Genomic DNA, 230,686 nt, shown 5'->3' on the forward strand with positions numbered 1-230,686 from the left:
TTGGGCACGAATTTGTGGGTGAAGTAGTGGCAACGGGTGAAAATGTGCATGATGTGGAAATAGGCGAAACGGTGTCTGGCGAAGGCCATGTGGTTTGCGGTCGCTGCCGCAACTGTCTGGCTGGCCGGCGTCATTTATGCATGAACACCAGCGGTGTGGGCGTCAACCGGCCGGGTGCATTTGCTGAATACCTGTCTATTCCGGTGACAAATGTCTGGCACTGTGATCCGGCAATTCCCCTTGAGGTGCTCAGCTGCTTTGATCCCTTTGGTAATGCGGTACATACAGCTTTAAGCTTTGATCTGCTTGGAGAAGATGTATTGATCACAGGTGCGGGACCCATTGGGATTATGGCCGTCGCTGTTGCCAAGCACGCTGGTGCCCGATATGTTGTCATCACCGATGTGAATGAATACCGACTGGATTTGGCGCGTCAAATGGGAGCCACCAGGGCCATTAACATCCAAAAAACCAGCATCGAAGAAACTTTCCGCGAGCTTGGCATGAAAGAAGGCTTCGATGTGGGGCTGGAGATGTCTGGCAATGCATCTGCTTTTCGGAGCATGATCAGCAACATGTGCCATGGAGGCAAAATCGCTGTACTGGGTATTCAGCAGCCGGAAACAGTGATTGACTGGAATACGATTGTTTTCAATGGGTTAACCATAAAAGGAATTTATGGCCGTGAAATGTACGAAACCTGGTATAAAATGACCGCAATGCTTCAGTCGGGACTAGATATTTCGAAGGTAATAACTCACCGATATCATTATACGGAATTTGAAGAGGCGTTTAGGGTGATGGCTTCCGGCAAATCCGGTAAGGTCATTCTAAACTGGGAAGAATAGCTGTGCAAAGCAATGATTTAGCTTGTAGTGACATCCGGATGACCGTGGTTCGCTGCCCAAAGATCTCCACCAGGTGCTGACTGTTTCTGAAAGCACATCAATTTGAGTCGATGACGGTCGGGTGTCAATGAATGATTAAACAGGAGGTACCAGTAAATGCAGTCTATACGAGAACGTGAAACCATCACACTGTTTTTCGCTGAAGAACCGACAGCTAACAGCCTCAACGATCTTCTTCAGCAAACCTATGAGGTGCTTGACCAGCATCAATCTTGCAGCGAGGTTGTCATTGACATGAGTCAGATCAACTACATCGATTCCGCAGGGATTACCTTTCTAATTGGTCTTTACCGAAATCTGGCGCGCAATGAGACGAAGCTGCGCATCAAAGGGGCACGAACTGAAATCCGGGATCTATTCAGGATCGTTAATCTGACCGAACTATTTCAGGTGGAGGCCGGATAATTGGTGCGAAATATCCTGCAGTAAACTGCCAAAGGCAGTTTTCAACATGGCCAAAGGAGTGGTAACATGGAACAACGAGTGCTCTTTTACGACGGAATCATTGAATCAGGTGACCTCGTGGAAGAAGCCATGCTGGTGCAGGGGGGACGTATTGTTGCTCTGGGCAATCGGGATCAACTGGAAACACTGATACCGATTCATCGAAAAGTATCGTTGCGAAATCACTATGTCATGCCAGGCTTCGTTGATAGTCACATTCATCTGATGGCCTATGGATTTTCTCTTGAATCCATCGATCTGAGTGGGGCAGGTTCTGTTGAGGAGATTCAGAATCGATGTGCCCGCTACCTGAAAGAAAAGCAACCGCCGCCGGGAAAATGGATCATTGGTCGTGGGTGGGATCAAAACCTTTTTCAGAAGAATGTGTTTCCTGAGTGCCAGGATCTGGACGCCATCACAGATCGAAATCCCCTTCTGTTGCTGCGTGTTTGTGGCCATATTGCGGTTGCCAATACACCTGGTTTACAGGTGGTCTATCCTGAACCGGAGCTGATGAATCCTGCCATGAAACCCTGGCTGGAGCGAGGAATTGTGTTGGAGGACGAGCTGGAATGGTTTAAAACCCGGATGGAGCCAAAGCCTGACCGGGAAGAGCTGAAACAGGTGGTTCGAAGGGCAGCGGGTGAACTCGCCCGCTTTGGAGTAACAGCTGTTCATTCCGAAGACTCTTATGACCTCGGATACAGCGGTGATTTTTCAGATATACGCCACACCTATCAGGAACTGGCATCTGAAGAAAAACTTACTGTACGTGTCTATCAGAAAATTTCAATGCCTACCATGAAGCATTTGAATCAATGGTTGCTTGAGGGGCAACGCACTGGTTGGGGCGATGATTTCTACCGGATAGGGCCAATGAAGTTATGGCTGGATGGCACTCTTGGCGGCCGTACAGCAGCGTTGCGGTTGCCCTATACCGATGACCCGCAGAATCATGGCATGCTTCTTTATGCAGATGACGTACTGGAAAGAATGGTATTCAAAGCCCATGAAGGTGGTATGCAAATCTGTCTGCATGCCATCGGTGATGCAGCGCTGCATCAGGCCCTCTGTGTACTTGAAAAAGTGGCAGATGTGTACGGGATACCATTGCGACACCGAATCATTCATTGCCAAATTGGAGATGGTAAGCTCTATGAGCGAATGGCGGCACTGGGTGTGTCAGCAGACCTTCAGTTTGCATTTACTTCCTCAGACTGGACCATTGTTGAGCCGCGTTTGGGGCAAGAACGGGCAGCCACGGCCTATGCCTGGAAAACGCTTCTAAAGGCTGGGATCCCTCTTGCGGCCGGCTCAGACTGTCCTGTGGAAATCCCCAATCCTTTTCAGGCGATTCAGGCGGCAGTCACCCGAAAAGACATGAAAGGACAGCCGGAAAAAGGATTTAATATGATGGAAGCGCTTACCCTGAAAGAAGCGCTTGATGTTCATACAATGGGTTCGGCAACGGCTGCGGGACTGCAACGGGATCAGGGCAGTCTGGAACCCGGGAAGCTGGCAGACTTCATTGCTGTCTCCCACAACCCTCACCATCTACTCCCGGACCAATTGGCTGCCATAAAAGTGATGGGAACATGGGTGGGAGGCCGGCCGGTGTGGCAAGCCATTCCTTTCGATAAGCACATAATTGATTCTCTTTAGAGGGAGGTGATTCCCTTGGCAACAGAAGAACAGCAAAATCAGGATCAGACAAAAGAAACCAAAGACGGAAAATTTGACATGAATAAGCAAGTGCCTAAAAAAGCAGCCATCATGGTGATTGCCGGCGTTGTGTTGCTGGCAGTTCTAATAACAGCCCTGGTGCTGTGGGTTGTGGTTGGACGGCAAGGGGTATCAGATCAGACGGCAGAACCGCCGCAGCTGGCAATGGAACTGCCGGGTAATGAAATGTCAAGTGCTGCTGAAGCACCGACGCTACCTGAACAACCCAATGTTCCGGAAGAACACCAACCTTCAGAAGCCCCGAACGATGAGGCATCTGCCAATGCACCTGTCCGTACTGAGTTACTGCCGGTATCCATTGCCGGAGAGTGGGGGTTCATCAATCTGATGGGCGATATGGTCATTACGCCCCGGTTTGACGCAGTATCGCTTTTTTCTGAAGGTTTGGCTGCGGTGCAGCTTCAGGGGAAAACCGGTTATGTGAACGAGTTTGGAGAACTGGTGATTCCCCTGGCATTTGAAGAAGGGCTTGCTTTTCAGGAAGGTCTGGCAGCGGTTTCCCTTGACCGGCGCTGGGGATTTGTGGACCAAAGAGGGCAAATGGTGATTGAGCCCAGGTTTGATGATGTTTACTATTTTTCCCAGGGAATGGCGCCGGCAAGGCAGGGGGATCGATGGGGCTACATCAATCCTCGGGGTGATTGGGTTGTGGAACCGGAATTTAGCCGTGCCTTTCCTTTCGAGCGGGGCATCGCTCAAGTCCAATGGAATGGCCGGGATGGGTATATCAACATGGCGGGAGACTGGATCTGGGATCCTCGAATCCACCAATGAAAATAGACAAAACATCGCTGATCTGGAGCATGGCAGTTGTCGTGCTGGTGACGTGGATGATGACGCACCCTCCTGAAGAAAAAAGTGAAATTTCCATGGAGATTCAGGTAACAGCATCGGCAGACCAGTGGCTTCATCTACATCGCCATGAAAACCATCATCCTGAAACCTTTGTACGGGGATTGCTCCTCGAAAACAAGCGGTTGTCAGACTATCGCATTGATCGGGCGTTGAGTGCCGAGACCATCAGTCGATTGAGATTTATTGCGTCAGAAACCGGTTTGGTTGATGAAGCAGCCTGGATTCTGCTTCAGGGGTGCGAGGCATTTCGGCTAGATCCGTGGATGGTATTGGCGTTGATCGATATTGAAACGGGCGGCACCTTTCGGGGCGACCTGGTGGGCAGCAACAATGACCGGGGGTACATGCAGATTACTCCCATCACAGAACAACATCTTTTTAATCGTCACAGCGGCCAGTGGTCTTTCACCTATGATCCGGAGATGATTTTTGAGTCATGGTACAATCTCACGCTGGGCATGCAGTACTTGCGGGAGCTGGCGGATCGTCAGGATGAAACAGACTGGGTACAAGTGCTTGGTGAATATAACAGAGGACCTGACGGGCTTCGGATTCATTTTGAACGGCATCAGACGATGGAAACAGCCTATAGCCGACGGGTGTTGGAAAGAAGCCGGGAATGGGCAGAACGCTATCAAAACAAGGGACATTCATTTTGAAATCTTCTTCGATGAGACTGGTAACACACAGTACATATCATACTGATATGACGAAAACAGCTTAAGCCCTGAGCAAAAGGGGTTTAAGCTGTTTTTTAATATTGGATTAATGTAATATTTATACATTGAAATGCATATAATACCGTTATTCCAAAATGAATGGACAAATGTATTTAGAAAAAAGATTGATATCAAATGAAATATCAGAGTTGAGAACAAAAGCATGAAATATAACTTGCATAAAAAACCAAAATTCGATATAATAGAGTAAAATTATTTGCATCAAACGACGGAATTTCGGCAGCTGTGCAACCGAATGAGCCGGCGATGACTAAGAAGGAGGTCCAATTAATGAAAGCTGGTATTTTGGGCTCAACAGGCTATACCGGAGCTGAACTGGTACGCATTCTGATTCAGCATCCTGAGGTGGAACTTGCCTTTGTTGATTCCCGCAGTTATGAACATCAACCCTTTGAAGCGGTCTACTCCAACCTGAAGGGTCAGGCAGAGATGACCGCTGTTTCTGTAGATCCGGAAAATCTTCCTGAAAAAGTGGATATCGTTTTCTGTGCACTGCCACATCGAATCAGCCAGCACAAGGTGATTATGCTGCAACGGCAGGGATTTCGAGTGGTGGATTTGTCGGCAGACTTTCGACTGGATCAGCAGTCTGTTTACGAGAAATGGTACAATACACCCCATGAAGCACCTGAACTGCTGGAAAAAGCTGTTTACGGTTTGCCTGAGTGGTATGCTGAAGAACTGAAAGAAACCCGGCTGGCAGCAAATCCGGGATGCTTTCCAACCAGCATCTTATTACCCTTATTGCCGCTGTTGAAAGAGAACCTGGTGACTGGCGACCATTTGGTGATCGACTCCAAAACCGGGGTTTCTGGTGCGGGGCGTGGCCCGTCGACAGTGAATGTATTTTCACAGGTGAATGAGAATGTCCGCGCTTATGGGATTGGCACTCACCGGCATACGCCGGAGATTGAACAGGAACTAAGCAAGGCTGCTGGAAAATCAGTCACCCTTCAGTTCACCCCTCATTTGGTCCCCATGGACAGAGGAATCCTCAGCACCATTGTCATGCCGTTACCTGAAGGGCTGACGGAGAAAAAACTGCAGGATTGCTACCAGGCATATTATGATCACAAACCGTTTATTCGGTTACTGGGGACAAACGCGCTCCCGGAAACAAAAGCAGTTAGGGGTTCAAATTTCTGCGATATCGCGTGGAAGGCTGATCAGCGATCAGGCAATCTGATACTGGTGTCGGTCATCGACAACTTGATCAAAGGATCATCGGGGGAAGCTGTCCAGAATATGAACCTGATGTTGGGGCTGCCTGAAGAAATGGGGCTTCATCATCTCCCCATCTGGCCTTAGGTATCTTTCGTGATGCTGATGATCTAACTGAGTTAAGGTGAGGCACATTCAAAAATCATACGATGACACAAGAAGCATCCATCATCAAAGGAGATGAATAAAGTGACATATGAAGTGATACCCAATGGCCATGTGACAAGCCCCCGGGGATTTCTGGCGGGCAGTGTCCACACGGGGGTCAAAAAAGAAAAAGATGACCTCGTACTACTTATCAGTGAGACTGCGACAACATCAGCCGCGATGTTCACACAAAATCTTGCGGCAGCAGCGCCGGTTCATATCAGCCGCGAAGTGTTTGATCTGGGCGATGTACGTGCGGTGCTGGTGAATAGCGGCAATGCCAATGCCTGCACGGGCAGCCGGGGAGAAGCGGATGCCCTGGAGTTGCAGCAGATAACGGCGGAAATGATGAAATTGAAACCACAACAGGTGGCATTGGCCTCCACGGGCGTGATCGGCGTAACCCTGCCCATGGATAAGATACGGGCAGGCATTCCCAAGGTGATTGCTGCTTGCCATGCCCAAGGGGGGCCTCAAGCAGCTCAGGGAATCATGACCACCGATACGATACGAAAAGAAATGGCTGTGACCACGGTGATCGACGGGAAAACCGTCACCATTGGCGGAATGGCAAAAGGCTCTGGAATGATTAATCCCAATATGGCCACCATGCTGGGCTTTATCACCACCGATGCAGCCGTGGAGCTGGGTTATCTGAAAGAAGTAGTGGCTGAAGTGGTGGCAGACACATACAACATGATTACAGTGGATGGCGACACCAGCACCAATGATACGGTGATGGTACTGGCCAACGGCCAGGCGGGGAACAAGCCCCTGAATGATCAGCATCCTGACAAAAAGAAATTCATGGATGCCTTGTATGCAGTGAACGAAGCCCTGGCAATATCCATTGTGAAAGATGGTGAAGGTGCCACGAAATTAATGGAAGTCATCACCGAAGGATTTGCCACCAAAACAGATGCCCGATTGGCTGCTAAAGCCGTACTGAACTCAAATCTGGTGAAAACTGCTATTTTCGGTGAAGATGGCAATTGGGGCCGCATTGTTTGCAGTTTGGGTTACTCAGGTGCCTCTTTTCAATTGAATGATGTGGCGTTAACGCTGGCCAACAGCCAGAGAGAGTCGGTGCAAGTGCTGTCGGCGGGGCTGCCCCTTGACTATTCTGAAGAAAAGGTGGCGGGATTATTGAAAGACAAGAAGGTGATTATTCGTCTGACGGCAGCTTCAGGCGAAGCCTCAGCCCGGGGATGGGGATGCGATCTTTCCTACGATTATGTCAAAATTAATGGATCGTACCGCAGTTAATGAGCACCTTACGCTCTGATGAAACACTCATTAATACAATTGCATCGATACAAGGAGGAAAAATCAGTGAGTCAATCAACCAACGGTGGCGAGTTCAATCCTGAACTGCTGCTGCAAAGTTTACCATATATTCAGCAGTATCATCAAAAAATCATTCTGATTAAATACGGTGGCAACGCCATGGTGAATGAAGAACTGAAAGGGCAGGTTATTAAAGACATCGCCTTCATGAAATATGTGGGCATGAAACCAGTCATCATGCACGGCGGTGGCCCTGAAATCACCGGCATGATGGAAAAGCTGGGTCATGAAACCAAATTTGTTAATGGTCTGCGAGTAACAGATGAGTTAACGATGGAAATTACTGAAATGGTGCTGACGGGAAAGGTAGCCAAAGATCTGGTGGCTCGACTCAGTCGATACGGGATTAAATCCATCGGCATCAGCGGGCAGGATGGTGGCTTGATCAAGGCCAGGCAAAAGAAGCCGGAGCTGGGTTTTGTGGGAGACGTTGTTGAAATCAATCCTGAACTGGTATTTGATTTACTGGAAAAGAACTATGTGCCGGTGATTTCTTCCATAGGCTGTGATGAGAAAGGTAAGCGCTACAATATCAATGCCGATGAGGCTGCGGGTAAAATGGCAGTGGCACTGGGAGCTTCTGTACAGCTGTTGCTGACAGATGTGCAGGGGGTCATGAAAGAAGAAGGCACTCAGAAAGTGGTGATTCCTGAACTCTGCCCCAAGGAGATTAAGCATTACATTGAAAAAGGTGTGATCACGGGCGGGATGATCCCCAAAGTGAACTGCTGCGTGGAGTCTGTTGCCAACGGTGTGCGTCGGGCCCATATCATTGATGGCCGCGAATCTCATTCGCTGCTTTTTGAAATCTTTTCAGACAGCAGCAAAGGTACCACAATCAGTGAATAAAGTAGAAACAACGTCTGGGGCGGCTGACCGTTGACGATGTGTCGCATAAGGCGCATAATGATTATCAAAGCAACAGTACCTCGAAAGCGATATCAACAATCAGTTGAATGGTTGCTGAGAAGGAGACGATGAGATGATGAACATGACAAAAAAAGAAATGATTCTGGCAAGTGACCAGGTACTCATGCAAACTTATAAGCGGGTTCCGGTGGTATTCACCTCTGGTGAGAAGTGTACCCTCACTGATTCTGAAGGAAAGAAGTATCTTGATATGATGGGTGGCCTGGCTGCCTGCGGATTGGGACACAGCCCCCAGGTGCTGGTGGAGGCCATTCAGCGGCAGGCAGATCAACTGATTCATATTACCAACTATTTTTATAATGTGCCGCAGTTGGAGCTGGCCCGGCTCTTAACAGGCAATTCTTTCGGAGACAAAGTTTTTTTTGCCAATAGCGGCGCAGAAGCCAATGAAGGTGCCATTAAGCTGGCTCGAAAATATGCCTATACGAACTTTGGGCCGGAAAAATATGAAATCATTGCCATGACCAGTTCATTCCATGGTCGCACACTGGGTACTCTCAGCGTGACCCACAATGAAACTTATAAGGTTGGCATTGAACCACTGCCCAAAGGATTCACCTTTGTCACTTTCAATGACGAAAAAGCCCTTGAGGAAGCCGTTACCCCCAATACCTGTGCCATTATGTTAGAGCCTTTGCAGGGTGAAGGGGGGATTACAGCGGCCACACCGGCGTTCATGAAGAAAGTGAGGCAGCTGGCAGATAAACACCATTTACTGGTTATTGTTGATGAAATTCAGTGTGGATTTGGCCGCACTGGCACCATGTTTGCCTATGAGCAATATGATATCGTTCCTGACATCATGACACTGGCCAAATCGTTGGCAGGCGGATTCCCCATTGGTGCCATTGTCGCCACCGACAAAGTGGCTGCAGCCTGGAAGCCGGGAGATCACGGAACCACCTTTGGAGGAAATCCTCTGGCCTGCGCAGCTGGGACAGCTGTGTTTCAAGAGTTGTTGAATCTGGAGATTCCCTCGAAAGCCGCAGCCAATGGCGCTTATTTTCTGGAAAAGCTTCAAGAATTGGTGGAAAAATATGCTTTTGTTAAACGCACCAAGGGAAAAGGGCTTATGGTGGGTCTTGAATTGGATTTCCCTGGGGCGGCGGTGGTGGAAAAAGCCTTTGACAAAGGGTTGATCATTAACTGCACTGCAGGTAACATTCTCCGTTTTGTTCCTCCTATGATTATTACGAAAGAAGAGTTGGATGCATGCGTTACTATTTTGGATGAAATCTTTAGTCAAATGTAAAGAATCAGGTCTTGCCTGACCATGATTTTATATCAGGATTAGAATGATGACAAAGAATCTGAAACAAATAATTGATTTTGGGGCTCGGCAGTCATTTTGTCGGGCCTTTCTCTTGGTTTTGAAAAATGATGAAAAACTTGATAATCTGCTGCAGGCAGTTTTGCTCACAAGGCATCCATGGTATACTGCTGATGAGTAGCTGCTTAGAAATGAAAAATTACCAACATCAGTTTTAATCATAAGACAGGACCATCTTTCCAAATAAATTCATCTGAAAAGGAGTCATTATGAAAGCACCTTGTCTGTTATGTGGGGGGAAGACAAATCTGCTTCATCATCCAGGCGTGCGAGCAGATTACCATGTCTGTGAACAGTGTGATTTTATATTTAAAGAAGCAGCAGACATTATCAACAGCGATGAAGAGCTGCGTATCTATAACTGCCATCAAAATTCCATCCATGATCCGCGTTATGTGGCATATTTTGAACGCTTTTTAAAAGATGCGGTGTTTCCTCATATGAATTATGGCAGAAATGGACTAGATTTTGGCAGTGGTCCATCACCGGTGTTGGCACAGCTGTTGGAACGGGATCATGGCTATAATATGGATGTCTATGACCTGTTTTACGCGCCAGAAAAGGTTTATGTAGGGAAAAGGTATGATCTGATTACCTCGACAGAAGTAGTAGAACATATGCGGGATCCGATGGAATACTTTCAGCTTTTTCGAACACTGTTGAAACCTGACGGGATTTTAGCAGTGATGACACTGTTTCACCGCAACGACACCAATCACTTTCTCAACTGGCATTATGTGCGGGATCGCAGCCATATCTCTTTCTACACACCAAAGACAATGCAATATATGGCTGAAAAGACTGGACTGAAGATGATTCACACAAATCTGGAACGCTATACGACTTTCATGCTTGATGAAACGTGGCAAAAAAAGCCGGAAAGCAACCAGAAACCATAAGAATGAGGCTTCTTCGGCGGGGTTTCAATATAGGGAGTATTCTTAGATGATGAAGAGGCTGTTTTGATGCCAAGATTGATGATCGGTACGCTTTTGACGCACTGGTCTTTGTGCGTTTCAGTGAGTTAATTACGGGTATTTAGCAATCGAAAGCATCTATGGGAATGCGAAGGGAGGCTGCATAAGTGGCACAATGGCAAATCATGGGATGGGTAAATGTAGCATTAGTAGTCATTATGGGGACGATTTATCCCCTGAAGCAAAAGATGAAATCCAACAAGAAGCTGATCCCCATTTATCGGGTGGTGCGGGTAGTTCACCCGGTGATTGGCGTGGCAATGATCTTAATTGGACTGCTTCATGGGTCCATGGTACTGGGCCAGCTGCGCCTGCACTCAGGCAGTCTCGTGTTGCTGACGCTGATTGTAATGGCTCTGGTTGCGCTGGCCGGCAGCAAACTTGCTGTTCTTCGTAAAATATGGCGGCCCATCCACCGAGGGCTTGGCATAGTGCTGGTGTTGCTGTTGCTGGCACATTTAACATTCCCCTGGTGGTTGTAGAATGTTAAGTTTCTACACTTGGAATACCTGAAAAGGAGAGGGTTGTGATGGAAGAAAAACGAAAGTTGTCCCGGGTGTTATTTCAGATTCGTGCCCTGATTAAAAAAGAGAACATGGCATTTACAGGGAAGGTTGAAAATTTAAGTCTCAATGGATTACTCATTCATCTGACGGAAAAAACGGATGATCTGCATTCAGGCGATAACGTGGATGTCACCATAGATCTTGCAGGAGAATCGTCGGGATTGTTCATCAATGTAACGGGCCAGGTGGTACGCATGGAAGAGGATGGCTCCCTGGCACTTCACCTGACCCACATTGATCTGGACTCATTTGTTCATTTGAAAAACATTCTGGCCTATAACAGTGGTGACTATGATAAAATCATGGATGAATTCATGGATAGTTTCCAGAATGTTTCATCAGACTGATAAAAGGCCTTCCATTCCAAGTGTTTGACGAATATCACCGAAGACCCGGCTCATCAGGTCGCTGGAACTCTCCTCAACAACCGTTTCTGCAGGAATTAATGGCAGAATGGTGACCTTCACAGTGGTAGCTGTGATGCGCCCTCGTTCTTCATAAATGCGGTAACTGCCGTCGATGGCAACTGGAAGAATAGGGATGCCTGCTTTTTGGGCCAGCTTTAGACTACCGGGCTTAAAAGCACCGATTTCACGGCTTTTGCTCCGGGTGCCTTCGGGAAAAATCACCATGGATTGACCACTCTCCAGACTTTTTTGAGCTTGCTGAATGGCGCGAAGTGACTGCCTGATATCTTTTCGATCAATGTAGCTGCATTCAATGAGATCCATCCAGCGGCTGATCACCGGTAGACGGCGCAGTTCCTGTTTTGCCACAAAGCCCATAGGCAGCGGAACAACGCTGACCATGAGAGGGATATCCATGTAACTCTGATGATTGCTGACAATGAGAACCGGGCCTTCCGCTGGTATATGTTCGCTGCCTGTTACTTCAATATGGCTGCCGGTTTTCCGCAGTAATCGCGTGGACCATAGCTGGCCGATTTTTTGCGTGAATCGGCGTTTTTCTTCGGTGTGGCCTGCTTTTTCCATGCGTTTACCTCTCAGAGCCTGAACAAAAATATAAAGCAGATAAGTGATGAAATCAATTAACCAGTAAATGGTCCGAAGCATGGTTGGTTCACCCTTTCTGAAAGTTGAATGCCTTGTTTAGTGTATCATATTCCCTGGAGTATGAAAAGAAAATGACTGTGTCTGTTAATCCCTTGTAAAGGTATCAAACCGGCTTAAATCATGCGGAAAATAGTGTGTTCAATAACGTAAGGAGGCTGTTTCCATTGAAAGAAGTGAACCTTTCTGTTTGTCAGATGATGGTGGTTGAGAGCAAGGAAGACAATCTGAAAAAGGCTGAATCAATGATTCGTCGGTCGGTCCTGGAGAACAAGGCTAACCTGGTGGTGTTGCCGGAAATTTTCAATGGCCCCTATAGCATTGAAGCCATGCAAGCCATAGCAGAACCGGAAGGCGGGCCAACAACACAATTACTGTCTCGGCTGGCAGCTGAACTGAAGATTATCGTGGTGGGTGGATCCATTGCCGAAGCCGCTGATGGCCGTATTTACAACACTGCATTTATTTATAATGAAGAAGGAGAGCGGGTTGGACGCCATCGAAAGATGCATCTTTTTGATGTCAATATTGTCGGAGGCGTTTCATTTGAAGAATCTTCCATTGTGGCACCGGGAAATGATGTGACAGTGGTGGAAACATCTCTGGGAAAAATTGGGGTAGCCATCTGTTATGACATGCGATTTCCAGAACTGATGCGCCTCATGACCCTGCAGGGGGCTGAAATGATCGTGGTACCGGCTGCATTCAACACAACCACCGGGCCGGCTCATTGGAAAGATACCATCAAAATGCGGGCAGTGGACAATCAGGTCTTCTTTGCGGCCGCTTCTCCGGCCCGCAATCTAGCCTCTGATTATCATGCCTATGGTTTTTCTCAGGTGGTGGATCCATGGGGAACAGTACTGGCAGAAACAGATGAAACCGAGGGAATCATTACAGCAACCCTTAATCCCCAGCATTTGACAGCTGTTCGCGAGCAGCTGCCGTTACTGAAGCACCGCCGTACCGATCTGTATGAACTGAAGGAGTGTCAATAAAAATGGCAGGCTGGAACCAGGCGATCAGGGTCATCGATCGTTTTGAAGGACAGGATGCTGTGGTTGAAACGCATGCCGGATGGTTAAGAATAAATCGGAACTTGTTGCCTGTCAATGTGGTGGAAGGCGATCTGATCATTCCACTTGAAGATGGCACCTGGCAGATAGATGTTGAAGGAACAGCAGCCCGCCGCCGATTGATACAGAAAAAAATGGATCGGCTCCTTGAGAGAAAATCAATCCAACCGGTTGTACCAAGTGAAAATCGAGACGATGCCGACGATGCTGATGACGATCGTGGCCATCGGCGCTAGAGAAGCGATTGGAAGATCATTTTTTCAATTAGCGATATCACCTGATGAATAACGCTGCCATCAATACGAAGAATGATGAGAATAATGGTTGACAGTATTTTTATGCATGTGGTAGACTATGAGACAGGTTTAATTAACCAAACCAATGGTTGATTTAAATGACAACTGAATGATGTAAAGAATAGAGGCTGCACCGCGAATGAGTCGCACCCGGATGAAAAGGGAGGGGTTTCCCGATGCCGGAGTGTTAAAGGTCAAAGTGCCGAAGAGAGCGAAAAAGACCCTTTTCGTAATCTGGGGGATCGGGTGAAGAATCCGTCCACTGTCATGGGATACCCCATGGAGTGCTATTCGCCTATGAATGGAATGGCCAGTACCCGTCAATGATTCATGTTGCGGCTGGTCCTGTCGTTTGTCGTGCGAAGAGCTCCCGGGGGAAATCCCGGGAGTTTTTTAAAACAAAAAAGGAGGCGTTCAATTTGGGACTTAACATCGGTGTGGTGGGGGCAACAGGTGCCGTCGGAAGAAAAATGCTGGAAACACTTGCAGAAAGAAAAATACAGGTGGATTCTTTAAGATGCTTCGCTTCAGAAAGAACCGCCGGTCAGTTGATTGACTGGAAAGGCCGGCAGATCATCATAGAACTGTTGACCCCGGAAACCATGAAGGAGTCTTTTGACTATCTGCTGTTTTCAGCCGGTGGCAGCGTGTCGGAGAAATATGCCGCCATTGCCCAGGAAGCAGGTAATATCATTATCGATAATTCCTCCCAGTGGCGAATGACCGAAGGTATTCCCCTGGTGGTGCCAGAGGTGAATCCCCACACATTGAAAGGATACCGGGGGATTGTTGCCAACCCCAACTGCTCCACCATACAAATGGTAGTGGCGCTGGCGCCCCTCCACCGTGTCTTTGGCATTAAGCGAATCGTGGTGGCGACTTATCAGGCGGTTTCCGGCAGCGGTCATAAAGCCATTGTGGAACTGGAGAAACAACTGCAAGATCCGGAAGCACTGCCTCAGGTATATCCGAAACGCATTGCAGGCAATTGCCTGCCCCATATTGATGTGTTCAATGAAAATGGATTCACCAAAGAAGAGCTGAAAATGGTTTACGAAACTCAGAAAATCTTAGAGGATGATACCATTGAAGTGAATGCCACCGCGGTGCGTGTACCGGTTTTTTATAGTCACAGCGAGTCCATTACAGTTACCTTCCATGAAGAGCCAGACCTGGAAAAATTACGGGAGTTACTGGTACAGGCACCGGGAGTCATGGTGATGGATGACCTTTCCAATCTGGTATATCCCACGCCCCTTTTCACCGCTGGTAAAGATGATACCTGCGTGGGACGCATCCGAAAAGATCTTTTCGATCCCAAAACAGTGTCGCTTTGGGTGGTGGCAGACAATCTGAGAAAAGGCGCGGCCACCAATGCCGTTCAGATTTTGGAGAAAATGGAAGAAATGAAAGCTGTTTAAGATGTGCCAATGATGATAAGGGGAAGGGGAGGTCATGATCATGTTTAAAGGAGCAGGGGTTGCTATTTTGACACCTTTCAAAAATGGGGAAGTGGATTTGGAATCCTACGGACAGCTGGTGGATTTTCAGCTGGAAAAAGGCATTCAGTGCCTGGTAGTACTGGGGACAACCGGGGAAGCCAGCACCCTGAATGAAGCTGAGCGTGAAGCCATGGTTCATTTGACGGTTAAAAGGGCAAAGGGAAAAGTGCCGGTGATAGTCGGTGCTGGCAGCAATAACACGGCGATTGCCGTCAAGTATGCCAAACAGGCGGAAGCGCTGGGTGCTGATGGCGTGTTGGTAGTGACGCCTTACTATAACAAAGCCACACAAAATGGCCTGGTGGCTCATTTTACAGCCGTTGCCGAAGCTGTTGATGTGCCGGTGGTACTGTATAATGTTCCCAGCCGTACCGGAGTTAATATTGAACCTGCCACGGTGGCGCTCCTGGCGGAGGTGAAGAACATTGTGGGAATCAAAGAAGCCAGCGGCAATATTTCCCAGGTGCTGGAAATGAAACGGCTGGTGCCGGCAGATTTCATGATTTGGTCCGGGAACGACGATAATATTCTGCCGATTTACTCTGTTGGAGGCCATGGTGTGATCTCTGTGATGGCCAATATGATTCCCGGCGAAACCCAAGCCATGTGTGAAGCTTTCATGGCGGGCCACATTGAAGAAGCTATCCAATTGCAGGTAAAAACCAAAAAACTGTTCAACCTGTTGTTTATGGAAGTCAATCCCATTCCCATTAAAGCAGCACTATACCTCATGGGGATGATGGCCAATGAACTGCGGCTCCCCCTGACACCCATGGAGCCGGCCAACATGGAACAACTGAAACAAGAAATGCTTCGGCTGAATATCATCCAGTAAAGGGGGAATGGTCATGCACCTGCTGGTGTGGGGAAAAACAGGAAAGATGGGGCAAATGATGATCAAAATGGCCAAAGAAGACCCCTTTTGGCGACAGGTTCAAGGCATTGGATCCCATGATGATGTGGATTCAGAACATCTGAAGGCCGATGTGGTCATTGACTTTTCAAATCCCAGGGCATTGGATGCTGTGCTGGACTTTTGTCTGAAGCGACAATGTCCCTTGGTGATTGGCACCACTGGATACTCGGAAGAGCAGATTGCCAAAATACAGACGGCTGCCACAAAGATACCGCTGGTGTATTCCACCAACATGTCGCTGGGAATGAACCTGCTCTTTTCACTGGTGAAAAAGACAGCATCCATATTGAAAGATTCTGTGGACATTGAAGTGGTGGAGGCCCACCACAACCGCAAGAAAGACGCTCCCTCCGGCAGTGCCTGCACCATTATAGAAGCCATTGAAGCCGGCCTGGGTGCGAAACATCCTCATGTTCATGGCCGTGTGGGAGAAGCTCCCCGGCAAAAAGGAGAAATCGGTATCCACAGCCTTCGGGGAGGGAACATCGTAGGCCGTCACGAAGCCTGGTTTATTCATGAACTGGAGAGTCTCACCCTGGTGCATGAAGCGCATGACCGGTCTGTCTTTGCCAAAGGGGCCCTGGAAGCTGCCAAGTATGTGGTGGGAGCTGACATTGGCTATTATGACATGACCCATGTGTTAGGGCTTTAAGGGAGCAACTCGAAGAAAGAAATAAGCATATTGAAAACATGAAATGAACCGTATACAAGAAGTGGGATGAACTAAAGCAAGAATTGAGATGAGAAATTATAAGACGTGGATCATCTTATAAGGTGGATGATCTGACATAATGGAGGGAAATAATGGAAGCACAGGAAATCATCGCATACATTCAAAACAGTGTCAAAAAAACACCCGTGAAAGTCTATGTCAAAGGAAAACTGGACACCATCGACTGGGAGAAATTCCCCGGCAAAGCCTTCATCAGCGGTGAAGCCGGCGTGTTGTTCGGTAACTGGAAGCCGGTGGAAACTTTCTTACAAGAACAGGGAGAAGACATTGAAGATCTGGTGGTGGAGAACGACTGCAATCTATCCGGTGTACCGCTATTGGATACGAAGAAATTGCAGGCTCGTATTGAGCCAGGGGCTATCATTCGGGAAAAAGTGGAAGTTCAGCCCAATGCCATTATCATGATGGGTGCGGTCATCAATATTGGTGCTGTGATTGGTGAAGGCACCATGATCGACATGAATGCAGTGGTCGGAGGACGGGGAATCATTGGCAAAAACTGCCATTTGGGTGCCGGTGCCGTGGTGGCCGGCGTGGTGGAGCCTGCCTCAGCCACTCCGGTGATTATTGAAGATAATGTACTGATTGGTGCCAATGCAGTGATTCTGGAGGGTGTGCGTGTTGGTGAAGGTTCTGTGGTGGCAGCCGGTGCCATTGTGACTGAAGATGTGCCTGCAGGTGTGGTGGTGGCCGGTACACCCGCCAGAGTCATCAAAACCATTGACGATCAGACCCGCTCTAAAACCGGGCTGGTGGATGCACTGCGTCAGTTGAATGAGGAATAGACCATGAGTATTATTGTTCAAAAATACGGAGGCACCTCTGTCGGCACGCCTGAACGGATCAAAGCGGTGGCAAACCGCGTGATTCAGAAGAAGAACCAGGGACATCAGCTGGTAGTCATTGTTTCAGCCATGGGAAAAACCACCGACAGTCTTATTGAGCTGGCCCGTCAGATCACCGACAATCCGGCCCCCAGGGAAATGGATATGCTGTTGACCACCGGTGAACAGGTGAGTATTTCACTGTTGGCCATGGCCCTCATGGATCAGGGACAACCGGCGGTTTCTTTCACAGGCCCCCAGCTGGGCATTCAGACCACCTCACTGCATCAAAAAGCCCGCATTTTGGATATTGACGTGAGTCGTATTCACCAGGCCCTGGCGCAAAATCAGGTGGTGGTGGTGGCAGGCTTCCAGGGAGTTTCGGAAAACCAGGAAATCACCACACTGGGAAGAGGTGGCAGCGATACCTCGGCTGTGGCGCTGGCAGCCAAGCTGCGGGCAACCTGTGAGATCTATACTGATGTGGAAGGGATCTATACCATGGATCCCCGCAAGCTGCCGGGGGCAAAAAAGCTGGATTATATCACCTCTGAAGAAATGATGGAAATGGCCAGCCTGGGTGCCGGTGTATTGCATCACCGGTCAGTGGAACTAGCGCATAAATTTCAAGTCCCATTGTATCTGGCGTCGACTTTCAGCGATCAGCCGGGAACCTGGGTTGTGAATGGAGGCAATGAAGGAATGGAAGAGAGCTTGGTAACGGGGATGACATCCAGTCGATCAGATGTCCAGGTCACCTTGATGAATCTGCCGGCGGGCATGAAGAGCCTGCGTCGTATTTTTTCCGAGATGGCAGAAAAAGAAGTGAATGTGGATATGATTTCTCAGATGATGAATGGGAATCAACGCATGTACGTCAGCTTCACCATTCCCCGGGAAGATGTGCAGGTGGCACGTAGCCTCATGGAAACCTGGCATGCAGAGGACGATGCTATTCACTGGGATATTAACGAAAACATCGTGAAAATGTCCATCGTGGGGTTGGGTATGCGCACCCATTCAGGTGTGGCGGGCAACGTTTTTGCTGCACTGGAGGGAGCCGGGATTGAACTTAAGATGGTGACCACTTCTGAAATTAATATTTCATGGGTACTGGCAGAAGAAGACGAAGCGAAAGCCATTCAAGCCATCGGGCAAGCTTTTGAGTTGGCCGAAGAGGAGTAACTGAAAGATAGAATTAAACAGCAATAAAAAATCGGCCAACCCCGTAGCATGAAGGGGTTGGCCTTTATAGAGAAAAGAGAAGGGGGTTGGTAAGCCTGCGTGTTGGTTATGGGTTGCTCAGATTGCTGTCGATAAATCAGATCAACGTGCAAATCAGCAGATTAGCGCTGCACGCGTCCGGAAGCATCGCCCTTTAACAGGTTCTCCACCTCGGGAACAGTGACCATGTTGAAGTCGCCGAAAATGGTGTGTTTCAGAGCAGAAGCGGCCACGCCAAATTCCAGGGCATCCTTGAAGTTTTTGCCTTCCAGAAGACCGTAAATGATACCGCCGGCAAAGGAATCACCACCGCCAACCCGGTCAACAATGCGCACATCATATTCCCGGGAATGATAAAACTCATTACCATCGTAGGCGCAGGCCGACCAGCCGTTGTCGGAAGCCGAGTAGGACTTGCGCAGTGAGCTGATCACATATTTGAATCCAAACTGTTCTTTCATCTGCTTAAAGATATCTTGATAACCGGCCAGTTCCAGATCGCCGGAAGTGACATCAGTTTTACCGGGTTTAAAGCCAAGGACTTTCTCAGCGTCTTCTTCATTACCAATGCACACATCCACATATTGCATCAGATTGGACATGACAGCTTTGGCTTCTTCAGGAGTCCACAGGTTTTTACGGTAGTTCAGGTCAACAGAAACAGTCACATCATGTTTTTTAGCGGCTTTTAGTGCTGCTTCTGTCAAAGCAGCTGCCTTTTCGCCCAAGGCAGGCGTAATGCCGGAAAAATGGAACCAGGAAGCATCGCTGAAAATCGCATCAAAGTCAAAATCTTCAACAGTTGCTTCCGCAATGGAAGAACCGGCTCGGTCATAAACCACCTTGGAGGGACGCATGGAAGCGCCGGATTCCAGGTAGTAGATGCCCACACGGTCGCCGCCCCTGGCAACATAATCAGTATGAACACCGAAGCGTCGCAGGTGATTGACGGCTGCCTGGCCGATTTCATGCTTTGGCAGCTTGGAAACGAAATAAGCATCGTAGCCATAGTTGGCCAATGAAACGGCTACGTTGGCTTCCCCGCCGCCGTAGACAACATCGAAAGACTCAGCCTGAACAAAACGCTGATAACCGGGGGGGGAGAGGCGCAGCATGATTTCACCAAGAGTGACTACTTTTTTCATTACATTTTCCTCCTTATCATTCCATAAATGGGATACCGCTCCAGCGGGTTTTCATCGATTTGAAATAACTTCTTAGATGATTTGAAAGGGTCGTTTGACGAATGGTTTGTGTTCGAAATCAGGGAAGATTTTGTGCGTTACTGCTCTCGGGCTTCCCTGACTTTTGCCACCAGAGCCTGTGCGGCTTTGGTCATGTCTTCCGGTGTGCCTTTGGTCAGATTGCCACCCACGCCGACGGCAATACACCCATTATTGATCCATTTGTCAACATTTTCAAGACTCACGCCGCCGGTGGGCATCAAAACCGCCTGTGGCAGTGGTCCTTTGACTGCTTTGATGAAGTCAGGGCCGCCCAGACTTCCGGGGAAAACCTTGATCACATCGGCACCGGCTTCCATGGCCTGAATCATTTCTGTCAGTGTCATACAGCCAGGCATATAAGGAATTTGATATCGATTGCATAACTTGGCAGTTTCAGCATCAAAGGCAGGGCTCACCACATACTTGGCACCTGCTAAAATACCGATGCGGGCTGTTTCGCTGTCAAGCACAGTACCTGCACCCACCAGCAGACGATCTCCAAACTCCTCAGTCAAAGATTCAATGACCTTGTGAGCTCCCGGCACGGTGAAAGTGATTTCAATGGCATCAATGCCGCCTTCCATGCAGGCTAGGGCAATTTTGCGTGCATGTTCGCTGTTTTCAGCACGTACCACAGCGACCACGCCCACTGCTTCAATGCGCTGAAGCACTTCATATCTTCTCATTAAATGGCCTCCTTTTCAACTTAAAAGGTTCATAATATGAAACTATGATTTGCTTTGTGAAACCTTACTTGTATCTTATAATGACTTCTCTCAAAAAGCAATACCATTTACATAAGAATTTTACCCATATCACAATAAAAAACCAAAGGTAAAGAAAAAACCCTCCCGTACAGATAGGAGGGTTGAGAGAAGGTATGTTATGTGTCGCTGGTAAATACCAAATGATAACCATCGGATGCAGCGAGATATATTTTTTCGATTTCTTCATCTGCCAGTTCTTCGCAAGGTCCCTCATAAGTGATCTTTGCTCCCACACCGCAGTTAGAGCTAAGCTGGCGGGGAACTGGCATCAACTCACAGGAGAAACCTTCCCGTTTGGCAAAGCGTTTAAACTTAATGGCGCCGGAATGGGTGAAGAACAATACCATGTATTCTTTCATTCAAAACGTCCCTTCAGGATTTTTTTGCCTGAAGTTGGTAAGTGTCCTCAGACATATCAATGTCTACAGTATAACCTGCATTTTGCAAAAAACGCAAGACATTTCCCTTGGCAGTCTCATTGTCCACCAGGATTGTCAGGTCTGTGGGTTGTTGATCAATTGCTTTTTTGGTGAGAAGAACCGGTTGAGGGCAGGATAAACCACGCGCATCAATGCTATTCAACATTTACACCTCCTTTAGCAGTACTAACCGCCAGATCTGAATTCAAATAGGCAATACCTGCCATAATGGCCAGGCCAATGATCAACACAAGTTTCCCATTGGGAGTGGCTCCTGCAGGGCTGGAGGCCAGTGACATGTTATGGGCAAAAGCGGCACCCACCAGCAATCCCATCACTGTGATGGCGGAATCAGTGTTGCCCTCTGCAGCAAGAATCAACTGACGTAACGGGCAGCCACCCAGCAGTACGGCAGAAAATCCAACACCCAGCATTCCAAGAAAGTTCCAGAGGGTTTCGGTGTGTGCCACCGGTTGACCTGCAAGGCCCAGATTAAAGTTGCCTGTCACCAGGTTGCCCACAAAAGCAACTATAAAAATACCGGCAAATCCAAGAAACAAAAGATTATCTCTAAAGAGAATAATGTCACGGATGCCACCCATGGTGCATAGCCGGGTGCGTTGTGCCAGAGCTCCCACAATCAAACCGGAAGCCAGGGCAATGAAAAGAGGTGCTCTCATGGAGCCGGGACCGTTCTCACTGAAAAAAAGAACGCCGGGAAAAGCGATTAAAACAACAAGCAGCAACACATTCACCAAGGGAAATGCATAGCCTTCAGACTTGGCCAGGGTATAATTCCGTTTCAAATTATAACCTCTGTTCAGAAAAAAGATGCCGATGGCAATACCCACTACAAAGCCACCTGTTGCGGGAAGTGCATTTAAATCGCCGCCGGCAAGACGTAAGACCATTCGCAGGGGGCATCCCAGAAAAACAAGGGCGCTGATCATCATCAGGGCACCAAGAAAAAAGCGGATAAATGGAGCGGAACCTCCCTTTGACGCAAATTCACCCCGTGATTTTGCCATAATGAACGCACCAATCACCAGCCCCATGACTTCGGGCCGGGCATACTGAACCACATCTGCCCGATGCATGCCCACACCGCCGGCAATGTCTCTAATGAAGCAGGCTATGCAATAGCCCATGTTCGCCGGGTTTCCAAAAACCACCAGCAACACTGATAATAGACCAACCACACCTCCTGCTGCCAACAAACCTCTCTTACTGTCCAAAATGATTCCTCCTTTTAAAATGAACTTGATAATATTATAACCAGGGTCATCTTCATCATACCAAGTTCTCTAAGGGAAGTTAAATCGAGGTTTTCGATGGAAATGCGTTAATGGATTTAAAATATCTATCAAAGGAAGAACGCTTATTTGATATGATTGAGGTAAAGTTGAAAAACAGCTTGAACCAAAAGATTCAAGTACGAATCGAACAGAGGCAGATACGACATATCAAAAGCACGAGAGGAGCTATTTTATGAATATATATATGGATAATGGGGCGACTACCTTTCCAAAGCCCCCTGAGGTTGCAGAATCCATGTTCCATTACATCACGCAGGTTGGTGGGAACGTGAATCGGGGTAGTTATGCCAGTGCCTTTGATGCCGGAGACGTGGTGTATGAAACACGCGAAATGGCGGCAGCGCTGTTTAACAGCCTTGAACCCGAGCAAATCATTTTCACCCGTCATGTCACAGAAAGCCTGAATCTGGTTTTGAAAGGGTTCCTCAAACCAGGTGACCATGTGCTGGTGACCTCCATGGAACACAATGCAGTGATGCGGCCCCTCAATGCCCTGTTGGAAAAAGGTGTCACATTTTCTTGTGTTCCCTGTACCACAGAAGGCATTTTACAGGGTGATGCCCTTGAAACAATGCGTAAACCCCACACAAAAGCCGTGGTGATGACCCATGCCTCCAACGTTAGTGGCGGTGTACTGGACATTCAGAAGGCAGCTGATTTTTGCCGCACATATCGTCTTGATTTGATCATTGATGCAGCTCAGACAGCGGGCGTCCTGCCCATTGATGTGATAAATTTGGAGCCGGCAGCTGTTTGTTTCACCGGCCATAAAGGTCTTTATGGTCCTCAGGGTGTTGGAGGTGTCTGGCTGAGCAAAGATTTTAGCCAGAAACTACAACCATTACTGGAGGGTGGTACCGGCAGCTTTTCTGAAGAAGAAGTGCAGCCTCAGCATTTACCGGATAAGTTTGAACCCGGCACGTTAAATCTGCCGGGAATTTACGGACTTCATGCGTCGCTGATTTGGCTCAAAAAAACAGGAATAGACGCCATCCACCATCATGAAATGACACTAACGCAGCAATTTCTGGAAGGGCTTAGCACGATTCCTCAGGTGAAGGTGGTTGGACCTCTCGATCTGGTTAAGCGAACGGCTGTGGTTTCCATCACCACGCAGCATATGGATCTGGGAGAACTGGCCCACCGACTGGGGAAGGATTATGGGATTGCCACCCGATCAGGCTTGCACTGCGCTCCACGGGCGCATCAAACTTTGGGGACTTTTCCTACAGGAACAGTGCGGTTCAGTTTTGGATATTTCAATACATCACAGCAGGTACATACAGCCTTAAAATCCCTGAATGAGTTGTTAAATAAATAATTAAGTTCTTTGGGCTTGACAAAGGAAAACGAATTCATTAGACTGTAATATATCACTGATATATTACAAGAATATCAGTGATGACATTATCAAAAAAGAGGAGAGTGACGTATGAAAAAACGTATGACTGCCATTCTGTTGTTGTTTCTGGCACTGGCAATGGTAACAGCCTGCTCGAGTCCGGCCCCGGCGTCTCCGGCTGCCCCAGCCGAAAGTGAAAGTGCAGGTGGTGCTGATACCCCTGCTGCTGCAGCACCTGTTGTGATTCAAATTGGATATGAGAACCATCCTGGTGAGCCGGTGGACCTGGCTGTGAATGAATGGGCCCGGTTGCTGGAAGAACGCAGTGGTGGTAATATGAAGATGGAAGTTTTCCCTTCAAGTCAGCTGGGTTCCAAGAATGACATCATTGACCAGATGCTGGCAGGTTCTTCAGTCATTACCCTGGCTGATGGTGCTTTCTACGCAGATCGTGGTGTACCAGACTTTGGAATTGTCTTCGGACCATTCATTTTCCCCTCATGGGATGATGCCTGGCGTCTCATCGAAAGCGACTGGTATGCGGAGCAATCAGCACTGCTGGAAGACCAGGGACTGAAAATTCTCTCATCCAACTGGAAATACGGCGACAGACACACCCTCACCAAAAGTCCGGTGCGTACGGTTTCAGATCTTCAGGGCATGAAGATTCGTGTTCCCAATAACACCATCCAAATCAAAGGCTTTGAAGTGCTGGGCGCAGCGCCCACACCCATGGCCCTGGGCGAAGTATATACTTCTCTTCAGCAGGGAACCATTGACGGCCTTGAAAATCCGCTGCCGGTGCTTTATAACGGCAAGTTCCATGAAGTTGCCAAATACCTGAGTCTGACTGGGCATGTGCGTAACTTTACCACCTGGATTACCGGCACGCAGTTCTTTAACACGTTGACAGCTGAGCAACAGCAATGGTTGATGGAGACTGGCAATGAAGCCGGATTCTTCAATAATGAGCTGGCTGACGAAGCAACGGAAGAAACCCTGCAACTGTTCATTGACGAAGGTGTTGAAGTGATTGAAGTGGATATTGACGAGTTTGCGGCCGCTGCCGAAGTCTTTTACTCACTGCCTGAGTTTACTTCCATCTGGTCAGAAGGTCTTTATGAAACAGTGAAAGAAGCCATGCAGTAGACTGTGATTCATAATCTGTAATCAATCAGCCGGGAAGGCGGGGGAAACCCGCTTTCCCGGTTTAAATGGAAGGACAGGATGATGGTGAAAAACAAGCCACTGAATTATCTGCTGAATCTGGATCTGGTTTTAACCGGAGCTGCCTTTCTGGTATTGGTAACCATTACCTTTGCCGGTGTCATTATGCGCTACTTTGTGAACCGTCCGCTGGTCTGGCTGGAAGAAGTACAGCTGATGTGTTTTGTATGGATCGTTTTTTTTGGTGCCGGTGCCGCCTTTAGAACCGGCAGTCATGTCGCGATTGACATGCTGGTGGATCGCTTCCCCCAACAACTTCGAAAAATTGTGGAGATATTGATTTACATAGCGGTTGTTCTTGTACTCGGCTATTTTATGATTCAGGGCTGGAGTCTGGTGCAGCAGATGGGGCAGACCAACCGTCTCACCAATATCTTCAAGATTCCTTACACCCTGATTTATGCTGCTTTTCCCATCGGGTGCGTGCTTATGATCATCAATTACTCCATTGCCACATATACACAGGTATTTAAACCGATGATTGTTGGAAAGGAGGGTGACGCGTAATGGAAATCAGCGTAGTGGGCCTCTCGGCTCTCGTGTTGCTGCTCTTATTGTTTTTAAAAGTTCCGGTGTTTGTTTCAGTACTGGCAGGCTCGTTGATCTATTTCATCAATACTCCCAGTGTACCGCCCCAAATCATTGCCCAGCGCGTCATTGCCGGCATTGAGAGTATTCCCCTGCTGGCTATTCCTTTCTTTGTTGCAGCAGGCGTTTTCATGAACTATTCCGGTGTTTCCAAACGGGTCATGCAGTTTGCCGAAGCTATTACCGGTCATATGAGCGGCGGCCTGGCCCAGGTGAACGTCCTCCTATCAGCTCTGATGGGTGGTCTTTCCGGTTCCAACCTGGCAGATGCGGCCATGCAATCCAAAATGCTGGTGCCGGAAATGGTCAGAAAAGGTTACTCCAACGAATTTTCGTCGGTGGTCACCGCTACCTCCGCTATGGTCACCCCTTTGATTCCTCCAGGCATCGCCATGATTCTCTATGGCTCCATTGCCAATGTATCCATCGGGCGGCTCTTCATTGCCGGTATTGGCCCGGGTGTTCTCCTGACCATTTCGCTGATGATGCTGGTTTCTTTTTTGTCAAAACGACGGGGATACAAACCGGTGCGGGAGAAAATGATTGCCGGCAATGAACTGACCAAAGCCATTGGTGTGGCAGTACTGCCTCTGATGCTTCCGGTCATCATTATTGGGGGAATACGCCTGGGTATTTTTACTCCCACCGAAGCTGGTTCTGTGGCCATTGTCTATTCCTTGATGCTGGGTGTGGTTTATCGGGAAATGAACCTGCGGGATTTTCTGAAGGGGTTGAAAGAAACCATTACCAGCACCGCGTCTATCATGATCATCGTAGGTGCTGCTTCAGCTTTTGCTTGGATTCTCACCCGGGAACGGGTGCCTCAAACCATCACCGAATTTATCGTCAGCAATGTGGATAACAAATACCTGTTTCTCATGATGGTGAATGTATTTTTGATTGCAGTGGGTATGTTTATAGAGGGAAATGCGGCCATGATTGTACTGGTGCCCTTACTGGCACCGGTGGCAGCGGCTTATGGCATTCATGAAATTCACTTTGCCATGGTTTTCATCTTCAATATGGCAATTGGAGCTCTCAGCCCTCCCATGGGAACCCTCATGTTCGTCACCTGTGGCATCACCCGGTGCCGGATCAGTGATTTCATACGGGAGGCGGTACCTTTTTACATCCTCCTGTTCACTTGCTTAATGCTGCTGACATTCTTCCCCATCTTCTCATTGGGGCTTGTGAATCTAATTTACTAGAAAAGGTGATCCCATGAAACCAGCTGAAGCCGTAAGAACTACCCCCAAGCTGCCCTTAAAGGAACAGGCGTACCACCACCTGAAAGATCAGATCATCAAGTGTCAGGTAATGCCTGGGAGCCTTCTTTCGGAGAATGACATTGCCCTGGAGATGGGCATCAGTCGAACTCCTGTACGCGAAGCCATTCTGCGCCTCAGTGAAGAGGGCTTTATCACCATCTATCCCCGCAAGGGGATGATTGTTTCGCCGGTGTCCTTTAAAGACATTCAGGAAGTTTTTCAGATTCGCATGATGATTGAACCCCAGGCCGCCGTGCAGGGAAATGCCAACATGACGCTGAAAGAACTGCAGCAGTGGGCGAGTGCTTTTGAGGCCTTTCAACTTTGTCCCGAGCGGGCCTGTTTTGAGCGGTATTTTGAGCTGGATCTGGGTTTTCATCAATATATGATCAGCAGCCTTCAGAATGAACAACTGAGCCAGTTCATGGACCATGTGTATGACCGGGATTATCGGATTCGGGCGCTGTCAACGGTGGTGGAAGAAGACATCGAAAAACGCTCGCGACCAGAGCACATGGACATATTGGAAGCCCTCATCAGCCGGGAACCTCAGCGAATTACCAGCGCCATTACTGAACATCTTGAAAATGCCATTGGTGCAGCCAAGGCAAAAATTCGATAATAGTAACTTTTATAAGAAACCATACAAGCAGAGGAGAATCCCATGGAAGCAACAATGAAAGTGGTGCATATTGATGCACCCGGCAGTATTCAAATTGTGGAAAAAACAGTGCCCATTCCCCAAAAAGGCGAGGCACTGCTAAAAGTAAACTATTGTGGTATTTGCGGCTCTGATATCGCCACTTTCACCGGCAACCAGCCTTTTGCCACCTATCCCCGTATTCCCGGTCATGAGTTTTCAGCTGAGATTGCAGCCATTGAGCCCAATGAAGCAGCCCTTGAAGTGGGGATGCAGGTCACTGCTAACCCGTATTTCAACTGTGGATCCTGCTATTCCTGCCGCCGTGGTCTGGTGAACTGCTGTCAACAGAACGAAACCATGGGTGTGCAACGGGACGGCACTTTTTCAGAGTATATTGTGATGCCCATTGAACGCATTTATCCTGGCGATGGATTGGATGCCAAAAATCTAGCTCTTATTGAGCCCTTCACCATCGGGTACCATGCCGCCAACCGGGCAGATATTCAGGCAGGTGAAAAAGTGTTGGTGCTGGGAGCCGGCGCCATTGGGATCTTCGCCATGATTTCTGCCAGACTGAGAGGTGCCAAGCTGTATGTGGCAGATTTTAATCAGACACGTCTTGACCACGCCCTGCAATTGGGAGCCACTGACGTGGTAAATTTGGGAGAACGGGACCTGATGGATGCAGTCAGGGAATGGACCAACGGCGATGGTATGGACACAGTGATGGAAGCGGCTGGAATTCCTGAAAGCTTTCTCAATGCCATTGAGGCAGCAGCCTTTGGCGGCAAGCTTTCTCTCATTGGTAACGGTTCCCGTGAAACCACCTTCAACCACTCTGTATTGTTGAAAAAAGAACTGAATGTATTTGGTTCCCGCAACAGCCTTCATGATTTCAAGCCGCTGATTGAGCTGGTGAAGTCTGGGGCTGTGGCGATTGAAAGCATGGTCACCCATGTCTATCCTTTTCAGGATTCCATTCAGGCTTTTGAAGCACTGGTGCAATCCCCCGCAGATAAACTGAAAGTATTGATTCGTTTTGATTAGAAAAAATGCTTAGGTGGAGCGCTTTAAGGGGCTCTCCTGAGCATTTTTGATGTAAGAGATCATTAGCCAGAAGAACAGGAGGAACTTCCATGAGATTGAATCATGAACACCTTTCCAACCCCACCCGACATCCCATTCAAGTCATTCAATTTGGAGAAGGCAACTTTCTAAGGGCTTTTGCCGACTGGATGATTCATCGAATGAATCACGAACTGAACTGCCGGATGGGTGTTGCTGTGGTACAGCCTCGCAACAGCCAAAAAGTAAAAGAACTGATGGCACAAGACGGCCTTTACACTCTTATTACCCAAGGAATCCACCAGGGGGAGCTGAAGCAGGAGATCACTGTCATCGACTGCCTGCAGGAGGGTGTCAACACTTATGAGAATTATGATGCCTATTTAAAGCTGGCAGAAGCTCCTGATTTGAAGCTGATGATTTCCAACACCACTGAGGCTGGGATTGTCTACAGCGAAACTGATGAGCTGTCAGATCGCCCCCAAAGCTCTTTTCCAGGCAAACTCACCGCTTTGCTGTATCATCGCTTCAAGACTTTTAAGGGGGATCCGTCAAAAGGACTATTGCATCTTCCCTGCGAACTCATTGAAGAAAATGGGAGCAAACTGAAAGAAATTGTGTTGAAACTGGCAAAGCGCTGGCAGCTGGAACCTGCTTTTATACAATGGGTGGAGAAATACAACATTTTCTACAATACACTGGTGGATCGTATCGTTCCTGGTTATCCTGTCGACGAGGCAGCCACCCTTGAAAAAGAAATGGGATATACCGACCCCTTCATGGTGACGTCAGAATGGTATCATCTATGGGTGATTGAAGGGCCTGATGTGATTAAGGATATTTTTCCGGCGGATCAACTGGGGATGAACGTGCTTTTTGTAGACGATCTTGCCCTTTATCGTGAGCGTAAAGTGCGCATTCTCAACGGAGCGCATACGGCCATGGTTCCTGTGGGATACCTCTATGGGCTTGAAACCGTTGGGGAAACTGTGGAGAATGACATTACCGGAGCTTTTGTGGCCGCAGTGATGTATGAAGAAATTGCGGCCATGGTGCCCATGCCGGCGGCAGAAGTGAAAGCGTATGCCGACAGTATCCTGGATCGTTTCCGAAATCCTTTTATCCGTCACCAGTTGCTGAGTATCTCTCTGAATTCCATGAGTAAGTTCAACACACGTCTCATGCCCACCTTGAATGACTATGCCGCCAAAGGTGAAAACCTGCCTGCCAGAATCCTCTTTTCATTTGCCTCCCTGCTTTATTTCTATCGAGGTAAGCGGGGCGACGAAATCATTCCACTGTCAGATGATCTCCATGTGCTGGAAGCCTTTTCTAAACAGTGGCAAGCCTGGGAAAATCACGAAATCTCTCTGGAACAGTTGGTGACCGAGGTGCTGGCCATGGAATCAATCTGGGGCCGAGACCTGAATCAGGTAAAGGGACTTGCCCAGGGTCTGGTAAGTCACTTGAAAACCATTACGACCAAACCCTATGCGGAAGCCCTTCAGGAGGTGCTGAAATGAAACCCGTCATGCAAATTCATTCCCGGGACAACGTGGTTGTGGCACTGAAACCGCTTTCAGCTGGAGAAGCCATAGCCATTAACGACAGGCAAATCCTGTTGCAGGAAGATATTCAGCCGGGTCATAAAATTGCGCTCACTGCCATTGAGGCCGGTGAGCATATTATTAAATATGGGTATCCCATCGGCCATGCCGTTAGCCCCATTAGCCCGGGCAGTTGGGTTCACTCCCATAACATGAAAACCAATCTTTCTGGTACCATCAGCTATACTTATGAGCCAAAACAGGAAACCATTTCCACCATTGATGGCCCTGCCACCTTTCAGGGTTACCGTCGGAAAAACGGCCTTATTGGCATCCGCAACGAGCTGTGGATTGTACCCACTGTGGGTTGTGTCAATGGCATTGCTGAAATGATGATCAACCAGCTGGGAGAAGAAGTGGACTTGAAAAAAGTGGATCATGTGCATGTGTACAAGCACAGTTACGGCTGCTCTCAATTGGGCGATGATTTGGAAAACACCCGCACCATTCTGACCAATCTTGTGAAACATCCCAATGCCGGCGGCGTGCTGGTGCTGGGTCTTGGGTGTGAAAACAACACCATCGACTCATTTCGGGAAGCTCTGGGTGAGGTGGATGATGAACGGGTGAAGTTTTTGGTGACCCAGAAGGTGGGAGATGAAATTCAGGCTGGCGTGGAGATGCTCAAATCTCTTTACGAGACCATGCTTCAGGACCGGCGGGAGGAAGCATCGCTGGCAGAGCTGAAGATCGGTCTTAAGTGCGGCGGGTCCGACGGATTTTCCGGCATCACAGCCAATCCACTGCTTGGCGCATTTTCCGATTACCTGATCAGCCGTGGCGGCACGACAGTACTCACAGAAGTGCCAGAAATGTTTGGAGCAGAAACCATCCTCATGGGTCGGGCAGCCTCAGAGGCTGTTTTTGATGACATTGTTCATCTGATCAATGACTTTAAAAATTATTTCATCGAACATAAGCAACCGGTATATGAGAACCCGTCTCCGGGGAATAAAGATGGGGGCATCACCACACTTGAAGATAAATCTCTGGGGTGCACCCAAAAAGGCGGCAAATCACCGGTAGTGGATGTGCTGAAATATGGGGAGCGTCTGAAAAAAACGGGACTGAACCTGCTGAACTCACCGGGAAACGATTTGGTATCAGCTACTGCCCTGGGAGCTTCCGGCTGTCACATGGTGCTCTTTACCACCGGCAGGGGAACTCCTTTCGGTTCATTCGTCCCCACCATGAAGGTATCCTCCAACAGTGCCATCCACCAATTGAAACCCCATTGGATTGATTTTAATGCAGGTACGCTATTGGATAAACACACCATGGATGAACTTTTGGCTGAGTTTGTGGCCTACGTGGTGGCAGTGGCCAGCGGAGAGAAACTGAATCACGAAAAGAACGGTATCCGGGAAATTGCCATCTTTAAGACTGGCGTGACACTGTAAATCCATCGGTTCAATAAAATAATCTCAACACAAAATAACCACTCCCAGACGCGGTTGTATGGTGAGTACTTTAGTAGTGATCCTCCTCATCCAAAGCATGGATGCAGCAGAAGAACGGTTGATAAAAGTGTTAAAAAACAATGAAATCCCTGAAGATATTGGTTAAAAAACCAGTATTTTCAGGGGTTTCTGCATATCAAAGAAGATTCGTGTTCTGTCTGGTGATTTCCAAGCCTGTTTGACTTTTGAGAAGGCCTGTGGTACCATCGACTTAATTGAATGATTGTTTTACGGTGCCCGTCAACAACCAGACGGGCTAAAAGGGAAGTGGGTGAAAATCCCACGCGGTCCCGCCACTGTAATGCTGAGAGAAATATCAGAACCACTGTTGCCTGCGGGTAATGGGAAGGAGATATTTCATCGATGACGCAAAGCCAGGAGACCTGCCGTGAAATGCTCCAGATTTTCCACGGAAGATGGAAAGGAGGAAACGCCAAAGAGATGCTTTGTGTTGGCCAAAACCCTTTTTCATGACTTGCGGAAATGGGTTTTTTTGTGTTGTTCAGCAAATGGAATGGAGGCACAGAAAATGAAAATATACACGCGTAAAGGAGACAACGGTGAAACAAGCCTGTGGAATGGCGACCCCATCTTTAAAGACGAAAGCCGTGTGGAATGCTACGGAACAGTGGATGAGTTAAACAGCTTCATCAGTGTTGCCAGAGAAAGCATAGAGAATGAAGAGGTTGTCAGAGTACTGACAGACATTCAGTTGGAACTGTTTGTGGTGGGGGGGGAACTGGCAACCCGAAACCCAGAAAAATTGAAAGCGGTGGTGACACAGGAACATATATGGAGGCAGGAGAGAATCATTGACGTGTTCATGAGTCGGGTGCCAGACATTCACCGTTTCGTTATTCCAGGAGAATCGTTGCCCGGAGCGCATCTTCATGTGGCCCGCACTGTTTGCAGGCGGTTGGAAAGGCGTATTCTGTGGCTTACCCGGGAAGAAGAAGTCAGTGATCTGGTGCTCACCTATGTGAATCGATTATCAGACACGTTATTTGCACTGGCGCTTTATATGGACATGAATGAAACCAACAGCCTGCATGACACGGCAGCGAATCATTGAAGGCATAAAAAAATGATGCTGCGGAAATTCTCAATAAGCATTCAATCAACACGTGGCATGTCAGCAGTCATCAGCCAGCAGCCAGCAGCCGGCAGTCATCAGATCTTCAGCGAAGGAAACAGAAGGCGCCGGCAATCAAAGGAGGAAAATGGATGCAGTTCATTAAAAAGAATAGTGTTCATCAACAGCAGGTGCGCGTTATCGTCGATTTGACAGTGATGGGATTAATGGTAATGATGTTGATATTAACAGGATGCAGTAACAGTGCATCTCCTGCAACCCCACAGGGAGAATCTGACAGAGTGATGGAAGTTACCGATGAAGAGAACCATCCAGGTGATGAAGCATCTGATGAGCCGGTGGTTGTGCGTCTGTCGGGAGGAGATTACGGATATCCCCAGCCTTATACCACCCATTCCAGAGGGCCTGGGCGCTACAAGGTAAATCTAATTTTTGATCGATTGGTGGAAAAAGATGAAAATGGATTTGTTCCATGGCTGGCCCGAGACTGGGAAATCAGTGAGGATGGCCTTTTGCTGACGCTGTACTTGCAGGAAAACGTGATTTGGCATGATGGCACCCCTTTCACCGCAGATGATGTGCTGTTTACATTGGCATACAGCAAGGCATTTCCCCCTGTGGGCTATGGAGGCTTACTGACAGATGATGCCTTTGTAGAAGATGTTCGAAAGGTGGATGACCACTCCCTGGAGATTTACCTGAGAGAAGCTTATGCCAACTATACAGAAGAACTGACAGCGCTGAAGATCATTCCCCGGCACATTTGGGAAGGTGTGACAGATCCTGAAAGTCTCACCGGCAGCGAAGGTGTCATTGGGACAGGTCCCTATCAGCTGACCCACTATGACGCAGAGCACGGCACCTATCGACTGGAAGCGTTTTATGATTTCTGGGGACCGTCTCAGGCAGTGGATGTCATTGAGTTTGTGCCTGTGAGTGATGAAGTTCTCGCCTTGGAAAATGGGGACATTCATTTGGCGAGTATACCGGTGGATGTCATCCAGCGCTTTTCAGACGAGTCGGTCTATGGCCTGATTGATGTGCCAGGCGTATGGGGCTATCGGCTGCGCATGAATCTACAGCAACGCCCTGAGCTACAGCAGCGTGAAGTGCGTCAGGCTTTGGCCTATGCCATTGACCGACAAGATCTGGTGGAGAAAATTGCCAGAGGAGCCGCCCTTCCTGGCAGTATGGGGATTCTCCCTCCCGACCACCGGTGGTACCATACGAACCTGAATCCTTACGCGCCCGATGCGGAAACTGCCAGAGCGTTGTTGGCCTCTGCCGGGTATGAACCAGGAGAACTTTCTTTTACTCTTTTGACAGGACAAAACCAGGAAGTGCGCATGGGAGAGCTGATTCGAGAGCATCTGGAAGCAGTAGGAATCACTGTGACCATTCAGTCAGTGGACAGCAATACCCGGGACCAGCGGTTGGCGGAAGGAGCCTATGAAATCGGCCTTACGGGACATGGAGGCTGGGCCAGAGATGCAGATTATCTGAGGGATCGTTTTGCACCAGATGCTTTTAACTGGTCAGATGGGGTCCCTGGTTATGAAAATGAGTGGTTGACGGCTGAATTGAACCGGCAAATCACCATAATGGATGAGCAGGAACGAAAAGCAAGCATCATGGCAATTCAGGAAGCGCTGGCAGAAGATGTACCTGAGATTCCCCTCTATTTTAATACCGGCAGCACTGTGTATCGCCGGGATATCTATGATGGTTGGATGCATATCTTTGACCATCACGAAGTGACGCACAACAAGCTTTCTTTCTTAAATCGATAAAGTGAATTTTCATTTAAAGAAGGGCACTTGGAAGTGAGGTGGTCTCTCATGATACACATACAGGAACTGAGCATTCAGTATAACACGCCAACCGGTCAGGTGACGGCGCTGGATCACCTGACCCTTTCGCTGGGGTCTCATGAAAACTGGGGCGTTGCCGGGGAGTCTGGCAGTGGCAAAACCTCACTGGCATTGAGCCTTTTGGGGCTCATTGAACCGCCTCACCAAGTAACCGGAAAGATTCAAACGGCATGGGGAGATCTGAATCATTTTTCTTCCAATAAGCTAAAAAGATGGCGTTGGCGTGAAGTGGCCCTGGTATTTCAGAATGCCCTTGAGATCTTGAACCCTGTGATGCCTGTGGGGCGTCAAGTGACGGAGCCCCTTCGGGAAAGTCAGGGAATATCTTCCCGGGAAGCAGCAGCGGAAGCACGCCGGTTACTGTCTCTTGTAGGTTTGGAAACCCACTGGGAATCTGCCTATCCCCACCAGCTTTCCGGTGGCATGCGCCAGCGGGTGCTGTTGGCCATGGCACTGGCCTGTGAGCCGAAATGGCTGGTGATGGATGAACCCACCAGCTCTCTTGACAGTCTTTCACGCAAGGCTTATTTGTATACCCTTCAGGAACTGCAGCAGTCTCTGGGATTTGCCATGATATTGATCTCCCATGATCTGACTGTCGTTCGGCAGATGACAGATCAAACGCTGATACTTTACGGGGGTCGCGGGGTGGAGCAGGCGCCAACGGCCAGCTTGTTTCGGTCGCCGTCCCACCCCTATTCCGCCGGACTGTTCAACGCCGCCACTGATTTATTTCCCTACAAGGACTTGTGGGGGATTCCGGAGCGGGTGGAAAAAGAAATAACAGATTCCTGCGGTGAGACAGGCGTATCAGATAAAGCCCATGGACCTGACCACGCCGGATGTCTCTTTTTTAAACGCTGTACCCAGTCCCGTATCTCTTGCAGGGAAAAACCACCAATGCTGCAGATGATTGAGGAACAACATCTGGTGGCATGTCATCAGGGTGGTTTGCAAAAAGTACTGGTGGGCCGTCAATTATCCAAAAGCTATCAAATGGGGAGCCGGAAAATAGATGCGCTGCACCCCACCAGCCTCTACCTGCGTCATGGTGAAACCACTGCTTTGGTGGGGCCCTCCGGGTCAGGAAAATCCACCCTGGCAGGGCTGCTGGCCGGGTGGATTTCTGCTGACAACGGGGAGATTTTTTTTCAGGGAGAACCGCTGAAGGGTCGGGAAGCCGCAAGGCGGGAGCAGGGTATTCAACTGGTGCTTCAGGACCCCTTCAGCGCGTTGAGTCACCGACTTACCGTGCGTCAAGCCGTGCTGGAGCCCTTGAAAATCAATGGTATCGGCACGCGAGATACTCAGGAGAAACGTCTTGTTGATGCCATGAAGGCCCTTGGATTAAGAGCAGATGAATCCTTTCTAAACCGGTATTGCAGTTCTCTCAGCGGTGGTCAGTGCCAGCGGGTGGCCATCGCCCGAAGTCTGGTCATGCGTCCCCGGGTGCTCATCGCAGACGAAATCACGGCCATGCTGGATGTCTCCACCCAGGCAAATTTGTTGCGACTCTTGAAAGGACTTCAAAACAGCCAGGGATTCACCTTGCTGCTGGTGACGCATGACCTGAATTTAGCCCGTAAATGTGCTGACCGAATCTGGGTGTTGAGTCAGGGAAAGCTGGTGGAGGAAGGGACTTCCCACGAGGTGCTGGCAGAAAGCCAATATCAGGCTGTGCAAGAGATGATGGAAGCGGGGCTGTCTCATGGATAAAAGGAAAGCTGCCGGGCGGTTACTGACTCTCTGGGTCATTTTGACCTTAAACTTTGCCCTGCCCCGGTTGATGCCGGGAGACCCCTTTTTACATATGAGCGGTGAAAGCGGCGACGTTTTTACCACTTACACCAGAGAACAGGCAGACTACTACCGGCATTATTATGGACTGGATGAGCCATTGATTCGCCAATATGGGCATTATTGGTGGGGAATAATCAAGGGGGATCTGGGTTACAGCTATGCCTTCAAACAGCCCGTCAGCGAAATGATCCGCCGCCGCTTACCCTGGACCCTGCTACTGACCACAGGCGCCCTTCTTGTGAGCCTGGCGGCAGGTACACTGCTGGGAGCCTGGTCTGCATGGAAGGGCAGTCGATGGCAAGACGGTCTCTTTTATACCGGTTTCATGGTGATTTCAGAAATTCCAGCTTTTTTGGTGGGTTTGGCATTGCTGGTCACTCTGGCAGCTGGAAAAAGCTGGTTCCCTTTGTCGGGAGCGAAAACCCATTTTGTGGTGTACGAAAGCTGGTGGCAGCAGATGGGTGATATCGGACGTCACGCCGTTCTCCCCATTCTGACCCTGGGCCTGACCCGAACGGGGGGAATCTACCTGCTGGTACGCAACAGCCTGCGTACCGTTTTGACAAAAGACTATATTCGCACGGCCAAAGCCAAAGGACTGCGGCACCGTATCTTGATGGTGCACCATGCTTTGCGCAATGCCATGATTCCCCTGGTGACTCGGGTGGCCATGCAGTTGGGGACGCTGGTGGGTGGAGCGGTGCTGGCTGAGAATGTCTTTCAGTATCCTGGTCTTGGAACACTGATGAGCCGGGCCGTCACAGCCCGGGATTTTCCACTCTTGCAGGGGGTTTTTCTGGTGATGACTCTGGGAGTACTTTCGGCCAACTGGTTGGCTGATTGGCTTTATCAGCAGGTGGACCCCCGGCTGAAAAACAACCATGCCAGTCGGCAGAAAGGAGAGGCGGCATGAGATGGCAGCTGAGAGGGGCATCCATGAACAATGTGATTCGCTGGTTCACCCTGCCGGGAAAGATTGCTTTACTGGTCTTCTGCCTGCTGGTGTTCATGGCAGTGGCAGCTCCCTGGCTTGCCACCCATTCACCTTATCGTTCGACCGGCCCTGCTTTGTCTCCTCCCAGCCAGGATCACTGGATGGGAACAGATCAACTGGGCCTTGACCTATGGGCCATGATTCTCTACGGAGCACGCACCAGCCTGCTCATCGGCATGGGAACTGCCTTATTCGCAGGGCTGGGTGGCGGCATAGCCGGAATCATTGCCGGCTGGTACGGCGGTTGGATAGACCGGTTGCTGATGAGGCTGGTGGACATCCTCATGGCCATTCCCCGGTTGCCTGCCATGATTGTGCTGGCCGCTTTCTTTGGCGCTGGCATGAAACAAATGGTGCTGGTCTTGTCACTTTTTTCATGGGCGGCACCGGCCCGTACCCTGAAGGGTACCACCCTGAGTCTTAAAGAACAGCCTTATATTCGCATGGCAGCCCATCATGGCGCCGGATTATTGCACATGCTGGGGCGGCATTTGATTCCTGAAATGATGCCGTTGCTGCTGATCAGCATGATCCGTCTTTCAGGACGAGCCATTGTGGCAGAGGCATCCCTGGCCTTTTTGGGGCTGGGAGATCCAACTTCCCGCAGCTGGGGACTGATCATCAACCACGCTGTCAATTTCACGGGAATCTATCTCACCCCATACTGGCAATGGTGGCTCTTTTACCCCTGGCTCTTTATCACCCTTCTGGTTACCAGCCTGGCACTGGTGGGGTGTGATCTGGAAACCCTGGCAGACCCACGAATGCGCTCCAGGTGACAGAATCTTTGGCACCTCAGAATCAGAAATAAATCATATGCAAAAGCAAACCAGAGGTGCAATCAGATGAACAACGAATGGAGGAAACACAATGAACACAGAACAGCAAAAAGCCAGTCAATCCTTCTGGAACAGTCGGGCACATCATTTTGACCAAAAAACAGCGGAACGTTCAGCAGAACGGGAAGCGTTGGTGAGCCGTTTGGAAGCAGGGGGATTGATCAGCAGTGAAAGTCAGGTGCTGGACATTGGCTGTGGACCCGGCACTTATGCAGTGCCATTGGCAGAACGCACCCGGTGGGTTACAGCGCTGGATGTTTCTTCTCAGATGCTTGGGTTTTGCAAAGAACGGGCAGTATTGGCAGGCGTTAAGAATCTCACATTGCTGGAAATGGACTGGCGTGAAACAAACCTGGAAACTCACCAATGGGAAGGTGCCTTTGATTTGGCGATGGCATCCATGTCTCCAGGTGTTCACAATATGGAAACCCTGGATAAATTCATGAAAGCCAGTCGCAAAGCCTGCTATCTCAGTGCCTTCGTCAGAAGGAATGACAGTCTGGGAGATGCACTGCACCGGCATCTTCAAGTGGATTCAAGACCATACGACGGGTTTCCTGCCCCCTATACCAATAAAATTGACTATACAGATCATGTGCTTCAGCAGCAGGGATATTCTTTTTCCCGAAACCATTTTGACCGCCGGTGGGAGCAGTCCATGAGTTTGGAGGAAGCCATTGATCATTACACCAAAAGATTGCTGATGAGCCACTCGTTAACAAAAGAGCAGCACAAGAGCATCGCTGATTTTCTGCAAACACAGGCAGTTGATAATGTAGTGACAGAAATAACCGATGCGACGGTAGGTGAGCTTTTCTGGATAAAAGGCTAATAGAATGGCTGAAGCTACAAATGCCTTACAAGAGATCAATCGCTACCAGCTATCGTTCATAAACACACCTGAACGCCACATGGGACTGATTCTCATGTGGCGTCAGCATCTGACTTTTTAATTGTTTAGTGGATAAAATGATCAAAACATATGCACGGGCCGTAAAAGATGTGTAGATCTGTTCTGGTTCGTAGCAAGCCTCATTACCAGTTGAAGCGATGAATGGCTTTTTGCATATCTTCAGCCATCTGTGCAAGGGACTCACTGGCGTTGGCAATCTCATCCATTGAGGATGCCTGTTCTTCCACGGTAGCCGAAACCTCCTCTGTAACTGCAGCATTTTGCTGAGAAGAAGAGGAGAGGCTTTGTATGATATCAATGATCTGGTTCTTTTTGGCCTCCATTTCCTGACTGGCCTTGGAGATGGTCGCAATACGCGCTTCACTAACAGCGATGGCATCCCGTATTCCTTCGAACTTGGCATCTGTCATTTCAACGCTTTCAGCCTGAGATGTGATGGCTGTGCCAACTTCGTCCATGGTGGTCACTGCCTGTTCGGTTTTCTCAGATAGTTCCTGAATAATTCGTGCAATTTCTTCGGTGAATCGGTTTGATTGTTCTGCCAGCTTTCGAATTTCATCAGCAACCACTGCAAATCCTCTACCGGCTTCACCAGCTCGGGCAGCTTCAATGGCTGCGTTGAGGGCTAAAAGATTGGTCTGTTCGGCAATGTTCTTAATCATACCACTTGCAACGGCAATTTTCTCAGCGCTGGAGTTAGTGGCATGAATCATGGTTCCCACTTCATGGGATGAACTTTTGACCACCCGGGTCTTCTGGTTCAAGTCACCTAACAACATGACACCTTCATCTTTCAACTGTGACACTGCCTGAATGGCATTTTGCAAATCAGACACATGTTTCTGTTCTGCTTCAATCAATCGCCCTAACTCCTGAATATGCCCAGCACCCTTTTCGGTATCTTTGGCTTGGGAACTGGATCCCGAAGCGATTTCTTCGGTGGATTTGGCCACCTCAGTTACAGAAATGACGGTTTGCTCAGTGGTGGCTGTCAACTCTTCAGAAGAAGCTGCCACTTGTTCGGCGTGGTGGGCAATATCATTGACAAGAGCAACAAAATTGTGTTGCATGCGTGACAAAGCTTGGGCAATTATGCCAATTTCATCTTTACGACGGCTGTCTGACTCAATCTGATCAGCTGGGTGTAGCGCTAGCTGATAATTTGAGAAACGATCGATAATAGCGGACAGCCGAATGATCGGTCTGGTGATGGATCGACTAATCAATGCTGTTGCAACTATGGAGATGAGGAGAACAATCAGGCTGAGAAGCAGGATATCACGGCGAAGTGCCTGCATGGCCATGGTCACTTCGCTATGTGGGATGGTTAAGAGCAGTGTCCAGCCCGTTTGTGGAATTTCGGTGAAAAAACCGTAATGACTACCATCAGAGTTACTAAAAGAGAATTGGCCGTGGCTATTGTTGAGAATCAGCTCGCTTTGCTGGGCCAGGTCTGTATCATTATCCTGGCTCAAGGGCTGATTCATTAGTCGTTGGAGATCAGCAGAAGCAATAAAGTTGCCGTTGGCATCCAGTAAATGAGCTTCACCCATGAGGCCAACCTCCAGATTGCGAACAATGTCCTGAAGCACATCAAGCCCCATATCGCCGGTGACCACACCCATGAATTGGCCGCGATCATTATAAAAAGGAGCGGTGGCGGTAATGAAAGTGTAGTCAAGTACTTCATCATAATAGGGTTCGGTCCATACCACCTGATCTTTAAGTCCTTTGGCCATGGTGTACCAGTCTTGGTTAGGGTAGTCATAATCCTCAGTGGCGTACTCTTCGGTGTAGACCAATTGATGATCATCCTTGTAAACATAAGGGCCAAAATAACGGATTTCTGGGTCGTACTGAAAAGGCTCAAACCATACGCCGGCACCCAAAGCAGCCTCATTTATCATGGAAGTGCCTGACAGGAGTGTTTCGTACTGGGCAGCAGTCATGATGACTCCAGCGGCTTCAACAGTTTTGGACAAACTGAGCACCACATTATTGTGGGCAGTAAGGTAGTTTTCAATTTCATGACTGGTGGCCTCCATTTGATGCTCCAGTCGTTCCTGAATTTCCTGTTCCACAATATTTCCAGAAACCCGATAGGTGACCAGGCCAAAGGTGGCGCTGACTAAAAGCATAAGAACTCCGAAGAATAAAATTAGTTTACCGGTGAGGCCATTTGTAAAATGATTCATATAGAAGATCCCTCCTCGCATTGAAAGACGTTATTTGATCATTCGTCAGGATTATACCCTATAAAGGGGCGCTGATTCATCGAGGTGTTGTAAATTGTTCGCAAAATATAAACAGCACACGGGTAGCCAAATGCGTGTGCTGCTTACATAATTCATTGATGTGATAGATAGTCTGTGCGTTTTTTCATGGTTTGCAATTAACCAAACTCATCGTAAAATATTTTCTCTTGAGGAATCTTTTTCTTTTTCAGTTCAATCACAGCTGACTCAATCATGACGGGGCTGCCACACATATAGGCTTCCTGGTTAATACCTTCTTCAATATATGATTGAATCGAATCGGTGACACGACCCCGGTCACCTTCCCATCCAGAATCTTCCGGTTCCCGGGAGAGGACAGGGCGAAAACAAAAATTGGGAATGCTTTTTTCAAATGCTTCCATTTCCTCCGCGCATACCAGATCTTTCTGGGTACGGGCTCCAAAGAAGAAAGTGGCTTTCCGCTGAATCTCTTCATCCTTCATTTGATACAGAATACTGCGAATGGGGGCAATTCCCGTACCGATGGCCACCAGGATAATCTCAGAATCTGAATCCCGGAGATAGAAGTCGCCGAAAGGACCGTTGAAGGAAACCTCGTCTCCCTCAGAAAGATGTTGGTGAACATAAGTGGTTACCAGACCTTCCTCCACATATCCAATGATCAGCTCAATGGCATTTTTTTCCTGAGCAGAGGAAGCGATGGAATATGCCCGGTACACCGATTCTGGATTTCCGGGATAAGGAGGAGCCAGCAACTGAACGTACTGGCCGGCCCTAAAATCAATTTCCTGCCCGTCGGTGATTTTAAAACGCAGCAGCTTAATGGTTTTCGTTTCATCTTTGATGTATTCAACCACAGCCTCATACTTGCGGGCGTTTAAGAGGTCATCGGGAATACTCAGCTTCATATCCTGTTTGACCTTAACCTGACAGGAAAGGCGCATGTGATCGGCCAGTTCATCTTTGGTGAAAAAGGGTGTTTCAGTGGGAAGGACAGGACCGCCGCCTTCCAGAATTTTGCAGGTGCAAAGGCCGCAGGTGCCTTTGCCGCCGCAGGCAGAGGGAAGAAACATCTCCTGCTCGTTCAGGGTGGAAAGCAGCGAACTGCCACCGTCCACCACCAGTTCCTTATCGTTATTAATGACAATTTTGCACTCACCATAGTTGGCGATATACAGATTGGCGAGGGTTAGCACCAATGCCAGGGATCCTGATATGCCGGTGATAATGAGAACTGTTTGGATAATTTCTGCCACAGGAATCCCTCCTTTACTGTACGTTGACGATGCCTGAGAATCCAATGAAAGCCAGTGCCATCAATCCGGTTATGATCAGTGTAATCCCTGCGCCTTCCAAGCCTTTTGGAATGGGGGCGTTTTTAATTTTTTGGCGAATTCCCGCCAGGGCCACAATGGCCAGCGTCCAGCCAAGACCAGAGCCAATACCGAAAGCAGCTGACTGTATCAAGGTGTACTCGCGGATAATCATGAACAGTGATACTCCCAAAATAGCACAATTGACCGTAATCAGCGGTAGAAAAATTCCCAGAGAATAGTACAGCGTCGGCACATAGCGTTCCACAATCATTTCCACCAGCTGCACAAAAGCGGCAATGAGAATGATGAACACAATAAATCGCAGGTATTCCAGACCAAAAGGCACCAGAATATAGTGGTAGATCAGATAATTAATGATGGAGGTGCCGGTCAGCACAAACGTGACGGCCTGCCCCAGTCCCCAGGCAGTTTTAATTTCCCTGGAAACTGCAATGAACGAGCACATACCTAAAAAATTGGCCAGGATCATGTTATTGGTAAAAATGGAAGCCATAAAAATAACAAATGGATTGATATTACCCATTATTGTCCACCTCCTGCCGCCGGTGCTTTACCGTCCTTGGTTGGTATATAGGTGTTGGCCACCCATATGAGAATACCCAACATGAAGAAAGCACCCGGGGGCATAATCATAAATACCCAGTTGACCCAGTTTTCCCCCAGCACATTGATGCCAAAAAGAGAACCAAAGCCAAGTAATTCTCTGAAAAAAGCGATGGTCAGCAACACCAGGCTGTAACCGGCACCAGAGGCAATGCCGTCGATGAAGCTGTCCAGCGGGGGATTGTTCTGAGCATAGACTTCACAACGTCCCATAATAATACAATTGGTGATAATCAAGCCCACATAAGGGCCCAGTGCTTCGCTCATTGCCGGGAAATAGGCTTTCAGAACAATGTCAACAATGATCACATAGGCTGAAATAATAAGCGTTTGAACCATCATGCGGATGTGTTTGGGCGTGTACTTTCGTAAAATGGACACAGTCAGGCTTGAGAGGGAGGTGACGAAAATTAAGCCGATCCCCATGACCAAAGAGTTCATCAGCAGATTGGTCACTGCCAATGCGGAACAGATTCCCAAAATCTGACGGAAAACCGGATTATCTTTCAAAAGTCCCAAGGTGAAAATGTGCTTGATTTTTTTAATCATTGGCAAGCGCCTCCCGGGTTTCTGACATAAAGACAGCCATATTATCGTTGAAAATACGCCTCACTGCATTTGAAGTACCAGTGGCACCAGAAATGGCATCCACCTGCCCATCAGGATTGGGGCGGTAAACCAAGAATTCGCTGCCCGCTTCAGGATCAATCTCAATATTCCGAAACTGTTCCTTAAAAGAAAGCTCGTCGATGCGGCCTCCCAAACCGGGTGTTTCAGAATGGGAAAGAAAATCAATGCCCAGTACTGTTTCAAAATCAGGACTCAAGGCAACAATACCCTGCAACTCGCCCCAAACAGCGCCTCCAACAATGGGAACGATATAGGCAAAAACTTCCCCTTCATCATCCAGCCCTTCATAAATGATTTCGCCATTGACATCAATCTCACGTACATGCTGTTCGTAGAGCGAGTTGATGGCGGATGCTTCCCAGGTATTGGGAAGCAAATCCAACACATACAAAAATGAAGTTTGCTCCGACAATCGCTCGTTTAACCGGATTCTGTCTACGGTGATGGCGTTGATACTGGCCAGAATGGTGGTATAAATCAAGGTGAGTACCACCATGAACAGAATCGGTTTTACCGTAAACTTCTTCATGAGGTCACCTGCTTTCTTTGTTTTTTCAGATACTTAACCCCTTCATCCATAATGGGTACAAAGGTGTTCATAATAAGAATGGCAAAAGAAGCGCCCTCCACGAAAATACCAAAATAACGAATCAGGACGGTGATCATACCGATGAGAATACCGTATACCCACTTGGCTGGAACTGTTTTGGGAGCGGTGGTGGGTTCAGTGACGAAGTAAATACACAGAAAAATGAAAGCGCCTGTGAACATGCCGTACAGTGGATGAGGGATGCCGGCAACGCCTGCCAGATTTAAGATGTAGGTGAAACTCATAAAGCCAATCATGGGAGCTGCCATCAGTTTCCAGTCAGCGGCTTTTTTCAACACTAAATAAGCGCCTCCCAGTAATAGAAGCACAACACTGGTTTCGCCCATGGATCCAAAAGTGTATCCCCAGATCACTTGAGAGAAGGGAAGTGCTTCACCGGCACGGGCCATGGCCAGCGGTGTGGCTTGAGTGAGGGTATCCAGAGGAGGTGCCATATAGCGTACAAAGCCTCCGGGAAAACCCGTGAATACCTCGCTCCATGAAGCAGTCAAAAACTCGGGGAAAGAAATGAAGATGAAAGTTCGACCAACAATGGCCGGATTAAACACATTTCGTCCAAAACCGCCGAAAACTTCCTTTGCAAAAAGAACACCAAAAACAATGCCTACGACGGCTACCCAAAAAGGGGTCGCCACCGGCAACGACAGTGTGAAGAGAACAGAAGTCACTAATACTGCCTCTGACACTTTTGCATTTCTTTTTTTGGCAAATATGTACTCAGTAGCGATTCCTGCTGCGGTGACCACTGCCAACAGCACCAGCAGGCGCAAGCCAAAAAGATAAACAGCTCCCAACCCCACTGGAATCAGACTAATGAGTACTTTCCGCATAATCGGCTGGCGTTGAAAAAAACCGGATGACTTGTTTTGTGCAACCATATGCATGACCTCCAATGAATGTAAATGAGAAATAGTTCTTCTGAGAAACTGAAAAAGGCTTCGATTGGCAAACCTTTTCAATAATTACCCGGAAGCCGAGTCAGCAAACAAAGATTAGAAAATCTGAATATGAAATTTGATTTAAAATTCCAGAAGAGCCATTCCTAATAGAATATTTTCTAAACATCATAAATTGACTTCTTGTTAGGAAGGCTGTAGAATGTATGGGCATTAGATAAAACAAGCAAACGAAATCAAAGGAATGTGAACTGGTGATGACTAATGAACGAAGATATTATCCGGGCATATGGCTTTCTTTAGCAGTGGCATTCCCCGCGTGGATTTTAGGGAAACAGTTTAGCCTTGTGGGAGGGCCTGTTTTTGCGATTTTAGGCGGGGTGTTGATGTCGGTGGTAGTGACAAATAAGCAACATTACGCTCTGGGGTTCTCCTTTGTCTCAAAACGAATGTTGCAGAGTGCGGTCATGTTACTAGGGTTTCAGCTTAATCTGGCGAGTATTTTCCAGGTGGGGCAAGCTTCTATTCTACTCATTTTCACCACCATCGGTACAGCGTTGATCACAGCCTTTATAGGCTATCATCTATTTCATACCGGTTCAAATGAAAGTATACTCATTGGTGTGGGTACTGCCATTTGTGGAGGATCAGCCATTGCAGCCACTGCTCCTGTGATTGGAGCCAGCGATGAGGAAATTGCATCGGCTGTGTCCACTATCTTTCTTTACAATATTGCAGCCGTTCTGATCTTTCCCCCTTTGGGAAGATTGATGCAGATGACAGACGCATCTTTTGGACTATGGGCAGGAACGGCCATCAATGATACTTCTTCTGTGGTGGCGGCAGGACAGATTTGGAGCGAAAATGCACTTAAATCAGCCACGGTGGTAAAACTGGTGCGCACTCTGGCTATTTTGCCAGTGACGTTGGTGCTTGGGTTTCGACAATCGAAACGAAAAGAGGCTGGTAAGCACGTGAAGTTCAGTAAGATATTTCCCTGGTTCATCATGGGGTTTTTGACAGCAGCTCTCATGGTGACTCTTGGAATAGTGCCAGATCGCCTGCAGCTTCAACTGATCAATCTGGGAAAGTTTTTAATCATCATGGCGATGGCGGCCATCGGACTGGGCATAAATGTCACCGAGATATACCGCAGTGGCAAAAAACCATTAACGCTGGGGCTTTTCTGCTGGGGGGCTGTGACGATGATGTCGCTATTGATGCAGTGGTTGTTGCAAATATAGTAGCAGGAGGTTTTGATATATAGCAGGATGATCTTTTGAGGTGGTGAAAAACGTCAATTTCATGATTGGAAATAGGTACCGAAAAGTTGAGTGACATACGTAATGTATATACAAGAGGTGCCTGAGATATTTGCCAATAGCATAGCAGGAGGCTGCCTTTTTGCTTCGAATATGACGTGAATTGGAGTGAAGACAAATGGTCATCTGCCACCAACTTCAACAAACCCTGAGTCACACAGGACCAAATGAAATGGTTGAAAGTGCATTGAACATACTATCGGGCGGTGGCGACAAATTACGAATCCTGGTGGCGGAGGATCATCTCCTAAACCAGATGTTAATGAAACGTATTTTTGAAAAAATGCACATTGATTGTGACTTTGCCAATGATGGGCAGGAAGCCGTGGAAGCTTGCCATAAAAACAATTATGATTTGGTTTTTATGGATATCACCATGCCGTTACGGGATGGTTATGAAGCGACAAAAATGATACGTGGTACTAACCAACGACAGCCATATATTGTCGCATTGACGGCCAATGCAACCAATGAAGATAAGCAGAAGTGTTTTGAAGCAGGCATGAATGAATTTATGCCAAAACCCATATCACTTGAAAAAATTCACATGATGATGGGAAAAATGGCAAAAATCAAAATGGACAAAATGTATGGCGGTTGAATAGCGCATGCATACACCCGTTTCAAAACTAATGAATCAGATTGAAGTAGGCGATAAAAAAAGCAGATGGATTTCGAATCCTGATGATCACCAGGGTTCGAAGTCCATTTGCTTTTTAATTTCACACAATTTGTGTGAAGCGCGATTTACAAGATTCTCTGAAGTGTCAAAAACATTTGCCATACCCGCCATCCTTCGATACAATATAATTCTGATGTTGCCTCGAAAACAGGAGTCATGATAAACGAATGATTAAAACGGGTGCTGTAATTTTTTGCTGGCCGGAACTTGGCCAAAGGCACTGAGGCGACATTTGAAGACCAATTTCAAGAACAAGGAAGTGCATGGATGCATAGCATTAAGTTTAAAATGCTGTTGTTGATGCTGTGTTCGCTGATACTTATATCTGCAACAGCGGTACTGGTATTGGGAAGAGTGGGCAGTGACACGGTGATCAGAGAATCTGAGTCAGTAGTGCGGCATTTAGCTGAAGAGGGGGCTGCAAGAATCTCTTTGGAGATCGCACATTATTTTGAAACGCTCACATTACTGGCTAATCTTGAAGAGGTTCAGAGCATGAAAGTGGAGCGACAAATGGCAGTTCTATCACCCAAGGTAGCAGCTACAAAGTTTCAGTCACTGGCAGTGGTGGAAGCAGATGGATTAGCTCACTATACAGATGGGACCAGGCTGTCAGCTGCCCACCGGCCCTATGTTCAACAGGCGCTGGCAGGTAAAGCTGCCTTATCAGATTTAACCTACAGTCCCAGCACGGGTCAGCCGGTACTGCTGTTGGTTGTGCCCATTGAAACTGTTGACGGAAATCCTGCGGCATTAATGGGACAGCTGGATGGTCATCTCTTGAATGACATGACCCAGGCGGTTATATATGGAGATCGGGGCGTCGCTTATATCATCAATCGAAAAAGTGTCTTTCAGGCCTACCCCCACAATCCCCAAGTGGCGTTTAAAAAAATGAACCTGCAGCAGATCGCAGCTGATTTTCCATCATTAAGCTCTTTTGCTGCTTTTGCGGAAAACGCACTGAGCAATGGCACAGGCGTTGGAACATATACGTCTTCACAAGCAGAGATGTACATGGGCTATGATGCGATTTCTGGAACCGACTGGGTACTTTTCAGCGGATTGGCAGATGACGCCGTTTTTTCAATACTGACAATGTATCGAAACCGCCTCTATCCACCCTTGATTGCGATTCTTTTGATCAGTTTTCTGGGGACTTTATGGTTAGCTGAGCGATTTACAGAGCCAGTGATTCAACTTGAAAGTCTGTTCACACGTGCAGCATCCGGAGATCTAACGGTGAGGGCACAGCCTCGTGGAAAAGATGAGATCAGCCGTGCCGGCCACAGTTTCAACCATATGATGAAGCGCATTAACCAATTGACGTATTATGACTCAGTCACGGGACTGCCCAACAGCCGGGTCATGGAAGATGTCTTTGAAGAGCTTCTAAAGACGACTGATTCTGATCAAACTGTAGTTGATGAAGAGAATATAGATCAGCACACTTTAAAAGCAGCACTCTGGGTGATAGAAGCAGGAAATCTTCATCGGGTGAATGAACAGTTTGGATATCATCAGGGAAACCAAGTCTTCAAGGCAGCAGCGCAGCGGCTTAAAAATCTTTTGACAGATCAGATGACGGTCTATCGGGGTGCCAGTAACGATTTGCTGGTATTATGTTCTGATTATGAAACGGATCAGGAAATGCTGAAAAAGCTTGCTGATACGATTCTCCAGATGGATGAACCATACATGGCCGGAGAAGAACGAATCACCCTGGTGTTTCGGGCTGGTGTGGCTCTTTATCCTGAAAATGGAAGCAACCTTGAAGAACTGTTGAAGAACGCTGGATTTGCAAAGAACTTAGTGCGGCAACAGCCATTGAAACAGGTCATTTTCTTTGATGAAGATATTCGTCACCGTGAACTGGCTGTTCGGCGAATGGAAGAAGACCTGGCCCTTGCGTTGGAGCAAAACCAGCTGCATTTGGTATACCAGCCCATTTATCACCTCGAAACTGGAAGAGTTCGCGGCGCAGAAGCGTTATTGCGCTGGCACCATCCTCAGCAAGGCTACATATCACCCGAGATATTTATTCCTGTCGCTGAACGAACGGGTCTCATAGATACCATTGGCCAGTGGGTGTTGAGAGAAGCTTTTCAACAGACAGCTGAATGGAAGTCAAGTGGTATGGAGAATATGAGAATGTCGGTCAACCTATCAGCGCGTCAGTTTGAATCTCCGCGATTTATCGGTATGGTGCGGCAATTGGCAGAAGAGAATTATGAAATGCCTTCAAAAATTGAGCTTGAGTTAACAGAAAGCACAGTGATTCATCAAGTGGAAGAAAGTGTTGAAAAACTAAAAGAGCTGCGCCATATGGGCTTTAGAATAGCCATCGATGATTTCGGCACAGGTTATTCATCCCTCAGTTATCTGGTGCGATTACCCGTGGATACGCTGAAAATCGATCGTTCTTTTATTATGAACATGGAAGACAGTTCTCAGGCACGTTCAATTGTATCATCCATCATTGCCATGGGAAGATCGCTGCATCTTGAGCTTGTGGCAGAAGGAATTGAAACAGAACAACAACTGGCAATGCTGCGTCAGGAAAATTGTCAGATGGGGCAAGGCTTTTACTTTAGTTCGGCGATGACCGCAGATAAGTTCATACGGCTTGTCAGAAGTCAGATCCAGTTGAAAAGGCCATAGAACTTATGATTCAAGTGGCATAAAAAAAGTCGCCGGGAGGAAAAAACCCGGTGACTTTTCAATCGTTAAAATTTAAAGCGAGCAATTTGTTCCTGCATTTCTTCAGCCAGCTGTGAAAGGGTGTCACTTGACTCTGCAATCTCCGCCATAGCGGCTGTTTGCTCCTCCACAGAGGCAGAAGCTTCTTCAGTGCCGGCAGCGTTTTCTTCAGCAATTGCCGAGAGATTTTCAATCACGCCTATAATTTCATCTTTTTTCCGAGCCATTTGTTCTCCTGAACGGTTCAAATCGGCTATGGCAGTTTGCACTTCCTGAATGGACTGATCAATACCATCGAAACGGTCATTGGTATCATTCATGCGGAGAGCTTGTTTTTCAATGATTTCCCCAACGCGTTTCATGGTGGTGACGGCATGTTCCGTCTGACCGGTGAGTTCACTGATCACTGTGTCAATTTCGCCTGCAAACTGATTTGACTGCTCTGCCAGTTTTCGAATTTCATCTGCCACAACCGCGAAGCCTCTTCCAGCTTCGCCGGCCCTGGCAGACTCAATGGCTGCATTTAAAGCCAATAAATTCGTTTGTTCGGCGATGCTTTTTATCATTGAACTGGCTGACTGGATTTGATTGGCCTGCTCGTGGGTGCGCTGGATGACCTGACTCACATTGTCGGCGGAGCGACTGGTTTCGTCGGTTTGGCTGACCACTTCTTTAAGTGCCTGCATCCCCTCGTCCTTCAATTGTTGCATGGTACCAGCAGATTGATTGAGAGAGGCAATGTGCTTCAGATCTTGTTCAATAATGACTGCCAGCTCATTGACGCGCACTGCGCCTTTTTCGGTATCGCTGGCCTGCTCAGCCGCTCCATTGGCAATTTCTTCGATGGTGCGCGCGACTTCATGAGAAGCAGTCGTGGTCTGCTGGCTGGTGGCGGTTAGTTCTTCTGAAGAAGCGGCAACACTCTGGGCACTTTCGGTAATGCTTTTTATCAGCGACAGCAAGTTTTGCTGCATGGTTTCCAATGAGCGTGAAATAGTTCCAATCTCATCTTTTCGTTTGGCATATTTTTCCAGGTTGTCATCTGTATGAATGCTTAAATCGTAGCCGGCAAACCGGTCCAGCACCGTAGAAAGTCGAATTACCGGTTGGGCGATGGATCGGCCTGTAATAAAAGCAATCACAAAGCCGATAACAGCAAATAGAAGGGTGGCAATAAAAATGGTATAACGCAGCGCATTGAGGCCGGCAAGTGCCTCTGACTGATTGGCGGTATTGACAAGAATCCAGTCGGTGCCAGGAATGGGTGTGAAAGCAGCTGAAGAGTCTACCTGATTAAAGCGATAACTTCCAATCCCTGATTCTTCTGCCAGTATAAAATCACTGAAATCAGCCAATGGCTGATAAATGGGATTCTCTTTGACAGCCTCGCTGGGCGAAAACTGGTCCATCACAAAATCACGGTTGGGATGGGACATGACAACACCCTGGCGATTGACCACGTAGGCATACCCTTCATTTCCGTAACCCATTTGATTGGTCTGTTCGCTGAGAGCATTCCCGTCCTTTCTTCCAATCAGAACGCCTGCTACCCGACCATTGACTTCAATGGGGACGGCCAACATGAGCACGGCCGAATCAGTCACTCGACTGATGATGACATCAGAAATATTCTGCTCGCCTTCGAAAGCACGCTTCACATATGTTCGATCACCAAGTTCAGCAGTGTTATCTCCCAGTACATATGAAGCGACACCATTTGGAGTGACCACGGCCATATCCAAAAATCCCAGACGTTCCACATCGGGTCTTAATGAAGACTGTTGCTCTTCCCAGTTCATCGTGCGGGTTCTGGCCCGGTTGGCAATTTCCTGCAAGACTGCCAAGTCACTGCGCAGTTCAGTGGCGATCACCTGAGACTCTGACCTGACTTCCGACTGGAGTGCCTGTTCAAACTGTTCCATAACGGTGTTGGTGCTCAAATAGAGTGAAACCATACCCAAACATAAAACAAACGCTAAAATCAAACATCCCACAATGAGTGCAATTTTTCTTGCCAAACTCATAGTCACTCCCCCGATCCATTTTGTTATGATGCGCGTTGCTTAAATTGTTAAATATCTAACATCATAAAGCACGATCCCCTGGTGATCTGTGAAGGAACATAAAAATGTGGCAACGAAACAGCGTGCCAAATGATGACTGTTATATATGTCATTATATGTCCTTTTGCAGGGTAAAGCAAGAATTACAAGACGCAGTTCTATCTTTTGTCGAGTATTCATGAACATGTGCAGAAATATTCCATATTCGATGCTGCACTTTGTGTATTCTGTCCAAAATTTAAAAGATCATGATTGGGTTGCAGAACCATTTCAAAAAAACAAAGCAACCAGAAGTGGTCTGGCGAGACAGCACATATTTGGCAGAAGAGTCTTTACACCATCATCTTCATATGTTACAATAACATAGGCCGTGGGGAATTAACTCAGCTGGTAGAGTATCTCCTTGACGTGGAGGAAGCCGTGGGTTCGAGTCCCTCATTCCCCACCACTGCAAAAGCTCACTTCTAAGCATTCTGGAAGTGAGCTTTTGTGCGTTTTTGTTTATCAACTTGTCAATCAATGGCAAATGAATCACGACAAATAAAGCAGTTTCTGGCTTCGTTTTGTATCAATGAGATTGTGGGCGTAGGTGATGAAATCGGTCATACTTTCTCAGTACTCATATGTTATAATTTCATAAAGCAACTACTCCGAAAAGTAGCCCGGTATGATCCTGCGCGCATCGTAAGGGTCTATATTCTTGCAAAAAGGAGTCCATTATTATGAAAGATCATCGCACAGAAGCGTTCCAGATTCTAAGGGCCATTGATGGGAAACGCAGTTTTTCCATTGACAAATTGTTTGCCCTGATGAACCAGATTCAGGTGACAGGTTCCATCAGTGGTGCAGCAGCCAATTTATCTGTTTCCTATCGGTACGCCTGGGGGCTGATTCAGGATGCTGAAAATGCACTGGGGGTAGAACTGGTGATCAAACAGGTGGGAGGTGCAGAGGGAGGCGGTACCACCATTACTGAAAAAGGAAAGCGCCTGCTTTATCAATATGATCACTTAAAGCAGGAAATTGATGATCAGCTGACTGATTTGTTAACTTCAGTTGGAGATGATTTATCAGAATCCTACAATGAACAGCCTCAAAGAGTTGGCGATCATTTGCTGCTGATGGCGTCAACCATTAGCCCTGTTGAAGCAGGCCTGGTGGATATATTGGAACAGGCCTACTATTTGGAGACTGGCATGCTGGTACGCCATATTGCTGCCGGCAGCGGTAGAGCTCTCGACATTGCACGGAAGGGTCGAGTTGACCTGGTGTTGGTTCATGCCCCGGATCAGGAGCAACTATTTATGGAAGAAGAGTGGGGAATAGAGCGCCGCCATCTCATGAGTAATTCTTTCCAACTGGTAGGACCGAAGTCAGATCCTGCCCGGCTGTGTAATATTCGCAGTGAGGCAGGTATCACAGGACTTTTCCAGCAAATCGCACTGACCCAAAAACCTTTTGTAAGCAGGGGTGACCGATCAGGAACACATCTTCGCGAAATGAAAATCTGGGAGCTGGCAGGCGTAAAGCCAGTGGAACCCTGGTATATCAAGACGCCGACAGTGATGGGAAATGTGGAGGCACTGCAGCTGGCTACGGAAAAAAACGCCTACACACTTACTGATTCGGCAACCTACTGGCAGACACCTTGCCAGGAGTCCATGACTGTTTTTTCTGGAGAAACATTGAATGATGCGCTGTTGATGAATCATTATTTTCTAATTGTTGTCAATCCTGAACGATTCCCCAATGTGAATGTTCAGGACGCCCGATGTTTTGCCGATTGGCTGACCGAAGGTGCTGGACGAGCAATTATTGCAGGATTTGGAAATGAAGATGGGCAAAAATCTCTTTATTTAATACCTTGATTGCAGCGTGATGCATAATAACTCGAGACGGTATATTTCTAAATGCATAACGATGCAATTAGTTAATTGAAAAGAGAAACATCAACTAATCTATTCGAAATGCCGGCTTACTTGTTTAAAGGGAGGAAATGACGTAATTTAGCAGATCGGCGAAGCAATAAATTAGGTTGACAGACGTTTCACAGTGAACTATACTGAACCTGCAAGGTTTTTCTTGAATTTCGATATGCATTTAAAAACATATAGATAAAACGATGATGGTCATCGTTACCTCCGAGTCTGAATTTCTAAGGGCGTTGCCTATGAGATCAGACCATTGGGTACCACCGGAAACGGTGTTGCCTCCCCTTCAGAAAAGGAGAGCTGTTGCAAATGCAATGGATATAAGCGCCTTCTTTCGGGCGTTTTTTTATTGCTCGCATTAAGATAGGGCATGTTGGAATCCATCGGAAGGAGGTATCATCTAAAAAAATCTGCATGTTGATACATAGTCAATTAAGATGTTTCACAAGAAAGTAGTTAAAAATAATGACAGGAAGATTCTGAAAAAAATCAAGAGATACCATGATCAGTCAAGTGAAGCTTGCGATGAAGTTGATTGTGAGGTGTGCCATGTACAATGGAATTTTTCCGCATCAGGAGTTTGTTGAAGGCTGAACGAGTTCGTCCTTATTAAATACTTTGAAGAAAAAATCAGGGAATTAATACACCGGAGACATCACCAACATGAACATTTTTTTCTTGGATGATAGGTGAATGTGTCTTTGGAATTTAAGTGCGCGCAAGCTTCTGCAAAAAAGTTTAGACGCTTGTGAGAAGAAACTTAGCTGCCGAGGGCAGTCATTTGAAAGGAGCGATTATGATGACAGAAATGATGAATGGTAAATGCAGATGGATGACGTGGTTACTGGTAGTATTGCTGCTTTTTTCACCCTTAACAACATTTGCGCTGGACAAACAGGATTATGCGGTTGAAATCAGAGGTACAGGAGTGCCAGAGGTGCTTCAGCTTTCCATTGATGATTTAAAGGCAATGCCTGCTGAAGCCCAGATTAACGAAGCCTATGTGTATAACAGCCGGGCCGGCGAAAAAACAGCTGAAGTGAAGGGTGTCAGTCTGGCATACGTACTTACTGAGGCAGCTGGTGTGACGGCTGTGACAGGACTGGTTTCTTTCGCAGCTTCTGATGGTTATCCCATTGAACCACAACCCTTGGAGGATGTGTTGGACGAAGCACTTCAGTTCGTTCTGGCCTATGAGGTGGATGGTGTAATGGCTGATGAAGATGACAATCCAGCAACTCAGGAAATCACGGTGTATCGCAAACAGAAGGAAGAAGGGGAGTTTGGAACGGTTTTCAAGATGATTGAGCGCATTGATGTTGATGCTGCTTTAGCTGCTTCAGAGAATGAAGAAGCTAAAACATCAGAAGCAACTGAGGCTGCAGAAGAGGCAGAAGATGAAACGCCTGAAATGGAACTTGAAGAGAGCGGCGATGAGAGTCCTGCCATCAGTTTCACAGACATTACTCCAACATTTGCCTATGCGACAACGGCCATTGAAGGACTGGTGAACAAAGGAGTCGTTTCAGGTATGGGAGATGGGCGCTTTGCACCTGCCGAAAACTTGACACGGGCACAAATTGCCACCATCATGGTTAAAGCGTTGGGGCATGAAACCGCAGCTTACCGGGGCGGTTTTTCAGATGTGAAGGAAAGTGACTGGTTTGCGTCCCATGTACAGGCAGCTGTCGAAGCTGGGATTTTCAGCGGTTATCCAGATGGCACCTTCAAACCAGACCGGGTGATCAGCCGCCAGGAGCTGGCAGTTGTTACTGGCAAAGCAGCCGTTGAAACCGGTGTGGTGGAACAGCAGCGTATGGCTAAATTTGTCATGGAAAAGTCTGATTACGCAGATAAAGAGGCGGTGCCAGCCTGGGCAGCTCATCAAGTGGCCTGGTTGGAAGCTCAGGGAGTCTTTCGCGATTTTATAGGAGAAAGCTTTGAGCCTGTCAAAACAGTCAATAGGGCAGAAGCAGCCACGGTGATTTTTAAAACCCTCTATTAATCAACTAGTGTGAATCATTGGCAACAACACTCGGCATTCCTCTGTGATTGTCGGGTGTTGGACAATAAAAGTGAGGTGCCGTCATGAATCCCATGAAAAGAAATCTTTCCAAACAACTTATTGCCTTGATCTTGACCATGGCACTGGTCCTGACTTCACTGCTGGTGGGTTTTCCTGTGGAAGTTCTTCGAGCCAACGCAGCATCTGGATCTCTTGTCATCACCGGAACAGGGGTGGAGCGTGAGGTGACGCTAACCCAGTCTGACTGGCAAAACATCAATCATCCTCAGATGGTAGAACGTATTTTTTCTTCCAATAACAATTTCAACTTCCATAAAATTTGGCAGGTCAAAGGGTTTGACCTGTTTTTACTGCTGGAGGAAGCTGGATTTAAGGGGGGCGGGGCACAAAAGGTTACTTTCATTGCAGCCGATGGGTTTAAACGAACCTGGACGGTGGATGAATTAATGGCATTGTCGGTCCATCCAGACATGACGCCAGGGAGTGCTGTGAAAGTGACTCCCGTGATTGGCAGCTTTCGGACAGAACTGTTGGATGTGCCGGGGAATGAACTGAAAGCTCCTGTGACCTGGTCAGAAAAAGCCCTGTCAACAGCAGACCTTGACGGGGAGGGCCCCCGTTTGTATTTGGGTCAGGAATCCGGAAAAGTCAATGACATTAATCAGATGAATTTCATCCGCGACCTGAGGCGCATCGTTGTGGGTGAGGAACGGCCGGCTGCCTCAACAGGGTCGATGCCGGCTGCATCGGCGGGCGCATTTGGAAACAGTCCCTACCGGCACATTTCCTACGAAGGTGCCCCTTATCATATTGATTCAATTACAGGAGCCACCATGACCATTGAAGGCCCAGGAGTGGAGTCTTACCGGGCTTTGTCTCTGCGACAAATTGAAGAAGAAATCGCCGGCATCCATCGGGATACATATCAGGAAATGATGAATGGTGTTCTTCGTTCTAATCAATATGAAGGCGTTCGGGTGGCGCATCTGTTGGATCATTTTGTAACGTTGCGAGAGAATCTTGGTAAAGTGGTTTTTAGGGATGTGAACCGGAGAATCATTGCTTCTTTCACCCTTGATGAAATTAGAGACCAACAGCGGGGAATGATGGTGGCTTATGGCATTAACGAAGTACCACTGGTTTATGAGCGGACAGATGCCGGTTACCAGGCCGTCGCAGCCAATGATAATGGATGTTTTAAACTTGTTTATCATCCGGCGCCTGGAGAAAAGCCGGTGGCTTTCACCAATGTGGCGTATCTTTATGTGGAGGAGAATACCCGACCAGGCTTTGAGCATGCAGTGCCTCCTTACAATGATCCAAAGCTGACAAATAATATATTTGCCCTGTCGGGCAGTGGGCTTGGAAAAGAAGTGAACTACACAGTGGCAGAGCTGGAATCAATGGCGGCCCTGCACCTTGAAAAGGAATACAGTTTGTCCAATAGTGAACACTATTGGTATTACAATACGTATAAAGGAATACCCCTTTGGGACCTGTTGCTGGCTTCCGGAATGGATGAAAACATTGATGAAGCCACACCGGTCACCTTTATTGCGGCGGATTATTACCAGATTCCGCCGGTGACTGTGGGTGACTTGAAGCACCATGACCGATGGGGGTACTATGAAAAGGATGCCCTGGATCAGGGCGATGGTGAGTTCGACGGAAGCAATGTGCCGGCGTTAAAGAGTGGATACCCAGTCATGGTGGCGTATGGATTCGATGGATACCCCTATGTACTGCATCCATCAGATGAAGGGCACAACTCAGGCCTTCGGAATGCTGACGGACCGTTACGCATTATTTTTGGCAAGCGAAGCTATGACCACACCAATGGATCTCATCAGGTGAAGCTTGCCAAAAGAGTGATAATCGGGGATCCTGCGGATCATACCACCCACCAGACAGCTCCATACACACAGCTGAATGAGTGGTCGTTGAGTCTGGAAGTGGTTGATGAGGAAGGTGTGAAGGTATCATCAGAAAAAATGAATCTGTCCAAAGTAGAAGAGTTGGTATATGGTGGCACTCCCAGAGAAAGGGATGCTTCACGGGTGAAAGCTTATTACGTCACTCAAGATGATGATCAGAAGGATCTGGTTTCTGATCTTTATGAAGGGATTGGGCTTGGTCAGCTGTTGTTCGAAAAAATCGGACTGCCAGGAACCATGGGGACGGTCACCTTCGAGAATGTGGTCGGCGAAACGCTGACGGTGACGCTGGCAGACATATTAAAAAAAGACTACTTTAATGAAGTCAATGGTTCCAACAACCTCCATCCGCTGCTTGCTTTTGGGAAAAATGGATATCCACTGGTTGAAACCGCTGAAAGTGATGGTTATCAAGGTGGCTCCATTCATAATCAAGGCGGTCCACTGAAGGTGATTTTTGGTCAATCGCAACAAGGGAGATCCGGGCATCATCTTGACCAGATTATCAGTATCAGGGTGCAGGTGGAGAAAGATCACTGGGCGCATCTATCCATGCCATATGACCAGTATGCAGATGAAACCATTTCTTTCACCGGGACTGGTGTCAGGCAGGCAACTGTCATCACACTGGCTGAACTGGAGCTGATGCAGCAATATATCACCATGGCAGACTACGCAATCGTTGATAGAAACAATCATCAAACCAGGGAAACATATCGGGGAATTGATCTCTATGAATATCTTCGACAGGAAGTTGGCTTGACGGCGGGAGCCAATGAGGTGACAGTGGTGGCTGCCGACGGCTATAGCCGCACCTTCCTGCTGGAAGAGATTGGTAAAAGAGACTACATTAATGAAGCCAGCGGCGCCAATAATCTATTGGTACTGCTGGCCTACGGCAAAAATGAAACGCCTTTGGTGCCGGATGACACTTCTGAAGGCTATGTGTCGACAGTTGATAATGGTGGCGGTCCCTTGCGCCTGGTGATGGGCCAGACAGAAAAAGGTGACCAGAACAGTGGCAAAATGGTCCGCAATGTGACTGAGATCAAAGTGACTGCAGCAGCGGGTGACAGCTGGAAACACAACGTGGGCATGTACACACAGTATCTGGACATTCCTGTTCTTCGGATCACCGGTTCACAGGTGAAAGAACCCCGCACTTTTAGTTTGAGACAGCTTCAGGCTCTGGATGAGCATATCATACGTGATGTGATTTCCGGCACTGCTGAAGTGGAAGGACTGGTGCTCTGGAATCTGATCAAAGAAGTGGTGGAACTGACTGACGGTGTCAGCGTTCCCAGTGGGATTCGAGTGTACGCAGGGCCTGGCTACAATCAGCTGCAGGTGACCAATGATGTGATGAATGGCATGGTGAACAGCCGGGGAGAAAGGAAAGAAGTACTTCTTGGATACGCACTTAACGGATACCCGCTGGTACCGCATGCTCACAGTGAAGGGTATGTGCACAATAATGAATATGGACCGCTGCGGTTGTATGTGGAAGAAAATGAGTCCATGTGGACCAAGTGGGTTGACTGCATCGTGGTGGGCACAGGTGAGTATGAAGAGCCGTTGGAAAAAGATTTGCAGGCGGATGAGCTGCCCATGGCAACGAGCAATGCTTCCGCGGGATTACCTTCCATGGAACGTACCCCAGGGTACACTTGGGAAAGCCATCGAAATGATACCGGAGAGGGGCTCCCCTGGGCCAGCGTGAGGGTCATCTCCACTGATCAGCAGGGAGGTCTCTGGGTGGGAACCAATGGCGGTGGAGCAGCTTACCGTCATGCCGCTGGGGGCTGGACCCTTTTCAATCAGCAGAACAGCCCATTGCCCCACGATACTGTCTATGATATTGCCGTTGATGCCAGCGGCGGTGTATGGTTTGTTGGTGGAAGTCCTGAGTCTGGAATGGGAATTGTGGAGAAAAAAGGGGAAGAATGGCAGGTATACACCAGTGCCGATGCCTTACCCACAGGAACTGACTTTGCCCAGGCCATTGCACAGGATTCCCGGGGCGGCATGTGGTTTGGAACGGCAGCAGGACCATTATATCGTTCGGCAGGCGGTGATTGGCAGCTGATGACAGATGAATCATTGCCAGCCAGCTCAGTGACGGTACTGACCCCTGATGATCAGGGCGGATTGTGGATGGGTTTCTACCCAAAAGAGACTGAAGCGGGGTATCAGGGTGGCTATGCTTACAGAAATCGAAGCGGTGAAATAACAGTGTACTCTAATGATTCGGGCGAGTTCTCAGGCAGCTGGATTCGAGAAATTGCACCTGACCTTCAGGGTGGCGTTTGGATTTCCCGGTTCGGAAAAAACGACTATATAGACCCGCGAGGGAATCGAACCATCTATCACAGCGACCGGGAACTGCTGCCACATCTGACTGATGAAGACAGCATACGGCTCATATATCCTGACAAAAGTGGAAATGGAATTTGGATCGGAACCACTCAAAGTGGTTTGTATCATCGAAGTCTCAATGGCACCATCACGGTGAATCATTCTGAAAACATCCTTCCTTTGGCTTCTTTTGACAGTATTTGGACGGTGACAGAATCACCTGATGGCCATTTGTGGGTCGGCACCAACGGAGGGATTGTTAAAGGCGTGTTCGGATTTTCCAAGTGAAACGGCATCAGGAATCAATGAGAATGATGGTGAAGGATGCGCCGTAAACGATAGGTGCTGAGTTGATGGACCATGACAGTTGAAGGAGGTGGCGCGATTCGCTGCTTCCTTCCTGTTTGGCGTGGATGGACTGAAATTTGCCTGAAGCTGAACCCTGAAGGCAGATGAGAAAGAGGAACCAAAGGTAACAGGAAGGCGGCGAATACGGAATGACCATAGGATACACCTCTGCTCATAAGAAATGGCTTCGATTATTACTGGGTATACTGCTGCTGACTGTTTTATTTACAAATGGTTGTCGCAGTGAAAAAACCGGGGACGACAAGGCTGTAATCGAAATCAATGGGGAAGGCATTCTGGCTCCTGCAAAGGTAAGCCTGGAACAAATGAAAGGAATGGAGGCCGGATTGGTGGAAGCCGACTTCTTTTCCCTAAACTCTTACGGAACAAGGGAATACACTGCTTTCAAAGGCGTCTGGCTGTGGCATTTGCTGCAGGAAACCGTTCAACTGAAGACTGATGCCACCCAGGTGACCATTGTAGCTGAAGATGGCTATCAGGTGACGTACACATTGGAAGAGGTTCAACGGAAAGACTATCTGGACGAGCAAAATCCTGATAGCACCTATCCCATGATCATTGCCTGGGAACAGGCGGGTCAGGCCTTTGACCCGGATCAAGGAAATCCATTCCAGCTGGTGATTGGTCAACGGGAGCCAGGTGATGTGAACAAACCTTATTGGGTGAGACATATCATCACATTGGAAGTTAAGTGATGGAGAGGATTTTGAAATGAGAGACCTGCAAAGTGCTAATAGCCATAATGAACGGCTGACAACTCCCTATCATTGGGTACTGACTGGTTTACTGGTGATCCTGTTTGCCTGCTGCGCCTGTGTTCCACTGGCTGAAAAAAACGTTGAAGTAGGTGTCATCGGAGGAGTGGTGACTGCTCATGAGAAAGATAAGCTTCAGGTTCGCGCAACAGCGCCTGAAACCATCATCCACTTACCGGAAGCTGAAAAAGATGGACAAATGATGAGAATAAATCTGAAAAATGTATGGGCAGCTCATCTTCAGGTGATCCATGAACAAACAGGAGAGACAACAAGGATGACGCCTGTCGCCTTTGAAACCCTCACACCTACTTCTGTTATGATGCAGGTGCCGTTGACATCTGAACCTCAGAGCATTTATGCAGACTGGAGCCGGAACCTGCCACAGAAACCCCTGATCATGGCGGTTGTGGGCGACAATCAGGGAAACGATGATGTGCTGGCTCGGATCATTGAAGAAATCAATGAAACCGAAGCAAGCCTTCTTATCCATCTGGGCGATCTGGTGCCATCAGGACAACCGGAAGAATACAGTGCCTTTCTGGAGACCATGGAAGCCCTGACCATTCCCTGGTATGCGGTGCCTGGCAATCACGATGTCAGAGGAGATGGAATGGCATACTTTGAATCATTGATAGGTCCCCGGGAAACCGGCTTTCAATTGGGAGATTTCAAGTTTCTTCTGTTGGATACTTCTTCCCTGAACATGACAGGGGAGCAACTCAGTCGACTGGAAGCACAGTTAAACCACGTGAAAGACACCCAGCAACTCTTGTTCATGCACTGTCCGCCAGCGGATCCCCGGGGTCGCAGCCATGGCTTTCTTGATATCGGTGGAGCAGAGGCCTTCTATGAACTGATAGCTGAGCCTGAACTGAAGGTTCAGGGAGTTTTTGCCGGTCATGTGCATTTGTTCCATCATCGCAATGAAGCAGGAGTCGACCATGTGATCAGTGGTGGTGCTGGTGCCCGGCTCTATGCATCAGAAGATGAAGGTGGTTTTTATCACTATACGTTGGTCACTCTGGCAAAACCTTTGCTGGTGACACCGATTCCAGTGGAAGCGCCTCCGCGCAGCACTGATGTGGTGATCACTGGCAGCAAAGGTGATCTCATTCTGCCAGCGGATACCCTGGATGAAATGGCTGTTTTATCACGAAAGGGAAGCTTTCAGAATTTTCATGGCAATTTTCGGGGAGAAGGAACTTACCGTGGTGTTCCAGTGAAAGACCTGGTTGACTTGGTGGGGGGTATGACACTTGATGATTTCCTGCGGGTTCATTCCTGGGATGGCTATCGACAGGATTTTGCCTATGAAAATGTGTATCCTGAGTCATCGGGATGGTACGATGAACAGGGAGATATGGTGTTGGCTATCGCCTATAATCAATCAACTTTACCCGAATGGGAAGATGGCTACCGAATAGCTTTTTTACCGGATGATGGTGTGTTTGATAACGAGAATCTGCTGAAGACTTCATTGCCAGGTTTGGGAGGGCATGATTATTTATCAGCAGGCAGTGTATGGGTTCGAATGGTCAACCGCCTGGAGGTGATTCCATGGAATCAACAAGAAACAACACCTTAAAGACTGACTCAGGAAAAGCGCGCTACTGGCACAACCGTGACTTGCTGATCATTGCCATCCTCAGCGGATTGGGAGGTGTGATGAGCACCTATGTGGGCTACCTGGGAAATTTGCTAAATCGGATGCTGGGGGTTCCCTTTGGTGCAGGTCAATTTGTTGCCGGGTTGCATGTATTTTGGATTGTGCTGGCGGCAGGATTGGTGCGTAAACCAGGGGCTGCCACGATGGCCGGATTATTGAAAGGAGTCATTGAACTTCTCACAGGGAGTACTCATGGCGTAGTAATCGTCATGATCTCGTTGGTACAGGGATTTCTGGTGGAAGTGGTCCTGCTGCTGTGGCGGCGTCATTCACTGCCGGCTTATATGCTCGCCGGTGGACTGGCTGCTGCTTCCAATGTGGTGATGTTTCAGCTCCTCTACTTTTCGGGAGCGCCCATCACCTATCTCTTTTTCATCAGCACTCTGGCTTTTTTTTCTGGCGCATTGTTGGGAGGAAGCTTTGCCATGAGTGTTATGGAAATGGTTTTTCAGGCACGTCCCATTCGTATGAGTGGTGCTGCCAGCCATGATTTTCAGGCTGATCACAAACGTCAGCGGTTGAAAGGAAGGCACTGGATCACTCTGGGGCTGACCCTTGCCTTATCTGCAGGAGCACTCTACTACTTTACCTTCGTGTTCGAACTGCCGGGCAGAGGGCCAGCTCTGCGGGTGGAAGGGGCTGTGGAGAATCCGGCGACCCTGAACCTGTCACAAATGTCCGATGCAACCACCACCATTACAGCAGAGCTGATTGGTGAGATCACCCATGTGCCACCTCAGGAATACACAGGCATCCCCATATGGGTAATCCTGAAACAGGTGGAACCATTGCCTGATGCTGTTACTTTGGAAGTGATTGCTTCAGACGGCTATACAGTGACTTTCAATTTGCAGGACGTGATGGATGACCATGAAATGGTTTTGATTGAAGAATCAGACACACTAAGACTGATAGCCGGCGCTTACCCTGGCGGCCATTGGGTTAAAATGGTGAATCGTCTTGTGGTCCGATAATCGGTTGGAGAACGTCAATAGTAAGGCCAAATGCAGAGAGGGAAAAAAGAGATGACACCTGTGATTGAAATCAATCAACTTACGTTTACGTATCAAGGGGAACAGAATGCTGCATTATCACAGGTGGATCTACGTCTTTACCCTGGGGAGTTTATCACCATTACGGGACCCAGTGGGTGTGGCAAGTCCACGCTGGCCATGTGCCTCGCCGGTTTTATCCCCACTGCTTTTCCGGGAGAAATGATGGGGGAAGTACTGATTCAGGGACACGATACCCGTAAGTACCCTGAGGGAGGGCTTTCGGGAATTGTGGGACTTGTTCAGCAAGATCCCGAGGGGCAGCTCTGCACCCTCACCGTCGCTGATGAGGTGGCCTTTGGTCCCGAAAATCTGTGTGTACCGCCGGAAGAGATTCGAAGCCGAGTCATCACATCTCTCGAGGCAGTGGATGGTATGCATTTGTTTCATCGTCAGGTGCACACCTTATCAGGAGGAGAAAAACAACGTGTCGCCATTGCTTCGGTACTGGCCATGAAACCTGCTCTCCTGATTTTGGATGAACCCACCGCCAATCTGGACCCCCGTTGCACCAGGGAAGTGCTGCAAGTGCTGGCGAAACTGCAGCGGGAACAGGCCGTTTCTCTGGTGATTATTGAACACCGACTGGAACAGGTGCTGCCATGGACGGACCGATTGATCCGGATGGATCAAGGAAGGATTGCAAGTAGCATTGACAGGGCTGTAATGCTCCAGGGAGGGTTGGAGGCGGCATCTCAAACCAGCTATGTACCTGAGGCCTTCGAATCATGCGATCAAAGCAGGCACAGTAAGGCAAGTGACGAAGAAGTATCTGTGGCTGAGCAAGCCTTGCTCAGTGTGGAACATCTTCAGGCAGGGTATGAAGACCGAGTGGTTTTGTCAGATGTGAGCTTTCAACTTTCGCCAGGTGAAACCGTTGCCCTTATGGGTGACAATGGGAGTGGCAAAACCACGTTGATCCTTTCTTTACTTGGAATCATCAAACCTTCTGGAGGAAAAATCTGGTTTCAGCAGGAAGAGATGACTGGGAAAAAAGTAGCTTATCGTGCCCGGCATATGGGACTGGTTTTTCAAAATCCCCATCACCAGTTATTTGAAAACAGTGTATGGCGTGAAGCGCTGCTGCCGGCCTCCTTTCTCAGCGAGACTTCTTCTGACGCTGTTGAGGAGATAACCGGAAATCTATTGGAGGATTTCCATCTGATCCAATATCGGGAGAAGAATCCCTTTACCCTCAGTCTGGGAGAAAAAAAGAGATTGGCATTGGTGTCGGTGCTGGCCTATGGTCCATCTCTCCTTATTCTTGATGAACCATTGGTGGGCCAGGACCGAGAACGGATGCTGACTTTGATGAATGTGCTTCAGTATCATCGAAGGCAGGGTGGATCAGTACTGATGGTATGTCACGAACCGGCAGTGGTGGAAACTTTCTGCCAACGGATCCTGTTTGTGAAGGATGGAAGCATCGCTATTGATGCACCTACGGCAGAGGCCTTTCAAATGTTGAAAGCCCAAGGACACCATGAATACCTGCCAGCCTGTGGACATGTGCAGATCGGTGAAGAAGGGGGAGACTGATGAAGGCAGCCTGTTCACCAAAAAGTAAAACGAGTTCGCCGATATCGAAGGGGTTTTTTCCGGGACTGAGTTATGTGGAAGGAACTTCATCGCTGCATCGAGTTCATCCAGGTGTCAAATTGATGCTGCTGATTAGCTTTAGCATCTGTGCCATGCTGGTGACCTCTGTGGCTGGAGGAATGTTGTTATTGGTCATTCTCATCAGTGCTTATGGAGCAGCAGGATTGGGATGGGATTTCTTTATTCGCAAATTGCGGTGGATCCTGCTGTTTGGGTTAATGATGTTGCTGGCCCAGGTATTATGGGTTAGAACGGGAGTGCTTCTCTGGCATTTCCAGGGGAGTTTTTTTTCATTTGAAGTTTGGTCGGAAGGGCTTCTGGGAGGGCTGGCAATGGTATTTCGCTTTATCAATGTCATCGGATCAAGCTATTTGTTTGTTGCCATCACGAATCCCAATCAACTGGCGTACACACTGATGCAGGCTGGTCTTCCTTATCGGGCAGGCTTCATGCTGATCACAGCACTGAGATTCATCCCGCTGTTTCATCTGGAACTAAATCAAATCAAAAACGCTCAGATGGCCAAAGGAATCGATCTTGAGGGGTTATCGCCTGCCAAACTGGTGCGCAGTATTCGATACTTGTTAGTACCATTGGTGATCTCGGTACTGGGAAGAGTGGATACACTGACGGTATCCATGGAAATAAGAGCTTTTGGTTTGACGGATCACAGAGAGTATCGGGAAACGCTGTTAATGTCAAAAGCAGAGAAAAGGGGGATGGCTGTGATTCCCCTGGTTTTTGGAATCATCTGGGCGGCTTTGAGATAAGATGGTATGATGGAAGGGGTTGATGGCGTGAGGATGACTCATTGGCGCAGATGTGGCTGTTTGGCGGGCAAGACCATTTTTATGGCAGGCGTGTTGCTGTTACTGTTGCTGATGATGAGCTGCATGACCGGCTGCGGAATAGAAAAAGAGGTGGAACCGGCAGAAGAAGTAACGCGGGAGACTGCTGCTGAACAGCAAGTTTCTGAAGCGGTGGAAGAAATCCATGTGCCTGACGAGTTGGAGGCACCTGACGAAGCAGTTGAATCCAGTGATCCCAAGGATTTTCATGAGGCTGGAAAAGCAGTTGACGAAACTGACAAAATTGAAGCCACTAACAGCCACTCTGATGATAACGAATCAGAAGGGTCTAAAATCATAGTTTCTTCCGAAGATTATGAACCAGTGGAAGCTTCTGAAAAAGAGTTTCGGGAGATGACACCTCGGGTTCAAGCTGAACCGGGGGCACTTATCATTACTGGAGACGGATTGGAAAATGAGCTGGTGCTGAATCCTTCTGAATGGCAGTTGAATCACCCCTGGTGGACAGAACGCTATTATTCTTCCAATAATAATTTGGGATTCCATAAAATATGGTTGGTGAAAGGGTATGACCTGGGATCCCTTTTGAAAGAAGCTGGATTAAAAACTGATGAGGATTACTTGATCACCTTTGAATCTGCTGATGGGGTGATTTACAGCGAGAAGTGGAGCTCTCTTCAGAATCGCTACTACTTCTCAGACTTAACGACAGATACAGGCCAGCTCATTGGACCGCTCATCGGCTTCTATCGAAAAGAAGTCTTCGATGCCATTGAACCACAACCGCCAGTGCACTGGCAGACCCAAGAGCTGACAGCTTCAGATCGTGACCCTCAGTGGCCCAGGCTATACATGGGGCAGCAACAGGATCATCCCAGTGATATTAATCAGCCAATGTTTCTCAGGGAGCTGGTGCGTATTGTGGTGGGACAGGAACGAAAGGAGTGAAATCATTGAAGGATTATTATGATCCGGCCCATGAACCGGGAAGTGTCGTGGTTTCTGGAACGGCCTTAAAGCGACCAGTGGTGCTGAACCCATCTCAGTGGACACTGGCAAATCAACACTTTCAGGAAGTTTTTTTCTCATCCAACAATCATTTGGGATTTCACAAAATCTGGCGAGTGAAAGGGTATTCTCTTCTGGGGTTGCTTCAGACAGGTGATGTGACGGTCAATCCTCAACTTGCCATAACCTTCTTCGCCAGCGACGGGCTCACTTATCAATCATCGCTGGGAGCACTGACCAACCGTTATTATTACCCCGGCCTCACCCTCGCCAACGAAACCAGGGTTGACCCTGTGATTGCTCTTTATGCAGCTGCAATGTTTGATGATCAGGTACCGCAAGGGCCAGTCCAGTGGACACCGCGCCCACTGACGGAAGACGATTATGACCGACAGCGTCCAAGACTGTTCATGGGACAACGGAAGGGTGACCCCAGTGATGATAATCAACCCTGGTTTCTGGGCAATCTTGTCGAAATCGAAGTGAATTGTCAAGAATAAGGGGCTTGTCACATTTAACGTTGGAAAAATCGAACCATCATAAGTATCATGTGTGCTTTGGCAGGAGAAAAAGAGCCAACGAATAGCATTTTCACGAATGCTGAAAAAAACTACTAAAAAAATGACGCAAATGTTATAATTGAGGGAAAAATGATAATAGATTGACAATCTGATCGTTCTTTGCTATCATTTAATCAATCTTCATAGAATGACTCCGAGCTAGAAAACCTACAACACAAGTCATGGTTTTCTAGCCTGTAGGGTATTGCTGGAAACGGCAGTGCCTCCCAGTGTGGAAAGGAGGAAATGGCTGAGGCGTAGGCAGGATTTCACGTCTTTGGTTGCGGTGCCGTTTAATGGAACGGTTCAAAACTCCTTTGCACAACAAGGGAGTTTTTTGTGTGCTTTAACAGATGTTCTCTAATATGAAAAGGATGGTGATTTCCAATGACAGAACCTGTACAAAAAAATGCCGGCATACTTCATCACCAATTAACGAAATCAGCAGTATTATTGGCCTTGGCACTTATTTTTCAAATTGGGTTCATGCCATTTGCCCAACCAGTTGTAGGGCCTTTAGTCAATATGACCTTGCTGTTGGCCGTGTTGACTGTGGGTCCTTTCCACGCGGTAATGATCGGCTGTATAACCCCGGTAATGGCATTTATGCTTGGCATTATGCCAATGCCTTTGCTGGTACCTGTTGTGGTGCTGGGGAATGCGGCGTTTATCACTGTTTTTTATGGGGCTGCAATCAAGATGAAACGAATCAATCAAATGATGGCGCTGGTGGCAGCAGCGTTGTTTAAATACGCCATCATGGCGTCTTCTATTCGTTTGATTGCTGCTCAGTTTATGCCTGGAATGCCGGACAGGCTGATTCATGCTTTTTCTCTGCCTCAGTTTTATACTGCAATGCTGGGAGGAATGCTGGCACTTTTGATAGGTCGATATTTGCCGAAGGAGTACACTTCTGCTGATTGATAGAAGAACAATTGGTATCAATAATGAGATGAATAAATGTGGAAAAAAGAGAGTGGTTTTAAATTAAATTGTTAATTAATTAACTATTTCTGCCTGGGATGGGGAGGCATAATCATGAAAATTGCTGCCGCAGCACATGGTTGCGACACAAAGGCTGTCATCGGAAAGCGTCTGCAGACCGAGGATACACTTTTTATTCTTGAACTGGATGACGATACCGGTGAGTTGATGACAGCTGATCCGATGCCGAAAACAGCATCTATACTGGAACTGGCATTGCTGATTGTTGAAAATGACTGTGAAGCTGTGATCTCTGGAATCATTGAAAAAGAAGGATTTGATATTCTGGCAAAAGAGCAGGTTACCCGTTATAAAGGGACAGGTCTGACTGTTTTGGAGGCAGTTGAAAAAATGGCTGGCCGGCAGCTGGAACTCTTCACCCATGCAGAGGGTGAATCTCACAGCCATGAACATGGAGCTCTCTATGGTCAAAGTGAAATAAGAAACAGCAAAGGTAAGAGAGAAGAGGGTTGACAGCGATTGAATGGATACTCTGAAAGGGGTCGATACAAGACACAGATAAGATGGAAGGTCATATGTTCCACACAAAAAGGAGGCTGGTGCAAAATGGCAGAAGAAATGAAAAAAATGTGTCGAAAAGTGCTTCATGTCAATGGGAATGAAATCAGTTTAGTCGTTGATTCTGAAGATCTTCTCTCCAATGTCATCCGAAAGCAGCTTGGACTAACGGGTACAAAAGTAGGATGTAAAGCCGGACAGTGCGGTATTTGTTCAGTGATTCTTAACGGTAAAGTGGTGCGATCCTGTGTTGTTAAAATGAAAAAAGTGGAAAACGGTTCCATCATTACCACCATCGAAGGCGTTGGAAACAAAGATCACATGCATCCATTGCAGGTGGCCTTTGCCAAACATGGTTCTGCTCAATGCGGTTTCTGTACTCCTGGATTTATTGTTTCGGCCAAAGGGCTGCTGGAAGAGAACCAGTCACCAACAAGGCAGGAAGTAAGAGAATGGTTCCAGAAGCACAGAAATGTGTGTCGGTGCACAGGCTATAAGCCCATTGTTGATGCAGTCATGGATGCAGCCAAAGTGATCCGTGGTGAAATGGATGTGGAAGCCCTGCTTTACCAACACAAAGCAGGCGACTCGATTTTAGGCTCATGGATCCCCCGGCCTTCAGCACTGGCAAAAGTCAGCGGAACGTACGATTATGGTGCAGATCTGGGACTTAAAATGCCCCCAGAGACACTGCATCTTGAACTGGTACAGGCAAAAGTGTCACACGCCCTTATCAAGAGCATTGATACCAGCGAAGCTGAGAAAATGCCAGGGGTGGAAGCTGTTTTAACACATAAGGATGTTCAAGGGACCAATCGAATCAATGGCATGGCGCTGTTCCCATGGAACAAAGGCGATGGCTTTGACAGACCAATTCTGTGTGACGAAAAAGTGTTCCAGTTTGGAGATGCACTGGCCATTGTCTGTGCCGACACACCTGAACATGCAAAAGCGGCTGCGGAAAAAGTCGTGGTGGAGCTGGAAGAGTTACCAGCCTATATGAATGCGCCTGAGGCAATGGCAGATGATGCCATTGAAATTCACCCCGGTACACCCAATGTGTATTTCGAACAGCCAACCATCAAGGGTGAAGAGACGAAGCCAATCTTTGAAAAAGCAGCACATGTTGCCGAAGCCAGCTATTATACCACCAGGCAGCCTCACCTGATTTTAGAACCCGATGTGGGATTTGGTTATTATGATGAAGAGGGCAGACTGACCATCCATTCCAAAAGCATTTGCCTGTATGTACACATTGAAATGATTCGGGAAGCATTGGGAATCGAAGCAGAAAATATCAGACTGATTCAAAACAATATGGGAGCCACCTTTGGTTATAAGCTGAGTCCAACCAATGAAGCATTGTTGGGTGTTGCCGTCATGGCAACGGGAAAACCGTGCTATCTTGAATTTGATATGTTCCAGACCATTACCTATACGGGCAAACGTTCTTCATCTTATACAGATATTCGTATGGCAGCTGATGAAGAAGGCATGCTGACAGGAATGGAATACGATATCATTTTTGATCACGGAGCCTACTCTGAATGGGGCGACTGCCTGGCATTCAAAGGCAATATGTTTGTGGGTGCCGGTTATGATATCAAAAATATTCGGGGCAAATCATCGGCTGTGTGCACCAATCATGCCTATGGAACAGCATTCAGATCATACGGATCGCCACAGGCCCTTTTTGCCAGTGAATGTCTGGTGGATGAGTTGGCAGCGAAGATGGGAATGGATCCTTTTGAAATGCGCTATAAGAACGTTTATCGACCAGGGGCCACCACACCGGTGGGTGCCACGCCAGAGGTGTTCACCTGGCCGGAGATGTTTGATTATCTGAGACCGCATTATGAGAAAGCAGTTAAAGAGGCGAAAGCCAAGTCAGCAGAAACGAAAAAATATGGTGTGGGATTATCACTGGCAAACTATTGTGTAGGCGGTGACTTTGCAGACTTTTCAGAAGCCTGGGCCGAGCTTTTGCCAGCCGGAGGGGTAGCCATTTACAATTGCTGGCAAGACCATGGACAGGGATCAGACATGGGTACATTGGCGATTGCTCATGAATCATTAAGACCTTTGGGGATTCCGCTGGAAAAAATACAGCTGGTGATGAATGATACAGCCATTTGCCCTGACGGTGGTGTTTCTGCAGGCAGTCGTGGACAGGTATTCTTCGGAAATGCCATCAAACACGCCTGTGAAAAGTTGATTGAAGCGATGAAAAAAGAAGATGGCACTTTCCGATCTTATGAAGAAATGGCCAACGAAGGGCTTGATCTGAGGTATGTGGGCAACTTTGCTTCAGGTGCATACTGTGCGATGATTGACAAGGATACGGGCCAGGGAACACCAATGATGCAGTACATGTATGGCATTGTCATGTCAGAGGTTGAAGTGGATGTGACCACAGGTAAAACAACCGTGAACAAAATGACATTGGTGACTGACTGTGGGACGATCATCAATAAGACGGTGGTGGATGGACAGATGTATGGCGGTTTGGTTCAAGGCATTGGGCTGGCGCTCTCAGAAGATTTTGAGGACTTGTCCCGGCACACGAATCTGGCCCGCTGCGGCATACCCACCATCATGGATGCGCCGGATGAAATGGAAGTGGTGTATTTTGAAACACCCAGAGAGCATGGCCCCTTTGGAGCATCCGGTGTTGGTGAGCTGCCATTGAGTTCTCCCCATGCCTCCATTATCAATGCCATTTATCAGGCATGCGGGGCCCGTATTCGGGAACTTCCAGCGTTGCCGGAAAAAGTATTGGCTGCCCTTCAGGAAATTGAATAATCATCTCAGATGTTCCTGGTATTGCTGAAGACCTGATGGGAGGAAACGAGCAGGGGAAATGTCAGCGTATGATTCCCCTGCCTTTACATCATGGCGGATAGTGAAATGAAAGGGCTGTGTGAACTGCCTTTCAGCTTTTAAGGAGTGACGTTGCATGAAGCGCACGGAAATCAGGGCTTATGAAGATCGATGTACCCAGAGTGATCCACCTGCCTGTGAGTCCCGTTGTCCTGTTCACGTGGATGTAAAACAGATGATGTTACATATGCAAAAAGGCGAGCTGGAAGAAGCACTGCGGGTTTATCAGAAGAAGATCCCCTTTCCACGCATCATCAGCAGCGTGTGTGATCAGCCATGTCAGGATGTCTGCATGAGAAAAGAAATGGGAGGTTCCCTGCAGATCAGAGAAATCGAAAAAACCTGTACGACGTTGGGAATCATCGCAACCAAAAAAATCAGGATTTTCAAAAAAACCGATCATCGAGTGGCGGTGATTGGCGCAGGACTCAGCGGATTAACAGCAGCCTTGCTTCTGTATGAAAAAGGGCATGTGGTGCACGTATATGAAAAAAAGGCTGAAATAGGGGGGCAAATCAGGGGTTTTTCTTCTGAAAGGTTACCCAAACAACTGATTGATGAAGACTTTGACTTTTTAAAAAGTACTGGAATCCAGTTTTTTATGGGCTGTGAAATAGGACGCGACAAGCCGTTTGACACAATCATTGATGCATATGATGCTGTCTTTCTTGGAATGGGAACAATGCAAGCGGGGATGGTTGCTACAGGGAAGACTCAGTCTTTGGAAATTGATCTGCAGACTTTGTCCACAGAAGTCAGCGGTGTTTTTGCGGGAGGAAGCATGACCCGGAACCAGGCTGATTACTCACCCATTACATCCATTGCGGAAGGTCGAAGTGCGGCGATATCCATTGATCGATTTGTGAAGAAAGTTTCACTGACAGAGGGCCGCCATCATGAGGGAGCCTACAAAACCCGCTTATATACAAATATCCAGTCTGTTGAACATTGGGCACCAGTGCCTCCTGTCGATGAGGGCGGGGGATATTCAGCAGATGAGGCAGCAGCAGAAGCGGCGCGCTGTATTCAATGTGAATGCATGGAATGCGTGAAAAGCTGCAAATTTCTGCAATCCTACGGGAGTTACCCCAAAAAATACGTGCGTGAAATTGCCAACAACGTGAATATCATGATGGGTATTCGACAGACAAAACATATGGTGAACTCCTGCACGTATTGTGGGCTTTGTGAAGAACGATGCCCCAACGCATTGAATATGGGAGAGGTATGTGCCACTGCTAAAGAGGAACTTGTTGCGAAAAATGCCATGCCAGAAGCCATTCATGATTTCCCCATTCGTGACATGCAGTTCAGCAACAGTGACTATTTCCAGCTTTTCAGACATCAGCCGGGAATGAAGAGCAGTCAGTATATGTTTTATCCGGGATGTCAAATAGCAGCGCTTGCGCCTGAGCACGTGATGAAGGCCTATGAGTACCTGACAACTCATCTGGCAGGAGGTGTGGGTTTGAATTTAGGCTGCTGTGGTGCGCCGGCCGCATGGGCAGGAAGAGACCCATTATTCAAAAATACACTTGAAATTTTCACAAAAACCTGGGAAGAAGCTGGAAAACCTCTCATCATAACAGCTTGCTCCACCTGTCATAAAATCTTTAAAGAAGCACTGTCAGATCATGTGGTGCAATCCATTTGGGAGATTTACTGCCAGAGGGGACTTCCTTTTCAAGGGACGCCTGCCGGACATCATCGTAAAATCTCAATCCATGACGCCTGTACTGCAAAAAACGAACCACGGGTTCATCAGGCAGTGCGTCACATCCTTATTTCCAAAGGGTTTGAGATTCAAGAGCTTCCATTCAGTGGAGAAAAGTCCAAATGCTGCGGCTATGGAGGACTGGTTTCCTTCGCCAACAGACAGCTGGCACAGGAAATGGTAGCTGACCGGATTGGAGAAAGTCAGCAAGATTACATTGTTTACTGTCAAATGTGCCATGATTATTTTTCGAAACAGGGCAAAACCTGTTGGCACATTTTTGACCTGATCCACCGGGATCTTTCTCAGGAGGATTGGCGTGGTGAAAGTAATCAGCTCACCTTCAGTCAGCGTCATGAAAATCGGATTAAACTGAAGCAGCGACTGCTGAAAGAAGTTTGGAGGGATGATATGGATCGTCAGCCAGAGGACCATGAAAGCATTGTAGTACGTTTCTCCCCGAAGATGGAACAAGTCATGAATGATCGCCTGATCCTGCTTTCAGATATTCAGCAGGTGATTTATCACGCAGAGACCACTAACAATAAAATCTATCATCCCAATAACAATCATTATACTGCGAAGCTCAGGCCCGGAATCATTACCTATTGGGTGGAATACAGCATTGAAGAAACCAGCTTCCTGGTTCATAAAGCCTATAGTCACAGGCTTGAAATCAACCGGCAGGTGAAAGAGAATGAACATCGGAAATACAGCCTGTAACAACTTCTATTTTCCCTGGTTTCTCGTGTGGACGGACAGGAGGTTACCATGAAAGAAGAACTGAAAAACGAAGATGGTCTCACCTGTGTCAAATGTCATGTGTTGTTGGAGCCCCGTAAGGTGCACATTACTTATATGAAAAGCACTTTCCCGGCGGTATTACTGGCGTGTCCCAGATGCCAGGAAGTCTATGTCCCGGAGGATCTTGCCATGGGGAAGATGCTGGAAGTGGAAAAAACCCTGGAAGACAAGTAAGGAGAGGCAAGGAAGATGGAGATCATGGGCAGAGAAGAAAAGATTAAACTGTATGAAAACCCACTTTTTGAGGAGCTCACTGACGGCTCCATCAGACCCGGTGGGTTTCAGCTGACAATGAAAGCATTGGAGTATGGCGATTTCTATTCTAAAAGCAAGCTGTTGGACTTGGGTTGCGGTATGGGAGCCACCGTTGATTTCATCCAGCAACACTATGATTATACTTGTGCCGGGTTAGATGCTTCTCCGCTTCTTGTTGAAAAGGGGAAAAAAAAGTACGGGTCATTAAACCTGATAGAAGGAAAGGCTGAAGCGCTTCCATTTCCCACGGCTTCATTTGATGGCGTTCTCATGGAGTGCAGCTTTTCTCTCATGGAATCAAAAGAAAAAGTTTTGCAGGAAGTTCATCGCACGTTGAAGCCACAAGGCTGTTTGATGTTAACAGACATGTACCAGCGACAACAGGAGTTAATGGCTGTTGACGGCAATGCCGGCATCGAAAGCTGCTTAATGAGTCCGATGAGGCTGAAGGACCTTGATCACATGTTGCAAAATAATGGTTTTAATGTGGAACTTATGGAAGATGAGACCCACCACCTTCATTCAATGGTGGCCTCAATGATCATGAATTTTGGATCAGCCGCTGATTTTTGGAAGATGATCACTCATCAGCCAGTGGATGATAGGTGGACGCCATGCAACAGCAAGGTGAAAATGGGTTATTTTCTGTGTGTTGCCCGTAAAAGGAACTGAGGATTCACAGGGGGAATTCTGATGATGGATTACCTGGAAAAGCTAATGGATTATCGACTAAAGGGTTACTGCTGTTCACAAATGCTGCTGCAACTGGGTTTGGACGATCAGAAAAAAGAGAACAAGGACCTTATCAATGCAATGAAAGGACTCTGTGGCGGGTTATGTTCAGGCAAACTGTGTGGCGCACTAAGCGGCGGCGCCTGTCTGCTTTCTTATTATGACCCGGAAAAAGGAGCGCTGGAACTGGTGCCTCAGCTGGTAGGCTGGTTTGAGGAAACTTTTGAAAGTTGCGATTGTGCCACTTTGCTGAAAGGAAACGAAGGGAGACAGGGAGAAGTGTGTGAGAATCTGGTGGTGATGACCTATGAAAAAGTCAGGGCATTACTGGAGGAAAACGCATAGAGAGGAAGGCGGTGACCATGAAGTTCATTGAAGAGCACCAGGTATCGATGACTGAAAGCTTATGCCCGGTATGTCTGAGAAAGTTGGAGGCGCATATTGTTCGCAATGATCATCTGGTGAGCATGGTCAAGACTTGTACAGAGCATGGCGATTTCCGAACCATATTGTGGCGAGGAAAACCGGATTATGAGCAGTGGCAGCAGGAAACGGTGAATGATCCGCCGCTGTATGCTCCTAAAGTTCATGGCAAAGGGTGCCCTTACGATTGCGGTATTTGCGGGAAGCATCAACAGCAGGCTTGCTGTGTACTGGTGGAAGTGACTTCCCGGTGTGATCAGCAATGCACCGTCTGTTACGCAGACGTTGCCAAAGCACAATCAACAGACCCTTCCATTGAACGAATTGGAGCCATCTTTCGTCATTTGGTTCACATCAGTGAAGACCGGCCCTTTAACATACAGCTTTCTGGTGGTGAACCCACCCTTCGGGATGACCTTCCCCAAATTGTTAAAAGCGGCAAGCAGGAAGGGCTGCCCTACATTCAGCTCAATACCAATGGCCAGCGGCTGGCAGAAGATGAAGCCTATGTGGAAGCATTGAAGGAAGCGGGTCTTTCAGCAGTTTTTTTACAGTTTGACGGTGTGAGTGATGATGTGTATGAAAATCTGCGGGGCCATATGCGACTGGATATGAAGAAGAAAGCCATTGAAAACTGCCGAAAGTACGAACTGGGAACGGTACTGGTGCCCACCCTTGTACCTGGAATAAATACTCACCAGATAGGTGAAATCATTGAGTTTGCTCTTCAGTACCTGCCAACTGTTCGGGGAGTCCATTTTCAGCCTGTCAGCTACTTTGGAAAGTATCCCCATATGCCTTCAGATACGCAACGCATCACATTACCGGAAGTAATCCGGCAAATTGAGATTCAAACTGACGGAAAAATTCAGATGAAAGATCTGAAACCTCTTAAAACAGGATGTTCCCTCTGCTCCTTCAAAGGAAGCTTCGTGGTGGATGAGGGAGGTGCCGTTCGTTCCCTGTCATCACAGGGCGGATGTGGTTGTCAACAGGAAAAGCAAACATCAGAGATTGTCAATGCAAGAGACTTTGTGAAGAAAAAGTGGGAAATGGCTTCCAGTCACATGGAAAAAGAGGGACAGAACCCTAAGTCTGATCTTTATGATTTCACCGAGTGGGATGCTTATCTGAATCGCATTCGAAATGCAGGCTTCAGTATTACCTGCATGGCTTTTCAAGATGTGTGGAACCTTGATCTGAGCCGGCTCAAAAAATGCAGTGTGGCTATTTTTGATGCCGACAGTAACGAACTGATTCCATTCTGCGCCTATAATATCACCAGCTCTTCAGGGAATGCGCTTCATAGGAGGTCATCTCATTGATTGAAAAAACACCGCTGGAGAACTGGATCAGGGAAAAAATAACCGGCGAGCCGACAGTCTTCAATCGACAAATCCTTGAGAGGTACCAACTGAATCGAATCAGGTACACGGTGGCATATGCCAAAAGAAATAGCCGTTATTATCAGCAGAAGCTGAGTCACATAGAGCCAGAAGATATAAAAACGCTGGATGACATCAGGCTTATGCCATGGACAACAGAAGAAGACCTGAGGTCTGAAGGGCACCGGATGATTTGCGTCACGCAAGATGACATCAGCCGTATAGTGACCCTCCAGACTTCAGGAACCACAGGCCAGCCCAAAAGGATTTGTTTTACTCAGGATGACCAGGAACTGACCACTGATTTTTTTCACATAGGGATGTCCACCTTTACCAATCCAGGGGATCAGGTGCTGGTATTGCTGCCTGGTGCCAGCCCTGGAAGCATTGGTGACCTGTTAAAAAAAGCCCTGAGCCGCATGAACGCGGAGACATTGGTGTATGGTGTAGTGGATGATACAGCTCAGGTGGAAAACCTGTTGGTTAACAGGCGCATTAATGTCATTGTGGGAATACCACAACAACTCTTGGCGCTTGCAAAAGGAGAACATGCAGCTTTCATACGACAAAAGGGCACTTTGCATAGTGCGCTACTGAGTACGGACTATGTTTCCAGTGGCGTCAAGCGAACCATTGAAGAAAACTGGGGCTGCCGGGTTTTTCAACATTATGGGATGACAGAAATGGGGCTTGGCGGTGGCGTGGAATGCCACGGTTTTCAGGGATACCATTTAAGGGAAGCGGATCTATTTGTCGAGATCATTGACCCCCTTACAGGGGTTTCTCTTGGAGATGGTGAATGGGGCGAAGTGGTCTTCACCACACTGACACGCCGGGGAATGCCTTTGATTCGTTATCGAACAGGTGATCTGAGTCGTCTTCTAACCACACCCTGCACATGTGGAACAATATTGAAAACATTGGATAAAATTCAATGCCGTTTGAGATCTTCCGTTAAACTTTCAAATGGAAGTAAGCTGACCATGTCAGATTTGGAAGAAGTCATTTTTGGAATTGATCACGTCACCGATTTTGATGCTCGCATCCACACCACCGATGAAGGCGAAAGACTGGTCATTGGGGTGGGAGGCAAGACAGCAGGAGCGGACATGTATCAACAGTTATATCGGGCATTTGACGAGTCGCATCTGGCACCTTCCTTGGAGTCAGCAAATCTTGCCATCAGCTTTGAAAGACAAAAGCCAGCAGAGTTGGATGGAAAAGCGATTTATAAAAGACGCATCATTGATCTGCGGAGGCAGCCCATGAGGTCCGGCTTTTAGATTAAAGACTCAGGTAAATGAATGCTGTGGAGCAGTATCGATAAAATGTGTAAAGGTGGATGCATATGAAGCGAATACCGGTCCAAGAAGCGGTTGGAATGGTCATGTGCCATGATATGACACAAATTCTCCCGGGACAAAAAAAGGGTCCATTGTTTAAGCGGGGGCATGTGGTTGCTCAGGAAGATATTTCCCAATTACTGGATCTTGGTAAAAAGCATCTTTATGTGTGGGACTTGAATGCCGGATTTGTTCATGAAGATGAAGCGGCGCAGCGAATGGCAAAGGCAATGGCTGGTCAGGGAATTACCTTGACCACCCCCAGTGAAGGAAAGGTACAGATGATGGCATCAACAGACGGTTTGATAAAAATCAATCTTCAGGGACTTGAAGCCATTAACTGTATTGAGGATGTCATGGTTGCCAGCATTCATGAAAATCAGTCGGTGAAAGAAGGCGATCCCCTTGCTGGCACAAGAATCATTCCGCTGGTGATCAAAGAACGAGAGTTGGCTATGCTTGAAAAAGTATGTGAATCTTACAGGCCCATTTTCGAAGTAAAACCCTTCAGAAAATTAAACATCGGCATTGTGACAACGGGAAGTGAAGTTTTTGAAGGACGCATTAAAGATGGTTTTGGACCTGTTCTACGCCAGAAAATCAGTGCTTCGGGAAGCTGCGTGCTGGATCAGGTATTTGTGTCTGACTCAATCCAAATGATTGTTGAGGCAATTCACCGGTTTCGGGATCAAGGAGCAGATTTGATACTGGTCACGGGGGGAATGTCGGTGGATCCTGATGACGTGACCCCGGAAGGGATCCGACAAGCAGGTGCCCACATCGTCACTTATGGAGCGCCAGTTCTGCCGGGTGCCATGTTTTTACTGGCTTATCTGAATCAGATACCTGTGTTGGGCTTGCCCGGATGCGTCATGTACAACAGAACCAGCGTCTTTGATCTGGTGTATCCCAGGATTCAGGCAGGAGAAATACTGGGAAGAAAAGATATTATTCGCTGGGCCCATGGTGGTTTTTGCCTGGGTTGCGAGACCTGCCGGTGGCCAAATTGCTCTTTTGGAAAATGATCATGGGTCTGGAAATTCAACCAGGCTGCCAGAATTGATGGAAATGAAGGCGACGAGGTGATGGATTTGGGTAAATATGCTGCCATTATTGCTGCTGCAGGGTACGCTTCACGGATGGGTTTCTTAAAACCCCTGTTGCCGGTGTCTCCAAATGAACTGGTGATTGAAAGAGTCATCCGGGTTTTTCAGCGGGCAGGGATCCACGACATTCGAGTGATATTGGGCCATCAGGCACACTTATTAAAGCCACTGGTGGAAAAAATGGAAGCAATGGCAGTGGTCAATGAGGTATACTCTCGGGGAATGTACACTTCTGTTCAGGTTGGCGTCGACACATTGAAGACTGAAATTGACGCCTTTTTCTTTCTGCCTGCTGACATGCCTTTTGTTTCAAGTGAAGTGATCACAGAAATACTAAACACCTTTGAAACAAAATCATGTGATGTGGTTTATCCGGTTTACAAGGATCAAAAAGGGCATCCACCCCTAATATCCACAGCATTGCAGCCATTAATTCTGAAAAGAGAAGCGGCTGGGGGGTTGCAGGCTCTGTTGAGAGCACATGCAAGAACAGAGCAGGTTGTTGCTGTACATGATAAAGGGGTTTTAATGGATATAGACACTGAGGCAGCCTATCGAAGTGCTGTCAGAAACAATCTGGCTGACTTTCCAACAGCGGTTGAATGCCATGGAATGTGGCTGGAGCATGGAACAGAGGCTCACATTGTTTCCCACATGCAGCAGGTGGAACGGGTGGCCAGAGCCTTGGGAGAACATTTGAACAGCCAGGGTTATCATTTGCATCTGGGCTTGATCAGTGCTGCCTGCTTATTGCACGATCTTGTCCGGGGCAACAAGAATCACGCTGTTAAGGGAGCCTCATTGATTGCAGATAAAGGGTATCCTGAAGTAGCTCATATTGTCGCCGTCCACATGGATTTGCCGATTGAATTCAAAAATCAAATCAGTGAAACGACCCTGGTTTATCTGGCAGACAAACTGGTGGCAGATGCACAGCTAACAGATCTGAGCAATCGGATGGAGAAGATTCTGGTGCAGTTCCAAGGCAATGATCAGGCACAGAAATCAGCAGAAAAGCGTTTGACCGACGCAATGGACCTGCAAAAGATGGTGGAAGCTGCCTTGAAATGCCCTTTGATGCCATTCCTGCATTCCGAGCTGGTGCAGGGTGTTCAACCATGAAAGAGCGAATGGTGTTTTTAATCAGACATGCTGAACCTGCAACTGACCATCAGGAAAGCACTTATCTGGGATGGGAGAATCCATCTCTAAGCAGTCAGGGCGAACAACAAGCGAAAGCCGCTGCCCTGGCACTAAAATATCGGTCCCTGCAGGCGATTTATGCCAGTGACCTCATAAGAGCTGTTGAAACAGCAGCTGTTATTGCCAGTTTCCACCATAAACCGGTTGTTCAGATGGCCAGTCTTCGGGAGATCAATCTGGGAAACTGGGGTGGCAAAAGGTTATCAGAGATCAAAAAAACGGATCCTGAAGCATATACACGCCGGGGACGAGAAATAGATACTTTTAGGCCACCAAAGGGTGAGAGCTTTGCTGATTTAGCCAAACGGGTACTGCCCGCCTTCTATGGTATATTGGAAGATACATGTGAAAACATAGCCATTGTTGCCCATGCCGGCGTTAATCGAGTAATTCTGAGCCATTTGCTGGGAATGGAACTGAAGTCATTGTTTGAGATTCAACAGTGCTACACTCAGATCAGTCTGATCAAGCAATTGGGGGCTGTCATGCAGGTGGAAGCTCTGAACCTACTGCCGGCAAATGAAGCTGGAAAGGAGGGATGTCAACTTGAGAGAAGCTTATGAAAAACTGTTTCAAGCGCTTAATGAAGGCAGTGAAGCTGCAATGCTGACAGTGGTGAACAACCTTGATCAACAGGCATCGAAGGTGACAAAAAAATGTTATGTGAACAAAGAGCATGACAAGGACGAGGATCCTTTTAATGCATTGATTCAGCGGGCGTATGAACAGAGAATGGTGGAAGTCGTTGATCAGGTCCATCAGACGATCATCATTGAACCGTATTTCCCCGTACCTCAACTGGTGATTCTTGGTGGTGGACATATTGCAAAACCATTGACCACAATGGCTGCACAAGCAGGCTTTCAAGTCACGGTGGTGGATGATCGTCTTTCTTTTGCCAATCAAAAGAGATTCCCTGAGGCGCAGCAGGTAATCTGCGAAAGCTTTTCCACCTGCTTTCAGCGGCTGGATATAACTTCAGTCACTTACGTGGTCATTGTCACCAGAGGGCACCGCCATGACCTGGAATGCCTTCGGGCAGTCATTGACAAAGGACAAGCCTATGTGGGCATGATCGGATCAAAGCGCCGCGTAAAGGGAATACTGGAGGAACTGGAAAGAGAAGGTTACTCCAAAGAATTGCTTGAGAAGGTGCATACCCCCATTGGTTTGGATATTGGAGCCGTAACACCGGAAGAAATTGCACTATCCATTGCGGCTGAACTGGTGAGCTGCCGCAGGTTAATCGTGGAAGGGAGGGAAAAGAAGGCCATTGCCCGCAATCAGACAGAGTATGATCCCCAGGTGGTTAAAACACTCTCACTGAATCAGGGGGAGAAAAAAGCGGTGGTGACGGTGATCGCTACAAAGGGATCTGTCCCAAGAAAGGCTGGCGCAAAAATGATTGTATTTCCTGACGGCAGCATTGCTGGCAGCATTGGCGGTGGCTGTAGTGAGAGTCAAGTGATTCAATGGGCAATAGACAGCATGGACAGCCATCAAGTGACCATAAGAACGTTGGATTTAACCGGAGAAATGGCTGAAGACATGGGAATGGTTTGTGGAGGCATTATGAGTGTTCTCATTGAACCGTTCGTCACAGAGTCATCAAGAAACTAAATGAATAACAACTCCGATCTTTTAAACCTTCCTTTAAAGAGTGGTTTAAAAGGCGATGGGTATCGCCGGAAACAGCGATGCCTCCCAGTGTGGAAAGGAGGGGTAGAGAGCAAGGCTTTTTTGTAATGGAAACAGCCTGGCTTTAGGTATCCAGATAGCAGATCTGGAAACGAAGACTCCTCGGATGATTGGGGAGTTTTTTTTATTGATTCAGGAGTGATAGTTGGAGAGCATAATCTGAAAGGAAGGTGTATCAATGTCACAGCCAGTTTTACAGACATCAAAAAATCAAGCGGAGGTCGCCAGTTTGCCACAGGAGCATTATGAAACGTTGGAAACATATATCAATAGTCTGAAAGACAAAAAAGGTTCTTTGATTCATGTGCTGCACAAAGCACAGGAACTGTTCGGCTACCTGCCACCGGAAGTACAGCTCTTCATAGCCAGAAAGCTTGATATTCCAGGAGCTAAAGTGTTTGGAGTGGTGAGCTTCTATTCCTATTTCACAACAAAGCCAGTTGGAAAACATAAAATCAGCGTATGCATGGGAACGGCCTGTTTCGTGAGGGGAGCAGAAAAAATAGTCGACGCATTTAAAAATGAACTGGGTGTTCAAAATGGTGAAACAACACCAGATGGCCTATTCACTCTTAAAGACGTTCGATGCATTGGTGCATGTGGGTTGGCACCAGTCGTATTTCTTGATGATCAGGTGTTTGGGCATGTAACGGTGGATGGTGTTAAAGAAATACTAAAAAAATACAGAAAGGGGAATGAAAATGCCTATTAAATCATTGGAAGAACTGATCAAGATCAGAGAAAATGCACAAAAAAAAGTGAATTTGCGGGAAGGCACTGATCATACAGAGGCAATCACTGAGCTGATGGTGGGTATGGCAACTTGTGGCATTGCTGCTGGTGCCCGTGAAACGTTGCGGGCATTGTTGGACGAAATTGAAGCACAGTCTCTGGAAAACATCAGGGTGGTGCAGGTGGGGTGTCTGGGCTACTGTCACTCTGAACCAATTGTTCAGGTTAACAGACCAGGTGAAGAGCCCATCCTATATGGCAAGGTGGATGCTGAACGGGCAAAGGAAATTATTCAGAAGCATATTATGAAAAATGAATTTATAGATAATGCAATTTTGATGAACACATTCAACAAAGCATAATTAGTCGATGAGGAGGGTTAAGATGGAGCGGGTAAGAAGTCACGTCATGGTCTGTGGAGGAACGGGATGCGTTTCTTGCGGATCTGAAGAAATCATCGAAGCGTTGAACATTGAGCTGCAAAAAGCGCATTATGATCAGGAAATTAGTGTTGTCAGAACAGGTTGCTTTGGGTTTTGTGGTCAGGGTCCTATTGTTAAAATACATCCAGATAATGTGTTTTATGTAAAAGTCAGCAAGGAGGACGCTTCTGAAATTGTTCAGGAACACATCGTCAAGGGGCGTGTGGTCTCCCGATTGCTGTTCGTAGACCCTGAAGATCATCAAAAACTGGACAAACATGATCAGATGGCCTTCTATAAGAAGCAGTACCGTATTGCGTTGAGAAACTGTGGCTTGATTAATCCGGACGATATCAATGAATATATTGCCTTCAGAGGCTACGAAGCATTGGCAAGAGTGCTCATGGACTTGTCGCCTCTTGAGGTGGCAGGGATCATCAAGGAAGCAGGGCTCCGGGGACGCGGCGGTGGTGGCTTTCCAACTGGACTTAAATGGGAGTTGACACTGAAGTCGCCCGGTGATGAAAAGTATATGATTTGCAACGCCGACGAAGGTGACCCGGGGGCCTTTATGGATCGATCCATTTTAGAGGGTGATCCTCACTCGGTTATTGAAGCCATGACCATCGGAGGGTATGCCACTGGTGCGAACACGGGCATTGTGTATATTCGAGCAGAGTACCCCCTTGCCATTAAACGGCTGCAAAGTGCCATAGAGCAGGCGAGAGAAATGGGATTCCTTGGAAAAGACATCTTCAGCTCAGGATTTGATTTTGATATCCAAGTCAAGCTGGGAGCCGGCGCCTTTGTTTGTGGTGAAGAAACGGCCCTTATTCATTCTGTGGAAGGTGCCAGGGGAGAACCTACAAAAAAACCACCGTTCCCATCAGAATCTGGCTACCTGGGAAAACCCACCACTGTGAATAATGTGGAAACTTTTGCTAACGTCCCTTCCATTATCCTTAATGGAGCGGAGTGGTTCAAAGGTATTGGAACAGAAACATCCAAAGGAACAAAAGTTTTTGCTCTCGCCGGTAACGTCAACAATGTGGGGCTGGTAGAAGTACCCATGGGAACAACCCTGCGAGAAATCATCTTTGATATCGGTGGCGGAATTGTTGATAATAAAGGGTTTAAAGCGGTACAAACTGGTGGACCTTCCGGAGGTGTGATCACTCAAGCAGATCTGGATACGCCCATTGATTACGAGTCATTAAAAGGCATTGGTTCCATGATGGGATCCGGAGGAATGATTGTCATGGATGATGCCACCTGTATGGTCAATATTGCCAAATTCTACCTTGAGTTCACACAGGATGAATCGTGTGGAAAATGTACCCCCTGTCGCGTGGGAACAAAAAGGATGTTTGAAATCCTTGAAAAAATCACCAAGGGAAAAGGAACGGAAGATGATTTGATTCATCTGGAAGAGTTGGCTGCCATGATTAAAGATGCAGCGCTTTGTGGGCTGGGTCAGACAGCCCCTAATCCAGTGCTCTCCACGCTTCATTACTTCAGAAATGAGTATGAAGATCATGTACTGCATAAACATTGCACTGCGGGTGAGTGCAAGGCTTTGGTCAAATATAGCATCGACCCTGAAAAGTGCATCGGCTGCACAGCTTGTGTAAGAGCCTGTCCAGTCAATTGCATCGAAGGTGCTGTTAAAAAGGTGCACGTGATCAGATCGGCAGATTGCATTTCGTGTGGTGCTTGCTTGCGCGCATGTAAATTTGATGCAGTTATTAAACCTTAGGAAGAGGTGGATCAAGTGGATATGATTAATGTAACCATCAACGGCTGTCACATTCAAGTGCCGAAAGAAACGACGATATTGGAAGCTGCTGAGAAGTGTGGCGCACACATTCCGACACTATGTCACATGAACCTTGGTGAGTTGGGTATTGTCAACCAGTCTTCATCCTGTCGGGTGTGCATGGTTGAAGTGGCAGGACGCCCGGCGCTGGTACCTTCCTGTTCAGAAAAGGTGACAGAAGGAATGGTCATCACGACAGATTCTCTGAGATCTATCACGGCGCGTCGCATGTCGGTGGAGTTGCTTTTATCGAATCACCCCAAGGAATGTCTAACCTGTGCCAAAAATCTGGAGTGCGAACTGCAGAGTCTGGCCCAGGAGTTGGGGATAAGAGAAATAAAATGGGAAGGTGAACGATTGGACTACCCGAAAGATCAGTCCAGCTACTCGCTGGTAAAAGATCCCAACAAATGTGTGATGTGTCGTCGTTGTGAAACCATGTGCAACGATGTGCAAACCTGTGGCATCTTATCAGCGGTAAATCGGGGTTTTGGAGCTTTTGTGGGGCCTGCTTTCAACATGGACATGGCTGACACATCCTGCACATTTTGTGGTCAATGCGTTGCCGTTTGCCCAACTGCAGCCCTAACAGAAGTGAACAACACCCATTTAGTATGGAGAGAGCTTAACAACAAAAATCGCCATGTTGTAGTTCAGGTGGCACCGGCCATTCGCGTCGCAATTGGTGAAATGTTTCATATGGCGCCGGGAGAAATAACGACGGGAAAAATTGCAGCAGCACTAAGGAGACTAGGATTTGATGGGGTTTTTGATACCGACTTTGCGGCAGATTTAACGATCATGGAAGAAGCATCTGAACTGGTTCATCGCATTCAGCATCAGGGTACGCTGCCAATGCTTACCAGCTGTTGTCCGGCCTGGGTCAAGTTTTTTGAACATCAGTTTCCAGACATGCTGGATATTCCATCGACCTGTAAATCTCCTCAGGTAATGTTTGGAGCCATCGCCAAAACTTACTATGCAGAGAAAAAACAAATTAATCCTCACGACATCACGGTTGTTTCCATTATGCCCTGCTTGGCAAAAAAAGCGGAGGCAAAAAGGCCTGAGTTTACAAAAGAGGAAGATTCCAATGTGGATATCGTCATTACGACAAGAGAATTTGCCCAAATGATGAAAGAAGCGGGAATAGATTTTGCCAATCTTGAGGATCAACCTTTTGATTCGATGATGGGTGAAAGCACAGGTGCTTCAGTTATTTTTGGAACAACAGGCGGAGTCATCGAGGCAGCAGCCAGAACGGCTTATGAATGGATCACAGGTGATACACTTGAAAATGTTGAATTCAAAGCATTGAGAGGGCTTGAAGGAATTCGGGAGGCAACGATTACCATTGGTGACATGGATCTAAGGATTGGAATTGCTCATGAGTTGGGAAATGCTCGAAAGTTGTTGGAAGATATCAGGGATGGCAAGTCCAGTTTTCATGCCATTGAGATCATGGCATGTCCAGGAGGGTGCATTGGCGGAGGAGGCCAGCCATATCACCATGGTAACATGGAAATTATTAAAAAACGCCAGGAGGCAATTTATCGGGAGGATCAGGGAAAGGCAAAGCGAAAATCCCATGAGAATGAAGAAGTGCTTCGACTTTATGAGGAGTATTTAGGGAAACCTTATGGCGAAAAAGCACATGACTTGCTGCACACCCACTATATTGCCAGAGAAAAAATTTAATTAAAGGGCTGTGATGCTTATGGGATATATCATAGATGGTTTGACTTTCATTAACAACAATCCATTTTAATCAGTTGGATTAGAAAACAAATACCTTGACAATAATATCACAACAGATTATAATGATTAAGACAACTTAATAACTCCGAGTCTTTTTCTCTACCGGTACGCTCATCTCGTACCCATGAGAAACTGGCCTGTAGGGTATTAGTGGAAACGCTGGCACCTCCCATTGTGGAAAGGAGATGAACCGAACGTCAGGATGATTTTCTTGTCGTGTTCAAGGTGCCTTCTCTTAGGCACCTTTTTTTCTTTCTGCCGGCGAAAACTCGGAACTGGACCCAGTGACCTTCCTTAGCCGTGGAGTCGCACACACTTCTTCGGCTCAGGTTCCTTGCCGGTCCTGCAACAACGCAAAGAATGTCTCCCCAAGATCATTTCTTGAATTGTCAAGCAGGATCGGCTTTTTTTAGTTAGGTTTTGAAGGAGTGGTGTTGACTTGATACTGAGCAATCATTTCTGGCAAAAACATGATGAGGCGGTTTTTGAGAGAATCAAAACATTTAAAAGCAAAAAAAATGAGGTGTGGCTGATAAAGGCCAGGAAAAGTGATGGGACGCCTCAACAATATGTCTTGAAGGCCTATCAAGATCATAAACGCCTTGTGAAGGAAATGGAAATGATAACGGCACTGCATCGGCAGGGACTTGAAGTGCCTGCTGTTTATGAGCAGCAAGGCAGCTATTTGCTGATGGAATACATCGACGGAATTACTCTCTGTGAGGCATTTGAAAAACAGGAATGCAAATGGACAGAGGGTGATCATCTGCCAGAGTCTACAATGGAAATAATAGGATTGTTGACTGGCTGGCTGGAAAGGTTCTATCAGATAACGAAGGAGCTTGAGGGTAAGAGAATGATCATGGCTGATGTCAATCTGCGAAATTTTTTATGGACTGACACCGTTTTCGGGGTTGATTTTGAAGATTGCAGAGAAGGTAGATATGAAGAAGATGCAGGAAAAATATGCGCTTATGTCTACACCTATAGCCCAATGGCGACTCCTTTTAAAAAGCAGCTGGTAAATGCATTTGCGGATACATTTGTGAAGGAGCTGCTTCTTGAAGGAAGTTTGATCTACCACTACATGGATCGGGAACTGAAGATGATGGAAAGAAGAAGAAAAATGGCTATTCCCCATTTCAAATAAAACAGCTCTTCTTGAGAGTGTTTTTATGCTGGTAATGCGATAAAACGAAACCCTGGCTGAAGAACAGCTAGGGTTTCGTTTTATCGCATTACTCTTTCCCAAACATGACCGAAGTGGCTTTGATAATGGCTACCAACTCATCGCCCACCTGAATGTTCATTGATTCCGCTGCCCCTTTGGTGATTAGTCCGGTGACGATCATGCCTTCAGCAATTTCAAGTTGCACTTCGGAACTGGTGACGCCATGCACCACTTTGACCACTTTTCCTTTAAGCTGATTTCTTCCGGTTATTTGCATTTTTACTCACCCCCTTTCAGCGTTCCATTTTTTTCTAACGATGATCCAAACCCAGACAATAAACAGTGACCAGGTAATACCCAGGAACAGCGACAAGATACCCGTCAAAAGAGTTGCTGCCAGATCAGGTGTTTTTCGGGCGGTTTGAAAAAGCGCCAAACCTGAGTAAAAAAGCAGTGCTCCTAAGGCTCCAAAGGGGATCACCATCTCCAGATGGGGTGATGCAAACAACAGTGCAATCACTATCAAAACAAATCCTGATATGATATTGGATCCACCTGTACGGGCACCAAATCTGTACTGAGCCGCTAAACCGCCTGCCCCATGACACATGGGGAAGCCTCCAAAAGGGACTGAAAACAAACACATGGCACTCATACTATAAAGAAGCTGCTTTTCCTGAACTTGGCGGTCCAATAAATCGCTGATGAGTAATGAAGTGGCTAAAACGGCATTTCCAAGAGTGAGAGGAATCTGCGGCAAAGACGCTTTCGTGAACCCGCTGATAAAAGAAGGAAAGTCAGGCAATGTTAAAGCTGGGAGGCGCATGAGTGTAACCGGAGGTGGTCCAAAACGAAAAAGGCCGACAATAATTCCCAGTAGAAAAACCATCAGAGCTGAAACATCCAGATGCCTTGAAAATCGATAGTAGAAAATGATGCCCATTGCCAAGGCACCGAGAATGAAATCATACCTCATCATCACCATGGCCTGCCTCATCAGGGTCAGAGCGAGCGCCAGTTGAATACCGCGGATTAAAGCGATGGGAATACTTCTTTTGATGAAGTCCATGGCGCCGGTGAGAGCGATGAGCAGCAGCACCAGTCCCATACCGATTCCTGCACCTGCAATTTCGGCAGCGGACAATCTTTCTGTAAGGGCAATCACACCAATGGCTTTCATAGGTTCAACAGGCATTGGTAATTTGTAATGGATTCCGGTGAAGAGATAAGCAATACCGAAGAACAGCAACATGACAGCCAAATTCATATCAGTTGCAACGGAAACGCCAATAACAATGGGGAGTAGTGTTCCAAAATCTCCCAGTGCGCCTGCAGCTTCTTCCATATTGAAACGAAAATCTTTTTCCATAAGCGTTATCACCTTCGATGCATAAAGATGGTAGTTCGATTAAACGGGTGGTAGTCTTGCCGTTGAGGTTGATTACCAAAGACGACGTTTTAGGATTGATCTTTGAAGCAAATGATATTCCTGTAAATATCCAAACAAAGAGGCTCTTAATCATTAATTTCCTGGTGAACCACCGTTGATTCAAAGAGAAACGATGCGATTAGAATAAATTGAGGGTATTAATTTTAAGATCAAAATGCATAAAAAAAATAACGACTAGATTAAATGAGAAAGCACGGCACATTTGCAAAAGGTTCAAGCCTTCACCATGAAGCTTGTTTAAACCACATTCTTGACAGAACATAGGGCATACTCTATACTTAACCTCAGGGAATCGTTTTCCTCAAAATGCAAAGATAAACATAACGAAGATGTTGTAACATCAGCAAACAATGGAATCGCCTCCGAGCTTAAGTCCCTAATGGCAGTTGCCTATGGGATCAAGCCGATAGGGTAATGTTGGAAACGGCGTTGCCTCCCAGTGGAAAGGAGATGTGTGGCTGAAGTGCAATCACCAGGCACCCCTTTGGGTGTTTTTTATTTCGATGTTCTTCAGCTGCAGTAACGGACTTAACCAGAAAGGGTGTGATCTCCCAACGATTAAACCAAGGAACTTGATTTTCAGTTAATGATCACTTAAAAAGTGAATACAGGCCAGAAATGATTCGCCTACAAAAGGAGATGAGAAAATGACATTGACGAGACGCAGCTTGTTCATCATGTTGCTCATTTTGATGGTTGCTTTAACAACAGCCTGTGGAGGAACTCAGGAACCAGCTCCACCGGAAGAACCGGCACCAGCTGAAACGCAGCCATCCGCTGAAGAAGCGACAGAGACTTCTGAAACGGATGGTGATTATCCTGAACTAACGAACACAGAGATGATTTTATCCACCACCACCAGTACTGAAAACAGCGGTTTGCTGGATTTTATTCTGCCGGATTTTGAATCAACCTATGAAATTGATGTGAAAGTGGTAGCTGTTGGTTCAGGTGCAGCACTACAGATGGGAGCTGATGGTGAGGCTGATGTACTGCTGGCTCATGCCAAGGCCCGGGAAGAAGAGCTGGTGGCAGATGGCCATGGCCTGGAGCGATTTGATGTGATGTATAATGATTTTATCATTGTCGGCCCTCCTGACGACCCCGCTGGTTTAATGGATGCAGCCGCTGGTGATGTGCTGGCTGGCTTAACACTGATCAGTGAGAAGGAAGGTACCTTTGTTTCCAGAGGTGACGATTCTGGCACACATATCATGGAAGTGAATTTATGGAAGGAAATTGGTTTAGAGGAGCCTGATGCCAGTTGGTATATTTCTGCCGGTCAGGGCATGGGAGACGTGATCCAAATGGCCAATGAGCTGGAAGGCTACACGCTGACTGACAGAGCCACCTATCTCTCCATGCTGGGAAGTATCGATCTGGTGATAGCTGTGGAAGGTGACCCAAAACTATTCAATCAATATGGCGTTATTGCAGTGAATCCTGACAAGGGAGATCATATTAACTATGCCGCTGCAGCCCGATTTGTCGATTGGATTTTGTCTTCTGAGACACAGGAACTCATCTCCCAGTTTGGTGTGGAAGAGTTCGGAGCGCCTCTCTTTTTTCCCAATGCCCAATAAGTGAGGAACAGCGCTTAACCGATTTTAAAACACCCGATTCCGGCCTCGACAGCTGGATCGGGTGTTAATCATCTAAAAAACAATCGTGAATCAGTCAGGAAATGCTTTGGCGCGTGCGCTGCATGCTGGCATGAAACAGATAACGTCCGGTAACTCCGCCTACCACAAGCAGTCCACCGAAAATGGTCCACATGCCTGGGGCCTCGCCCACAATGAGCAGAACCCAAAGGGGATTGAATAATGGTTCGATGACTGGGATTAAGGCACTCTCCATGGCACTGATATGCTTCACTGCAGTTGCGTAGAACACGTAAGCCAGCCCCAGCTGCAGCGTGCCCAACAGCAGCAGACCCAGCCAACTCATGGCGGAGGGCATTGATTGAAACATAAAAGGTAGCGTCACAATACCCGCCAGAAGATTACCCAGCAGAACAGACTCCATGGGGCGGGCATTTTTTTGCTTTCTCAGCAGAAGCACCATAACTGCAAAACTGATGCCGGTGAACATACCTAAAAGATTACCCCAGAAACTGGTAAAGCTTACATCATCCAGGAAAAAGAGCACCATGCCCACCATAACCAGTAAAATGGCAGCCCAATCAATGCGGGTTACTTTTTCCTTAAGAACAAAATAACTGAAAAGGCCGATATAAATGGGTGAAGTAAATTGAAGCAGGGCAGCATTCGCTGCTGTTGTGAGACGTGTAGAGGTGACAAAGAAGATCATGACGCAGGCATAGGCAACGGCAGCACCTACCTGAACTTTTGACCAGGTAAAGACAGGCTTTTTCAAGAAAAAGAAAATAACCACAGCTGCTATGAAGCTGCGCATGCCGGCAATGGCCAGAGGGTTCCAGTCCACCAGTTTGATCAAAACCCCTCCCAGGCTCCACAGAAAAGCGGCAGCCATCATTTGGTAACGTGCTTTTGTATCATTTGTCATATCAGCACCCCTTGCTAATCTCCTTTGACCATCAATACACGATAATCCTTTTAACAGCATAAATCAAAGCCCTGGAGATGACAACCGTTTGAAGTGATTATTTCAATTGAAAAATAGTTGATGATTTTTCTTTTGTGAAAACAGGTAGTTTGAAAGGCTGTTGAAATCTAATGCCTGTTCGTTGACATTATTTCTTAAGAAGTGTACATTTGGGATAACACCCGCCGCGCCCTGAAATGCGCACTAAGGCGGGTTGTTTTTCGAACAAGCAGAAAGATCATTATGTATGACATTTTGAGATGATGTTAAAGGAGTTTGGAAGCAATGAAAACGACAGAAACAGCAGGCGGATCAGCGGTGCAGTCCATTGACCGGACCTTTCATATTATAGAAGTGCTTGCAGAGAAGCCGGATGGACTGGGATTGACGGAACTGGGTAAACGGGTGGGGCTTCATAAAAGCACCGTGCATCGACTGTTATTGGCGCTGATCCACCATGGATATGTGGAGCAGGATTCCGGCTCTTCTGTTTACCGGTTGTCTCTCAAAATGTATGAGATAGGCAGCAAAATCATTGATGATCTCGCTTTGAACGAGGTTGCCAGACCACTATTATCTGCCCTGAAGGAATCTGTGAATGAAGTGGTGCATCTGGTGATTCGCGATGACATTGAAATTATGTATATTGACAAGGTGGAAGCTGACAATAAGATCCGTATGCACTCCCGCATTGGGGCGCGTTCTCCCCTATACTGTACTTCTGCGGGAAAAGCCATGATGGCCTTTTTGCCGGAACAGGAGATTGTCTCCATTTGGGAACGTAGCCATATCCAAAAACTCACCATATATACCATCACCGACTTGGAAAAAATGAGAGAAGAATTGAATCAAGTCAAAAATCGGGGTTATGCCATTGATAACGAAGAAAATGAGCTGGGAATTCGCTGTGTGGGGGCACCCATCTTTAATTATCGTGACGAAGTGATCGGGGCCATCAGTATTTCGGGGCCAACCCTTCGGGTAACGCCTGAAAGAGTAGCTGCTTTTGGTGAAGCAGTAATGGCAACAGGCCGCTTGATCTCCCAAAAGATAGGGCACCGTGTTAAATAGTCAATGTTACCCATAAAAGGGTATGACCAAATGAGATGAAAGCTTTAGAAAATTTGTGATAGATGAACTCAACTGCACTTTCAGTGCAGTTTTTTCATGCCTGAAACCTGTAAAGCATCTAAATAACGGGAAAACGTTGATCCACTATCAGAAAAGTGCCATATTTTGAAATGATGACTATAATGAAGAAATATGGAGAAATCAAAAGAATAATGTACCTAATAATCTGTAACCGTCAATGAAGCACTTGAAATTCTGGAAAAACATCGCTATGATTAGTCTATAAAACGAAACGATGGTTCACAATACGAAACTGGGGAGTGGATTAAATATGGTGACTTTGGAGCACGTAGGCATCTGCAGTCTGGATACACGAAAACTGAAAGACTGGTACGTCAATCTTTTCTCTTTCCGGATTGTTTACGATAATCAAAAGGAGATGCCCACCTACTTTTTGGCAATGGAAGACAACAGCATGCTAGAAATTTATCCTGCTGAAACTGATGCCAAAACTACCGACAACAAGTATCGAGGGATTCGACATCTGGCTTTTGGTACAGATCAGATTGAAGAAGCGTATCAAAAACTACTGGATCACCAGGTTGAAATCATTGAGCCGCTGAAAGCAAATGATAAAGGCGTTAAAACCGTCTTCTTCAGAGACCTGGAAGGAAACATTATTCATTTCATTCAACGTCCGAAGAGCTTGGTGTAACTGCATGACAATCGGAAGTTTAAAAGGCTGATTCAAAGAGTGTTGACGAAATGAAGATAGTGCGTTAAAATGTTGTTAACCGGTACACAAACCCGGTACACAGATGGAAAGCAGGAAAATGTATGTCATGGGCGAAGAAAAAAGTGACCATCAAAATGGTTGCAGACCAGGCGAACGTCTCAAAAACAACCATCTCCCGCTATCTTAACGGAAAGTATGAGTTCATGTCGGAGGAAACCCGGGAGCGGATTGAGAAAGCTATCGAAGCATTAAACTACCACCCCAATCAAATAGCCAGAGGATTAAAGTCAAAAAAGAGTGGTACCATTGGAATGATCGTTGCTGATATCACAACACCATTTTCATCAATTCTGGTCAAAGGTGTCAATGATATTTGCCTTGGTGAAGGGTACCAACTAATGATTGCCAACAGCGACGAAGATCCCAGAAAAGAAGAGGAATATATTAGGTCGATGCTCACCAGGCAAATCGAAGGGCTGGTGATTAATTCAACTGGCTACAATGATGATTTGATTCAACAGCTTCGAAATGAAGGCATTTTTGTCACTTATGCAGAAAGAAGACCTTTAAATGGTCAGATAGACACAGTCACCATCGATAACGAGCATATTATCAAATATGTACTTGATAAACTCTATGGCTCTGGATTTGAAGAAGTTGCATTTTTCAGCCAGACTATCAATAAGAATGCCACCCGTCAGATTCGTAAAGAGATTTTTCAACGAATGACCTGTGAACGTGGCGGTGATGCTGAGGCTCTTTTCTTTCAGATAGACCAGGAAGCATTTTCTTATGACAAAGCGATTATGGGTTATCTCCAAGAGAATCCCCAACGGTCAAAAGCAGTGATAACAGGTAATGGCGTTGCTATGCTTGATTTTTTAAGGGCTTGCCGACGTCAAAATATTGAAATACCTGACCAGGTTGGTTTGTGTGGTTTTGACGACTGGGGATGGACAGAGTTAGTTGGTGCCGGTATTTCGGCGATTGCACAGCCTACTTACGAAATTGGTGCCAGAGCTGCGGAAATACTTATTGGACGTATTCATTCAGGCATTGATTATAAGGATCCCATTGAGATCGAACTGAAAGCTCAGTTTGTTGAAAGGGGTTCGACGCAGATCATTCTTAAGTGACGATAGGGGCATTTCGAAAAAATGCCTTGACGTTTGTTTAGTGAACCGGTAAACGAAACTGATACATAAAAGTTGCGTGAATACCATTCGAATATGAAAAAGGATGGCGATAGTGAGAGGAGTGGCGAATTTGCTGAAAGAGAAGCTGATTCTTAATGCACTGGCTTTTAAGGATGCTAACTCTGGAATCGTCGAGCAGCATCGACTGCTTGATTGGATTTTATCCAAAGGATACAGACGTCTGGAGATTAGACGTGAGTATATGAGAAATCCATCGCAGGAGATCGCCTTAATAGCAGAAAGTAACCAGAAAGCTCAACTGGAGTTGCATTATTCAGTAGCTGACAAGCTTTTTCAGGATACTTACATTGACCAGTCACTTATTCAGGACTACATGGCTGAAGCAAAGATGTTAAATGCCAAAAGTATCACTTTTTATTTAGGCGATTACCGGGCGCTGTCGGTCAAAGACAAAGTTTTTCTTCAAGGGTTATGCAACGGATCATTAGCTGTTTTAATCGAAAATGACCAATCGCTGTCAGGTGGAAAAGCTGACAAGATTGAAGAACTGTTAATGATTTGCCATGAGAATAATATTAAGCTGCAAATGACATTTGACATTGGCAACTGGATATGGACAGGAGAAGATGCAGAAAAAAATGCACTGAAGCTGAAGCCCTATGTTTCGAATATCCATGTGAAAGATGTGATGATCAAAGATGGTTGTTTTTCATCTACACAGTTAGACGGTGGGATTGTCGACTGGAAGTATTTCTTGAAATTTTTCAATGGAAAAAATTTCATTTTGGAGTATCCCTGTGGGATGGAACCTTTCGATTGCATTGAACATGCTTACCAGTTGATTAATGAAGCAATGATCGAAAGTCAGTGAAAAAGAATGAGTAATTAAATAATGATTGAAGCATATGAAATGGAGGAGGTAGACCAATGAACCTGAAAGTACGCTATTCACATCACCCTGAAGATGCAAAGCATTATACGACTGAAGAGTTGCGCAATCATTTCTTAATGGAAAACGTTTTTTTGCCAGACGACATTCAATTGATCTACAGTCATGTTGATCGCATTATTTTTGGAGGTGCCATGCCCGTCGAAGAAACGGTGGTGCTTGAAGCTGGAAAAGAACTGGGTGTCAGCTATTTTCTTGCACGCAGAGAGCTGGGAATAATCAATATAGGCGGACCAGGAACGGTGACACTTGATGGAACTGAATATCAGCTTGATGGACGAGACGGCCTATATGTGGGAATGGGTGTTAAAGAGATAAAGTTCAGCTCACAAAGGGCAAGCCAGCCAGCCAAATTTTATTTGAACTCATGTCCGGCCCATCATGCATATCCTATACAAAAAATTGGACAGAAAGACGCCAATCAAGTGAATCTTGGAGATCCGCTAACAATGAATAAGCGAACGATTTATCAATATATTCATCCGGCAGTATGTCCATCATGTCAATTGAGCATGGGAATGACTCTCCTTGAGCCAGGAAATTCATGGAACACGATGCCTGCACATACACATGAACGACGCATGGAAGTATACTTTTACTTCGATATGGACGAAGAAACCCGTGTGTTTCATTTGATGGGACAGCCTCATGAAACGCGGCACATTATTATTAAAAATGAGCAGGCGGTGGTTTCGCCCAGCTGGTCCATTCACTCAGGCGTTGGTACTCGTCATTATACCTTTATATGGGGTATGTGCGGCGAAAACCAGGAGTTTGATGACATGGATTTCATTGAAATGGAAAAAATGAAGTGAAGGATACTTCTGATGAATTAATGTGAGCACGTTGGTCAAAGAAGGTCGGGACGAATGAGAAAGGCATAAAAAGAATTCAGTAGGGAGTTGAGCATGTGAAGAAACAGATTGTCATCACAGACTGTGACCATGGCAGTATTGATATTGAAACGCAGGTATTGAATCAGGCTTCTTTGGATTTTGATTTTCACCAGTGCAAAACAGAGGAAGATCTGACCAGCCATTGCAAGGGAGCACGGGCGGCCATTAATCAGTACGCTCCCTACACCAGAAAAGTATTTGAATCTTTACCAGAGCTGGAGTTAGTGGTTCGTTACGGTGTCGGAGTGAACAACGTGGATCTTGATGCGGCAACAGATCATCATGTTCAAGTGTGTAATGTGCCGGATTACGGTATGTACGAAGTGGCAGATCATGCATTGGCCTTTATGTTGGCGATGACTCGAAGAATTGTCATAATGAATGAATCGGTCCATCGTAAAGAATGGGACTATCAGAAAAGCATCCCCATATTTCGGCACAGCCATCAGACTGTGGGCATTATTGGCTTCGGAAGGATTGGCAGTGTCTTTGCACAACGGATTCATGCCCTGGGTTGCCGAGTTATCGCGTATGATACCAAGTATCCCAGTCGGGAAAATCGACCGGCAAGAGTCCCTGATTACGTTGAACTAGTGGAGCTGGAGACGCTTTTGGAGCAATCTGATGTGGTTTCCATTCATTGCCCCCTTGATAATGCCCATCATTTGATTGGTGAAGCAGAACTGCAAAAAATGAAAGAAAGTGCTTTCATTATTAATGTTTCACGGGGTGGCATCATTGATGAAGAAGCCCTGAACAAAGCCCTTATGAACAAATGGATTGCAGGAGCCGCGTTGGATGTTACTCAAGATGAGCCTATCAACCCGGAGTCTCCCCTGTTTCAACATGATATGTTTCTCTGCACACCTCATATGGCGTGGTATTCAGAGCAAGCAGCGAAGGAACTGAAGCAGAAGGTGGCAGAAGAAGTTGTGCGTTTCGTCAAAGGTGAAGCGGTGCATTATCCTGTGAATTCATTAAAAAAATAATATCAGACAAAAGGAGGAATAAGGATGAATCAAAAGAAAAGATGGCTGGTAGTGCTATTGGTAGGGTTGTTGACAGCTGGGTTAATGAGTGGATGTGGTGGAGGTGCTGCGGCACCTGATGCACCGCCGGCAGCAGATGCGCCGGCTGCGTCTGCGGGAGATGCGCCTGTGCAGGCGAAAACGCTTCGAGTGGCCTTTAATCAGCCAGAATCACATCCTCAGTTTAAGGCAATGGTTTCTTTTGGTGAGAAACTGGCCGAAAGAACAGGTGGTGCTTATCAGGTAGAGGTCTCCCCCAACGAGTTACTTGGGCCACAGCGTGAAACCATTGAATTAGTTCAAACGGGCACCATTGAAATGGCCATTGTTGCCGGAAGTCTTTTGGAAAACTTCAACCCCGATTATGTGGTTTTTAACCTGCCATACATGTTCAGCAGCCGCGACCATCAAATGGCTGTTGTGAATGATATGAATATCGTGGGAGACCTTTATCGTTCAACTGCCGATCAGGGAATGATTGCAGTAGGGGCTTTCCATGGGGGTGTTCGAAATGTCTACACCAGAAGTCATCCCATCCATACCCCTGCAGATCTGGCAGGTCAGAAGATTCGTGTGATGGAAAGTGATACGAATATTCGCATGATGCAAATGATGGGTGGTACCGGAACACCAATGGGTCAGGGAGAAGTATACACAGCCATTCAATCAGGTGTGCTGGATGGTGGTGAAAACAATGAGCTCATCTTTGCCGGCTTGAAACACGCAGAAATTGCACCATACTACTCTTATACCCAGCATTTAATGATGCCTGATATGCTGATCATCAACACAGATCTTTTTGATGGGATGCCTCAGGAACATCAGGACATTTTCATGGAAGAACTAAGAAAAGCAGTTGATCTCCAGGTTCAATTGTGGGATGAAGATGTGGCTGTAGCCATGGAAGAAGCCATCGAAGCGGGGGCAAGCTTTAATGATGTTGACATAAGTGTCTTCCAGGAAAATGTGAAGCCTTTGGTAGAAGAAAAAATCACCACTGAGACAGCGAGAGAAATTTATGAAAAAGTGCAGGCAGCTGCACGCTAAATCGGAGTGGTTATCATGCATGCCTTGAAAAAAATAGTTGACAGCATGGTTGAAAAATTTTGCATCTTCCTTTATGCGGGGCTGGTGGTTTTAGTTACTTGGCAAGTATTCACCCGGTTTGTGTTAAATGATCCCAGTGTTATTTCTGAAGAGCTGGCAAAAGTATGCTTTGTGTGGTTGGTGCTGTTTGGCGCGGCATATGTTTTTGGCGAAAGAGGACATATGGCCATCGAGTTCATTCGCGACAAATTCCCAGTTAAGCTGAAGCTGTCACTCAGTATTTTCATAGAACTGGTGATTCTTGGCTTCTCAATGGCAATTCTGGTGATTGGCGGCTATAAAGTTACCATGATGACCATGGGACAGTCATCTGCAGCCCTCCGGGTACCTGTAGGCTACATATATGCAGCACTGCCTTTGAGCGGCAGTCTCATTGTATTCTACACACTGAACAATATCGTGAATTTGTTTCAAAAGAGAGTCGCTATTGAATAACGAATAATGTGATTTTTTCTTCGGCATGTATGACAGCGGTGTTCCGGGCTATGTACAAAAGATGATGGCCCGGAAACACCTTGTCAGTTGGAAATGATGGATATGAAAAAAACTCGCGGGAAATCTGCGTGGGATTTGACATATATCAACTGAGATATAAAGTGACATATTGTGAAAATCCGATTCATCGGAACAAGGGAGTTGATTGAATGGAACTGGCAATACAGACTGGACTCATTCTGTTCTTTGCAGTTGCTTTTCTGCTTGTGATTGGCACACCCATCAGCATTGGAATCGGTGCGGCTTCAGCCATTTCAGCCATTTATATTCTTGGATTCGATCGAGCGATGACAACATCAGCTCAAAGAATTTTCACAGGAATAAACTCATTTTCACTATTAGCTATTCCGTTTTTTATACTTGCGGGAATTATCATGAATAATGGAGGAATAGCGATCAGACTGGTGAATTGTGCAAAAGTCATCAGTGGTCGTTTGCCAGGGTCTTTGGCCCAGTCAAATATTGTGGCAAACATGTTGTTTGGAGCCATTAGTGGTTCGGCTGTTGCGGCTGCAGCTGCTGTGGGTGGCACCATGGGCCCTTTACAGGAGAAAGAGAATTACAGCAAAGAATTTAGTGCAGCAGTGAATATTGCATCAGCACCATCAGGGATGTTGATTCCCCCCAGTAACACACTGATTGTGTATTCTCTGGTAAGTGGAGGGACTTCAGTGGCAGCCCTCTTTATGGCCGGATATCTGCCGGGTATTTTGTGGGGGATGGGATGCATGGTGATTGCTTATTTCGTTGCCAAGAAAGAAGGCTATCGAAGTGAAGAGCGCATTGGTTTCAAACGAGGGCTGGCAGTGTTTATTGATGCCATCCCAAGCCTTCTACTGATTCTCATTGTTGTTGGAGGAATCATAGGGGGTGTGTTCACAGCCACTGAAGGTTCGGCCATCGCGGTGGTCTACTCTCTCTTGCTGGCCTTTTTTTACCGCGCCATTTCCATCAAAGACTTGCCTCGTATTCTGCTGGATGCTTCCAGAACCACGGCTATCGTCATTTTTATGATTGGCGTTTCTTCCATTATGTCATGGGTGATGGCATTTACCAATATTCCAGGGATTATTGCACAATTGTTCTTGAGCCTAACCGATAATACCATCATCATTCTATTAATTATGAACTTTGTGCTTCTGATTGTCGGTACGTTTATGGATCCGACACCGGCAGTGTTGATTTTCACACCGATTTTTCTTCCGATAGCTATGAACTTCGGAATTCATCCGGTTCATTTTGGGATTATTATGGTCTTCAACCTGTGCATTGGTACCATTACACCACCCGTTGGGCCGGTTCTTTTCATTGGTTGCAAAGTAGCTGACTTGAAAATTGAAAATGTGGTGAGACAGCTGATGCCATTTTTCCTCTCAACTGTTGTGGTACTTATGCTGGTAACTTTTATTCCAGCGCTATCCATGACGTTGCCGAGGTTAATGCAGCTGGTGCGATAAAACGGATACAGAGTAGGATGGAGCGAAAAATGATTTAAGTATGAAATCTGGAGCAGTATAGATGCCGGTAAGAGGCAGATCAAAAAGGAGGCATGGCAACTATGCAAGCCATTATTTATAGAGGACCCGAAAAGCTGGAAGTGGTTGAACAGCCAAAACCCGCTGCACCAAAGGGGGCTGTATTAATTAAAATATCTCATTCGGGCATCTGCGGAACTGATTTAAACATATACGCGGGGGCACACCCAAGGGCACAAGCCCCTTTGATCATGGGACATGAGTTTTCAGGGGTAGTGGCGGAGGATAGTGCAAATTACAAGGCAGGAACTCCCGTTACTGTTTATCCTTTGGTATCCTGTGGCCAATGTGAGCCATGCAAGACAGGTCAAAGTCATGTATGTACTACTTTGAAATTATTGGGAATCGATTTTGATGGCGGCATGGCTTCATACGCTGTTGTATCGGAGGAGTTGATTATCCCGCTTAAAGAAGAGGTTCCACTAAAGCTGGGAGCTTTTATTGAACCAGTGGCTGTAGCGGTACATGCCCTGCGCAAAGGTAATTATCAACTGGGTGATGGGGGGGTTGTTTTTGGTGCGGGAACCATTGGCCTCTGTGTTGCTTTAACGCTTCGACATTACGGAGCATCACAAGTGGTAGTGGTTGAAACGAATCCATTCCGATTAAAAATGGCTGCTGAGATGGGTTTTGAAACCATCAACCCGCTGGATGTTAGCGTTGAAGAGGCGCTTTTCGAAAAAAGCGGTGGTACTGGATTTGATCTCGCCTTTGATTGTGCAGGCCACCCTAGTGTTTCTGAGAAACTAACACATGTGGTTAAAAGCTGCGGTCAGATTGTGATGGTGGCAGCCTATAAGAAACCGGCACCGCTTGACCTGATCCAGGGAATGTTTAAGGAAATAAGCATGCAATTTGTGCGCGTCTATACAAAAAAAGACTTTGAAATAGCAGCAGAAATGATAGTGAATGTGCCGGAATTTGAAAGAATCATCACTCATGAACTGCCAGCAGCAGAAGCACAGCAGGGGTTTGATCTTTTGGTTGGTCAAAAGAATGCTGTTAAAGTGATGTTCACGTTTTAGTGATGAGTCGCTAAGAATGAACAGAAGCAGTTAGATTATCAAAACGGGAGGTGTCCTGATGCAAAAAATGTTTGATTTAACTGGTAAAACAGCAGTTGTTACCGGTGGGAGCCGTGGACTGGGAAAAGCGATGGTGAAAGCTCTAGCCGGAGCCGGCGCTAATGTGGCCATCATTGCAACAAAAATACCTGATGAATTGATGGATGAAATGGCGCTTGTGGGAACTCAGATTAAAGGTTATTCATTTAATTTGGGAGAGTTTGATAAATATGACGAATTGGTGAATCAAATAGTGGATGATTTTGGTCAAGTGGATATACTTGTGAATAATGCGGGTGTTCAACGGCGTCATCCTTCTACAGAATTTCCCAAAGAAGATTGGGATTTTGTCATGGAAATCAACGCCAGTGCCGTATTCTTTATGTGTCAGAGATTTGGGAAGCTGATGGTGGAGAGAGGCAGGGGAAAAATCATCAATTTGGCATCCCTACTTTCTTTTCAGGGCGGGCTAACTGTTCCAGCATATGCAGCAAGCAAAGGTGCAGTCATGCAACTGACAAAATCACTGGCTAACGAATGGGCTTCAAAAGGGGTTAATGTTAATTGTATCGCACCGGGATATATGGATACTGATATGAATATGGCGTTGGTGGCGGATGAAGAACGAAACAAACAAATTTTGCAGCGTATTCCAGCTGGCCGCTGGGGTCAGGCTGAAGACATGATGGGAACGGTGGTGTTTCTGGCCAGCGAGGCCTCAAATTACATCCATGGATACACCATCGCAGTAGATGGTGGTTGGATGGGACGCTAAAATAGGCCTATATTAGTAATACAGCAAAGAACACTTTTGGACAGCGTGGAGACGCTGCTGATCCAGAAGTGTTTTTTTGCGGTCAATACGTGTCTCTTTCGGATTAGCTGATGGGAGGTATTGGGTGTTGGGTATGAGTACCCATAATGATGGATCGAATGATGAAGAGCAACACCACTTACAAAATGACAGAAAAGGGGTTTGCGGACATGCATCGTTACCGACAGCGCTTCCACCTGCCATTGTTGATCATGGGCTTGGTCATTTTGGTGTCATGGTTGTTTAAAAACTGGATGTTCACTAATGTTTTTGATGCACATGGGATGATGAGTGTTGAAAGCGGTCGACAGTTAATAGGGCGATTACATTTAATTGATGCCGTGGCAACTTTATTGGTATTGGCCGTACTATTCTTGGGGGTGAGGTATGATTTTTTCTACTGGAATAACCATCTGTTAAATGGAGAACCCTGTGAAACGATGTCTGCGTTAGACGATGACAATCATGACCGGGAGGCTCTCTTGGAGGCAAATCGGAAGCTTGAAGAGTCGCTTTCCCATCGTTTAGAGGTGGAGGCAGCGTTGCGACAGCAAAAACATTATCTGGAGGCACTGTTTAAAAACTCTTCTGACGCCATCATTCTCTTTGACAAACGTCATCGAATTGTAGAAGCCAATGAGGGTTTTACCCGCCTGTTTGGATACTCGCTGAGAGAAGTAATGGGAAAAGATATTAATGATGTGCTGGTTGATCAATCAAAGTTGCCAGAATCTCAAGGGTTTTATAATGATTTTCTTAATGGAAAAGAAAATGTGGTGGAAACCTATCGGATTCATAAAGACGGCAGTCGGGTGGAAGTATTGACCCGGGGAGTGCCCATTGTCACGGAAGCAGGTATTGTGGGAGGGTATGCCACTTATCACGACATCGGCAACCGGAAACGAACCGAGCAACAACTGGCAGAGAGCGAACAGGTGAAGCGCTCCATCATTGAATCATTGCCAGATCTGTTGCTGCGGTTTGATAAAGATGGTACGTATCTGGAAATCATGGGAGGCAACGAGGAAAACTTACTAGTAAAGGAAGACGAGCTCATAGGTAAAAAAATGGAAGAAGTGCTGCCTGTTGAGATTGCTCATAAAAGCCAAAAAGCTTTGGAAAAAGCTTTTTCAACAGGGGAAATGCAACTATTGGAATATGAGTTGGAGACACTGGCGGGCAAAAGACAGTTTGAAGCTCGTCTGAAAGCGTACAATGAGCATGAGGCAGTCTCCATGGTGCGGGAGATCACTGATCGGGTACGTATGATGCGGGAACTGGTGGAGGCAAAAGAACAGGCTGAAACAGCCAATGTGGCCAAAACACAATTTTTGGCCAACATGAGCCACGAAATCCGAACGCCGATGAATGGATTGATCGGATTTCTGCAGCTGCTTGAAATGACCCAGATGGACGAAGATCAACGGGAATACCTCCACTTTATGAGTACAGCATCAGAAACCTTGCTGAATGTGATTAACGACATTCTTGATATCTCTAAAATTGAAGCCGGGCGTATGGAACTGATCAATGCAGCCTTTTGTTTACCGGTAGCGGTGGAGGCTGCAGTATTGCCCTTTAGCGCCTATGCGCAGAACAAGGAGCTTCAGCTGACGCTGGATATGCACGGGCTTCCCAAAGAAAAAGTAATGGGAGATGCCCTGCGACTCAGACAAGTCATCACGAATCTGGTAAGCAACGCCATCAAGTTTACAAACGAGGGCGTAGTGACGGTAAATGTAACAGCAATAGGAAAGAATGATAACCAATACACGGTGCTGTTCGAGGTGCAAGATACAGGAATAGGGATGTCGGAATCGATGTTGGAGATGATTGCACAACCATTTGTTCAAGGTGATTCATCATCAAGAAAGCGTTACAGCGGAACAGGTCTGGGCCTTGCCATTTCAAAAAAATTTGTTGAAATGATGGGTGGCAACCTGTTCATTGACAGCCGGGAAAATGTAGGCACCAAGGTGTGCTTCCAGGTGGATTTTCAGACGGATCGTTATCCAGACCAACCAAAAATCCGGCATCAAGATGACCTGAATGCCGGATAATGTACTATATATTCTCGGTGTTCAGTTTCTGCAACGTTGCTTCAGCAGAACAACGCACTCTTCGCGTTTTGCATATCCCTGCACAATATCTTCCGCGAATGCCCGACAAGACGGAGCTCCACAGGCGCCACAGTCAATACCTGGCAAGCCTTCCAGAGTATCCTCAACCATTTCCAGCTTATCGATTGCTTTTGAAAGGTCTTTGTCCAGTTTAGTTGCGTGAAGAGGATCAATCGGCTCAGTGAATATGAACTTTTCTGCCGGGACAGAGAAAGCGCCCGGTTCAAAGGCTGCATAACGACTGCCCAGAATACGAATCCGGTTTTTGGCAATATAGGAGTTTTCCACATTCAGGCTTCCGCCGATACATCCGTTTGTGCAAGCCTGGCATTCAAGAAACTTCACGTTGCGAATTTTTCCGTACTCCATTTCCTCCAATAGTTCAATGACATTCTCAATACCGTCAACAGCCAGATATTCATCGATCTCCAGCGCTTTGCACTGACCGCCTACCCGAGCCCATTCAATCCCTTTGCCGGAAGGATAAAAGTGAGTGGATGATTTCCCTGAGGAACTTTTCAAGTGCTGGTTAATGAGAATATAAAGACTCTTGATTGGCACAGCCATATTCACATGGGATTGTTTGGTGCCAACGGGATCGATAAAACTGGCAATTCGTGCAGGGCAGGGAGTGAAATAAAAAACACCAATTTCATGCGCCTTTAGATGATGCTTTTCCATCGCTTCCTGTCGAGCCAGATAGGCGCTGACTTCAACGGGAGAATCAATGGGCAGAATGTGGTGAATTAACTCGGGGAATCGCAACTGGATTAATCGGATAATCGCCGGGCAGGAAGAGGAAATAATCGGTTGCTTTTTTTGGAGTGTCAAGTACTTGCGGGTAAACGCTGTGATGAGGTCGGATCCCCTGGAAACTTCATACAGATCATCGCAGCCGCAGGCGCGGATAGCTCCAAGAATTTGTTCAGGCATGATATCGGTGTTGAACTGGCTGAAAATAATGGGATCAACAAGCCCGATTTTATAGGGGAAACTGGAAACACCCTTAAAACCCCGCACCACTCCCTGAAAAGCGTAATAAGGGCAAACGGTAATACACATGCCGCATTCAATACATTTTTCTTTGATGATTTTAGCTTTCTCATTTTTAACACGAATAGCCTGAGTGGGGCAGCGTTTAATACAGTTGGTACATCCGATGCATTTGTCAAGATGAAGGGAAATGGGGTGGTACCTGGAGGCCATCGGGATCACTCCTTTAATATTAAGTGAATTTCACTATAGGAATTTATTGACGACTTTGTTCCAAAAGTCATGGCGCTTCAGTCGAAGCATTTTAATACGCTTTTGATCGAGTGAAACATCAATGGTATTAAAGTACTCTTGGGGAAAGTCGATCCCATCTGCTGAAACCAGTACATATCCTTCGGGATCCCGTTCAGGAGTGATTTGAATACAGGCATCGGGAGGGAAAATAACACTGGAGGTAAAACAGCGGTATGAATTGGTGTTTATGGGAGCGAGAGGGGTCAGCTGCAATACGTCCAACCTGGGGTCGACAATGCTTCCGCCGGTGGAATAACTATATGCAGTGCTGCCCGCAGAGGTGGAAATGATAAGGCCATCGCCGCTGAAACGTTGAATCAGCTGTCCATTCACCTGAATTTTCAAGTGAATTGCCTTCACCAGACTGCTTTTGATGACCACCTCATTGATGCCCCGCAGTGTAGATGTTTCTTCATGGGTTGTGATAACTGCCTTAAGTGGAGCCATTTCCTCAATGAAGTATTCATTACGGGAAATCCGCTCCAGCAACAAGTCGATCTGGTCAGGTGTGATTTCAGAAAAGAAACCCAGATGACCGGTATTGATGGCCAGCACAGGCGTTTCCGGATATCCAAGATCATGCATGACTTTTAAAAACGAACCGTCACCACCAATGGAGATAATCAGATCGGTTTGTGGTGTCAGATGGTCAACCGCCTTGAAGCCTGCAAGCTGGAGTTTATCCAATAGATGATCAGCGGTTTCAAGGGAACGCTGTAACCGGTTGCTGATGACGCAGACTTCTTTTACTGAAGGCATTCACAAACTCCTTCCCGCCGTTTAATGAGACGGATATGATATATCCTTACGATACACATTTTCAAATTAAAAGTCAAACCTTGTGATGACATTGGCGTATGTGGATGATGCTTTCATAGAACAATATGTGGACGGAACGTGTTGTTAAGCTATAAATGATGGAATCCATGAAATAAAATGATATAATGGAAAGACTGTCAAGGATGAAAAGACAATCCAGAGAAAGGCACGGTAGTTATGATTCTATTAAAAGAAGAACAGCAGCATCATCAGATCAAGGTGCATATTGAACATAAAGAATCCGGAGAAACCATTCGACAATTTTTGAAGCGACAATGGCAAGTCTCCGGACGTTTATTAACCCGATTGAAAAAAGAAACAGGCGTCTTGCTGAACGGAGAATGGGCACCTTTCCATACACGGTTGAATGAAGGCGACTGTCTGGTGTTGGAGATGGAAGAAGAACCCTGTGAATTTTCACCAAATCCCATTAATTTTGGAGTGGTTTATGAAGATGAAGATCTTTTGGTGGTGAACAAGCCACCAGGCCTGTTGACGCATCCCACGACCAGGGAGCGAGCGGATACCCTTGCTAATGCGGTGACACACTACATGATGCAACGGAACGAAACCTACAAAGTACGATTTGTCAATCGTCTCGATATGGACACTTCTGGAGTGATGATTATAGCTAAAAATGCTTTTAGTCATCATCACTTGATGTTGCAAATGCAGCAAGATTTCATGATAAAAACCTATCGCGTGTTCGTTTGGGGTAGGATGGTGCCTGATGAAGGGACTATCGATGCCCCCATTTACCGGCCTGAAAATATACCGGTGGAAGAACCTCCCAGGCGTGTGGTGGACCCAAGGGGTAAAAGTGCCATCAGCCATTACCTTGTGGAACAACGTTACAAGGAGGCTTCGCTGGTTAAGGTAACCATTGAAACGGGAAGAACCCATCAGATTCGAGTGCACATGAAGCACCTGGGGCATCCAGTGATCGGCGACATATTTTATGAGCCGTCACAGCCAATACTCATTGATCGACAGGCTCTTCACGCAGCTGAAACTGAATTTCGTCAGCCGCGGTTTGGCACAGTGCTTCAGCATGCAGCAGAATTTCCGGATGATATGAAACAGCTGGAAAAGCTGCTGGAAGCAGGACCAAAATGAAATCAAGTGACTCATGTGGTGGAGCAAAAAAAGAAAACCGGCGGAGAGCCGATTTTCTTTAAAATTGAAACAGGGACAAAAAAATAAGCGCGTCATTGACCGCTTAATTTAAGAGTTATGGTGGAGACGAGGGGATTTGAACCCCTGACTTCCACACTGCCAGTGTGGCACTCTCCCGCTGAGTTACGCCCCCACAACAGGATTAATTATAGCATGGTGTATGACAGAATGCAACTATATTTTTTATTCATTGATGAAATTGCAAACCGTCCCTAATAAACATATTTCGAAATTGCTAGTTGAATTTTTAAAAAGGACGTTAATCCTTGATCAAAAAATGTTACAATAAAAAGGGTTTAGGCTTTTTTTTATTAGAATGACAGCATGACAATCAAAGAACATAAAGGAGTCATCCCATGGAATTGCTAAAAACCAAGAGTGTCACTGAAGTTCAGCAAATCATTGCCCAACTGTGCAGTCACTTAAAGCTGGAAACGGAAGTCATCGCGTTATCAGAATCATTGCATCGCATCGTTGCGGTGCCCATCACCTCACCCCATGATGTGCCGGCATTTCATCGATCTACGGTAGATGGCTATGCTGTCAAAAGCCAGGATACTTTTGGCGCCAGCGAATCCATTCCTGCTATACTCACCTGTATTGGAGAGATTACCATGGGGACACAGGCCCAGCTGAAAATTGCGGATGGACAATGCGCTTATGTTCCTACGGGGGGCATGTTACCGGAAGGCAGTGACGCGGTGGTAATGGTGGAATATGTGGAACAGCTTGACGAAACCACTTGGTTGATTCAACAGGCGGTTTCTCCAGGTGCAAATGTGCTGCGCCGGGGAGAAGATTTATCTTTGGGAGAAGTGCTTTTTCAGCCGGGACACCGCCTTCGTCCCCAGGATATCGGACTCCTTGCAGGGATGGGCTTCAACAAAGTGCCTGTTTACAATCCCTTGAAGGCAGCGGTGATCTCCACGGGCGATGAACTCATCGCACCCGGCGACCCCCTTGAACCCGGAAAAATCATTGACATGAACACCTATAGTCTTGCGGCGGCCCTCCGGGAGGATGGCCTGGAGGTGACAAATACCGAAGTGGTAAAAGATGATCTGAAACAACTGCAGCATACCATTGCCAGGCTAATGAAGGCGGCAGATGTTATCCTGATTTCCGGGGGCAGCTCCATGGGTGTGCATGATATAACAAAGGATGCCATTGATGGGATGGGAAAACCTGGCGTTGTCGTTCACGGCATGGCTGTGAAGCCGGGGAAGCCCACCTTAGTGGGAATGGTAGAAGATACTTTGATGATTGGGCTTCCAGGCCAGCCTGTATCAGCTTTGGTGGTGTATCATTTACTGATGAAACCGCTTTTGAAGTACCTGTGGGGTCAGCAGGGAATAACGCCAGGGGTGACTGGTGAGTTGACAGTGAATATCCCTTCGGCTCCAGGTCGAGAACATTATGTGATGGTACGTGTCACTGAGGAAAATGGCCGACGATTTGTATCTCCCCAGCATGGGAAATCGGGAATGCTCTCCATGATGGGGTACTCTCATGGAATGATCAAACTGGATGTGAATCAGGAAGGCCTTCAAAAAGGAGACAGGGTGGAAGTACTGTTGTTCTGATGGAGATCTTCAACTGACATTGATGGAGGCGAAAGGATGGCAAAAAAGAGAAACCTGTACCTGACCAGTGTACCCTTGTCGAGAGCGCTTGAAGAATACGTGATACAAATGGCTGAAGTGCTGAATCAACGCGAAATACAATGGGTGGATGTGGGGGATTCCCTGGGAAAAATGACGGCTGAGCCTGTTTTCGCCCGTATTTCAGCGCCTCACTATAATGCAGCTGCCATGGATGGTATTGCCATTGAGGCAGCAAAAACCTATGGGGCATCAGAAACCACACCAGTTCAACTGCGACAATACAGCGACTTCTTAATGGTTAATACGGGGGCACCTCTTCCGGATGCCTTTGATGCAGTCATTATGATTGAAGACGTGGTGGAGGTGGATGAAGAGACTGTTGAAATCAGAAATGCAGCCACGCCCTGGCAGCATGTGCGGCCTGTGGGAGAGGACATCGTGAAAGGTGAGCTGATATTACCGGTGAGGCATCTCATACGTCCTCAGGATATGGGGGCACTGCTTTCGGGTGGGGTAACCCAAGTACCTGTTTTTCGAAAAATCAGGGTGGGTTTAATTCCCACGGGGTCAGAAATCACTGCCATGACAGATCCATTGCCCCCGGGCAAAATTATTGAATCCAACAGTCGGATGTTTAAAGGGCTCATCGAAACCTATGGCGGTGAAACAATCACCTATCCGGTGGTGAAAGACGAACCTCGACTGCTGGAGGCAGCAGTTTTGCGGGGGGTTGCTGAAAACGATTTGTTGGTGATTAATGCCGGCTCTTCTGCAGGCACCAAAGATTTTACTGTGGATGTGTTGCGTGAATTGGGAAGTGTCATGTTCCATGGCATAGCCATTAAACCGGGGAAACCGGCGATTCTGGCCCAAGTGAAAGGAAAACCAGTGGTAGGTATTCCGGGTTATCCTGTATCTGCTTATGTGGTGTTTGAACAAATTGTCAAACCCCTGGTATACCATTACCGGCTGCTCCCGCCCCCTGAACCAGAAATGGTGGAGGCTGTATTGGCACGGCGTGTGGTATCATCCTTGAAACATGAAGAACATATTCGTATTAAGCTGGGGCAGGTGAATGGACGATGGATTGCGACCCCCCTCAGCAGAGGAGCGGGGGTCACCATGTCGTTGGTGAGAGCTGATGGCATGTTGACAGTACCTCAGGAAGTGGAAGGGTACGAGAAAAGCACGGTGGTTCCCATTCGCTTGGCCAGGCCTCTGAAAGAAATACAAAACACCCTTGTTTCCATCGGCAGTCATGATCTGGTGATGGATCTCTTGTCCAATGAATTGCAGGCAGGCGGTAAGGGCGTTGCTCTCTCATCGGCCCATACCGGCAGTATGGGCGGTTTGATGGCTCTCAAACAGGGTGAATGTCATATGGCTCCCATTCATTTGCTGGATGAAACCACAGGTCGTTACAATGAAGCGATGGTTGAACGTTATTTTCCCGGAAAAAGAATGGTGTTGATTAAGCTGGTGAAACGCAGTCAAGGCCTGATGCTTCCCTTGAGAAATCCGAAAAAAATCGCTGGTATTGCCGACCTGACTCGGGAAGACGTGACGATGGTTAATCGGCAAAAAGGCGCGGGAACACGTATATTGCTGGATTATTACCTGAGAAGAGATTCGATTGATCCACTGAAAGTGAAGGGATATCATCGCGAAATGACCACTCATATGGCTGTTGCTGTTGCTGTTGGCAGCGGTGGCGCTGATTGTGGGATGGGAGTGGCTTCGGCGGCTGCTTCCATGGAACTTGATTTTCTTCACCTTGACTGGGAAGACTATGATCTTGTATGCGAGGAAAGTACACTTGAACTAACTGCTTTCCAGGAATTGCTGAAAATTATACGGGGAGATGCTTTCCAGAAACAGGTGGCTGCCATGGGAGGTTACGATTTATCCCAGGCGGGTGAGTTGGTTTATTTGAATCAAGCACCGTAGGGCATGAACAAGCATTGACAAAATATTTGTGAATCATGAAAATGGATTGAGATCGAGCTGGGGGAGGATCAACTATGGCAAAAGTACTGGCAGTTAATATCAGTCATGAAAAAGGGGTTATCAAAAAGCCTGTTGAAAAAGGTGTTTTTCTGGAAAATTTCGGGCTTGAGGAAGATGCTCATGCAGGTGAATGGCATCGACAAGTCAGTTTCCTGGGACAGGAAAGTGTCGATAAAATCAAAGCGCTGGGTATTGAAAATCTTGAAGCTGGCATTTTTGCTGAAAACATATTAACGGAGGGTATTGTACTCTACGAACTGCCTGTGGGTACGCGTTTGCGTGTCGGTGAAACCATCCAGGAAGTAACGCAAATTGGCAAAAAATGTCATCACGGATGCGAGATCTTCAAAAAGGTGGGCGACTGTGTCATGCCCCGGGAAGGTATTTTTACCAGAGTCATACAGGGAGGCGCCGTGAAGGCTGGCGACTCCATAGAAATCATCGAAGATTGATTTTTATTTAGGGTGAAAGGGTATATACTAATGGAAGTTGACATCGTGAGGGGTGACTGGGGATGATCAAGAGTATTGAAGGGCTGGTTTCAGAGATAGCATTTAGCGAGATACTGGACGAAAAAGTGAGAGCCTGTACCAATGAAATCACCGTTGCAAAGCTGGACATTGATAACTTTGAAACAGTGAACCGGTTTTATGGTGAATTTACCGGTGATCAGGTCATTCGCAAATTAGCCCATGTCTTGAAGAATAATCTCAGCCCAGACCATGTCATTTGCAGAACGACAAAAAATGAGTTTAATGTCATGATGGATGCGACACCGCTGGAAACAGGTGCTCTGATGATGGAAGAAATTAGAGCTTATTTTGATGAACATCTGTTGCTCATTGGTGACCCGCCTAAAGAGATGACCATCCGGTTTTCTGCCGGTATTGCGGCGTACCCTCAAAACGGTAAAACGGCAGAATTGTTGATGAGTGCAGCGGATCATGCCATGAAACTGGCCAAAAAGCAGGGGAAAAATCAAATTCAGATTGCCAGAAATGACGACTGGGTTGAGAAAAAAATAGTGATAAGGCAGGAAAACGCTTGGCGGCTGAATCAATTATCGCGGCAAATGGATAAAACGGAAGCGGGCTTATTGAGAGAAGCGCTTCAAGACCTGCTCAACAAGTATGATCAGCGGGCAACGTAATTGACCGTAAAGGAGGCTGAAGGCAACATGACAAACCAGAGTGGCAAAAAAGAAAAGTTTATTCCTGAAATAAGAGGGACATTACGCAGTAATTTCATCGAACTTCCGGCTTGTATTGCTGATGCCAGTGGTATTAAGATTTTTGGTAAGCGGATTAAATCTGTGCTTTTCAGCACAGACGTGGCTATTATCAAAAACACCAATGCAGACGCGGTCATCGCGGTTTATCCATTCACGCCACAGTTGGTCATTTCTCAGGCACTTTTACTGGCGTCAGATGTACCGGTGTTTTGTGGAGTCGGTGGTGGGATCACCACCGGGAAGCGTTCGTTGAACATCGCTCTCCATGCTGAATTTCAAGGGGCCATTGGGGTGGTACTGAATAAGCCAACGCCGAATGAGATAATATCAGAACTTAAAGAAATTGTAGATATTCCCGTGATCATTACCGTGACAACGCTGAACGATGATTTTCTGGGAAGATTAGAAGCCGGAACTGATATTTTCAACGTATCCGGAGCAGCCCAGACAGCTGATATTGTTAAAAAAATAAGGAAAGACATCAGCAAAACAGTTCCCATTATTGCCACGGGAGGCAACTCGGATGAGTCTATCAAACGAACCATTGAAGCCGGAGCTAACGCCATCACTTACACACCACCCTCAACGGGTGAAATATTCACCGAATCCATGAAAAAATACCGACTTGAATGATAAAAAACCGCCGAAGCGAATGATTCGGCGGTTTTTTCGTGCGCCCGGCATGGGCGCAATCTAACGGGTGAAAGTCCCGAGTGCGGGTCGACAGTGCCAAGCACATAGCTTAAGGCAAGGGTGTCCTCGGTGACGAGGAATCTGAAGGAAGCCGGCGGCAAACTCCTGGTCCGACGAACAGGAACCACATATAAGGCCTAAGCCTATGGATAAGGCTGCTAAACAAGTCGAAGTCCAAAACTGTCCGAAATAGGCAGGGTAAATGTGGCGGATAGGTGGGAGGAAAGATTGCGTTCTTACCCGGGGAGATCTCAGGGATACGTCCAAACATAAAGGACAACCCGTGCAGAGATGCATGGCTGAACCCTGAGAAGTCAGCAGAGGTCATAGTACCGGAAATACCAGGAAGGACCGAACACGAAGCGGTGAAACCGCCGAAGATTTCAGACCGTACAAAGATCGTAGAAAATCGAAGCTGAACGGGACAGCCCCCACCGTTGGAAACGGAAAGGACCCCGGTAGCGCGTAGTACGGCTGAGCAGAATTGGAAGGAGAAACCAAGATGGAAACGACAGAAAAGCTATTGGAGAAAATTGTCCATAGGGACAACCTGAACCTTGCGTACCGAAAAGTCAGAAGCAATGGAGGCAGTCCCGGCATCGACGGCATGACAGTGGAAGAAGCTCTGCCCTACCTGCAAAAGCACGGCAGAGAGCTGACAGAAAAACTACTGGCAGGCACCTACAAACCCAGTCCCGTCCGAACAGTGGAAATCCCCAAACCCAAAGGCGGCACCCGAAAATTGGGAATCCCCACCGTCATCGACCGAATGATCCAACAAGCCATTGTCCAAGTCATCAACCCACATTTTGAGGAAATCTTCAGCGACAACAGCTATGGATTCAGAGCCGGACGAAGCACCCATGACGCCCTTCGGAAAGCCAAAAGCTACATCGCCGAAGGAAGGCGACAGGTAGTAGACATTGACCTGGAGAAATTCTTCGACAAAGTCAACCACGACATGCTCATGCACCGGGTAGCCAGAGTGATTAAGGACAAACGTGTCCTGAAACTCATCCGCGCCTACCTGAAAGCAGGCGCCATGGAAAACGGCGTCATCACCCGGGACGAATGGGGCACACCCCAAGGAGGCCCTTTAAGCCCACTGCTGAGCAACATCATGCTGGACGACCTGGACAAAGAACTGGAACGAAGAGGGCAAGCCTTCGTACGCTACGCAGACGACTGCAACATCTACGTCAAAACACCCCGGGCAGCAGAAAGAGTCATGGAAAGCATCACCCAGTACATCGAAACCAAACTCAAACTAAAAGTGAACCGGGAGAAAAGCAGCGTCGACAGCTTCTTCTGAAAGACATTTCTGGGCTACGGCTTCTACATGCGAAAAGGAGAAGTCCACTTCAAAGTACCCAACGACAGAATCAAACGCCTGAAGGATAAAATCTGCCAACTCACCAGCAGAAAATGGTCCATCGCCATGGGGTACAGGCTGCATAAACTCACCCAACTCATGAAAGGCTGGGTGCAGTACTACAAAATGGCCGACATGAAAAGCTTTGCGCTATCAGTGGACCAATGGACCCGCAGAAGACTCAGAGCTATTCGCTGGAAAGAGTGGAAGAAAATCAGGACAAAACTCGATAATCTCGTTAGGCTGGGAATAGACAAATCAAAAGCATGGGAATATGCCAACTCCAGGAAGAAATGTTGGCGCATATCAGGTTCATGGATCTTAACAAAAACCCTGACCAACCAATACTGGTTGAGCCAGGGATACAAAGATTTCAGTAATTAATATCTATCCGTTAAAATTGATGCTTCGTGAACCGCCGTGTACCGAACGGTACGCACGGTGGTGTGAGAGGTCGGTAGCTGAATTAATCAGCTACCCCCTACTCGATTGCAGCTAGTTTTGTGCCGTTGTTAGAGGAGTTTGTGAATCGAGTGAAAAGTTGGTTTGTGTTGCTTGAAGGTAGTGACATACTTAAAGCCAAGATCGTCCAGATAATGCAAAATAGTGGGGAACTTATAAGCCAGCTCATCCAGCTGATGTGTGTCTGAGCCGGTGACGATCACTTCGCCGCCACATTCCTTGTAGAGAGCCAATAGATCTCGTGAAGGGTGCGCATCATTCAAACCATAACGAAATCCTGATGTATTGACTTCGATGCCTTTCCCCTGAGCTGCCAGCTGGCGAAAAATAGTGGCAGCAATATCCAGAAAATCAGTTAGTGGAAGAGGCGATTCGAAAGATCCATATCTTTTAATCATATCAAAGTGGCCAATGGCGTCAAAAGGTGCCCCTTCTCCGATGATTTGGAGCATGTCATCATAATAGTCCAGGTATGCATGGCGTTGGTCGCGTTCCTGAAAGTATGGGCCGGTATAAATATCTGTTTTTTTGGCGCTGTGAAGAGAGCCGATGATGTAGTCAAAAGGCCACTTCTCTGCATCGGCCGCATAGTTCTGCAATACATGAGGCTGCAAACCAAACTCGACGCCGGCAAGCACTTCAATCTGTTGGCTGTATTGCTGTCTGATCCGGGTGATTTCATCAAAAAATGCCTGATATGAAAAAGAAAAATGACTGCCTGCGCCATCGTAGTCATAATCCATGTGATCTGTAAAACACAGCTGCTGGATTCCAAGCTGAATAGCACGTTCCACCAGAAGATCCATCGGGTGGCTTGCGTCAAATGAATGGTGTGTGTGAACATGAAAATCAAACATGAGTGAGCTCCTTTGAGTTTTCTTTTCATTCTACCTATTATGAGAAAGAATGTCAAAAAGAAATGACTTAAAAGAGATTTATTCAAGGTCGTCTTGCAAAACGTAGAATTATTTGAAGGATATCGATCAAATGCAGGATCGAATCGTTTGCATAAACAGTGAATGCATGAAATTTTGCAAAATGAAAGATGAATAAAAAAAATTTCAAATTGCAGTTGACAGACAATATTAGCTTTGCTATAATTTCTTTAACAGCATTCAACATGAAGGAGGGAATCGTCAATGAAACCAACCGAAAACAAGGTGGAAAAAACCGGAAAAAGAGTAAAATGTGGGGTATTGACATGTATTCATTGCGTGATGAATACCTGCATGGTGGATGCCTGTGATATGCAGGAAAAAACTTTAATGCAAGAAGGATAACATAACTTTCACAATACACAAAACGCCCTTTGCTGACCACGTGGCCAACAAAGGGCGTTTTGCATGAAATAATATTATTTTCCCGCAATGATGCATTATTCAAATGAATCGTTACGGGGTCATGCAGAATTGTTCTCCTGATACTGCAAACGATATAGGCGGTAATAATAGCCGCGCTTCTTTAACAGATCTTGATGATTTCCCATTTCCACAATCTCTCCCTGATGAAGTACGATGATTCGGTCACAATGCTGAATAGTAGAAAGTCGATGGGCGATGGCGATGGTGGTGCGCCCCGCCATCAGCCTGGGGATAGCCTGTTGAATCAGACCTTCTGTTTCTGCGTCGATATGGGCAGTGGCTTCGTCCAACACCAGAATGGAAGGGGAGGCGACCAGTGTTCTGGCAAAAGAGATAAGTTGTTGCTGACCCGTGGAAAAATTATTACCTCGCTCCATCACCGGTTCGTCATAACCATTGGGAAGCTTGGAGATAAAATCATGAGCATTCACTTCTTTGGCAGCCTGTTCGATCTGTTTTCTGGAAATATCTGGAAGATACAGGCTGATATTTTCGGCAATGGTACCTGAAAAGAGAAAGACATCCTGAAGAACAATGCCAATTTCACGGCGCAGAGCGGATTGTTTGATGTTACGCAAATCAATGCCATCGATGGAGATGCTTCCCTTTTGGATGTCATAGAAACGGGCGAGTAGATGGATTAATGATGTTTTTCCGGCGCCGGTTGCGCCAACAAAAGCGACAGACTCGCCAGGGTGAATGTTAAAAGAAATATCTTTGAGTATCCAGTCTTCTTCCTGGTAGGCAAACCACACATGATCAAAAGTAATGTGCCCCTTTAAGTTGGCGGGAGTCAACGCTTCGCTATGATCTTTGATATCTGGTGCTCGATCGAGGAGTTGGAAAATTCGCTCAGATGACGCCATTGCCGATTGAAGAATATTGTATTTGTCCGTCAGGTTACTGATGGGTTGAAAGAACTGACGGATATAACTGATGAACGCAAATAGAATGCCAAACTCGATGGTTCCGGATATTACCTGACGACTTCCAAAATAAACAACAGCAGCCAACGCAAGGGAACCAATCATTTCGACAGCAGGGCGAAATACAGAAGATATTCGGTTTTCTTTTTCGTTGGCAATGAGATGCTCGTGGTTCAAGTCGTCAAAGCTCTGGAACTGCTGTGCCTCCCTTGCAAAAACATGAATGGTGCGAACGCCGGAGAGGTTTTCGTTGAGACTGGTATTAATGCGGGCCAGACGAGTGCGCACTTCACGGTAGGCATCTCTCACTCTAGAACGGAAAAACCAGGTGGCCAGCAGTACAAAGGGAATTAGACTAAATGAAACCAGGGCCAGTTGCAGGTTGAGGCGAACCATGATGATCACAATGCCGACAAGGAGGAAAACATCCTTAAATAGATTGACCAGAACGCTGGTATACATCTCATGAAGGGTCTCTGTGTCATTGGTGATTCGTGTTACCAATCGTCCCACGGGTTGACGGTCAAAATAGCCAAGAGACATATGTTGCAGATGGTCAAAGAGTTCCTGGCGTATTGACATGATAATACGGTTGCTTGCATAATTCAACAGATATACCTGCAAAAAATTCATAATGAAACCGGCGATAAAGATGAAGACCAGCAGCAAAGCCAACTGCATGATGGCCCGATAGTCTTGTTGGCGTAAGTAGGTGACAGCTTCATCAGACAAAGGAAATTGACGACCCTCAGTTGACAGGTGATAACGAACTCCGTCTTCTTGGTAAATGGTCAGCGTCTTGTCAGTTGCTGTCACATCGAAATGCTGTCTGGCAGTATCATGCAGGTCGTAGGTTTTGGTGCTGTAATTAAGATGATCATCAATGGCCACCTTAAACAGGTAGGGTTGAGCCAAGTCGGTCGCTGCAATAAAGGCCAGCAATACGATGCACCCCATAATCAATGCAAGGTATGGCTTGGCGTAACTGAGGAGACGCATCATCAGGCGACTGTCATAGGTTTTTGCCAGCTTTTCCTCTTCATGGAAGGTATTCATGGGTAGCACTCCTTTCACCGGAAGACAACTCTTCTTCCAGCTGCTGTCGTTGATGCTGGCGAGCATAATAACCATTCAACAGAAGCAGTTGCTCATGGGTTCCTGATTCAATGATTTGACCATCTTCAAGAACAAGAATACGCTGGCATTGCTGCAGTGTAGACACTCGGTGGGCAATGATAAGAGTCGTTGTATTGGTGATGGTTTCTTTCAGGCTGTCGAGAATTTGTTTTTCGGTTTGAGTATCCACGGCAGAAAGAGCATCATCGAAAATGAGTAATGCTGGGTTCTTCACCAATGCGCGGGCAATGGCCAGACGCTGTTTTTGCCCGCCGGAAAGGGTCACGCCCCGTTCTCCGACAATTGTATGGTATTGTTTTGGAAATCGACAAATATCGCTGTGAAGTCCGGCTTTTTCAGCAGCTTGTTCAATGGTTTCAAGGCTGATGGTATCAGTACCAAAGGCGATATTATCGGCGATGGTGGCAGAAAAAATAAAGCTGTTTTGCTCGACATAACCCACTTGATTTCGCAAGTTTTTCAAAGAAAGCGCTTTGATTGGATGACCGTCAATGGAAACATGGCCAGCATCAACATCATAAAGCCTCAGCAGCAAGGTCGGCACGGTGCTTTTTCCACTGCCGGTCTTTCCCATGATTCCCAGGCTCTCGCCAGGTGAAACCGAGACAGAAAAATCTTTCAGAGCTTCGGTATCACTGCCCGGATAGCGGAAGGAAACCTGGTGAAAAGAAAAAGCACCTGACATGGCGCGTAAAGAAATGGGCGTTGATGCCTGTTTGATATCCGGTTCAACTGCCAGTACTTCATTAATGCGGGAGAGGGATGCAGCGCCCCGTTGAAGAATGTTGATAACAAACCCAATAACCGGAACTGACCAAACCAGAGAAATCAGATATGCATTGAAGGCAACAAAATCACCCAATGTGATGGTTTGATACAATACCAGACGGGTACCGTAGAGCAGTGTGACCACAAAGCTGATCCCGGAAATGAACTGAATAGCAGGGTGAAAAGTGCCGAACAGCAATGCCAGTTTCATATTATTTTGAAACACATCTTGATTTGCTTCGTGAAAGCGTTGCATTTCAATATCTTCACGCGCAAAAGACTTAATTACGCGGATGCCGGAAATGTTTTCCTGCACCTTTTCTGTCAGCATGGAAAACGACCGCTGTACCTTTTTAAAACGGTGGTTAATGGCATCGCCGAAAAGATAAATGGAAAAGGCCAGTATGGGCATGGGAATCAGGGCGATCAGTGTCAGGCGTACGTCGGTGGTGAGCATCATCATTGTAATGGCAGCGATGTTGAGAAATAATGCGTCGGTGAGGGTGATGACTCCGGCGCTGGCAGCCATTCTGACGGCCATAATATCGTTGGTGGCATGTGCCATCAAATCTCCTGTCTTTTTTCTGCTATAATAGGAGGGAGAAAGGCTGAGCAAATGATCGAAAAGTTGATTGCGCAGCTCATACTCCAGCCTGCGGGAAGCGTTGATAATTAAAATGCGCCAAAAAAAACGAAAGACCATGATGAACAGGCCAATCAGGACAATCAACAGACTGTAGCTGAGCAACTGCTGGTGCCCAAGAGAGCCTGTCTGCAACCCGTCCGTTAGTCGACGCAGTATTTCGGGTATGATCAACTGGAGTGCATCGACTGCAAGCAACGAAAAAACTCCCAAAAGGTAGACCCACTTATTTTTGAGGGCAAAAGGAATTAGTGCACGATAGGTGGACATGGATTCACCTCTTAGTCCATTGAGTCTGAATGGAGGATTTTTATGGCAAACTGGATCAATCAGATCACTCTGAATGACCATAGCACAGAACACCGCTACATGCAAATATACCGTCAATTAAAAGAATTGATCATCGGTGGCGGCATCGTTCATGGAGATCGCCTGCCTTCTGTGCGTCAGATGGCAGCACATTTGAAACTGAATACTGTCACAGTGGTGAAAGCTTATGACTTGCTTGAACGTGAAAAACTGGTGGTCAAACGAACGGGTAGTGGTACGTATGTGAATGATGGAAAACGAACGTCGCTGCTAACCGGAATAGCCGAAGACGAATGGGACCAGGAAAGTATTCAACAGTTTCGGCAGCAGCAACAGTCGTTCCAGCGAACGGTTGTCATCACGGCAGACACCATTAATTTTGCAAGTGCTACACCCTCGCCGGATCTTTTTCCAGTTGATGACTTTAAGCAGGCATTGCTGACTGTTTTAGATAGAGATCAGGGTTATGCCTTTGGGTATCAAGATCCTCAAGGTTACCAGCCACTGCGGGAGGCGGTGAGGCAGCAGGCGTCTCTCGCCGGCATTCATTCGGACACCGACGACATTCTGGTGGTTTCAGGTGCTCAACAGGGGATCGATTTGGTGGCCAAAGGGCTGGTATATCCGGGAGATACCGTGTTGATTGAACGGCCTTCCTATGGTGGGGCCATGCAGGCTTTTTTTTCAAGAAGTGCCCGAGTAACAGATATTCCGCTGGAATCTGACGGTATTCAACTGGAACTACTAGAAAAATCTGTCAAAGAAACCAGGCCACAGTTGCTTTATGTCATGCCAAATTTTCAAAATCCGACTGGCATCTCTTATACCCGCGAAAAAATGGAACAAATCATTATGCTGAGTGAAAAATATGATTTCATGATTCTTGAGGATGATTATCTCAATGAGCTATCATTTCATCATCAACCGGTGATGACTCTAAAATCCCTTGACAGGCATGACAGAGTGATATACATCAAGAGCTTCTCAAAAATGTTCATGCCAGGGCTTCGATTAGGATACCTCATTGTACCTCGGGCAGCTACTCAAAAGCTGCTGGCAGCCAAGCAATCAAGTGACATCTCCACTTCGGGTCTTCTGCAGCGGGCATTGGAACAGTATCTTATTTCGGGGGCCTGGGAGCGTAATCTTGATGTGCTTACTGAGGAATACAGGAAACGCTTCGATCTTATGACCCAGCATTTAAGGAACCAGTTGCCCGAAGGCGTTCATTTTCAAACACCAGCGGGGGGATTAAACTTCTGGTTGCAGATGCCCCGGGAAATCAATGGTCAGTTGTTGTATGAATCAGCCCTTGAGCGCAATCTGGTTTTCGCTCCCGGCAGGTTATTTTATCTCAGAGATCCGGAGGATAACTGTTTGCGGTTAAGTATTGCGGCGGTTAAGTCGCAGCAACTTACCAACGGTATTCGCTTGCTGTCAGGTTTGATGAACCTTCGTCTGCGGCTTGACCGACCAATGAGCGATGCATTAATTCACTATCAGGACCCAATCTTATGATTCATCACCTGAGAGTGCTTCAGAAAACATAAACAATAACTTATGAGCAAAGATAAACTCATTGGGCGCATCTTTTTGACGCGACAGAATCAGGAGGAAATCATGAAAAAAATTGGAGTGATTGTCAACCCAAATGCAGGGAGAAAGCTGGCGTCACAGCGGGCAGAAGAATTGCAGGAGCTGTTGTCGATAAGGGGTATGAAACTGAGCTTTCATTATACAAAAGCAGATGAAAATCTGGAACTGGTTCTTTCACAAATGGTGCCTGAAGTAGAGCAGTTGGTGGTGATGGGTGGAGATGGTACAGTAAACGAAATTGTCAACGGCATCATTAAACAGGAAATCAAGCATCCGTTGTCCATCTACCCCATGGGAACGGTGAATGATTTTGCAACTTATTTACAGATTCCCAAAAATATCAGGGATTTTTCAGCCATGATTCATAAGAATCAACACCGTAAGGTTGATGTGGGCCTTGCTGGAGATCGTTATTTTCTAAATGTGGCAGCGGGCGGACTCTTGCCGGAACTGGCACATCGAGTTTCTTCAGAAGCAAAAACGGTACTGGGAAAATTTGCATATTACATGGAAGGGATAAAAGAATTTCCAAAACAGTTTTTTCACCCCATTCCCATTCAGCTTGAAATTCATGGGAAGGTGGAAACCATGGACACCCTCTTTTTTCTGGCGGCCAACAGCCCTTATGTGGGCGGTTTTCGAAATCTGGTACCAGGCGCGTTGGTGGATGACGGAATGCTGGACCTTCTGGTGGTGGAAGCCGGCGAATTACAGGATGTGGCGAATGTGTTTTTCAGCTTTCTTCGTCGCAGGGTGGAATCTGACGTCAAACCTGTGCGTGGGATGAAGCACTACCGGGTTCGTGAATTTAAAGTGATGTCGTCGGAAGTGGTGGATGTAGATGTGGATGGGGAGTTGGGTGGGCATCTTCCCTTGTCATTCACCATAGTTCCCAAATCATTGACATTACTGGTTCCCTGAATCAGGTCAAAAAATTTCGCGAAAAAACCGCCGGTTTTTCCGGCGGCAGTCATGTTGAAGGTAATCATCAGTACTGAAACAGTTAACGGTTTCTTCGGCTGGCCCCACCTTGCCGTGAACTGGAATCCTGCTGTTGGGAGGGTTCAGTGACAGATGAGCTTCCTTGGCTTGTTGAATCCTGCACCATCTGACACTTGCCATCGAAAGTGCCCTGCTCATCGACAATAAAAGAGCGGATACTGGCATCCCCCTGCAGAGTGCCGGTGGCGGTAATGTGAAGCTGACCGCCGGCTGAAATATTACCCTCGACTCTGCCGGCCAATAAGAGGTTCTGGCAGGCGATATTTCCTTTGATACGACCACTTTCGCCAATGATGAGATCTGCCTTGCTGATGATTTCACCTTGCACTGAACCATCCACACGGAGAGGTTCTTCAGTTTTGATGGTACCCTCAATCACTGTTGCTTTTCCGATCAGAGTGTCAAATTTTTCGAACTGAGGCTTGGCTGATTCCTGTTTTTTATTGAACATGGGACCTCCTTGTTTTTTAGGGTTAAGTTACTGTAAAATTGTCAAAGGGTCAACGGGATCTCCATGAACCCGTACTTCAAAATGAAGATGCGAACCGGTGGCTCGTCCTGTTCGGCCCATACGGCCAATCAGATCGCCTTTTTCCACCCGGTCGCCCACCTCTACCAGATTTTGACTATTATGGGCATACACGGAGGTATATCCATACCCGTGGGAAATGATGATCATGCGACCATAACCGCCGTTATATCCCGAATAGGTGACGATGCCGCTGCCTGCGGCAGCGATGCTGGTGCCGGAACTGTTGGCAATATCAAGACCTTGGTGAAATTCTGTACGTCTGCGGTTTGTGGGGGAAACCCGGTAGCCAAAGCGAGAAGAAATACGGCCTGAAGCAGGCCACTGATTAGGCTGGGCATCCAGATAATCCAGTTGTTTTTCCACATCATCAACCAATTGAGTCATGGAAGTGGTCTGTGATTCAATGAGTTCACTAAGGTGAGCAACATCAACCTCGTAAGTATCGTATACAGGTCCTTGTGAACGACTGTCAGAGGAGCGGGTGACCAGTAGAAACTGGCGGGAAAAATAATCTTCTTCCGAACCCGTGGGATCCTCCCCGGTTTCTGTCAGTGTTTCTTCACCAGATGAATCGGTTTCCAGGCCGACCATATGTAACACCTTATTCTCCAGCTCACTCAACATCGACAATCGCCCGTCAATTTCATGGAACTGATCTGTGAGTGTGACGATTTCCTGCTGATGCCGGCGGTTTTCCTCCGTCAGTTCAGCCACTGTGATTTTTTCAGCTATTAATGCCTGTTGAGTATTTTCCAGCTGGTTTGAAAAGCGCGCGGTACTGACAGACAGTAACGTCAAAGTCAACACAAGTACGCCTGATAAAATTCCTGGAAGCCATGTGGGGCAGGTGAACTGCCGAATTTTTTTGGCATCATTGGGAACCAGCATCAGAGTCATCCGACTTTTCTTTCGGTGCGCCAGATGTGGCGGTTTCTTCAACATAGCAACCCTCCTTACGATAATCATTATAACGGAAAAAGCAAAAGATGCAAACCTGCTTCTGCCGACAAAGGCAAAAAAATGCAGATGAAATTCAAGAAGGAGTGATGACATGAAGCAGTACATGAAGCAGTATATGGAACTAACGAACAGGTACAGAGAGTCGATCATTCACCATTCACAGCAGCTGGTGCGTATCAAAAGTGTGGAAAGTGAACCGCTGCCCGGAATGCCATTCGGCGAGGGTGTTAATCAGGCACTGGTGTACATGTTACAGTTAGCTCGGGAACTGGGATTTGAAACTGCAAATGTGGATGGATACGCAGGTCATGCTGATCTGGGAACGGGAGAGGAAATTGTTGCGGTACTGGTTCATCTCGATGTGGTACCTGAAGGAACTGGGTGGGAGCATCCTCCCTATGGCGGCGAAATTCATGATGACAAGATATATGGCCGCGGTATCATTGATGATAAGGGGCCTGCTGTTGCGTCCCTCTATGCCATGAAAATTCTGGCGGACACAGGACTGCCGCTGCAAAAAAAAATCAGGTTGATTTTTGGAACAGACGAAGAATCCGGATGGAAGGACCTGGAGGTTTACTTTAAGCATTATCCAAGGCCCAAAACAGGCTTTTCTCCCGATGCAGAGTTTCCATTGATTCATGGAGAGAAAGGCATTCAGATTTTTGATCTTAAAGGTCGGTGGAATCAGGATAATGCAGATGTGGTTATTGAGGAAATAAAAGGCGGCAATGCTCCCAACATGGTGCCCGACAGTTGCTGTGTGAAGTTGGCGGCTGCGGAAAATCTGAAATCAGCCATGAGTGAGTCGTTTCTTTCTTTTAACCGAAGAACCGGATTTGAGTTAAGCATGGAAGATCTTCAGGAAAAAGTGATCATTACGGCACCGGGTGTTTCTGCCCATGGCAGCACCCCTGAAAAAGGGAAAAATGCCATTTCACATATGTTACTATTTCTGGCAGAGTGTCCGGGTTTGAGTGAAGGGGTCAGCCGTTTGATTGGGTTTTATAATCAACATATTGGTCTTGAAGTCAATGGTAAGGCCATGGGATGCGGCTATGAAGATGATGTATCGGGAAAACTGGTGTTTAATGTTGGGCAAGTGAAAGGCGACCAACATGAAATAACATGGACGGTCAACACACGTTATCCCATTACAATTGAAGGAGAACAAGTGCTGAAGGGTATGGCACCAGTTTTGAAACGGAACAATATTGAACTGATCATGCATGAAGATGTGGAACCGCTATACGTTCCCAAAGAAGATGAGCTGGTGCAGAAACTCATGCAGGTATACCGCGAAGCCACGGGAGATCTGACCAGTGAGCCCTTTACCATAGGTGGTGGGACGTATGCCCGGGCGCTTGATAAAGGTGTTGCTTTTGGGCCGTTGTTTCCCGGACAGGAAGAGTTGGCACATCAAAAAAATGAGTTTATGAAAGTGGAAGATCTTCTGAGGATGACCAGTCTATATGCAGCTGCCCTGGCATCTTTGGCAGGTTGATGGTCTAAAGATAGAACCACAGCCACATATTTTGATAAAAATTAGGACCTTGTGATTCATTCTTGTACCTTTATGGTATGATGGTTGTTAGAAATGAGCGAGGAAGAAAAGGAGCGACGCAAGTGCTTGATCAACAGAAAATAGAACGAATTAATCAATTAGCTCAGAAGAAGAGGACGGTAGGCTTGACTGAAGCTGAAACCATTGAGCAACAGGAGTTGAGGCAAGAATACCTGAAAGCCTTTCGTCAGTCTTTCAGAGGACAGCTGGACAATATTGAATGGACTGATTAAGAGAGTGTTTGCCGTTGCAGACACGGCCAAGCGGGAGGGTACGAAAGATGGCGCAGGAATATGTTAACAATGCAGAAAAAATGAACCAGGTGCTCAGCCGCATTTTTACAGCCATTGAAGAAAGTAAAGAAGAAATATTTGAAATGACTGACACTCTTAACAAAGAGTGCTCCCGCCTGGAAGATAAACTAAGCCATATAAATGATAAGGTGAAAGCGGTTATCGATGAAGTCGAGGTGTTGGAACGCAAGGAAAAGAGAAGTCGGCGGGTACTGGTGGACGTCAGCCGGGACTTTTCCCGTCACAGTGAAGAAATGATTCGAAATGCCTATGAACAGGCCAATGATCTTCAAATTCAGCTGATCATTAAAAGACAGGAAGAAGAAGAACTGGCCAGAGAACGAAAAGATGTTGAGATGCATATCCGCAATGCCCGGGCGACTCTGGAGCGGGCAGAAAGACTTACTACCAAATTTAGTGTTGCGCTGGAGTTTCTGGAAGGCAATATGGAAGACTTCAGCAATACCATTACAGACTTGGAACAGCGACAGCTGCTGGGGAGAAAAATCATCCAGGTACAGGAAGAAGAACGCAGAAGGGTCTCCAGGGAGATTCACGACGGGCCTGCCCAAACATTTTCCAACATTCTTCTTAAAATAGATTTATGCGAGAAGCTGATGAACATTGACATGAAGAGAGCGCGGGAAGAAACAGCGTCATTGAAACAAATTGTTCGTCAAAGCACCAAAGAAATTCGCAAGATTATTTATAACCTTCGACCGATGGCCATCGATGATCTGGGTCTGGAACCGACACTGCGCCGCTACATTGAAGATTTCGAAACAGATTCCGGTCTGAAAATTGTCTTCGAGGTTGTTGGAGAGCTTCAGTTGGAAGACGCCATTCATAAGCTGGCTCTTTTCAGAGTTGTTCAGGAAGCATTAAACAATGTGAACAAACATGCCAAAGCCACTGCCTGCACAGTTATGCTGAAAAAGGAAAGTGAGCAGGTGATGTTAATGATTCGGGATAACGGCCGGGGCTTTGATCTGAACAGAGTCAGGGTCAGTCAGGAAAACGGGTTTGGTATTATGAACATGAAAGAGCGAGTGGAGTTGCTCAACGGCAACCTTAAAATAGACTCAACACCGGGGCAGGGAACCATTCTGACGGTTACTCTGCCACTTCAACTTCAGGAGGTATAATATGGATAAAATCAGACTTCTCATTGTTGACGATCACTCTCTGGTTCGCCAGGGGTTGAGTCAGATCCTTTCCCTTGAACCCGATATCGAAGTGGTGGGAGAAGCCAGAGATGGCGAAGAGTGCCTTCAAAAGGTGAAGGAACTGCATCCCGACGTCACCCTTCTTGATATCAATATGCCCAACATGAATGGTATTAAAGCCTTGCGAAAACTGAAAGATATGGATCAAAACACGAAAGTGATCATTCTTACCTTTCACGAAGAGATCGAATACCTTTTTGAAACATTTAACCTGGGAGCCAATGGATACATTGTAAAGGACGCGGAAAGTGATGTGCTGATCCATGGCATCAGAGAAGTTTATAACGGTGTTTCCTATGTGTATCCGACAATGGCAGAGGGTGAAGCCAGCCAGTTGAATATGATTCGCCACGTTGAAGGAAGCGGCCAGGAAACACATAAGGCACAGTTAACCAAACGGGAATATGAAATTCTCACGCTCATTGCCGATGGCCTCAACAACAGAGAAATAGCCAACACCCTCTTTATCAGCGAAAAAACAGTCAAAAATCACGTGTCCAATATTTTCAAGAAGATTAAAGTGAATGACCGAACACAGGCAGCCATTTATGCGTATCGCAACAAGATCAAGAGCATCTGATACCTTACATAACGATGACCGGAATTGCCAGAATAAGGTAAAGCAGCCCATTGCCGGGAGGCTTTACCTTATTGCACTTTGTAAGACAACGTATTTTGCTTCCCAGTGGAACTGCAGGCATATTTGCACATGAAAAAACTCCCAGGTTCTCTGGAAGCTTAAGTCATATATGGTGCCGCGGAAGGGAATCGAACCCCCACGATGTTGCCATCGGCAGATTTTGAGTCTGCTGCGTCTGCCAGTTCCGCCACCGCGGCATGGTACGAAGAAAATAATACCAAAAGTGAGGAAGAAAGTCAAGGAGATTCTTTTGTAAGTGTTTCTTTTAGGACTGGCACTCATTTACGGCAACCCGTCAAAATGGTACAATGACAAAGAGTCTTCACGAAAGGATGGTTATCATGCCGGAGCAGATCCAGCGCAAGCTATTGATTATTGACGGTAACAGCCTGCTAAACCGGGCATTTTATGCACTACCTCCCTTAACCAACCGTGATGGTGAACATACCAATGCCATCTATGGTTTTTTAACGATGCTATTTAAAGCTGTTGAAGAAGTGAAACCAGATCATGCAGCAGTTGCATTTGATCTGAAAGCACCCACATTTCGACACGATACTTATACTGAATACAAGGCCGGTCGTAAAAAAATGCCCATGGAGCTGGCAGAACAAATTGAACCACTGAAAGAAATACTGGATGCCATGGGACTTTATCGCATTCAGATGGAGGGTTTTGAAGCAGATGATCTCATAGGAACGCTGGCCAGAATGGCGGAAAGTGATGGGATGACAGTGGCCATCGTTTCTGGTGACCGGGATGTCCTTCAATTAGTGACAGAGCAAACACAGGTGATGATCACCAAAAAAGGGATCACTCAAATGGATGTCTACGATCCTGACAGATTTACAGAGGAATATGGTATCCCGGTGGAACGGTTTATCGATCTGAAAGGTCTGATGGGGGACAGCTCAGACAATATCCCCGGCATTCCTGGGGTTGGACCAAAGACGGCGACCAAACTTTTACAGGAGTTTGGTACCATTGAAAATCTGTTGGAGCAATCAGAAGCAATTTCCAATAAAAAATTGAAAGAAAAAGTCGATGGCCATCGGCAAGAAGCTGTTCTCAGTAAAAAATTGGCAACGATTATTACCAACATACCCATTGAACTGAAGATGGATGACCTAAGGCTTGGCGAATTGTCGAATCCCGAAGTTGCCGCACTCTTTCGACGCTTAGAATTTAACAGTCTTCTGGAACGCATTTCTGCCCCGGCGGATTTCAAAAGCGAAAAGACTGCTGACAAGCATCTGTGGCCTGAAATGACCACAATAGAAGCACTACAGGAACTTGATGGACAGGTGCAACAGCACCAGGAAATCACATGGTACACGCTGACAGACACCAATGCAGAAGGGTGGCCGTCGCCGGTGGCAGCGGCTTTTACCATTGATGGCAATACCGGCTGGTGGCTGGATTGCCGCAACGGCTCATACGTGGCACTGGCAAGGGCGTGGATTATAAAGTGGCTGGGTGACCCATCAATTCTGAAAAAAGTACATGATTTAAAACTGGAGAAGAGGGCATGGGGAACTGTTCAGATACCCTTCAATGGAGCTCCCTTTGATGTAATGATTGCCGACTATCTGATCAACCCCTCCAAGGCTGCGTATGATCTGGAAGCACTGTCGCTTCACTATGACGGACAAAAAGTGGTGACATCCAAGGAACTGTGGGGAACCGGGCTAAAACGAAAGAAACAGACAGAACTGGACATGGAAGCCATGGTGGCTTATCTGGTACAGCGAACAGCATTGATTCATCGCCTTACACCTGAACTGAAAAGACAACTGCAGGAGCTGGAAATGTTGTCACTTTACGAATCTGTGGAAATGCCGCTGGCTTTTGTGTTGGCCGAAATGGAATCAGAAGGCATAGAATTGGATGCTGCGTTACTTAAGGATTTTGAGATAACCTACGCAAAACGAATTGATGATCTGATTAAACAGGTGCATGAAGTAGCTGGCACAGAATTTAACTTGAATTCCACTAAACAGCTGGGTGAAGTGCTCTTTGTCCGGTTGAACCTGCCACCGGTAAAAAAAACCAAAACCGGATATTCCACCGATGTGGCGGTGCTGGAAAAGTTGAAGAATGAACACGCGATCATACCCTTGATTTTAGAATACCGACAGATGACCAAAATTAAAAGCACCTATATTGACGGGTTGCTGGCCATCGTTAATGCGGGCACCGGACGCATTCACTCCACATTCCACCAGACGGTTGCCGCAACTGGCCGGATTTCCAGTGCTGACCCGAATCTGCAAAATATTCCGGTGCGTACAGAGATGGGAAGACAGCTGCGACGCGTTTTTGTCGCCAGAGAAGGCTGGCAGTTAATCGATGCCGACTACTCACAAATTGAACTGCGCATTATGGCTCACTTATCAGGGGACCCTGGTTTTATCAAGGCTTTCAAAGAAGAAGCTGACATTCATACTCGTACGGCCGCGGAAATTTTCCAGGTGTCGGAAGAAAGTGTCACCGGAGAAATGCGTAGCAGTGCGAAAGCAGTTAATTTCGGCATTATTTATGGCATCAGCGACTTTGGACTGTCCAACAATCTGAACATCAGCCGACAGCAGGCACGTTTGTATATTGACGACTACCTGCATCGCTATGCCAGTGTTAAGACCTATATGGATGAAATGGTGACGCGGGCAAGGGATAAAGGGTATGTCACCACTTTGCTGCATCGTATCCGATATATTCCCGAGATTAACTCAAAAAACTTCAACCTTCGTTCTTTTGGAGAACGCATGGCGATGAACACTCCCATTCAGGGAAGTGCTGCCGATATTATCAAAGTTGCCATGGTGAGGGTTGCAGATGAACTGAAGAAAGGAAACTATCAGGCGAGACTCATTTTACAGGTGCACGACGAATTGATTGTGGAAGCACCGCCGGAAGAGGTGGAACCGGTAAGCCTGCTGCTTCGCCAGGCGATGGAAGAGGCAGCTGAGCTGTCAGTTCCTCTGAAGGTTGACCTGTCGGTGGCAACAAATTGGTTTGATGCGAAATGAGGTAACGCACATGAAGATAATCATCGGGCTAACCGGCGGAATCGCCTCCGGCAAAAGCACTGTAGCAGCCATGTTAAAAGAAAAAGGGGCTTGGGTGGTGGATGCAGATCAGGTGGCCCGTCAAGTGGTGGAAAAGGGAAAACCAGCTCTCGATGAAATTGTGGAAGCTTTTGGGACGATGATACTTCAGGCGGATGGAACACTCAACAGAGAAGCATTGGGAAGGGGAGTCTTTGCGAATGATGAAAAAAGACGCCTGCTTAATCAGATCACTCATCCACGAATTCGGCGGGAAATGCTTCACATAATGAAGGTGTTTCGCGAGAATGACCCACGACAAGTACTGGTGCTGGAAGTGCCGCTGTTGTTTGAAACGGGGATAGACCAACTGGTGGATCAAATTTGGTTGGTGGACATCGAAGAAGAAAAACAGGTAAGGCGCTTGATGGAGCGCAGTAAGCTGTCAAAAAGGGAAGCCTGTGCGCGCATCCAGTCGCAAATGCCTCAAACGGAAAAACGGAAACGATCCCATATTCTCATTGATAACAATGGTGACCGACACATGCTCCAAAAAGGTGTCAACCATCAATGGGAGGAATTGATGATGCAACTAAACAACAAAACCGGGTCTAAGAAGCAAGATAACGGCTGCTGATGAAAGGGGAACTATTGTGAAGCAAAAACAACTATTGGGTCTTGGACTGGCGCTGCTCCTGTCAATCGCAGGCCTGACAGCCTGTCAATCTGACGTCGCTGAAATACCTGAAGAAATTCCGGAGGAAACCGCAGATCTGGACTATCATCCGGCTGACAGCCCGCCATTACGACTTGCGGTTACCAGACCAACACAGATGAATCCGCTGCTGAATGACAACGATACCCTCTTTCAGGTGTATCACCTGATCTATGAAAGTATGATCACCTTCGATGATCATATGAAACCGGAACCATTGCTGGCAGAAAGCTGGGAACTCGATGACCAGGGAATGAGCATTACGTTCAACCTGCGTAGCAATGTGACATGGCATGATGGCGAACCATTTAGTCCCGAGGATGTAGTGTTTACATTCCAGGTACTGCGGGAACAGGCAGCCAGTCTGGCCTACCCGAATCTTTATGTCAACAATCTGCAGCAGGTGTCCGATGTTCGTAAAACAGGGGATCATACAGTGCGTTTCACATTTACCAGGCCTTACTCAAATATGCTGGAAACACTGGCTTTTCCGGTGCTTCCCCAACACCTCTTCGCCGGCCAGAACCGAAATCGCCTCACCAGTAGTCAGTTTCCCCTTGTGGGAACGGGGCGCTACAAGGTGGAGAGTTTTGAGGCATCGCGTTCAATGAAGCTGCACTATTATCCCAGCTACTGGGGGCGAAAACCCTATATTGAAGAAATTGATGTCATTGTGGTTCCTGACCATCAGGCACAACTCAGCCTTTTTGAAAGTGGCGAAATTGACCTTGTGGAGCCATTGACTGTTGACTGGATCAAATATACTGATCATGAGGCTGTGAGTGGTATTTCCTATCCCTCAACCCAATATGAATTTATCGGGTTTAATTTTCGGCAGGAAATCTGGCAAAATCAAAATTTGCGCCAGGCAGTGGCCCACGCCATCGACAGGGACATGATTATGAAAAATATTTATTTTGGACACGGACACCTCACAGATGTGCCGGTGCTTCCCACTTCATGGCTTTACCATGGAGAAGAGCTTCGTTACACCCATGATGTCACAGAGGCGCGAAGGTTAGTGGAAAGCGTTGAATTGCCGGAGAGTGCCATTTTCACACTGCTGACTAATGATGGAAATCCACAGCGGGAAAAGATGGCCAATGCAGTGGCTGAAGCTTTGGCAGAAGTCGGAATCACCATTGAAGTGGAAACTGTTTCATGGCAAGTACTGCAAGAGCGGCTGGCTGCCGGGCAGTTTGATCTTGTGCTGACTGGCTGGCATTTCTCCATGGTGCCGGATTTATCCTTTGCTTTCCATTCCACTCAGGAGTCCGCCGGAAACTTTATTGGCTACGAGAATGCAACCATTGATCAGCTGCTGGAATCAGTTTTTGCGGCGCCCAATGAAACTCAAAAGCTGGAGCGCTGGCATCAATTACAACAATATCTACTACAGGAGGTGCCGTATGTCAGCCTTCTGTTTAAAGAGCATGCTGTGCTTCATCGTACTTCACTGAAAGGCGAACTGACTCCCAATCAGTTTAATATTTTCAGAGGGATTGAGTCAGCTTATCTGATTCCACAACGTGAAGATACCACCGACGATACAACATCTGCCGAGTCATCAGAAAGCGGTTCATAAAGCTTGACAGTCGATTCAAAAGGGTTTATACTGTTATAGTGTTTCGGTGAAAGGGCTATGTTGGAAGCTCAGCAAGCCGTAAACCTGCAACGTGACGTGACCGGCAAAGATTTCGGTCGGGGATAGGCGGTTTCGGGAGTTCAAGTTTCATTAAGAAGCCGGAATTTGCTGCATTAGCGAGAGTGCTGGAATCGGCAGACAGGCATGGTTGAGGGCCATGTGTTCGCACGAACGTGTGGGTTCAAGTCCCATCTCTCGCACCACAAAAATAACGCTGTCTCTCTCGGGAGGCAGCGTTTTTGAGTTTCTTTCAGAATCTCTTTCATAATGACCTGTGTCGGGCGATCACTTCATTGTCGGGGCTTTCCTTTCTTCGATGGATGCTTCATGCAGCCATTTTTTGATGTCTGCTTCCAGTGCGTCAAACATGAGGGGAAGCCCAGCCTTGTGGGTACCTCCACCTTGAGCGCTGACAGCGTTGCCACCACCCTTGCCTTCAATGTGGTGCAAATGTGACATCATCAATTCTTTTATTGAAAGACCTGATATATCAGTGGTGTTTATGAAAACGAATCGAACAGAAGGTGCAGTGGTTGCCAGCAGTGCTACACTGTTCGCCTCAGATTTTAGGATATTGGCGATTGATTGTAAATGCGGGGCATCCAGTGAAGCATATATCTGACGGATCACCCTGTAATGACCAAAAGAAATCGCCGAAGTCATCAACCGTTGTCCTTCCAGGTGACACCATTCAGTCTGCAAGGTCTTAAAGCTCTTTTTCAGATGTTGATAATCCTGTAAATGTGAAGTCAATGTGGTCAAAATCTGGTGCCGACCGGCAGACAAAAGGGTGCTGCAGTGGTCCAGCTCCTGCTGCATCAGCTGAAACTGCAAAAGGGCCCGTTGACCACACACAAATGTGATCCGGGTGCCTCCCTTGTATGCTTCGGTCTTAAGGATTTTCACCGGACCAATAGAGCCTGTCATGGAGGGGTGGGTTCCACTGCAGGCCGAGTGGTCAACACCCTCTATGGCAACAATGCGTACTGGGTCGGTGAGTTCCGGTGTTTTCCGTAACTTTAAACGGTTATATTCTTCAGTGCTTATGAGGCAAGTGGTGACAGGCAGGTTTCTGAAAACCAGTTGATTGACTGCGTTCTCGATTTCTCGGTAATTGTCGGAATGAAATTGGTTGCGGTCAAGGTCGATGGTGACAGTGTTTTCGCCCAAGTGAAAACCAATGGTGTTAGCGTTCCAATCTTTATATAAAACAGCAGATAACAGATGCTGGCCCAGGTGTTGCTGCATATGATCAAAACGCCTGATCCAATCGATTGTGCCAATAACCATATCGCCTGCATGAATGGTGCAATCATTATCGCTGGACAAGATATGCCAGACCTTCTCATCCTTCGCTTCAACGTGAATCACCTGAAAATCATTGAGCCAGCCCTGATCTGCAGGCTGTCCGCCGCCTTCAGGATAAAAGGCGGTTTGGTCTAGCTGCACGCGAAAAAGACCGGTGCTATCACCGGTCGCTTCGATCTCAGTTACCTTGGCTTTGAAATCAGTTAAAAATGAATCCTCCCAATAGAGTTTCCTGGTGTCATAAGGCGGGTGCATAAAATCACTCCTTTGGTTGAAAGAATAGGTGGCATATCAGGATTTTTCATCAACAATGGTGCCCTTTACGAAATTTTCCGTTTGTTGCTGATGAACCTGGCGGTAGTGACTTTGGTTTGGGTGAGCCTGAACAGATTTGAACTGCATATAGAGTTCGTAAAGAAGTCCTGAACGATAATTGAACAGTACATGAAGATAATCGGGGTGATGCTCCAGATTGCGACTGAGAACGCTGCGGTTAACTTCAAGAAGTCCGGTGCTGGATAGAGTGATTCCCAGGCGATTCAAATATACCTCATATTTTCGTATGGTTCGAAGCATCAGTCGACTGTGGTGAATGCCAATCTCTTTTTCAAAAACAGTGAGACTCAGATAGGCGCGGTTGTATTTTTCAATCAGTTCGATGATCAGCTCAAGAAGTTCGTCAGGAAGCACATTGTCAGACCCGCGGCGAAAGCGCTCCATCACATCTTCCAAAGCTTGCTCGTGGAGATAAAATCGCTGATAAAATCGACGCAGATCCATCAACTTACCATAGAACACCTCTGAAAACATGGTGAAATTGTCGTTGGCACTGGCGGTATTGTTCTGTACCGGATTAACTCGTTCGAGACGATCCACCTGTGAAACATCCTGATTGTTGTTTCTTCGGTTCACTTGATAAGTGGAAATGCGGTGGCGGTTGACAGATGAAACACTCATCAAATCACCTCTTTATAAGATAAATACCCTTTAATTGAACAATATCCCGTGTATGGTGAAAAGAAAAGATCCTTTACAGTATTTATCGGTAAAAAAAGAGCATCTCTGTAAAAATATGGCGACAAAAATTAAAATTTCAACACATGCACGATAAATCAGGCGGAATTCCCATCGAATTAGATATGCTATAATGGGCTAAAATCATCATGAAAGGGCGGCTGAAAAATGACTTCATGGCAATCGGTTCTCAATCAGCTGGAAGAAAGTTTAAGCCACCTGACAAAAAGGATTCCATCATGCCGGTTGTTATTGTGGCTTGTGATGAGAAAACTTGGAGTAAACACGCTTGCTGCTGCACCGCTTCATGAAGATCTGGAATTGTTGAACATGGAAACGCAGGGCGCGCATGATCTTTTTGATAATCTGAATAAAGTTGATCTGTTTCAAACCGAAATACTTGATGAGTTATTTCAGCAATCGATGAATCCCGACTTTCGGGAAAGCAGTGGCAGTTATTACACAGAGACACCCTTGGCGGCCTTCATGGTAAAAGAGTCATTAAGAACACACTATCATCAGTGGATGAAAGGTTGCAGTGCCTCGGCATGGTTTCCGCTGGATCTGATCAAATCGGAGAATGATCCCGGTTGCATACCAGCTGGCATATTAGAAGCTCAGGAAGAGTGGTTAGACTTAATAACGGTGCTGGATTTATCCTGCGGTAGCGGTGTTTTTCTGCGGCAGGGGTTAATCCAGCTGGCGGCAGTGTCCAACTGGGTTAACGAAAAACGGGGTTTAGCAGTATCAATGGCTGATGTGGTCATGAAAATCGGATCGCGACATCTGACAGGTGTGGATAAGGAACCGGAAGCTGTGATGATGGCGGATATGCTGTTGCGTATTGAAATGATGCGCCAGGGGGGCGTATCGGTCATAACGCCTGGCATACAAAATATCCACTTAAAGGTGGAATGTGGCGATGCGCTCACCTGGGAGCCCGCTGCTGACGAACGCTATCAGCTTATTCTGGGAAATCCGCCTTATCTGGGGGAAAAGGGCAACAGGCGTCTTTTTGATAGTGCCCGCAGTACACGGGCGGGGGCCTTGTATTATGAAAAAAATATGGATTTTTCCTATTATTTTTTGCATCGGGGACTGGATCTCCTGCACCAAAAGGGATGTTTGTGCTACATCACTACCAGTTACTTCACCACAGCTGATGGAGCTCGCAAATTGAGGCAACGTCTTCATGGAGAAGTAGTATTTCATTGGTTGATCAATCCTGAAAAAACCATGATCTTTCCCCATGCGAAGGGGCAGCATAACCTGATTTATTGTCTGGGGGTAGCCGGCGAAGGTCTTTCGGTATTGCCAAGGCTGCTTCACCTGAATCAACCCATGGACAGAACAGCCTTGTTTAACCTGCTGTATCATCAAGGTTTAACGAGCCTTTCTCCTGCTGTTTTTGCGAGTACATCTGCCTTGTTTGACCAAAGAGGTCAATTGATGGTGCGGTCGCCCGGCAGGAATAAGAGCTTATTGCAACAGATGGAGCAGAAGACGGTTTTTCAGATTCAAGACCTTTGCTATGTGAATCAGGGATTGGTTTCGGGTGCCGACCGGCTTACCAGACGACACAACGATTTAGTAGCTGATGTGGCGCCGGGGACGGGGATCTTTGTACTGGATGAAATTGAGAAAGATCAACTGGTGACAGCAGCTCCCGAAGTGGCGCCTTATATAAAGCCATTCTTTAAAAACAGCCACATATGGCCTTATGAGGTGGCATGCACATCAAACCAGTGGTTACTTTACCTGACAGATAAAAATCTGCCTGATATCAGCCGGATAAAGCCTTTGGAGCAGCACCTGACACCATATCGTCCCATTCTGGAAAAACGCCGGGAGGTGGCGATGGGGCTGCGAAAATGGCATTCGCTTCACTGGCCGAGAGATCCGGATATTTTCGAATCAGTCAAAATTGTGGCACCGCAACGGGCGATGCTGAATGTATTTGCCCGATCCAACACACCCTGGTACGCCAGTGCCGATGTCTATTATCTGAAAAGACGCGAGACATGTTTTCATTCCCTGGATTATTTGGTTGCATGGCTGAACTCGGCCCTGTGTTACGCCTGGTTAAGTCAGTACGGAAAAATGAAAGGCAGCGATCTGGAACTCTATGCATCGCCTTTAAAAGCGATTCCAGTTCCTTCGCTGCCAGGTGGAGAAGCAGAGCAAAGAGTGATGAAGATGGTAGATGATTATCGGTTGTCAAATCAAGAGGCGCATAACCCTGAACAGATGAGATCGTTCTTAGAAGCGATGGACAGGTGTTTTCTGGAACAAACAGAAATCTCATTGGCAGATGCCCGGCCACTTTTGGAGCAAGTGTGCTCATTGCGTCGCCGGTTTCGTCGCAGGCAGGTCACGTAAAGCATTCGCCGGGGCCTGATAGGAACGAAGAGTCGTACCATCACTGTACAAGGTGACATGCCCCTGAAGATCAGTGCGATAAATCCAGACATCCAGCGCTTCCAGCCGGGAGATGACATCTTTGTGGGGATGACCATACGCATTGTTCCGACCGCAGGAAATCAGCACCACTTCAGGCGATACCATCTCTAAGAGGGCTTGCGTGGAAGAGGTGTTGCTGCCATGATGTCCGGCTTTTAGTACTGTTGACCGGAGCCATTCAGCTGGAAATGTTTCGACAGCCAGCAATTCTGCTTCCTGCTCAGCATCACCGGTGAAAAGAAAAGACTGCTGTCCATGAGTGACATGAACCCATAAACTCCAGTTGTTGAGATGATCCCCAAAATCGTGGCCGGTGGTCAGAATCCGCACCACCACATTTTCCTCATCCAGGATGATCGTTGGTTCAGTAACAGCAACAAGCTGTTGGCCCTCAGATTCGACGGTGTTCAACAGCGATTCAAATGTACGGCTGGTATGAACCACCGGTGGGAGATAGACAGTATCTACATCGAACTGTGTCAAAACCGTCTCCATGCCGCCAATGTGGTCGGCATGAGGATGGGTGGCAACCACCAGAGGAATTTTGCGGATTCCCTGCCGTTTAAGATAGGCTGCCACCAGATCGCCGCCTGAAGCATCGCCGGCATCTATGAGCAAACCTGTTCCTGAAGGTGTGCGGATAAAGAGGCTGTCACCCTGTCCCACATCGATAAGATGAACCGATAAGTGATTTTTGAATGGATTGGTGGAGAGATATCTGCCAGAAATACCAATGAATAGAATGCCAATAAGAAAAAATGGTACAATGAACTTGAAACGAGAGAATTTTGACAAAACTGGAACACTCCCTTATGTGGATTAAACAAGAATCGATGGTAGTTCGCTCTCCCATGATGATGTCTATTGGAGAGCAGATGCGGAGAACCGGCAATCAAGATGTTGGATAAGGATGATTTTCATATGTTGAAACGACAAAAATACAAATTTCAGACATTGCTGCTGGCAGCCATTTTTTTGCTGGTTGGTTGCAGTGAAAATGTCACAGATAAAATGGATGAAGTCAGTCGTCCTCAGGTGGATCTCAGTCCCCGGTTCATCCAGGTTGAGTCAATGCCGGTCATTGAAATACTGGCTGGGCAGGTGACGTTTCAATGGCCGGGTGAATCTTACAGCCTGTATGAAGAAGACCAGGAATTATATGCGTTGTCACATGATCTGAATACAATGGTTCATTTATTACCTGAGAGGCGTCAGATACAAGTAAATCACTGGGAAACGGCTGTTGAATTTATGGAGAAACAACAATTTGAACCAACCAGGGTTTATCCGTTGTTGCAGGGCTTTCTGACTGTGGGACGTTTTTCAGACAAACACAGTGGGCTGGTCCATTTTCGCAATCTACAAGATGAGAATCCGGTGATTTTACAGGCAAAAATACCAGATGATGAAGGAACACCACCAGATTTCCTCTTAAGTCCCGATGGCAGTAAAATTGTTTTTTTTGACGAAGTTTCCGGGAGTTTGGCTGCCTATCACACTGTCACGGGCAGAATGACACAGCTCACACCGCTGACTGTCCACTGGTTTTGCCACGACTGGACCAGTCAAGTGACTATCTCTCCAAAAGGGGGGTATCTGCTGGTGGAACAACAGGATTGTGATGAAACTCATCCACAACAGTTTATCACATATGGGGCTGATTCTGGTCGGCAGATTCACGCCTTTCTTCCAGGAATTCGGCCACAAATGAACCTTGAAGAAACAACCATTGCCTTTTTGCTTAATCCCGGTGCCCGGAAAATCGACGATCAGTCATCAAAACCCGTTCAGGTGGGAATTTACTCACTTGACCGCCGTGAAACGCAATTTCTAAACCAGGTTTCAGAAGGGTACAGCATCATTGGAAAACCCGTCTTCAGTGAGACGTACCCTTACCTGTTGTATGGTGCCCTGCCTGTTGATACCGACTCAGAAAATCCTGATAATACTGGAAAAATGATAACTTATCACCTGAACCAACAGGTTCAACAAACGCAAGTGCAACAATACGGCGACTTGATGGAAGCGAGTGAATCGATTTACTTCAATTATCCATGGCTGGTGTATCCATTGCAGCAAGATGACTCCAGGGTTGTTATCATTCATCATTTCGAAGATGAATGGACAGAAGTGATTGATGCGATCGAACCATGGGAGGCATTACCAACCGGCCAAATCACGTATTTCACAGGAAATGCCGAATCTGGATTTGTATACATGAAACATCGTCAGCTGATTCATTTTCAGTCAGGCAGCCAACGAATGCTGTTTGAAATACCAGAAATGCATCGTGTGAAGCAAGTTCTGACTTACCGGCGATGGCAAGTAGTGGTTTTAGAGACCCCAACAGGAGACTGGCAGACAATTTTTCCGGCACATTTTTAAGTGAGGATCAAAGATGGGCGTCAGGCATGACATTTATTGTCAGGCGTGGTTTAAAAGCTGATTTTGAGGGATACTTCTTTTGAAACAGGCCTTTCTGTGGTATTATGGTGTTCATGAATAGAAGGATTATCTGGAAACAATATTGTTTTCAGGATGGCTGAAAGGAGGCCTCCATGATTTTATATATCTTTTCTGCAACCAAAAAAGAACGCATGCGACTGCTTAGACAGTACTTTTATAAAGAGCTGGCCGTGGAAAGTGAACTTCGCAGTGATGGGATGCCAACGAGCAAAGTTCGTGGTGTCAAAAGCATCACAACGCCAAAGCATCATCGGCGGATTCCCGGCTATTGGATTGCTGTGGAATTTTGCAAGAATCATCAGGGCGCTGCGCTGCTTCAGCGAGTTCGGGATCAATTGCCTGCGCATCATCTTGACGGGCAAGTTTTCTTTCCCAAAAACGAGCTCTCCGGCAAAGAGCTGGAAAAAGGGTGGTTGCAAAAATACCCCTTTGATGGTGACCGGTTGGAAGAAGTCAGCCGCCTTTTTTTTCAGGAAATTCGAAGTCATTTAAAAGAGGGAAGACCAGGAAATGCTCTGCATGGCGTATTATTGATATTACGAATGAATCCTTTTTTTATGCGCAAGTATCGACGGTACTATTTGCTGGAGGATTTGGCATATGCTTTTGATCATGCAGGTAATCTGGGCAAAGTGATTCGATGCTTTCAACTTCAGGCAAAAATTCGACCGGAATCGCCAGAACCATACCTCAACATCAGCAGTTTTTATATTGTCAATGGGATGGAAGACAAAGCAGTCCAACTGCTAAAAAAAGCAGTGAGGGAATATCCTGACAATCCGTTCCTGATGAGCAATCTGATCATTGCCATGTGCAATCTGGGCTTGTATGATGCAGCGGTGATGATCTTAAAAAAAACCCTGGAGAAAGAACTGAAAAATGGATTCTACTGGAAGCTGCTGGGCGACGTCTTTTATGAAATGGAAGATAATGAGGCGGCGATTCGGTGCTACAAAAAAGCAGTGCGTGAAATGGATGGCGAGAAATCGGAAGAGCTGACTGCTGATATTCACAGCGGTATTGCTGCTTGCTATTATGAAGAAGAGCATTACAAGAAGGCGATGGAGCACTATCAGAAGGTGTTGGCTATTTATCCTGAAGACCATTACACACTGATCAGTTTGGCGCAGCTACATTTTTACAAGATGCAAAACTCCAAAGAAGCTCTAAAGTACACAAAGAGAATTCTGGAAGTTTTGCCGGAAAATGGGTATGCGCATTATCACATCGGTTTGATTTACATGGATTTAAATCTCATTGATAAAGCACGTTGGCACTTGTATAAGGCCCGGCGGATGATGCCCTACTACAATCCGGTTCATGAAGCGATTCAGATGCTTAAAAAAAATATTGACTTTACCACCGGTCGCAGATTGAATAACAGCAGACAAGGCGAATGAGGAACGGGCTGAATCATTCGTTCATTAATCAGGAGGTGTTCGCGTGCAGTTGAATCAAGGCATTAAGCGAGTGGTCAGCAGCTTGCTGTTTCTTTTGATGATGATAACCACGCCGGTGGTTGCTTCTGAACTTGAAGACCCCTATGACAACACGATGAGAGCTAGGGTTTTGACAGTGGAAGATCGAGGGCAGTCAGAAGTTTTTTTTGAAACTCAGTGGGTAACGCTTGAAATTTACAGCGGGCCACTCAATGGGGAAATTGTCACGGTGGAAAACCACCTGTCTGATAATCCGGTCTATGACGTACCGGTGAAACCAGGTGACCGCGTGTTGGTGGTACAGGAAATGCTGGCCTCAGGAGACCTGGAAATATATATCATAGATTATGTGCGAGACATGTCAATTCTATGGATATTGGGACTGTTTTTATTGCTGTTACTCGTCATTGGCCGATGGAAAGGCTTGAAAACCATTTTGACACTGGCGTTCACTTTTTTTCTGATTATTCGCGTGCTGTTGCCGGGTATGTTAAAAGGGTATCCTCCGATTTTGATGACCATTGGCGTTTCTTTGCTGGTAACATTAACGACGATTTTGCTCATTGATGGGGTCAATGTGAAGAGTATTTCAGCGGTTATTGGGATTACAGGAGGCCTGATGGCAGCAGGAGTGGTCATGTTCATTGCCGGATCACAAGTGCGGCTGACGGGGCTGTCCAGTGAAGAAGCCATTATGCTTATGTACATTCCCCAAGAGGTCTCCTTTGATTTTCGTGACCTGCTTTTTGCGGGAATTATCATGGGGGCTTTGGGGGCTGTGATGGATGTGGGTGTTTCCATTGCCTCTGCTATTACAGAAATTCACCGGGTGAACCCCGCGGTATCTTCGCGCCAGTTAATGAGATCTGGAATGAACGTGGGGCGTGATATTATGACAACCATGTCCAATACCCTTATCTTAGCCTACACTGGAGCGGCACTGCCATTGATGCTTCTTTTTATGGCGTATGACACTTCGATAGTTCGAATTATGAATTTAGATATGATTGCCACAGAAATATTACGAGCGCTGTCTGGAAGTATCGGGTTGCTCCTGACGATTCCACTGACTGTCGTGGTAACTTCTTTGCTGCTAAAGAGAACAGATACAGGAGCCCCAAAAAGCATGTCGTCATCAGAACAATCACCTGATCACCCTTAAAATCAGGGGCATTTCAAGACCATCAGATTAAGCGAAAATGGCGAAAGGGTTGTCAACATTGCAAAAGGGAGGCATCTCAGTGAAGCGACCTGCAATGATGATTGTTCCAGCTTTTACGCTGGGGATGTTGCTGGAGAGCCAAACGCAGGCGGCTGCCGGGTGGCTGATCCTGCCTGTGGCACTGATGGCCGCAATTGGGTTGGTGAAGCTGGATGATCGACGGGCATTGTTTTGCATAGTATTGCTGGCTTGCCTCATGGGCTTTCATCGGCAGCAGATGGAAAACGCGAAAGGGACTTCGATGATGGGTGTTCTTTCCACTGACGATGTGACCGATCTGAAAATAATGGTGACGCATATAGGGAACAGCAGTCGTTTCAGCACTCGCTATGAAGGTCTCATCCAGCAAATTGTCATCGAAACAGAAAATATTCAGGTAAAAGTACCCGTCATCATTGAGCTGACATATTTTGAAAATGACATTCCAAGGCTGATGCCGGGCCAGATACTTTACGCTTCATCTTTTCAAGTGGTGCATGATCTGTCGACAGCTGCCACAGAGCCTTGGCTGGAAAACTGGAGGTCCAGAGGGTTTCACGGAGTCATTCAGTTGACAGGAAAAGAAGTTCGTGTGTCAGAATCGGCAAACTGGTGGCGTCTGAGAGCTTACCAGCTGCGGAAGTTCTCTGAGAAATCAATTGACAGCCGGATTGCTGAACCGGAAAGTCAGGTGTTGAAAAGCATTTTTTTTGGAGAGCGTCGTCTGTTAAATCAGGATCAACTGCAACATTTCAGCCGTACAGGAACAGCCCATCTGATTGCGGTATCTGGACTTCATGTGGGTATTCTGGCAGTCGTCATTCAGTTTATCCTTCAGAAAACAGGGGCAGGCAAGCGGGGAGCTCTCGTTACCACCGCGCTGGCGGTATGGTGCTATGCTGCCATGACGGGTTTTTCGATTTCCATACTGAGGGCAGCGGTGATGCATACTTGCTACGTGGCAGCTTTCTTTCTAAAACGTCGATACGATGCAAAGAGCAGTTTGCTTTGGTGCGCATTGCTTTTTGCTTTCGTGAACCCGCTCGCACTGAGAACAGTATCATATCAGCTGTCTTTTTTGGCCACAGGAGGGATCCTCTGGCTATATCCGCCCTTGCGCAGCTGTCTATATCCGGAGAAACTGCCTGTGCTGGATTTGCTGCTGGTTACCATGGCGGCCCAACTGGGGACCTGGCCTGTGGTGGCTGTCCATTTTGAGACATTTTCACTGGTGGCGATACCGGCAAATTTTCTGATTGTTCCCGTGATGGGCGTTTTGATGCCCCTGGCGCTTGTCATGATTGTGGCAGGCCTGCTTCACCCGATATTGGCAGTTTTGCCGGGAATCATGGTAACGGGTGGCATACGATATATCATCGCCGTCACCTCATACTTTAGTCAATGGCCCTGGGCAGAAATGCAGGTGTCATTCTTGTCATCCGGATGGCTCATAGGCTACGGACTCGCTTTAGCAATAATATGGAAAGGCTTATCAATATGCGAACAAAGTCGATTGGTGCAACTTAAGACGAAGATCTCATATTCGGCAGAACCAACACAAGGAGGCGAAGATAATGTCACAGAAACAGATATCAGACCCAAAAGCATTGATACTCATTGATTACACCCATGATTTTGTGGCAGCGGATGGCAAGCTGACGGTGGGAGAACCGGGCCAGGACATTGAACAGATGATCGCCGAAAAAATAAACACATATCTGACTGAAGCGGGCTATGTGTTTGTTGTCAATGATGTGCACGATGAAAATGATACGACCCACCCCCAACATCGGCTCTTTCCTCCTCACAATATTTCAGGCACTGTGGGCAGATTGCTTTATGGCAGCATTGAAACACTGGTGAGGCGTCTGGAAAAGGAGCATCCTGAAAAAATTATTCAACTGGATAAACGCCGCTATTCTGCATTTTGCGGAACGCCCCTGGAACTGATCCTTCGACAGCAGGGCATTGAACAGATTGAACTGGCAGGAGTCTGCACGGATATCTGCATTTTTCACACAGCCGTTGATGCCTATAATAAAGGTTTTGCAGTAATCGTCAACGAAGGAGCTGTGGCAAGCTTTAATGCGGAAGCCCATAATACAGCGCTGGCACATTTCGAAACAGTCATGGGATTCGATGTTGTGAGAAGAGGGTAGCCAATGGAAGTCATCAGAAGATTGCAGCAGACCCCGGTGGAACAGGTGCCGGCGGTTTTCATAATCACCGGAGAAGAAGAGTTGTTGATGAAACGTTACCTACAGGCACTCATCCAGCTACTGATCCCACCAGGAATGCAGGACATGAACCTGGTCACTTATGAGGGAAAAGATTTTACCATCGAAAGCTTGCTGGAAGCGGTGGAAACGTTACCGGTGATGGCCCGGCGAAAACTGGTTGTCGTTAAGAATCCGTCATTTCTGGAAACAAAAGGAGCGGCATTGACAGAAAAAGAGGAAAAAAAACTACTGCAGTATCTTGAACGTCCTTCCAGCAGCACGTGTTTGCTGTTTTTCTGTCGTGTCAAACCAGATGGCCGAAAAAAAATTTTGAGAGCCATTAAGAAGGTGGCTCATACAGAAGATTTTCCGCGACTAAAGGAACCCGACTTTCGGCGGTTTATTCAGCAGGAGCTGGAGGCTGCAGGAAAAAAAGCGGATCAGAAGGCTGTGCGAACATTTGCAGAGAGCTTTGACTATTTTACCAGTCAACCGGAACAGACACTGCAGGATGTCAGCAATGAAATCATCAAACTGGTGGCGTATCTGGGAGATCAGCAACGGGTAACACAGGAAGAAGTGCAGCAGACAACATACGCCGCTTTTCAGAATGATATTTTCATGCTCATTGAGAGTTTTGCTGGTAAAAAGGGAGCAGAAACGCAGGTGCGCCTCCATGAATTATTGTCAAGAGGTGAACCTCTCATGAAAATTATTGGCTATCTGCGCAACCAGTTTAAGCTGATGCTTCGGGTGAAAGAACTGACCATGCAGGGTTATACGCCGGCAAAAATGGCGACAAAACTGAAACAACACCCCTATGCCGTGAAAAAAACAGTGTCATATAGTAAGCGTTTTCATGAAAATGATCTGATGTGGCTGCTGAATGCTTTTTTGGTACTCGACCGGCAGATGAAACAAGGGCTTTTGGATGCACAGCAGGCCATGGAGCTGATCATCGCTGAAATATGCTTGCGGAAATGATGGTCAACATTCAGACATATTAAAAAAAGCGTCTCTGAAGTAATCAGAACGCTTTTTTTATCTCATTTGATTGTTTAACGCATAAGTTTGAAACTTTTCATCTGATCTAAACCGTACGGTTTAATTTTTTCGTCAGGCGAGACAGTTTCCTGGAAGCATTGTTTGTATGAATGATGTTTTTGGCGGCAGCCTGCTTCAATTTCTTATCAACAAACTGAAGTTTTTCCTTTGCCACATCAAACTGATTATGATCCAGAGCTTCTTCGAAACGTCTGATAGCAGTCTTAAGTTGCGACTTAATCATTTTGTTTCGGGCAGTTTTTTTACGGATCACACGAATGCGTTTCATTGCAGATTTAATATTAGCCAATCACTTCACCCCCTTATGTGCTCATTAACATTCTAACTATACCAAAAGCATGCCTAAAAATCAATAGCTTCTTTCATTCATCTTCATGAAGTGATTGAAACTCACTAGACCCTTATGATATAATGCCTTCGTTAAAGGTGTCAATAGAAGGAGGAATTTCGTTGTTTTCAACACGTCAACATAAAATTCGCAATTTCAGTATTATCGCCCATATTGATCATGGAAAATCCACCCTGGCTGACAGGCTCATTGAAACCACGGGCCTGGTAAGCAGCCGGGAAATGAAAGAACAGCTGTTGGATAACATGGAACTGGAGCGGGAACGCGGCATTACCATAAAGTTGCAGACCATCCGGCTGAACTACAAAGCAAACGACGGCGAAACCTATCAATTGAACCTCATTGATACGCCGGGTCATGTAGATTTTACTTATGAGGTTTCCCGCAGCCTGGCTGCCTGTGAAGGAGCCTTGTTGGTGGTGGACGCCGCCCAGGGCATCGAAGCTCAGACGCTTGCAAATGTGTATCTGGCATTGGAGCAGGACCTTGAGATAATACCGGTGATCAATAAAATTGATTTACCCAGCGCACGGGTGGATGAAGTAAAAAAAGAAATTGAAGATATCATCGGACTTGACACAGAAGGCATCCCCCTGATTTCTGCCAAAGAGGGCCTTAACATCGAAGATGTATTGGAAGCTGTCGTTCAGCGCATTCCCCCACCAAAGGGAGACGAGGAGAAACCGTTAAAAGCACTCATTTTCGACTCCCTTTATGACAACTATCGGGGAGTCATTGGCTACATCCGCATGATGGATGGTGAAATGAAACCAGGCATGCGGATTCGCATGATGGCAGGCCAGAAAGAATTTGAAATCACAGAAGTTGGTGTGTTTTCGCCTGGGCCCATTGAACAGGATGTGTTGCGGGCGGGAGACGTGGGATATGTGGCAGCCAGCATTAAAGATGTGCGTCATTGCCGGGTGGGTGATACCATTACCGAAGCCAAAAGGGAAACCCAAACACCACTTCCCGGTTATCGAAAAGTGACGCCAATGGTTTACTGCGGCATCTATCCGGCTGAAGGCGAAAAGTTTGAAGATGTAAAAGATGCCTTGGAAAGACTCCAAGTGAATGATGCGGCACTGGTTTTTGAAAACGAAACTTCTGCAGCGCTTGGTTTCGGATTTCGCTGTGGTTTCCTGGGGTTGCTTCACATGGAAATTGTTCAGGAACGTCTGGAGCGGGAGTTTGATCTTGATCTGGTGACCACTGCCCCAAGTGTTATCTATCAGGTGCATAAAACCAACGGCGAAATGGTCATGATACAAAATCCTGCCAACCTGCCCCAGCCTCAGGAAATCCGACTTATTGAAGAACCCATTGTCAAAGCAAGCATTATGGTGCTGAATGAGTATGTAGGGTCTGTCATGGAGCTTTGTCAGGAACGCCGGGGAATGATGAAGGAAATGACCTATTTGGACCAGACAAGGGTGAATATTAATTACGAACTTCCCTTGAATGAAGTGATTTATGACTTTTTTGATGCGCTGAAATCCCGAACCCGCGGTTATGGATCCCTTGATTACGAAATGCTGGGGTATCGGGAATCACAGCTAGTCAAGCTGGATATTCTCATTAACGGAGAACAGGTGGATGCCCTTTCCTTTATTGTACACACGAGCAAAGCCTACGAACGGGGACGGCTCATGTGTGAAAAACTGAAGGATGAAATTCCGCGACACCAGTTCGCGGTTCCCATCCAGGCATCCATCGGGCAAAAAATCATTGCACGTGAAACGGTCAAAGCGTTACGCAAGGATGTGCTTGCAAAATGTTACGGTGGTGACATCTCTCGCAAAAAGAAACTGCTGGAAAAGCAAAAAGAAGGCAAGAAGCGCATGCGACAAGTGGGCAATGTTGAAGTGCCTCAGAAAGCCTTTATGTCAGTGCTCAAGCTGGATAGTTAAAGTGACTGCCGGCAAATGCGATTATTTCAGCAGTTATCCATTTCATGAAAAGTAGGTTTTGAAAATGTTGAGCAATCAACACTCTTTAAGCGTTTACATTCACATACCATTCTGTCGTCAAAAATGCCATTACTGTGATTTTTTATCATGGCCCAACCGCATTGAAGATCTTGACACATATGTGGAAGCACTGTTGGCAGAAGTAGATCTTTACCGGGGTCGACTGGCTGAAAGGCCGGTCGCCACGGTTTTTTTTGGTGGCGGCACACCTTCGCTGCTGACAGGCGTTCATACCAGTCGTATTCTGGAGAAACTGGCATCAGCGGGAAGCCTCACAAAAGATGCAGAAATCACCATGGAAGCAAATCCGGAGCAGTTGACCCTGGGTCAGTTGAAAGCTTATCGTCAGGCGGGAGTTAACCGCCTCAGTCTGGGTCTTCAAAGCACGCATGATCCGCTCCTTGCTTTTCTGGGGCGCAGGCACACTGCTGCCGACTTCTACCGGGTGGTGGAGCTTGCATGCCAGGCAGGGTTTGTCAATATGAACGCAGATTTGATCTTTGGAATTCCGGGTCAGCAATTGGAACAGTGGCAGGAATCACTGGAGACATTGGAAGCAATGAAGATATCTCATTTATCATGTTACGGCCTTACGTTTGAGCCCGGCACACCCCTTCATCGCCAGAGAGACTCAGGGACAGTATGTGCAGCAGACGAAGACTTGGAATACGCCATGTTTCGTTGGGGGATTGAGTGGTTGCAGCAGAAGGGATATCAGCATTATGAGATTTCCAATTATGCCCTTCCCGGGAAATCTTGTCTTCATAATATCACTTATTGGGAAAACAGAGAATATCTGGGCTTTGGAGCAGGTGCCCACGGTTTCTTGTCGGGCGAAAGAACTGCCAATAGTCAACAAATGGAAAGCTATGTCGCAGCAATCTACCAGGGTGAATTTCCTTACATGAGCTGCGAGAAGATCGGGCTGGCAGAGTCGGTGAGTGAAACCATGTTTTTAGGGCTGCGCATGCGGCGCGGGATTTCTGAGACAGTTTTTGAAAGTCGTTACGGGCGGTCGATGGCATCCTTTTTCGAAAAGGAGATAACTGAACTGATGCAACGGGGATTGTTGGAGCAACAATCAGGGTTTTTGCGATTGACTGAAAAGGGAATTGATTTATCGAACCTTGTATTTGAAAAACTGCTGGTGTCTTCCGGATAATTCCTGCGGAGAATGCTTGACAAAATTTCTGTGAAATGGTATTTTGATATCAAGAATTAGCACTCACCAAAGCAGAGTGCTAACAAAATAGGGTGATCATGATGATGTTAAATGATCGGAAACTCATGATCTTGCAGGCTATTGTCCGTGACTATATTGAGTCAGCAGAGCCTGTGGGGTCACGCAGTTTGTCAAAAAAATATGATCTGGGTATCAGCCCGGCAACGATTCGCAATGAGATGGCCGACTTGGAAGAGCTAGGCTATATTTTGCAGCCGCATACTTCTGCCGGAAGAGTGCCTTCTGACAAAGGCTATCGGCTTTATGTAGACCAACTGATGGAAATTAAGCAAACTGCCGACAAAAATCGGGTCAAAATCAAAACAGAGTTGCTGCGCCAGTATAATGAACTGGAACAGCTGCTGCAGTATACTTCCCGGCTGTTGTCTGAGTTCACAAGTTACACATCCATCGTGTTGGCGCCTCAGGTGAAAAAAAGCCGGTTGAAACAGATCAAGCTGACCCGAATTGATGACGCTCATTTATTGGCTATTTTTGTTACCAATACCGGGCTTATCCAAAATCCGGTATTTCGTGTGCCGCCAAATCTGACAGGAGATGACTTGGAAAAGATTGCCAATTTCCTGAACCAGAAGTTTGCCGGGATGCCGCTGGAAGAAATAGAAACCCAGTTAGTTCAAACACTTCAAACAGAACTGGCCCAGTTCCATTCAACGGTTCATGACATCATGCCTGAAATGTTCCGTGCGTTGGAACAAATGAGTGACATCAGCCTTTATCTCAGTGGAACAACTAATATTTTCAATTTTCCGGAGTTCAGTGACCTCACCAGAGCAAAAGATTTTCTAACATTGATGGAAGAAAAACAGGTGATTAGCCGCATGATTACTGATCCGGGAGGCGGCCAGCTTAAAATAACCATTGGCAGTGAGAATCAGGTGCAGCGCGCCAGGGAGTGCAGTATTGTCAGCGCCACCTATCAGGTTGATGATCAGACGCTGGGCTGGTTAGGCGTCATCGGCCCGACACGCATGGACTATGGACATGTTATTGATGTGTTAGATCAAATGAGCCGTTTGATGAGTCAGGCATTAAAAGATAAATCCTGATGAAAGTACGGTTTCCAAAATAAAGGGGGTGCGGAGCGGTTGCTTTGCACTCTACTTATGCAGTTGGTCAGTTGCCAGTTCAAAAGAATTCAAGTCAATTTGGAAAGATGAGAATACAGTTGAATAGTGAATATTATATTGAGAAGGCGGGTGTCATGCAGTGAAGAAAAAAGAACAGAACCAAGCGCAAGAACAATCTGAGCGAGCAGAACCGGACGCTTCAATGCAGGATAAGAGTGGTTCAGAAGAAGTTGATCCACTAAGTCCAAGTTCAACAGAGCCCGAAGCTCAAGCAAATGAAGAAACACCGCAACTGGAACGAATCGAATCACTTGAAACAGCCCTGCAGGAATCAGAGGATCGCCTTCTTCGGCTACAGGCAGAGTTTCTTAATTTTAAAAGGCGGGTGGAGAAGGAAAAAGCAGAGTTGCACAGTTTTGGTTGTGAAAACCTGGCCAAAGATCTGTTGCCGGTGCTGGACAACTTTGAAAGGGCACTGGAATCCGTTCAAGAGACAGACCCGCAGATTTATAAAGGAATTGAAATGATTCACCATCAAATGATTGAAGCCCTTAAGAAGCATGACATTAAAGAGATTGAAGCGTTGGGGCAGCCTTTCGATATGCATGAACATCATGCGGTGATGACTGAAGAAACCACTGAAGAGGAACAAAAGAACAACGTAGCGCTGGTGATGCAAAAAGGATACAGAATGAAATCCAGAGTACTGCGTCCCAGCATGGTCAAAGTGTATCAGTAAAATGAGCCACATATTAATCAATTTTCATCAATAGTAACCATATGATTCGTTTGATAAAAGGAGGAAACAATCAATGAGCAAAGTCATCGGTATTGATTTGGGAACCACCAACTCGTGTGTCGCGGTATTGGAAGGCGGCGAACCGGTTGTCATCACCAACTCTGAAGGAAATCGTACCACTCCATCTGTTGTTGCTTTTGGCAAAGAGGGAGAACGCATCATTGGAGAACCAGCCAAGCGTCAGGCAGTCACCAACTCAGAAAAAACCATCATGTCCATTAAACGACATATGGGATCAGACCACAAAGTGTCAGCTGACGGAAAAGACTATACACCACAGGACATTTCTGCCATGATCCTGCAAAAATTGAAAGCTGATGCAGAAAGCTATCTCGGAGAAACTGTGAAGGATGCAGTTATTACTGTACCTGCCTATTTCACCGATAGTCAGCGTCAAGCCACCAAGGACGCAGGCCGTATTGCCGGTCTGAATGTCATGCGCATTATCAACGAGCCTACAGCTGCTTCCCTGGCCTATGGGCTGGATAAGACAGACCAACAGCAAAAAATTCTGGTTTACGACTTGGGCGGCGGTACTTTCGACGTATCGATTCTTGAGCTGGGAGACGGTGTTTTTGAAGTGCTGGCCACCAATGGTAACAATCATCTCGGTGGAGATGACTTCGATGAGGTTCTCATCGAACACATTGCAGATGAGTTTAAAAAACAGGAAGGTATTGATCTTCGAAAAGATCGTATGGCCCTGCAAAGATTAAAAGAAGCTGCTGAAAAGGCAAAAAAAGAATTATCCAGCACCACCACCACCACCATTAACCTGCCCTTTATTACAGCAACCAATGAAGGCCCCAAGCATTTGAACATGGACCTGACCCGGGCTAAATTTGATGAATTAACCGGACACCTGGTGGATAAAACCATTGATCCAATGAAAAAAGCGCTGGCAGATGCCAAGTTGCAGGCAGGTGATCTTGATAGAGTGATCTTGGTGGGTGGATCGACACGAATTCCAGCTGTTCAGGAAGCTGTCAAGCGGATTACCGGCAAAGAGCCTCACAAGGGAGTCAATCCAGATGAAGTGGTGGCACTGGGTGCTGCTATTCAGGGAGGGGTTTTAACAGGTGAAGTGAAAGATGTGCTGTTGCTTGATGTGACACCTCTCTCCCTTGGAATTGAAACGCTGGGTGGAGTCTTTACCCAGCTGATTGAGCGCAATACCACCATACCCACAAAGAAAAGCCAGGTGTTTTCCACCGCAGCCGATAACCAACCTTCGGTTGATATCCACGTGCTTCAGGGGGAACGCCCCATGGCAGCTGATAACATCACCATGGGACGCTTTGAACTTTCTGGCATTCCACCAGCTCCACGAGGAGTACCGCAAATTGAAGTCAGCTTCGACATCGATGCCAATGGTATTGTCAATGTATATGCCAAAGATCTGGGCACTGGAAAAGAGCAAAAAATAACCATAACTGCTTCCACCAACCTGTCACCGGAAGAAATTGAGAAAAAGGTGAAGGAAGCTGAAAAGTTTGCTGAAGAAGACAGATTAAAGAAAGAAAAAATTGAAACCAGAAACCAGGCTGATTCTCTGGTATATCAAACTGAAAAAACGCTGAAAGAAGTCGAAGATAAGATTGAAGCTTCTCAGAAAGAAAAAGTGCAAACAGAACTGGAACAGCTGAAAAAAGCATTGGAGTCCGATGACCTTGAAAGTATGAAGAAAGGCGTCGAAGGAGTTACCGCTGTTTTCCATGAAATATCTCAAAAAATGTATGAGAATGTAGCACAGCAGTCAGAAGGCGACACCGCGGGCGGACAGACTGCACAGGATGACAACGTGGTGGATGCTGAGTTTGAGGAAGTCGACGACGAAGAGAAGTAGGATCATCTGACCGCATGGCAGCCGTATGTCATGCGGTTGCCTTTATATTGTCCGACGAACTGGTTGAAACCAGGTGAAAAGTTCTCTATAATAGACGGGGACAGAAGCATTGAAAAGTTGGGGTGGTGAACAAGTGGCAAAGAGAGACTGTTATGAAATACTGGGCGTTGATAAAAATGCGGGTCAGGATGAAATCAAGAAAGCTTATAGAAAGCTGGCCATGAAATACCATCCTGACAGAAATCCGGATGACCAGCAAGCAAGTGAAAATTTCAAAGAAGCCAACGAAGCATATGAAATTCTCAGCAATCAGGAAAAGCGAAAGCTGTATGATCAGTTTGGTTATGCGGGACTTGGAAGCAACGGTGGCGGCAGTCAAGGAGGCTTTGGAGGCTTCGGTGGCGGCGGCGGCGGAGGCTTTGAAGATATTTTTGGTGATATATTTGATATGTTCGGCGGTGGCGGTGGTTTTTCATCATCACGGCGTCGCCGTGGCCCACAAAAGGGGGCGAATCTGCAATATGAAATGACCATTACATTTGATGAAGCAGTTTTTGGCAAAGAAAAGACCATTCAGGTGAATAAACAGGATGCTTGTGATCATTGTGGCGGTGATGGAGCTGAACCGGGTTCAGGCACATCCACCTGCACTCACTGTAATGGTTCTGGTGAAATACGGTTTACTCAGCGAACGCCTTTAGGGCAAATTGTCAATGTGCGACCGTGTGACCATTGTCATGGTGAGGGACGCATTATTGAAAAACCCTGCTCGGTATGCCAGGGAACCGGTAAGATGCGCAAAAAGAAAAAAATAACCATTTCAATTCCTGCAGGTGTGGATAATGGCTCTATTATCACTGTACCAGGTGAGGGTGCTCCCGGTGAAAAGGGTGGTCCCCCAGGAGATTTGTACGTGGTGTTGACGGTAAAACCACACCCCCTCTTTGTACGTGAAGGATTCGATATTATCTGCGAGGTGCCGATCACTTTTACTCAGGCAGCACTGGGGGACACCATCGAAGTGCCTACATTGGAGGGCCGGGTGAAGCATAAAATACCGGAAGGTACTCAGAGCGGCACTGTGTTTCGGATGAAAAACAAAGGTGTCCAAAATCCAAGAGGATATGGTAAGGGTGACCAGTTTGTAAAAATAATGGTGGAGATCCCCAAAAATCTGACAGACGAACAAAAAGATCTGTTGCGTAAGTTTGCGGCTGCAGGCCATGAAGATTCTCACCAACAACGCAAAACCTTTTTTGGTAAAGTCAAAGACATGTTTGGGATGTAGCAGACTAACTGCCAAAGGAAAGGATGAGAACCGTGAAGTGGATTGAGGTTTCCGTCAAAACCACCACTGCAGCAGTGGAGGCTGTGGCCAATGTGCTGTATGATGCAGGTGTGAATGGGGTGGCCATCGAAGACCCACGGGACCTCGAACTGCTTGATCGGGGTGAGGATGCCTGGGAACTGGTGGATGAGTCATTGGCAGACAGCTATTTTGAGGGTGCTGTCGTCAAAGGCTACTTGCCGGATACGCCAGAATCGGTTGCGCAGGTAGAGCTGATTCGCAAGGCGGTGGAATACCTGCCCTCTTATGGGCTGGACATTGGTCTTGGAGAAGTAGTTGTGCTGTCGGTGGATGAGGAAGACTGGAGTGAAGAATGGAAGAAATACTTCAAACCTCAAAAGCCGGGAAACAAACTGGTGATTAAACCCACCTGGGAAAGCTACGAAGCAGCAGGTGATGAAGTGATTCTGGAACTTGATCCGGGCATGGCCTTTGGCACCGGTACCCATGAAACAACTGTTATGTGTATCCAGGAACTGGAAACCGCAGTGGGCGAGTCCGCGACTGTCCTGGATATTGGTTGCGGCAGTGGTATTTTGGCTATTGCAGCAGCACTATTGGGGGCTCGTAAGGCCATCGGAGTAGATCTTGATCCGGTGGCTGTGGAAGTATCCATACGTAATGCAGTCCTAAATCAGGTTAGTGATCGTGTTGAAATACGACAGGGTAACTTGATGGAAGTGGTATCAGAGCAGGCTGAGATTCTGGTATCCAACATCATTGCTGAGATCATTGTGAAGATGTGTCCGGATATTTACCGGTATCTGAAACCTGGTGGCATTTGGATTGCTTCCGGGATCATCAATGAAAAAGTTCCGCTGGTGACCAGGGCAATTGAGGATGCGGGGCTGAAAATGATTTCGGCTCGATCTCTGGGAGAGTGGGCAGTGGTCATAGCAGCAGTACCCCTGGATTTTAAAAAGAAAGCGTAAATGAACAGCAGCAGGACCCGCTGAAAAGGGGTCCTTTCTTGCCGTTTTTGCTTCAAGTCAAGGCAAAGACAGATGAAAAGGGGAACAAGCATGCATCACTTTTTTGCATCGCCTGAAAACATCCATGAATCAGAAAAACACATTGATCTCCTGGGACCGGACGTGCATCATATTCGAAAAGTGCTCCGTCTTTCTTTGGGGGAGATGGTCAGCATTTCTGATGGACAGGGGCATCGGTATGAGGCTCGTGTGGAAGAAATAGAACCCCAGCGCGTGGGATTAACAATTGTGAGCAGCCAGGTTAAGCGACATGAATCAGCCACGCGACCTGTTACACTTGTACAGGGGATTGCCAAGGGGAGCCGTATGGATTGGGTCGTTCAGAAAACCACTGAGATGGGAATCGCAGCCATTCAGCCTGTTAGTACCAAATTCACGGTGGTAAAATTTGAATCCCATGGAGATGCTGAAAAGAAACAGAAACGATGGCAAAAAATTGCTGAAGAAGCTTCGAAGCAAAGCAAGCGTAACACCATTCCTCGAGTTGAAGCGCCGGTTTTTTTCAAGGACTTGCTTGAGAAAATGAAGCATCCCGAAGATCAAAAAGAGCGCACGCTGCGACTGCTGGCATATGAACGTGAAGAGGGGCAGCACCTATCAGAACAATTGGAACAAGAAAAGCTGGCTGCATTTGACCGTATAGAAATATGGATTGGCCCCGAAGGTGGTTTTTCCACAGATGAGGTGGCTGCAGCAAAAGCGGTTGGCATACAAACCGTAGGGCTTGGCCCCCGAATCCTTCGGACAGAGACGGCGGGGCTGGTGTTGCTGACAGTGGTATTGTACGAAATGGGAGCTTTGGAGGAAACATAAAATGGAAGAAATGCAACAAATGATAGCGGAGCTGTCTTTAACAGGCGATGCATTTGAAAAGCGTTATGGACGACGAAAACGTCTGGCAACCCTAACCCTGGGCTGCAAAGTCAATCAGTATGAAACACAGGCACTGATTGAACGCTTTCAACAATCAGGATTTGATCATGTGCCCTCAGAACAGATGGCCGATGTGGTGCTGATCAATACATGCACTGTCACCAGTATGAGTGACCGGAAATCACGACAGTTTATACGTCGCGCCCGAAAATTAAATCCAAATGCCATCGTCGCTGTTGCTGGCTGTTATGCGCAGCTTTCACCTGAAGAAGTGAGTCGAATTGAAGGCGTTCAGGTGATTGCAGGCACCACAGAGCGACATCGGTTGGTGGACGCGGTGCAGTATGCCAGGCATGATCAGAAACATCCCATCGTACTGGTTAAGCCCCATGAGGCTGGTGAAATCTTCGAACCACTAACAGTTCAGGAAACCAACGACATGACACGGGCTTATGTGAAAATACAGGATGGATGCAACCAGTACTGCAGTTACTGCATTATTCCATACGCCCGGGGACCCGTACGCAGCCGCCCTTCGGAGGCGGTAATCAACGAGATTCAAAAGCTGGTGGCCAATGGCTACCAAGAGGTTGTTTTGACAGGAATTCATCTGGCCTCTTATGGAAAAGAACAGGGTGAATCGGAAGCGCTGATCCGTTTACTGACATCTATTGATCAGATGACAGGTCTGAAACGCCTGCGTCTGGGTTCGCTGGAACCAACCTTGATCACAGCTGATTTTACTGAGAAACTGATGATGCTTCAGTCTGTTTGTCATCATTTTCATCTTTCGCTTCAAAGTGGCAGTAATCAGGTGCTGCGAGGAATGAACCGGCGCTATAATACCCTTCAATATCGAAAAGCGGTGGAGTTGATTCGTCAATATGATCCTGAAGCAGCCATCACGACCGATATCATCGTGGGTTTTCCGGGAGAAACCGAGGCACATTTTCAAGAAACACTTGATTTTGTATCAGACATTCAATTTTCAGACATTCATGTGTTTCGATATTCTCCCAGAGAAGGAACACCGGCAGCAGCCTATCCGCAACAGGTTGAAGAGCCGGTGAAGCACGAACGCAGCCAGCGTCTGAGCCATTTGGCAGCTTCGATGAAAGAAGTCTACCTGAAGCAGCTGATTTCCAGGGAAGTGATGGTTCTCATGGAAAAACCTTCCGCAGAGAGGCCTGACATGATGGAGGGCCATACCAGTTATTACGTGCGGGTGGTGGCACCCCTTGATGAAGCGTTGTTTCAGCGGATCGTCCGGGTTAAGATTCACAGAACGGGCACAGATAGTTGCGAAGGAAATGTGGTATAATGCCTGTATTATTGATTGTCAGTGAGCCATCAATAATTCTGTCAAATTAAAGGAGTGGTGAAGAATGGAGAACTGCATTTTCTGCCGGATTGCCAACAAGGAACTGTCGTCAGAGGTGGTTTATGAGTCGGATCAGGTGATTGCTTTTCGAGATGTGGCGCCGGTGGCGCCCACCCACATTCTTGTCATTCCAAAAGAGCATATTCAGGCGGTTCACAACTTAAGCATGGAGCAGCGCAACACACTGTTGCCAGCCATTTTTGAAGCTGTTGACCAGTTAGTTAAACAGGAAAGCCTGGCAGAAAGAGGGTTTCGGGTAGTCAACAATGCCGGGCAAGAAGGTGGACAGACGGTGAACCATCTCCACTTCCATCTTCTTGGCGGCCGATCTCTCCAATGGCCTCCCGGCTAATTTTCGGCGCACTTGATGTAAAAAAGTTTATTGCACAACAGGGCCAGATAGGTTATAATTGGGACATGTTCAATCAACCCCGCCACATCACAGTTAATACCTGCGACTGATCATGCACTATCTGTGCCAGCGGAGGGAGGGAGAAGTCAATGTCAGAAATCAAAGTGAAAGATAATGAGTCACTGGACAACGCTCTTCGTCGTTTCAAACGTCAGTGTGCTAAAGCCGGCGTGTTATCCGAAGCCAAAAAACGAGAGCATTATGAAAAACCCAGCGTACGCCGCAAGAAAAAAGCGGAGGCCGCTCGGAGAAAGAATAACAAGAAGTTCTAGTGAGTGAAAGTATCAAAAAAAAAGAGTCGGGTGAAGCAAATGGCGTTAAAGGAACAACTGGCCAATGATTTGAAATCAGCCATGAAAAATAGGGATACCGTCCGTAAGGACGTGGTCACGATGATTCGTTCCTCCATTAAGCAGGTGGAAGTTGATGAACGCAAGGATTGCTCGGATGAGGATGTGCAGCTGCTGATCATGAAACAGGTGAAACAGCGAAAAGATGCACTGGAATCCTTTCAGCAGGGTAACCGGCAGGACCTGGTTGAACAAACAGAAATGGAAATCGGTATTCTGGAATCCTATTTGCCTGAACCTCTTTCCATAGAGGAGTTAATGGCAATTGTCCAGGACGCGGTGGCAGCCACCGGAGCCGAATCGGTGAAAGATATGGGCAGAGTGATGTCTCTGGTCATGGAAAAAACTAAAGGTAAAGCAGATGGAAAGACAGTGAACCAGCTGGTGCGCCAGTGCTTGTCTTCCTGATTAAAGTAAAAACCCGGCCTGTGCCGGGTTTTTCTTTCAAAAAAATATAATGATAATGATGATACGATCCTATCATGAATGGAAACTTTTACCAACAAATGACGTCATAATGGTATAAGTGTGAGTTCAGTGGTAATCAGACGCCTTTTTGGTAATGGTTAAAACCATCCTGTTCAAGCAGGGTGACTGAAAACCTGAAAGTTTCTGATTGAAATGCCTCCATTGGCGTATATATCCAAATAGAAGGAATCAGCGGTGATGGCTCTACTCATTGCCCAAACATAGACCGCGGAGGATCTTTTTTTTGCTCGAATGACAGAAAGGAGCATGACCATGAAACGATTGATTTCGTTAAAACGACAGCTCTGGACCATTGTCTTTGTGTTGATGCTCACCAGTTCCTTTGCATGGGGTCAAAATGAAAATGGGCATGTCTACGTGATACCGTTGCAGGGAGAAGTGGGAGTTGCCATGGAACAGTTTGTCTCCGGAGCGCTGGCAACTGCACAGGATGATGACCAGCTTTCGGGCATCATTTTTGTTATCGACACCTATGGAGGGCGTGTGGATGCGGCTGAACGCATCAGTGAAATGATCACAGGGCTTCAGATCCCGACAGCTTCCTACGTTAACCCCAGAGCCATTTCGGCAGGGGTCCTTGTCGCCATCTCAGCCGACACTGTTACCATGGCACCAGGCAGCAACATCGGCTCTGCAGAAACCATTCCTGATACAGAAAAAGCACTCTCCGCATGGACAGGCGTGCTTCGGTCTGTGGCACAGGAAAAAGGACGAAACCCGGAGCTGGTGGCAGCAATGGCTGATCAACGCATTGAAATTGATGGGATTACCACGGCTGGGCAACTACTCAACATGACAGCGGCTGAGGCTTTTGATGCGGATTTATCTGATCTTACCGCGAGGGGACTTCAGGAAGTGCTGCATGTGATGGAAATGCCAAATGCTTCTCTGATCGAAATGGAAGTATCCAGAGCCTTTAAAATGGCACAGGTGCTTACCAGTGCCTATGTGGCCCCCATTTTGTTGTCTGTCGGATTCGTCGGTCTGCTTATTGAAGTGTTTACGGCTGGTTTTGGATTTGGCGGTACCGCCAGCTTTGTTGCATTTGCCCTTTACTTCGGCGGAAGTATTCTGGCTGGAAATGCAGGAACAGCAGTGTTACTGGTTTTTTTGGCAGGTATTATTCTGCTATTGATTGAAGCCTTCGCCCCGGGATTTGGTTTCCCTGGCATAGGTGGAATTCTTCTTATTGTCATCAGTATTGTCATGGCTTCCAGCTCCATTACATCGGCCGTTGTTTCGCTGACCATCTCCTTGGCGGCATCGGTGATTGCGCTTTTTGTGATATTAAAGTATGCCCCCAAAAGCAAATACTTTGACCGACTCACACTGGCGACAGAAATGCGTACTGATCTGGGCTATGTATCAACTGAAGGAAAGGAAGCGCTGATTGGAAAAGAAGGGATTGTCATCAGCTACCTGCACCCTGCTGGTACTGTGGACATAGAAGGAGAAAAGGTGGATGCCGTTTCAGAAGGCATGTACGTGGAAACGGGTACCCGTGTGAAAGTGATTCGACGGGAAGGCAGAAGAATTGTGGTCAAAAAAGTCGATTAGGAGGGATTTTGAATGGAAGGTTTGATTGGGTTAATTATCACTGTAGCAGTCGTTATCGTACTTTTGTCCGTGTTTTTAAGCTTTGTTCCGCTGGGACTCTGGGTAACAGCCTTTTTCTCGGGTGTTCGTGTGGGGATTTTTACGTTGATCGGAATGAGGTTCCGTCGTGTGGCGCCATCACGCATTGTCAATCCATTGATTAAGGCCACCAAAGCAGGTCTGGCATTGAACATCGATAAGCTGGAGGCACACTACCTGGCTGGTGGCGATGTCAACCGGGTGATCGACGCACTCATTGCAGCACAACGAGCTGAAATTAATCTTGAGTTTGAACGGGCAGCGGCGATTGATCTGGCTGGCCGTGATGTACTGCAAGCCGTTCAGGTAAGTGTTAACCCGAAAGTTATCGAAACTCCAAAAATTGCAGCAGTTGCTAAGAATGGCATCGAAGTGATCGCCAAAGCCCGGGTAACTGTACGGGCTAATATTGAACGGTTGGTTGGTGGTGCAGGTGAAGAAACCATCATTGCCCGTGTTGGTGAAGGCATTGTCACCACTGTGGGATCGGCGGAATCACACAAAGATGTGCTGGAAAACCCTGATATGATTTCACGAACCGTTCTAAACAAGGGGCTTGATGCCGGAACAGCCTATGAAATACTGTCCATCGATATTGCAGATATTGATGTGGGTCGTAATATCGGTGCACAGCTGCAGACTGATCAGGCAGAAGCCGATAAACGAATTGCCCAGGCAAAAGCTGAGGAAAGACGTGCAATGGCTGTTGCAAAAGAACAGGAAATGAAAGCCTCTGTGGAAGAAATGCGAGCTAAAGTAGTGGAAGCTGAAGCCGAAGTGCCCAAGGCAATGGCGGCAGCTCTCCGTGAAGGTAATCTGGGAGTGATGGATTACTACAACATGAAAAATGTCATGTCTGATACAGAAATGCGCAATTCCATTTCTCGTATTAAGAAAGATGATGGTGACCATAAGGATCAGTAGAACATCCTGCATATTTTGAAAATATCTGGTGAAGCCATTGTCACTGAACAGTAAGGAAGTGATGGTATGCAAATTGAAAGCATCCTTATCTTCATTGTATTTGTGGTCATCAGTTCGATGGCCAACAGGCGTAAACAAGCCCAACAACGGCAACAACGTCAGCAACCTCAACCAATGGAAAACCAGCAGCCAAAAGTGGCTGCCAGTCAACCTAAAACTCAGCATCCATCTCAGCCTCCCAAGCCTGCCCGCCCGGCAAAAAGAACACTGCAAGATCTCTTCAGAGAAATGCAACAGGAGCTGGTGGATGAGTTCAAGCAGGCTTCGGAACAAGTGCCTGAAGATCGCAGTCTGGAAATGCAAGACCCTGCGATGGTCACCAGGTCTGCCAAATCTTCAGTGACCGCTGCAGCAAAGAATAGAGGGACTGGGCAGTCAACAGGCGGGCGGAATGTTGAACCCAGCGAAACAATGAAGCGTGAGAGTCCGATATACGGAAATGAAATAAAAGAAATGTCTCAGAGAGCAGCCATTGAGCTGACGGAAGATACTGTGATCAACGGCATCATCTTCTCAGAAATACTGGGGAAGCCTAAAAGTATGAGACGTTAACCATGAACCTGAATGAACAAGCAGAACAGCCTCGTTTCAGAGGCTGTTTTGTCTTGAGGGAAACCGACGATGACATGGTTGTTGTAGTACTCCCAATGGGTTATAATGGGGTAAAGACGTCACTGCCCATACAGCAGGATAAACGAACAGGAGGATTCTATTTGAATCAGACAGCTCAAAGATCTATTCCCGTGACCAAAGCGGAATGGATGCAGGCGCTTTTTGGTTCGGCAGACGAACACGCCAGACTTGTCAAAGAAGCCTTTGGTGTTGAGATGGTTGCACGCCAGGAAGCCGTTTTGCTTCTGGGGCCGGATGCCGGAATTAAAGCAGCGACACAACTGGTGGAAGGTCTGCTGGCCGCAAAAGACAAAGGAGAGACATTGACTCCCCAGAAAGTGGCCTACCTCATCAGTTTGATTCAGGATGATCAGGTGGAGCACATGAACCGGTTTATGGAAGAGCCGGTCTACATGACGGCTAAAGGCCGCATGATAAAGTCCAAAACATTGGGTCAGGCCCATTACATTCGAACGATGCAGCAGAAAGACCTCGCCTTTGGCATTGGTCCTGCAGGAACAGGCAAAACTTATCTGGCCGTCGCCATGGCGGTGAAAGCATTTGGAAGCAGAGAAGTGAACAAAATTATCCTCACACGACCGGCGATTGAAGCCGGCGAAAGCCTGGGCTTTTTACCTGGAGACCTGAAAGATAAAATTGACCCATACCTGCGGCCTCTCTACGATTCCCTTTTCGACATTTTGGGAGTCGATAAGTTCCAGAAGTATATGGAACGGGGACTTATTGAAGTGGCGCCATTGGCGTATATGAGAGGGCGAACACTGGATCATGCCTTTGTGATACTTGACGAGGCCCAAAATACCACCCGGGAACAGATGAAAATGTTTTTGACCCGCCTGGGTATTGGGTCAAAGGCAGTGGTGACCGGTGATATTACGCAGATTGACTTGCCAAGGGGTAAGTCATCCGGCTTAGTGGAAGCATTGGATGTAGTCAAAAGTATCCCAGAGATTGGCATTGTTTATTTGAATGATAAAGATGTGGTGAGGCACACGCTGGTGCAGAAAATCATCCGGGCCTACGAAGCCTCGGAGTCACAGAAATAGAAGACACCATCAGGAGGTCCGGTATGACATTGATAGATGGATGGAAGAAAAGGAAAAAGGGGACACCTGCAGAATCGGGAAGGCTGGAAATGAAGCGGATCGCAGGATATGTACTGATGTGTCTGCTTTTTTTCTTGGTGCTCTTTTTTACGCTCTTGGCAAGTCTTCAGCCACCCAAATATGATTTGCGTGTCGGTCAGGCAGCCCCTGAAGAAGTGTTATCACCAAAGTTGATCGTGGATCAGCACCGCACCCAGCAGCTGCGTTCAGAAGCCATGAGTCGTGTTGAGCCTGTTTATCGGCTGGACCAGGGAATTTACCCAGAAGTAAAAAGAGATATCGATTCGCTGTTTGATTTGGTCTTTGAAGTTCGTGAAATGGAAGAAGTGACACCGGAAGAAATAGTGGCCGAACTGCAGGACAACATGCTGGGAATCACTGGATACCAACTGTTGGTTTTGGCAGAAACACCGGTGGAAAGGCTACAGAATTTGCAGAACTATCTCTATGAAATAATTGCCCAGCGAATGAACCAGGGTATCAAAGTGGCAGATTTACAATGGGAGAAAGGTCAGATTCGGGAATATGTCGGTACCCTGACAGAGTTCGAGGAAAACTTAAGGGAAACAGCCGTGACTATTATCAACTCAACTATTCGCCCCAACGAGTTTTTAAATGTGGAAGCGACAGAAAATGCCCGTCAGGAAGCGGAGGAAAGCATTGAACCGGTGGTGATCCGTCGGGGCGAGGCTATTCTGCGTCAGGGTGACCGGGTGACTGCTGACCGACTGGCTCTCATGCGTGAGCTGGGACTGGTGGAGGGTGAGTATCAACCAAACTACCTGCTTTATGCCGGCATCACCCTGGTGGTGCTCTTGGTAATGCTGTTGTTTGTGGGTTATCTGTGGCAATTTCATCCAGTTCTGTTGCATCAGTTGGACAAACTGCTTCTGATTGTCCTCATTATCACCCTCATCAGTCTGATGACACGCCCCATTTTTATCTTGTCTCCCTATCTGATTCCAACAGCTGCAGGAGCTATGCTGTTATCACTGCTGGTAGACCCCCGACTGGCGCTGATGGCGAATACCATGATTACCCTTTTGGTGGGGCTTTCCACCGGGAACAACGTTCTAATGATTATGATGGGCCTGGTGGGTGGCACGGCTGGAGTGCTCAGTATGATGAATACTCAGCAACGGGGCAATATTTTCATTTCAGGTGTCATTATCGGAGCGGCAAATGTGGTGATGGTCGCTGTATTCCGCCTGGTGGGCATGCACGAAAGTGTTCGTTTGTGGATGGATTTGATCTATGCTTTTCTCAACGGTATTTTGTGTGCGGTTTTAACCATAGGGTCCCTGCCTTTCTGGGAATATACGTTTTCGATTCTAACACCCTTAAAGCTCATTGAGCTGTCTAACCCATCCCATCCCTTGTTGAAACGGTTGCTTATGGAGGCGCCGGGAACATACCATCACAGTATTGTTGTGGGAAATCTGGCAGAATCTGCCGTGAATGCTGTTGGCGGTGACGGACTTCTGGTACGCACAGGAGCTTTCTATCATGATATCGGCAAACTGAAACGTCCTTTCTTTTTCAAAGAAAACCAGTATATGATGGAGAATCCCCATGATAAACTGGCACCATCTCTCAGTGCCCTCATTATCACAGGGCATGTGAAAGAAGGCCTGGAAATTGCAGTGAAGCACCGGTTGCCTGTCAAAATCAGAGCGTTTATCGAAGAACATCACGGCACCACATTGGCAGCATATTTTTTTCACAAAGCTAAAAGTGCCAGTAGTGAGCCTGAGAAAATTGATGAACACATGTATCGTTATAATGGTCCGATCCCTCAGAGCAGAGAGACGGCGATCTTAATGTTGGCCGACTCGGTGGAAGCCGCAGTTCGCAGCATGGAAAACCCCACACGGGACAGAATCGAACAAATGGTGCAGAAGATCATTCAGGGCAAACTGGATGATGGTCAGCTGGAAGACAGTCAATTAACCCTGACAGAGTTGAAAGAAGTTCGCAAAACTTTCACCCGGATTCTGGCTGGGATCCTTCATGAGCGCATCCAATACCCGGAAATGGATCTTAAGGAACTGAAAGGAAAATCACCATGAATCAAAGAGACATTCTCATCGACATTGATCATCGGCAAGATATCATCACGTTGACACTCCAACAGGAACAGCTGATTCAGCAGGCAGTGACTGCCTGCTATGAACTGGAAGACTGGCCGAAAGATTTCGAAGTCAGCCTTTCATTTGTTATGAATGAAGAAATTCAGACTCTGAACCGTGATTATAGGGGCAAGGACCAACCCACCGACGTGCTCTCCTTTCCCATGGATACGACTGACAACGCCCCTGAAAAACTGCTGGGAGACATTGTCATATCTGTTGAGAAAATGGTAGACCAGGCAACCGAGTATGGACACAGTGTTGACCGGGAAATGATCTACCTGGTGGTACACAGCACCCTGCATCTTATGGGATATGATCATATGACAGAGAAAGACAAGCAGATGATGCGGGAAAAAGAAGAGACCATCATGAAGCGGCTGGCATTGATCCGCTAGGCCGCCGGGAGGACCGGCATGAAATCACGAAATCTCATGGACAGCTTCAACTACGCTTTTCAAGGAATCATTTACGCACTGAAAACACAGCGCAACATGAAAATCCATGTGGCAGCGGCCGTGGGAGTTCTGGTCATGAGCCTCTTTTTTCATTTGACCCGACTGGAACTGGTGATCCTCATTGCCACCATTTCTTTGGTGCTGGTGACGGAAATGATTAACACCGCCATTGAGTCAGCCATTGATCTGATGACTGATCAATACAATATTTTTGCCAAGATTGCTAAAAACGTGGCTGCCGGGGCAGTGCTGATCGCAGCCCTCAATGCACTAATTGTAGCTTATCTGCTGTTTTTTCAGCATCTCAATCCCCTTTCTAAACAAGTGCTTGAAACAGTTCGTCAGTCAGATATACATATCACCTTTATTGCCCTGATGGTGGTGGTGCTGGCCACCATTGGCGCCAAAGCGTATTTTGGCCGGGGGAAAGGAACGCCAATGTCTGGCGGCATGCCCAGTGGTCACGCAGCCCTGGCTTTTGCAACGGCGACTGCCATCACCTTTATATCGAATCATGTCCTGGTTGCCAGCCTGTCTTTTCTGCTGGCGGTGTTGGTGTCTCAGAGTCGTGTGGAAGGGAAGATCCACAGTTTGCTGGAAGTTGCTGCAGGTGCTCTTTTGGGCTTGTTGGTGACCGTCTTGCTGTTTCAGTTTTTTCTTTAAGCTAGAATAAATCAATCAAGCGTTCCAAATCACAAGAATCAAGACACGCTAAGGAGGAAGGCATCCCTTGAAGAATCGAATCAAATGGCTGATACTGTTGCTTCTGGTGGTTTCTCTGTGGTCCGTCGCATGTGGATCATCAGCACCTCAGGAAGACCCTGCAGAACTGGAAGAAACCATTGTTGAAGAAATCATGACAGAAGAACCGGAACCAGATCCCATTCCAGAGGGAATGGCAAAGAGCCCGCTCACTGGCTTGTGGATTCCTGAAGAAATGGTTAAGGTGCGTCCCGTGGCCATGCAAATCAATAATATCAGAGTAGCCTACCCTCAAAGCGGCATCTCTCAGGCTGACATCATCTATGAAACCCTGGCTGAAGGAAACATCACCCGCTTGCTGGCGGTTTTTCATGTGTATGATGCAGCGAAAATCGGTCCCATTCGCAGTGCCCGTCACTATTATCTGGATATGGCCGCCAGCCACGATGCACTCTACATGCACTATGGTGGCAGCCCCCAAGCCTATGACTACATTAGTCGTATGAAAGCACCAAATCTTGACGGACTGCCAAAGCCTGACGGTGTGCTAAGTTGGAGAGACCCGGAACGGCGCTCCATTCCCCGGATGCTGGAACACAGCGTCTACACCAGTCATGAGCTGATTGAAGAGGCTTGGGAAAAAGCAGGTTATCGCAGAGAAGTGGCCGACGATTTTGAAAGTGGACTGCTATTTCGAAGTGAACCTAAAGCACCCTTGGGTCAGCGGGCCGACTATGTGACGATCCCCTTTTCAAATGCCTACATATCAACTTTTGATTACGACCCCGAAACTCGGGAATACATCAAATATCAGTCGGGAGAACCTCATCTTGATGAACTGTCGGGCGAACCGTTGCGTTTTGCCAACCTGATAGTCCAGCGCACTAATATTTTCGTGATTCCTGGTGATGATGCCGGCCGCCGGGAGATCAACATTGTTGGAAGTGGCAAAGGCCATTACATTTCAGAAGGGCGCACAGTTGCCATAGAATGGAGTAAGGCAGCCTATAATCAACCCACCCGCTATGTTGAAGCCAAAACAGGTCTTCCCCTTGCCATGAATCCCGGAAAAACCTATATTGCTATTTTTCCGGAACGTCAGGAAATCACGCTTCTTAAACCTGCGGAAACAACCGAAACACCTTAAATAGCAAATATGCCTGACAAACTTGATTTCACTAATGGTAAAGAGGCGCCCTATGAGAGAGGATGAAAAAAATGACACACCAGGAATTGATTCAGATAGCCCTTGAAGTGAGAGAAAATGCTTACGTTCCATATTCTCAATTCAAAGTGGGAGCAGCTCTGCTTGGAGTCTCCGGCAAAGTGTATACCGGATGCAACGTGGAGTGCGCTTCCTATGGCGGCACGAATTGTGCAGAGCGCACAGCCATCTTTAAAGCAGTATCCGAAGGCGAGCGTCGCTTTAAGACCATCGCAGTGGTGGGGGATCCAAATGCTTACACTTTCCCCTGCGGTATTTGCAGGCAGGTAATGGTGGAATTTGGAAAGGAGCTGGAAATCATTGTTGCCAAAACACCGGAAGACTACCGGGTTTATACAATGAATGACATACTTCCCCATTCTTTTACACCCGATGACCTGGAAAACAGCGGGGAAGGAGTTCGTTCACATGACCTTTAAGTCAGGATTTGTAGCTGTGGTGGGTCGCCCCAACGTTGGGAAATCGACCCTTATGAATCGACTGGTCGGCGAAAAAGTCGCCATCATGTCTTCGAAACCCCAGACCACCCGCAACAGTATTCGAGGGGTACTGAATCGGCCCGGCAGCCAGATGGTACTGGTGGACACACCGGGGCTTCACCGCCCCAAAAACAAGCTGGGCGACTTTATGATGCAAAGTGCCATGAATACCCTGAATGATGTTGATGTCATTTTGTATTTGGTGGAACCGGAAAACGACATTGGTCCGGGAGACCGGTATATTATGGAGATGTTGGCAGAGATTAAAACACCGGTGATACTGGTGATTAATAAAATTGACCTTTCCAACGGCGAGCAGCTGGATCATTGCTACGGTCTTTATGAAACTACCGGTCGTTTTCAACGGATTATTCCCCTTTCGGCGACACTGGGAGTGAATCTGGAGCAGTTGTTGCGGGAACTGGAAGCACACCTTCCTGAAGGTCCCCGGTACTTCCCTGAAGATATGATCACAGATCAGCCGGAGCGGGTGATTATGGCGGAACTTATTCGTGAAAAAGTACTCCAGTATCTGGAGCAGGAAATACCCCATGGGGTGGCGGTAATGACGGAGCGCATGAGACTCAATGAAGAAAAACAGCTGATGGAAGTGCAGGCCACCATCTTCTGTGAAAAGAAATCCCACAAGGGGATGATCATTGGGAAAAATGGCCGCAAGTTAAAAGGAATCGGCAAAAGTGCCCGGGAGGATATGGAGCGTTTTCTGGGAGTGAAAGTGTATCTGGAGCTGTGGGTAAAAGTGAAAGAAGGCTGGCGTGATCAAGCGGCCTCTTTGCGGGACTTTGGTTACGACGAATAAAGGCGGCGGCCCTTGATGCTGATTAAAACGGAAGCATTTGTACTGAGAAGCCAAAAGTACAGAGAAGCAGACAGTCTTATCGTGCTTTTCAGTCGAAAGCTGGGAAAAATAAGTGCAGTTGCCAAAGGTTCGCGTCGTGCTAAAAGTCAAATGCTGGCGGGCATTCAGCCTTTTTGTCATTCTGATTTTCTGCTTTACCAGGGACGAAGCCTCTATACAGTTAACCAGGTGGAGGCAAAGCAGATTTTTTATCCCCTACGAGAAGATTATCAGCGGTTGATGGAAGCGGCTTACCTGGTGGAGCTGGTGGATACAGAAATCAACGAAGGGCAGCCGCATCCCCGTCTTTATTCTCTTTTTGGATCAGGACTGACCCTTCTCAGTCGAAACGAAACCGAACTGAACACCCTGGTAAGAGCCTTTGAGGTACATTACACCCGGGTTTGCGGCTATGCGCCACAAACGATGGCTTGTGTTGCCTGTGGCATCGTCACTTCAGAGCGATGGTCTTTTTCTGCGGCCCAGGGGGGGATTTTGTGTGGGAACTGCCGATACCAAGATCCCCAAGCCTCCCACATTTCTCCTACCTGCCTGAAACTGCTCAGATATCTTGGAACCAAACCACTTCAAGATGTGGTGCGTCTTAAAATCCATCAAAAGCTCAATGACGAGCTGCAACAGCTTATGCGGAGCTACCTGCTTTACCATATGGAACGCCACCAGTTCCGAAGTCAGAAGCTGCTTCAGCAACAGGGATTTCTTCCAGTCATCAAGGTCAGGGAGAAAGAAAACACCAGCACCACATTGACAGAAACAGGTAAATCTGGTACAGTCATTAAAACTGAATCTGGTGAAAACAGCGATGAGCAGAAGGAGTAATTTCTGTTACTTTCCAAAGCGAGCCGGGGCAGGTGGAAGCCTGGCGAAAGTCTGAAATGAAGGGCATCTGTGAGCTGAACTGATGAAAGTGGGTATCGCCTGAGTCGATATCAATCAGGGTGGAACCGCGGAAGACATATGATGCTTTCGTCCCTTATACAAGGGACAGGAGGCATTTTTTTATGCTACCATACTTCCTGAACTGAAAGAGATTGTCAAATGAACAGGTAAGAGAATGCAAATATGAGAGGAGTCGTTATGATGGCAGTGGAAAAGAGCATGGAAAAAGTGGTTGCGCTGGCAAAATCAAGGGGTTATATTTTTCCGGGGTCAGAAGTTTACGGAGGTCTTGCCAATACCTGGGACTACGGCCCGTTGGGTGTCGAATTCAAAAACAATGTGAAAAAGGCCTGGTGGAAAAAATTCATTCAGCAAAGCCCCCACAATGTGGGTCTTGACGCGGCTATCTTAATGAATCCAAAAACATGGGAGGCTTCCGGTCATGTGGGAGGTTTCAGCGACCCGTTGATGGACTGTAAAGCATGCAAATCCCGTTTTCGGGCAGATAAGCTGATTGAAGATTTTTTGGGAGATGAAGCCAGCGATGCTGCCGTGGATGGTTGGAGCACGGAGAAAATGTCGGTTTTCATTGAAGAAAATCAGATTGCCTGCCCCGAATGCAGTGCTCACAACTTCACAGGAATCCGGCAGTTTAATCTGATGTTTAAAACATTTCAGGGAGTTACTGAAGACAGCAGCACACAGATTTATCTGCGACCCGAAACAGCCCAGGGAATTTTCGTGAATTTCAAGAATGTGCAGCGATCTTCACGCAAAAAAGTTCCTTTTGGAATTGGCCAAATCGGTAAATCTTTCCGCAATGAAATTACACCGGGGAACTTCACGTTCCGAACCCGGGAGTTCGAACAGATGGAGTTGGAGTTTTTCTGCAAACCAGGAACAGACTTGGAGTGGTTTGATTACTGGTCCAACTTCTGCCATAACTGGCTCATCAGCCTGGGCCTGACTCCTGAAAATTTACGGCTGCGTGAACATGAAAAAGAAGAATTGTCTCATTACAGTGCTGCCACCACCGACATTGAATACCGGTTTCCCTTTGGATGGGGTGAGCTGTGGGGAATCGCCGATCGTACCGACTTTGACCTGAAACAGCATGCGGCCCATTCCGGGGTTGATTTCCACTATCAGGACCCAGTAACCAATGAAAAATACGTGCCTTACTGCATTGAACCATCTGTTGGGGCTGATCGAGTTGCGCTGGCCTTCCTGGTGGATGCTTACGATGAAGAACAGGTGGGTGAAAATGATACACGAGTGGTGTTGCGTTTACATCCGTTTCTGGCTCCCATCAAGGCGGCTGTGTTGCCCCTGGCAAAAAAGCTGGGTGATGATGCGATGAAAGTGTATGATTTGCTGTCAGAACATTTTATGATTGAATATGATGATGCCGGCAGTATCGGCAAACGCTATCGCCGTAATGATGAGGTGGGCACACCCTTCTGCATTACTTTTGACTTCGATTCGATGGAAGATGGGTGCGTGACAGTACGCCATCGTGATACAATGGAACAGGAAAGGGTATCTATAGACGAACTGGTTCACTATCTGGCCAAACGACTTGTTTTTTAAAGGAGGAGATCGATGAAAGTTCAGGAGCTTAAATTTTTTATAGTATCCGACTCTGTGGGAGAAACTGCAGAGCTGGTGGCCCGGGCTGCACTCAGTCAGTTTGATTTTAAAAACTATGAAATTAGGCGTTATTCTTTCATGTCTGAGCCGGAACAGCTCCTTGAAATGCTGACCGATGCACAACCTGAAAGTACCATTATCCTGTTCACCATGGTGGTGCCAGCCATGCGTGAGTTGTTGATGCGTGAAATCAAGGAGCGCAAGTTGCCAGCCATCGATCTTATGGCCGGCTTGATGGATGTACTGGAAGATCGACTATGCATGAAACCCAAGGGAGAAGCTGGGCTGATTCGCAAACTGGATGAACAGTATTTCCGGCGCATCGAGGCCATAGAGTTTGCTGTTAAATATGATGATGGGAAAGATCCCCGGGGGCTTAAAAAGGCCGATATTGTTCTTATTGGCATTTCTCGAACTTCTAAAACTCCTCTGAGCATGTACCTGGCACATCGAAACATCAAAGTGGCCAACGTGCCGCTGGTGCCGGAAGTGTCGCCGCCCAAAGAGCTTTTTGAAGTGAAACCCCAAAAAATCATTGGACTGACAACAGACCCCTACAAGCTGATAGAAATTAGAAAAGAACGAATTAAAGCATTGGGACTGCAGGATAATGCCAACTACGCCAGCATTCAGCGCATTATTGAAGAGTTGGAATATGCAGATGCCCTGATGCGCAAATTAGGCTGCCCTGTCATTGACGTTTCTGCCCGGGCAGTGGAAGAAAGTGCCAGTATCATTCTGGAAATCTGCCGGGAAATTGGCTATGAGGTTGGACTGCTGAAAGGTTAAGTGAAACACTCATCAGTTTCTTTTTGATGAAAACAATCTGCGGAGGTGACCATCTGTCATGAAACAATACGTGTATGCATTTCGTGAAGGATCTTCGGAAATGAAACCACTTCTGGGTGGCAAGGGCGCAAACCTGGCGGAAATGACCCGCATAGGGCTGCCGGTGCCCGGAGGCTTCACCATTACCACAGAAGCTTGTATTGAATATTATGAACAGGGGAACATGATATGGGATGACTTGAGGCAGCAGATCGGACAAAAGCTGAGCGAGATGGAAACTGAAATGGGACATCAACTGGGAGAAGTGAAAAACCCCTTGCTGGTTTCTGTTCGATCTGGCGCCGTTGTTTCAATGCCCGGCATGATGGACACCATCCTGAACCTGGGGTTGAATGATGAAACCGTTCAGGGGCTGGCAAACACCTCCGGCAATCAAAGGTTTGCTTTTGACAGTTACCGCCGGCTGATTCAAATGTTTGGTGATGTGGTACTGGAGATTCCTAAATACAAATTTGACAGTCTCTTGGAGAAAAAGAAAACTGAAAAAGGTGCCGCTTCCGATACAGACCTGGTGGCAGAAGATTTTATGGATTTGGTGGAAGCTTTTAAAAAAGTGGTTCAGAAGGAAACACGAAAACCTTTTCCCCAAGATCCTCAGGTTCAGCTCATGATGGCGGTGGAAGCAGTATTCAAATCATGGAACAATCCCCGTGCCCGTGTCTACCGGGAGCATAATGATATTTCTCATCACCTGGGAACGGCGGTCAACATACAGGTGATGGTTTTTGGAAACATGGGTAATGATTCCGGGACGGGTGTTGCCTTTACCCGAAATCCTTCAACAGGTGAAAACAAACTATATGGTGAGTTTCTGGTAAATGCCCAGGGTGAAGATGTGGTGGCAGGCATCAGAACACCAAAGGATATTGAAGAAATGAAGAACCTGCTGCCCGAAGCATACCAGCAGTTCAAAGAAGTGGCACAGCTCTTGGAAAAACACTATCGGGACATGCAGGACATTGAGTTCACCGTTAACCGGGGCAAACTGTTCATGTTGCAGACCCGTACCGGAAAGCGAACTGCCCAGGCCGCAATTCAGGTGGCGGTGGACATGGTTGAAGAAGGGTTGATCACTAAAGAAGAAGCTGTTCTGCGAATGAATCCCTCTGATCTGGACCAGCTGCTGCACCCCACCTTTGATGAAAAAGCACTGGAAGAGGCTGCTCTTATCACCAAAGGACTTCCAGCTTCTTCGGGAGCTGCCTGTGGAAAAATTTACTTTACCCCTGAAGAAGCGGTTAATGCGCATGCCAGAGGTGAAATCGTTATCCTGGTGCGCAATGAGACCTCGCCTGAAGATATTGAAGGAATGGTGGCATCTGCCGGTATACTCACGGCCAAGGGTGGCATGACATCACACGCAGCGGTGGTGGCCCGGGGCATGGGAAAATGTTGCGTGTCCGGTGCCGGCGAGTTGAACATTAGCGAACAGGAAAAAACTATGAAAATAGAAGCGATTTCGCTAACAGAAGGCGACTTCATTTCCCTTGATGGAAATACCGGTTGTGTATATCATGGCAAGATTGCAACCAGAGAAGCGCGGCTGGGGGGGCGTTTTGTGACCCTCATGGAATGGGCAGATGATCTTCGAAAGCTGAAAGTGCGCACCAATGCCGATACTCCGAGAGACTCGGCCAAGGCAGTTGAGTTTGGAGCGGAAGGCATAGGCCTTTGCCGCACCGAACACATGTTTTTTGAAGAGAACCGGATTGCAGTCATGCGCCGCATGATTCTTTCGAGAACTGAAGACGCACGCCGTAAAGCGCTGGCAGAGCTAATGCCCATGCAAAGAGACGATTTTGTCGCCATTTTCAAAGTGATGGGCGACAGACCTGTAACCATCAGACTTCTCGATCCCCCGCTTCATGAGTTTCTGCCCACGGCTGAAGCTGATATTCAACGTTTGGCTGGCGAACTGGATGTTTCGGTTTCTCAGTTGAAAGAAACTGTTCGTGAACTGGCAGAGGTGAATCCCATGTTGGGACATCGAGGCTGTCGATTGGCTGTCACTTATCCTGAAATCTATGAAATGCAGGTGCAGGCTATTATGGAAGCAGCCACACAACTGAAGCGGGAGGGACATCATGTTATACCAGAGATCATGATTCCTCTTATTGGCGAAATAAAAGAGCTTCAGTATGTGAAAGAGTTGGTGCTGAAAGTGATTCGCCAGGTGGGAAATGATACCGGCGAAACAGTACCCTATCTTATTGGCACCATGATTGAAATTCCACGAGCTGCTATCACTGCCGATGATATTGCCAAAGAAGCCGAATTTTTCTCCTTTGGCACCAATGATCTGACTCAGATGACCTATGGTTTTTCCAGAGACGATGCCGGCAAATTCATCAAAGAATACCGGGATAAAGGCATTCTGGAAAAAGACCCCTTCCAGCAGATTGACCGGCGCGGTGTGGGAGAATTGATGAAAACCGCTGTCAAACTGGGGCTTGAAAGTCGTAGCGACCTAAAGCTAGGTATTTGCGGCGAACATGGCGGTGATCCCAGTTCTGTTGAATTCTGCCACTTGCTGGGACTTGATTATGTTTCGTGCTCCCCCTTCAGGGTTCCCATTGCCCGACTGGCTGCGGCTCAGGCGGCCATTCGGTATCCTTCATGAGTAGTTGTCTCAACTGAATATAAGAACAACACAAAACACTGCAAGCCAATGCTTGCAGTGTTTTGATTTTACTGACAAATCGTGTTGCACATTATATAGAAGTGATTAGCAATTTAAACAAGTATAGAGCAAAAAACTATTCCTTGATGAAGAGAAGAGAATAAAATCATAGATACAGATAGACAAAGGTCGATGTTATAGGTATAATTGAATAAATAAATTCAATTGTTGATAAATAGCATGAACGCAGAACTACATAGAATGGTCAGCTACACGAATAGAAAGAAAGGAAGCTTTCGGCTAAGAAATGATAGTTTTATCACAATATTAACAGGAGGGTGGGTTCCATGAACATCACAAGAAGAAGATTTGTGCAGGGAGCTGTGGCAGCAGGTACTGCAGCCTTTTTCTGGCAGGCAGGATGTAATGCGCGCCTGGAAACACTGGAGGAAACAGATGCGGTGGTTGAAATGCCACAAGAAGTACAGGGTCTGGCAGCAGGTGAATGGGTTCCAAGTGGCTGTTTGGGATGTACTTCCTGGTGTGCCAAGGAAGTCTTTGTGGTGGATGGCAGAGCCATTAAAATCAGGGCGAATGCCGGTTCTAAAGTTCATGGTGGAAACGATTGCCCGCGTGCACACCTTGCCATCCAGCAGGTGTATGACCCCGATCGTATCAAACAACCCATGAAACGCACCAACCCGCGAAAAGGACTTGATGAAGATCCGCAGTTTGTACCCATTTCATGGGATGAAGCCATGGATATGCTGGCAGACAAAGTGATGGAGCTGCGTGAGAATGATGAGACTCATAAATTTGTTTTATTTCGTGGGCGTTATACCAATATCAACGATCTATTTTACAGCAGTCTGCCAAAGATTATCGGATCACCCAACAATATATCCCATAGCTCCATTTGTGCAGAAGCCGAAAAATTTGGCCCTTACTACACTCAGGGATATTGGAACTACAGGGATTACGATGTAGCTAATACCAGATATATGATCTGCTGGGGAGTGGACCCCCTCTGTTCCAACCGTCAGGTATCCCATTACCTTAATGCTTTTGGAGGTATGTTGAAGAACGGGGTACGCATTGCCACTGTTGATCCCAAATATTCCAATACAGCAGCGAAATCTGAAGTCTGGATGCCTGTTAAACCGGGGCAGGATGGTGCTTTAGCCACTGCCATGGCGCATGTGATTTTATCGGAAGGTCTCTGGTCCCGTGAATTTGTGGGTGATTTCACCGACGGTTCAAATCATTTCATTCCAGGCCAAGATGCCAATGAAGCAGATTTTGAAGAAATCTACTCCCACGGCGTGGTGAAATGGTGGAATCTTGAACTGAAAGACCGGACCCCTGAGTGGGCTGAAGAAGTGTGCGGGGTTGATGCTGACACGATACGCAAAGTCGCCGTTGATTTTGCCAGCGAAGCTCCACATGTGATGGTTTTCATGGGCGGTGGCTCCAACATGCAGGTGAGGGGCGCTTACAACTCCATGGCTGTTCATGCTCTTAACGGTTTGGTGGGAGCGGCAGAGAATAAGGGCGGTACCATCACCGGCAGAAGTGCCCGCCTTGGTTCGCTGCCCAAACCTGATGATTATATGGATGAAATGGCGACAACCAACAGCAAGCAGAAGAAAATAGACCAGCGGGGTTATTTGGAGTTTCCAGCGCTGAAAGATGGAAAGTCCGGCGGCGGCGTGGTCACCAATCGAGTGGCTGATGCCATTCTCATGGAAGATCCTTATTTACCTAAAGTGGGAATCGGGTATTTTTGCAACTTTAACTACTCCTGTCCGGAAGCAAGCCGCTGGCATGAGGCAATGTCCAAACTTGAGTTTTACGCCCACTGCGTTACCCATTATTCTGAAATGAGCCATTTTGCCGATTTACTGCTGCCTTCCACCCATCATATGTTTGAGCAGATGAGCTCGGCAGCACAGAAAGGCAATTCATTCACACATCTGTGGATTGGCGGCAGAGCCATTGATCCGGTCTATGATGTGAAAAACCCGGAATCGGAAGTGCCATGGATGCTGGCAGAGAAGATGGCAGAGCGGGGATTTTCCAATTTGATGGATTTTCTAAAAGAATTTAAAGATCCGGAAACAGGTCAGGCACCCGGCAATGGCATTGAACTGGAAACCAATGCCTTCAAAATCCTTACAGAGCCCATCTGGAATCCCGATGCCTATGTGGAAGCAGGGAACCATGGTGACAGTTTTGACGCGTGGGAAGCTTTTCTTGCAAAAGGAATCTGGAACTCTGATGAATATGAGTTCAAGAAACTTTGGGGTAAAATGCCTACTGCAACAGAGAAATTTGAATTTTACAGTGAGACCCTTAAAGAGGCCCTTGAAGGCCATGCCGAGAAGCATGGCGTGACAGCTGATGACGTGCTGGAAGCCTGCAAATACGGTGAAAGCAAGGGCGAGCGAGCTTTTGTGCCTCACTATACACCTCCTTTTATGCATGGCAGCGAACAGGAATATCCCTTTGCCTTCATTGACTGCAAATCTCACATGGCCAGGGAAGGCCGCTCGTCCAATTGTTCCTGGTTCCAGGAGTTTAAAGATGTGGATGCCGGTGATATGAAGTGGGGTGACTGCATCAAGCTGAATCCGGCTGATGCAGCTGCTCTTGGCCTCGAAGATGGCGAACTGGTCCGGGTGGTTTCACCCACCGGTGAAGCGGTGACCACGCTGAAAACCTGGAGTGCGCTGCGCCCCGGAACCGCTTCCAAAACCTACGGCCAGGGTCATTGGGCAATGGGACATGTGGCGGCGGAAGATTTCGTCGGCCGTAAATCGAGAGGCGCCAATAACAATGACTTCATGACAGCCGATTATGAGCGTCTCAGTGGATCCACCGCATTCTACGGCAGCTTTCGCGTACGAATTGAAAAAGTTTAATAATGAGCCAATCGGAGGTGTAAATCATGGCAAAATACGGAATGGTGATTGATCTTCAGAAATGTGCCGGCTGTGCGGCCTGCTCCATTGCCTGTAAGAATGAAAACAATGTTCCCGACGGGATCTTCTGGTCCCACTACATTACTGAAACCAGAGGAGAATTTCCGAAGATTACTTACACTTATATTTCAACACTTTGCAACCATTGTGATGTAGCTCCCTGTGTAGATGCCTGCCCTGTTGATCCCAAGGCAATGTATAAACAGGATGACGGGATCACCATGCATGATGAAGACAGCTGTATTGGATGCCGCGCCTGTGAAAATGCCTGTCCTTATGGCGTTATCTATTACAACGAACGGGGAGTGGCACCCTTTGAAAACTGGCAAAGCGGTGAAGCGGCAGCCCTGACAGAAAAGGTGGGAGGTACGGTGATTCCCTACTATAATCCTGATCGTGCCATTACCTACGCAGGCATACGTCGTGAAAACAAAGTTGAAAAATGCACCTTCTGCGACCACCGTGTCATCAATGGGGAATCGCCTTACTGTGTGGTGGCTTGTCCGGCAGATGCACGTATTTTTGGAGACTTGGACGATCCCAACAGTGAAATCAGCCAACTGCTGTCATCCAATGATTCAACGGTGTTATTGCCAGAAGCAGGTACACAGCCCAATGTCTATTACATCCATCGTTTCGATGTGAAAGAATAACGAGTAAAAATGAATCAACAACAGGTTTCGGCCTGTTGTTGATTCATCACAGGAAGGATGTCGGCGAAATGGAAATCTTTATTCAGCAGGAGCGGCTGCGGGGAAGTCTGTACCATCTGCTGTCCAAATGTTATCAGATTCCGGGAGAATTCCTTAAAACAGAAGAAGTGGTGAAGCAACTTCACCTGTTTCTTTCGGAAAATCATCCCAGGGCAGCAGCAGAGGCTGCCGTGATGCTGTCAGTTCTTGAATCCACCGACGATCTGAGCCCGCTGGTACAGGAGTTTCTGACACTTTTTGTCGGCCCTAAAACCCTTTTGGCACCACCCTACGGTTCACTCTACCTTGAAGATAAAGGGCAGATCATGGGGCCTTCAACTTTTGAAGCCATGAAATACTACGAAGCTGCCGGCCTTCAAAAATCCAAAACGATGCATGAACCGGATGATCATCTGCGTATTGAGCTGGAGTTCATCAGCTATCTAATTGGCCGAGTGTTGGAAAGCAGTGAGTCTAATCGGATGGAGGCGGCCGTGAAATTTGCCCAGCTCCAGACGACGTTCCTTGAGCGGCATTTGGGAAACTGGGTGCACCCTTTTGCCAATAATATGGAAAACCAGGCAACTTCAGACTACTTTAAAGCTTTGGCACGGCTGACAATCTTGTTTGTTGGACAAGATGTTTCTCAAGACAGCAAGCAGATGCTGGCCGAACTTCAAATGTTTGCACAAGAAGACCAGTCATCAGCTGAAAAGCATCAATCGCAGGAAATTAACTGAATGAAGTGGTGAGTGCTGTGAGCTGGATTACCGGATTTATCATTGATAAAATCACTGTTGCCGATCAACCTGTTTGGCAAAAAAAGAAATGCCTTACCCATGCTGGTGAAAGCTGTGAAGTCTGCAAGAACGCCTGCGCATCAGGAGCTTTGACGAAAAAACAACAGCAGGTAGTTATCGATAAGAATAGGTGCAGTGGTTGTTTTCACTGCGTGGTTCCCTGTCCTACAGGCTCATTGGCGTACCCCGCCAAGCTTTTCAGGCAGCTTGTCATGAAAATTCAAAAGACGAAAGCACCGGTGATTACCTGTGAGCAGTACCCCCACGAGGGGCATGGTGTTTTGAAATGCCTACTTGGAATCAACCGGGAGATGATGGTCATGCTGACGTTGGTCGGCGACCAAGAAACCATGACCTTAAATATGAGCCATTGCGCATCCTGTATAATAAAAGGTAAAATGGATGCGGAAAGCATTTTTCACCAACACCATCAACAAGTTCAAAAACTGTTGGCAACATGGATCCCGGTGAAGAAACTGGTCATCGCTGAAGACGTTCTTCCAGCAGTGTCTGCCACATCAGAGTCCATGAGTCGCCGTGGTTTTTTTGATCAGCTGACAAAGCAAGTTAAGGAAACTGCAGTTAGTACCGGCCAAGAGCTGTTGCAAGAGGCCGACACACAGACATATCCCATGAGAGATCATTTGCTTATTCATGTAAACAAACAGGTGATAACAGAGAATCGAGAGATGTTTCTTGACGGGATAATGGCATCACTGACAGCTGACAATCGCTGTACTGCCTGCGGCCAGTGTAAAACCACCTGCCTTCAAGGCGCCTGGCAGATAGAAGCTTCTAAAGACCGCCTGATCCTCTCTCATCATGCAACGCGCTGCAATGATTGCGGTCGTTGCCGTGAGGTTTGTCCATCCGGCGTTATAAGCAAATTGCCATTAACGGCGGCGTCTCTTTCCGGTCCAATGGTCTGCCAAACCTGGGTGTATGGTCACTGCACCAGATGTCGGAGGAAATTGTTATCTGATAAGCTCAAAATGGGTCATTGTCATGCCTGTCATAAACAGATAAGGTTAAAGCGCCAATTGTTTGAAAATGAAAGTAACGGGAGTTGCAGAGATGGTCTGACAACGCCATCGAAATCGAAGAAAGAGGAGCTGTCTTATGGAAGTGATTAAAACGCGGGATGCAGTGGGCATGGTGATCGGTCATGATCTTACAGAAATTGTTCCCGGCGAGTTTAAGGGAGTTGCCTTTAAAAAAGGACATGTGGTGCGACAGGAAGATGTGGATCATTTACTGCGTATCGGAAAAGAACATCTTTACGTCATGGAGTTAAAAGAAGGAGAGGTTCATGAGGATGATGCGGCTACCATATTGGGAAAAATGATCTGCGGTCCCGGTGTTCATTTTACACCTCCCTCAGAGGGGAAAATCAATCTGATTGCCTCTGAAGCTGGACTGCTTAAAGTTAACCGCGACTTACAAGATGAAGTGAATGATTTGGGAGACATTTGTCTGGCAAGCATTCATGGGAATCGTTCCATTGATGAAAAAGGGCTGATAGGAGGATGCCGAGTGATACCCCTGACAGTCCCACAGCAGAAGCTGTCAGAGGTGGCGGTCATTCTTGAGAACCAGGAGCCTTTGCTTCAGGTCAAACCATACCAACCCAAGCGGGTTGCCATTATTGTCACGGGCAGTGAAGTGTTTAAGGGAAGAATTGAAGATAAGTTCGGGCCAGTGGTGGCTGAAAAATTGGCGAAATATGACGTTGAGCTGATGAACAGGCAGATTGTTCCTGACGAAACACAGTGCATTCGACAGGCGGTGGAAGATGCAAAAGTTGCCGGCGCAAACTTGATTGTGGTGACAGGAGGAATGTCGGTTGACCCTGATGATAAAACCCCTGGGGCTATCAAACAAACCGGTGCAGAAATGGTGGCGTACGGCACACCGGTGCTCCCGGGAGCCATGCTTCTGTTAGCTTACCTTGATGGAATTCCAGTGTTTGGGCTTCCGGGTTGCGTGATGTTTGCACACACCACTGCCTTTGATATTTTACTTCCCCGGGTAATGGCAGATGAAACCATCACCCGACGGGACATCTCCCGGCTGGGTCATGGAGGACAGTGTCTGAAATGCGACACCTGCTCCTTCCCTGATTGTCATTTTGGAAAATGTTAGGGGGAAAAAAATGAAGACCAATGTGACGCTTGAAGTGGCGCTGTCACTTTTGTTGGATGAATGTCCCTTGACACGGTCCATTCATGTGCCGCTAATGGATAGTCTGGGCAGTGTGCTTGCTGAGGAAGTGGTATCTGATGTCAATATTCCTCCCTTTGATCGTTCGCCTCTTGATGGCTATGCCCTACGGGCTGACGATACTGTTGGAGCATCGTTGGAGGCTCCGGTGACACTGAGTGTTATCGATTACCTCCCTGCAGGAAAAGTTTCCCAAAGGGAAGTTGGAACAGGGCAGGCGATTCGTATTATGACCGGGGCGAAGATTCCGCAGGGAGCCGATGCGGTGATCCGACAGGAAGATGTGACACATGATGCTGAGACGGTCACCCTTCGTCAATCAATGAAACCGTTGGAAAATATAAGTTTATGCGGCGAAGATATTTTAATGGGAAATGTGGTGCTTCATACGGGAACAGTTATTGAACCACCTGAAATCGGTCTATTGGCATCTCTTGGCAGAAGCTTTGTTTCAGTTTACATGAAGCCCCGGGTGGCGATTTTATCCACGGGTGATGAATTGATTGAAGTTCAACAACCCATGAGTGATGGAAAAATTCGAAACAGCAATTCGTACACCGTCGCTGCGCAGATTAAAAAAACTGGGGGAAAACCCCTGATGCTGGGCGTTTGTGGTGATGATCTTTCATCAATCACAAATAAACTTCACGCTGCTCTAGGAATTGCCGACATCGTCATTACCACCGGAGGTGTTTCGGTGGGTGATAAAGATCTTGTTAAAGAAGCTTTTCAGCAGGTGGGGGCAGAAATGCTGTTTTGGCGGGTGCGCATGAAGCCAGGGACACCCATTGCGGTGGCCCGTTATGGTGAAAAACTTCTCATTGGACTCTCTGGTAATCCGGCAGCGGCCTTCATCACCTTTGAGCAATTTGTGAGACCTTTACTTTTAAAAATGATGGGGCGGGATAAATACCAGCTGATGACAGTGGAAACCGTCCTTGAAAATGATTTCATGAAGGTGAGCAATCAAAATCGGTTTGTTCGTGCCACAACCGTTTACCGTGAAGGTGGATTCTATACCCGATTTCCAGGAAGGCATAGTTCGGGCGTGCTTTCGAGTCTTTCAGGAAACAACTCGTTGTTCTACATTCCCGCCGGTAAGGGACCATTTACCCGGGGGCAACGAGTAACCATACAACTGCTTGATCAGCCGGAGGTGAAGGCATGATCCCTGTATTTTCGATTGTGGGAAAAAACTCCAACACAGGAAAGACTACACTGATGTGTCAGGTAATTGATATTTTGAAACGAAGAGGGTATCGGGTTGGGACAATTAAACACGATGTTCATGGGTTTGATATGGATCATCCGGGAAAAGACACCTGGAAGCATGCCCAGGCCGGCTCTGACCTGGTGATGATCTCATCACCGGAAAAATTTGCAATGATACAGAAGGTTGAGACTGAGCGAAAATTGGAAACAATTGTTGCTGAGATTAACAATGTGGATATTCTCATCACAGAAGGCTATAAACGTGAAAAATACCCAAAACTGGAAGTGTTTCGCCAGGCGGCAGCAGATGAACTATTGTGTGAGGAAGAGGAAATGTTTGCGTTGGTGACAGATAAAGTTTTCGACGTAAAAGCACCTCAGTTTGGGTTTGAACAGGTGGAGGAATTGGTGGATTTGATAGAAATGACATTTCTATCAAATGGGAAGCGGACCCATGAATCTGCTGATCATCAGATGACTGGCCTTTCCACACACTGAAGGTTGACTCGATAATAAATAAGGAGGAGTTAACATGGGTCGAATTGGATTCCAGGAACTGCTGGTGGTTTTTGGTCTGGCACTGCTCATATTTGGGCCCTCGAAACTGCCTGAAATTGGCAAATCGCTTGGAAAAGGACTTCGCGAGTTTAAACAGGCAACCCGCGAAGTGAAAGAAAGCATCACTGTAGAAGAGGCAGAGAGCCCTGAGAAGTAATCAATAATTGAACACATGAAACCCTGACGGTGAAGAATCATTCATTTTACTGATTCAATGTCAGGGTTTCCATATTTTTATCCAGAACCCATTGAGGGTTTTTCATTTTTTTGATATACTGTAGAGCTTATGAGCCTTTTGGCAAACAGCATTTAGGGTATTGATACGGATAACAAAGGAGTTGATGGCGATTGTCCGATAAAATCACCATTCGAGCCATGACAGAAATGCGCGAAAAGCAAACACTGGCACCTTATGCCCAACTGAGTGCTGATACCCAGGGTCGCGAAGAACCAGAACCCAACTGTGACATTCGCACCGTCTATCAGAGAGATCGGGATCGAATCATTCATTCTGAGTTTTTTCGCAGATTAAAGGGAAAGACCCAGGTGTTCATTTTGAAGTCAGATTTTTACAGAACGCGTTTGACCCATACCCTTGAACTCAGTCAAATTGCTCGCACCATTGCCCGGGCGCTGGGACTAAATGAGGACCTTATTGAAGCCATTTCCCTTGGCCACGACCTGGGCCACACCTGTTTTGGTCATAGTGGCGAAGAAGTACTGCAGCGGCTGACGGGATTTTTTTCCCACAACGTACAGAGTCTGCGTATCGTTGACCAACTTGAACGGGAGGGACGGGGATTAAACCTCACGGTTGAAGTGCGTGACGGCATTCTGAATCACACCGGCGATGGCATTCCCATAACAATGGAAGGAAAGCTGGTAAAAATTGCCGACCGAATTACCTATCTTTGTCATGACATTCAGGACAGCTTGAGTGCAGGCATTCTTAAAGCAGAAGATATTCCTCCTGCTATTAGGAACACCCTGGGAGACAGTCACAGCCAACGAGTGAACAGTTTTGTGCAAGACATGGCCATGGAAACGGCCCGGCAACTGGCACTTGGGAACGAACCCCGCATCTATCAAAGTTCGCATATGGAAGCTGTGATGCAGGAACTGCGCAGTTTTATGTTCGAAAAAGTGTATTACGGAGAACTGTGCATGCGCGAAAAAGAAAAAGCCACGCATATCGTTGAATGCCTTTACCGTGAAAACACCAAAAATATGACACCCCGGGAATCAGCAGACCTAATTGCAGGCATGACAGATGAAGCAGCTATTAAGGCATTTCAGGAGTTGATGATTCCGATTCCCAGTTAGAACTGATGTCATTTAATGTAAGGGTTAATAATGCACTGTAAATATATTGAGAACTTTTTTCGCCAATTGGCAGGACTTTTAGATTTCATGTCGAATAAGGTATCACTGAGTGGGATTACCTGCTTAAACTATTTGCAACTCAGAAATGGTGTGTGCATGTTGAGTAGACATATACCAGATGAAATTGTTCATGAGATCATAAGCCGAAACGACATTGTTGAAGTGATCAGTGAATATGTGCCATTACAGCCAGGCGGAGCTAATCATCGCGCCTTGTGTCCCTTCCATAATGAAAAAACACCGTCTTTCATGGTGAGTCGTGAAAAGCAGATGTTCAAATGCTTTGGGTGTGGGAAAGGCGGTGACGTGGTAGGGTTCATAATGGAGAAAGAAAATCTTGACTTTGTTGAGGCACTGAAAAAACTGGCCCAGCGAATTAACTTGCAGATTCCTGAAGCAGAGATGACACCCCAGGTCCGGCAGGAGTTGCAGGAACAACACCAGCTTATGGATCTACATCGAGATGCCGCTTCCTTTTATTTCAAATGCCTTAAGAAGAGGGGCAATGCCGGTGCCAGATATCTGGCCGGGAGGGGATGGAGCATCGAGACCATTAAACGTTTTGGCTTGGGGTATGCCCCAGACCAATGGGATGCTTTGTGCCGCTACATGTCCACCAGAGGATATTCCAACGAGTTGCTGGAAAAAGCCGGGTTAGCCATCTTAAGCGAGAAAGTGACAGGAAATAAGCGGCATTATGACCGTTTCAGAAATCGTGCGATGTTTCCGATTTTTGACATTCGAGGCAATGTCGTAGCCTTTGGAGGGCGAATTCTGACTCCGGAAGGAACACCCAAATATCTAAATTCACCTGAAACCCTCCTCTTTAATAAACGTCATTTACTGTATGGTCTCAATATCGCACGAACACACCTGAGACAACACACACTGATTCTGGTGGAAGGCTATACGGATGTGATCACCCTTCATGAAAACGGATTCCAAAACGCAGTTGCCACTCTGGGAACCTCCCTGACACCGGATCATGCCCGACTGGCTGAAAAAACTGCCAAGCGGGTGATCTTATGCTTTGATGGAGACCAGGCGGGTGAACAGGCTGCCCAGCGTAGTATTCGGATTTTCCGTCATACTGAGGTTGAAGTCAAAATTCTCACGCTGCCCCATAAAACCGACCCGGATCAATACGTGAAAGAGAAAGGTGCTGAGGCTTTTGAGCAACTGTTGCAGAAAGCCCCCACTGCTGTCGAGTACCAAATTTCTCTCATTCGCCGCAGGCACTCGTTGGCGACAGTGGAAGGGAAAGTGCATTTTGCCAGGGAAGCATCAGACGTTCTGAAACAGATAAAAAGTATGGTTGAACGGGAGGCCTACGCTGCCCGGGTAGCTGAAGAAATAGGTGTTTCCAAAGCTTCTTTCATGGAGGAGCTCCAGCAGGGTAAACGCAGCTATGAGATTCGAGATTATGGAAAGAATAAAGATGCGTATGCTGCTCGTCGGCTTTCTATTGAGGCTATGACACCTGTTGAACGTGATGCTGTGATTAAAATGGAATGCCAGTTTCTTAAATGGACCCTCCGGCATCCTGAATACCTGCTTCAATTGGGAGAAAAAATTGAAGCAAGCCTTTTTCAACACACCACCCATCAGGTATTATTTCGATTAATGATAGAAAATCACGAATTACTTCAAAAAAAACCTGCAGAAAAAGATTTTTTTGAAGGATTTGAAGAAGAAATGGCGAATATTGATGCAGCTGAAGATTGTGATCTTTCATTGGAAGACATGATTCGGCGATTTACTCAATATATGAAAACTCAACAGCGTCAGCAACAGCTGAAGCAGTTGGAGGAGAAGCAACGGAAGCTGTTGGATAATCAGGAATTGAACCCGAAAGAGAAGGAAGATGAAATGCTTAAACTGGGAATGGAAATCAGACGCATCAACATAGAACTGCAAGAGCTGTACATGCAGAAGGGAGGGAAATAGTATGGATAGTCAAACCATCGATTTAACCAAGGAAATGTTGAAAAAACTCCTTGAAAAAGGGCAAAAAGACGGATCCCTCACTTACGAGGAGATCATGAATGCTCTTGAGAAGGCTGAGTTGGATAAAGATCAAATTGACGATCTGTATGATCAATTTACAACCTTAGGCATCGATATCATTGGTGAAGAAAAAGAAGATGACCTTGAGTTGGATGATCCGGATCTTGAAGAAGATCTTAAAATTGATGAACCGGTGGAGGATGATTTATCTCTGATGAAAGGGGTAAACATTGACGATCCGGTACGCATGTATTTAAAAGAAATTGGCAAAGTGCCTTTGCTGACAAGTGCAGAAGAAATAGATCTGGCCCAGCGTATGGAACAGGGTGATGAGCAGGCAAAGAAACAACTGGTTGAGGCTAATCTACGACTGGTGGTTAGTATTGCCAAGCGGTATGTTGGGCGAGGCATGCTGTTTCTTGACCTGATTCAGGAAGGGAATTTGGGCCTGATTAAAGCTGTTGAAAAGTTTGATTATCGTAAAGGCTACAAGTTCAGCACCTACGCAACCTGGTGGATAAGACAGGCGATTACCCGTGCCATTGCCGACCAGGCCCGTACCATTCGTATACCAGTGCACATGGTGGAGACCATCAACAAATTGATTCGCGTTTCGCGTCAATTGCTTCAGGACCTGGGTCGGGAACCAAAGCCCGAAGAAATCGCCCGTGAAATGGATATCACAGAAGAAAAAGTGCGGGAAATTCTTAAAATCGCCCAAGAGCCAGTCTCTCTGGAAACACCTATTGGAGAAGAGGAAGACAGTCATCTGGGAGACTTCATCCCTGATGAAGATGTACTGGCTCCGGCAGAATCAGCGGCATTCTCTCTCTTGAAGGAACAACTGGTGGAAGTACTGCACACTTTAACGGTACGGGAGCAGAAAGTGCTGCGCCTACGTTTTGGACTTGACGATGGCCGGGCCCGCACACTGGAAGAAGTGGGTAAAAAGTTTCAGGTTACCCGGGAACGCATTCGACAGATTGAAGCAAAAGCGTTGCGCAAGTTACGTCATCCCAGCCGCAGTAAAAAGCTGAAAGACTATCTGGAATAAGACGAATGAAAAACCTGGGATTCGCATTTGCGGATCCTTTGTTTTGAAGGAGCCGATTACGATGCCCATAAACCTTTCCCCCAGATTGGCAGCTGCAGCAAATCTGGCAGATCCGACAGCTGTTGTGGCTGATATTGGAACTGATCACGGCTATATCCCCATTTACCTGGTGAAAGAGAAGGGTGTTCGTCATGTAATTGCCACAGATGCAAACGAAGATCCTCTAAACAAAGCAAAGCGGATGGTACAGCGCTTTAAACTGGAGGCCCACATTACGCTTCGGCTGGGAAATGGGCTGGAAGTATTGGAACCTGGAGAAGCCACTACGCTGATTCTTGCAGGTATGGGCGGCGCACTGATAACAGAGCTACTGGAAGCATCGCCGGTGGTGGCAAACCAGGCACAGCAACTGATCTTGCAGCCTGTGCAGGCGGTGCCTGTTTTGCGTCGTTACCTGGCCACTCATGGGTACCGTATCCATGAAGAAGTGTTGATTCAGGAGAAACATCGTTTTTATGAAATAATAGTAGCCAAGCATGAGAACCTGCCGGTTCATGAACCTGAACCAGTGTGGCTGGAAACAGGCAGTTTTTTAAAGCAACAGCCTGCAGCGGTGGCCAGGACATTTGTTAGCAGAAAAATCAGGCTGTTCACCCAAAAATATCAAGGGCTGTCGCAGGCTGATGCCCCCGATCCACAGCAGCTTTCTGAAACCTTTGCCCTCATTGAAGCACTGAAGGAGGAATTGAGATGGCTCAAACAATAAGAGACATCGTGAAAGCGATGAATCTTCTGGCGCCACCGGCATTGGCAATGGAGTGGGATGCCGTTGGTTTGCAGGTGGGCTCCATGAACGACACAGTCAAAACAATTTTTGTGGCATTGGATTTGACGGAAAAAAGCCTTGAGGAAGCCCTGATTCATGACCCTCAGCTGATTATTACCCATCACCCTTTTATTTTTTCGCCGTTGAAACATTTGCGTACCGATCAAACCATGGGTAAAATGATTCAAGCGTTGATGCATCAGAACGTGTCAGTGTTTGCCGCTCATACCAATATGGATATTGCCCAGGGTGGTTTGAACGACTGGGTTGCCCAGCAGTTGGAACTGCAACAGATATCATTATTGGAACTGACAAACTCAGAGCCCTTGCTGAAGCTGGTGGTATTTGTGCCTGAAACCGGTGTTGATCAGGTGGCCGATGCTTTGGCCGCAGCTGGAGCGGGTTACATCGGCAATTACAGCCATTGCAGTTTTAGGGGGAAGGGTACAGGCACATTTAAACCTTTGGAAGGTTCTAATCCAACGATTGGCAAACAGAATCATCTGGAACAGGTGGCAGAAATACGACTTGAAACCGTTTTGCCCGCCAGATACCAAAAGGCGATCATTCAAGCCATGAAAGAAGCACATCCTTACGAAGAAGTGGCGTATGATCTCTTGCGGCTTGAAAACCCTGGCTTTCAAGATGGCTTGGGCAGACTTGGTTATTTGAAGGAATCCATGAGCCCGGCCACACTGACGACGAAGCTGAAAGAAATATTTCAATTAACGCATTTGCGATGGGTTAAGGGAAAAGAAGATCAGATTTGCCGCGTAGCAATTGTGACGGGAAGTGGTGCCAGTGTCATTAAAGAAGCTGCAGCTACTGGCTGCGATGCTCTCGTAACAGGTGATATTAAATATCATGATGCGCAGTTGGCAGAATCGCTGGGCCTCCATCTTTTTGATGTTGGTCACTTCGAATCAGAACAGTGTTTTGTACCACTGGTCACTCGTTATTTACAGCAAACGGCCGATAGCTCCGGCTGGTCTCTTGAAATCATTCCGGCACGCAGCCAGAGCAGTCCCCTTCAGACTGTGTAAACTTAAACACGATAGTACGGGAGAGCAAGACCTGTCTTTGACAGAACCCCGTCCCAGTGTTACAATAAAACTGACAAATTGTGATGAGCGAGTAAGCCAGACAGCCGCGGCATCGTGATACGATGACGAGGAAAGTCCGAGCTCCCCAGGGCAAAGGTGCTGGGTAATTCCCAGTGGAGGCGACTCCAAGGATAGTGCAACAGAGAGATACCGCCGGCGATCCTGAAAACCGAGGTTTTTGGAATTCCGGTAAGGGTGGAAAGGTGAGGTAAGAGCTCACCAGCAGCCTGGCGACTGGCTGGCTATGTAAACCCCACCTGGAGCAAGACCAAGCAGGGGCTAGAAGCGGCTGCCCGCCGCGCTCCGTGGTAGGTTGCTTGAACCGTCTGGTAACAGACGGTCTAGATAGATGGCTGTCAAATACAGAACTCGGCTTATAGACTTACTCGCTGTCCATTTGCCAATACCAATGATTGCTTCTGAAAAATGCTGATTTTCCCATGTGGGAGAATCAGCATTTTCTTTTGGAGTGCTGACGGCGCTAAACTGTTAGAAAAGTATCGAATGATAAAGCGACAGTTTTTACAAGCGATAAGGATAAATGTCCCGATATATATTGATTTATGTCCTTTGTCATGAGATAATAAAATTAGGAATAGATTTCAAATCATCCTCACATTTCCATCCGGCTTCGCTGTAGAATCTGATCTGGATTTTTGATGTCCGAGCACCTGAAAAGGGGGCGGAATCATGGATACGCTGATGAGAAATCAAAGCCATAAGGAAAAGAGTCACTTAAAAAAAAGGTTGGCTATTATGGTGGTCTTCTTTGTGAGCGTGTGTCTGGTGCTTTTACCGGTAAAATTTCAAGCTGATCGACCTCCCGCGGTTAATGGCTATCGGCTGTATCGAGTAGTTGGCAGTAGCATGGAACCAACGTTTGCCAGTGGCGCAATACTGATCGTGCAGTCTATTGATCCTGCCGCTATCAAACCAAATGCCATAATCACTTATCAATGTACCCGCAGTGAAGTTGAAGTAACAACTCACAGAGTCAAATCAGTGGAGAATTCTCCCGGTGGCGGTGTCCAGTTTGTGACAAGGGGTGATGGTAATCCTGTTATTGATCCAAAACCAATTTGTGGATGTGAATTGATTGGTGTGGTACGCTGGGTGGTGGCTGCACCTAAAATACCTCCGATATGGCCACCTCTTAATAACATAGCAGGGTTGGCGCTGGTAATGGCCGGCATGCATTTCATTCAGATCATCCACCAAAATTACAGAAATCGCCTTGAAAACCATGTGATGAACTAGATAAAAGCTGCTTACTAAGACCAATATAACCAAAAAAACAACCGAATCCAATGGGAGCGGTTGTTTTTCTATTGGAAGAAATATTGTCTACCTGGAATAAAATTCCACAATGAGTTGATCGTTTACTTCCACCGGAATTTCATCTCTAGGAGGGATGGTTATCAGACGACCAGAGAACTGATCTGACTGCTTTTCCAGATATTTGTAAGGAGATGTAGGCATTGAGCCGAAAAACTCGGTGAAGTGATCTAATTTTTGAGCTTTTTCATTCAGACTGATCACGTTTCCCGGCAGAACCCGATGAGATGGAATCGTCACCTTTTGCTGATTGAGTAAAATATGTCCGTGATTCACCATTTGTCGTGCCTGACGATTTGACTGGGCCATTCCCAATCGATACACTAAATTGTCAAGCCGGCATTCCAACTGCTGTACCAGTACCTCGCCAGTCATCCCCTTGGATTTCATGGCAACATCCACATATCTGCGGAATTGTTTCTCCATTACATTATAATAGGCACGTAACTTTTGCTTTTCCAATAGCTGTACGCCGTAATTTGACAGTTTTCGGGTGTTTCTGTCGAATGCAGCACCAGCTCGATTCATCGCTTTAGGATGACCGCAAATGTTAACACCCAGCCGGCGGCTGGTTTTAAAACGGGGTTTCATCATTTTTGCCATTCCATGTTCCTCCTAAATAAACAACAAGCGTTTTGCCGCGGTAAGCCTGTTGGCAACCATATTATAACATAATAAAAATGAAATGAGAACAATTATCAACAGCTATTTTCGGAAAAACTTCAGGTTAATGGAAGAAGAATTCTTTCGGTGCGTTCACTTTTCGGATATAATGCCAATAGGGCTTCGGCCAAATTTAGGCTGGTAGAATATGTGAATGGCCTTCGGCATCTTTCGGGGTACAGCAGAAAAAGGGGTTTATAACTATGCAACTCACTATTTTAAGTGTCGGAAAAATCAAAGAAAAATATGTGAAACAGGGCGTTGATGAATACGTCAAAAGACTCTCCAGATATTGTCAACTGCAATTAGTTGAAGTTCCTGATGAAAAGGCACCAGAAAATCTCAGTCCTGCTGAAGAGGAACAGGTGAAAAAGCGGGAGGGCGAACAGCTATTAAAAAGGATGGGTGATCATCAGCATGTGATTGCCCTGGCCATCGACGGAAAGCAGCATTCGTCAGAGGGGCTGGCCCACCATCTTCATCAATTGGGTCTTACAGGCAAGAGTAACGTGGTCTTTGTCATTGGCGGTTCATTGGGATTGGCAGAGGCGGTGTTGAAACGTGCCAATGAAAGTATCAGCTTTTCACTCATGACATTCCCTCACCAATTGATGAAAGTGTTGCTGCTGGAACAAGTTTATCGGGCTTTTCGGATTAACCGAAATGAACCGTATCATAAATAACTACGGTTTTTCTTGACCTGACCATAATTTCATACTTTATCATGGAGATAAAGGAGTGATGATGCAGATGAATAGTAAGAGAAAATTAATTCGAAAGGATCGACAAACGCTGGGGGGAACCAGGGAAGAAATATTTCCATTGCTGTATCCTGTTCGGGAAAATAAATGGCTGCAGGGCTGGGATTACCAGACAAAGATGAGAATTGATAGAGAATAGGAAAAAGATTCTTGCGATGCAGCTTGCAGCACAAATGGAAATCAAACGGTAATCATATTGAAAACTGGGTATGTAAGAAAAACGCGCAAACAAACAATCATATATGCTGGGGTGAGACATCTGAAAATTAATCAAAAATCAAGAATTCATATGATCATCAGTGCCTGCTTATTGCTGGCAGTGCTGATTCTATGGGTGGTTAGCATGACACGTATTAACATGACCGGCGAGATCGAGCAGCAATTACAATGGGTGGTTGTCCATTGGGAAACCTACCAAATGACGTTTATGGCAGCAATGGCCATTGCACCTGTTTTTTTGTGTTTTATCTACATACTACAACGGATGGTTTTGATTTCTGGCGGCATTCGCAAAGCAGCGGGGGTCACCCTTGCAGTTTTTTATGTCATTTTTGTCACGATTTCCTATGGATCACAGCTGACCTTGCTGCCGCTGTATCTCAGCAGAAACATGCCGGCGATGGCAAGCACCTGGTTTTTTTACGAAAGTCATTCCATCGCCTACTTTTTAAATCAAACAGGCTATGCGCTTTGGGGCGGTGCAATGCTTTTTCTTTTTGCACATTTGGTGAAGCAACCGGGGCTTCGGCGCTGGCTGGGTGTTCTGATAACGATGGCGGCCTTTCTTTCTCTGGCAGCCTTTGCAGGGCTGCTACTTGAGCTTGACGGGCTTAACTTGCTGACACTCATCAGTGGTGCACTGGTAATTCCCATTGCCGTTTTAACAATTGTGCTGGCAGTCAAAGCAGAACCGCTGCACCAGGAGGAAGAATCTTTTGAAAAGAAACCGACACCCCAGACAATCGGAGAGGAGACAAAGCAATGAGAGAAGTTCGACTGCTGAAAGACAGTGATGCTGCCTCCATGGCCCGCCTGATGGTGAACGCTTATCCCGGATATGACCTGAATGAAAATGCCCGGGCGACTACAGAAGACTGGGTACGCAAGTGTGTGAAAAAGGGCGCTGGCGATGTGCTGGCAGGTCATTTCACGGATGAAGGAATTCAAATAGGCGGTATTCGTATGCTCACACAACCGATAAACCTGCGCATGAAGCAGTTGACCGCCATCGGGTTGGGAGCATTGTGTGTGGATTTGCTTCACAAAAAAGAAAAAGTGGCGCTGAAGCTGCTCACCTGGGCTTTTGAAGAAGGTCGTCAAAAGGGTGCGGCCCTGGCAGTGCTTGACCCCTTCAACATTGGCTTTTATAAAAAGCTGGGTTGTGGTCTGGGCGCGGTTAATCATCAGTTTTGGCTGACGCCATCTCAATTTCCGGCGCAGGGAGATCGCACACAGGTTGTGGAGTTGTCGCAGAAGGATTTACCAGAAATCATGGACTATTACAGGCAGTTCTTTCAAGCCCACCATGGCGTTTTAAAGCAGGAAGCCTATGAGGTGGAAGAAATGCTGAAAGGCTGTCAGATGGTGGTGGGTGTGCGTCGCCATGGCTGCCTAACAGGCGTTATGGCTTTTCATTTTCAGCGTACTGGTCTAGACAATCTATTTAAAACAAATCTACTGGTGGAAGAGCTACTTTTTGATGACGCAGATACATTACTGGCCCTTGCCGCAATGATTCATGCCCAGGCTGATCAGGTCAGCCATGTTCGGCTGCGTTCACAGTATCGGAATTTTGAAGCTTTTTTCGATAATCCGGATACCGGCGAAGACGACACCTTTCACACAAGAAAAAATGAAATGTACCGCACGGGAAACGGTATGATGTATCGCGTGCTGGATATTCCAAAGGTGTTGGAAACCTTGCAACCGAATGAAACAATGGAGCAAGGGTTGGTACTGAAACTGCAGGTGACTGATGACTTAATACCGGCAAACCATGGTGACTGGTATTTATGGTCAGAAGACGGCGTCATCAACATTTCCCGTGACCAGCGGGCTGCAACGGCGACATTAAGCCTTGCTGCATGTGATTTCGCTTCGCTGGTGATGGGGACTGTCGGTCTCGCCTCATTGGTTGCCTTTGGCAAAGCAACACTGAATGAGCCACATTTCCTGAAGCCGCTGCACCATTTCTTTGATTATTCAGAAGCACCCATTTGCTTAAGTCGTTTTTAACCGTTGAATCTGCAATCATAAGGAGGCATAAGGAATGAAACTAATTTCGTGGAATGTGAATGGCATTCGCGCCTGCATGAAAAAAGGGTTTATGGATTTTTTTCTTGAGGCAGACGCCGATATTTTTTGCCTGCAAGAAACCAAACTGCAAGAAGGTCAGATTGAGCTGGATTTACCCGGATACCATCAGTACTGGCATTACGCAGTGAAGAAAGGGTATTCAGGAACCGCAGTCTTCTCGAAGGAAGAACCGCTTCGGGTTACTTTTGGAACCGGGACCGGACTGGAAGATTTTGAAAGCGAAGGCAGAGTCATCACCCTTGAGTATGATGCCTTTTATCTGGTGAACGTATATACACCTAATTCAAAAAGAGACTTGGCCCGGCTTGATTACCGCATGGAATGGGAAGATCGGTTCCGAGATTTTCTTTCCCGTCTGGATGCCGAAAAGCCAGTGGTGCTCTGCGGCGATTTAAACGTGGCTCATCAGGAAATTGATTTGAAAAACCCGCAAAGCAATCGTCGGAATGCAGGCTTTACCGATGAAGAAAGGGACAAGATGACAGTCTTGCTGACGAACGGATTTGTGGATACATTTCGTCATTTTTACCCTGACAAGGAAGATGCCTATACATGGTGGTCTTATATGGGAAGAGCCAGAGAGCGAAATGTCGGTTGGAGAATCGATTACTTTGTCACCTCACAGCGTGTCACCCCATTGTTGGAAGATGCAGTAATTCACGCACGGGTACTGGGAAGCGACCATTGTCCTGTGGAGTTGACAGCCCGGCTCAAAGAAGCCTAAAGAAGAGAGTTGAAATGGGGGAGTAAGCAATGGAGTGCCTGCGATGCACCCGGCAGCCAGTATCAGTTTTTAGACCTTCAAAGGTACTTTTTGCAGTGCCTACAGCACATCATGCTCCCTTTATTGAAGCGGTATTTTCAGATCTGGAACTCAGCTACGAAAAGCATGAAGCATATTATGAGGTGAGTGTGCCTGATTATGAAGCTTTTATCAGATCATTGACAAAGATCCATTTCAACTCACTGGAAAAAAGAGACATGAAATTATTGCCGCTGAAACAGGGAGAAACACTGACCTTTGATAAATTGGATCGTTACCGGAGTTTGAAGGAATGGATGGCGTTTTACCAGGGGATAGATTTGTTGGATGTGCTGGAAAAAGGCAGGATTAAAGTTTTTTTTCAGCCCATTGTCAGCTCCGGAAATCGGCAGGTCTATGGGTACGAAGCGTTGATACGTGGAGTGGATTCTCAGGGTGAAATGGTGCCCCCGGTGACTCTTTTTCAACATGCAAAAAACATGGATCTCCTTTTTTTTCTGGATCGAATGTGCCGGGAAACGATTATTCGCGAGGCTGCTTTTTGCGGAATAAAGCATAAGTTGTTCGTGAATTTTATCCCCACCTCTATCTATGATCCGGAAAAATGCCTTCAGACCACCGACGATGCCATTCAAAAATATGGTCTTACACCAGAACAGGTGGTGTTTGAAGTTGTTGAAACGGAACAGGTAGATGACTATGATCATCTAAATATGATTTTGAATTATTATCGAAAGAGGGGATACGCAACCGCATTGGACGATATGGGTAGCGGTTATGCATCCTTGTCGGCCATGCTGGCATTATCTCCAAACTACATAAAAATAGACATGGGATTGATACGCAATATCCACCAGGATCCGGAAAAACAGAGGCTGGTGAATGAATATTGCCGTGAAGCTCAGTCACGGGGTATTATCGTGTTGGCAGAGGGAGTGGAACTGTTGGATGAGGTGAATTACCTGGTGAAAAATGGTATTGATCTATTGCAGGGTTACTATTTTGCAAAACCTGCCCCGGTACCGCCCGAGATAAACCAGTGAATGTGGAAAAGGCAACAAACCAAATGCGGCGGGTATTTTTTGCGATTCAATTTAACGAGCACATGATGAAGTGCCTGGAAGAGGTGCAGGGTTATATCCGGCCATTAGTGAAAAAGGGCCGATTCACAGATCCGGTCAATTTTCATCTAACATTACAGTTTGTTGGTGAGATTCCTGATGAAAAAATCTCACAACTCATGGTTCATCACCCAAATGAGCCGGTGTTATCACGACCACTGACACTAAAAATAGAAAGACTGGGATCCTTTGAAAAGCGTCACCGCCACATTTTGTGGGCAGGGCTGGAATCTAATGAAGCACTGAGCGAGTTGACCGGGTGGCTTCAGAACCACCTGACGGAAAAAGGGCTTGCAGACCATGCATCCTTTCACCCCCATATTACCCTGGTCCGGGAATGTGTCTTCATTGACGCTGCTGCTCAAAGCGCCTTTGAACGTATGAAAGTCGCGTTGCCTGCTGTTTCTGTAGAAAAATATGCACTGATGGAAAGCAGGCGAGTCGAAGGACGTCTAAGATATCTTCCGTTAATGGGCTATCCACTCAACCAATTGCCCAATAATCGCAGTTAGTTTTAAATTTCCTGATTGTTCTGAAACCAGTTCGGTATATATAGCATAAAGGGGGGATCGGAATGATGCAGGAAATAACGTTGAAGCCGGGCATGGAACGTATGATCCAAAAAAAAGTGGCTTATGAAGACACGACGGTGAGTTTTGGGCGTGCCGGCATTGAAACCCTTTTTTCAACACCGGCACTGGTGACGATGATGATTGAAGCTTGTGTTGATTTGGTGGGTGACAATGTGCCCGATGGAACAGTAACGGTTGCCCGGGGACTTCAGGTTACACACGAAAAGCCCACATTACAGGGGATGACAGTGACAGTAAAAGCAATGGTGGACAGGCTGGAAGGAAATGTGATTTATTTTGATCTGGTGTGTATGGATGAGGTAGGTCAGATTGCCAAGGGTCGGATGGAAAGGCATATTGTCAGCAAGGATGCGTTGATTAAAAGAGCCCATAACCGGGCAGAAATACTGGAAGACATCAATCGTTAAGTGAGCAAGCAAAAAACCTCCCGGCTGATATTGAACCTTCCGGGAGGTTTTTCGCGAGTAGATAGATGGCAGTTAAGCCTAAAAAATGAAAAATCATCTTACTGACCAGCGATGATCCGCACCATTTCTTCAGGAGATGAACCAGCTGGAATTTGAAAAGTGCCAGATTTGAGTTTTAGGGAGAGTTCCAGAGTTTCTGCTGCCCGCACAAATGAAGTCGTATCGGGAAGCAACTGGTGGTCCACCAAAATCTGAGCGATTCCAATTCCGGGTGTGCCATTGGGGATTGTTATTTCGACGGTTTCTCCAGGGGCAGGAGGGGCCGAAGGCATTGGTGAAGGTGTTGAGGGGGCGTCATCGGCAGGTGTCGCATCAGCGCCTTCCTCAGAAGCGTCGTCTTCATGACGCATTTCTTCAGGAGGCAGTTCGTTATCTTCCAGTTCACCAGATGGCAGCTCAACAATCAGTGGCAAGTCTGAACCGGTGCCAGCATCAGCAGTTGAACCACCCGGTGCCGGCTGAGCCATAACCACAGGATTATCATCAAAAATGGTATTCAGATTCACATAGACCACCGATACCATGGCGATAATAATAAGGGTTGCCAGAAAAACGTCAGAGTAATCATGAAGAAAATCTTTCAATCGATCCATGGAACGTGCCACCTTTCAACTTGACTCATCAAGGATTCCACTTTAGGATAGCACAGTTTTTACTGCAAGACAACTCAATGGGTGGTTGTGCATTGCTTTACATGAAAGGCAGTGGTACAATAGTGGTAGTTTTTATGGCTGTTAAAGAGCGACAGGAGGCAATGACCGCATGAAACAGGAAATAATAGAATGGGTGAAAACCATTCTGATCTCACTGGTGATCGCACTGATCATCACCACTTTTGTAAAACCCACCATCGTGAAAAATCATTCCATGAGCCATACACTGGAAGAAAATGATTTTTTAATGATCAATCGGCTGTTGTATCGCCGTAGTGAACCAAATGACGGCGACATCATCGTTTTCAGATCTCCACTGACAACCGCAACGGGACAGGAAAAATTGTTGATTAAACGAATTATTGGGCTCCCGGGAGATGAAATAGTCATTAGCGAAGGCCAAGTATACATCAATGGCAACCCACTGGAAGAACCATATCTGGAAGACGGCTACACACTTGGTGACATTTCCATGGTGGTACCGGAAGGCAAGCTATTTGTGATGGGAGATAATCGAAACAACAGCTTGGACAGCCGTGATCAAATGTTGGGATTGGTGGATGAAGATGACATTGTTGGAAAGGCTTTTTTGCGCCTGTACCCCTTTAGCCGATTTGGATTGTTGCAGTAATCTTCTGATGGAACAGGAGTGAAATGAATGCCAACAACCGTGATGGTCGTCAATGATTCGGCCTTTGAGAAAATGGTTATGGGTAACACTTTGGAAGAAATGGGTTATCATGCGGTGCTCACAGACGAGTTTCAGGTGGAAAAAGTGATTGTACAAGAAAAACCGGCTGTGGTGCTGGTGAATCTGGTCATGGAAAATACGACTGGTGAACAGTTGATCCTCAGGTTGCGGCAGCTTTGGCCCCAGGGGGCTTATGTGCTGACATCCTGCAGTCGTGACAAACTTGAAGCATTGAAAGATCATGAGGCATTAAGCGGCATTATGGCAACTCCGGTGACGCGTGATCGACTGCGCCGCATGATGGATGAAGTCATCAAAGCCGTTTAATGCCAGTCGTGGGAGGCTGAAGGAATGACAGCAAAAAAGAAACAGGAAACCATACAAGTCACTATTGAAGGACATGGAGTGTTTGAGTATCTACATGGTGTCACCCTTGAGACGGTCAGCAAGGATTTTCAGAGTGGATCGCCTTACCTGATTATTGCAGGTATTGTAGGTAATGAACTGAAAGAACTGCGATACACACTTGATGAAGACTGCGAAGTAAAATGGGTTGATTGCTGTTCATCCATTGGATCCCGCATCTACAAACGGAGTCTGTCTTTTGTTTTTGTTCGGGCCTGTATGGAATTGTTTTCCGGATGTCAGGTGTCGGTGGAGCATTCCATCAGCAAAGGTCTTTATTGTGAAGTGGCATATAAGAAAGCGCTTGGTCCTGAAGAAGTGGACCGTATTCACCAACGCATGAAAGAAATTATCGAAGAAGATGTTCCTTTCCATAAAAATCGCATTCCGGTTGAAGAAGCCATTGATATTTTTCAGGACTATCATCAGAGCAGCAAAGTGCGTCTTTTGAAATATAGAGAAAAGCCCTACATTAAGATTTATCAGTGTGGCTGGTTGAAGAATTATTTTTATGGTTACATGGTGCCTTCTTCGGGCTATTTGAAACAGTTTGACCTTACCTGGTATCCACCGGGGATTGTGTTGCGGTACCCAAGGCTGGAAGAGAAAGGTGCCATTCCGGAATTTGTTGAGAATCCCAAACTATTCAAGGTGTTCAGGGAGTCGGAAAAATGGGCTGAAATTCTGGAAATCGATTATGTGGCTGGGCTAAATGATTTAATCGTTAGCCGCAAAGAGGCAGAATACCTGCGAATTTCAGAAGCGTTACATGAAAAGAAAATTGCAGAAATAGCTGACGCGGTCACTCAAGATCTGGAGCACCGCAGACTGATTTTGATTGCTGGTCCCTCGTCATCAGGAAAAACCACTTTTACCGGTCGGCTTGGGATTCAACTGAGAGTGAATGGTTTGAAACCAGTCATGATTTCCCTTGACGATTACTTTGTCGACAGGGAGAAAACACCGCTTGATTCCAATGGCGAATATGACTTTGAATCACTGCACGCCATTGATTTAGAACTCTTTAATGACCACCTTCAGCGACTTTTGGCAGGAGAAGAGGTTGAATTACCCACCTTCAACTTTAAAACAGGGTTGCGGGAATTTAATGGTCACCGTGTCAGGGTAGACGCCAGCCAGCCATTGGTACTGGAAGGAATCCACGCACTGAATGAAGCGCTCACCCGCAGTATTCCCAGGGATAAAAAGTACAAAGTTTATGTCAGCTGTCTGACACAGCTTAATATTGATGAACACAACCGCATACCCACCACCGATACCCGACTGATTCGCCGCATGGTCAGAGATCATCATTTTAGGGGAAACGACGCTATGCGAACGTTGTCCATGTGGGCATCAGTTCGCAGGGGTGAAGAGGAAAACATCTTTCCTTTTCAGGAAGACGCAGATATCATGTTCAATTCTGCCCTCTTCTATGAGTTGAGCGTCTTGAAAAAATACGCAGAGCCATTGCTTCGACAAATTGACAATCAGAATCCCTACTATCCGGAAGCAAAACGACTCCTCAAGTTTTTGGGTTATTTTGTAGCACTTGAAAATGAGGATCATATTCCCAAAACTTCCATTTTACGTGAATTCATTGGCAACAGCTCATTTGAGTAGAACAGGAAGCAATGACAGCATCCATGAAACGCACTGCAGTGTGGCTGGAGTCACACTGCTTTTTCACGAGAATCAGTAAATCTTCCTGATCAACGAACACTGAGCAAGAAAGGCGGTTCATGGTGGATAGAGCATGTCAGAGTGGAACAAAACTGATGAAGGTATATGTCATACTGTTGCTGGGAGTGGTGGGCATTTCATTTTCAGCCGTATTGACCCGCTTTTCGCAGGCTCCCGCCAGTATTATTGCCTTTTACCGGCTCTCGTTTACTTTTTTGCTGACGCTTCCTTATGCCTTGGCATTTCAGCGTGACCATTTCAAAAAACTGCAGGGTTCACACTTGGTATACGGCTTGGTCAGCGGTATGTTTTTGGCCGCTCATTTTCTTACATGGATCAAATCTCTTGAGCTGACAACAGTGGCCTCCTCTACAGTGCTGGTTACACTCCAACCAGTATATACCATGATCCTTGGTTATTTTCTCTACCGGGAAAAGTTGTCGGGACTTAGTATGACCGGGATGCTCATCGCCATAAGTGGCAGTGTGATTATGGGTGTATCAGATTTTCATGTGAACAGGGCTCACTTGGTAGGCGATCTGTTGGCTTTATCCGGTGGTTTTTTTGCGTCAGTCTATATTCTCATTGGAAGAAAGCTGCGGGCAACAATGCCGGCGGCTACCTATTGTACCCTGGTCTATGGAGCCTGTTCACTGGTGCTGCTGATATTTAATCTGGTTTTCACCGTTCCGCTGAGAGGTTATGGAGCGACTAACCTCAGTTTGTTTCTGGCTCTTGCGATTATATGCACACTAGGCGGACACAGTATTTTTAACTGGAGTCTGAAACATCTTGAAGCTGTTAAAGTCTCCACAGCTTGTCTCGGAGAGCCTTTGGGAGCTACATTACTGGCATTTCTGCTGCTCCAGGAAATCCCAGGTTCATTACAGCTCATCAGTGGTGCCGTGATTCTGGCGGGCTTGGCACTTTTTCTGAGGGGGTCGATGAAATGATAACCATGGAAAAGCTGAGGTCATTGGCGGAGTCATTGCACATTGATGGCATTGGTGCCTTAAAGGCACGCGTGTTTCATGAGCTGACACCCATTCTGGAGAAGCGCCTGCAGGAACATCGGGTCACTGCTTTTGAAGAATCTGATCTGGCGCTTCGCATCGATCCATTTCAGATCATGGCTGAAGCTGAAACCATCGTGATCATTGCCACGTCCTACTATTTAAATACGAAGGATGATCAAGAAGAAACGCTCCCTTTGTCAGGCAAATTAGCCCGGTTTGCCTGGGGACTGGATTATCATCGAATCTTGCATCAACAGTTAAAATTGATGGGAGAAGCATTGCAACAACTGGAATCAGGATTACTGTATCAGACATTTGTGGATACAGGGCCAATGGTGGAACGTTACCTTGCAGTGCAGGCAAGTATGGGGCTGTATGGTCGTCATAATTGTCTGATTGTGCCGGGCGTTGGCTCTTATGTTGTACTGGGGGGATTGCTGATCAACAAACCGGTGGCGGGCAGTCAACAAACATCACTTCCGCTGACCAGCTGTGAAGGTTGTGGCCAATGTCAGCGGGCTTGTCCATCTCAGGCACTGGAAAAACCAGGTCAAATTGATCCTGGCCGTTGTCTTTCCCACTTATTACAGCAAAAAGAAACCATTCCCCAAGAAATGCGGCATCTGATGGAAGACAGGCTGTATGGCTGCGATGTCTGCCAGGAGGCATGTCCCCATAACCGAAAGCCGGTATCAGCCAGTCATCCTGAGATGATTGCTTCTGTAAAGCAGCGCTGTTTAGATCTGCCCCACTTACTCTCCCTTTCCAATCGCCAGTTCAATCGCCATTATCGAACAACGGCATTCGGATGGCGCGGACAAAAAGTGATGCAGCGCAACGCATTGATGGCCCTGGGAAATTCTCATGACCAAAGTGTCCTTCCGGTCATACAACCCTTTTTTCAGCATCCCCGGAAAGAACTGCAGGAGATGGCCAAGTGGGCATCGAATCATCTGCTAAATGATAATTCGAACGTTTAAAAAATATGGCTATTGACCAAATGAGGTGAAACTGGTGCTGGTGGTGGGAATTTGCAGTTTTGATTTATTACTTCACGAAGGGGCTTCCCTGAAAGAAAAGAGGATGATTGTTAAGAGTCTGATGAAACGCGTTTCCAGTCGATATAATGTTTCTGTGGCTGAAATCGACAAGCAGGATAAGTGGCAAATTGCCGTCATCGGATTCAGCTGTGTGGGAAATGATCGCCGGCATGTGGAGCGTATGCTTCAGGAAGTACTTCGATTTATTGAAGCGGATGGCAGAGGTGAAGTCATGAATATTGAGCGGGAAATGATTACATAACTGATGAGGAATGGGAGCGGAAACCATGAGTTCGGGAATGAAACTAAAAAAAGTAGCGCTGCTGAAGAAACAAGCTGTTTCAGAGGCCCTTGAAATTCTGGAAGCCACTTATCCATCGGCAGAAAGTGAGCTGGATTTCACTAACTCTTTTGAATGTCTGGTGGCCACCATGCTGTCGGCCCAGTGCACCGACCAGCGCGTTAACCTCATTACCGCCACACTTTTCAAAGAAATCAAAGGGCCTGAAGATGTGGTACAATTAAGTGAAGAAGAGTTACAGCAGAAAATCCGAAGCTGCAACTACTATAAAACCAAGAGCAAGCATCTGCTGGCTGCCTGCCAACAGCTATTGGCTCAACACAATGGGTTCATTCCCAATAACCGGGAAGCGTTAATGGCTTTGCCCGGAGTTGGCAGAAAAACAGCTAATGTGGTCCTCAGCAATGCTTTTGGTGTACCGGCCCTGGCTGTCGACACACATGTTTTCAGAGTGTCTAACCGATTGGGACTTGTACGTGCAGGGGATCCGCTTGAAACTGAGCAACAGCTGATGAAAACTGTTCCCCGTGATAAATGGTCAGCAGCACACCACTGGCTGATTCTCCACGGGCGTCGAGTCTGTCATGCCCGCAAACCCAATTGCATCAGCTGCCCACTCAACCATCTGTGTCCCACCTTTACAGTATCTAAACAATAATGGCAATGAGCGATATCAGCATCGGCGAAGGAGGTATATCCTGTGAAAAGAAGAAAGTCAAAAAAATCCGGTCAGGCACCAAGCCTCTTCGCGCTTGATATCGGTACCCGAAGCGTGGTTGGCATGCTGGGACACTTGCATGAACGGCGCCTGGTCATCGATCACACCGCCATGATTTTTCATGAAAGTCGCGCCATGTTTGACGGCCAGATTCATGACATTGACAAAGTGGCTCAGGTGATTAAGCAAGTAAAGCAGCAACTTGAAAAAAGATCAAAGCAAACCCTGTCGGAAGTGACGATTGCTGCTGCCGGTCGAGCTCTGCAAACAGTGACACTTGAATGGGAAACTCAACTGGATGAATTGCAGGCAGTGACACAGGCACAGGTGCATCAACTTGAACTTGAGGCACTCCAACAAGCGCAATATATGCTGCAGGAAGATCTTCAAGAGGACACCCGATATTTCTGTGTGGGTCACTCGGTGATTCATTATGCCATTGATGGTGCTGTTGTGACCAATCCCACCGGACATCACGGCCGTCGCATCAAAGTGCATCTAATTGCCACTTTTTTGCCCAAAATGGTAGTGGACAGCCTTTATACGGCTGTTTCAAAAGCAGGTCTTGAGGTAGTGTACATGACCCTCGAGCCTATTGCAGCTATTGAAGTGGCAGTCCCGGAAAACGCCCGGTTGCTGAACATTGCCCTGGTGGATGTGGGAGCTGGCACTTCCGATATGGCCATTACCCGTGATGGAACGATTATTGCTTATGGCATGAGCGCGGTGGCAGGAGATGAAATAACAGAATTACTGGCCAAAGAAGAAATGCTGGATTTTGATGGAGCCGAGCAACTGAAGTGTCGTTTGAATATGGAAGAAAGTCATTATTATACCGATATATTTGGTTTTCAGCAGGAAAAAAGCACCCCCGAGCTACTGAAACAGATTCAGCCAGCCATTCAGGTGGTGGCAGGAGAAATTGCAGCCGGTATTCTCGAAAAAAACGGAAAAAAACCCAGTGCTGTGTTTCTGATTGGTGGAGGCAGTCAAATTCCAGGATTACCTCAGGCGCTGGGTCAGCAGTTGGAGTTACCGCCGGAACGAGTGGCGGTACGTCATATAGGACAGATTGCAGATTTGGAGTATAATGCTTCACTTGATCTTGGCCCTGAAGGTGTCACTCCTATAGGGATTCTTAAAAAGGCGTTGGTGGCACGGCAAAAAGACTTTTTTGAAGTGGAAGTCAATGGCCGCCAGGTACGCATGTTTCAGACCCGGCGACTGTGCATCAAAGATGCACTGGCAGCTGTGCAATACGACCCGCAGCAGTTGGTACCCCGCAGGGGTGAAGGCATAGATGTGACAGTGAATGGTCAGTCCATGCGGCTTTATGGCGAATACGGTGAAGCGGCAGTTATATTTTTGAATGGACAGGCTGCCAATCTTGAATCAGAAATTCATCAGGGAGACAAGATCTTGATTCAGCCAGCCACTTCAGGAAAAAAACGACGGGCGCTGATTAAAGAGGTGGTACCGTCGGAAATGATCTGTCAGGTGGAAGGCATAAAACGCTCACTGATTGTGAATATGACTTTGAACGGCCAGCAGGTGGAACGAAGTGACATCTTACTGAATCAGGGAGATGCCATTGGGTATGATACATTATATACAGTTGAAGATTGTTGTCAGTTTTATCAATTGACTGGTAATGCATCAGATTTTCGTGTCAATGGAATGCCTGCAACTGGAAGAACATCCCTGCAGGCGGGAGATGCATTGGAAAATGTCAATCGTTCATCGGACACGATCTCAGCAAATGCGTTTGAAGCAAAACCAGTAAAGGCAGCTGACCCACTACACAATGAAAGAAACATCGAGAAGATTGAGCCATCAGCAGCCTCGAGTTTGGAAAACCCGAAGGTAACAATGGAAGCTGACATCATGCGTTTCAACATCCAGTACAATGGCGCGCCTTTAACCATTGAAACTGAGAAAAAAACACTGGTGTTTATTGATCTGTTTGATTATGTTGATTTTGACCGAAGTGATGTTCAGGGGAAATTGGTTCTCACCCATAATGGTCGTCCGGCGGAGTATACTGCCGTCATTAACAGTGGGGATGATATTTGGGTATACTGGGACCAGGAAACTTATGCGGCATCATCGGGAAAGAAGGGGTCGAAAAATGACGCAGGAAAGCTCACAAAAAACAACCATTAAAAAAGTAATTCTGGGAATTGGCCTGGGTATTTTAACAGGTCTCATTGTAGCAGGTGCAGCCACTGGTGTTTTTGTTCATCGCACCCTCAGTCAGCCCACCATCTATGCCACGGTACTGATTGAGGGATTGCCGGTAGACGGCCTGACGAGTGATGAAGCCAAAGATCAGCTGGAAGCACATATGGCTTCCCGTATACAGGAGTCGACTTTGACATTCAGACATAATCATCAAGAGTGGGAGATGCCTTACACTTCGCTGGGCTTTCATTATGATTATGATCAGGCAGTTCAGGAAGCAATGGCACTTGGCCGCAGGGGAACAATGCTGGACCGGATGACTGATATCAGGCGGATGCGTGAGCAACCGGTACGATTGTTTCTTGACCATGGCTATGAAGAGATGCAGCTGAGAGGTTTTCTTGAAGACATTGCTCAGGAAATATTTATTGAACAGTATCCGGCAGAAATACGCAGGGAAAACGGTGCTTTTATAGTTTCGCCTGAAAAACAGGGCCTTTCCCTGAATTTGGAAGAAACCCTTCAGCAGGCTCATCAGCGAATGACAAATCTTGAAGACACCCCAGTGCATCTGGTTGTGACAGAGCACTTCGTGTATCCAACAGCTGCAGACCTGCGTCAGATCGAAACGGTGATCAGTGAATACAGTACCACTTTCAATGCTGGTGATGCAGGACGAACAGCTAATTTGCGTCAGGGATCCAGCAGTATTGACGGTAAACTATTATTACCGGGCGATGTTTTTTCTTTTAACGAAACCACCGGGCCCCGTATTGCTTCTGCCGGTTACCAGGAAGCACCTGTGATTCTAATGGGAGAACTGGTGCCGGGGATAGGAGGTGGCATTTGCCAGGTTTCCACCACCCTTTACAATGCAGTGATACGTGCAGACCTGCAGGTGGTGGAGCGCACCAACCATTCACTGCCTGTGTCGTATGTGCCTCGTGGACAGGACGCCACAGTAGCTTTTGGGTCCCTCGATTTTCGTTTCGCCAACAATGAAGATAGTCCCATTTTTGTTGAAAGTGAAGTGAGGGGAAATCGTCTATATGTTCGCATTTTCGGAAAAAGTGCTGACCGACCCGACATTGAACTGGCCTCCCAGGTGGTACAAGTTGTTGAACCCTCCAGTGAAACCCGTTATGACAATACCCTGTACGAAGGTGAAACACAGGTGGAGAGGGAAGCCAAAACTGGTTATCGAGTTGTGACACACAAAATATATCGGGAAAATGGCCGGGAGATTCGGCGCGAAGAAATTTCACGGGATTATTATCGGCCTGTGAATGGTATCATTTTACAAGGAACGAAACCCCGCCCAGTCAATGACTGGTTTTTCAGTGAACCGGAAGAAATGCCCGGCGGGCAGGAATCATCGTATCAGGGAGGTTGATCATGGACAAATACTTATACGACAAGGACTTGATGTGTCCTGTCTGCAGTAAAAAATTCACCACCAAAAAAGTGCGACTTCGCAAAATACCTGTGGACAAAAAAGACCCGGACTTTCATATCTGGTACAAAGACATCAATCCCATTTTTTATAATGTATGGGTCTGTCCCAATTGTGGATTTAGTGTAACAGAAAGCGAGCATAAACCATTAAACTTGGATCAAAAGGGTTTGATTCTTAAACAAATCAGTTCAAAATGGCAGAAACGAGATTTTGGCGGTGAACGAACCCACGCACAGGCCATTGAAACCCATAAACTGGCAATGCTCACCGGTACGTTGCTGGGCAAAACAAATGGATATCTGGGGAGTTTATGCTTGCGACTGGCATGGCTCTACCGGGAAGCCGAAAACAAATCCCTTGAAAAAGTACACCTGAAACACGCCCTCGATCATCTTGAAGTGGCTTACACCAATGAATCTTTTCCCGTTGCAGGACTGGATGAGATATCTTTAGCGTATTTAATTGGTGAACTGAAACGCATGCTGGGCGAGCCAAAAGAAGCGATCTTCTGGTACAACCGGGCCTTGGAACACCCGGATATAAAGCACAAGCGGCTGATTCAACTGAAGGCACGGGATCAATGGCAAGCAGCCAAAGAAGAATATAATCTGCTTAAGGAGCGGATGAAAGATGCCTAAATACTATTACGGATCAATTGACTGGAACCAGCAGCCGGTGACACTGATTGCCTCAGAAACTGGTTTGGCCGCCTTGGAGTTCAAACGACTGGCAGATATGGATCTTTGCAGATTTGAAGAAAAACCGATGGAAGATTCGGTAAGAATAACCCCTTACCTGAAACAGGTAGAAGCTTACTTTAAAGGGAAACAACATCAGTTTGACCTGCCTTTGGATTTTCAGGGAACCGACTTTCAGATGCGAATCTGGCGTTTTTTGACCACCATTCCCTATGGAAAAGTGGCCAGCTATCAACAGGCCGCCCAAGCTGCAGGCAATGAAAAGGCAGTGAGAGCAGCTGGTATGGCCAATAACAAAAACCCTATTTCGGTTGTGATCCCCTGTCATCGTGTGGTGGGAAAAAATGGTTCGCTGACAGGCTATGGTGGAGGCCTTCAGATTAAAGAAGCTTTACTGAAACTTGAGGGCATTCAAATTGATGAAGGACGCATCAGGGAGGCATCTGTATGGTTGAAAACACCGGCATCACGCTAGTCACTGGAGGTGCACGAAGTGGCAAGAGTCGTTTCGGCGAAGGTCTTTTTAAGAAGAAAAGCGACAAAGTGCTCTACATAGCCACGGCAAAAGCCTATGATGACGAGATGCGGCTGCGCATTCAACGTCATCGGCAGCAAAGACCGTCTTCCTGGGAAACGCTGGAAGCCTATTATGGGTTTCGCCAATGCCTTCCAGCCTGGCAGGGAAAAGTGGAAGGTATTATATTGGACTGTATCACATTGATGATCACCCATCTCATGCTGGAAAATGCTCCCGAAAACTGGGAATCATTGACACCGGAAGCACTGACTGCATTGGAAGCCCGTGTTGACAGAGAGATGAATGAGTTGGTGAAAGTTCTCCGGGAGATGCAGGTGCCAGCGGTGTTGATTACCAATGAGGTGGGCATGGGCATAGTTCCCGGTGACAAAATGTCCCGGGATTTTCGTGATATTGCAGGCAGGGTGAATCAACGCCTGGCAGAAGCGGCTGATCAAGTGTTTTTGGTGGTTTCCGGCATTCCCCTCTGCTTGAAGAATGCCGCATCAACCGACCCCACAACCCTGTCAATCGATTGAATCTGTCTGCAGCTTATGCGCTGGAGAAAATGAAGGGGTGAGACGGGATGTTCAACAGATTTTTACATGCCCTCCAGTTTTTAACGATTCTTCCAGTTCCCACTCAATCAGTGTCAGATGATACCTACCATCAAACCATGGGATGGTATTCCGCTGCAGGCATCGTCATTGGATTAATGACGGCCGGCATTTACTGGCTGATAGTTCAACAGTTACCAGTGCAGATGGGTGTGCTGACAGCCCTTTTCTTCCAATTTTTCTTGACAGGTGGTTTGCATTTGGATGGTTTGGCTGATACCTTTGATGGGTGCATGAGTGGCCGTGATCGAAATCGCAAACTGGAAATTATGAAAGACAGCCGATTGGGGACTCATGGAGCCCTGATTTTACTTTTTGTTCTGCTGTTTAAACTGACTGCATACACAGCTCTGCCTGGTCATCTGCGAGTTACCTGCCTGGTTCTCGCACCTGTTATGGGAAGACTGGCGCTGGTGTTGGGTGCCTGGAAAAGTGTATATGCCCGTGAAAATGGGCTGGGAAATCTATTCATTGGGAAGATCACTTTGTTTGAGGTTATTTTGGCACTGGGAGTGTGCATGGGAGCATTAGTGGCGACCCGTCAAATTGCTATGGGAGGTGCACTCCTGGCGATACTAATGACAGTTGCGCTTGGACGCCATATTATCACTCGTTTGCTTGGCGGCATGACAGGCGATACGCTGGGTGCGCTGAGTGAAATATCAGAAGTTGTATTTTTGATGATAGTCTTGCTGGCTCATTGAATTGAACAGGGCATGCATATCATAATCAGACAACATCAAGAGGAGTGAAACAGATGAAGATCATGCTCATCAGGCATGGTGAAACCAACCACAACCTGGAAAATCGAATGAGTGGCTGGACAGAAGCAGTTCTCAGTGACAAGGGAATCCGGCAGGCAGAAGCACTTGGAAGATGCCTGGCAGGAGAAAATCCTGATAAGGTCATCACCAGCGGCATGAAAAGAACTGATCACACAGCACAACTGGTCTTTCCCACAGCATTGCAGCAAAATCGGATAGAGATCATGGAAAATCTGAAAGAAATGCATTTTGGCACCTTAGAAGGAATGACCATGGATGAAATTCGCGATCAACATACCGATGAATACACACAGCTGATGGAAAAACGTGGCCGGTATACATTTCCGGGTGGGGAGAGTCTATACAGCTTTCACCATCGGGTAAGTGAAGCGGCGAAGGAACTGTTAATCTGTTCAAAAAAAGCAAATGCCTGCCAAATAGCCGTTGTGGCACATTCCGGCACGATTCGAAGTCTGCTGGCTCACTGGATTGCCAATGACTGGCAGGCTCACTGGCGTTTTCAAATTGACCACTGCAGTATCAGTGTGATTTCTTTTCATGACACATTTCCCGTCTTGCAAGGATGTAATGATACTCACCATCTTACAGATCTGAATGATTTATCGGGTTGACAGTGAAGTGTTTTCAATGGTAGGCTGAGATTGATTTCAAACTGAATATATTTAACTCAAGAGTGATGCTTGTATGGAAGCAGAGAGGGAAGCTGGTGTAAATCCGGCACGGTCGCGCCACTGTGAGGGGGAGCTGGCTGCACAAGTCACTGGAGAACTACTTCCGGGAAGACGCAGCACAGGCAATGAACCCAAGTCAGGAAACCTGCTCATGAAATAATGACGGCTTGCCTGCGCGAAACAGGTGACTGGTTTTTTTGTGATGAAGACGGATAACTGAAGATGAATCGAGAAACGAGGAGAACGATATGGGAAATCGACGACGGATGAATAAGGGCTGGCGGTGGGCATTGATTTTACTGGCGGTGGGGCTTTTTATAAGCGCCTGCAATGCTGCCGATCAGCATTTGGAGACAGATCATCATGAAGAGCCTGAAAGAGAATCCGGCGTTGACCTTCAGATTTCAGAGACGCATCCATTACGAATTGTATCGCTGTCACCCAGCCAGACAGAAACATTATTTGCGCTGGGATTGGAAGAACAGATCATTGGCGTTTCCGACTATTGTGACTACCCGGCGGCGGCACTTGAAAAAGAAACGTTGGGAAGTTCTTGGACCATTAATCTGGAACGAATCATTGAACTGGCACCTGATCTGGTGTTTACCTTCTCAGGTGGGCAACCGGAAGCAGTGAATCAAATGACTGCCATGGGAATCACGGTGATTGATATGACACCGGAATCTGTTGAAGCAGTATTTGAGTCAATTATCGAAACTGGAAGACTGACAGAAACAGAAGCGACGGCAACGGCGCTGGTGGATCAGCTAACCACCGAAATGGATATGATTGTTGGAAAAGTCAGTGAATTGCCGCGAGTTCCCGTTTTTTATCAAGTGTGGGATGAACCATTACAAACAGCTGGTCCGGGGTCTTTTATCCATGAACTGATACAATTGGCCGGCGGCGAGAATATCGCGGGAGACGCTGAAGGTGCGTATCCCATGTATAGCGTGGAAGCGCTGGTGGAAAAAAACCCAGCCATCTACTTTATGCCGCCACATGTGGCAGATTTCGACAGTATGACTGAAGCTGCAGCAGAAGCTTATCGGGATGAAGTGCGCCGGCGACCAGGTTACGATCAGATTGCTGCTATTCAGAATGACCGTATTGAACTGATGGAGCCTAACATTGCTTCCCGGCCGGGGGCTCGTATTGTTGAAGCATTACGCCTTTTTGCAGAAGCCATTCATCCAGAGGTGTTCTAAATGAGGCAAACACATCGCCGTTCATTGATTTTTACAGGTCTTATGGGTGTGTTGATCATGGCTGTTGTGTTGGCAGCTTCTGTGGGAGCTGCCGCCATTGCTCCTGGAGACGTGCTGCGAGTGATTGCCTCCTATCTCCCCTGGCTGGGAGATCGGGTGGATGTTTCTTCGGTATCTCTGGCCCATGAATCCATCCTGCTGCACATAAGACTGCCTCGCATTGCCCTTGCTTTTCTGGTGGGAGGCAGTTTGTCAGTTGCCGGATCAGCAATGCAAGGGATGCTGAAAAACCCTATGGCCGATCCCTTCATTATGGGAACATCATCTGGTGCGGCGCTGGGGGCGGCTGTGGCCATTGTGCTTCGGTTGAATCAAAGCCTGCTTGGTTTTGGAGCGGTTTCGATGATGGCCTTTGCAGGTGCACTGCTGGCAACAAGTATTGTGTATCGGCTGGCCCGAGTTGGTGGCCGGGTGCCGGTAACGGCATTGTTGTTGGCTGGCATTGCCACCGGTCAGTTTTTCACGGCCATTCTGTCATTTCTAATGGTAATGGCCTCACGAGATGTGAACAGTATTGTATACTGGACCCTGGGCAGTCTATCTTCCAGGGGATGGCAGCATGTGGGCCTTGTGGTGCTTCCGGCATTGTTTGGAACCGCTGTGCTAATGTTCTATTCACGTGATCTGAACCTGTTGCTGCTGGGTGAAGATACAGCTGCCAACACAGGGGTGCCGGTGGAACGGGTTAAACGGGTACTGCTTATCACCAGCACTTTGATGACTGCCTTTATGGTGTCTGTCAGTGGCATTATTGGCTTTGTGGGTTTAATTGTTCCCCACGCCACCCGGTTTTTCACTGGGCCCGATCATCGCTTCCTCATTCCTGCTTCGGGGCTGGCCGGTGGTATTTTTTTAATAGTGGCAGATACGCTTTCCCGCACCGTTATTGCGCCTACTGAATTACCGGTGGGTATTCTAACAGCCATGGCGGGTGCTCCCTTTTTTATTTACCTGTTACGCCGGTCAAAAAAGATCTCGTAGAGATCTCTTCAATGGGTGAGGATGAAGCTTCATGGGAAAAACCATTCAATTAAACAACCTTTCATTTGCCTATAATGAAAGACAGATTCTGAAAGCTTTGAATCTGGTCATTGGACGAAAGACATTTTTATCCATCATTGGTCCCAATGGCAGTGGCAAAACCACACTGCTAAAAAATATTGCACGAAACTTAAAGCCTACCGACGGCGGCATACTCATTGACCAACGGGCACTGGAAACATATGGCAGTGCCGAACTGGCCCGGGAAATGGCAGTTGTTCACCAGCAGACAGATATCGGGGCTGCCTTTACCGTGCATGATGTGGTGATGATGGGAAGAAATCCGCATCTGACCCGTTTTCAGCAGGAAGATGCCCATGATCGTCAAATAGCAGATCAGGCAATGCAATGGACCAGCGTAGATCATTTGGAAGAGCGATTAATCAATGAAATCAGCGGTGGTGAGCGTCAGCGGGTGATGATTGCAAAAGCATTGGCACAGGAGCCAACGCTCCTGCTGCTGGATGAACCCACGTCTTTTTTAGACATCCATCATCAAATTGAGATTTTAGAGCTGCTGAAAAAACTGAACCAGGAAAAAGGGATTTCTGTTATTGCAGTGATCCATGACCTCAACCTGGCGGCTCGGTACAGTCAGGAGGTTTTACTACTCCATCAGGGAAAGGTGCTGGCACTGGGAGCGACAGAAAAAGTGATGACAGCTGCAAATCTGGAGCAGGCCTACCATATGGAGATGATGATTGACCGTAATGCTTACACCGGGAGTCTGCAAGTCTGCCCTGTATCACTGCGGCAACGAAAATCCCGCACACAATGCATTCATGTCATCGGTGGCGGAGGAATGGGAAAAGAAGTGATTCAGCGGCTTCATCAGGATGGCTGGCAGGTTTCCCTGGGAGTGGTCAATAAAGGAGACAGCGATGCAGAGCTGGCCACAAGGCTGGGAATGACCATCATTGAAGAAGAGCCTTTCTCAGATATCCAGGCGACAACACTTCATTCAGCAGCTATTGCTGCCAACAAGGCCATGGCAGTGATCCTCACCAGCATTCCCATTGGCCGGGGAAATCTGGCAAACATTCAAATGGTCATGGAGCAGCAGAAGAGTGGAAAAACCGTCATTCATTACAATACCTATCTCCCTCATGTTGATTTCGATTATGTGAAAGGTGAAGGAGCGCGATTATTGGAAGAAATGGCTCTGGCAGGGATGGAAAGTACCAATGATTTAGATCAACTCATGGCTCAATTGGAGGCGATGGCGCATGAAGCAGAAGCATAAACCGAACCTCATGTTACAGGGGACGGCTTCCTCGGTGGGAAAAAGCATTTTAACAGCTGCGTTTTGCAGGATTTTCAAAGAAGATGGTTACCGGGTGGTACCCTTTAAATCTCAGAACATGGCATTAAATTCATACATTACTGAGACAGGGCTTGAAATGGGAAGAGCTCAGGTTTTTCAGGCGGAAGCAGCAGGGATAAAACCACTGGCAGATATGAATCCCATTCTTCTAAAGCCCACCGGTGAAAAAAGCGCACAGGTGATCGTGCGGGGAAAGGTGCTGGGAAATCGAAGTGCCATGGCCTATCACCAAATGAAACCATCTCTGAGAGAGACGGTCAGGGAAGCCTACGAAGCGCTGGAGGCCTCGGCAGATGTGGTGCTGCTGGAAGGCGCGGGAAGTCCGGCTGAAATCAACTTGCAGGAACATGATTTGGTGAATATGGGGATGGCTGACATGGTTGATGCACCAGTACTTTTAATTGGAGACATTGATCGGGGCGGTGTGTTTGCTTCTTTGTATGGCACCCTGTTGCTGCTTCCGGAAGACCAGCGTCATCGAGTAAAAGGGCTTCTCATCAATAAATTCCGTGGTGATCTTGAGATATTAAAGCCTGGACTCAAGCAGCTGGAGGAACTCACTGGTTTGCCGGTGGTTGGCGTGATCCCTTATGGTGACTTTGATATCGAAGAGGAAGATGGTACAGCCGAGAGATTGTCATATCGTCCGCAGGCAGCCGAATCAAATGCGTTACAGGTGGCGGTCATACGCCTGCCCCGCATTTCAAATTTCACAGATTTTCACTGGCTGGAGAAACTGCCCGGAGTCGAGCTTCGATATGTTCAACGACCTGAAGAGGTTGGTTTGCCTGATATGCTGATTATTCCCGGTACTAAAAATACCCTGGCAGATCTGGCCTGGTTACGCCATCAGGGGTTGGACCAGATGATCTGGAAGGTGCGGGAGCAGGGTGGCATGGTTTGCGGCATCTGTGGGGGATTTCAAATGTTGGGTACCTGGCTGCATGACCCCTTGCAACTGGAAAGTGATCATGGCTCCATGCCCGGACTGAACTTAATTTCTGCAGAAACTGTTTTTGAATCGGAAAAAACCACCACTCAGATCACAGGGCGAGTGAAGTGGTCTTCAGCAGTTCAGGTGAATGGAAAACATGATCAACGGTCGATTCTGTCAGACGGCTATGAAGTGAAGGGATATGAGATTCATATGGGACAGACGATGTTGAGTGAAGGAGTGGCACCCTTTGCCCAGCTCACAGACAGATCTGGCGGTCAGCGGATGGATGGTGGCATTTCTGCCGATGGGAAAGTGTGGGGCACCTATCTCCACGGCATTTTTGACAATGAGGATTTTGTGACAGCATTACTCAAATCTCTTTCTAAATCGGGTGACAGTTGGGATGTTAAAGCGATGCCATCATTTGATGTCTATAAAGAAGCTCAGTATGATAAACTGGCAGCAACTGTTAGAAATTCAGTGGATATGGCTGCTATTTACCGGATGATGAATCTTTCATCAGGAGACAAATCATGATCATATTGATTGCCTACATCCTTGATTTAGTTTTGGCTGACCCGCCTCACTGGCCTCATCCGGTTCGATGGATGGGTGTTCTCATCAGCTGGTTTGACCACCGTCTTCACTGTTCAGAACAATCCGGCCATTGGCAAATGTTCAGGGGGGGGATCATGGTTGTCCTGGTGGTGATGGCTGCAGGGGGTGCAGCCACTTTGATTCTGAAGGTGGCGTCATCGTTTCATATGTGGCTGGGTACTATACTGGCTGGCTGGCTGGCCTACACTTCCCTGTCGGCAAGAGGGTTGAAACTGGCAGCCCTGGATGTACTGATGCCACTTGAACAGAATAATCTGACCAAGGCAAGACAGGCATTATCAATGATTGTTGGACGCGAAACTGAGAACTTGACAGAAAAAGAAGTGGTGCGGGCTACTGTGGAGACAGTGGCGGAGAATTTTTCTGATGGTGTGGCAGCGCCCCTTTTTTATTTGGTGCTGGGAGGCGTTCCAATGGCTATCATGTACAAAGCAGTGAACACGATGGATTCCATGGTGGGGTATCGGAATGAGCGATACCTGTTTTTCGGACGACCGGCTGCACGGCTGGATGACATTCTTAACTGGGTACCTTCCAGATTATCGGTAGTGCTGCTGGCAGCGGGAGCCATGTTAACGGGAAACAATGCGCTTCAGGCATTGAAGATTGCCTGGAGAGATGGAAAAAATCACAAGAGTCCCAATGCTGGTTGGCCTGAGGCAGCGGTGGCGGGTGCCCTGGAGGTGCAACTGGGAGGCACCAACATATATTTTGGCCGACCTGTGGAAAAACCCACCATTGGCGATGAGCAACAGGAGTTGACCCGTGAAGCCATTCGCAAAGCTGTCGCGCTGTTGGATGCAGCTGCGTTGGTGGCGGTAATTGCCAGCATATTGAGCCTGTTGGCAATAACCTGGTAAATCTCAAATATTTAAAGGGAGTGCTTTCCATGCACGGAGGAAATGTTCATGCAATTCAACGCCAGACAGGTATTCAGATATCTACGCTGCTGGACTTCAGCGCCAATATTAATCCGTTGGGAATACCTAACGCATTACTGGAGATCATGAAAGCTTCCCTTGAAGAGTCTGTTCATTACCCAGACCCCGATTATCACCGTTTGTATGAGTCTATGGCCCGGTTTTTTCAATGCGATCAGGACCGCCTGGTGATAGGCAATGGCGCAGCTCATGTGATCCATGAGCTCTTGACACTTCTGCAGCCTCAAAAAGTACTTTTAATGGCTCCTACTTTCAGCGAATACCGACAAGCTCTTGAAAAGTGCGATACGACCATAATAACACTGTCACTGAGTTCGGAAGAAACCTTTGACCTGTCTCTTGATCAGCTGGAAAAGCAACTTCAGCAGGGAATAAATTTGTTGATTCTCTGTAATCCCAACAACCCAACCGGCAGATTAATCTCGATTTCCCAAATGAAACAAGTGCTGGCCATGTGTCGTGACCACCGGTGCCGATTACTGGTGGACGAAGCTTTCATCGACTTCACCACGAATGAATCCATTGACAGTCTTGTGAAAGAAACAGCCCATTGGCAAGAACTCATGGTGATTCGAGCCTTTACTAAAATATTTGCCATACCAGGTATTCGACTGGGGGCAGCTGTATTGGGAGATGTAAATCTGGCATCAAGAGTTCGAACGCACCTGGTACCATGGAGCGTTAATGCAGTGGCTGAAAGTATGGCGGATTTTCTCAATACACAGGAAGCAGCAAATTATCTTTCTCGTTCAGTTGCATTGGTGACAGCAGAACGGGAATGGATTTTCAGCAAACTGCAAAAAATAGCTGGATTGAAGCCAGTGCCGGGAAGTGCCAACTATCTGCTGGTTGCCCTTGATGAATCTGCTCCGCCGGTGGAGGCGTTGCAGCAATACTTGCTTCAACATGGTATTATGATACGCAACTGCAGCAACTACGAGGGTCTTCATCATCATTGGTTTCGTGTGGCGGTACGCAGACGTGAAGAGAATCAGAAACTGATTGACCATCTTAACTGTTTTTTAACACAAAATGCACAGAATTAACGGGAAAAGGTTTTTCTCTTTGAATATATTGGGTATGTATTCACTGCGTTTGTCGTGTATTTCATGAAACAACTCAAATTAAAAGGAGGATGTGTAATGATGACAGGCAAAGTAAACAGGAAGCTGCTCCTGTGGGTGATGGTGATTGCCCTGATGTTCAGCAGTTTTGGAACCCTGGTGGTATTTGCGGACGAGCACGCAGAATCGTTAATTATTTTGCATACCAATGATATTCACGGTCGGGGAGAGGCATTTGGCAAACTGGCAACACTTGTCAGCCAATATCGCGGCGGTGACCATCAGGTACTGCTCCTGGATGCAGGAGATACCTTTCATGGGATTCCCTTTGCCACGGTGCCTGAAGGTGCCAGCATTGCCACGCTCATGAATGCTGTCGGGTACGATGCCATGACCGCCGGGAACCATGACTTTAATTACGGGCAAAGTCGATTGGTGGCACTGGATGGACTGACAGATTTTCCGATTCTGGCAGCCAATGTTTACAAAGCTGATGGTACCCGATTGCTGGATCCATATGTGCTGGTTGAAATGGATGGTTTTACTGTGGGCATTTTTGGACTGGCCACGCCTGAAACCCTGTTCAAAACCCATCCAAACAATGTGACCGGACTGACTTTTGCTGATCCTGTGAGCGAAGCAGCAGCAATGGTGGAAGAGCTGAAAGATATGGCAGATGTGATTATCGCCATTGGTCATTTGGGAATCGACGAAGAAACGGAGTATGCGGCACGCAGTAACGCAGTGGCGACAGAGGTTGATGGCATTCATGTCTTTGTTGATGGTCACAGCCATGACCTGTTGGAAGATGGTATGATGGCTGGTGACACACTTATCGTCAGCGCTGGATACCATGGAAGTCACATGGGTATTGTCGAGCTGAGTATTGTGGACGGCCAGGTTGTTGAAACAATGGCAGGAGTAGTTGTTGTCAGCGGAGATGAAGAGCTTGAGGCAAATGAAGCGGTGACAGAAATCTTTGCGGCTCAACAGGCTGAGCTGGAAGAAATGTTGGCTGAACCACTTGGAAGCACAGCAGTGAAGCTTGAAGGTGAACGAGACTTTGTGAGAACCGGTGAAACCAATCTTGGAAATCTGATTGCAGATGTCCTCAAAAATGCTTCGGGAGCAGATATTGCCTTCACCAATGGCGGCGGTATCAGAGCTAGTATTGAAGCTGGTGTGATCACGCGGGGTGATGTTGTCACAGCATTTCCTTTCGGCAACAACATTGAGGTTAAAGAAGTGACGGGTGCCGTCGTGAAAGAAATACTGGAACACGGTACACGTGCCTATCCTGAAGCCAGCGGCGGGTTCCCCCACGTGGCAGGGATGTCTTATCAGATAGACCTGAGCCGTTCTGTGGGTGATCGAATTGTCAACCTGATGGTGAATGGTGAGCCCATTGATATGGAAGCAAGCTATCTACTGGCGACCAATGATTTCCTGGCAGCTGGAGGAGATGACTACACCATGTTGGGCGGACTGCCTACAGTCGCACGTATGATGGCCATGGATGAAGCGCTGGCAGATTATTTGGCAGCAGCTGGCGAAATTGCACCGGAGGTGGAAAGCCGAATCACTGTTGCAGGAGAGTTGCCTGAGGCAGTGGAAGAGGAACCCGCAATAGAAGTTCCGATGATGGATGATCATATGACAGACGAGCCTGAAACCGCACCAATGCCAATGCCTGTTTCGGAACATGGCATCCACGTGGTTCAGCCGGGTGAAGTACTGTGGCGTATTGCTCAACAACATCACACCACATGGGAGATGTTGGCAGAAATGAATCAACTTGCAAACCCGCATTTGATTTTCCCTGGACAGGAAATAGCTTATCCTGCCCATTAAAGACATTTCCTATCATCTCAAGACACGCGACAAACAAACGCAAACAAACGCAAACAAACGCCAATAAGCATTAAAAAACACAGAAACCCTCCACATTGGGAGGGTTTCTGTGTTTTTTGAGATTTCAAGAACTATATTGTACTCACATTAGCAGTTGCCTAGCGCCTTAAATAAACAATGCTAAATGTTTTGGGACCACAGTGGCTGCAGATAACACAACCAGCCTGGGTAAGCGTGATGTTGACCTCGGGCATGAGATCGACAATCTGTTGTGACAATTTTTGTGCATCTTCAGCACACATAGACTGGTTCACCACCGCCGGAGAAGCGACAATATGAGGATGATCGTGGCGAAACAACTCCAGCATTTCATTCATCAGCTTCTCGCGTTTACCCCGAACCTTGCGATTGACGATGATTTGCCCTTCCACCACCTCCAAAATAGGTCGAATACGCAACATACTGCCAACCAGATTTTCCATCGCCGAACAGCGGCCACCCCGGTGAAGATATTCCAGTGTATCAACTGCAAAGTATGTACGCACCTTGGGAACAAGGGTGCGTATACGGTCTGCCAGTTGAGAAAGGGAAAGAGATTCTTCTTGCAAAAGCATCACGGCTTTCATGACTAAAATGCCAATACCGGCAGAGAGATTAAGTGAATCAATGACTTCAATGCGATGGTCGTCAAATTCTGAGGCAGCAATGCGGGCGTTTTGAATGGTTGATGACAGCCTGGAGGAGATGCCAATAAACAAAATGTCGTCACCTGCTTCGATGGCAGGGGTAAAACGTGCCAGAAAGTCACTGGGTGAGGGGCTGGATGTCTTGGGAAAAACATCGGTCTCAGAAACGGTCTGGTAAAGCTGCTCTGGATTTAAATCAACACCGTCGCGAAAGACGCGATCGTTAAAATTGACATAAAGTGGGATCACAGCAATGTGATGTTCCTGAACAAAAGAGTCAGGCAGGTCGCTGGTACTGTCAGTCATGATGCGAATACGATGCATGAAAAAACCTCCTTCTAATGAAACACATAAATCATCTTATTATACCTGTTGAACCTAAGCGACGTCAATGAAGTAAGATTTCAAAAAAGCCTTGCCAATCAAGTGGGAACAGGGTAAGATATTCAAGTGCTTGAAACGGTCTAATATGAACCACGGTCATGTTATTTTTTCAAGATAGTAACATCGAAAGGAATGGTCTTCCAATGAAAGCAAAAACAACCTTTTGGATGCATGCAGCCATGATCGCTGCCATCTATACCGCGCTGACGGTTCTTTTTCGTCCCATCAGCTATGGGATGATTCAGGTGCGCGTATCTGAAGCTTTGACAGTTCTGCCATTTCTCACACCGGCTGCAATTCCGGGGCTGGCGGTAGGCTGCCTGATTGCCAATATCATTGGCCCGTACGGACTGATGGATATTGTGGTGGGAACAGCAGCCACTACACTGGCCGCCTTTATGTCTGCCAAAATGCGGCGCCGCTGGCTGGTCCCATTGCCGCCGGTTGTGGTGAATGCTGTCATGATCGGAGCCATGCTCTATTATTTATTTTTGGGATCGCCTGATCAGGCGCCCATATGGACAATGATGCTCTGGGTGGGTGTCGGACAAATGGCTGCCTGTTATGGGCTGGGCTACCCACTGTTACTGTTGCTGGAAAAGTATCGAAACCGCATCTTTTCTGGAGATATCGATCACTAGACACATCAATAAGAAAACCGTCCTTCCGAGTGGAGGGCGGTTTTCTTATTGCAAGGAGCATTTATTCAGTTTTTCGTGTATTCAATTTGCTGTCCGCGATGATTAAGAACAATCACGCGAGACTCGGTGTCAGCAACCTGAGTGGCAAACCGTCGGGTGACCGAAAAGTCATTGGCAAAATGCATGGGAATAAAGAGACTGGGTTTAATGGTCTCGATAAAGCAAGTGCCTGCCCAGTGATAAGCAGTTCCCAAACGAGGATCAACAGGAACAAATGCCACGTCGATTCGTTTACCCTTAAGACGATGAATTTCCTCTTTGAAATCTTTCTCTTCTTGCAGCTGCTGTTGTGGTGAGAATGATTCCCAGTGCCACCAGTTCAAGTCCCCTGCGTGAAAAAAAGACAGATGGTCTGTTTGAACATAAAACGAAACGCCTGCATCCGTTGATCCAAAAGATTCGACGGATACCTCGTTAATTTGAAGTTTTTCATGGGGTTTCATCAGGTGACAGTTTTCACGCGCCGGCAACGGCACACCGTCGCCCGCAATAATCTGAACAGCAGGATTGGATTCCTGATAATCAAAAAGCTGAGGCATGAAGTGATCCTGGTGGTGATGAGTGATGAAAAAATACACATTATCCCGTCTGGCCAGTTGATTAAAATCCAATGAGCCGGCAATAGGTTTGGTGAGCATTTCACCTGTTGGTTCAACGTAGTCAAACACTAAAAAGTGATGAAGGGTCTCAATGGAAAAGCCGCTGTGATAAAGGTGCGTAATGCAAGAACTGAGGGGTTTCATGGGAGAGCTCCTTTCCGGTTGCATGACCAAAATGTCATTGACTGTTGCTGTAATGCATACCCTATGGGGGATTTTAAAAACACTCATTGCGGCAAATCTCAACTGTGGTATAATCGGAACAAAGGTCAATCATGGAGTTGATAAACCCATATAACCAGGAGGACAACATGTCATTGCATATTGTTTTGTATCAACCTGAAATCCCTCAAAATACAGGCAACATTGCCCGCACCTGTGTTGTTATAGGAGCGCACTTACACATTATTGAACCGGCAGGTTTTTCGCTGGAGGATAAAATGGTCAAAAGGGCCGGGCTGGATTACTGGGATCTTCTTCAACTGAAAAGATACCAGGATTTCAATACATTTCTTCATCAAAATGATCATCCGGTGCCCTTCTGTCTAACCACAAAAGGCACTCGTTATTATCATCAAGTCAACTACCCGAAGCCCTGCTATCTGCTTTTCGGAAGAGAGAGTGCCGGCCTGCCGGAAGAAATACGACTGGCTTATGAAGATAGCTGCATCAAACTTCCGATGAATGATAATCCTCGCGCCAGGTCACTGAACTTATCAAATGCAGTGGCAGCTGTTGCATACGAAGTTCTCAGACAATGGCGCTTTCCTGAAATGAGATGAAGAGTACAAAGGAAGATTAGAGATGAAGGAGGAATCGACATGAGAACCATACAACTTATCACTGACAGCATGACAGATATTCCCCGGTCTCTGGCAGAAAAACACCATATTCAGATTGTCCCGTTAACCATTTTTTTCGGAGCGGAAGCGTTTCTGGATGGAGTGGATCTGACCAGTAAAGACTTCTATCACCGATTAAACGAAAGTGAAACACTTCCCAGTACATCGCAGGTAACTCCGGCTGCCTTTCAGGCTGCTTTTGAAAAAGCGCTCGCAGACGGAAAACAGGTGCTTTGCATCAACGCTTCGTCAAAAGCCAGCGGAACTCATCAATCTGCACTGATTGCCAAAGAAACCATCGGATCTGCGGACATTTGCGTGGTGGATACCATGGGCCTGTGCATGGGTGCTGGACTGACGGTGCTGGAGACAGCCCGGCGCATTGAATCAGGAGCAACTCTTGAGGAAGCCGCAAGTTTTGCAGCTTCCTTTGCGGTGAATATCACTCATCTTTTTACAGTGGATACAGTGAAGTACCTGCAGAAAGGCGGGCGTATTAATCCTGGAAAAGCAATGATGGCAAACATACTGAACATCAAGCCAATTTTAACGGTTCGTGATGGTTTGGTAGATCCGCTGGATAAAGTCAGAGGCTCCAAAAAAGTGATTCACAAAATGCTGGAGCTGGCATTGCAACAGCAACGTGACTTGACAGACAAAACCATTGTCATAGCTCACTCAAACGTTTCTGAGAAGGCAGCGGTTTTTCAACAGGAAGCACAGGAGATGCTGAAACCAAAAGAAATCATTCTGGCAGAAATTGGTTGCACCATTGGAACTCATACTGGTCCCGGGACTCTGGCGCTGTTCTTTCATCATGGAAACATCGCATAGACAAAGTGAGATATGACTAAATTGTCATAAGTCATTAATGCATCAATACTGTTAATGTGTGGACAATACCTTTGGAGGTGACCCTGGTGTTTTTTCCTGTTATCAAAGCAGAAGGCTATACCCTGGCTCATGCCGCCGGTTTGATGGCACGCTTCAGCGCAGTTGCCCGTGAAGCTGTGCATATAAATCCGACAGCAGAATTTATGAAGAAACTGCCTGACTCGTTGCGTACATTCGATGAAGTGGTGGCTTATCCACCCAATCAGGTATATATTGGAGAAATGAACCCAGAACAGCTTCGGCGCCTGGGGACCCCCTGGTACGATCATCCGCTTTCCGGTTCCGACAGGTATGGTGCTTTTGGTGAAATCATGCCTCAGGAAGAATTCATTGGACTGGTTAAAACAGCAGATGTGTTTGATCTGATTCGTCTCGAAAAGAGCTTCACCTCCATGTTGAAAAAACAGCTATCCAAGCACCCGCTTTTCAATGAAGCTCGGATTGCCCGGCTTAAAGAAGGGGAAGAGCTGGAAAGCCTGCGTTACCTTATTGAAGAACAGCAGGCCACGCCGCTTGAACTGGAAGGCAAAATAGTCGGCTGTGTGAAACGTGGTCATGAGTTTGACCCAAACCTGTCACCGCTGGTCATCATGGAAAATCTGGCCACGAAAGCTTCGGCAGTCTTGACCTGCCTGAACCTGCTGGATAGAAACGGGATTGACCCCTTAGACATCGACTATGTGATTGAGTGTTCAGAGAATGCAGCGGGTGATATGACCCAGCGGGGCGGTGGAAATTTCGCTAAAGCCATTGCCGAAGCCATCGGTGCAGGTAATGCCACCGGCTCAGATACCCGGGCCTTTTGTGCGGCACCAGCTCATGCGATTGTAGAGGCAGCAGCGCTGGTGCAGTCAAAAATATATAAAAATGTCTTGGTCACTGCTGGGGGAACCCTTGCAAAACTGGGAATGAACGCCCGGGAGCATATGGCAAAGGATGTTCCCGTTCTTGAAGACATGGTTGCTGGATTTGCAGTGCTCATAAGCGAAAATGATGGGATCAATCCCATTATCCGCACCGATCTCATCGGTCGTCATACCGTTTCCACAGGATCTTCTCCCCAAGCAGTGATCACATCGCTGGTCACCATGCCCCTTGATAAAGCGGGCTATAAAATTCGGGATATTGATCGGTACTCGGTTGAAATGCAGAACCCAGATATAACCCGCCCTGCTGGAGCCGGTGATGTGCCGGAAGCAAACTATAAAATGATTGCGGCATTGGGAGTCAAACGGGAAGAAATAGAGCAGCGAGAAGTGGCCACTTTTGGAGAGCAGCATGGTTTTCCAGGTTGGGCACCTACCCAGGGACATATCCCTTCAGGGATACCCTATATCGGTCATGCCCGTCAGGCTTTTCTCAATAACGAACTACATCGTGCCATGATTGTCGGCAAAGGCAGTTTATTCCTTGCCAGGCTGACGAATCAGTTTGATGGTATCTCGTTTATATTGGAAAAGAACCCAGGAGAAGTACAGCAGGAAAACGGCAAAATGATCTCTGAGGATGAAGTCAAAATGATGATCGCGTCGCTCATGCGGGATTTTGCGTCCAAGCTGCTGGATGATCAGGAATCATAGAAATCGAGGTGCATTACCATGCCTGAACAGCTCTCTGTCAAGAAAATCGCAGGAGAGGTTTTTTACCAAATTGCCGATGCTATCGAAAGTGGAAAATTCGGCAGGAACATAAAAATTGGATTGACAACATTGGGCTGCGAAGTTGGAGTGGAAAACTGGGTGAAAGCCGCGGAGGAAATTTCCGATCGTATGGATGAGTTTGAAGTGGTGCTCATAGGCCCGCGTCAACAGACCCATTTGCTTCAATTTGAAGCCTCAACTGAAGAAGAAATGCATCGAAAAATGGAAACAATGTTGGATTACGGAATGCTTGACGCCTGCATAACAACCCACTACACTTATCCAATAGGGGTTGCATCGGTGGGCAAAATGATGGCGCCCGGAAAAGGGCGGGATTTTTATCTGGCAACCACCTCAGGAACAGCGGCATTGAACCGTTCTTCGGCCATGGTGATGAATGCACTGTATGGCATAATCGTGGCAAAGACAATGGGAATTGAATCGCCTCGTGTGGGAATTCTCAATGTGGACGGTGCCCGTCAAACAGAAAAAGCGCTTCATCAACTGGCCGCAAATGGTTACCCCATTGAGTTCGCCAACTCTGTGCGTCCTGAGTCCGGCTGTATCATGAGAGGTAACGATGTCATAGCAGGTACGCCAGATGTGCTTGTGCAAGACTCTCTAACGGGCAATATCACCATGAAAATGTGCGCAACTTTTATGACAGGTGGCAGCAGTGAATCGGTGGGAGCCGGCTATGGCCCCGGTATTGGAGAAAACTACGAACGCCTGGCAATGGTCATATCGAGAGCCTCGGGGTATTCTGTTGTTCAGAATGCTGTTTTATATGCTGTTCAGCTGGCAAAGGGAAAACTGAATCAGGTGGCTAAGAAAGAGTTTGATCTGGCGCATCGTGCGGGGTTGCAGAGGTTGATCCAATCCTTAAACAATGATCGGAACGGAAGAGGAACCAGAAACAGTGAAGAAGTGGTTTCGCCACTGGGAGAACCAGTGACCAGTGGCATTTCAGGCGTTGATATCATGGACATTGAACAGGCAGTGAAACTCATTTGGAAAAATGGCATTTATGCGGAAAGCGGCATGGGATGCACCGGTCCTATACTGATGGTTAATCATCGAAATTTGGAAAAAACACTGGTGCTGCTGAGGCAAACTGGATTTTTAGTGCAGGAAGAAATTGAATGCGTGTAAACATATGCAAATTATGTGCCAAAACAAGCCGATTATGGAAAAAGTCTTTTAATTATTATGGAATAATGGTATAATAACTTCAGAATCCTTGGACGGTAGTCAACATGAAGATTTGGGAGGTGATGGCAGTGGAAATGGGATACAATCTTCATTTGGAACAATCACAGAAACTGGTGATGACACCGCAACTGCGACAGGCCATCAAAATCCTTCAGTTCACTTCAATGGAGCTGGAAGAATACATTGAACAGCAAATTGAAAGCAACCCTGTCATTGAGATTAATGAAGAAGAAAAAGCCGCCAAAGAAGAACCCAGCCCAGAAAATAAAGTGGACTGGAAAGAATACGTGGAAGACTTTGATAACTATGAATACTGTAAAGAAGCTTTTCACCACAATCGGGACAATGACTTCAATTATGAGAATATCATTTTTAAAAACCCAACACTGCAAGAACACTTGCTGTTTCAATACCATTTAACCCTGCTGGATGCAGCTTATCATGAGATTTGCGAGTATATTATCCACAGCCTGGATGACAACGGCTATCTGAC

Annotated in this window: 209 protein-coding genes, 4 tRNA genes, 1 other RNA gene, 8 riboswitches and 1 other annotated feature (2 of these 223 only partly in view); of the genes, 181 read left to right on the top strand and 33 right to left on the bottom strand. The window is 47.0% G+C overall.

Annotation, left to right across the window (positions count from 1 at the left end; translation table 11 throughout):
* From tdh to AAIG11_RS04020, 12 genes are all read left to right on the top strand, one after another.
* A protein-coding gene (tdh, locus tag AAIG11_RS03965) for an L-threonine 3-dehydrogenase (protein ID WP_343184979.1) crosses the window boundary here: on the top strand, positions 1-848 show its 3' portion. 181 nt of this gene lie to the left of the window's left edge; the window shows 848 of its 1,029 coding nt (coding positions 182-1,029); the start codon falls outside the window, past its left edge; the stop codon is at positions 846-848.
* Positions 849-1,004: 156 nt separating this feature from the next.
* Entirely contained in the window at positions 1,005-1,313 is a 309-nt protein-coding gene (locus tag AAIG11_RS03970; RefSeq protein WP_343184980.1) for an STAS domain-containing protein, read from the top strand.
* Positions 1,314-1,379: 66 nt separating this feature from the next.
* A complete protein-coding gene (locus AAIG11_RS03975; RefSeq protein ID WP_343184981.1) occupies positions 1,380-3,014 on the top strand; it encodes an amidohydrolase in 1,635 nt (544 codons plus the stop codon).
* 15 nt (positions 3,015-3,029) lie between these two features.
* Positions 3,030-3,869, top strand: a complete 840-nt coding sequence (locus AAIG11_RS03980; RefSeq protein WP_343184982.1) for a WG repeat-containing protein — start codon at positions 3,030-3,032, stop codon at positions 3,867-3,869.
* Positions 3,866-4,609, top strand: coding sequence for a transglycosylase SLT domain-containing protein (locus AAIG11_RS03985; protein ID WP_343184983.1), 744 nt, complete (start codon positions 3,866-3,868; stop codon positions 4,607-4,609). The genes AAIG11_RS03980 and AAIG11_RS03985 overlap by 4 nt, the downstream gene beginning before the upstream one ends.
* Before the next feature lie 351 nt (positions 4,610-4,960).
* Complete coding sequence (gene argC, locus AAIG11_RS03990) at positions 4,961-5,998, top strand: N-acetyl-gamma-glutamyl-phosphate reductase (protein ID WP_343184984.1); 1,038 nt, start codon at positions 4,961-4,963, stop codon at positions 5,996-5,998.
* 102 nt (positions 5,999-6,100) lie between these two features.
* The gene (argJ, locus tag AAIG11_RS03995; RefSeq protein ID WP_343184985.1) at positions 6,101-7,324 is read left to right on the top strand and encodes a bifunctional glutamate N-acetyltransferase/amino-acid acetyltransferase ArgJ; all 1,224 of its coding nucleotides are present in this window, start codon (positions 6,101-6,103) and stop codon (positions 7,322-7,324) included.
* A gap of 66 nt (positions 7,325-7,390) precedes the next feature.
* Positions 7,391-8,254 carry an acetylglutamate kinase gene (gene argB / locus AAIG11_RS04000; RefSeq protein ID WP_343184986.1) on the top strand — a complete coding sequence of 288 codons (864 nt, stop codon included), beginning with the start codon at positions 7,391-7,393 and terminating at the stop codon, positions 8,252-8,254.
* Positions 8,255-8,387: 133 nt separating this feature from the next.
* The gene (locus tag AAIG11_RS04005; RefSeq protein WP_343184987.1) at positions 8,388-9,587 is read left to right on the top strand and encodes an aspartate aminotransferase family protein; all 1,200 of its coding nucleotides are present in this window, start codon (positions 8,388-8,390) and stop codon (positions 9,585-9,587) included.
* Positions 9,588-9,931: 344 nt separating this feature from the next.
* Positions 9,932-10,564: a class I SAM-dependent methyltransferase gene (locus AAIG11_RS04010; protein WP_343184988.1), complete on the top strand. Its 633-nt coding sequence runs from the start codon at positions 9,932-9,934 to the stop codon at positions 10,562-10,564.
* A 185-nt stretch (positions 10,565-10,749) separates the two neighbouring features.
* Complete coding sequence (locus AAIG11_RS04015) at positions 10,750-11,124, top strand: hypothetical protein (RefSeq protein ID WP_343184989.1); 375 nt, start codon at positions 10,750-10,752, stop codon at positions 11,122-11,124.
* Between the two features lie 47 nt (positions 11,125-11,171).
* Positions 11,172-11,555, top strand: coding sequence for a PilZ domain-containing protein (locus AAIG11_RS04020; protein ID WP_343184990.1), 384 nt, complete (start codon positions 11,172-11,174; stop codon positions 11,553-11,555).
* On the opposite strand, the gene AAIG11_RS04025 is transcribed toward AAIG11_RS04020, so the two are convergent.
* Positions 11,547-12,281, bottom strand: a complete 735-nt coding sequence (locus tag AAIG11_RS04025) for a lysophospholipid acyltransferase family protein (protein WP_343184991.1) — start codon at positions 12,279-12,281, stop codon at positions 11,547-11,549. The genes AAIG11_RS04020 and AAIG11_RS04025 overlap by 9 nt on opposite strands.
* 173 nt (positions 12,282-12,454) lie before the next feature.
* On the opposite strand from AAIG11_RS04025, the gene AAIG11_RS04030 reads away from it, so the two are divergent.
* The 7 genes from AAIG11_RS04030 to AAIG11_RS04060 all read left to right on the top strand — a co-directional run bounded on the left by AAIG11_RS04030 (position 12,455) and on the right by AAIG11_RS04060 (position 18,810).
* Positions 12,455-13,276 carry a carbon-nitrogen hydrolase family protein gene (locus tag AAIG11_RS04030; RefSeq protein ID WP_343185179.1) on the top strand — a complete coding sequence of 274 codons (822 nt, stop codon included), beginning with the start codon at positions 12,455-12,457 and terminating at the stop codon, positions 13,274-13,276.
* A 2-nt stretch (positions 13,277-13,278) separates the two neighbouring features.
* Positions 13,279-13,590 (top strand): DUF3006 domain-containing protein, encoded by a 312-nt coding sequence (locus tag AAIG11_RS04035; protein WP_343184992.1) that lies wholly within the window; start codon positions 13,279-13,281, stop codon positions 13,588-13,590.
* Positions 13,591-13,764: 174 nt separating this feature from the next.
* A riboswitch (Lysine riboswitch) is annotated at positions 13,765-13,948 on the top strand.
* Between the two features lie 121 nt (positions 13,949-14,069).
* Entirely contained in the window at positions 14,070-15,071 is a 1,002-nt protein-coding gene (locus AAIG11_RS04040) for an aspartate-semialdehyde dehydrogenase (protein WP_343184993.1), read from the top strand.
* 40 nt (positions 15,072-15,111) lie between these two features.
* Positions 15,112-15,987 (top strand): 4-hydroxy-tetrahydrodipicolinate synthase, encoded by an 876-nt coding sequence (dapA, locus tag AAIG11_RS04045; protein ID WP_343184994.1) that lies wholly within the window; start codon positions 15,112-15,114, stop codon positions 15,985-15,987.
* A gap of 13 nt (positions 15,988-16,000) precedes the next feature.
* Positions 16,001-16,720: a 4-hydroxy-tetrahydrodipicolinate reductase gene (gene dapB / locus AAIG11_RS04050; protein ID WP_343184995.1), complete on the top strand. Its 720-nt coding sequence runs from the start codon at positions 16,001-16,003 to the stop codon at positions 16,718-16,720.
* Between the two features lie 152 nt (positions 16,721-16,872).
* Positions 16,873-17,586, top strand: coding sequence for a 2,3,4,5-tetrahydropyridine-2,6-dicarboxylate N-acetyltransferase (dapD, locus tag AAIG11_RS04055; protein WP_343184996.1), 714 nt, complete (start codon positions 16,873-16,875; stop codon positions 17,584-17,586).
* 3 nt (positions 17,587-17,589) lie between these two features.
* Positions 17,590-18,810: an aspartate kinase gene (locus tag AAIG11_RS04060; protein WP_343184997.1), complete on the top strand. Its 1,221-nt coding sequence runs from the start codon at positions 17,590-17,592 to the stop codon at positions 18,808-18,810.
* Between the two features lie 161 nt (positions 18,811-18,971).
* Here AAIG11_RS04060 and AAIG11_RS04065 read toward each other — a convergent pair whose 3' ends face one another.
* From AAIG11_RS04065 to yedE, 5 genes are all read right to left on the bottom strand, one after another.
* On the bottom strand, positions 18,972-19,994 hold the full coding sequence (locus AAIG11_RS04065; protein ID WP_343184998.1) for a PfkB family carbohydrate kinase: 1,023 nt from the start codon (positions 19,992-19,994) through the stop codon (positions 18,972-18,974).
* A gap of 137 nt (positions 19,995-20,131) precedes the next feature.
* On the bottom strand, positions 20,132-20,761 hold the full coding sequence (locus AAIG11_RS04070; RefSeq protein WP_343184999.1) for a bifunctional 2-keto-4-hydroxyglutarate aldolase/2-keto-3-deoxy-6-phosphogluconate aldolase: 630 nt from the start codon (positions 20,759-20,761) through the stop codon (positions 20,132-20,134).
* A gap of 197 nt (positions 20,762-20,958) precedes the next feature.
* On the bottom strand, positions 20,959-21,201 hold the full coding sequence (locus tag AAIG11_RS04075; protein WP_343185000.1) for a putative Se/S carrier protein: 243 nt from the start codon (positions 21,199-21,201) through the stop codon (positions 20,959-20,961).
* Between the two features lie 13 nt (positions 21,202-21,214).
* A complete protein-coding gene (locus AAIG11_RS04080; protein WP_343185001.1) occupies positions 21,215-21,427 on the bottom strand; it encodes a sulfurtransferase TusA family protein in 213 nt (70 codons plus the stop codon).
* Positions 21,417-22,496 (bottom strand): YedE family putative selenium transporter, encoded by a 1,080-nt coding sequence (yedE, locus tag AAIG11_RS04085; protein WP_343185002.1) that lies wholly within the window; start codon positions 22,494-22,496, stop codon positions 21,417-21,419. The genes AAIG11_RS04080 and yedE overlap by 11 nt, the downstream gene beginning before the upstream one ends.
* A gap of 253 nt (positions 22,497-22,749) precedes the next feature.
* Between yedE and AAIG11_RS04090 the strand changes: the two genes are divergently transcribed.
* The 14 genes from AAIG11_RS04090 to AAIG11_RS04155 all read left to right on the top strand — a co-directional run bounded on the left by AAIG11_RS04090 (position 22,750) and on the right by AAIG11_RS04155 (position 39,206).
* On the top strand, positions 22,750-23,898 hold the full coding sequence (locus AAIG11_RS04090; RefSeq protein ID WP_343185003.1) for an aminotransferase class V-fold PLP-dependent enzyme: 1,149 nt from the start codon (positions 22,750-22,752) through the stop codon (positions 23,896-23,898).
* A 111-nt stretch (positions 23,899-24,009) separates the two neighbouring features.
* Entirely contained in the window at positions 24,010-25,068 is a 1,059-nt protein-coding gene (locus tag AAIG11_RS04095) for a C4-dicarboxylate TRAP transporter substrate-binding protein (protein WP_343185004.1), read from the top strand.
* Between the two features lie 81 nt (positions 25,069-25,149).
* Positions 25,150-25,653 carry a TRAP transporter small permease gene (locus AAIG11_RS04100; RefSeq protein ID WP_343185005.1) on the top strand — a complete coding sequence of 168 codons (504 nt, stop codon included), beginning with the start codon at positions 25,150-25,152 and terminating at the stop codon, positions 25,651-25,653.
* Positions 25,653-26,942 (top strand): TRAP transporter large permease, encoded by a 1,290-nt coding sequence (locus AAIG11_RS04105; RefSeq protein WP_343185006.1) that lies wholly within the window; start codon positions 25,653-25,655, stop codon positions 26,940-26,942. The genes AAIG11_RS04100 and AAIG11_RS04105 overlap by 1 nt, the downstream gene beginning before the upstream one ends.
* A gap of 13 nt (positions 26,943-26,955) precedes the next feature.
* Complete coding sequence (locus AAIG11_RS04110; RefSeq protein ID WP_343185007.1) at positions 26,956-27,624, top strand: GntR family transcriptional regulator; 669 nt, start codon at positions 26,956-26,958, stop codon at positions 27,622-27,624.
* A 42-nt stretch (positions 27,625-27,666) separates the two neighbouring features.
* Complete coding sequence (locus tag AAIG11_RS04115) at positions 27,667-28,692, top strand: zinc-binding alcohol dehydrogenase family protein (protein WP_343185008.1); 1,026 nt, start codon at positions 27,667-27,669, stop codon at positions 28,690-28,692.
* An 89-nt stretch (positions 28,693-28,781) separates the two neighbouring features.
* Positions 28,782-30,233 (top strand): tagaturonate reductase, encoded by a 1,452-nt coding sequence (locus AAIG11_RS04120; protein ID WP_343185009.1) that lies wholly within the window; start codon positions 28,782-28,784, stop codon positions 30,231-30,233.
* Positions 30,230-31,717: a UxaA family hydrolase gene (locus AAIG11_RS04125; protein ID WP_343185010.1), complete on the top strand. Its 1,488-nt coding sequence runs from the start codon at positions 30,230-30,232 to the stop codon at positions 31,715-31,717. The genes AAIG11_RS04120 and AAIG11_RS04125 overlap by 4 nt, the downstream gene beginning before the upstream one ends.
* Positions 31,718-31,991: 274 nt before the next feature.
* Positions 31,992-32,182: riboswitch (cobalamin riboswitch) on the top strand.
* Between the two features lie 124 nt (positions 32,183-32,306).
* Positions 32,307-32,849 carry a cob(I)yrinic acid a,c-diamide adenosyltransferase gene (locus tag AAIG11_RS04130; protein WP_343185011.1) on the top strand — a complete coding sequence of 181 codons (543 nt, stop codon included), beginning with the start codon at positions 32,307-32,309 and terminating at the stop codon, positions 32,847-32,849.
* Positions 32,850-33,001: 152 nt separating this feature from the next.
* Entirely contained in the window at positions 33,002-34,660 is a 1,659-nt protein-coding gene (locus AAIG11_RS04135; RefSeq protein WP_343185012.1) for an ABC transporter substrate-binding protein, read from the top strand.
* Positions 34,661-34,708: 48 nt separating this feature from the next.
* Positions 34,709-36,457, top strand: coding sequence for an ABC transporter ATP-binding protein (locus AAIG11_RS04140; protein ID WP_343185013.1), 1,749 nt, complete (start codon positions 34,709-34,711; stop codon positions 36,455-36,457).
* The gene (locus tag AAIG11_RS04145) at positions 36,450-37,454 is read left to right on the top strand and encodes an ABC transporter permease (protein ID WP_343185014.1); all 1,005 of its coding nucleotides are present in this window, start codon (positions 36,450-36,452) and stop codon (positions 37,452-37,454) included. The genes AAIG11_RS04140 and AAIG11_RS04145 overlap by 8 nt, the downstream gene beginning before the upstream one ends.
* Complete coding sequence (locus AAIG11_RS04150) at positions 37,451-38,314, top strand: ABC transporter permease (protein WP_343185015.1); 864 nt, start codon at positions 37,451-37,453, stop codon at positions 38,312-38,314. The genes AAIG11_RS04145 and AAIG11_RS04150 overlap by 4 nt, the downstream gene beginning before the upstream one ends.
* A 91-nt stretch (positions 38,315-38,405) precedes the next feature.
* Positions 38,406-39,206 carry a class I SAM-dependent methyltransferase gene (locus AAIG11_RS04155; RefSeq protein WP_343185016.1) on the top strand — a complete coding sequence of 267 codons (801 nt, stop codon included), beginning with the start codon at positions 38,406-38,408 and terminating at the stop codon, positions 39,204-39,206.
* Between the two features lie 203 nt (positions 39,207-39,409).
* On the opposite strand, the gene AAIG11_RS04160 is transcribed toward AAIG11_RS04155, so the two are convergent.
* The 6 genes from AAIG11_RS04160 to AAIG11_RS04185 all read right to left on the bottom strand — a co-directional run bounded on the left by AAIG11_RS04160 (position 39,410) and on the right by AAIG11_RS04185 (position 45,582).
* On the bottom strand, positions 39,410-41,482 hold the full coding sequence (locus AAIG11_RS04160; protein WP_343185017.1) for a methyl-accepting chemotaxis protein: 2,073 nt from the start codon (positions 41,480-41,482) through the stop codon (positions 39,410-39,412).
* A 197-nt stretch (positions 41,483-41,679) separates the two neighbouring features.
* Positions 41,680-42,780: an NADH:ubiquinone reductase (Na(+)-transporting) subunit F gene (locus AAIG11_RS04165; protein ID WP_343185018.1), complete on the bottom strand. Its 1,101-nt coding sequence runs from the start codon at positions 42,778-42,780 to the stop codon at positions 41,680-41,682.
* A gap of 13 nt (positions 42,781-42,793) precedes the next feature.
* Positions 42,794-43,384 carry an NADH:ubiquinone reductase (Na(+)-transporting) subunit E gene (locus tag AAIG11_RS04170; protein ID WP_283407689.1) on the bottom strand — a complete coding sequence of 197 codons (591 nt, stop codon included), beginning with the start codon at positions 43,382-43,384 and terminating at the stop codon, positions 42,794-42,796.
* Positions 43,384-44,013, bottom strand: coding sequence for an NADH:ubiquinone reductase (Na(+)-transporting) subunit D (locus AAIG11_RS04175; protein WP_343185019.1), 630 nt, complete (start codon positions 44,011-44,013; stop codon positions 43,384-43,386). The genes AAIG11_RS04170 and AAIG11_RS04175 overlap by 1 nt, the downstream gene beginning before the upstream one ends.
* On the bottom strand, positions 44,006-44,623 hold the full coding sequence (locus tag AAIG11_RS04180) for an RnfABCDGE type electron transport complex subunit G (protein WP_343185020.1): 618 nt from the start codon (positions 44,621-44,623) through the stop codon (positions 44,006-44,008). Before AAIG11_RS04180 ends, AAIG11_RS04175 begins: the two co-directional genes overlap by 8 nt.
* Positions 44,620-45,582 carry an RnfABCDGE type electron transport complex subunit D gene (locus AAIG11_RS04185; protein ID WP_343185021.1) on the bottom strand — a complete coding sequence of 321 codons (963 nt, stop codon included), beginning with the start codon at positions 45,580-45,582 and terminating at the stop codon, positions 44,620-44,622. Before AAIG11_RS04185 ends, AAIG11_RS04180 begins: the two co-directional genes overlap by 4 nt.
* Before the next feature lie 275 nt (positions 45,583-45,857).
* On the opposite strand from AAIG11_RS04185, the gene AAIG11_RS04190 reads away from it, so the two are divergent.
* The 3 genes from AAIG11_RS04190 to AAIG11_RS04200 all read left to right on the top strand — a co-directional run bounded on the left by AAIG11_RS04190 (position 45,858) and on the right by AAIG11_RS04200 (position 50,265).
* Entirely contained in the window at positions 45,858-46,844 is a 987-nt protein-coding gene (locus AAIG11_RS04190; RefSeq protein ID WP_343185022.1) for a YeiH family protein, read from the top strand.
* A 250-nt stretch (positions 46,845-47,094) separates the two neighbouring features.
* A complete protein-coding gene (locus tag AAIG11_RS04195) occupies positions 47,095-47,523 on the top strand; it encodes a response regulator (protein WP_343185180.1) in 429 nt (142 codons plus the stop codon).
* A gap of 348 nt (positions 47,524-47,871) precedes the next feature.
* The gene (locus AAIG11_RS04200) at positions 47,872-50,265 is read left to right on the top strand and encodes a bifunctional diguanylate cyclase/phosphodiesterase (protein WP_343185023.1); all 2,394 of its coding nucleotides are present in this window, start codon (positions 47,872-47,874) and stop codon (positions 50,263-50,265) included.
* Between the two features lie 65 nt (positions 50,266-50,330).
* Here AAIG11_RS04200 and AAIG11_RS04205 read toward each other — a convergent pair whose 3' ends face one another.
* Positions 50,331-52,328, bottom strand: a complete 1,998-nt coding sequence (locus AAIG11_RS04205; RefSeq protein ID WP_343185024.1) for a methyl-accepting chemotaxis protein — start codon at positions 52,326-52,328, stop codon at positions 50,331-50,333.
* Between the two features lie 411 nt (positions 52,329-52,739).
* Between AAIG11_RS04205 and AAIG11_RS04210 the strand changes: the two genes are divergently transcribed.
* From AAIG11_RS04210 to AAIG11_RS04350, 29 genes are all read left to right on the top strand, one after another.
* Positions 52,740-52,815, top strand: a tRNA-Val gene (locus AAIG11_RS04210).
* A 274-nt stretch (positions 52,816-53,089) separates the two neighbouring features.
* A complete protein-coding gene (locus AAIG11_RS04215) occupies positions 53,090-54,235 on the top strand; it encodes a substrate-binding domain-containing protein (protein ID WP_343185025.1) in 1,146 nt (381 codons plus the stop codon).
* Between the two features lie 259 nt (positions 54,236-54,494).
* Positions 54,495-54,612, top strand: a riboswitch (molybdenum cofactor riboswitch).
* Positions 54,613-55,097: 485 nt separating this feature from the next.
* Entirely contained in the window at positions 55,098-56,303 is a 1,206-nt protein-coding gene (locus AAIG11_RS04220) for an S-layer homology domain-containing protein (protein ID WP_343185026.1), read from the top strand.
* A gap of 83 nt (positions 56,304-56,386) precedes the next feature.
* Positions 56,387-60,901, top strand: coding sequence for a two-component regulator propeller domain-containing protein (locus AAIG11_RS04225; protein ID WP_343185027.1), 4,515 nt, complete (start codon positions 56,387-56,389; stop codon positions 60,899-60,901).
* 209 nt (positions 60,902-61,110) lie between these two features.
* Entirely contained in the window at positions 61,111-61,677 is a 567-nt protein-coding gene (locus AAIG11_RS04230) for a molybdopterin-dependent oxidoreductase (protein ID WP_283407677.1), read from the top strand.
* Between the two features lie 16 nt (positions 61,678-61,693).
* Complete coding sequence (locus AAIG11_RS04235) at positions 61,694-63,325, top strand: metallophosphoesterase family protein (protein ID WP_283407676.1); 1,632 nt, start codon at positions 61,694-61,696, stop codon at positions 63,323-63,325.
* A complete protein-coding gene (locus AAIG11_RS04240; RefSeq protein WP_283407675.1) occupies positions 63,298-64,380 on the top strand; it encodes an ECF transporter S component in 1,083 nt (360 codons plus the stop codon). Before AAIG11_RS04235 ends, AAIG11_RS04240 begins: the two co-directional genes overlap by 28 nt.
* A gap of 51 nt (positions 64,381-64,431) precedes the next feature.
* Positions 64,432-65,997: an ABC transporter ATP-binding protein gene (locus AAIG11_RS04245; RefSeq protein ID WP_283407674.1), complete on the top strand. Its 1,566-nt coding sequence runs from the start codon at positions 64,432-64,434 to the stop codon at positions 65,995-65,997.
* Positions 65,997-66,827: an energy-coupling factor transporter transmembrane component T family protein gene (locus AAIG11_RS04250; protein WP_283407673.1), complete on the top strand. Its 831-nt coding sequence runs from the start codon at positions 65,997-65,999 to the stop codon at positions 66,825-66,827. Before AAIG11_RS04245 ends, AAIG11_RS04250 begins: the two co-directional genes overlap by 1 nt.
* Before the next feature lie 27 nt (positions 66,828-66,854).
* A complete protein-coding gene (locus AAIG11_RS04255) occupies positions 66,855-67,814 on the top strand; it encodes a hypothetical protein (protein ID WP_283407672.1) in 960 nt (319 codons plus the stop codon).
* Positions 67,811-68,374, top strand: coding sequence for a hypothetical protein (locus AAIG11_RS04260; RefSeq protein WP_343185028.1), 564 nt, complete (start codon positions 67,811-67,813; stop codon positions 68,372-68,374). Before AAIG11_RS04255 ends, AAIG11_RS04260 begins: the two co-directional genes overlap by 4 nt.
* 200 nt (positions 68,375-68,574) lie before the next feature.
* A riboswitch (molybdenum cofactor riboswitch) is annotated at positions 68,575-68,693 on the top strand.
* A 128-nt stretch (positions 68,694-68,821) separates the two neighbouring features.
* On the top strand, positions 68,822-69,358 hold the full coding sequence (locus tag AAIG11_RS04265; protein WP_283407670.1) for an ECF transporter S component: 537 nt from the start codon (positions 68,822-68,824) through the stop codon (positions 69,356-69,358).
* A gap of 114 nt (positions 69,359-69,472) precedes the next feature.
* The gene (locus AAIG11_RS04270) at positions 69,473-69,892 is read left to right on the top strand and encodes a NifB/NifX family molybdenum-iron cluster-binding protein (RefSeq protein WP_283407669.1); all 420 of its coding nucleotides are present in this window, start codon (positions 69,473-69,475) and stop codon (positions 69,890-69,892) included.
* A 114-nt stretch (positions 69,893-70,006) separates the two neighbouring features.
* Positions 70,007-72,739 (top strand): molybdopterin-dependent aldehyde oxidoreductase, encoded by a 2,733-nt coding sequence (locus AAIG11_RS04275; protein ID WP_283407914.1) that lies wholly within the window; start codon positions 70,007-70,009, stop codon positions 72,737-72,739.
* Between the two features lie 154 nt (positions 72,740-72,893).
* Positions 72,894-75,254, top strand: coding sequence for a pyridine nucleotide-disulfide oxidoreductase/dicluster-binding protein (locus AAIG11_RS04280; RefSeq protein WP_343185029.1), 2,361 nt, complete (start codon positions 72,894-72,896; stop codon positions 75,252-75,254).
* 48 nt (positions 75,255-75,302) lie between these two features.
* The gene (locus tag AAIG11_RS04285) at positions 75,303-75,509 is read left to right on the top strand and encodes a DVU_1557 family redox protein (RefSeq protein WP_283407667.1); all 207 of its coding nucleotides are present in this window, start codon (positions 75,303-75,305) and stop codon (positions 75,507-75,509) included.
* Between the two features lie 15 nt (positions 75,510-75,524).
* Positions 75,525-76,262, top strand: coding sequence for a DVU_1556 family methyltransferase (gene trsM / locus AAIG11_RS04290; protein ID WP_283407666.1), 738 nt, complete (start codon positions 75,525-75,527; stop codon positions 76,260-76,262).
* 21 nt (positions 76,263-76,283) lie between these two features.
* A complete protein-coding gene (locus AAIG11_RS04295) occupies positions 76,284-76,667 on the top strand; it encodes a DVU_1555 family C-GCAxxG-C-C protein (protein WP_283407665.1) in 384 nt (127 codons plus the stop codon).
* A gap of 17 nt (positions 76,668-76,684) precedes the next feature.
* The gene (trsS, locus tag AAIG11_RS04300) at positions 76,685-78,070 is read left to right on the top strand and encodes a radical SAM (seleno)protein TrsS (protein WP_283407664.1); all 1,386 of its coding nucleotides are present in this window, start codon (positions 76,685-76,687) and stop codon (positions 78,068-78,070) included.
* Positions 78,067-79,413: a DVU_1553 family AMP-dependent CoA ligase gene (locus AAIG11_RS04305; RefSeq protein WP_343185030.1), complete on the top strand. Its 1,347-nt coding sequence runs from the start codon at positions 78,067-78,069 to the stop codon at positions 79,411-79,413. Before trsS ends, AAIG11_RS04305 begins: the two co-directional genes overlap by 4 nt.
* A 65-nt stretch (positions 79,414-79,478) precedes the next feature.
* The gene (locus AAIG11_RS04310; RefSeq protein ID WP_283407662.1) at positions 79,479-80,498 is read left to right on the top strand and encodes a molybdopterin-binding protein; all 1,020 of its coding nucleotides are present in this window, start codon (positions 79,479-79,481) and stop codon (positions 80,496-80,498) included.
* A 60-nt stretch (positions 80,499-80,558) separates the two neighbouring features.
* Positions 80,559-81,701, top strand: a complete 1,143-nt coding sequence (locus tag AAIG11_RS04315; protein ID WP_283407661.1) for a DVU_1551 family NTP transferase — start codon at positions 80,559-80,561, stop codon at positions 81,699-81,701.
* Positions 81,698-82,345, top strand: a complete 648-nt coding sequence (locus AAIG11_RS04320; RefSeq protein WP_283407660.1) for a histidine phosphatase family protein — start codon at positions 81,698-81,700, stop codon at positions 82,343-82,345. Before AAIG11_RS04315 ends, AAIG11_RS04320 begins: the two co-directional genes overlap by 4 nt.
* Positions 82,329-83,402 carry an XdhC family protein gene (locus tag AAIG11_RS04325; protein ID WP_283407659.1) on the top strand — a complete coding sequence of 358 codons (1,074 nt, stop codon included), beginning with the start codon at positions 82,329-82,331 and terminating at the stop codon, positions 83,400-83,402. Before AAIG11_RS04320 ends, AAIG11_RS04325 begins: the two co-directional genes overlap by 17 nt.
* Positions 83,402-83,518: riboswitch (molybdenum cofactor riboswitch) on the top strand. Its footprint overlaps the gene before it by 1 nt.
* A 140-nt stretch (positions 83,519-83,658) precedes the next feature.
* Positions 83,659-84,192, top strand: coding sequence for an NADH-quinone oxidoreductase subunit NuoE (gene nuoE / locus AAIG11_RS04330; protein ID WP_283407658.1), 534 nt, complete (start codon positions 83,659-83,661; stop codon positions 84,190-84,192).
* A complete protein-coding gene (locus AAIG11_RS04335; protein WP_283407657.1) occupies positions 84,182-84,574 on the top strand; it encodes a (2Fe-2S) ferredoxin domain-containing protein in 393 nt (130 codons plus the stop codon). Before nuoE ends, AAIG11_RS04335 begins: the two co-directional genes overlap by 11 nt.
* Positions 84,575-84,581: 7 nt before the next feature.
* The gene (locus tag AAIG11_RS04340) at positions 84,582-86,390 is read left to right on the top strand and encodes an NADH-quinone oxidoreductase subunit NuoF (protein WP_283407656.1); all 1,809 of its coding nucleotides are present in this window, start codon (positions 84,582-84,584) and stop codon (positions 86,388-86,390) included.
* 21 nt (positions 86,391-86,411) lie between these two features.
* Positions 86,412-88,148: an NADH-dependent [FeFe] hydrogenase, group A6 gene (locus AAIG11_RS04345; RefSeq protein ID WP_283407913.1), complete on the top strand. Its 1,737-nt coding sequence runs from the start codon at positions 86,412-86,414 to the stop codon at positions 88,146-88,148.
* Positions 88,149-88,279: 131 nt separating this feature from the next.
* Positions 88,280-88,409, top strand: a riboswitch (molybdenum cofactor riboswitch).
* 373 nt (positions 88,410-88,782) lie between these two features.
* Positions 88,783-89,358, top strand: coding sequence for a BUD32 family EKC/KEOPS complex subunit (locus AAIG11_RS04350; RefSeq protein WP_343185032.1), 576 nt, complete (start codon positions 88,783-88,785; stop codon positions 89,356-89,358).
* Positions 89,359-89,446: 88 nt separating this feature from the next.
* Here the strand turns inward: AAIG11_RS04350 and AAIG11_RS04355 are convergent, their stop codons facing one another.
* A complete protein-coding gene (locus AAIG11_RS04355; protein ID WP_343185033.1) occupies positions 89,447-89,656 on the bottom strand; it encodes a TOBE domain-containing protein in 210 nt (69 codons plus the stop codon).
* A 6-nt stretch (positions 89,657-89,662) separates the two neighbouring features.
* Positions 89,663-90,748 carry a putative sulfate/molybdate transporter gene (locus AAIG11_RS04360; RefSeq protein ID WP_283407654.1) on the bottom strand — a complete coding sequence of 362 codons (1,086 nt, stop codon included), beginning with the start codon at positions 90,746-90,748 and terminating at the stop codon, positions 89,663-89,665.
* A gap of 429 nt (positions 90,749-91,177) precedes the next feature.
* Positions 91,178-91,295, top strand: a riboswitch (molybdenum cofactor riboswitch).
* A 181-nt stretch (positions 91,296-91,476) separates the two neighbouring features.
* Here AAIG11_RS04360 and AAIG11_RS04365 point away from each other — a divergent pair.
* Positions 91,477-92,412, top strand: a complete 936-nt coding sequence (locus AAIG11_RS04365; RefSeq protein WP_283407653.1) for an ABC transporter substrate-binding protein — start codon at positions 91,477-91,479, stop codon at positions 92,410-92,412.
* A gap of 94 nt (positions 92,413-92,506) precedes the next feature.
* Here AAIG11_RS04365 and AAIG11_RS04370 read toward each other — a convergent pair whose 3' ends face one another.
* Positions 92,507-93,355, bottom strand: coding sequence for a DMT family transporter (locus AAIG11_RS04370; protein ID WP_283407652.1), 849 nt, complete (start codon positions 93,353-93,355; stop codon positions 92,507-92,509).
* Between the two features lie 324 nt (positions 93,356-93,679).
* On the opposite strand from AAIG11_RS04370, the gene AAIG11_RS04375 reads away from it, so the two are divergent.
* The 12 genes from AAIG11_RS04375 to AAIG11_RS04430 all read left to right on the top strand — a co-directional run bounded on the left by AAIG11_RS04375 (position 93,680) and on the right by AAIG11_RS04430 (position 106,306).
* On the top strand, positions 93,680-94,465 hold the full coding sequence (locus AAIG11_RS04375; RefSeq protein ID WP_283407651.1) for an IclR family transcriptional regulator: 786 nt from the start codon (positions 93,680-93,682) through the stop codon (positions 94,463-94,465).
* Between the two features lie 295 nt (positions 94,466-94,760).
* Complete coding sequence (locus AAIG11_RS04380; protein ID WP_343185034.1) at positions 94,761-95,180, top strand: VOC family protein; 420 nt, start codon at positions 94,761-94,763, stop codon at positions 95,178-95,180.
* Positions 95,181-95,302: 122 nt separating this feature from the next.
* The gene (locus AAIG11_RS04385) at positions 95,303-96,337 is read left to right on the top strand and encodes a LacI family DNA-binding transcriptional regulator (RefSeq protein WP_283407649.1); all 1,035 of its coding nucleotides are present in this window, start codon (positions 95,303-95,305) and stop codon (positions 96,335-96,337) included.
* A 130-nt stretch (positions 96,338-96,467) separates the two neighbouring features.
* Positions 96,468-97,229, top strand: coding sequence for a sugar phosphate isomerase/epimerase family protein (locus AAIG11_RS04390; protein ID WP_343185035.1), 762 nt, complete (start codon positions 96,468-96,470; stop codon positions 97,227-97,229).
* Positions 97,230-97,291: 62 nt separating this feature from the next.
* Positions 97,292-98,122: a 5-dehydro-4-deoxy-D-glucuronate isomerase gene (gene kduI / locus AAIG11_RS04395; RefSeq protein ID WP_283407911.1), complete on the top strand. Its 831-nt coding sequence runs from the start codon at positions 97,292-97,294 to the stop codon at positions 98,120-98,122.
* A gap of 95 nt (positions 98,123-98,217) precedes the next feature.
* A complete protein-coding gene (locus AAIG11_RS04400; RefSeq protein WP_343185036.1) occupies positions 98,218-99,192 on the top strand; it encodes a C-terminal binding protein in 975 nt (324 codons plus the stop codon).
* A gap of 24 nt (positions 99,193-99,216) precedes the next feature.
* Positions 99,217-100,278 carry a TRAP transporter substrate-binding protein gene (locus tag AAIG11_RS04405; RefSeq protein WP_343185037.1) on the top strand — a complete coding sequence of 354 codons (1,062 nt, stop codon included), beginning with the start codon at positions 99,217-99,219 and terminating at the stop codon, positions 100,276-100,278.
* A gap of 15 nt (positions 100,279-100,293) precedes the next feature.
* The gene (locus AAIG11_RS04410) at positions 100,294-100,773 is read left to right on the top strand and encodes a TRAP transporter small permease (protein WP_343185038.1); all 480 of its coding nucleotides are present in this window, start codon (positions 100,294-100,296) and stop codon (positions 100,771-100,773) included.
* Positions 100,774-100,982: 209 nt separating this feature from the next.
* The gene (locus AAIG11_RS04415) at positions 100,983-102,290 is read left to right on the top strand and encodes a TRAP transporter large permease (protein ID WP_343185039.1); all 1,308 of its coding nucleotides are present in this window, start codon (positions 100,983-100,985) and stop codon (positions 102,288-102,290) included.
* A 101-nt stretch (positions 102,291-102,391) separates the two neighbouring features.
* Positions 102,392-103,393, top strand: coding sequence for a zinc-dependent alcohol dehydrogenase (locus tag AAIG11_RS04420; protein WP_343185040.1), 1,002 nt, complete (start codon positions 102,392-102,394; stop codon positions 103,391-103,393).
* Positions 103,394-103,451: 58 nt separating this feature from the next.
* Positions 103,452-104,207, top strand: a complete 756-nt coding sequence (locus AAIG11_RS04425; protein WP_343185041.1) for an SDR family oxidoreductase — start codon at positions 103,452-103,454, stop codon at positions 104,205-104,207.
* A gap of 146 nt (positions 104,208-104,353) precedes the next feature.
* Entirely contained in the window at positions 104,354-106,306 is a 1,953-nt protein-coding gene (locus tag AAIG11_RS04430) for an ATP-binding protein (protein WP_343185042.1), read from the top strand.
* Positions 106,307-106,327: 21 nt separating this feature from the next.
* On the opposite strand, the gene AAIG11_RS04435 is transcribed toward AAIG11_RS04430, so the two are convergent.
* Together AAIG11_RS04435 and AAIG11_RS04440 are read right to left on the bottom strand one after the other, a co-directional pair.
* Positions 106,328-107,572: a [Fe-Fe] hydrogenase large subunit C-terminal domain-containing protein gene (locus AAIG11_RS04435; RefSeq protein ID WP_343185043.1), complete on the bottom strand. Its 1,245-nt coding sequence runs from the start codon at positions 107,570-107,572 to the stop codon at positions 106,328-106,330.
* Positions 107,573-107,605: 33 nt separating this feature from the next.
* Positions 107,606-108,412 (bottom strand): NAD(+)/NADH kinase, encoded by an 807-nt coding sequence (locus AAIG11_RS04440; protein ID WP_343185044.1) that lies wholly within the window; start codon positions 108,410-108,412, stop codon positions 107,606-107,608.
* Positions 108,413-108,649: 237 nt separating this feature from the next.
* Between AAIG11_RS04440 and AAIG11_RS04445 the strand changes: the two genes are divergently transcribed.
* Positions 108,650-109,588, top strand: a complete 939-nt coding sequence (locus AAIG11_RS04445) for an RluA family pseudouridine synthase (RefSeq protein ID WP_343185045.1) — start codon at positions 108,650-108,652, stop codon at positions 109,586-109,588.
* Positions 109,589-109,706: 118 nt separating this feature from the next.
* Here AAIG11_RS04445 and AAIG11_RS04450 read toward each other — a convergent pair.
* A tRNA-Ala gene (locus AAIG11_RS04450) sits at positions 109,707-109,781 on the bottom strand.
* 223 nt (positions 109,782-110,004) lie between these two features.
* Between AAIG11_RS04450 and AAIG11_RS04455 the strand changes: the two genes are divergently transcribed.
* The 7 genes from AAIG11_RS04455 (at position 110,005) to AAIG11_RS04485 (ending at position 116,939) form a co-directional block, all read left to right on the top strand.
* Positions 110,005-111,231 (top strand): molybdopterin molybdotransferase MoeA, encoded by a 1,227-nt coding sequence (locus tag AAIG11_RS04455; protein WP_343185046.1) that lies wholly within the window; start codon positions 110,005-110,007, stop codon positions 111,229-111,231.
* A gap of 36 nt (positions 111,232-111,267) precedes the next feature.
* Positions 111,268-113,199: a molybdopterin biosynthesis protein gene (locus AAIG11_RS04460; RefSeq protein WP_343185047.1), complete on the top strand. Its 1,932-nt coding sequence runs from the start codon at positions 111,268-111,270 to the stop codon at positions 113,197-113,199.
* A gap of 74 nt (positions 113,200-113,273) precedes the next feature.
* Positions 113,274-113,711, top strand: coding sequence for an MOSC domain-containing protein (locus AAIG11_RS04465; RefSeq protein ID WP_343185048.1), 438 nt, complete (start codon positions 113,274-113,276; stop codon positions 113,709-113,711).
* 62 nt (positions 113,712-113,773) lie between these two features.
* Entirely contained in the window at positions 113,774-114,409 is a 636-nt protein-coding gene (locus AAIG11_RS04470) for a GGDEF domain-containing protein (protein WP_343185049.1), read from the top strand.
* Positions 114,410-114,436: 27 nt separating this feature from the next.
* The gene (locus AAIG11_RS04475) at positions 114,437-115,123 is read left to right on the top strand and encodes a beta/alpha barrel domain-containing protein (RefSeq protein WP_343185050.1); all 687 of its coding nucleotides are present in this window, start codon (positions 114,437-114,439) and stop codon (positions 115,121-115,123) included.
* 562 nt (positions 115,124-115,685) lie between these two features.
* Positions 115,686-116,495: a group II intron reverse transcriptase/maturase gene (gene ltrA / locus AAIG11_RS04480; RefSeq protein ID WP_343185051.1), complete on the top strand. Its 810-nt coding sequence runs from the start codon at positions 115,686-115,688 to the stop codon at positions 116,493-116,495.
* A 27-nt stretch (positions 116,496-116,522) separates the two neighbouring features.
* Positions 116,523-116,939 carry a group II intron maturase-specific domain-containing protein gene (locus tag AAIG11_RS04485; RefSeq protein ID WP_343185052.1) on the top strand — a complete coding sequence of 139 codons (417 nt, stop codon included), beginning with the start codon at positions 116,523-116,525 and terminating at the stop codon, positions 116,937-116,939.
* A gap of 128 nt (positions 116,940-117,067) precedes the next feature.
* On the opposite strand, the gene AAIG11_RS04490 is transcribed toward AAIG11_RS04485, so the two are convergent.
* Positions 117,068-117,874 carry a histidinol-phosphatase HisJ family protein gene (locus AAIG11_RS04490; RefSeq protein WP_343185053.1) on the bottom strand — a complete coding sequence of 269 codons (807 nt, stop codon included), beginning with the start codon at positions 117,872-117,874 and terminating at the stop codon, positions 117,068-117,070.
* A 282-nt stretch (positions 117,875-118,156) separates the two neighbouring features.
* Between AAIG11_RS04490 and AAIG11_RS04495 the strand changes: the two genes are divergently transcribed.
* Complete coding sequence (locus AAIG11_RS04495) at positions 118,157-118,297, top strand: hypothetical protein (protein WP_283407631.1); 141 nt, start codon at positions 118,157-118,159, stop codon at positions 118,295-118,297.
* 119 nt (positions 118,298-118,416) lie between these two features.
* Here AAIG11_RS04495 and AAIG11_RS04500 read toward each other — a convergent pair whose 3' ends face one another.
* Together AAIG11_RS04500 and AAIG11_RS04505 are read right to left on the bottom strand one after the other, a co-directional pair.
* A complete protein-coding gene (locus AAIG11_RS04500) occupies positions 118,417-120,360 on the bottom strand; it encodes an ABC transporter ATP-binding protein (protein WP_343185054.1) in 1,944 nt (647 codons plus the stop codon).
* Positions 120,344-122,122: an ABC transporter ATP-binding protein gene (locus tag AAIG11_RS04505; protein WP_343185055.1), complete on the bottom strand. Its 1,779-nt coding sequence runs from the start codon at positions 122,120-122,122 to the stop codon at positions 120,344-120,346. The genes AAIG11_RS04500 and AAIG11_RS04505 overlap by 17 nt, the downstream gene beginning before the upstream one ends.
* 42 nt (positions 122,123-122,164) lie before the next feature.
* On the opposite strand from AAIG11_RS04505, the gene pdxR reads away from it, so the two are divergent.
* Together pdxR and AAIG11_RS04515 are read left to right on the top strand one after the other, a co-directional pair.
* Entirely contained in the window at positions 122,165-123,679 is a 1,515-nt protein-coding gene (pdxR, locus tag AAIG11_RS04510) for a MocR-like pyridoxine biosynthesis transcription factor PdxR (RefSeq protein WP_343185056.1), read from the top strand.
* 102 nt (positions 123,680-123,781) lie between these two features.
* Complete coding sequence (locus AAIG11_RS04515; protein WP_343185057.1) at positions 123,782-124,678, top strand: diacylglycerol/lipid kinase family protein; 897 nt, start codon at positions 123,782-123,784, stop codon at positions 124,676-124,678.
* A gap of 82 nt (positions 124,679-124,760) precedes the next feature.
* On the opposite strand, the gene AAIG11_RS04520 is transcribed toward AAIG11_RS04515, so the two are convergent.
* On the bottom strand, positions 124,761-125,210 hold the full coding sequence (locus tag AAIG11_RS04520; protein ID WP_343185058.1) for a bactofilin family protein: 450 nt from the start codon (positions 125,208-125,210) through the stop codon (positions 124,761-124,763).
* Between the two features lie 27 nt (positions 125,211-125,237).
* Positions 125,238-126,233, bottom strand: coding sequence for a M23 family metallopeptidase (locus tag AAIG11_RS04525; RefSeq protein ID WP_343185059.1), 996 nt, complete (start codon positions 126,231-126,233; stop codon positions 125,238-125,240).
* A 109-nt stretch (positions 126,234-126,342) separates the two neighbouring features.
* On the opposite strand from AAIG11_RS04525, the gene pepV reads away from it, so the two are divergent.
* The 4 genes from pepV to AAIG11_RS04545 all read left to right on the top strand — a co-directional run bounded on the left by pepV (position 126,343) and on the right by AAIG11_RS04545 (position 129,914).
* Positions 126,343-127,755, top strand: a complete 1,413-nt coding sequence (gene pepV, locus AAIG11_RS04530; RefSeq protein WP_343185060.1) for a dipeptidase PepV — start codon at positions 126,343-126,345, stop codon at positions 127,753-127,755.
* Between the two features lie 122 nt (positions 127,756-127,877).
* Positions 127,878-128,048, top strand: coding sequence for a DUF896 domain-containing protein (locus AAIG11_RS04535; RefSeq protein WP_343185061.1), 171 nt, complete (start codon positions 127,878-127,880; stop codon positions 128,046-128,048).
* A 47-nt stretch (positions 128,049-128,095) separates the two neighbouring features.
* Positions 128,096-129,253 (top strand): sensor histidine kinase, encoded by a 1,158-nt coding sequence (locus AAIG11_RS04540; RefSeq protein ID WP_343185062.1) that lies wholly within the window; start codon positions 128,096-128,098, stop codon positions 129,251-129,253.
* A gap of 1 nt (position 129,254) precedes the next feature.
* On the top strand, positions 129,255-129,914 hold the full coding sequence (locus AAIG11_RS04545; RefSeq protein ID WP_343185063.1) for a response regulator: 660 nt from the start codon (positions 129,255-129,257) through the stop codon (positions 129,912-129,914).
* 170 nt (positions 129,915-130,084) lie between these two features.
* On the opposite strand, the gene AAIG11_RS04550 is transcribed toward AAIG11_RS04545, so the two are convergent.
* A tRNA-Leu gene (locus AAIG11_RS04550) sits at positions 130,085-130,171 on the bottom strand.
* A 144-nt stretch (positions 130,172-130,315) separates the two neighbouring features.
* Here AAIG11_RS04550 and polA point away from each other — a divergent pair.
* From polA to AAIG11_RS04570, 4 genes are all read left to right on the top strand, one after another.
* Positions 130,316-133,003, top strand: a complete 2,688-nt coding sequence (polA, locus tag AAIG11_RS04555) for a DNA polymerase I (RefSeq protein ID WP_343185064.1) — start codon at positions 130,316-130,318, stop codon at positions 133,001-133,003.
* Between the two features lie 10 nt (positions 133,004-133,013).
* Positions 133,014-133,658 (top strand): dephospho-CoA kinase, encoded by a 645-nt coding sequence (coaE, locus tag AAIG11_RS04560; RefSeq protein WP_343185065.1) that lies wholly within the window; start codon positions 133,014-133,016, stop codon positions 133,656-133,658.
* 16 nt (positions 133,659-133,674) lie between these two features.
* Positions 133,675-135,321, top strand: coding sequence for an ABC transporter substrate-binding protein (locus tag AAIG11_RS04565; protein WP_343185066.1), 1,647 nt, complete (start codon positions 133,675-133,677; stop codon positions 135,319-135,321).
* A gap of 176 nt (positions 135,322-135,497) precedes the next feature.
* Positions 135,498-135,584: transfer RNA gene (locus AAIG11_RS04570), tRNA-Leu, on the top strand.
* 82 nt (positions 135,585-135,666) lie between these two features.
* Here AAIG11_RS04570 and AAIG11_RS04575 read toward each other — a convergent pair.
* Together AAIG11_RS04575 and AAIG11_RS04580 are read right to left on the bottom strand one after the other, a co-directional pair.
* Positions 135,667-136,944 (bottom strand): alanyl-tRNA editing protein, encoded by a 1,278-nt coding sequence (locus AAIG11_RS04575; protein ID WP_343185067.1) that lies wholly within the window; start codon positions 136,942-136,944, stop codon positions 135,667-135,669.
* Positions 136,945-136,980: 36 nt separating this feature from the next.
* A complete protein-coding gene (locus AAIG11_RS04580; RefSeq protein ID WP_343185068.1) occupies positions 136,981-137,646 on the bottom strand; it encodes a hypothetical protein in 666 nt (221 codons plus the stop codon).
* Between the two features lie 206 nt (positions 137,647-137,852).
* Here AAIG11_RS04580 and AAIG11_RS04585 point away from each other — a divergent pair, with 206 nt between their 5' ends.
* On the top strand, positions 137,853-138,014 hold the full coding sequence (locus AAIG11_RS04585; RefSeq protein ID WP_343185069.1) for a hypothetical protein: 162 nt from the start codon (positions 137,853-137,855) through the stop codon (positions 138,012-138,014).
* A gap of 19 nt (positions 138,015-138,033) precedes the next feature.
* Positions 138,034-140,082, top strand: coding sequence for an Eco57I restriction-modification methylase domain-containing protein (locus AAIG11_RS04590; protein ID WP_343185070.1), 2,049 nt, complete (start codon positions 138,034-138,036; stop codon positions 140,080-140,082).
* On the opposite strand, the gene AAIG11_RS04595 is transcribed toward AAIG11_RS04590, so the two are convergent.
* Positions 140,044-140,958, bottom strand: coding sequence for a ComEC/Rec2 family competence protein (locus tag AAIG11_RS04595; protein ID WP_283407614.1), 915 nt, complete (start codon positions 140,956-140,958; stop codon positions 140,044-140,046). The two genes, AAIG11_RS04590 and AAIG11_RS04595, sit on opposite strands and share 39 nt — an antisense overlap.
* A 126-nt stretch (positions 140,959-141,084) precedes the next feature.
* Here AAIG11_RS04595 and AAIG11_RS04600 point away from each other — a divergent pair, with 126 nt between their 5' ends.
* The 6 genes from AAIG11_RS04600 to holA all read left to right on the top strand — a co-directional run bounded on the left by AAIG11_RS04600 (position 141,085) and on the right by holA (position 148,472).
* Positions 141,085-142,548 (top strand): hypothetical protein, encoded by a 1,464-nt coding sequence (locus AAIG11_RS04600; RefSeq protein WP_283407613.1) that lies wholly within the window; start codon positions 141,085-141,087, stop codon positions 142,546-142,548.
* A 173-nt stretch (positions 142,549-142,721) separates the two neighbouring features.
* Positions 142,722-144,029 carry a tetratricopeptide repeat protein gene (locus AAIG11_RS04605; RefSeq protein WP_343185071.1) on the top strand — a complete coding sequence of 436 codons (1,308 nt, stop codon included), beginning with the start codon at positions 142,722-142,724 and terminating at the stop codon, positions 144,027-144,029.
* A gap of 43 nt (positions 144,030-144,072) precedes the next feature.
* Positions 144,073-145,230 carry a YibE/F family protein gene (locus AAIG11_RS04610; protein ID WP_343185072.1) on the top strand — a complete coding sequence of 386 codons (1,158 nt, stop codon included), beginning with the start codon at positions 144,073-144,075 and terminating at the stop codon, positions 145,228-145,230.
* Between the two features lie 79 nt (positions 145,231-145,309).
* Positions 145,310-146,890: a ComEC/Rec2 family competence protein gene (locus AAIG11_RS04615; protein WP_343185073.1), complete on the top strand. Its 1,581-nt coding sequence runs from the start codon at positions 145,310-145,312 to the stop codon at positions 146,888-146,890.
* Positions 146,844-147,428, top strand: a complete 585-nt coding sequence (locus AAIG11_RS04620) for a cysteine hydrolase family protein (protein WP_283407609.1) — start codon at positions 146,844-146,846, stop codon at positions 147,426-147,428. The genes AAIG11_RS04615 and AAIG11_RS04620 overlap by 47 nt, the downstream gene beginning before the upstream one ends.
* 3 nt (positions 147,429-147,431) lie before the next feature.
* Complete coding sequence (gene holA, locus AAIG11_RS04625; RefSeq protein ID WP_343185074.1) at positions 147,432-148,472, top strand: DNA polymerase III subunit delta; 1,041 nt, start codon at positions 147,432-147,434, stop codon at positions 148,470-148,472.
* Between the two features lie 106 nt (positions 148,473-148,578).
* Here holA and rpsT read toward each other — a convergent pair whose 3' ends face one another.
* The gene (rpsT, locus tag AAIG11_RS04630; RefSeq protein WP_283407607.1) at positions 148,579-148,842 is read right to left on the bottom strand and encodes a 30S ribosomal protein S20; all 264 of its coding nucleotides are present in this window, start codon (positions 148,840-148,842) and stop codon (positions 148,579-148,581) included.
* Between the two features lie 122 nt (positions 148,843-148,964).
* Between rpsT and lepA the strand changes: the two genes are divergently transcribed.
* From lepA to AAIG11_RS04835, 41 genes are all read left to right on the top strand, one after another.
* Complete coding sequence (gene lepA, locus AAIG11_RS04635; protein WP_484477156.1) at positions 148,965-150,812, top strand: translation elongation factor 4; 1,848 nt, start codon at positions 148,965-148,967, stop codon at positions 150,810-150,812.
* Between the two features lie 64 nt (positions 150,813-150,876).
* On the top strand, positions 150,877-152,034 hold the full coding sequence (hemW, locus tag AAIG11_RS04640) for a radical SAM family heme chaperone HemW (protein WP_343185075.1): 1,158 nt from the start codon (positions 150,877-150,879) through the stop codon (positions 152,032-152,034).
* Positions 152,035-152,138: 104 nt separating this feature from the next.
* A complete protein-coding gene (hrcA, locus tag AAIG11_RS04645) occupies positions 152,139-153,164 on the top strand; it encodes a heat-inducible transcriptional repressor HrcA (RefSeq protein WP_343185076.1) in 1,026 nt (341 codons plus the stop codon).
* A 160-nt stretch (positions 153,165-153,324) separates the two neighbouring features.
* Positions 153,325-153,924 (top strand): nucleotide exchange factor GrpE, encoded by a 600-nt coding sequence (gene grpE / locus AAIG11_RS04650; protein WP_343185077.1) that lies wholly within the window; start codon positions 153,325-153,327, stop codon positions 153,922-153,924.
* Between the two features lie 73 nt (positions 153,925-153,997).
* Positions 153,998-155,830 carry a molecular chaperone DnaK gene (gene dnaK, locus AAIG11_RS04655; RefSeq protein WP_343185078.1) on the top strand — a complete coding sequence of 611 codons (1,833 nt, stop codon included), beginning with the start codon at positions 153,998-154,000 and terminating at the stop codon, positions 155,828-155,830.
* A gap of 133 nt (positions 155,831-155,963) precedes the next feature.
* Positions 155,964-157,118 (top strand): molecular chaperone DnaJ, encoded by a 1,155-nt coding sequence (gene dnaJ, locus AAIG11_RS04660; protein WP_343185079.1) that lies wholly within the window; start codon positions 155,964-155,966, stop codon positions 157,116-157,118.
* Positions 157,119-157,150: 32 nt separating this feature from the next.
* Positions 157,151-158,110 carry a 50S ribosomal protein L11 methyltransferase gene (gene prmA, locus AAIG11_RS04665; RefSeq protein WP_343185080.1) on the top strand — a complete coding sequence of 320 codons (960 nt, stop codon included), beginning with the start codon at positions 157,151-157,153 and terminating at the stop codon, positions 158,108-158,110.
* A gap of 90 nt (positions 158,111-158,200) precedes the next feature.
* Positions 158,201-158,983 (top strand): 16S rRNA (uracil(1498)-N(3))-methyltransferase, encoded by a 783-nt coding sequence (locus AAIG11_RS04670; protein ID WP_343185081.1) that lies wholly within the window; start codon positions 158,201-158,203, stop codon positions 158,981-158,983.
* A 1-nt stretch (position 158,984) separates the two neighbouring features.
* The gene (mtaB, locus tag AAIG11_RS04675) at positions 158,985-160,364 is read left to right on the top strand and encodes a tRNA (N(6)-L-threonylcarbamoyladenosine(37)-C(2))-methylthiotransferase MtaB (RefSeq protein WP_343185082.1); all 1,380 of its coding nucleotides are present in this window, start codon (positions 158,985-158,987) and stop codon (positions 160,362-160,364) included.
* A gap of 64 nt (positions 160,365-160,428) precedes the next feature.
* Positions 160,429-160,776 (top strand): histidine triad nucleotide-binding protein, encoded by a 348-nt coding sequence (locus tag AAIG11_RS04680; protein WP_343185083.1) that lies wholly within the window; start codon positions 160,429-160,431, stop codon positions 160,774-160,776.
* Between the two features lie 149 nt (positions 160,777-160,925).
* Positions 160,926-161,108, top strand: a complete 183-nt coding sequence (gene rpsU, locus AAIG11_RS04685; RefSeq protein ID WP_343185084.1) for a 30S ribosomal protein S21 — start codon at positions 160,926-160,928, stop codon at positions 161,106-161,108.
* 3 nt (positions 161,109-161,111) lie between these two features.
* On the top strand, positions 161,112-161,594 hold the full coding sequence (locus AAIG11_RS04690; protein WP_343185085.1) for a GatB/YqeY domain-containing protein: 483 nt from the start codon (positions 161,112-161,114) through the stop codon (positions 161,592-161,594).
* 333 nt (positions 161,595-161,927) lie between these two features.
* Complete coding sequence (locus tag AAIG11_RS04695) at positions 161,928-163,232, top strand: NfeD family protein (RefSeq protein WP_343185086.1); 1,305 nt, start codon at positions 161,928-161,930, stop codon at positions 163,230-163,232.
* 12 nt (positions 163,233-163,244) lie between these two features.
* The gene (gene floA / locus AAIG11_RS04700) at positions 163,245-164,234 is read left to right on the top strand and encodes a flotillin-like protein FloA (RefSeq protein WP_343185087.1); all 990 of its coding nucleotides are present in this window, start codon (positions 163,245-163,247) and stop codon (positions 164,232-164,234) included.
* A gap of 66 nt (positions 164,235-164,300) precedes the next feature.
* A complete protein-coding gene (locus AAIG11_RS04705; protein ID WP_343185088.1) occupies positions 164,301-164,846 on the top strand; it encodes a hypothetical protein in 546 nt (181 codons plus the stop codon).
* 209 nt (positions 164,847-165,055) lie between these two features.
* Positions 165,056-165,973, top strand: a complete 918-nt coding sequence (locus AAIG11_RS04710) for a PhoH family protein (protein ID WP_484477158.1) — start codon at positions 165,056-165,058, stop codon at positions 165,971-165,973.
* A 23-nt stretch (positions 165,974-165,996) separates the two neighbouring features.
* Positions 165,997-168,102: an HD family phosphohydrolase gene (locus tag AAIG11_RS04715; protein WP_343185090.1), complete on the top strand. Its 2,106-nt coding sequence runs from the start codon at positions 165,997-165,999 to the stop codon at positions 168,100-168,102.
* Positions 168,099-168,560, top strand: a complete 462-nt coding sequence (ybeY, locus tag AAIG11_RS04720) for an rRNA maturation RNase YbeY (protein ID WP_343185091.1) — start codon at positions 168,099-168,101, stop codon at positions 168,558-168,560. The genes AAIG11_RS04715 and ybeY overlap by 4 nt, the downstream gene beginning before the upstream one ends.
* Before the next feature lie 18 nt (positions 168,561-168,578).
* Positions 168,579-169,283, top strand: coding sequence for a diacylglycerol kinase (locus tag AAIG11_RS04725; protein WP_343185092.1), 705 nt, complete (start codon positions 168,579-168,581; stop codon positions 169,281-169,283).
* Between the two features lie 67 nt (positions 169,284-169,350).
* A complete protein-coding gene (locus AAIG11_RS04730; RefSeq protein ID WP_343185093.1) occupies positions 169,351-170,469 on the top strand; it encodes a DUF3048 domain-containing protein in 1,119 nt (372 codons plus the stop codon).
* A 71-nt stretch (positions 170,470-170,540) separates the two neighbouring features.
* Complete coding sequence (locus AAIG11_RS04735) at positions 170,541-170,966, top strand: cytidine deaminase (protein WP_343185094.1); 426 nt, start codon at positions 170,541-170,543, stop codon at positions 170,964-170,966.
* Positions 170,956-171,846 carry a GTPase Era gene (gene era / locus AAIG11_RS04740; RefSeq protein ID WP_343185095.1) on the top strand — a complete coding sequence of 297 codons (891 nt, stop codon included), beginning with the start codon at positions 170,956-170,958 and terminating at the stop codon, positions 171,844-171,846. Before AAIG11_RS04735 ends, era begins: the two co-directional genes overlap by 11 nt.
* 15 nt (positions 171,847-171,861) lie before the next feature.
* A complete protein-coding gene (gene recO, locus AAIG11_RS04745) occupies positions 171,862-172,725 on the top strand; it encodes a DNA repair protein RecO (protein WP_343185096.1) in 864 nt (287 codons plus the stop codon).
* Positions 172,700-172,883, top strand: a binding site (T-box leader). Its footprint overlaps the gene before it by 26 nt.
* Positions 172,884-172,986: 103 nt before the next feature.
* A complete protein-coding gene (locus tag AAIG11_RS04750) occupies positions 172,987-174,375 on the top strand; it encodes a glycine--tRNA ligase (protein WP_343185097.1) in 1,389 nt (462 codons plus the stop codon).
* Positions 174,376-174,387: 12 nt separating this feature from the next.
* Positions 174,388-175,224 (top strand): pyruvate, water dikinase regulatory protein, encoded by an 837-nt coding sequence (locus AAIG11_RS04755; protein WP_343185098.1) that lies wholly within the window; start codon positions 174,388-174,390, stop codon positions 175,222-175,224.
* Between the two features lie 58 nt (positions 175,225-175,282).
* Positions 175,283-177,904, top strand: coding sequence for a pyruvate, phosphate dikinase (gene ppdK / locus AAIG11_RS04760; RefSeq protein WP_343185099.1), 2,622 nt, complete (start codon positions 175,283-175,285; stop codon positions 177,902-177,904).
* Positions 177,905-178,251: 347 nt separating this feature from the next.
* The gene (locus tag AAIG11_RS04765; protein WP_343185100.1) at positions 178,252-180,825 is read left to right on the top strand and encodes a molybdopterin-dependent oxidoreductase; all 2,574 of its coding nucleotides are present in this window, start codon (positions 178,252-178,254) and stop codon (positions 180,823-180,825) included.
* Between the two features lie 26 nt (positions 180,826-180,851).
* Positions 180,852-181,538 (top strand): 4Fe-4S dicluster domain-containing protein, encoded by a 687-nt coding sequence (locus AAIG11_RS04770; RefSeq protein ID WP_343185101.1) that lies wholly within the window; start codon positions 180,852-180,854, stop codon positions 181,536-181,538.
* Positions 181,539-181,606: 68 nt separating this feature from the next.
* The gene (locus AAIG11_RS04775) at positions 181,607-182,317 is read left to right on the top strand and encodes a TorD/DmsD family molecular chaperone (RefSeq protein WP_343185102.1); all 711 of its coding nucleotides are present in this window, start codon (positions 181,607-181,609) and stop codon (positions 182,315-182,317) included.
* 272 nt (positions 182,318-182,589) lie between these two features.
* The gene (locus AAIG11_RS04780) at positions 182,590-183,510 is read left to right on the top strand and encodes a 4Fe-4S dicluster domain-containing protein (RefSeq protein WP_343185103.1); all 921 of its coding nucleotides are present in this window, start codon (positions 182,590-182,592) and stop codon (positions 183,508-183,510) included.
* On the top strand, positions 183,497-184,519 hold the full coding sequence (locus tag AAIG11_RS04785; RefSeq protein WP_343185104.1) for a molybdopterin-binding protein: 1,023 nt from the start codon (positions 183,497-183,499) through the stop codon (positions 184,517-184,519). Before AAIG11_RS04780 ends, AAIG11_RS04785 begins: the two co-directional genes overlap by 14 nt.
* Before the next feature lie 10 nt (positions 184,520-184,529).
* A complete protein-coding gene (locus tag AAIG11_RS04790; protein WP_343185105.1) occupies positions 184,530-185,765 on the top strand; it encodes a molybdopterin molybdotransferase MoeA in 1,236 nt (411 codons plus the stop codon).
* On the top strand, positions 185,762-186,307 hold the full coding sequence (gene mobB / locus AAIG11_RS04795) for a molybdopterin-guanine dinucleotide biosynthesis protein B (protein ID WP_343185106.1): 546 nt from the start codon (positions 185,762-185,764) through the stop codon (positions 186,305-186,307). Before AAIG11_RS04790 ends, mobB begins: the two co-directional genes overlap by 4 nt.
* A 34-nt stretch (positions 186,308-186,341) precedes the next feature.
* Positions 186,342-186,524, top strand: a complete 183-nt coding sequence (locus tag AAIG11_RS04800) for a Sec-independent protein translocase subunit TatA/TatB (RefSeq protein ID WP_343185107.1) — start codon at positions 186,342-186,344, stop codon at positions 186,522-186,524.
* Between the two features lie 191 nt (positions 186,525-186,715).
* A complete protein-coding gene (locus AAIG11_RS04805) occupies positions 186,716-187,690 on the top strand; it encodes a deoxyguanosinetriphosphate triphosphohydrolase (protein ID WP_343185108.1) in 975 nt (324 codons plus the stop codon).
* Positions 187,691-187,849: 159 nt separating this feature from the next.
* The gene (gene dnaG, locus AAIG11_RS04810; protein WP_343185109.1) at positions 187,850-189,697 is read left to right on the top strand and encodes a DNA primase; all 1,848 of its coding nucleotides are present in this window, start codon (positions 187,850-187,852) and stop codon (positions 189,695-189,697) included.
* Position 189,698: 1 nt separating this feature from the next.
* On the top strand, positions 189,699-190,811 hold the full coding sequence (rpoD, locus tag AAIG11_RS04815) for an RNA polymerase sigma factor RpoD (protein WP_343185110.1): 1,113 nt from the start codon (positions 189,699-189,701) through the stop codon (positions 190,809-190,811).
* Positions 190,812-190,872: 61 nt separating this feature from the next.
* Positions 190,873-191,577, top strand: coding sequence for a tRNA (adenine(22)-N(1))-methyltransferase (locus AAIG11_RS04820; RefSeq protein ID WP_343185111.1), 705 nt, complete (start codon positions 190,873-190,875; stop codon positions 191,575-191,577).
* Positions 191,562-192,680: a Nif3-like dinuclear metal center hexameric protein gene (locus AAIG11_RS04825; RefSeq protein WP_343185112.1), complete on the top strand. Its 1,119-nt coding sequence runs from the start codon at positions 191,562-191,564 to the stop codon at positions 192,678-192,680. The genes AAIG11_RS04820 and AAIG11_RS04825 overlap by 16 nt, the downstream gene beginning before the upstream one ends.
* 88 nt (positions 192,681-192,768) lie before the next feature.
* Positions 192,769-193,133, top strand: an RNA gene (rnpB, locus tag AAIG11_RS04830) — RNase P RNA component class A.
* A gap of 297 nt (positions 193,134-193,430) precedes the next feature.
* Complete coding sequence (locus tag AAIG11_RS04835; RefSeq protein ID WP_343185113.1) at positions 193,431-193,997, top strand: signal peptidase I; 567 nt, start codon at positions 193,431-193,433, stop codon at positions 193,995-193,997.
* 87 nt (positions 193,998-194,084) lie between these two features.
* Here AAIG11_RS04835 and rpsD read toward each other — a convergent pair whose 3' ends face one another.
* Complete coding sequence (gene rpsD, locus AAIG11_RS04840) at positions 194,085-194,678, bottom strand: 30S ribosomal protein S4 (protein ID WP_343185114.1); 594 nt, start codon at positions 194,676-194,678, stop codon at positions 194,085-194,087.
* A gap of 263 nt (positions 194,679-194,941) precedes the next feature.
* Between rpsD and rlmH the strand changes: the two genes are divergently transcribed.
* The 8 genes from rlmH to AAIG11_RS04880 all read left to right on the top strand — a co-directional run bounded on the left by rlmH (position 194,942) and on the right by AAIG11_RS04880 (position 200,699).
* Complete coding sequence (rlmH, locus tag AAIG11_RS04845) at positions 194,942-195,421, top strand: 23S rRNA (pseudouridine(1915)-N(3))-methyltransferase RlmH (RefSeq protein WP_343185115.1); 480 nt, start codon at positions 194,942-194,944, stop codon at positions 195,419-195,421.
* A gap of 67 nt (positions 195,422-195,488) precedes the next feature.
* Complete coding sequence (locus AAIG11_RS04850; RefSeq protein ID WP_343185116.1) at positions 195,489-195,638, top strand: hypothetical protein; 150 nt, start codon at positions 195,489-195,491, stop codon at positions 195,636-195,638.
* Positions 195,639-195,788: 150 nt separating this feature from the next.
* Positions 195,789-196,484 carry a hypothetical protein gene (locus AAIG11_RS04855; protein ID WP_343185117.1) on the top strand — a complete coding sequence of 232 codons (696 nt, stop codon included), beginning with the start codon at positions 195,789-195,791 and terminating at the stop codon, positions 196,482-196,484.
* The gene (locus tag AAIG11_RS04860) at positions 196,481-197,734 is read left to right on the top strand and encodes a GNAT family N-acetyltransferase (RefSeq protein ID WP_343185118.1); all 1,254 of its coding nucleotides are present in this window, start codon (positions 196,481-196,483) and stop codon (positions 197,732-197,734) included. Before AAIG11_RS04855 ends, AAIG11_RS04860 begins: the two co-directional genes overlap by 4 nt.
* Positions 197,735-197,768: 34 nt before the next feature.
* Positions 197,769-198,539 carry an exodeoxyribonuclease III gene (locus AAIG11_RS04865; protein ID WP_343185119.1) on the top strand — a complete coding sequence of 257 codons (771 nt, stop codon included), beginning with the start codon at positions 197,769-197,771 and terminating at the stop codon, positions 198,537-198,539.
* Between the two features lie 29 nt (positions 198,540-198,568).
* On the top strand, positions 198,569-199,621 hold the full coding sequence (locus AAIG11_RS04870) for an EAL domain-containing protein (RefSeq protein ID WP_343185120.1): 1,053 nt from the start codon (positions 198,569-198,571) through the stop codon (positions 199,619-199,621).
* Complete coding sequence (thpR, locus tag AAIG11_RS04875) at positions 199,618-200,211, top strand: RNA 2',3'-cyclic phosphodiesterase (protein WP_343185121.1); 594 nt, start codon at positions 199,618-199,620, stop codon at positions 200,209-200,211. Before AAIG11_RS04870 ends, thpR begins: the two co-directional genes overlap by 4 nt.
* 62 nt (positions 200,212-200,273) lie before the next feature.
* Positions 200,274-200,699: a thioesterase family protein gene (locus tag AAIG11_RS04880; RefSeq protein WP_343185122.1), complete on the top strand. Its 426-nt coding sequence runs from the start codon at positions 200,274-200,276 to the stop codon at positions 200,697-200,699.
* A 98-nt stretch (positions 200,700-200,797) separates the two neighbouring features.
* On the opposite strand, the gene AAIG11_RS04885 is transcribed toward AAIG11_RS04880, so the two are convergent.
* Entirely contained in the window at positions 200,798-201,352 is a 555-nt protein-coding gene (locus AAIG11_RS04885; RefSeq protein ID WP_343185123.1) for a hypothetical protein, read from the bottom strand.
* Positions 201,353-201,521: 169 nt separating this feature from the next.
* Here AAIG11_RS04885 and lepB point away from each other — a divergent pair, with 169 nt between their 5' ends.
* The 21 genes from lepB to AAIG11_RS04990 all read left to right on the top strand — a co-directional run bounded on the left by lepB (position 201,522) and on the right by AAIG11_RS04990 (position 223,235).
* The gene (gene lepB / locus AAIG11_RS04890; RefSeq protein ID WP_343185124.1) at positions 201,522-202,043 is read left to right on the top strand and encodes a signal peptidase I; all 522 of its coding nucleotides are present in this window, start codon (positions 201,522-201,524) and stop codon (positions 202,041-202,043) included.
* A 27-nt stretch (positions 202,044-202,070) separates the two neighbouring features.
* Entirely contained in the window at positions 202,071-202,430 is a 360-nt protein-coding gene (locus AAIG11_RS04895; RefSeq protein WP_343185125.1) for a PleD family two-component system response regulator, read from the top strand.
* Between the two features lie 24 nt (positions 202,431-202,454).
* A complete protein-coding gene (locus AAIG11_RS04900) occupies positions 202,455-204,131 on the top strand; it encodes a nucleoside kinase (protein WP_343185126.1) in 1,677 nt (558 codons plus the stop codon).
* Between the two features lie 155 nt (positions 204,132-204,286).
* Complete coding sequence (locus AAIG11_RS04905; RefSeq protein WP_343185127.1) at positions 204,287-205,144, top strand: DMT family transporter; 858 nt, start codon at positions 204,287-204,289, stop codon at positions 205,142-205,144.
* Complete coding sequence (queG, locus tag AAIG11_RS04910) at positions 205,141-206,187, top strand: tRNA epoxyqueuosine(34) reductase QueG (RefSeq protein ID WP_343185128.1); 1,047 nt, start codon at positions 205,141-205,143, stop codon at positions 206,185-206,187. The genes AAIG11_RS04905 and queG overlap by 4 nt, the downstream gene beginning before the upstream one ends.
* 25 nt (positions 206,188-206,212) lie before the next feature.
* Positions 206,213-206,509 (top strand): DUF503 domain-containing protein, encoded by a 297-nt coding sequence (locus AAIG11_RS04915; RefSeq protein WP_343185129.1) that lies wholly within the window; start codon positions 206,213-206,215, stop codon positions 206,507-206,509.
* Between the two features lie 61 nt (positions 206,510-206,570).
* Positions 206,571-207,206 (top strand): endonuclease III, encoded by a 636-nt coding sequence (gene nth / locus AAIG11_RS04920; RefSeq protein ID WP_343185181.1) that lies wholly within the window; start codon positions 206,571-206,573, stop codon positions 207,204-207,206.
* A gap of 42 nt (positions 207,207-207,248) precedes the next feature.
* The gene (gene pilM / locus AAIG11_RS04925; RefSeq protein ID WP_343185130.1) at positions 207,249-209,429 is read left to right on the top strand and encodes a pilus assembly protein PilM; all 2,181 of its coding nucleotides are present in this window, start codon (positions 207,249-207,251) and stop codon (positions 209,427-209,429) included.
* Entirely contained in the window at positions 209,395-210,840 is a 1,446-nt protein-coding gene (locus AAIG11_RS04930; RefSeq protein WP_343185131.1) for a VanW family protein, read from the top strand. The genes pilM and AAIG11_RS04930 overlap by 35 nt, the downstream gene beginning before the upstream one ends.
* 2 nt (positions 210,841-210,842) lie before the next feature.
* Positions 210,843-211,541, top strand: a complete 699-nt coding sequence (locus tag AAIG11_RS04935) for a DUF2225 domain-containing protein (protein WP_343185132.1) — start codon at positions 210,843-210,845, stop codon at positions 211,539-211,541.
* Positions 211,534-212,076 carry a methylated-DNA--[protein]-cysteine S-methyltransferase gene (locus AAIG11_RS04940; protein WP_343185133.1) on the top strand — a complete coding sequence of 181 codons (543 nt, stop codon included), beginning with the start codon at positions 211,534-211,536 and terminating at the stop codon, positions 212,074-212,076. The genes AAIG11_RS04935 and AAIG11_RS04940 overlap by 8 nt, the downstream gene beginning before the upstream one ends.
* Positions 212,049-212,657, top strand: coding sequence for a bifunctional adenosylcobinamide kinase/adenosylcobinamide-phosphate guanylyltransferase (cobU, locus tag AAIG11_RS04945; RefSeq protein WP_343185134.1), 609 nt, complete (start codon positions 212,049-212,051; stop codon positions 212,655-212,657). The genes AAIG11_RS04940 and cobU overlap by 28 nt, the downstream gene beginning before the upstream one ends.
* Before the next feature lie 47 nt (positions 212,658-212,704).
* Positions 212,705-213,439: an adenosylcobinamide-GDP ribazoletransferase gene (gene cobS, locus AAIG11_RS04950; RefSeq protein WP_343185135.1), complete on the top strand. Its 735-nt coding sequence runs from the start codon at positions 212,705-212,707 to the stop codon at positions 213,437-213,439.
* A 53-nt stretch (positions 213,440-213,492) separates the two neighbouring features.
* Positions 213,493-214,131 (top strand): histidine phosphatase family protein, encoded by a 639-nt coding sequence (locus AAIG11_RS04955; protein ID WP_343185136.1) that lies wholly within the window; start codon positions 213,493-213,495, stop codon positions 214,129-214,131.
* A gap of 43 nt (positions 214,132-214,174) precedes the next feature.
* Positions 214,175-214,358: riboswitch (cobalamin riboswitch) on the top strand.
* A gap of 81 nt (positions 214,359-214,439) precedes the next feature.
* The gene (locus AAIG11_RS04960) at positions 214,440-215,399 is read left to right on the top strand and encodes an ABC transporter substrate-binding protein (RefSeq protein ID WP_343185137.1); all 960 of its coding nucleotides are present in this window, start codon (positions 214,440-214,442) and stop codon (positions 215,397-215,399) included.
* Entirely contained in the window at positions 215,400-216,440 is a 1,041-nt protein-coding gene (locus AAIG11_RS04965) for a FecCD family ABC transporter permease (protein WP_343185138.1), read from the top strand.
* Between the two features lie 31 nt (positions 216,441-216,471).
* Positions 216,472-217,743 (top strand): ABC transporter ATP-binding protein, encoded by a 1,272-nt coding sequence (locus AAIG11_RS04970; protein WP_343185139.1) that lies wholly within the window; start codon positions 216,472-216,474, stop codon positions 217,741-217,743.
* A complete protein-coding gene (locus AAIG11_RS04975; protein WP_343185140.1) occupies positions 217,727-219,298 on the top strand; it encodes a cobyric acid synthase in 1,572 nt (523 codons plus the stop codon). Before AAIG11_RS04970 ends, AAIG11_RS04975 begins: the two co-directional genes overlap by 17 nt.
* Positions 219,295-220,239, top strand: coding sequence for an adenosylcobinamide-phosphate synthase CbiB (cbiB, locus tag AAIG11_RS04980; RefSeq protein WP_343185141.1), 945 nt, complete (start codon positions 219,295-219,297; stop codon positions 220,237-220,239). Before AAIG11_RS04975 ends, cbiB begins: the two co-directional genes overlap by 4 nt.
* 29 nt (positions 220,240-220,268) lie before the next feature.
* On the top strand, positions 220,269-221,366 hold the full coding sequence (cobD, locus tag AAIG11_RS04985; protein ID WP_343185142.1) for a threonine-phosphate decarboxylase CobD: 1,098 nt from the start codon (positions 220,269-220,271) through the stop codon (positions 221,364-221,366).
* Between the two features lie 96 nt (positions 221,367-221,462).
* The gene (locus AAIG11_RS04990; RefSeq protein ID WP_343185143.1) at positions 221,463-223,235 is read left to right on the top strand and encodes a 5'-nucleotidase C-terminal domain-containing protein; all 1,773 of its coding nucleotides are present in this window, start codon (positions 221,463-221,465) and stop codon (positions 223,233-223,235) included.
* Positions 223,236-223,393: 158 nt separating this feature from the next.
* Here the strand turns inward: AAIG11_RS04990 and AAIG11_RS04995 are convergent, their stop codons facing one another.
* A complete protein-coding gene (locus tag AAIG11_RS04995; protein ID WP_343185144.1) occupies positions 223,394-224,245 on the bottom strand; it encodes a DegV family protein in 852 nt (283 codons plus the stop codon).
* A gap of 203 nt (positions 224,246-224,448) precedes the next feature.
* On the opposite strand from AAIG11_RS04995, the gene AAIG11_RS05000 reads away from it, so the two are divergent.
* A complete protein-coding gene (locus tag AAIG11_RS05000; RefSeq protein ID WP_343185145.1) occupies positions 224,449-224,946 on the top strand; it encodes a QueT transporter family protein in 498 nt (165 codons plus the stop codon).
* 65 nt (positions 224,947-225,011) lie between these two features.
* Here AAIG11_RS05000 and AAIG11_RS05005 read toward each other — a convergent pair whose 3' ends face one another.
* Positions 225,012-225,749, bottom strand: a complete 738-nt coding sequence (locus AAIG11_RS05005; protein WP_343185146.1) for an MBL fold metallo-hydrolase — start codon at positions 225,747-225,749, stop codon at positions 225,012-225,014.
* A gap of 167 nt (positions 225,750-225,916) precedes the next feature.
* Between AAIG11_RS05005 and AAIG11_RS05010 the strand changes: the two genes are divergently transcribed.
* From AAIG11_RS05010 to rpoN, 5 genes are all read left to right on the top strand, one after another.
* Positions 225,917-226,387 (top strand): tRNA (cytidine(34)-2'-O)-methyltransferase, encoded by a 471-nt coding sequence (locus tag AAIG11_RS05010; protein ID WP_343185147.1) that lies wholly within the window; start codon positions 225,917-225,919, stop codon positions 226,385-226,387.
* A 39-nt stretch (positions 226,388-226,426) separates the two neighbouring features.
* Positions 226,427-227,281, top strand: coding sequence for a DegV family protein (locus tag AAIG11_RS05015; protein ID WP_343185148.1), 855 nt, complete (start codon positions 226,427-226,429; stop codon positions 227,279-227,281).
* Between the two features lie 86 nt (positions 227,282-227,367).
* The gene (gene grdC / locus AAIG11_RS05020) at positions 227,368-228,921 is read left to right on the top strand and encodes a glycine/sarcosine/betaine reductase complex component C subunit beta (protein WP_343185149.1); all 1,554 of its coding nucleotides are present in this window, start codon (positions 227,368-227,370) and stop codon (positions 228,919-228,921) included.
* A gap of 18 nt (positions 228,922-228,939) precedes the next feature.
* Complete coding sequence (gene grdD / locus AAIG11_RS05025) at positions 228,940-230,133, top strand: glycine/sarcosine/betaine reductase complex component C subunit alpha (RefSeq protein WP_343185150.1); 1,194 nt, start codon at positions 228,940-228,942, stop codon at positions 230,131-230,133.
* Positions 230,134-230,237: 104 nt separating this feature from the next.
* Positions 230,238-230,686 carry the beginning of an RNA polymerase factor sigma-54 gene (gene rpoN / locus AAIG11_RS05030; protein WP_343185151.1) on the top strand. 952 nt of this gene lie beyond the right edge of the window, so 449 of the gene's 1,401 nt are visible here — the first part of the coding sequence; the start codon lies at positions 230,238-230,240; the stop codon falls past the right edge of the window.

This window comes from Anoxynatronum sibiricum (assembly GCF_039414295.1).
Lineage (GTDB): Bacteria > Bacillota > Clostridia > Peptostreptococcales > Tindalliaceae > Anoxynatronum > Anoxynatronum sibiricum.

Bases quoted from the DNA above. Each gene is read 5' to 3' on its own strand.
- AAIG11_RS03970 (WP_343184980.1), top strand. From the start codon at position 1,005: ATGCAGTCTATACGAGAACGTGAAACCATCACACTGTTTTTCGCTGAA.
- AAIG11_RS03975 (WP_343184981.1), top strand. From the start codon at position 1,380: ATGGAACAACGAGTGCTCTTTTACGACGGAATCATTGAATCAGGTGAC.
- AAIG11_RS03985 (WP_343184983.1), top strand. From the start codon at position 3,866: ATGAAAATAGACAAAACATCGCTGATCTGGAGCATGGCAGTTGTCGTG.
- argC (WP_343184984.1), top strand. From the start codon at position 4,961: ATGAAAGCTGGTATTTTGGGCTCAACAGGCTATACCGGAGCTGAACTG.
- AAIG11_RS04005 (WP_343184987.1), top strand. From the start codon at position 8,388: ATGATGAACATGACAAAAAAAGAAATGATTCTGGCAAGTGACCAGGTA.
- AAIG11_RS04020 (WP_343184990.1), top strand. From the start codon at position 11,172: ATGGAAGAAAAACGAAAGTTGTCCCGGGTGTTATTTCAGATTCGTGCC.
- AAIG11_RS04025 (WP_343184991.1), bottom strand. From the start codon at position 12,281: ATGCTTCGGACCATTTACTGGTTAATTGATTTCATCACTTATCTGCTT.
- AAIG11_RS04035 (WP_343184992.1), top strand. From the start codon at position 13,279: ATGGCAGGCTGGAACCAGGCGATCAGGGTCATCGATCGTTTTGAAGGA.
- dapA (WP_343184994.1), top strand. From the start codon at position 15,112: ATGTTTAAAGGAGCAGGGGTTGCTATTTTGACACCTTTCAAAAATGGG.
- dapB (WP_343184995.1), top strand. From the start codon at position 16,001: ATGCACCTGCTGGTGTGGGGAAAAACAGGAAAGATGGGGCAAATGATG.
- dapD (WP_343184996.1), top strand. From the start codon at position 16,873: ATGGAAGCACAGGAAATCATCGCATACATTCAAAACAGTGTCAAAAAA.
- AAIG11_RS04060 (WP_343184997.1), top strand. From the start codon at position 17,590: ATGAGTATTATTGTTCAAAAATACGGAGGCACCTCTGTCGGCACGCCT.
- AAIG11_RS04065 (WP_343184998.1), bottom strand. From the start codon at position 19,994: ATGAAAAAAGTAGTCACTCTTGGTGAAATCATGCTGCGCCTCTCCCCC.
- AAIG11_RS04070 (WP_343184999.1), bottom strand. From the start codon at position 20,761: ATGAGAAGATATGAAGTGCTTCAGCGCATTGAAGCAGTGGGCGTGGTC.
- AAIG11_RS04075 (WP_343185000.1), bottom strand. From the start codon at position 21,201: ATGAAAGAATACATGGTATTGTTCTTCACCCATTCCGGCGCCATTAAG.
- AAIG11_RS04080 (WP_343185001.1), bottom strand. From the start codon at position 21,427: ATGTTGAATAGCATTGATGCGCGTGGTTTATCCTGCCCTCAACCGGTT.
- AAIG11_RS04090 (WP_343185003.1), top strand. From the start codon at position 22,750: ATGAATATATATATGGATAATGGGGCGACTACCTTTCCAAAGCCCCCT.
- AAIG11_RS04095 (WP_343185004.1), top strand. From the start codon at position 24,010: ATGAAAAAACGTATGACTGCCATTCTGTTGTTGTTTCTGGCACTGGCA.
- AAIG11_RS04100 (WP_343185005.1), top strand. From the start codon at position 25,150: ATGGTGAAAAACAAGCCACTGAATTATCTGCTGAATCTGGATCTGGTT.
- AAIG11_RS04105 (WP_343185006.1), top strand. From the start codon at position 25,653: ATGGAAATCAGCGTAGTGGGCCTCTCGGCTCTCGTGTTGCTGCTCTTA.
- AAIG11_RS04110 (WP_343185007.1), top strand. From the start codon at position 26,956: ATGAAACCAGCTGAAGCCGTAAGAACTACCCCCAAGCTGCCCTTAAAG.
- AAIG11_RS04115 (WP_343185008.1), top strand. From the start codon at position 27,667: ATGGAAGCAACAATGAAAGTGGTGCATATTGATGCACCCGGCAGTATT.
- AAIG11_RS04120 (WP_343185009.1), top strand. From the start codon at position 28,782: ATGAGATTGAATCATGAACACCTTTCCAACCCCACCCGACATCCCATT.
- AAIG11_RS04125 (WP_343185010.1), top strand. From the start codon at position 30,230: ATGAAACCCGTCATGCAAATTCATTCCCGGGACAACGTGGTTGTGGCA.
- AAIG11_RS04130 (WP_343185011.1), top strand. From the start codon at position 32,307: ATGAAAATATACACGCGTAAAGGAGACAACGGTGAAACAAGCCTGTGG.
- AAIG11_RS04135 (WP_343185012.1), top strand. From the start codon at position 33,002: ATGCAGTTCATTAAAAAGAATAGTGTTCATCAACAGCAGGTGCGCGTT.
- AAIG11_RS04140 (WP_343185013.1), top strand. From the start codon at position 34,709: ATGATACACATACAGGAACTGAGCATTCAGTATAACACGCCAACCGGT.
- AAIG11_RS04145 (WP_343185014.1), top strand. From the start codon at position 36,450: ATGGATAAAAGGAAAGCTGCCGGGCGGTTACTGACTCTCTGGGTCATT.
- AAIG11_RS04150 (WP_343185015.1), top strand. From the start codon at position 37,451: ATGAGATGGCAGCTGAGAGGGGCATCCATGAACAATGTGATTCGCTGG.
- AAIG11_RS04155 (WP_343185016.1), top strand. From the start codon at position 38,406: ATGAACACAGAACAGCAAAAAGCCAGTCAATCCTTCTGGAACAGTCGG.
- AAIG11_RS04160 (WP_343185017.1), bottom strand. From the start codon at position 41,482: ATGAATCATTTTACAAATGGCCTCACCGGTAAACTAATTTTATTCTTC.
- AAIG11_RS04170 (WP_283407689.1), bottom strand. From the start codon at position 43,384: ATGGGTAATATCAATCCATTTGTTATTTTTATGGCTTCCATTTTTACC.
- AAIG11_RS04175 (WP_343185019.1), bottom strand. From the start codon at position 44,013: ATGATTAAAAAAATCAAGCACATTTTCACCTTGGGACTTTTGAAAGAT.
- AAIG11_RS04180 (WP_343185020.1), bottom strand. From the start codon at position 44,623: ATGAAGAAGTTTACGGTAAAACCGATTCTGTTCATGGTGGTACTCACC.
- AAIG11_RS04185 (WP_343185021.1), bottom strand. From the start codon at position 45,582: ATGGTTGCACAAAACAAGTCATCCGGTTTTTTTCAACGCCAGCCGATT.
- AAIG11_RS04190 (WP_343185022.1), top strand. From the start codon at position 45,858: ATGACTAATGAACGAAGATATTATCCGGGCATATGGCTTTCTTTAGCA.
- AAIG11_RS04195 (WP_343185180.1), top strand. From the start codon at position 47,095: ATGGTTGAAAGTGCATTGAACATACTATCGGGCGGTGGCGACAAATTA.
- AAIG11_RS04200 (WP_343185023.1), top strand. From the start codon at position 47,872: ATGCATAGCATTAAGTTTAAAATGCTGTTGTTGATGCTGTGTTCGCTG.
- AAIG11_RS04205 (WP_343185024.1), bottom strand. From the start codon at position 52,328: ATGAGTTTGGCAAGAAAAATTGCACTCATTGTGGGATGTTTGATTTTA.
- AAIG11_RS04215 (WP_343185025.1), top strand. From the start codon at position 53,090: ATGAAAGATCATCGCACAGAAGCGTTCCAGATTCTAAGGGCCATTGAT.
- AAIG11_RS04220 (WP_343185026.1), top strand. From the start codon at position 55,098: ATGACAGAAATGATGAATGGTAAATGCAGATGGATGACGTGGTTACTG.
- AAIG11_RS04225 (WP_343185027.1), top strand. From the start codon at position 56,387: ATGAATCCCATGAAAAGAAATCTTTCCAAACAACTTATTGCCTTGATC.
- AAIG11_RS04230 (WP_283407677.1), top strand. From the start codon at position 61,111: ATGACCATAGGATACACCTCTGCTCATAAGAAATGGCTTCGATTATTA.
- AAIG11_RS04235 (WP_283407676.1), top strand. From the start codon at position 61,694: ATGAGAGACCTGCAAAGTGCTAATAGCCATAATGAACGGCTGACAACT.
- AAIG11_RS04240 (WP_283407675.1), top strand. From the start codon at position 63,298: ATGGAATCAACAAGAAACAACACCTTAAAGACTGACTCAGGAAAAGCG.
- AAIG11_RS04245 (WP_283407674.1), top strand. From the start codon at position 64,432: ATGACACCTGTGATTGAAATCAATCAACTTACGTTTACGTATCAAGGG.
- AAIG11_RS04250 (WP_283407673.1), top strand. From the start codon at position 65,997: ATGAAGGCAGCCTGTTCACCAAAAAGTAAAACGAGTTCGCCGATATCG.
- AAIG11_RS04265 (WP_283407670.1), top strand. From the start codon at position 68,822: ATGACAGAACCTGTACAAAAAAATGCCGGCATACTTCATCACCAATTA.
- AAIG11_RS04270 (WP_283407669.1), top strand. From the start codon at position 69,473: ATGAAAATTGCTGCCGCAGCACATGGTTGCGACACAAAGGCTGTCATC.
- AAIG11_RS04275 (WP_283407914.1), top strand. From the start codon at position 70,007: ATGTGTCGAAAAGTGCTTCATGTCAATGGGAATGAAATCAGTTTAGTC.
- AAIG11_RS04280 (WP_343185029.1), top strand. From the start codon at position 72,894: ATGAAGCGCACGGAAATCAGGGCTTATGAAGATCGATGTACCCAGAGT.
- AAIG11_RS04285 (WP_283407667.1), top strand. From the start codon at position 75,303: ATGAAAGAAGAACTGAAAAACGAAGATGGTCTCACCTGTGTCAAATGT.
- trsM (WP_283407666.1), top strand. From the start codon at position 75,525: ATGGAGATCATGGGCAGAGAAGAAAAGATTAAACTGTATGAAAACCCA.
- AAIG11_RS04295 (WP_283407665.1), top strand. From the start codon at position 76,284: ATGATGGATTACCTGGAAAAGCTAATGGATTATCGACTAAAGGGTTAC.
- trsS (WP_283407664.1), top strand. From the start codon at position 76,685: ATGAAGTTCATTGAAGAGCACCAGGTATCGATGACTGAAAGCTTATGC.
- AAIG11_RS04310 (WP_283407662.1), top strand. From the start codon at position 79,479: ATGAAGCGAATACCGGTCCAAGAAGCGGTTGGAATGGTCATGTGCCAT.
- AAIG11_RS04315 (WP_283407661.1), top strand. From the start codon at position 80,559: ATGGATTTGGGTAAATATGCTGCCATTATTGCTGCTGCAGGGTACGCT.
- AAIG11_RS04320 (WP_283407660.1), top strand. From the start codon at position 81,698: ATGAAAGAGCGAATGGTGTTTTTAATCAGACATGCTGAACCTGCAACT.
- nuoE (WP_283407658.1), top strand. From the start codon at position 83,659: ATGTCACAGCCAGTTTTACAGACATCAAAAAATCAAGCGGAGGTCGCC.
- AAIG11_RS04335 (WP_283407657.1), top strand. From the start codon at position 84,182: ATGCCTATTAAATCATTGGAAGAACTGATCAAGATCAGAGAAAATGCA.
- AAIG11_RS04340 (WP_283407656.1), top strand. From the start codon at position 84,582: ATGAGGAGGGTTAAGATGGAGCGGGTAAGAAGTCACGTCATGGTCTGT.
- AAIG11_RS04345 (WP_283407913.1), top strand. From the start codon at position 86,412: ATGATTAATGTAACCATCAACGGCTGTCACATTCAAGTGCCGAAAGAA.
- AAIG11_RS04355 (WP_343185033.1), bottom strand. From the start codon at position 89,656: ATGCAAATAACCGGAAGAAATCAGCTTAAAGGAAAAGTGGTCAAAGTG.
- AAIG11_RS04360 (WP_283407654.1), bottom strand. From the start codon at position 90,748: ATGGAAAAAGATTTTCGTTTCAATATGGAAGAAGCTGCAGGCGCACTG.
- AAIG11_RS04365 (WP_283407653.1), top strand. From the start codon at position 91,477: ATGACATTGACGAGACGCAGCTTGTTCATCATGTTGCTCATTTTGATG.
- AAIG11_RS04370 (WP_283407652.1), bottom strand. From the start codon at position 93,355: ATGACAAATGATACAAAAGCACGTTACCAAATGATGGCTGCCGCTTTT.
- AAIG11_RS04375 (WP_283407651.1), top strand. From the start codon at position 93,680: ATGAAAACGACAGAAACAGCAGGCGGATCAGCGGTGCAGTCCATTGAC.
- AAIG11_RS04380 (WP_343185034.1), top strand. From the start codon at position 94,761: ATGGTTCACAATACGAAACTGGGGAGTGGATTAAATATGGTGACTTTG.
- AAIG11_RS04385 (WP_283407649.1), top strand. From the start codon at position 95,303: ATGTCATGGGCGAAGAAAAAAGTGACCATCAAAATGGTTGCAGACCAG.
- AAIG11_RS04405 (WP_343185037.1), top strand. From the start codon at position 99,217: ATGAATCAAAAGAAAAGATGGCTGGTAGTGCTATTGGTAGGGTTGTTG.
- AAIG11_RS04410 (WP_343185038.1), top strand. From the start codon at position 100,294: ATGCATGCCTTGAAAAAAATAGTTGACAGCATGGTTGAAAAATTTTGC.
- AAIG11_RS04415 (WP_343185039.1), top strand. From the start codon at position 100,983: ATGGAACTGGCAATACAGACTGGACTCATTCTGTTCTTTGCAGTTGCT.
- AAIG11_RS04420 (WP_343185040.1), top strand. From the start codon at position 102,392: ATGCAAGCCATTATTTATAGAGGACCCGAAAAGCTGGAAGTGGTTGAA.
- AAIG11_RS04425 (WP_343185041.1), top strand. From the start codon at position 103,452: ATGCAAAAAATGTTTGATTTAACTGGTAAAACAGCAGTTGTTACCGGT.
- AAIG11_RS04430 (WP_343185042.1), top strand. From the start codon at position 104,354: ATGATGGATCGAATGATGAAGAGCAACACCACTTACAAAATGACAGAA.
- AAIG11_RS04435 (WP_343185043.1), bottom strand. From the start codon at position 107,572: ATGGCCTCCAGGTACCACCCCATTTCCCTTCATCTTGACAAATGCATC.
- AAIG11_RS04440 (WP_343185044.1), bottom strand. From the start codon at position 108,412: ATGCCTTCAGTAAAAGAAGTCTGCGTCATCAGCAACCGGTTACAGCGT.
- AAIG11_RS04445 (WP_343185045.1), top strand. From the start codon at position 108,650: ATGATTCTATTAAAAGAAGAACAGCAGCATCATCAGATCAAGGTGCAT.
- AAIG11_RS04455 (WP_343185046.1), top strand. From the start codon at position 110,005: ATGGAATTGCTAAAAACCAAGAGTGTCACTGAAGTTCAGCAAATCATT.
- AAIG11_RS04460 (WP_343185047.1), top strand. From the start codon at position 111,268: ATGGCAAAAAAGAGAAACCTGTACCTGACCAGTGTACCCTTGTCGAGA.
- AAIG11_RS04465 (WP_343185048.1), top strand. From the start codon at position 113,274: ATGGCAAAAGTACTGGCAGTTAATATCAGTCATGAAAAAGGGGTTATC.
- AAIG11_RS04470 (WP_343185049.1), top strand. From the start codon at position 113,774: ATGATCAAGAGTATTGAAGGGCTGGTTTCAGAGATAGCATTTAGCGAG.
- AAIG11_RS04475 (WP_343185050.1), top strand. From the start codon at position 114,437: ATGACAAACCAGAGTGGCAAAAAAGAAAAGTTTATTCCTGAAATAAGA.
- ltrA (WP_343185051.1), top strand. From the start codon at position 115,686: ATGGAAACGACAGAAAAGCTATTGGAGAAAATTGTCCATAGGGACAAC.
- AAIG11_RS04485 (WP_343185052.1), top strand. From the start codon at position 116,523: ATGCGAAAAGGAGAAGTCCACTTCAAAGTACCCAACGACAGAATCAAA.
- AAIG11_RS04490 (WP_343185053.1), bottom strand. From the start codon at position 117,874: ATGTTTGATTTTCATGTTCACACACACCATTCATTTGACGCAAGCCAC.
- AAIG11_RS04495 (WP_283407631.1), top strand. From the start codon at position 118,157: ATGAAACCAACCGAAAACAAGGTGGAAAAAACCGGAAAAAGAGTAAAA.
- AAIG11_RS04500 (WP_343185054.1), bottom strand. From the start codon at position 120,360: ATGAATACCTTCCATGAAGAGGAAAAGCTGGCAAAAACCTATGACAGT.
- AAIG11_RS04505 (WP_343185055.1), bottom strand. From the start codon at position 122,122: ATGTCCACCTATCGTGCACTAATTCCTTTTGCCCTCAAAAATAAGTGG.
- pdxR (WP_343185056.1), top strand. From the start codon at position 122,165: ATGGCAAACTGGATCAATCAGATCACTCTGAATGACCATAGCACAGAA.
- AAIG11_RS04515 (WP_343185057.1), top strand. From the start codon at position 123,782: ATGAAAAAAATTGGAGTGATTGTCAACCCAAATGCAGGGAGAAAGCTG.
- AAIG11_RS04520 (WP_343185058.1), bottom strand. From the start codon at position 125,210: ATGTTCAATAAAAAACAGGAATCAGCCAAGCCTCAGTTCGAAAAATTT.
- AAIG11_RS04525 (WP_343185059.1), bottom strand. From the start codon at position 126,233: ATGTTGAAGAAACCGCCACATCTGGCGCACCGAAAGAAAAGTCGGATG.
- pepV (WP_343185060.1), top strand. From the start codon at position 126,343: ATGAAGCAGTACATGAAGCAGTATATGGAACTAACGAACAGGTACAGA.
- AAIG11_RS04540 (WP_343185062.1), top strand. From the start codon at position 128,096: ATGGCGCAGGAATATGTTAACAATGCAGAAAAAATGAACCAGGTGCTC.
- AAIG11_RS04545 (WP_343185063.1), top strand. From the start codon at position 129,255: ATGGATAAAATCAGACTTCTCATTGTTGACGATCACTCTCTGGTTCGC.
- polA (WP_343185064.1), top strand. From the start codon at position 130,316: ATGCCGGAGCAGATCCAGCGCAAGCTATTGATTATTGACGGTAACAGC.
- coaE (WP_343185065.1), top strand. From the start codon at position 133,014: ATGAAGATAATCATCGGGCTAACCGGCGGAATCGCCTCCGGCAAAAGC.
- AAIG11_RS04575 (WP_343185067.1), bottom strand. From the start codon at position 136,944: ATGCACCCGCCTTATGACACCAGGAAACTCTATTGGGAGGATTCATTT.
- AAIG11_RS04580 (WP_343185068.1), bottom strand. From the start codon at position 137,646: ATGAGTGTTTCATCTGTCAACCGCCACCGCATTTCCACTTATCAAGTG.
- AAIG11_RS04585 (WP_343185069.1), top strand. From the start codon at position 137,853: ATGAAAGGGCGGCTGAAAAATGACTTCATGGCAATCGGTTCTCAATCA.
- AAIG11_RS04590 (WP_343185070.1), top strand. From the start codon at position 138,034: ATGGAAACGCAGGGCGCGCATGATCTTTTTGATAATCTGAATAAAGTT.
- AAIG11_RS04600 (WP_283407613.1), top strand. From the start codon at position 141,085: ATGTTGAAACGACAAAAATACAAATTTCAGACATTGCTGCTGGCAGCC.
- AAIG11_RS04605 (WP_343185071.1), top strand. From the start codon at position 142,722: ATGATTTTATATATCTTTTCTGCAACCAAAAAAGAACGCATGCGACTG.
- AAIG11_RS04620 (WP_283407609.1), top strand. From the start codon at position 146,844: ATGTCACAGAAACAGATATCAGACCCAAAAGCATTGATACTCATTGAT.
- holA (WP_343185074.1), top strand. From the start codon at position 147,432: ATGGAAGTCATCAGAAGATTGCAGCAGACCCCGGTGGAACAGGTGCCG.
- lepA (WP_484477156.1), top strand. From the start codon at position 148,965: ATGCCTTCGTTAAAGGTGTCAATAGAAGGAGGAATTTCGTTGTTTTCA.
- hemW (WP_343185075.1), top strand. From the start codon at position 150,877: ATGTTGAGCAATCAACACTCTTTAAGCGTTTACATTCACATACCATTC.
- hrcA (WP_343185076.1), top strand. From the start codon at position 152,139: ATGTTAAATGATCGGAAACTCATGATCTTGCAGGCTATTGTCCGTGAC.
- dnaK (WP_343185078.1), top strand. From the start codon at position 153,998: ATGAGCAAAGTCATCGGTATTGATTTGGGAACCACCAACTCGTGTGTC.
- AAIG11_RS04670 (WP_343185081.1), top strand. From the start codon at position 158,201: ATGCATCACTTTTTTGCATCGCCTGAAAACATCCATGAATCAGAAAAA.
- mtaB (WP_343185082.1), top strand. From the start codon at position 158,985: ATGGAAGAAATGCAACAAATGATAGCGGAGCTGTCTTTAACAGGCGAT.
- AAIG11_RS04680 (WP_343185083.1), top strand. From the start codon at position 160,429: ATGGAGAACTGCATTTTCTGCCGGATTGCCAACAAGGAACTGTCGTCA.
- rpsU (WP_343185084.1), top strand. From the start codon at position 160,926: ATGTCAGAAATCAAAGTGAAAGATAATGAGTCACTGGACAACGCTCTT.
- AAIG11_RS04695 (WP_343185086.1), top strand. From the start codon at position 161,928: ATGAAACGATTGATTTCGTTAAAACGACAGCTCTGGACCATTGTCTTT.
- floA (WP_343185087.1), top strand. From the start codon at position 163,245: ATGGAAGGTTTGATTGGGTTAATTATCACTGTAGCAGTCGTTATCGTA.
- AAIG11_RS04705 (WP_343185088.1), top strand. From the start codon at position 164,301: ATGCAAATTGAAAGCATCCTTATCTTCATTGTATTTGTGGTCATCAGT.
- AAIG11_RS04710 (WP_484477158.1), top strand. From the start codon at position 165,056: ATGCAGGCGCTTTTTGGTTCGGCAGACGAACACGCCAGACTTGTCAAA.
- AAIG11_RS04715 (WP_343185090.1), top strand. From the start codon at position 165,997: ATGACATTGATAGATGGATGGAAGAAAAGGAAAAAGGGGACACCTGCA.
- ybeY (WP_343185091.1), top strand. From the start codon at position 168,099: ATGAATCAAAGAGACATTCTCATCGACATTGATCATCGGCAAGATATC.
- AAIG11_RS04725 (WP_343185092.1), top strand. From the start codon at position 168,579: ATGAAATCACGAAATCTCATGGACAGCTTCAACTACGCTTTTCAAGGA.
- AAIG11_RS04735 (WP_343185094.1), top strand. From the start codon at position 170,541: ATGACACACCAGGAATTGATTCAGATAGCCCTTGAAGTGAGAGAAAAT.
- era (WP_343185095.1), top strand. From the start codon at position 170,956: ATGACCTTTAAGTCAGGATTTGTAGCTGTGGTGGGTCGCCCCAACGTT.
- recO (WP_343185096.1), top strand. From the start codon at position 171,862: ATGCTGATTAAAACGGAAGCATTTGTACTGAGAAGCCAAAAGTACAGA.
- AAIG11_RS04750 (WP_343185097.1), top strand. From the start codon at position 172,987: ATGGCAGTGGAAAAGAGCATGGAAAAAGTGGTTGCGCTGGCAAAATCA.
- AAIG11_RS04755 (WP_343185098.1), top strand. From the start codon at position 174,388: ATGAAAGTTCAGGAGCTTAAATTTTTTATAGTATCCGACTCTGTGGGA.
- ppdK (WP_343185099.1), top strand. From the start codon at position 175,283: ATGAAACAATACGTGTATGCATTTCGTGAAGGATCTTCGGAAATGAAA.
- AAIG11_RS04765 (WP_343185100.1), top strand. From the start codon at position 178,252: ATGAACATCACAAGAAGAAGATTTGTGCAGGGAGCTGTGGCAGCAGGT.
- AAIG11_RS04770 (WP_343185101.1), top strand. From the start codon at position 180,852: ATGGCAAAATACGGAATGGTGATTGATCTTCAGAAATGTGCCGGCTGT.
- AAIG11_RS04775 (WP_343185102.1), top strand. From the start codon at position 181,607: ATGGAAATCTTTATTCAGCAGGAGCGGCTGCGGGGAAGTCTGTACCAT.
- AAIG11_RS04780 (WP_343185103.1), top strand. From the start codon at position 182,590: ATGAAAATTCAAAAGACGAAAGCACCGGTGATTACCTGTGAGCAGTAC.
- AAIG11_RS04785 (WP_343185104.1), top strand. From the start codon at position 183,497: ATGGAAGTGATTAAAACGCGGGATGCAGTGGGCATGGTGATCGGTCAT.
- AAIG11_RS04790 (WP_343185105.1), top strand. From the start codon at position 184,530: ATGAAGACCAATGTGACGCTTGAAGTGGCGCTGTCACTTTTGTTGGAT.
- mobB (WP_343185106.1), top strand. From the start codon at position 185,762: ATGATCCCTGTATTTTCGATTGTGGGAAAAAACTCCAACACAGGAAAG.
- AAIG11_RS04800 (WP_343185107.1), top strand. From the start codon at position 186,342: ATGGGTCGAATTGGATTCCAGGAACTGCTGGTGGTTTTTGGTCTGGCA.
- rpoD (WP_343185110.1), top strand. From the start codon at position 189,699: ATGGATAGTCAAACCATCGATTTAACCAAGGAAATGTTGAAAAAACTC.
- AAIG11_RS04820 (WP_343185111.1), top strand. From the start codon at position 190,873: ATGCCCATAAACCTTTCCCCCAGATTGGCAGCTGCAGCAAATCTGGCA.
- AAIG11_RS04825 (WP_343185112.1), top strand. From the start codon at position 191,562: ATGGCTCAAACAATAAGAGACATCGTGAAAGCGATGAATCTTCTGGCG.
- AAIG11_RS04835 (WP_343185113.1), top strand. From the start codon at position 193,431: ATGGATACGCTGATGAGAAATCAAAGCCATAAGGAAAAGAGTCACTTA.
- rpsD (WP_343185114.1), bottom strand. From the start codon at position 194,678: ATGGCAAAAATGATGAAACCCCGTTTTAAAACCAGCCGCCGGCTGGGT.
- rlmH (WP_343185115.1), top strand. From the start codon at position 194,942: ATGCAACTCACTATTTTAAGTGTCGGAAAAATCAAAGAAAAATATGTG.
- AAIG11_RS04850 (WP_343185116.1), top strand. From the start codon at position 195,489: ATGAATAGTAAGAGAAAATTAATTCGAAAGGATCGACAAACGCTGGGG.
- AAIG11_RS04855 (WP_343185117.1), top strand. From the start codon at position 195,789: ATGATCATCAGTGCCTGCTTATTGCTGGCAGTGCTGATTCTATGGGTG.
- AAIG11_RS04860 (WP_343185118.1), top strand. From the start codon at position 196,481: ATGAGAGAAGTTCGACTGCTGAAAGACAGTGATGCTGCCTCCATGGCC.
- AAIG11_RS04865 (WP_343185119.1), top strand. From the start codon at position 197,769: ATGAAACTAATTTCGTGGAATGTGAATGGCATTCGCGCCTGCATGAAA.
- AAIG11_RS04870 (WP_343185120.1), top strand. From the start codon at position 198,569: ATGGAGTGCCTGCGATGCACCCGGCAGCCAGTATCAGTTTTTAGACCT.
- AAIG11_RS04880 (WP_343185122.1), top strand. From the start codon at position 200,274: ATGATGCAGGAAATAACGTTGAAGCCGGGCATGGAACGTATGATCCAA.
- AAIG11_RS04885 (WP_343185123.1), bottom strand. From the start codon at position 201,352: ATGGATCGATTGAAAGATTTTCTTCATGATTACTCTGACGTTTTTCTG.
- lepB (WP_343185124.1), top strand. From the start codon at position 201,522: ATGAAACAGGAAATAATAGAATGGGTGAAAACCATTCTGATCTCACTG.
- AAIG11_RS04895 (WP_343185125.1), top strand. From the start codon at position 202,071: ATGCCAACAACCGTGATGGTCGTCAATGATTCGGCCTTTGAGAAAATG.
- AAIG11_RS04900 (WP_343185126.1), top strand. From the start codon at position 202,455: ATGACAGCAAAAAAGAAACAGGAAACCATACAAGTCACTATTGAAGGA.
- AAIG11_RS04905 (WP_343185127.1), top strand. From the start codon at position 204,287: ATGAAGGTATATGTCATACTGTTGCTGGGAGTGGTGGGCATTTCATTT.
- queG (WP_343185128.1), top strand. From the start codon at position 205,141: ATGATAACCATGGAAAAGCTGAGGTCATTGGCGGAGTCATTGCACATT.
- AAIG11_RS04930 (WP_343185131.1), top strand. From the start codon at position 209,395: ATGACGCAGGAAAGCTCACAAAAAACAACCATTAAAAAAGTAATTCTG.
- AAIG11_RS04935 (WP_343185132.1), top strand. From the start codon at position 210,843: ATGGACAAATACTTATACGACAAGGACTTGATGTGTCCTGTCTGCAGT.
- AAIG11_RS04940 (WP_343185133.1), top strand. From the start codon at position 211,534: ATGCCTAAATACTATTACGGATCAATTGACTGGAACCAGCAGCCGGTG.
- cobU (WP_343185134.1), top strand. From the start codon at position 212,049: ATGGTTGAAAACACCGGCATCACGCTAGTCACTGGAGGTGCACGAAGT.
- cobS (WP_343185135.1), top strand. From the start codon at position 212,705: ATGTTCAACAGATTTTTACATGCCCTCCAGTTTTTAACGATTCTTCCA.
- AAIG11_RS04955 (WP_343185136.1), top strand. From the start codon at position 213,493: ATGAAGATCATGCTCATCAGGCATGGTGAAACCAACCACAACCTGGAA.
- AAIG11_RS04960 (WP_343185137.1), top strand. From the start codon at position 214,440: ATGGGAAATCGACGACGGATGAATAAGGGCTGGCGGTGGGCATTGATT.
- AAIG11_RS04965 (WP_343185138.1), top strand. From the start codon at position 215,400: ATGAGGCAAACACATCGCCGTTCATTGATTTTTACAGGTCTTATGGGT.
- AAIG11_RS04970 (WP_343185139.1), top strand. From the start codon at position 216,472: ATGGGAAAAACCATTCAATTAAACAACCTTTCATTTGCCTATAATGAA.
- AAIG11_RS04975 (WP_343185140.1), top strand. From the start codon at position 217,727: ATGAAGCAGAAGCATAAACCGAACCTCATGTTACAGGGGACGGCTTCC.
- cbiB (WP_343185141.1), top strand. From the start codon at position 219,295: ATGATCATATTGATTGCCTACATCCTTGATTTAGTTTTGGCTGACCCG.
- cobD (WP_343185142.1), top strand. From the start codon at position 220,269: ATGCACGGAGGAAATGTTCATGCAATTCAACGCCAGACAGGTATTCAG.
- AAIG11_RS04990 (WP_343185143.1), top strand. From the start codon at position 221,463: ATGATGACAGGCAAAGTAAACAGGAAGCTGCTCCTGTGGGTGATGGTG.
- AAIG11_RS04995 (WP_343185144.1), bottom strand. From the start codon at position 224,245: ATGCATCGTATTCGCATCATGACTGACAGTACCAGCGACCTGCCTGAC.
- AAIG11_RS05000 (WP_343185145.1), top strand. From the start codon at position 224,449: ATGAAAGCAAAAACAACCTTTTGGATGCATGCAGCCATGATCGCTGCC.
- AAIG11_RS05005 (WP_343185146.1), bottom strand. From the start codon at position 225,749: ATGAAACCCCTCAGTTCTTGCATTACGCACCTTTATCACAGCGGCTTT.
- AAIG11_RS05010 (WP_343185147.1), top strand. From the start codon at position 225,917: ATGTCATTGCATATTGTTTTGTATCAACCTGAAATCCCTCAAAATACA.
- AAIG11_RS05015 (WP_343185148.1), top strand. From the start codon at position 226,427: ATGAGAACCATACAACTTATCACTGACAGCATGACAGATATTCCCCGG.
- grdD (WP_343185150.1), top strand. From the start codon at position 228,940: ATGCCTGAACAGCTCTCTGTCAAGAAAATCGCAGGAGAGGTTTTTTAC.